Here is a 230,686-nt window from a genome sequence, read left to right as displayed (position 1 = left end):
CGTACTGGCTGCCCTGGCTCCGGTGAATCGTCATCGCGTAAACCGTCTGCACCGACGAGAGTTGGCTCGGGTGAATCAGAAACGCATCACTGCCCCGCTGGAATGCGGCAATAGGCACGCCATCCTCACGCTGCACGATCACCCCGGCGTCCCCGTTGTAGATCTTCGCCTCGTAGTCGTTGGCCGTCACGAGCAGCGGTTGGCCCGGATACCACCGCGTCGGGTCAAGAAACTGCCCTGATGCCGTGCCGACCCACTCCATCGCCTGTTGCGCCCACCTCCCGACTCCGTAGGGCCCGTCACGGTGGGCGCACAGAAGGCGGTGCGATTCCAGGCCTTTCAGTGCGCCGATCGCATCACCCACCTCGGCCGACGCCGTCACCACCTCTGAACTCGCAACGATGTCGGCGCGCAATGCGTCAACATCCTCGGGCGAATGGAAGGAGACGGCTGGATCACCGCTGCGCAGGATACGCAGAACCTCAGCGGAATCTCCCGCTCGAACTGCCCTGGCCAACGACGCGATGGTTCCGTCGAAGCGGCGCCCGCGTGAGAGTTGAATGATCCCGCCCCGCAGACGATCCTGTTCATCCGCACTCAATGCCTCTTCGGAACCAGTGGCCGTGAGATCGTCACCCACCAACTGTGTCAGCGTCGGATTTCCACTGACCTTTACCGGGCGGGCGACAAGATCAGCAAGAACAGCGCCCGCGTCGACTGAGGTCAACTGATCGGGATCGCCGACGAGCAGTAGCCGGGCATCGGGGCGAACGGCTTCGAGCAGGCGCGCCATCAACGTGAGGGAGACCATCGACGTCTCGTCGACGACGACCACATCGTAGGGAAGTCTGTTGGTCGCATTGTATTTGAAACGACTCGAACTCCCCCGCTGCCAACCGAGTAGGCGGTGCAGGGTCATGGCCGCGAGTTCTTCGGGAAGGCCAAGGCTCGCGGTCTGCTCACGTACGGACTCCTGCAGCCGTGCTGCGGCTTTACCCGTCGGTGCGGCCAGACCGATGCGAGCATTCGAACCCAATTCCTCCGACAGGAGAGCGAGAATACGTGCGACCGTATGGGTTTTGCCGGTTCCGGGCCCACCGGCGATGACGGTGGTCCACTGTGTCGCGGCGAGAGCAGCTGCTATCCGTTGACGATCCGGCGCGATGGTCGGCCCGTTCTCGTCGACGAACAGCGAATTTAGCCGCGTTCGGACCGCTTTCAGGTCGGCGGGCGGCCACGTGGACGCCCGCTCGTCGAGCACTCGCCGAATCGTCTGCTCCTGCAGAAAATATCGATCGAGGTAGAGGAGTTCACCGTCGTCCGTGTCGACCAACCGGAGCGGTCTGAGAGGTCCGGCGTTTCCGCCGATCACCAGAGGGCTCAGCCGAAGGGCGGCAACGATCTCCGACGGTTCGGGCCACGGCAACGACGTAAGTTCCTCCTCCGTCGCATTGTCGACGCTCACATCACGCATCCGTTGCAGATCGAGGCACACCGAACCTGATCGCACGGCCCGAACTGCCAACGCCGCGGCCAGCATCACTTCTTCGGAAGTTTCACCGCCCAGGCTGCACACTCTCGTCGCGACATGAACATCGGCGGCAACCAGAACCCCGGCTTCGTTGAAAATTCGCACGATCCCTTTGGCGCGCTGCGCCAATTGCGCCTCGGTCATCGAATCTTCTCCCCTACTGTGTGGGACGCATCAAGACCGGCCAGCAGATCCGATAGTTCAACCGTCAGCTGAGCAGGCGGTTTCCATTCGAAGACACCGCATTCCGGCGGGCTGTCCGGGCCGAGCATCCCACGCACGAATTGATACTGCGCGCCCCCGAGATGACGGTGCGGATCGTAGTCGGGCAGGCGCCACCGCAGATACCGATGCAGTGCAACCGAATACAGCAGTGCCTGCAGCGGATAGTGCGAGCGCATCATCTCCGTCGCCATGAGTTCACGCGTGTAGTTGGCAGCCGTCAGATCGCCGCGACCGATCCGGTTGGTCTTGTAATCGACGATCACGAACGACGGGCCCGGGATCCGCAAGACCGCGTCGATACTGCCCGTCAGGAATCCGCGCATCGGTGACGTCTCGACACGGTCCAGATAGTCGGCGTACGACGCCAGAATGTCGTCGGAGGAAAGGTGGCGCCTCAACAGTTCCGACACTCCGCGGAGTGTGACACTCATCGACACCGGATCGTCGCCACCGGCCAGTGGGAGTTCGAAATCGAGTTCGGGAAGACGATCTTTCGGCGCGATCGTGGCCAAGGTTCCGAATCCCAAGGGAGTCTGCATCACCAGATACAGCGCATCCGCGAGTGCTTCGGAGTCGACCTCGGCCGCCCGAACCGAGACCGCCTCGGCGCAACGCATCCCGAGTTCCGCTCTCAGATCTGCCGCAGCCGTGTCCACCACCTCGAGCACCTCATGCACCAGCGTGCCGAATGCGGCGCCCGCGGGAAGTCCGTTCATGGGTGAAGGGAACGCCTCCAGGGGCGAGGGGGTAATGCTCTCGAGGTCTACGGAATCCTCTGGCTCGTCGTCTTTTTCGGGATCCTCGACCTCGCTGCCCGTGGTCGTGACCGCGTGGTGCGCTCCGGCGGTGAGTGCCGAGTACGACGTACGACGCCACAGAGTGTCCAGGTCTCGATCGAAACGCGCCGCGGCCAGTTCGGTCACGTCCGCAGCCGCTCTGGACCAGTGGACGGGCGAGGGCGGATGGGGACCAACAGGTTCCACCGAGATCACGTCGGAAGCTGCTGCCGGCCAGGTTGCGAGCCGTGCTGCGGTTGTACCGTCGTCGAGCACCTTCACTACCCGAGCAGGTTCGGCGATGCCGGGTGTACGTCCGAGCATCAACCGGTGCAGCGGCGAGCGGGAGGTCCCGTAGCTGGGTGCCCACCAGAGCACGAGTTGGCACTGCGCCCGGGTCAGCGCCACGTACAGCAGCCGCAGTTCTTCGCCCGCTTCTTCGGCCTCCGCAACAGTCTTTCTGGCGTTGTACCCCGGGCCTTCCTGCCCGCCGACGTCGAGGATGCGGCGTCCCTCCGGGTCGTGCAACAGCTGCGTCGGCGAGTTGAAGCCGCCAACGCTCTCCCAACTGAACGGGACGTAGACGATCGGGAACTCGAGCCCTTTGGTGGCATGCACCGTAGCGATTTGCACTGCGGCAGCGTCACTGTCGAGGCGGCGGCTTCGATCGGTGGCGCTCCCGGACGTCGGGTCCTTGATCCGATCGGAAAGCCAGCGAACCAGTGCGCTCAACCCGAACGCTTCCTCGGTCGCGACGCGACCGAGGAGTTGTGCGACGTGCCGCAGATCGGTGAAATCTCGTTCGCCGGACGGGGCCGCGAGTACACGCTTCTCCAGATTTGTTTCGGCAGAGATTCTTTCGAACACAGCCGCAAACCCGACGCGTGCGAACAGCCCGGAATAGGAGCGCAGTTGACCTGCAAGTTCTGCAACGACGTTGTCGCCGTCCTTGTCCAGTTCTTCGGAGGTGCGCCCGAAAATCGGCGAGAGGGCCGTCAACCGGACACGATCGGAGCGATGGGGCTGCTCGATCGCCTGCAACAGCCACAGCCACTGGGTCGCACTGGGTGTCGCGAAAACACTGGACCCTCCGGTCAATACGGAAGGTACACCGACGGCATCGAGAGCATCGCGGATCATCGCCACGTGCTTGTGGGTGCGCACCAACACCGCGACGTCTCCTGGTTCGACCGGGCGTGGATCACCGTCGACTGCCAAGCGGGCATCGCCGCCCAGGAGCGCGACCACGTCTGCTGCGACGTCGTCCGCGACGCGACTGCGAAGTCTGCCTACGGCCGGAAATCCCGAACGATTGAGCGGTCCGGCTCCGGTACGGGGCAGATGGCGTACACGCAGCGGCACCGGGCCGAACAACCGAGACTTCTTGTGCGAAGCCTCCACTGGATGCGCGACGATGCCTTCGTTGCCGAGTGCGGCACCACCGTAGAGGTGTTCGAGTGCCGCCAACAACCCTGGGTCGCTACGCCAATTGGTGGTCAACTCCTGGTGCGCATCCGCCTGATCGACCGCATCGAGATAACTCAGGACTTCTGCCCCGCGGAACGCATAGATGGCTTGTTTGGGATCACCGACCAGGACCAGGGTGGTGTGTCCGTGGAAGGCCAACCGCAGAATGTCCCACTGCAACGGATCGGTGTCCTGGAACTCGTCGATCAACACAACCTTGAACTTTTCGCGCACCCGACGACACGCGACGGGACCGTATTCCGGATCCGTCAATACACCGTGCAACAGCGTCAGCAGATCGTTGAAGTCGCGAATTCCTTTGGTCCGCTTACGTCGTTCGACCTCGACGCGAGCAGCGGCCGCGAAGAGGACGCGCTGACCGGGTGCGGTCTCCTCCTCGCCGTCGGGTTCGAGAATTGCCTGACCATCGCCGACTGCGCTTCGGGCGATGGCCAGCGCGTCCTTCGTGGAGAACGGTGGAGACGAGTCCGTCCGGCTGTAGCGGCTGAGGTACAAATCCGAGACGACCTCACTGATCAGGTCGTCGACCGACTCCACAAAAGTTGTGTCCGGTTCACGTTCCCCGGCGATGCCCAGCCCGTCGAGCATCCTCTGACAGAAACTGTGGGTGGTCGTGATGGTGCCGGCGTCGAACTCCGCGAGAGCGCGCAGGAGTCGACGACGCCGCACGCCGATCTCCTCGTCGTCAGCTGTGGCGAGGTACGCCACCAGATCATCATCCGACCGCCTCGCCGCCTCCGGGTCGACCAGAGCGGCGGACACTCCCGCGAACCTCTCCCTGGCACGCTCACGAAGTTCCTGAGTGGCGGCCCTACTGAATGTCACCAGCAGAACTTGCGATATGTCGGCGAGACCTTCGGCAACACAACGGGTCGCGAGTCCGACGATCGCGTAGGTCTTGCCAGTTCCGGCGCTCGCTTCCAACACCGTAGTGCCGGTCGGTAGTGGCCCCAATAGATCGAAGTCCACGGGTTACTCCGCTCTTTCGTTGGTCAGCAACGGATCCCACAGTCGTCGGGCGAGAACTCCGAATCGAGTCGGTTCCTCGGCCCAGACGAATTCGTCGTCCGACGGCGGATCCGCAGCCAACTCCGCCAGTGTTCGAGCCTCTCCGAAAACGTAAGTGTTGCTTGGATCGATCATCTCGCCGTACTGCCCGGTCCACTGGGTGTCCGCACCGTTTGTCGCATCGTCGACCGACTCGCCACCAAAGCGTCGGCGCGCATATTCGGCTGAAGTAGCGGCCCACATCGGCAACGGACGCTGCAGCCCCCGCTCGCGTAGGTCCACCAGTTGCTGCAGGATCTCGACCGCATTGCCCGGCGCATCGAGCACTGATCGTGCCGCTGCTGTCTTTCCCCGACCCCGTCCGATCGACACTGCATCGAGCGGACCGGGTCGTCCGTGTGCTTTCAAGGCGAGGAGGTTGATCCAGGCCGTCATCCGATGTTTAGGCGCCAGTGAGGAATACGACGCTCGCACCACTGAATCGCCGTGCACACCGGTTACCGTTCCGGTGAGACGACGCCCGTTACCGAGGTCTATGTCGACGTCGACAGCTTCGGAGTCTCCGTCGAAGTGCGGCAAGGCAAGTCCGGCAATCTGATCGACCACCCATTCGACGTTGCCCAGAACCGTGGCGCCCAGGTTGTAGGGCGGCAGAGTGCCGCGGCGCCACTCGGCTGCACGAAAATCCGCCGAGCTGCGTCCAGCCAAGCGCGAGAGAAGCATTCGGTCACCCAGAGCCCAGGTGGACAGTGGATCGAGCTCGGTTGCCAGCGAATCCGCGATGTCGTCGTCGAGTTCCGGTACCCGGACGCCGAGGCGTTGGCGCAGAAAACCACGCGCGGGATGTACCAGGAAGTTCACCAAGTCGGCGAGGTTCACTTCCTTCGGATGCACCTCGGGTAGCTCGGCCGACAAGACTGTCGGCAATTCGACCGGTGTTCCGGAGGCAGCCCTCGCACCGGCCAGCGCTGCCGTGTCGAAGCTGAACGGCTTGTTCGGCGCGAAGTTTCGATTGTCGAACGATTGCAACGGATGCCGTGTCAGCACCCCGTTCACAGCGTCCGGACCCACCGTCGCACTGAGTACGTCGAGAAGGCCACTGAGGGGGATCGCCGGTGGTCTGACGACACCGGTGACCGGATCGGCACCGGTATACAACAGAATCAGATGTTCGCCCGCAGACATCACGGCATCGAGAAGCAGTTGCCGGTCTTCACTGCGCAGATCGCGCTCCCCCACAACGGGATCACGTGACAAGATGTCGTCGCCGTCGACTCCACCGGTTCGAGGGAACACCTCGTCGTCGAGTCCGATCAGCACGACCACGCGATGCGGTACCGAACGCATCGGAACCATCGTGCACACCGTCAGTTCGCCGGTTCGGAAGTTGGCACGCGTCGGTCTGCCCGCGAGGCTGCGCGAGAGCATCGCGCGAACATCGGCCAGACGTAACACCGTCTCTCCGCCGAATTCCACAGCAGCTACCAGTTCGCGGTGGGCCCCCGCGCTCTGCCAGGAATCTGCGGGCGCTGTGTCGGTCAGCAGATCCAGGGCCCGCATCAGCACACGAAGCCATTCGGCCGGTGAATGTGGGCCGGCAAGATCGCGAAGCGAGACGGCCAGGCGATCGACGAACTCTGCGAAACGTCCAGTCAGGTCGATGTCTGTGCCGTCCACGTCATCAAGTGGTAGCGCGAGATCCAACCAGGCATTTTCCGATTCGTCCGCGCTGACCCCCAACAAGATTCGGTCCATGGCGGTGTTGAAGGTGTTCTGCGGAAATGCATCGAGGCCGAACGTGGCACGCTGCCGACTACCGATTCCCCAGCGAGCACCCGCTTCCGTCGTCCATTCCCGCAGTCTTTCCAACTCGTCGTCGCCCCACGAAAAACGTGTGCGGACAGGCTCGGTCGCGGCCAGGTCGAGAACCTCACTGGCTGTGGCCCGGCCGTCGGCCAATTCGAGGAGAGAGCCGAGAACGGCCAGGACTGGATTGGTCTGACGTAATCCGCGGTCTGCCAGCCTTACTCGAAGAAGATGCCCGGGGTGGCCATGGACGCCTTGCCCGAATGCAGCACGAACCAAGGGTGCGTACGTTTCGACGTCCGGGCACATCACGAGTACGTCGCGTGGCTGCAATGTCGGGTCGTCCTCGAACAATCGGAGCAGACATTCGCGGAGCACCTCGACCTGCCGTGCCGGCCCGTGGCAAGCGTGGACCTGAACTGTCCCATCCGGTTCCGCTGCAACGCTGGGAGCACGATCTGCGATGACGTCGGCTTTGACCGTCGCCAGGAGGGATTTCGGGCCGGCTGGTTCGGGAAGATGCACCGACTCGAACTCGGCGGCACCGAGGCTGATCTGAAGTTCACGAACGTCGCGAGCAAGACTCGACAGCAACGGATTGGCGGATATCAGCGCTGACCCGTCTTCCGAACGTCGGATCGTGCTCTCACTTCGAGGCGGTATGCGCGAGCTCATCTTGGTCCACAGCGCGGGGCTGGGATGCGGGAGCCAGATGTGCACGTCCCGATTCGCACTGAGTGCGCTCAAGATCATTCGCTGATCGACCGGCAGCCGGGTCGGCCCGAAGACCGACAGGCGTTCCGGTAGGTCGACCAAGGCCGGGTCCTCGACCAGTGCGCGGCTCACTTGCCCCAGTCGCTCTGCGGGCCCCGGAACGTCGATCTTGTCCGCGACGATGCACCACAGACGTGCCTGCCATTCGAAATCCTCCGACAGCGCCAATCCGTGTCCGTCGGTCAACCGCCCGGCGGCCCAGTCGATCAGCATCTGCGGGCGTTGCGCGGCATAACTGCGGAAGAGTTCGGTTACATGTGTGGCGGAGGCAAACCGTCGACCTTCACGATGGCCTTCGAGATGTTTCGCCAGGACTCCGCACCAGGGCTCGCCGAGGGACTCGTCGATCACATCGAGAACCGTCCACACCAATCGCGTCGGCGACCATGGGTCGTCGTCAGCCGTGATTCCACTGACCGCGGCCACGGACTCCGCGACCAGGCGCGCGGGTGAAGGAAACGCGATGTTCGCAGAAATTCCGTCCACTGCTGACGGTCCGGACGTGCCTAGCTGGGAGGACAGCCGCTGATTGAGCCAACGCTCGACGCCCTTGGCCGGCACCGCAACAGTTTCCCGGGCGAATGGATCCGACAGCGGGGTACGGAGGAGCGTGGCCAACGCCGAGACCAAGGTGTCCGAACGCTCGGCCCGGTACAACTTCAGCAATCTTCGCTCCCCTCACTCCGTCCAGACGTCCATCTCACCACGGCGCTGTGACAGGAGACGCCGAACCAGCCTCACGCAGCGGTGACGCGCAGGCAACATGACCGCAACCGGACGTTCGTACTGTGCGGGAATGACCAGTCCCGTCACCTCACCTCGCCCCGCTGGAACCGGTCTCGACATCTCCGGCCTCGGCAAGACCTTCGAGATGGGTCGTCGGTCGGTGACCGCGCTGACCGACGTGTCCCTTCAAACCAGCGAAGGCTCTTTCCTGTCTCTGCTCGGGCCGTCCGGATGCGGGAAGTCCACCGTTCTCCGCATCCTTGCGGGCCTCGATAGTCCGACGTCGGGAACGGCCCTTGTCAACGGGCAGTCGCCCGCCGAGTTACGCAAGCGCCGCGAACTCGGAATCGCCTTCCAGGATTCGGCTTTGCTGCCGTGGCGAACAGTGGCCTCCAACATCAAACTGCCCCTTCAGGTTGCCGGCATCGATCCCGACCCCGACCTGATCGCCGACCTGATCGCGCTCGTCGGCCTCGAAGGATTCGAGAAGGCCAAGCCCGCCCAATTGTCCGGCGGTATGCGTCAGCGTGTGTCGATCGCACGATCGCTCGTGGTCAAGCCGAGTGTCCTCCTACTCGACGAACCCTTCGGCGCGCTGGACGACATGACCCGTCAACGGCTCAACATCGAATTGCTCAGAATCTGGACCGAAAAACCCGCGACCACGTTGATGGTGACTCACGGAATCGCCGAAGCCGTGTTCCTCTCCGACGTCGTCGCCGTCATGACGCCGCGGCCCGGACGCGTCCTCGAAGTCGTGCCGATCGACCTGCCGCGCCCGCGTACACCCGAGATGATGCGTACACCCGAGTTCCACGAGATCCACGACTACCTCTCTGGACTGCTCTTCGGAAAAGCAGGCGTCGCATGACAATTACCGATATCGAGAACGTCGCGACCGCGGCGGCGCAGCCATCTGTGCCGCGCCGGATCCGATTGAAGCGTCCAACGTGGTTCGGCGGTGCAGTCGGCATCTGCGGACTGATCGCTCTCTGGTGGATTCTGGCGGCGGCCGGTGTTGCGGGAGGCACGATTCCGACGCCGTGGGTAGTTGTCTCGACGATGTTCGACGACGGTTGGTCGCTGTACGGACCCAATTTCACCGTCACGGCTTCCGGTGCGCTGCAGGGCTTTCTCTGGGGAAACCTGCTGGCGATAACGCTTGCCGTGCTTGTCGTTCTCATTCCGCCCATCGAGGGATTGGCCACACAACTGGCGATCCTGAGCTACTGCACACCGCTGTTGGCGCTTGGCCCAATCATCCTGGTCGTCTTCGGCGGCCGGACCCCCACAATCTTTCTCGCCGCAATGTACTGCTTCTTCACCACGATGGTCGGCACACTCGCCGGCCTGAGATCGGCCGACAAGACGAGCCTCGATCTCGTCGCCGCCTACGGCGGTGGGCGTTGGCAGAAGTTCACCAAAGTTCAACTTGTGAGCGCACTTCCGAGCACCTTTGCTGCCCTCAAGATTGCTGCACCTTCGGCCGTACTGGGTGCAATTCTCGGTGAGTATCTCGGCGGGGTGGACAGCGGGATCGGCGTCGCACTAACGGCCGCTCAGACGTCGTACAACGTCCCGCGAACGTGGGGAATGGCTATCGCCGCCGCCTTGCTCGCAGGTCTGGGGTACGCCGTCGTCGCAGCGATCGCCCGGCTCGTCACCCCGTGGACGAGCGTTCCGGGAGCACAGAAATGACTTCGGTACGAGGAACATTGAGATTCCTCGCCCCGATTGCCATCGCCTCGGCGCTGTTGCTTGTCATCTGGGTGGTCTTCCTCAACGCCTTTCCCCAGGTCGGCCCGCGTGTGGGAAAGACGCCGGCCGACGTCTGGGAGTACCTGTTCTCCGGCCCAAAATCCGCCGACGCTCGTTCGGGCATCATCGACAACCTGTTCATCACTCTGCGCGACGCCGGTGTCGGCTTTGCCATCGGAATGACTGCCGCGCTCGTGGTGGCATCGATCTTCGTCGTTTCCCGCACTGTCGAACAGACTTTCATGCCCGTTGCAATGCTTCTACGATCTGTTCCTCTCGTTGCGATGACCCCGATCATCGTCCTGATATTCGGCCGCGGAATCGTGGGTGTGACAGTCATGGTTGCGATAGTGGTGTTCTTCCCAGCCCTCGTCATGATCATGGTCGGTCTACGTGCCGCTCCGGCTCAGGCACAAGACCTCATCGCTGCCTACGGCGGGAGTCGTTGGACCGCATTGCGAATGGTGTCCGTGCCGTCCGCACTTCCGGCTGTGTTCGCCGCTGCACGAGTATCCGTACCCGGCGCCTTGATCGGAGCACTGATCGGCGAATGGCTCGGTAGCGGCCAAGGCTTGGGTTCGAGCATGATCAAAGCCATTCCGCGCTACCAGTACAACGAATTGTGGGCATCTATCGTGGTGATCACCGTGGTGTCGATCGTCCTCTACGCCGTGGTCGGGATCTTCGAAAGCATCGCTCTGTCTCGTTTCGGTCCTTCGGCGGGCAAGTCGTGACATCTGTTAACACGACCTCAACAAACTCTCTCTCCCAAGCAAACTGAACGAAACCGACTGGCCCTAGTGTTCCGATTCATGACGCCATTCAAGCCCGTCCGCCAGCTGGACCGCAGGGCCTTCTTCCGCTACTCCGCGCTGACCGGCATCGCAGTCGCCGGCAGTGCGTCATTGCTCGCGTGTAGCAGTGACTCCAGCAGTTCGAGTGGCGGAACCACGGACGACGGTTCCGAATTCGGAACAGTTGCAGTGCAGTTGTCCTGGATCAAGAACATCGAGTTCGCCGGTGAGTACTTCGCTCTCGACAAGGGGTACTACAAGGATGCAGGGTTCGGGAATGTAGACCTGGTGGCAGGTGGCGCAGCCGGCACCGGCGTCGAAGCCGGCCTGGACACCGGCAAGGTGTGGATCGGAATGTCCGCACCGCAGCTCACAGCCCCCGCCGTACTCGACGGACTGGAGGCAAAGATCGTCGGTGCGACATTCCAGAAGAATCCGTTTGCGATTGTCAGTTCCGCTGCGGCACCGATCAACTCACCACAGGACATGATCGGCAAGAAGATCGGCGTCCAGGATTCCAATCAGCTCGTCTTCGGAGCTCTCCTGGCAGCAAACGGCCTGACCGAAAGCCAGATGACGATCGTGCCCGCGCAGTTCGATCCGAGCCCCTTGGCGAACGGCGAGGTGGACGGCTGGGTCTCCTACGTGACCAACGAGCCGATCACACTGGCCGCCAAAGGTTTCCCCAACGCCCACTTCCTCTTCGCGGACTACAACCTGCCGTTGGTCGCCGAATCGTTCACGGTTCTCCAGTCCACCATCGACAACGAGAGGGACAAACTCAAGGCATTCCTGAAGGCCGAGATCCAAGGATGGAAGGATGCGGTCGCCGATCCGGCAGAGTCGGCACGGCTTGCCGTCGAGGTCTACGGCAAGGACCAGAACCTCGAACTCGAAGAGCAGATAAAGGAAGCCACCGCACAGAATGATCTGGTGGTGTCGGCAGATACCAAAGCCAACGGGTTGTTCACGATGACACCCCAACTGATCGAACAGAACATCGCGGCACTGTCGAAAGCGGGGCTGGAGATTACGGCGGAGCAACTGTTCGACATGTCGATCCTCGAGGAGGTGTACGCCGAGAATCCGGAGTTGATCTGACACTACGGCCGAATTTGAATCGGCCAATTGTGAACTATCCGACCCATTGTTGGAAGTGACGTCCGAACATATCTGGCTGTTGAAAATGAGAAGATCAAACGAGACCGGAGCCACACTGATACCGCAACATTGACGAACAAGCATCCTTCAACCCAAAAGGTTAATCAGATGGAAGTTCGTTCAGTGCCCACCATCATTCTGGTCACGCTCGGCCTGCTCTCACTTGCCTCATGCGGGAACACATTACCCAACGGCATATCCTCCACCGACTACGCCAAGGACGGCAGTTTCACAACGGTCGTGAGCACCGATCCCGGCAATCTTCACCCCCTGCTCACCAATTCGATCTCTGGTCAGGCGATCAACTCCTATACAAACGATTCATTACTGGCTACTGATGCGAAGACAGGTGCGACTGGCCCCTACCTCGCGGAAACGTGGTCAGACGCAGGAACGTCTCTGACTTTCACGCTCGAGAAGTCCATCACCTGTCAGGACGGGACGCCGTTCACTGCGCAGACCGCAGCCGACAACATCAATTGGATCGCAGATCCCAAGAATGGTTCCCCGTGGCTGGGCGTATCCGTGCCTGAATCGACTGCGGCCACGGCCGACGGTGACGTCCTAACAGTCATGACCGCAGAGCCCGCTCCATTTCTTCTCGAGCGGATCGGCGGACTCAAACTCGTGTGCAAGGCAGCGCTGGACGATCCGTCGAGCATCCGGAACGGCAGCAATGGAACCGGCCTGTTCCAAGTGACCGAAGTGGTGGCCAATGATCACGTGATGCTCGAACGGCGTGAGGGATACGAATGGGGACCTAACGGGGAAACCACCTCCGATACCCTAGGAGTGCCCAAGTCAGTCACAATCAAGGTTGTCTCTGATCCCGCAACCACCGCCAATCTCGTCCTCACTGGATCCGTGAACGCAGCAGCAATAGGTGGGCCCGATCGCGACCGAGTCGAATCAGTCGGCCTCGACTCGATGGACTATACGAGTTTGTCGGGTCAGTTCATTTTCAACAACAATGCAGCGTTGCCGACTTCAGACAAAGAAGTCCGAGCTGCACTTCTTCAAGCGATTGACCTCGAGGACTACACGGCGATCAATACTGGAGGCAAAGGCTCGCGTGCAACAGCATTGGCTGTAAGCGAGCCGCGGTCGTGTGACTACGACAGTGTGACCGGCGTCCTGCCGAACTTTGACGTAGAGGCAGCGAAAAAGAGACTGAACGACGCTGGTTGGCGGTCTGGCGGCGGCGGAATCCTGGCGAAGGAAGGCAACCCGCTGGTACTCGATGTGGTGTTCAACAACTCTCGAGACACGTCTTCGGCAGCCGCTGAATACGTGCTGAATCGGTGGGAGGCACTAGGTGCACACGTCGAGCTACGCGGTGGTGACAACAACTTCGTCATTTCGGAAACCTACGGCGCCAAGGACCCCACATCATGGGACATCTCGATTGGACTTGCCGTTCAAAGTAGTGCGCCTAGTACATTCCTTCCATATTTTTCCGGCCCTACGCCCCCGGCCGGGGCCAACTTTGCAGGCATCGACAACCCCAAGTACGCCGAACTCGCCGCCGCCGCCTCGGTACTGCCGGGGCAGCAATCCTGTCCTGTCTGGAAGGACGCCGAGCAAGCGCTCTTTGCGGACTTCGACGTAGTGCCGATATCGGTCTCACCGAACTACATGTACTTCAACGGCGCAACATCCCTGTACGCACCGGCTGGCGGCATCCTCGTCGGCGCCGGTGTACGAGTACTGAGATAGCTGCGCTGCATGAGATTACGAAAAGACCGTGCGTAAATTGCTGCAATAGCAGACAGACGGGCCAATAGCCGTCACTGGTGCCCGTCAAACGTGCGTTCCCGACATTCCAGTCCGAATCTCATCCGATTACCGGGCGACATTCACGTCGTCACGCTTTCAGGAAACGCGAGGATAAAAATCGATGACAAATGAACTTCAAAAGCTCGTCGATCAGTGGAGGGTCGAGGCGAACATCCCCGGCGTCTCGGTCGGCATCGTGCACGACGACAAGGACATCGTCGTCACCAGTGGCATCGAGAGCGTCGAAACCCAACTCCCGGTCACCGACAAGACGATGTTCATGATCGGCTCCACCACAAAGGTGTTCGCCGCAACAGCCGCGATGGCACTCGTCGAGGACGGCCTACTCGATCTCGACACCCCGTTGGTCGAGTACGTCCCCGGACTGACCTTCGCCGACGAAACAGCCACGCGCACAGTCACGATGCGTCACCTCCTCACCCACACCGGCGGATTCACCGGCTTCTCGGCAGGCTGGGGCGAAGACGCCCTGGGACGCTCGGTTTCACGGCTGAACGAACTGCGACAAGAATTTCCCGTCGGAGAAGTCTTCTCCTACAGCAACTCCGGATTCGTTCTCGCCGGACATGTCGTGGCCAAGATCAGCGGACTGACCTTCGAAGAGCTGGTCAAGCAGCGCGTGCTCGACCCCCTCGAAATGAAGAACTCGGCCTTCCTGTCCTGGGACGTGATGACCCACCGGTTCGCACTCGGTCACTACATCCGCGACGGTGTGCCGTTCGTGTCCAACGAAACCGGACTGGACCGCGGCATGATCCCTTGCGGCGGAATGTGGTCCTCGGTGCGAGACCAACTCGTCTGGGCACGTTACGCACTGTCTGGCGAACACCCCGGCGAAGGACAGCCACTCGACGAGTCCACCCGGTTGTTGATGCAGAAGCCGCAGCGTCCCGCCGCGATGATGTTCGAAGAAGTCGGCCTGGGATGGCTGTTGACTCGATACGGAACCACGCAGGTAGTACGGCATGGCGGAAACGTGAGCAACCTCCAGGTCTCCGAGTTCATGACAGTGCCCGAGAAGAACTTCGCCGTCACCGTGCTGACCAACGCCCTCGGCGGCGGAATCGGCAAGAAGATCGTCGACTGGTGCATGGCCAACCTCACTGAACTACCCACGCCGGCATCCCTCGACGTGGTCGAGCCCGAACCCGCTGCCGTCGACGCAGTCCTGGGCAAGTATCAGGCCGGCTCACTGACGATGACCGTCGCCCCCGGTGACGAGGGAATCGGCATCCGGATGGGCAGCGCGCAGGATCTCGGTGAATACGAGGACATCGTCTGGCCGCCGGCAATCCCGATCGCCTTCCTCAACGACCGTGACTTCGCTGCGCGCGCCGACACCACCCGGGCGTTGGGACGCTTCGTCACCGACGACACCGGTCGCGCCGTGATGCTCGAATTCCGCGGCCGCACCGCCAAGCGAGTGGCTTGACATGAAAACGGGCAGGGCGGTCTCGATCAAATGCGATTGAACTGAGCGTGGCCGCCTCGTCCACCTTCGCCGGTCTCCACATAGCCTGGAATGCCTCGGAGTTTCACCTGGCGAAGCATGATCGAGGTATACCCATCTACACCAAAGAACGGTGTGTCCAGCTGTATCCCATTCCACGGCTGTGGTTTTCATAATTGAGTTCACAACAACGTAAGGCATTCCCAAGGAGAGAACTCATGCTGAGATCGGCCAGAATACTCGTACTGAGCACCGTAATTGTTTCTTCTGCAATAGGTCTGACCTCTGGATGCCATTCCACTCAGACAACAAACTCGCCAGCAACGGCTGCCTCGGCCACCCGGTCAGACCGCGAAGAATTCGATGTGGAAGACGCCGCAATCGTTGATCTGCAAAACGCAATCGACGAAGGCCGCCTGACGTCCGAAGATCTCACCGCGACGTACCTGGAACGAATCGAGACTCTCGATCCACAACTTGGTGCGGTTGTCACGGTGAATCCGGATGCAATCGATATCGCGCGATCCCGCGATCAGTCGCGCCGAGACCACGGTCCTCTCAGCCCTTTGGACGGAATTCCAGTTCTGCTCAAAGACAATATGGACACTGCCGACAACCAACCGACCACAGCAGGTTCGACTGCGCTACTCAACTCACGTCCATCCGACGACGCATTTCTCGTCGATCAACTGCGTAAAGCAGGCGCTGTAATCCTGGGAAAAACGAACATGTCTGAATGGGCGAACTTCCGATCGCCGATGGCGATCGCCGGTTGGAGTGCGACTGGCGGCCAAACACACAATCCTTACGTTCTCGACCGCAGCCCCTGTGGATCCTCGAGCGGGTCGGCCGTCGCTGCTGCGGCCAGTTTGGCCGCCGTCACTATCGGGACCGACACCGACGGTTCGATAGCGTGCCCCGCAAGTGTCACCTCAACGGTCGGCATCAAACCTTCCCTCGGATTGGTGAGCCGTTCCGGAGTTGTGCCGATCACCTCACGACATGACAGTCCCGGCCCGATGGGGCGCTCCGTGGAAGATGCAGCACTCGCATTGTCGGTGATATATGGGTCCGATCCGTCCGATCCGGACAGTGCTGACGTCGCCGGTTCCCTACCCGCAGATTTTCAGAACATGCTCGACCCAAACTCACTCAGCGGCAAACGTATCGGAATATGGCGCGAGGGCCGGGCCGGGATCGATCCTGACGTCGACAGAACCTTCGATGCCGCCGTCGAACAACTACAAGATCTCGGCGCCACCGCTGTCGAGGTCAACATCACCACCGACGCCGACGTCGTCTCACAACATTTGCTCCCCGCAGTACTCACCGAGTTCAAACATGACATCAACCAATATCTCGCCAATACTCCCGGCGAACACCCCGGAGACCTGACCGGCCTGATCGAATACAACCGCCAAAATGCCCAGGAAGAGTTGACGGGTTTCGGGCAAGAGCTATTTGAAATGGCCGATCATACAGATGGCAACCTCTCCGATCCCACGTACCGCGCCCACCGTGAAGCCGCGACCGGACGCGCACAAACGGCAATCGACGACGCTCTTGTCGACAACAACCTGGATGCGATTGTCACGCCTACCGAACTGCCGGCCCCAGGTATCGACTACCGAGGAGGGGGTGAAGGCCCACAATTTGCCAGTTCAACCCGCACTTCAGCGCTCGCCGGCTACCCGATGGTGACCGTCCCCTCCGGATACGCGCGCGAAGAGTTACCTCTCGGTCTTTCATTCCTCGGTACACGCCTCGACGACGCAAAACTGATCAGTTTCGCCTACGCGTACGAGCACGCTGCCCAGATCCGGAAATCGCCGAGCTATCTTCCGACCCTCCCGTAGCCGACTCTGGAACGTACGCCTCCAACACAGCACCGGGCAGCCGTGCCCGGTGCTGTGTTCTGCCAAGGAACAAGAATTGTTCGTCATCGGCCTCGTGTGCAGTGGAGTTCGTTTCGAGGGATGCTGACGGTGGCAGGGCCCTGAGCTGAAGAACAAGGACCAGAACATGGAACTCGAAGAACAGATCAAGGAAGCCACCGCCCAGAATGATCTGATGGTGTCGGCAGATACCAAAGCAAACGGGTTGTTCACGATGACAACACAACTGATCGAACAGAACATCGCGGCACTGTCGAAAGCGGGGCTGGAGATTACGGCGGAGCAACTGTTCGACATGTCGATCCTCGAAGAGGTGTACGCCGAGAATCCGGAGCTGATCTGACTGCCGAGCGTCAGCGAACCTCCCGCGCGAGTACGCCCGAGATGAATAGCTGTACAAGGACCTCGGCCTTGTACCGGTCATCGGACCCAGCACCGATACAAAGGTTCCCGATGCCTTTGAGCACGTTGTACGCATCGACCCGCGAAGCAGTGCCAACGGACTCGAGCGCTGCCGCGAGGAGGGAGTCACATACCGGAACGAGGCGGTCGACGAAGTAGATATGCAGAGCGTCGGACCCGGCGCTGTCTCCTTGCAGTGCACCGGCGAGCCCATGCTTGGTTACCAGGAACTCCACGAACAAAGCCACCCATGCCCGCAAAGCCGCCTCGGGCGTTGCACTCTCCGCGAGCATCTGTGGGCCCGCGTCCGCACACGCCTCGACTTGGTGTCGGTATACGGCTACCACCAACTCGGGACGCGTCGGGAAGTGGCGGTAGATCGTCCCCATGCCGACGCCGGCCTTCGCCGCAATCTCCCGCACCGGAGCGTCGACTCCGGACTCCACGAACACTGCTGCCGCCGCGTCGAGCAGCGCCTGCTCGCTTCGACGTGGGCGACCGACTTGCTTGGGAGACGCGACGCGCGACTGCTCGTCCTGGGCATCAGCCATGTGCACTCCTCGCTGACTCACAACATATGTTTGCATTACGGAACAACGCTCCGTAATGTTGCGGAGCGACGCTCCGATAAACAGTATCGCAGGGTGCAGCCTCAGCAAGGAACTTGCCATGACCTCATCAATGATCGACACTCTTAACGGCATCATCGGCGCCGGCACCCCGGTCGTCTCCGTTGCCCCCGTCGAGTTGTTCGCCCCCGATCGACCTGTCCCGCTGGAAGTACGTGTGTCTGCTCCGGCAGCAGGCACGAACCTCCCCGTTGTGGTGTTCTCCCACGGCAACGGCTGGAACCTCGATGGATACTCGCCACTCACGGCATTCTGGGCATCCCACGGATTCGTGGTGATCCAGCCGACACATCTGGACTCGCGCCGGAACGGTTTCGGGTTCGACCACCCGGTTTTCCCGACGATCTGGACCGAGAGAATCGCGGATCTCACACGCATCCTTGATCAGCTCGACACCATCGAATTTGCCGTGCCCGGGCTTGCCGGCCGCATCGACCGCAGTCGAGTTGCCGCCACTGGTCACTCCTGGGGCGGGCAAACCGCTCAGTCACTCCTCGGAGCAAGGATCTTCGACGAGGCCGGCCAGGTCGGCCAGGACATGTCCGACAGTCGCGTCACCGCGGGAATCCTGTTCGCGGCAACCGGTCTCGGCGGCGAGAACCTGCATCCGTTCGCGCAGGCGAACTTCCCGTTCATGCGCCCCTCGTTCCAGGAACTGACGACGCCGACACTCGTCGTCGCGGGCGACCACGACCAGTCCAAGATGTCCAGCCGCGGACCTGACTGGTTCACCGACGCCTACACGCACAGCCCAGGAGCCACCGACCTCCTGACCTTCTACGGTGCCGAGCACGCACTCGGCGGAATCGTCGGATACGAAGTCGCCGAGACCACTGACGAGAACCCAGAGCGGGTCGCCGCCATCCAACGGATGAGTACTGCCTACCTTCGGACCACGTTGCGCATCGATGAGACCAGCTGGCCAGCGGCCCGGGCCGCATTCAGCGACAACGCCGACCCGATCGGCCGAGTCGACACCAAGTAATGCGGCAGTGATCCGACTTATTGGCCGAAGTTGAACCTGAGATTCGCATTGATCAAGGTGTTGAGCCGCTTTCGCATTCTGACAACCTCTGCCTCGGGCGGTATCGGATCGTCCAAGAAAAGCGTCCAACGCAGCATCGTGCTGTTTCCGACCGCCTCGATGTCGAATCGGATGACGGCGTCGGGTCGGTCCGGCCAGATCGACGACCAGATCACCAGCTCCGGTTCTTCAGCCCTGACGATCTCCGGTGCGATCTCGCTCTCGAGAAGTTCCAGCCAGTGCCGGGCGGGCTGGCGGTACGGATCGATCAATGCCTCGAACATGAAGCGCGCAGGCGGCGGCTGGCTCCGGCGCCTCGTCGCGACTTGCAGCATGGCACGAGCGTAACCGCCTCTCAAGGGCATACCTCTGCCTTCGCAGTGCTGGATCCACGAAAACTGGGATAAACCGGGCATCGACGGAGGACACTCAGGAGCACATCCGTCTGGGAGGGCCGCTCATGCGTAAACGCCATCAGGTTCTGCTTGCAGTGTCCGCAGCGATCGGGCTGTCTCTGACGCCGATCAATGCGTCGGCAACACCGAGCACGGGAGTACACGGGGAAATCCTCGGGCAGGTGACTTTCGACGGCAAGGACTACATCCTGCGCCAGATCACCATCGACCCCGGCGGTTCCACCGGTTGGCACTTCCACGACGGGACGCTCTACGCGCTGATCGCGCAGGGCACGTTGAGCCACTACCGATCCGATTGCTCCGTCGACGGGATCTACAGCGCCGGAAATACTTTGATCGAACCGAGCGGTTCAGATCATGTGCACATCGGAAACAACTCGCAGACAACACCATTGGTGCTCGAGGTCGTCTACGTCAATCCGGCGGGCAGCCCCCTCTCCGAAGATGCTGCGCCTCCTAACTGCCAACTACCCGGCTGACGGGGCAGAAGAGTTAAACCGCACCGGCATCGATTCGAGCCCGGACACGAAGTTGGCCGCACGCCGCTGCAACGGCGCGTCGGTGGCAAGTTCCATGTCCGGCAGCCTGGCGAAGAGTTGCTCGAACATGATCCGCCCCTCCAACCTGGCCAGCTGATTGCCCAGACAGAAATGAGTTCCGAAGCCGAAGGCCACGTGTGGATTCGGTGTGCGGCCGACATCGAACCGTTCGGCGTTCAGGAACACGGACTCGTCGAAATTTGCCGATTCGAAGAGCAGCAGCATCTTCTCACCTGCCTTCAGCTGCGCGCCGAAGAAATCGGTGTCACGGGTCAGGGTTCGAGCCATGTTCTTGATCGGCGAGGACCACCGCAGCATCTCCTCCATTGCCAAGGGAATGGCATCGGGATCGTCGACTAGCTCCCGGCGCTGGTCCGGATGGCGCAGTAGCTGTTCCATGCCGCCGCTGAGCACGTGCCGTGTGGTCTCGTCACCGCCGATCAGGATCAGCAGGGATTCGTTGACGATTTCCTGATCGGAGAGGGCTTCGCCGTCGACCGCACTGTGAATCAACGTGCTCACCAAATCGTCGGCCGGGTCGCTCCTCCGCTCGGCGATGGTTCGCATCATGTACGCGGTGAAATCGACGTACGCAACCATCATGGCCTGCAGTTGATCCTGGGAAGCGTTGCTTCCCAATGCCTTCACCAGATCGTCCGACCACCGCAGAAACAACGCGCGTTCCTCCGGACGACACCCAACATGTCGCCGATGACGGCCATCGGCAGCGGTGCCGCCAGGTCTGCGACGAAGTCGGCTTCTCCTTTCTCACAGACGGCGTCGATCAGTTGATCGCAGATCTCCCGGATACGGCCGGCCTTGGCTTCGACCTTCTTACGTGTGAAACCCGCATTGACCAAGCGTCGACGTGTGAGGTGCTGCGGGTCGTCCATGTCGATCATCTGCGGCAATGGACCGGTTTCGGGGCGGATGCCACCGGCGTTGGAGAACAGTTCGGGATCCCGCTCGGCTGCGACGACGGCGTCGTAACTCGCGGCCGCGGTGATTCCGTTGGCGTCGTCTCGGTACACGGGCTCGTGATCACGCATCCAGGCGTATGCGTCGCGCACATTCCCGAGGTCTCCGCTGTAGAAGCGTCCGTCGATCAAATCGAAGGTCGGTCTGGTAGCCATCACTCCACCTCTCGCACAACCCTTGCCTCAATAAGTAGAACCTGTTCCTATATAGCGTGGGGCGTTTTCACCGAAGCCGGACCGGAAAACCTCCAGAAGCAGCACGCGAGCCCGCCGGAGCAACGACCAGGAGACACGCATGGACGACGACACCGCCTCAGCGGGCATACCCACTTTCACCGGCACATCGATACTGGTGACCGGCGGCGGTAGTGGCATCGGCCTGGGCATCGCTCGTTCGCTCGTTGCGTCCGGCGCTCACGTCACGATCTGCGGACGCAACAAGGAGAAACTCGATGCTGCCGCCGAATCGATCCGGCAGGCGACTGCCGCAGGATCGGTCAGCGCCTCCCCCGCCGACGTCACGATCGAGACAGACGTCGTCGCCGCTGTCGCCGCGGCGGTGTCCGTCACCGGAAAGCTCGACGGAGTCGTGGCCTGCGCCGGCGGGAACGAAACCATCGCACCGGTCACGCAACTCGACGTCGACGCCTGGCGCCGCACCGTCGACCTCAACGTCACGGGGACCATGCTGACGATCAAGCACGGCGCGCGGGCACTGGTGGCAGGAGGCGGTGGATCCATCGTCGCGATCTCGTCGATCGCCAGCAGCAACACACATCGCTGGTTCGGCGCGTACGGCGTCTCGAAGTCCGGCGTCGACCACCTGGTGCAATTGGCGGCAGACGAACTGGGCGCCAGCAACATTCGTGTCAATGCGATCCGGCCGGGTCTGACCCGAACGGATCTGGTCGCGCTCATCACCGACGGTGGCCCCATCCTGGACGACTACCTGGCCAACACGCCGCTCGAACGCGTCGGCGAGGTCGAGGACGTCGCCGGACTCGCTTCTTTCCTACTCGGACCGCAATCCACCTGGATCACCGGGCAGATCATCAACGTCGACGGAGGCCAAATGCTGCGCCGCGGACCGGATTTCCGCTCGATGCTCGAACCCGTCTACGGCTCCGACGGACTCCGTGGGGTGGTAGCGCCATGAGCTACACGATTCTGGGCAAGAGGGTCGAGATGCCCGTCGAAGTTCGCACCGCGTCTGCCTTCATGGCGTTGTACTCGGTACCGAGCACAACCGCGCAGTCGATCATCGATTACACCGGCTTGACCGTGCTCCAGTACCGTCCTGGCCGGGCGCTGTGCGGCCTGGTTTTTGTCGACTACATCGACGGGGATCTGGGGCCGTACAACGAATTCGGAGTGACGTACATGGTGCGCAGCCACACTGCGCCTCCCGAAACCTCGGTGCTGGGAGATCTACGTTCGCTCGCTGCCGGAACTGCAGGGGCACTCATTCACGAGTTGCCGGTGGACGGCGAGTTCACCAAGGCCGCCGGCCGGGAAATCTGGGGATTCCCGAAGGTGCTCGCCGAGTTCGACACCGAGCACGTCGGCTCGGTCAAGCGCGGATCGGTCTCTCGCGACGGCAAACTCATCACACAGTTGAGTGTGAAATCCGGCGTCAGCGTGCCGGGCGGCGGAGCCAACATGTCGTTGGCCGCGTACTCACATCTCGACGGCGCCACCAGGTGCACGTCGTGGGACATGGCACCGACCGGCGTCAAATCGCGCCCTGGTGGAGCCGAGGTTCAACTGGGCAGTCACCCGATGGCGGCGGAGCTTCGGAAACTGGGACTCCCCCGCCGGGCCCTGATGACCACGACCATCAAGAACCTGGCGATGACGTTCGGGGAGGCCACAACAATCTGAGTGTCGGCCGACGGCACCCCTTTCGGTCACGTGTGACTCGGGCTACACTCCTGGACGGTTGACCAACTCGCGTCAGACCGCCCGAAAGGACACTCGTGCAGATCACCCGACGCACCGTACTGGCAGGCGCTGCCGCCGCACCTGCGCTCGCCGCTCTGTCGACGAACCAGGCCGTCGCAGCTTCGCCGGCACGCACCGTTTCACCCGCACGCACCGACAAGTCGTCGGCGTCACTGCAGGTGGGCGTCGGAATTTCCGACGTGACCGGACCGGTCGCCGAAGTCGGCATGATGGGCTACTCGAGCTTCGATCAACGCGCCGAAGGCCTGCACCAGCGAATGCGCGCACGCGCCTTCATCTTCGAGTCCGGCGGGTCGCGGGTCGCCTACGTGTGCGTCGACAACTGCATGATCTTCCAGTCCGTTCACGACGAGGTCCTGCGCCGACTGGCCGGGAGGTTCGGTGACATCTACACCGAACGCAACGTCATGTTGACGGCCATCCATTCACACGCGGCATGTGGCGGGGCCTCGCACAACTACGCGTACAACCTCGCAGTTCTCGGCTTCGAACTGCAGGTGTTCGAAGCCGAGGTCAACGGCATGGTCGAGGCGATCAGCGCTGCGCACGAGAACCTGGCGCCAGGCACGGTCCGTTTCGGGCGGTCCGATCTCACCGATGCCAGCGTCAACCGATCGCGAGTGGCGTTCGACCTCAATCCCGAAGAGGACAAGGCCTACTACCCCGGTGGCAACGACCACCACATGCGTGTCATGCGTATCAGTCGGGGCAGCAAGGACATCGGGGCGATCAACTGGTTCGCCACCCACTGCGCCTCGCTCACGAACGAGAACCATCTCATCTCCGGGGACAACAAGGGCGCCGCGGCGTACTTCTGGGAGCACGACGACCGGGGTGTGCGTTACCTCGACGGCGACACCAGCTTCATTGCTGCTTTTCCGCAGACCAACAGCGGCGACATGTCACCGAACCTCTTCCTCGAGCCCGGACGCGGACCGACCGAAGACGAATTCGAGAACGCACGCATCATCGGGCTGCGCCAGGTAGCGGCGGCTCGAACTGCCTTCGACGCGGCGTCCGACACCGTCACCGGTGGCGTCGACAGTCGGATCATGTACCTGGACATGGCAAATCAGGTGGTGAGCGGAAGATTCACCCCCGACGGACGCGAGCACCGCACCGCTCCGGCCGCGATCGGCGCGGCAATGAGCGCCGGAAGCGTCGAGGACGGACCGGCAATCCCGATCTTCCCCGAGGGCACCCGAAACCCCATGATCGACGCCCTGGGCGGTATGGATGCTCCTGTGCCTCAATGGCTTCAGGATGCACAGGCGCCCAAACTCGTAGTCGTTCCGGTCGGCCTGCTGCCACCGGGAGGATGGGTGCAGAACGTACTCAAGATCCAGATCCTGCGGATCGGTCAGTTCTACATCGTCGGTGGCCCTGCGGAATTCACCATCGTCTCCGGATTACGAGTGCGTCGAACCGTCGCCGAGGAGCTTGGGGTTCCCCTCGAGAACGTCATCTTCCAGGGATACGCGAACTCGTACTCGAGCTACTGCACCACACCACAGGAATACGATTCGCAGCAGTACGAGGGCGGTTCGACGATGTTCGGTCGTTACACACTGCCGGCCTATCAGCAGGGGTATGCCGCCCTTGCAGCCGCGATGCGCGACGGCACCGAACCTCCTCGCGGCCCCGCTCCGGCCGACCTGTCCGGGTTCCAACCCAGCTTCGGACCTGGCGTCGACTTCGACGAGCCCTTGCCGGGAACACAATTCGGCGATGCAACCGTCCAGCCCGGCGACAGCTCACCGGGTGCGCAGGTTGCCGTCGAGTTCGTCACCGGCCACCCCAAGAACGACACTCACCGAAACGGGACCTTCTACGAGATCCAGCGAAATACCGGCGGATCCTGGACACGGGTCGCCGACGACAACGACTGGTCCACCAAACTGCACTGGCGCCGGGTCGGGAGCAACGGTTCCGTCGCGCGCATCACGTGGGATGTTCCGGCCGATACTCCGGCGGGTACGTATCGAGTCCAACACTTCGGTGCGTCGAAGGCTCGGGGTAGCGGCGCGATCACGCCTTTCTCCGGGGTGACCGCCGAATTCCGCCTCACCTGACCCGCGTGAACGTATCGCTCCCCTTGTTGGACAAGGGGAGCGATACGTTCACGCGATGGGGTCAGAGCGCAATGGCCAGGTTCAGGCGGCGGTCGGGTGCAGCGAGGTGCTCATCGTCGACTGCTCTGACGCTGCCGGGCGGTCGATCTTCGCCGCGACGATCAGGACCAGCAGACCGGCGACAGTGACCGCCGCCCCCATCCAGATCGGGGAGGTGAAGCCGAGTCCCGCGGCGATGGTGATTCCGCCCAGCCATGCCCCGAGTGCGTTGCCGACGTTGAAGGCGGCGATGTTGGCACCCGACGCCATGGTCGGTGCGGCCGACGCGTAGTTCATGATCCGCATCTGCAGACCGGGAACCGTCGCAAAACCGAAGGCGCCCATGAAGAACAGCGAGATCACAGTCATGGCCTTGCTCTCCGCGGTGGCGGCGAACACGATCAGAACGACGGTCAGGATCGCGAGAATCCAGACCAGCGCCTTCGTGAGCGAACGGTCGGCCGCCTTGGCGCCGAGGAAGTTGCCGACGAACAGGCCCGAGCCGAAGAGGATGAGCAGCCACGGAACGCTGGACGTCGCGAAGCCGGTCACCTCGGTGAGGGTGAAGGCGATGTAGGTGAACGCTCCGAACATTCCGCCGTAGCCGAGGATGGTGATGACGATCGAGAGCCATACCTGCTTGTTGCGGAACGCCCCCAACTCTCCGCGCAATCCGCCGCCGGTCGTGCTGGCGGGTGTCGTCGGGACGAGTGCTGCAATTCCGATGAGCGCGATGACGCCGATGACGGTGATGGCCCAGAACGTCGAGCGCCATCCGAGTTGCTGGCCCAGCAGCGTGCCGAACGGAACGCCGAGAACGTTGGCGATGGTCAGGCCCGCGAACATCATCGCGATGGCGCCGGCGCGCTTGTTGGGCGCGACCATGTCGGCGGCAACCACCGAGCCGATTCCGAAGAACGCACCGTGGCACAGCGCCGCGACGATGCGTCCGCCCATCATGACCTCGTAGGAGGGAGCGAGCGCGGACATCAGGTTGCCGATGATGAACAGCACCATGAGCGAGAGAAGGACCTTCTTGCGCTCGAAGCGGGTGACGGCAGCGGTCAGGAGGATCGCGCCGATCGCCACCGACAGTGCGTAGCCCGAGATCAGGTAGCCCGCGACGGACTCGGTGACCTCGAAATCAGCCGAGACCTCGGGCAGGAGGCCCATGATGACAAATTCGGTGAGGCCGATCCCGAACCCGCCCATAGCGAGGGCAATGAGACCCAATGGCATCTCGATGTTCCTTTCACAGATTTACGCGTAAGCCGTTAGCGGGCGTGTGCATTAGTTGCAGGCGCGCTATAAATAGTTGCACGCGCGCGCTACATGCGCAAGCTGGTAACCTGGAGTCGCAGGAAACGGACAAGGAGAATCACATGGGGATCGCCGACGACGCCGTCGAAATCCGTTCGCAAGGGTGGCGCACGCTCGCAGCACTGCACGGCGCTCTCGACACCGAACTGGAACGCGCGCTCCAGCGTGAGCACAAACTGTCCGTCGTCGAATACACCGTCCTCGACGCGTTGAGCCGCCAGGACGGCTGGCACATGCGGATGGCTCAGTTGGCTCGCGCTGCCGCACTGAGCAGCAGCGCCACGACGCGCTTGGTCAATCGACTCGAAGATCGAGGACTATTGACGCGCATCCTGTGCGCCGACGACCGTCGAGGCATCTACACCGAGCTGACGCCGGCCGGCCGCGAGCTTCTCGAAAGCGCACGGCCGACGCACGACGCCACCCTCGAGGCCGCGCTCGACGAGGCATGCAAGACACCCGAACTCGCGCCACTGGTGCGCGCCCTCCACGAGCTTCCCGTCGGCTAGAAGTCTGCCGGAAGCAGGGCACGCTCTTTGATGCCCGAGACCACCTGAGCGACAAACACACTCGCATCGACGACCACCCGCCCACCACGCGCGGGGACCAGAACGTCGACGGTGCCGCCGTGCACCTCGTTGTCCCCGATCACCGCGATGTACGGGTCACGGTGAGTGCGTGCCTCGCGGATGCGACGTCCCAACGATCCGTCAGGCGCGATCGCCACTCGAGCATCGCGAGCCTCGAGATCGGCCCGCAAACGCTCGGCCTCAACCTGGTGCCGGTCGCCGACGGGCAGAATCGAGACTTGGTTGGGTGCCAGCCACGGCGGCATCCGCCCTTCGAACCTTTCGATCAAAAGCGCAGTCATGCGTTCCATCGACCCGAGCAAGCCCCGATGGATCATGACGGGGCGAGCCTTGGATCCGTCCTCAGCGGTGTACTCGAGGTCGAACCGCTCCGGTTGATTGAAGTCGAGTTGCACGGTCGAGAGTGTTTCCTCGCGGCCGTGCGCGTCTCGCACCTGGACGTCGATCTTGGGACCGTAGAACGCTGCCTCCCCCTTCGCTTCCACGTACTCGATCGAGCGTGCATTCAGCGCCTCGCGAAGGTGATCCTCAGCGTCCGCCCACTGCTCGTCGGTGCCGAGGTACTGCCCCTCTCCCCCTCTGATCGAGAGGCGGTACTCCCGTTCGGCAATCCCCAGAGTCGAGTAGCAGCGCTCGATCGCGACGAGCGCGACGATCACTTCCGCTTGCACTTGTTCACGACTACAGAAGACATGTGCGTCGTCGAGATTGATCTGTCGGACTCGACTCAATCCGCTGAGAACTCCGGAGAGTTCGCTACGGAACATCGAGCCGAGTTCACGAACGCGGAAAGGTAGCTCGCGATAACTACGACCGCGAGCGGCGAATACCTGAGCGTGATGAGGACAGTTAGCCGGACGAAGGAGAAATGACTCTCCGCCTATCTTCATTTCGGGGAACATGTCTTCCGAGAACTTGGACCAATGACCAGATCTCTCGTACAACTCTTTCTTCGCCATAACCGGGGTATAGACACCCTGACAACCGGAGCGCGCTGCTTGTTCGGCGGCGAACTTTTCGAGTTCGTTCCTGATGACGGCGCCGTCCGGTAACCAGAGCGGAAGGCCGGCTCCGACTATGGGGGTGGCGGCGAAAAACTCCAGGTCGCGCCCGAGTTCGCGGTGGTCAACGCTCATGAGAGCTCTCCAAATCGTTCAAGGGGAGACGCACACGGAGCGACGAAACAGGAAAGCCCCGGGGCGATAACTCCCGGGGCTGAAAGGGTTCGGTCAGCAGTTGCTAAACGATGCGCCGGAAGAGAACCGGCGTCGTCGTGTTGTGCGCAATACTGACCATGTACGTGAGGTTACATCAACTTCCTACCCACCTACAGCCCGAATTGTCGGGCCTCTATGCTGACGCAACTGGGAAGGCGCAGCAGTAGCCAACGAAACACCCACGAAGAGCGAAGTTTCGGCAATCATGTCCGAACGTGAGGTTCTCGGATATGAGGAGGATGTGCGACGGTGCCGGACCACTTGCTCGAACAGTTGATCACCATTCCTTTGTTCACGGGAATCATCGGGTACATCACCAATTGGTCGGGCGTCCTGATGCTTTTTGCGCCGATCAACTTCCACGGGATCAAAGTGCCCGGCCTCAAACTGCTCTTCCCGTTCCTCCCCCGACGCGTCCAGGTGATCCCCGCGATCACCAGCGACGGCAGATTCGGTTGGCAAGGCATCGTCCCCTCGCGGGCGGAGAAGATGGCGTCGATCGCCGTCGACAAATCCCTCGCGAAAGTCGGCAGCATCGCCGATTTCTATCGCGTCCTGGACCCGGACAGCATCGCCGAGCACTTGGTGAACATCTCCCGCAGTGAAGTGCGCGGCGTGGTCACCAGAATCATGACGGCCGAGAATCCTCAGCTCTGGCACAACCTTCCGACGTCGGTGAAGGAGGCCGTCTTCCGCAAGGTGGAGGACGATCTGCCGGCCAGCGTGCGCATGATCACCGACCGCATCGAAGAGGACATCGACGAGTTCATCGACGCGAAGCTGATGGTGATCCGCTACCTCTCCTCGCACCCCAAACTGCTCAACGACATCTTCCGCACGATGGGCAACAAAGAGCTCAGGTTCATGCAGAACTTCGGCTTCTACTTCGGGTTCCCGATGGGCTTCGTGCTCGTCGGAATCCTCCATCTGGTTCCGCAGTGGTGGGTGCTTCCCATCGGCGGTGTGATCATCGGATACATCGTGAACTACCTCGGCATCACGATGATCTTCGAGCCGATCACCCCCAACCGTTGGGTGCCGTGGAGGCAGGGGCTCTTCCTGAAGCGACGCACCGAGATCATCGCCGGGTACGCAAAAACCCTCGCCGATCACGTCGTGACGCTCGAGAACATCGGCACCGAACTCCTCGAAGGTCCCCGCTCGGACCGAACGCGGCGGATGCTCGATCAGGTACTGCGCGAATCCGTCGACGACGCAGCCGGCTGGGCAAAGTCGGTGGTCAAGATGACCGTTGGTTCGCAGAGCTACAAGCGTCTGCCCGGCCTGGCCACCACCGAAGTGCTCGACCTGTACCCAAGGGTCTTCGAGGACGCGGAGTTCGCCGAGAACCAGTCGGAGAAGATTCGTGTCTTCGTCACCGAACGCATGAGCATCCTTTCACCGGAAGATTTCAGCGAACTACTACGCTCAGCCGTCAAGCAGGACGAGTGGCTGTTGTTCGTACACGGGGCCGTGCTGGGCTCGTTTGCCGGTTTCCTACACCTCGCAATATTCGGAGTATGAGCATGAGTGAGCACGACCATCGCATGATCGTCGAAGCGGAATCGTACGACTGGGCTGCGGACATCACGCCGGTCGAATCCGTCGAAAAGCGTCTGATCCGTAGCCTCGTCGGGCTGACCGCCACGACGACGCTCACGTCGATCAAGCTGACAGGGTGGGCTTTCGGAACAGCGAAGGAGGCGACGCGGCAGATCGTTCAGGCTGCCGCCGAAGCCGCGGCAGAGGCCGCTGAATCGGCCAATGTTCAATCCGAACGTCGGGCCGAGAACTCCAACGGAGACGGCTCGCGGACCGAGAACCTACGGGCGGCAATGGCAACTCGTACCAATCGCAAGCAGAGCGTCGAGGCCACTCTCGCGGCGCTGCGGGCACGCGGCGACAGGTTGCTGGACCGTTCCGCGGACGTGACCGATCGCGACGATCTGCACCCGGCCTACGACCGGATCCTCGACGAGATCGCACCCGACGAAGCTCGAATTCTTCGGCTGTTGGCCACCTCCGGTGCGCAACCGAGCGTGGACGTACGCACGGCGCGGCCGTTCGGTGTCGGCTCGGAGATGATCGACGAGGGTCTGTCGATGATCGGAGAACTGGCGGGCTGTCGTCATCTGGACCGCATCAGCGCCTACCTGAACAACCTGCATCGGCTCGGTTTGGTGGCATTCTCACGCGAGCCTGTCGAGGCCGACCGGTACCAGGTGGTCGAGGTGCAGCCATCGGTGATCGAGGCGGTCAAGCGCGCCGGCCGATCGAACAAGATAGTGCGTCGTAGCATCCTGTTGACGCCGTTCGGTGACGACTTCTGTCATACCTGTTTTTCGCTGTAGGGCCTCCGGCCCTGTGCGCCTTTTTGGTAGTTACCACTACCAAAAAGGCGCACAGGGGGCTTGCCCCCTACAGCCAGGTATCTTCTGTCGTGGTCGTCAGGAACGCTTCGAGATCGTCACGCCAGGTAGCCGGAACAGTCTTGTCCGGCTCGATGCCCGTGTACTGCCCGCGATAGAAGAGCAGCGGGCGTTCGGTCTTGATCTCACTCATCGACGACACACGTCCGAAGACGACGTAGTGATCACCGCCGTCGTGGACTGTTTCCACTGTGCAGTCGATGTGGGCAAGCGACTTGTCGATGATCGGCGAGCCCAACGGTGATGGCGTCCAATCGATACCGGCGAACTTGTCCGGCTCACGTGATCCGAAACGAGCACACACCGCCTGCTGTTCCTCCGCCAACACGTTGACGGCGAACTTCCCGGTCCGCTCGATTGCCGCCCACGACCGAGAACCCTTGGTGGGGCAGAACAACACCAAAGGCGGGTCTAGTGACAGGGCGGCAAAAGACTGACACGCGAACCCGACCGGCTCACCGTCGTCGACTGTCGTGATGATGGTGATACCCGTGCAGAATTGCCCGAGAACCGTGCGGAACTGGCGTGGATCGATGGCCTGTTCCGCACTCACCGACGCGTCGGGCGAACTCACGGCTTCATTCCCACCGTGAAGTCGTGACCCCACAGGCTCACGGCCGTGCTTTCCCTCGCGATCCAGTTTTCGTCCTCGACCTCTAGCCCCTCACAACCGAATTCGATGTCGAACCCGCCTGGAGTCTTCATGTAGAACGAGAGCATCTCGTCGTTGACGTGGCGACCGAGAGTCGCCGACATCTTGACCTTCTTGCGCAGTGCCCGGTCGAGGCACAGTCCGACGTCGTCGGAGTTCTCCACTTCGAGCATCAGGTGCACGATGCCCGTCGGGTTGGGCAACGGCAGGAACGCCAAGCTGTGGTGACGCGGGTTGCAGCCGAGGAACCTCAGCCACGCCGGGTCGCCGTCCGCGGGCCGGCCGACCATCTGCGGAGGCAGACGCATCGAGTCGCGAAGCTTGAATCCGAGTACGTCGCGGTAGAACCGCAGCGAAGCATCGTCGTCATCGGTGGTGAGCACGACGTGGCCGAGGCCCTGCTCACCCGTCACGAACCTGTGCCCGTACGGGCTCACGATCCGGCGGTGTTCGAGAGCAGCTCCGTGGAACACCTCGAGGGAGTTGCCCGAGGTGTCCTCGAACGCGATCATCTCGACGACGCGACGGTCCTTGAGCTGCTCCGCCGTGCCTTCCTTGAACGGAACACCGGCTGCCGACAACCTGTCACGGATATCCTGCAGCTCAGCGGCATTCGCGGTTTCCCAACCCGAGACGAGCAGACGGTCCGTGTCGTTCGGAACGATGACAAGACGCGCCGGGAAGTCGTCCATACGCAGATACAGCGATTCCGCGTCGACGCCCTTGCCCTCGATCATTCCGAGGATCTTGAGTCCGTATTCGCGCCACGCAGCCATGTCGGTGGCCCCGATGCGCATGTACGCCAGAGATCGAATACCCATCATTTACCTCCGTCGAGCAGGAAGTCGGTTGCGAGCCGGTTGAATTCGTCGAACTTCTCGAGCTGCGCCCAGTGACCGCAACCGCCGAAGACGTGGAGCTGCGCGCGCGGGATCATCTTGAGCGCGACCAGTGCGCCGTCGAGAGGGTTGACCCGATCCTCACGGCCCCAGATCAGCAACACACGCTGACGAAGCTTGTACGCCTCGCGCCAGAGCATGCCGAGCTCGAAGTCACCGCTGGAGAAGGACTTACCCATCGCCTTGGCCGCAGCCAGCGACTCGGGAGTGCTGGCGGCAGCAAAACGTTCGTCGACGAGTTCCGGCGTGATCAGCTTCTGATCGAAGACCATGATCCGCAGGAATGCTTCGAGGTTTTCTCGGGTGGGCTGGTAGCTGAACTTTCCGAGGTTCTTGACGCCCTCGGTGGGGTCCGGCGCAAACAGGTTGACACTCAGACCGCCGGGGCCCATCAGAACGAGGCGACCCGCACGGTCCGGGTAGTCGAGCGCAAAGCGAACAGCAGCGCCACCACCGAGCGAATTGCCCAGCAGATCAACGCGACCGGTGATCTCGAGCGTATCCAGAAGATCATTGAGCGCCGACGCACTGTGCACGAAGTACTGCGGATGCTCCGTCGGCTTGTCGGACTGCCCGTAACCGGGCTGATCGACGGCGATGACGTGAAAGCTCTTCGCCAACACCGGAATGTTGCGGGCGAAGTTAGACCACGACGACGCGCCTGGGCCACCGCCGTGCAGCAGCACGATGGTCTTGTCGTTTCCGACGCCCGCCTCGTGGAAGTGCAGTTTCAGATCGGGGCGCACTTGCGCGAACCGTGAAGTGGACTCGTAGGTGAGGGCTTCTTCGGTGGTTGTCACTGAGCCTCCTCTAGACCATCGTGTCGGTGATCGGCAGACCGAATTCGCCGGTTCCGAACATGACGTAGGCGCGTTCGGGATCGTTGGCGGCGTGGACGCGACCAGCGTGAGCATCGCGCCAGAAACGCTGGATAGGAGTGCCGTTCTGCAGCGCCGTGGCGCCGGAGTTCTCGAAGAGCTTGTCGATCGAGGCGATCGCGCGGCCCGTGGCGCGCACCTGGTCACGTCGAGCGCGCAGCCGCAGTTCCATCGGAACCTCCTCGCCCGCAAGGATCAACGCGTACTCGTCGGCGACGTTGCCGGAGAGCTGACGCCACGCGGCGTCGATGTCGCTGGACGCCTCGGCGATGCGCACCTTGGCAAACGGATCGTCCTTCGACTTCTCGCCGGCGAACGCAGCGCGCACACGCTTGCCCTGGTGCTCGACGTGCGCTTCGTAAGCTCCGTAAGCCATTCCGACGATCGGTGCCGAGATCGTCGTGGGGTGAATGGTTCCCCACGGCATCTTGTAGACCGGCGCGGTGTTGTTCTCGAGGCCCGGGGCGGTCAGTTCGCTCATCGCCCGGAAGCTCAGCACGCGATGCTTGGGAACAAAAACATCCTTGACCACAACGGTATTGGAGCCGGTTCCACGCAGACCGACCACATTCCACACGTCGTCGATCTGGTAGTCCTCGCGAGGAATCAGGTAGCTCACGAAATCGACTGCGCGGCCGTCCTTGAACACCGGACCACCGAGAACGGCCCAGCTGGCATGGTCGCAACCCGAGGACCACGCCCACGCACCGTTGACCTTGTATCCGCCCTCGACTACTTCACCCATACCCATCGGGGCGTAAGAGGACGAGATGCGAACGTCAGTGTCGTTGCCCCACACGTCTTCCTGCGCCTGCTGAGAGAAGAGGGCGAGGTGCCAGTTGTGTACCCCGATGATCGAGGAGACCCACCCTGTGGAACCGCACGCGCTGGCGATCTTCTTGACCGCGGAGTAGAACAGCACCGGATCGGCTTCGTATCCGCCCCACTGCTTCGGCTGCAGCAAGCGGAAGAAGCCTGTTTCCTGAAGAGCCTTGATGGACTCGTCGGGGATACGACGCAGATCCTCGGTCTCCTGTGCGCGCTCGCGCAGTGCCGGCAGTAGTGCGTCGAGCCTCTGCATCACCTCGTGGCTGTCATGGTTACCCACTTCGACGCTCCCGTCTTCCTCGATCGGTTGGTTCACTTACACTTGAGACTAGAACACGTTCTCTTTTCGGTCGAGACGCTGACAAAGGTCCCGTTTGTGGCCGCAATGCTGTAACAAGTGCCCCCAAAATCTGGCGGAACCGGATCGAGTTCTATAACGTGTTCTACTAACAGCTAGAAGGGATGTGAGGTCACAATGGCGCAGATTCGCGAGATCGACGTCGGAACGGTGCAAACTCGTTTCGCCCGCGGTTGGCACTGCCTGGGTCTACTGAAGACCTTCAAGGACGGCAAACCGCACGCGATCGAGGCTTTCGGTACGAAGCTCGTGGTGTTCGCCGACAGCAAGGGCGACATCAAAGTTCTCGACGGATACTGCCGTCACATGGGTGGTGACCTCACACAAGGCGAGGTCAAAGGCGATTCCATCGCCTGCCCCTTCCACGACTGGCGCTGGGGCGGCAACGGCAAGTGCACCGGCATTCCTTATGCCCGCCGCGTGCCTCCGCTCGCACGCACCCGCGCGTGGACGACCCTCGAGCAGAACGGTCAGCTCTTCGTCTGGAACGACCCCGAGGGCAATCCGCCGCCCGAAGAGATCGTGATTCCTCGTATCGAGGGCGCGTACAGCGACGAATGGACCGACTGGACCTGGAACTCCATGGTCATCGAGGGGTCCAACTGCCGCGAGATCATCGACAACGTGGTCGACATGGCGCACTTCTACTACATCCACTACGCCTTCCCGACGTACTTCAAGAACGTCTTCGAAGGTGAGATCGCCACTCAGTACCTCAACACCACGGGTCGTCCCGACATCGGAATGGCCTCCCAGTACGGCGGCGACACGCTTCTTCGCTCCGAAGCTGCGTATTACGGACCGTCGTACATGGTCAATCCCCTGTGGAACAGCTACAGCGGATACGAGGTCGAGAGTGTTCTGATCAACTGCCACTACCCGATCAGCCCGGACTCGTTCGTGCTGCAGTGGGGCGTGACGGTGAAGAAGCCGACGGGTGTCTCCGACGAGATGGCCGACAAGTTGGCCGGCAAGTTCACCGAGGGCATCAGCGAGGGATTCCTGCAGGACGTCGCGATCTGGAAGAACAAGACCAAGATCGAGAATCCCCTTCTCTGCGAAGAAGACGGCCCCGTCTACCAGCTACGACGCTGGTACGAGCAGTTCTACGTGGACAAGGCCGACGTCACCGAGAAGATGACGCAGCGCTTCGAGTTCGAGGTGGACACCACCAAGGCAAACGAAGCCTGGCACGCCGAGGTCGAGGAAAACCTCGCACGCCAGAAGGCCGAGAAGGAAGCTGCAGCAGAAGCGGCAAAGAAGGAAGCAGAGGTCTAGTCGTGAGCGCCTCGATCGGAACCGACGCACGGTGGGCTCGTTGGGCCAAGGCACCGGACTTTGCCGGGCAAACGGAACGGCTCGAGGCGATCGCGGCCCAGACGATCGAGGACAAGCACGAATACCTCGACTCGGGTCTGCAGGAAGTCGACTGCAAGGCATGCGGCGCGTGCGTACTGGTTCGCAAGAACACGTACAAACACACCAGCGTTCAGTGGACTTCCGACCCGGCGCTGCGTTGCCACACCTTCAAAGAGGCAATTGCTTCCGGGCAGTCGTCGGCATTGAAAGACGGATGCCCGAAACTGCACGACAGCATCGCCGACGCGGTTAGGGACGGCACCATCACGGTGCGTGATCCCGAGGTCAGCTGACCTGATTGTGTAGAACGAGGGCCGACCCACGGGTCGGCCCTCGTTTTACGTTCCAGCGCCCGCGCGTCCGTCAGGCAGGCGGTCGCACCTTTCGTGCAGCCACCGCGTAGACGTCGCTCGACGTGGTGAGAGAGTTCTTTCCGCTGGCCGCCGGCACTCCCCCGCGTAGATTCACGGCCCAGTTGAGCGCACCCAGCGGTCCACACCCGCTGGCTCCCGGCGCCGCAAACACCGCATCCGAATGTGGGACTGCCGGGAACACTGCACCGGGGAACTCACCGATAGCTTCCGACGGAGGGTTTCCGGTTGTGGTCAGGTGAAGGTTGATCGGATTCGAAACCGAACCGATGTAGCAATCGTCACCGAGCAAGGGATTAGACAGTTTCAATCGAACAGGCATGGTGAGTTCCTGCTCGAGAACCTTCAGATCCGGGACTCCCACCGATTCCACCGTCGCGCTGATCTGAGTCAGTCCCAGCGGAGTATCGATCCCGAGAGCACCTCCGGGTACCGAAATCGGATTGGAATAGACCCCGTTGGACCCGTCCTGCTTGGCGACGAACGTCTCGATGAAACTGTTGTCCGGCTGGGTCGCGTATTTCACTCCGCCCGCAACCTTGAGGCTTCCGTCCGGGATCGGCACCGAAAGTGCGCCCAATTTCATGGTCCCTCCGCGAACTACGACGCTGGCGCACGTCGTCACCTCGAGATCCTCGATCGGGCACGTGCCCCAACCGTCGAAGGTCAACGGATCAACCGCTGCCGCACCGGAGGAACCGAGCGATCCGCTGCCGGAAGACCCTGACGATGATTCGTCGGCAATTGCCACACCTGCACCGGCCATGACAAATGTTGCAACTAGCGCGACTGTCGACATCACTCGAGATTTGTTGCGGCTCTTCATCTTCGAATTCCTCCACCGTTGACGGAAATTCACGAGAGCCACCCCCTGCGGATCGCACCTCGATCTACGCCCGGCACGCTACCGAGAAGTGAGACGCGGATTCACACATAACGACGATATTTCCCACCAAAGAACTACGGCGATCACGCTCGATCGAACTTCCGTCCTAGCCCGGAAACCGTATCGATCCTGTCGGCTCAGTTCGGTTCGACTGTGCCCGAACCGATGACCTGATCGAGGAACGGCCCGAACATCTCCCCCAGGTTCTCGGCGATCTGATCGGGGGTACCGAAAGACAACGTCACGTGACTGATCGCCAGACGCACTATCGTGCTGCCGAACATCTCGGCATGGATGCGGTCGACGTTCGCCCAACTGGTCATGAAGATCTCGGCCAACCTCGCGCTCGCATGTTCGAGCAGCGGAGTCCCGTCAGTGGTGACCAAGCTCAGCAGGTCGTGCTGCGGCCGGGGACCGACAATGCTGACCACCATCGGATCCCGTGCACCGGCGTCGAAGAAGGCACGGAAGGCTGCCGAGACCGCGCCCCGCGGATCCGAATGATGCAGCGTTACTTCGCGTTCCACCTCTTCGAGGAACTCGTCGACGAAACGGATGAGGTATCCGGACGCCAATCCCTGGCGGGACGTGAACTCCTTGTACAACGTCTGCCGGCTCATGCCCGCAGCTTCCGCGATATGCGCCATCGTGATGTCGTTCCACGATTTCTCGGTCAAGAGTTCGCGTGTGGCGTCGAGCGCTGACGCACGGAGGAGTTGACGAGCTGCCTCGTGGTACGGGACACGGGCACGAGCGGTGGACATATCGGGAAGATTTCCATCGCCCGTGCTCGGTGTCAAAACGGTGGACACGCAAGCCACAGAAGTCACGAGTGCACTCAGAGCACCGGTGAGGCGACAAGACCCGCCGCAAGTTCGGTCAGATCCCTGTTTGTATCGGCGAGTACGTCGGCGCTGATGTCCGGCGAGCGTTCGATAAGGGTTCGGACGGCGCGAATGTCCTTCGGCCGGCCCACGCTCACAGCACCGGCGATATTTCCGTCGCGCATGCAGATCGCAGTGAAGTCATAGGAGTCCAAGTCTCCTCGAACAATCACGGTGTCGTCCGCGCCTGGCCAACCAGCTACTTGAAGGTTGCGGCCGAATTGGTTCGACCAACTCCAAGGGACGGATTCGAAGGGTTCTTCCTTCCCGACGATGGTCTTGGCAACTGCAACTGCGTGGTCCTGCGCGGTGTTCCAGTGCTCACCACGGTGCATGCCGCCGAGAAAACCGTTGGGCACGTTGGCCACATCGCCGATCGCGTACACATCAACGACGGAGGTCCGGAGGTATCCGTCTACCGAAATCCCGTTGTCCACCGCAATACCCGCCGCAGCAGCCACATCGGTATCGGGCAAGGATCCGATTGCGACGACGGCCAAGTCCGCTGTCCACTCGCGTCCGTCACGCGCACGTGCGGCGACGCCGTCGGCACCCGTCGTGAGCGTCTCGAGGTCAACTCCCGTCTGCAAGGCGACGCCCGCCGAGACGTGCAGCGCGGCGATCTTCTCCGCTATCGACGGTGGAAGCAGCCTGGACAGGGGCACCGGTTGCGCTTCGAGAACCTGCACACTGCAACCCAAGTCGCGTGCCGTTGACGCCACCTCCGATCCGATCAAGCCACCGCCGACCACCAATAGCGAGGATCCTTCGATCAGCTGGGATTGCAAGCGTCGCATGTCTGCGATATCCCGAAGATAGTGAACGCGCTCAGAATCTTCCGCGGCCAACCGTCGGGACCGTCCACCCGTGGCAAGAATCAGAACGTCGTAGTCGATGCTGTCACCGTCGGCTAAAAGTACTGTGCGGGAATCTGTGTCGATACTCGTGACAGTTGCGCCGATCCGAAGATCGATACCCTGCTCGTTCCAGAAAGTCGACGGCCGCAACCGAACCCGATCGAACGACGCTTTCCCGGACAGTAACTCCTTCGACAGCGCCGGGCGGCGGTACGGCTCCTCAGGTTCGCTGCCGATCAGGATGATGCTGCCGCCGAACCCTTCCTTGCGCAGGGCCTGCGCGGCACCGGAACCGGCGATGCCCGTGCCCACGATCACGACGGTGCGTGTGTCGGGCTCGCTGACCGCTGTCATCAGCGGTCCACCTCCACCATTTCGAAATCGACTTTGGCAGCACCACAATCAGGGCAAGACCAGTCTTCGGGAATCTCGTCCCAGCGAGTACCCGGCTCGATACCGTCGTCGGGCCAGCCGATCGCTTCGTCGTATTCGAACCCGCACTGGAGGCAGCGGAACAATCTGTAAGCAGTGGCAGTCTCGGACATCGGTTTTCCTTTCACCGGTGGGTATTTCGATCAGGATTGCGTGACGAGGGTGAAGTCGACCTTCTCGCGGACGCCGCAGTCGGGGCAGCACCAGTCGTCCGGGATACTCGACCACGGCGTGCCGGGCGGAAAGCCTTCTCGCGCAGCGCCTGTCGATTCGGTGTACTTGTAGTCGCAGATCGGGCAGATGTAGGCGTTCATGCGTTCACCCCGTAGGCTGCGAGGATCTTGGCCCGCTTCTTCGGCGCGATGTTGACCTGGGTGATGTCACCTCGGTAGTGCTCGAGAACGCGGTGGTCCATCACCTTGCGCCACAGGGGCGGAACTGTGGCGAGCATGATCATGCTGGCGTAGCCGCTCGGGAGCTGAGGGGCCTCTTCCATACTGCGAAGCGCCTGGTAGCGCCGTGTCGGATTCGCATGATGATCGCTGTGCCGCTGCAAGTGATAAAGGAAGACGTTGGTGCAGATGCGATCACTGTTCCAGCTGTGCGCCGGCGTGCATCGCTCGTACCGTCCGCTTGCGGTTTTCTGACGCAGGAGTCCGTAGTGCTCGAGGTAGTTGATCGCTTCGAGCAGCGAAAACCCGATGAACGCCTGGATCACGAGGTACGGCGCGATGCCGATCCCGAATACTGCAAGCGCGACACCGAACAGAACAACCGACATGAGCCAGGCGTTGAGCACGTCGTTCTTGATGCTCCAGTGCGTGGTGCCCAAACGCTCGAAGCGGGTCTTCTCGAGATGCCACGCCGACTTCAATCCCCCGCCGACGCTGCGCGGCCAGAAACCGTAGAGGGTCTCACCGAAGCGCGAGGTCGCCGGATCTTCCGGAGTCGACACTCGCACATGGTGGCCACGGTTGTGCTCGAGGTAGAAGTGACCGTAAGCGCTCTGCGCGAGAACGATTTTGGACAACCAGCGCTCGACGCTCTCCTTCTTGTGCCCGAGTTCGTGGGCGGTGTTGATGCCGATTCCGGCCGTCACACCGATCGTCACTGCGAGTCCGATATTGGAGAGAACGCTCAAATCCCAACGCGCCCAGATGTAGCAGGACAGGAAGAAGGCCGTGTATTGCAGCGGCAGATAGGCGTAGGTGCACCACCGGTAGAAGCGGTCGTTCTCGAGTTCGTCGATCACCTCGTCGGGCGGATTCTTCCCGTCCTCACCCGCCAGGATGTCGATGACGGGAATGAGAGCAAAAGCGATCAGTGGGCCGGTCCACCAGAAGACATTCCATCCGGTGGCGGTAACAAGCCCCACGGCGATGAAAGTTGCCGATGACGGAATCAGCGCCAGCAGCCACAAGTAGCGTTTCCGGTCTCTCCAAGTTGCGAGCCGACCATCTGGCTCGGTGTACACCAACGCCGCCATCGAATTCTCCAGTTCTCGTTCGGATCAGTGAGTGCGTCCTGCGCGGTAATCCGCGACACGAGCAACATCTATGTATAGAGAGTGGACAAATGATGGCGTTTTGTCAACGATTTTCAAGGTAAAACTTTTACAAACATGTCAATTTGTACATCTAGATGAACCCTCCGTTCGGGCTGATCGCAAATCTTCCGCCACCGCGCCACACTCGCTACAAAAGTGGAATGGGGACGTCAACGTGCGCAATATGCGCCAAACACCGAGGAACAGGCCCGCTCGTCAGCCCTCGAATATTCGAGGACGACTTCGTCGTTGTCTCCCATCGGCCCCCTCCACCACACGGACGTTCGGTTCCTGGATATGTGTTCGTCGAGACCCGTCGACACGTGTCCGGGTTGCCTTCACTATCCGAACCTGAAGCACTCGCCATCGCACACGCGGTCTGGTGCGTCTCACGTGCCCTCGACTCGGAATTGACTCCGGAATTCGTGTTCTCCGCGATCGCTGGGCTAAGCGTCCCCCACTTTCATCAGCACGTTTTCGTCAGGCCTTTCGGCGCTCCGAGTTCAGTGAGTTGGAACGACGTCGATTCATGGGACGACGCGCCACGCGTCGACGAGGTCGAGCTCACGCTTCTGTGCAGGAGAATCGCGCTCGGCTTCGAAGACGAGCAATAGCGCAAAACAGTCGGTGCGCGGACGGACAGTCGGCGCGAGACACAACCTCTCGATGTCCGATTTGCGCGAATTTCCCCAAAACGAAAGTTCGCGTACCCATACTGAAATGACCGACTGTCCCCGACGTGAGTGGGTCCTCATGGATACCGACGTATTGGTAGCGGGCGCCGGCCCGATCGGCTTGACCACCGCGATCGAGCTACGCAGACGCGGTATCTCATGCCGAATAGTCGACCCGCTCGACGAACCGCGGCAATACGCGAAAGCCGTCGGGATTCAGCCACGCACTCTCGAACTCTTCGAGAACATGGGGGTGCTCCGCCAGGCACTCGACGCCTCGACATTGATGCGCGGTCAGATCATGTACACGAACGGCGTCGAGGTCGGCCGCGTCGACCTCACCCTCCCCGAGGACGTTCCTTACTGGTTTCTCTGTCTGCCTCAGTACTCGACGGAGCGCATCCTCACCGAGCGCCTCACCGAGTTGGGAACAACCGTCGAACGCGGAGTCGGCCTCACTGCATTCGAACAATCCGACGACGCCGTCACCTGCACCCTCAGCGACGGCAGTACCGTGACGGCTCAGTACCTGGTGGGTTCCGACGGCGCGCACAGCGTGGTCCGCAAAGGGCTGGGCCTGAGCTTCGAGGGCGGCGCATTTGCCGAGAGCTACATGCTCGGTGACGTCGAAGTCGACTGGTCGATACCCAGCGGCTACTCCGTCCGCGCCAACCACACCAGCGACGACGGAACCACCGACGATCTACTCGTCTGCATCCCACTTCCCGGACACAAGCGGTACCGCATGTCGATGCTCGTTCCGGATGAGTTGATGCCGGACGAATCGTCGAACAAAGCCGCTGTACAACAAAGTTTTTCAACCGGAAAGACACCTGAACTCCATCACATCCAGGCTGTGCTCGACAGACTGTCCCCAGAACCGACAACCGCCTCGATGCTGCGATGGTCCTCGGTCTTCCGCATCAGCCACCGCATCGTCGACGCTTACAGCCGCGGACGCGTTTTTGTCGCCGGCGACGCCGCGCACATCCATCCCCCGACTGGCGCGCAGGGCATGAACACCGGGATCCAGGACGCCCACAATCTTGCGTGGAAGATAGCGCTCGCCGTCAAAGGTGTTGCGGAAGCGGATCTTCTCGAGACCTACGACGCCGAAAGGCGGCCGGTCGGTGAAGAAGTCGTCGGGATGACGGTCCGAAATGCTCGAGAAGGAATCGGTTCGGGAGAGTCTTCCATCGACACGGCAATGCGGCGCCAGGCTCAATTGTTGATCGACTACTCGGAGAGTCCGCTGAACACCGTGCGTGATTCTTCGAGTCCACACGTTCAACCGGGCGAGCGTGCACCCGATGCACGCGGAATGCGCCGAGACGGTGTGCAGTATCCAATTCGGTTGTTCGACTTGCTGTCCGGAGTCGACCACACGTTACTGCTGACTTCGGACGGATCCGCGGAGAGCATCAACAGCTTGGAGAAGGTCGCCGACGCCGCAATTCGATCAGCGCACGGCTTGCTGGACGTCTACGCGATAGTGCCACCGGGAACCGTGACCGTCGACTCGCTGGTGCCTATCATCGAGGACAACGCCTCGCAACTGTGCGCCGCGTATGGGGTCGAAGGTACGGCGGCGCTGGTCATTCGCCCCGACGGCTACCTCGGATTCCGTGGTCACCCGGAGAACGTTTCCGATTACTTCACGAAAGTGTTTGCCGTCAATCAGGAATGAGCGAAGCGAACATCAACCGAATCTCGGGCGAGAGCTTCATCAACTCGACGTATCCACCCAACGGCCCGGCATCGAGGTAGGAGAACTCCATGCCGGCGCCCTCTACCCGACCTTGTTGCACCACCGACATTCCGCGACGCTCGGCCTCGAGCAACGTCGCCTCGTAATCGTCGGGAACCCAAGCCATGTGATGAACTCCGACGCCGTGAGTCTCCAGGAACTCCGTGTACAGGTTGCGTCCGGACACTGGTTGGATCAACTCGAGCTGTTGGCTGCCCGCATATCCGATCGACACGTGCACGACATAGTCCGCGGGCTCACCTCGATACGTTGTGGTCTCGGGACCAAAGGCGATGTCTGGCATACGTAGCCATCGCTCCACTCCCCACTGCCGAGTGAACTCCTGTTCGGCGGCCTCGATGTCCTCGACCACCCAGCAGATCTGGAAGATCGGTCCCGAGACCAACGGGGTCATGCCATTTTTCCGTTGTCCACCGAGTAGACGGCCCCGTGTATCGCCGCGGCGTCGTCGGAGGCAACGAAAGCCACCATCTTCGCAACGTCCTCGGCTTCCATCAAGCCACGCGGCGAGGCAACCTTCATGACGAGGTCGAAGTCGACTCCGTCGGGGAAGGTGAATCCGGTGACTTGAGGAGTCATCATGCCGCCGGGGCAGATTGCGTTGACACGCAGAGACTTTCCGGTGAACTCCATCGCCATCGCTCGGGTCAGTCCGATGAGTCCGTGCTTGGCAGCACAGTATCCAGCCGAGTACGCCTGCCCTTCCAGCCCCGCGATCGAGGAGACGTTGACGATGTTGCCGCCCCGTTCCAGCAAGTGCGGCAGTGCTGCTCGGGAAAGGAAGAACGGTCCGTTCAGATTGACCGCAAGGTCATGTGCCCATTCGGAATCCGCAATATCCGCCGTATGACGAAGCGAGTGCGATCCCGCCACGTTGACGAGGATGTCGATACCACCGAGTTCGTCGACGCACGCCTGCACGGCCGCATCACACTGAGCGGAATCCGAGACGTCCGTCGCCGCGAAACGACGCTCTCCATCCGCGCCGACCACCTCGACCATCGACTGTCGCAGCTTTTCCTTGTCGCGGGCGATACCGAAAACCTGTGCGCCCCTGCGGTGGAGAATCTCGGTGACGGCGCGCCCCAACCCTGAGGACGCGCCGGTCACCAAGGCCACTTTTCCGGCCAGTACGTCTGCCATGACCTAGGAAGCCGCTGCTTCGCGCTGGAGTTCCAGCGCGATGTCGATCAACTGATCTTCCTGTCCGCCGACCAACTTGCGCTTACCTGCGCGCACCAACAGCTCCGCGGACGACACTCCGTACCGCTCGGCCTGACGCTCGGCATGCTTGAGGAAGCTCGAGTACACGCCGGCGTAGCCCATCATCAGTGCTTGACGATCGAGCAGGCATTCCTGCGGCATTGCCGGGCGCACAACATCTTCGGCTGCATCGGCGATGGCGAAGAAGTCGATACCGGTCTTGACGCCGATCTTGTCGCAAACACCGACAAACGCCTCGACCGGGGCGTTGCCGGCGCCGGCACCGAACCGACGGGTACTACCGTCGATCTGCTTGGCTCCCGCACGAACTGCCGCAATGGAATTGGCGACGCCCAGGCCCAGGTTCTCGTGGCCGTGGAAGCCGACCTGAGCGTCGTTGCCGAGTTCCTGAACCAGCGCCTCGACGCGATCGGATACCTGCTCGAGTACCAGCGCGCCGGCCGAGTCGACCACGTACACACACTGGCAACCCGCGTCGGCCATGATGCGAGCCTGCTTGGCCAGCTTCTCCGGCGGAATCGAGTGAGCCATCATGAGGAATCCGACTGTTTCGAGTCCACGCTCACGCGCGAGGCCGAAGTGCTGGATGGATACGTCTGCCTCGGTGCAGTGAGTTGCAATGCGGCAGATGGACGCACCGTTGTCCTGTGCGATGACGATGTCGTCCTTGATGCCCAACCCGGGCAGCATCAGGAAGGCGATCTTCGCGTTGGTCGCCGTTTCGACGGCAGCTTTGATCAGTTCCTGCTCGGGAGTCTTCGAGAAGCCGTAGTTGAAGGAGGATCCGCCGAGACCGTCGCCGTGAGTGACCTCGATGACCGGCACTCCGGCTCCGTCGAGGGCACCGACGATGGCTCGTACTTCGTCGACGGTGAACTGATGACGCTTGTGGTGGGAGCCGTCGCGCAGCGACGTGTCGGTGACGCGGATGTCCCAGCTCGAATCGAAATGAATCATGTCGCTCATGCCTTCACACTCAGAAGCTTCTGGGCGATTTCCTCGCCCACCTTGGTGGCTGCTGCCGTCATGATGTCGAGGTTGCCCGCGTACGGCGGTAGGAAATCGCCTGCGCCTTCGACCTCGACGAACGTGGTGACCGTTGCATAGCCACCGGAAACGACGCTCGGTTTGTCGAACTGCGGTTCGTTGAGCAACCGGTAGCCGGGCACGTACTGCTGGATGTCCTTGACGACGCGGTGAATGGAGTCGGTGATCGCGGCCTGATCGGCGTCTTCGGGGATAGCGCAGAAGATTGTGTCGCGCATGATCATCGGCGGGTCCGCGGGATTGAGGATGATGATCGCCTTGCCGCGCTGTGCGCCGCCGATGGTCTCGATACCGCGGCTGGTGGTCTTGGTGAACTCATCGATGTTCGCGCGAGTTCCCGGGCCGGCGGACAATGATGCAACGGAGGCGACGATCTCGGCGTACGCCACGTCGACGACACGCGACACCGCGTAGACGATCGGAATGGTTGCCTGCCCACCGCAAGTGATCATGTTGACGTTGGGTGCGTCCAGGTGCTCACGCAGGTTCGCGGGCGGAACCACAGCCGGGCCGACCGCGGCCGGAGTCAGGTCGACGGCACGGATACCGGCGGCCTCGTAGCGTGGTGCTGCCTCGCGGTGCACGTATGCCGACGTCGCCTCGAAGACCAGGTCCGGTTTCTCCGCCTGGCTGAGCAACCAGTCGACGCCCTCGGCGGAGGTCTCGAGTCCCATCTTGCGGGCGCGCGCCAATCCTTCACTCTCGGGATCGATTCCGATCATCCATCGCGGTTCGAGCCACTCGGAACGCTGCAGTTTGTACAACAGATCGGTACTGATGTTTCCCGATCCGACGATCGCCACACTTGCCTTGGTCATGACTACTCCTACGTGAACTGAAGAGAGACGGAACCGAGGCCGCTGAACTCGGCTCGGAAGTTGTCGCCTGGATGAGCGTCGATCGCTCGCGTGCACGAACCCGGCAGAACGATGTCGCCGGCCTTGAGCCGAACTCCGAACGTGTCGACCTTCTGCGCCAACCACGCGACAGCGGTGACCGGGTTACCGAGAACCGCATCGCTGCGCCCCTCCGCAATCCGCTCCCCGTTGCAGGTCAGCACCGCGTCGATCGCCTTGATGTCGATGTCCGACGGGCGAACTCGTTCCTTGCCGAGAATGAACCCGGCGGAGGACGCGTTGTCCGCGATGGTGTCCGAGAGGCCGATCTTCCAGTCCTTGATCCGGCTGTCGATCAACTCGATGGACGGCGCATAGGCGACAGTGGCGTCGATGACGTCTTGTTCGGTGCACCCGGCGCCCGGCAGATCTGCTCCCAGAATGAAGGCGACCTCCACCTCGACGCGCGGGAAGCAGAAGCGCGACGTGTCGACCGGACGGTTCTCGAACTCTTCCATCTCGGCGAGCAGGTGACCGTAATCTGGCTCGTCGACGCCCATCATCTGCTGCATCGCCAGTGACGAGAGTCCGACCTTGTGTCCGACCACCTTTGCGCCACCGGCAACACGACGCCTGATGTTGATGAGCTGGATCTCGTAGGCGTCGACGACGTCGATGTCCGGATACGTGGCGATCAGCGGGCTGATCGGAGCGCGATCCCGTTCCGCCGAGTCGAGATGGTCGGCAAGTTCGCCGCGGATCTGCGTCGAGAGCATCGTTCAGGCCTTTCCGACTGTGGAGAATGCGGCTGCGTGCTGACCGGCTCGTCGTCCGGAGAATACGCAGTCGGCGAGCGACAAGCCGCTCACATACGAGTTGGAACAGATACCGACCGCGGTACGGCCGGCGGCATACAGACCAGGGATACCCTCCCCGGCCTCGTTTTTCACCATGCCGGACGATTCGTCGACCACCAATCCACCGAGCGTGAGCATCGGGCACGGATTCATCATGTTGGGCTTGATCGAGACGTCGTACATCGTGAACGGCGCAGACAGTATCGGCCTGACGAAGTCTGACGGTTTACCCATCGGATCAGGTTGTCCGGCAGCGGCAGCGGAGTTGTGCGCGTCGACGGTGGCTTGAAGGCCGGCGACGTCTATCCCCGCTTTGCGGGCGATCTCGGCAATGGTGTTGCCACGCACTGCAGTACGCATCATTCCGGTGGTCTGTACCCGCTGGAACCACATCGACTGGTCACTTATCTGCGATTTCGCTTCGCGAACGAGTTCGGAATCTGCCAGCAGCCAACCGATTCCGCTGCTCTTCTCCGCCATCGCCTGACCGAGAGCGGCACCGTAACGGGACTCGTCGACGATTCGCGCACCGGATTCACCCACCAAAATGGAACCGAGAAAAGCACTCGGCGGGACGATGAATCGCCAGGCGGACACATTGCCGAGCTTGTCGGTGGCTCCCCCGGCTTCGATACCGAGGTTGATGCCTTTGCCGTCGTCCCCGGAGGTGCCGAGCGGGATACCGCCCTTGTACGCGGGGGCATGGGTGCGCATCATCTCGCGATTGGACACGAAGCCGCCGGCGCTGAGGATCACGCCGCCGCGTGCCTGGATGCGAATCCGCTTGGCGTGCTTCTTCTCGATCTTCGCGATGAGTGCGTCGAGAATCGTGCGCAACTGCGGTGCGTAGACGCCGGGCTTGGAGGACAGGGACCCGAGCGTCGCGTGACGGCGACGAACTCCGGCAGGTGCGTCACGCAGCGTCAGTGCTTCGACGCCGAGCACCCGGCCGTCCTCGATGATCAGCCGGTCCGCTCGCGTCTGGCCGAGCAACTGGACGCCCTTCGCCTCCGCGGACTTCGCGAGCGGGCCGTACAGCATCTTTCCCGACGTGCCACGCCCCTTGGCGCGATGACCACGCGGAGCAGGTTTTGCGATGTCACGGAACCCGCCGGCCGATTCGCTACCCGAGAAGTAGAGGTAGTGCTTGTTGCTCGGGTACGACGTCTTGTACGGACAGAGTGAGGCCTCGAACGGCACGCCGTGACTGCGCAGCCAGTCGATCGACGCCGGGCTCTCGTCGACGAACCGGCGCAGAGTCTGCGGCGTCACCGCGTCACCGACCTCGCGGTTCAGGTAGGCGAGCATGGCTTCGGGACTGTCCTCGACACCGGCTTCCTTTTGAATCACGGTGCCGCCGCCGGCGTAGTAGATTCCTCCGGAAATCGTGCTGGCACCACCACCGAGTGCTCGGTCGATTGCCAAAACCGACGAACCGGCCGCTACAGCTTCGAGCGCCGCACTGGCGCCCGCCACACCGAACCCGACCACAAGGACGTCAACCGAAGTATCCCAGGTCACACCGCACCATCCTCAATCTCACTGCAACGTGTTTCGTTATCAATGACAACGTCCGGAAATACTTCCTGGCAGAAAGCATGGACTGACACCCCCATCATTCTATAACGTGTTCTACATGAGCAAGCAGGAATACGACATCGTCGTCGTCGGCAGTGGTGCCGCAGGTATGACAGCGGCCTTGACCGCAGCCCACCAGGGCTTGAGTGTGGTCATCGTGGAGAAAGCCGCCCACTACGGCGGATCGACCGCCCGTTCCGGTGGTGGGGTCTGGATCCCCAACAACGAGGCACTTCAAGCGGACGGTGTCACCGATACACCGGAGGCCGCACGTTCCTACCTGCACAGCATCATCGGCGACGTTGTCGCTCCCGAACGCATCGACACCTATCTCGAGCGCGGTCCCGAGATGCTCTCGTTCGTGTTGAAGAACAGCCCGCTCGAGCTGCAGTGGGTTCCCGGCTACTCCGACTACTACCCGGAAGCACCCGGCGGACGCCTCGGTGGCCGCAGTGTCGAGCCCACCCCGTTCGACGGCAACAAGTTGGGCGCCGACCGCAAGAACCTCGAGCCCGACTACGTCAAGGCCCCCAAGAACTTCGTCATCACCCAGGCCGACTACAAGTGGCTCAACCTGCTGATGCGCAATCCTCGCGGACCCCTGCGCGCCATGAAGGTCGGCATGCGATTCCTCGCAGCGAAGGCCACCAAGAAGGATCTGCTGGTTCGCGGCCAGGCACTGGTCGCCGGTATTCGACTCGGACTTCAGTCCGCCGGAGTACCCATCCTGCTGAACACCCCGCTGACCTCCCTGTACACCGAAGACGGCGCAGTTCGCGGCGTCAACGTCATCGTCGACGGCGAGGAGCAGGTCATCCGCGCTCGCCACGGAGTCGTGTTGGGATCCGGCGGATTCGAGCACAACAAGGAAATGCGTGAGAAGTACCAGCGCGCACCTATCGGCACCGAATGGACCGTCGGCGCGAAGGCAAACACCGGCGACGGTATCCGCGCAGGCCAAGAAGTGGGCGCTGCAGTCGATTTCATGGACGACGCCTGGTGGGGCCCGTCCATTCCGCTGACCGGCGGACCGTGGTTCGCTCTCTCCGAGCGCACCCTCCCGGGCTGCATGATGGTCAACATGTCGGGCAAGCGCTTCGGCAACGAGGCTGCTCCGTACGTCGAGGCGACCCATGCGATGTACGGCGGTGAGTACGGTCAGGGCGAGGGCCCCGGCGAGAACATCCCGACGTGGATGATTCTCGATCAGCGCTACCGCAACCGCTACACGTTTGCCGGTATCACTCCCCGCTCCCCCTTCCCCGGCCGCTGGCTCAAGGCCGGCATCGTGGTCAAGGCGGGAACCATCGCCGAATTGGCAGAGAAGACAGGGCTTCCCGTCGCATCGCTGACCGAAACCGTCGATCGGTTCAACGGCTTCGCGCGCAACGGCAAGGACGAGGACTTCGGACGCGGTGACAGTGGTTACGACGCGTACTACGGCGATCCCCGACTGAAGAACCCCAGCCTCGCCGAAATCAGCAAGGCTCCGTTCTACGCCATCAAGATGGTTCCGGGTGACCTCGGCACCAAGGGTGGTATCTGCACCGACGTCAACGGCCGAGCACTACGCGAAGACGGAAGCGTCATCGACGGCCTCTACGCGGCTGGCAACGCGAGCGCTCCGGTCATGGGCCACACCTACGCCGGACCAGGCGCGACCATCGGTCCCGCAATGACTTTCGGTTACTTGGCCGTACTCGACATCGTCGAGCGTGCGAAGAAGGCCGAGACAACCGAAGCACCTGCAGCTGAAAAGACGGCGGTCGACCATGCCAATTGATCCGAAGATCGCACTCGGCGCCGAGCTTGCGCCACAAGAGTTCTCGTGGACCCCGTCGGACGTGCAGCACTACCACTTGGCCCTGGGGGCAGGTGCTCGTCCGCTTGATCCGAACGAGCTTCGATACCTCGACGACGAAAAGCCTCAGGTACTACCCACCTTTGCCACCGTCGCCGCCAACTTCCACGCCACCGAAGCACCGAAGGTGTCGTTCCCCGGCGTCGAAATCGATCTGGCGAAGGTAGTCCACGGGAGCCAGGAAGTCACTGTCCATCAGCCGATCCCGGCAAGTGGAAGTGGCCGCACCACAACTCGAATCGCCGAGGTCTGGGACAAGGGCAAGGCCGCGGTGATCGTGCAGGAATCCGTCACGGTCGACGCCGAGGGCAACCCGCTGTGGACAGCTCGCTCGTCCATTTTCGCCCGCGGCGAGGGTGGTTTCGGGGGTGAACGTGTTCCGTCGGAGTCGATTACGCTTCCGGATCGCGAAGCAGATGAGACAGTGGTGACGCCTGTGCTTCCACAGCAGGCTTTGCTGTACCGGATGTGTGGTGATCGGAATCCGTTGCACTCGGATCCGCAATTCGCCTCCGCGGCAGGCTTTCCAGCGCCTATCCTGCATGGACTGTGTACTTACGGAATGGTCTGCAAGACCGCAGTGGATACCATGCTCGACGGCGACAGCAGTCGGGTAGCCGGATTTCGGGCCCGCTTTGCCGGGGTCGTATTTCCCGGCGAGAACTTGAGTATCCAGATCTGGAAAGACAATGGGCGACTCCTGATCTCAGCTTCTGTACTGGAGCGCGAAGCTCCTGCCCTGGCTGACGTAGTTCTCACTCTTGTCTGATACCAACCTGTCTGATACCCACCTGTTAGAACTCACCGTAGTTCTCGAACCCGATGGAGTAGCCCGAAGATGACGGCACAAGACGAAAAGTTCCGACTGTCCCGACGAGGTTTCATGGCCGCTGGAGCCGGCGCCGTGGCAGCGACCGCATTCGCCGGCTGGACGCCGGCCTACGCCGTCCCCGCCGGCTCTTCCGGCTCCGCGGGTGGTCCCGTGTCCACCCTCACGCCGCCGCCTGCCTTCCCCGAAGGCATCGCGCTGTACCAGCAGGCATATCAGAACTGGTCCAAGGAGATCATGCTCGACGCGATCTGGACCTGTTCGCCCAAGACGCCCGAAGACGTAGTCCGCCTCGCTAACTGGGGTCATGCCAACGGCTACACCATTCGTCCCCGCGGCGCCATGCACGGCTGGACGCCGCTGACCATCGTCAACGGTGCGCCGGTCGACAAGGTCATCCTCGCCGACACCACGGTCCACCTCACCGGAGTCTCCGTCAACGCCGGTGGCAGCCCAGCCACCGTCACCGCAGGACCCGGCGCGACCCTCGACGCCATCACGACCGCACTGCAGGCACAGGGCCTCGGGTTCGCGAACCTGCCGGCGCCGGGTGTGTTGACCATTGCCGGCTGCCTCGCCGTCGACGCTCACGGCGCAGCTCTCCCCGCCGAAGGCGAAGCACACGTTCCCGGACAGACTTTCGGCTCACTCTCCAACCTCGTCACCTCCCTGACCGCAGTGGTCTGGAACGGCAGCGAGTACGCACTGAAGACGTACGCGCGTAGCGACGCGGCGATCAAGCCGCTGCTGACTCACCTCGGACGCACCTTCCTCACCTCCGTCACCTTGCAGGCCGCCCCCAACTACCGCATGCGCTGCGTCAGCCACACCGACATCGGTTGGCAGGAACTCTTCGGCGCCCGCGGAGCGTCCGGACGCACCTTCGAGAAGTTCGTCCGCGAAAACGGTCGCGCAGAAGCAATCTGGTACCCCTTCACCGAACGCCCGTGGATGAAGGTGTGGTCACTTGCCCCCACCAAGCCGCCGTTCTCGCGTGAGGTGACCGGACCGTACAACTACATCTTCTCCGACAACCTCCCGGAGCCGGTCACCGACATGATCGGCCAGATCAACTCCGGAAACCCGGGCATCGCACCGGCATTCGGGCAGATCATGTACGCCACCACCGTTGCCGGACTCGCCGCGACGTTCTCCAACGACCTGTGGGGATGGTCCAAGGACGTCCAGTTCTACATCCGGGCCACCACCCTGCGCCTGACCGAGGGCGGCGGAGCCGTCATCACCTCTCGCGCCAACATCGGCCAGGTCATCCACGACTTCACCCAGTGGTTCAACGGCCGCATGGAGTACTACCGCTCCATCGGACAGTTCCCCCTCAACGGGCCCGTCGAAATCCGTTGCTGCGGCCTCGATCAACCGTCGGATGTCGAGGTCGACTCGGCAGGCGCCCCCACCATCTCGGCCATGCGCCCGCGCCCCGACCATCCGGAATGGGACACCGCCATCTGGCTCAACGTCCTCGGCGTCCCCGGAACCCCCGGCATGTTCGCGTTCTACCGCGAAATGGAACAGTGGATGCGTAATCACTACAACAACAACGACGCCACCTTCCGCCCCGAGTGGTCCAAGGGCTGGGCGTTCGGCCCCGACAAGCCGTACACCGACACCCCGATCATCACCCAGGGCCTCCCCCAGACCTACCGCGACGGCGTCCCATCGAGCGACAACTGGGACACCGCCAACGCCGCATTCAACGCGTTGGATCCGCACAAGGTCTTCAGCAACACCTTCCTGGACCAGTTGCTGCCTTGAGGTTCAAGTACTGAGCGCACACTCTGACAACTCGACGGTCGTCGCCACTCCCCTTACTTTCGGGAGTGCGGCGGCCGTCGCGCGTTGCAGTGAGCGGGATGAAGGAGTCCCCCCGCATCCCGACGAGGCAGCTGCCTCAATCGCGATCAGGATGGATCGCCTCGTGCATACTTTCCACTGCCCTGGCGTGAGTTGAGAGCTCGGACCGAGCCGACCGAATCGTGGCGCTGTCGCTGCGTGCCCCCCGGCTCGGACGACGACGAGTCCTCTCCGGGGTTCGGCGCGCCACCAGCTGGATGCTCGGAGGAGCCGGTGCGCTCTTCCCTCTCCGCGCGGGCGCGCAACAACGACTCGGACTTCGGGGTATTTCGCATCGGAGCATTGTCCCAGATCCATCTCCTATGACTCACATTGAGCGCTCTCACCCCCGGCGACCAGGCTGTTCCTGAATATCAACACCTAGAATGTTCGCAACAAAATATCTACAGCGGTCAGGGTAGACATTCTCGCGAGGCTGTTGTATCTTTTTTCTCGTAGCAAGGAACGAGTCAAGAGATGCGGGAGAGATGAACTACCCGCAAGCAGTACCGCAGGGCAGGGACGTGCCGGGGCCGAATTCGTGTGTGAGTGTGTAGTCGGACCCGGCACCCCCCTTCAAAGCGGCTACCGGATGTCTTGTGCGAGTCCGGAAGTTCGAAAGAATGCAGTTATGTAAGTAAGTTCAACCCCATCCGGCCCCCGGCGCTCCTCGCGCCGGGGGCCCCGTCCGTTCAGCGAAAGAAGCGAGCCATTCCGGCAGATACACCACCGGGGGACCCCTCCGGCAGATTCGACGACGAGAACTATCCTGCGTACAGCATGGGACATGCGGCCGAGATCCTCGGTGTCAGGCAAGCTTTCCTTCGTAGCCTCGATGCCGCGAAACTGCTTACCCCACAACGCTCTGAGGGCGGACATCGCCGCTACTCCCGCTACCAGCTGCGCATCGCAGCCCGCGCGCACGAACTCGTAGCCAACGGCACGGCGCTCGACGCGGCTTGCCGCATCATCATCCTCGAAGACCAACTCACCGAAGCCCGTCGCATCAACGCCGAGCTTCAGCAAGCGCAGGACCTGCGAGAGGAACCGGACGCGGCACCCGAATGAGGACTGCACTGGAACAGCAGTTGCGCCTATACGGTCGATCTGACCCCTCCTCCTTCCAACTGCGGTAAATTCGGCCAATTGGGACATTGCTCGGCGTCGGTTGCTCGATTTCCACATCGAAGGGATCGCAGGCATGACTTCCTCCCACCACCGCGCTCGGGTGCGGCTGTCTGCTCTGTCGATCGCCTTGACCGTTGCCATTGCAACCGCTGCGTGCAGTTCCGACGATGACTCCGCAACAAACACGGGCAGCGCCTCTCCCAGCACCTCGAGCAGTCGGGAATCCACCGAGATCACGGACATCGTCCGCCGCCAAGTGGCCGACTTGGGCCTCAGTGCCGCTGTGTTCGGGGTGTGGCGAGGCGACGACGAAGTTGCTCTCGGCGCCGTCGGAGAGTCCCCTGTCGGAGTTCCGGCGACAACCGACATGCAGTTGCGCGTCGGCCAACCGATGGAACCGATGCTCTCGACAGTCCTGCTGCAACTCGACGAAGAGGGAACGCTTCCCCTCGATCAACCGATCGCGAAGTGGGAACCGAACTTTCCACGCGCAGACACCATCACTCCGCGAATGCTGGCCAACAGCACGTCGGGCATCTCCGACTACGTGACCGATCCACAGTTCCTCAAACTCTTCACGGACAACCCGATGAAGGGCTGGACTTCTCGAGAGATCCTGGATCTTGCCAACTCCCGCCCGCCGTTGTTCGAACCCGGCACCGGTTGGGCGTACGCGCACAGCGACCTGACGCTGCTCGGCGACGTCATGGAGAAAGCGACTGGAAAACCGCTGGGCGAACTACTTCAGCAGCGCGTCTTCGATCCACTCGGGATGGATCACAGCAGCGTTGTACTCACGTCGCAGATGGACGAACCGATCCTGCACGGTTACACCAATGAACGTGGAGTATTCGAAGACTCCACTTTCTGGAATCCGACGGCGTTCCTGCACAGCGGAAACATGAACGCGCCTGTCGCCGACGTCGGAAAGTGGGTGCGCGCGCTGGGAACGGGAGAGTTACTCTCCGACAAGGCTTTCGAGCAGCAGATGGCGCCGACGACTGCGGGCTTGGGAAGTATGACGGCGGACAAGTTCTTTTCCTTCGGGACCGGGCACCTCGACGGCTGGCTGGTGATGAACCCGTCGTACGGCGGTTACAACGGTCTCGCGCTCTACTATCCCGACTCGAAGACGACGATCGTCGTCTACGCCACACTCGGGCCGACAACCAACGCGGACCTCAACAACGCCGTGTCGATGGGGAAGGAGATCGGAACCCTCCTCGAGCCGGATCACCCGCCGCAGGTACCGACGCCGTGACGCCCCACACACGCTGGTAGTAAACAGCGCCGGTCGGCAACTTCCTGTTTACGCACGGATTACCTCCAGGACTTATCGCCCCATCACCATTCTCTTCAGTACCGAACGAAACGCGTCGGACCGCGGGTTGTCTCGCCAGTGAACGAGAACGTAGATAGATGGGGACAGGCCCGATGAGGAAATACGCGATGTCAGTGGCATGCACGGTTGCAGTCACAGCGGGGGTGACTCTTGTGATGTCGGTACCTGCCGGAGCGGACCCGAATGACGGTGGGTCGTGCCCGGCCGGTGCGGTATTCGCGGTCGGCGGAACGTGGGATCCGACGGGACAAACGACGCAACCCGTCACCGACCGCTACGTCGCCCAGGGTTACGCCTCCAAGCCGGTGACCTACCCCGCCAGCTTCTGGCCGCTCGGCGAACAGACGTACGACCAGAGCGTTGCCGCCGGCGCCCAGACGCTTCGCACTGAAGTCAACGCTTTCCACGCTCAGTGCCCGGGCAGCGAGATCGTCGTCACCGGATACTCACAGGGAGCGCGTATTGCCGGCGACGTGCTCGGTGACATCGCACGCGACGGATCCATTCCGCAGTCGCAAGTCGAAGGCGTCCTCTACGCCGACCCTCGTAACTCGGCCGGGGGCATCGAAACCGTAGTGCCCAATGTCGTTCCGGGAGCGACGATGTCCGGAGCACGCGGCGGATTCGGAGACATCGCAGTACAGGAAGTCTGCATCGAGGGTGACGGCATCTGCAACATGCCCAAGCCGCGTGATGCGCCCGAGGTGTTCGTGGATTCGGTCTTCGGCTACTTCACGAAGCACAACACCTACACGCCGATGATGTCCGAGCCCGCTCCGCCTGCTCCCCCGGCGCTGCCGCAGACACCGTCGGTGCCACTGCAACCGGCTGACGTCGCCACTGCGATCGTGACACGGGTCCTCGAGAACATCACTCCGTATCTGAGCGCTGCACTCGCCACCGTGCTGACGAAGTAACGCGACACCGCTTGTTCGGCTGACTGAAAGTCGACCGATTCGTACAAGTCGAGGACCACCCGCGCCGTGCACCATCGAATACATGCTCACCCTCATCGTCAGATACGGGTACGTCCCGTTCATGCTCTTGGGAATCAACGGAGCCGCAATCGCGCTGGCGGCATCCGGCGCGCCGAAATGGTCACTGGTGGCATTGATTCTCTTCGCAGTGGTCTGCTCTTTCGCGGCCGAACGGGCGCTTCCCTACGAATCTTCGTGGAATGCCCCGGGACCGGACAGGTTTCGCGACGCTGTCCATGCGTTTGTCAACGAATCCCTCATCTTGGTCAGCGTCGCGGTAATTCCGTTGATGGCAGCGGTGATTCCGTTCGACGGGCTGTGGCCGAACGGTCTTCCGTTTGTCCTTCAGGTCGTCTTCGCAGTGTTGGTTGCCGATTTCGGCATCACCGTGGTGCATTTGATCAGCCACAAGGTTGGATGGTTGTGGCGTTTCCACGCGGTTCATCACAGCCTCGAACGGTTCTACGGTATGAACGGACTGATGAAGCACCCCGTGCATCAGACTTTCGAAACCGCCGGTGGCGTCCTGCCACTGATCCTCCTCGGGATGCCCGTTCCAGTTGCCTCGGCGCTCGCGGTTTGTGTCGCTGTCCAACTCCTGCTTCAGCATTCGAATGCCGACTACCGCATCGGCCCCCTGCGTCCGATACTCGCCCTCAACGCCGGCCACCGATTCCATCACCTGAAGTGGGCGGGAATCGGTGACGTCAATTTCGGTTTGTTCACTCTGATCTGGGATCACCTGTTCCGCACTTATTCTTTCGATCCGGAAAAGCGCTTCAGCAGTGACGATCTCGGAATGGCGGCCAAGCCCGACTACCCGGACGACTACCTCGGCCAGTTGGCCGAACCGTTCCGGAGACAGAACTGACGGACGAGGGGCGGAGATTCAGCCCGCGAGTACCCGTCGCATGACGGGCTTGGCTGCAAACGCACTGGCCAACACCAACGCGATCCCCACAGCCAGGGTGACGCCCAACTGAACCAGCGCCATCGGAGTGGTCAATACGGCTGCCCCTGCCAGTGGGAAGAGGAACAGCAGTGCAGCGCCGGCACCGGCCAGTGCCATCACCACCACGGGAGTGCGAACGTGCCGCATGCGGGCGCTGTCCATCACCTCGACAGGTGTACCGGCCAGAGTCAGACTCCGATACAGCTCACGGTTGTCGAGGATCCCGGATACCTGGGTGAGCGCAGACGAGATTGCCGCCAACGTGAATGTTGCTCCGAGAGTGAACAACACCCCGGTTCTCATGTCCGCGAACAGGAACTCCTGCCCTGGCTGCAAATCCTGCCCTTCTCCGTTGCCGATCGCGGCGAGGAGAGATGTGCCTGCGGCAACAAAGCTGGCCATCGTCACACCGCTGACCGTGCGCCACACAGCCTTCGGATTATCCAAGACCCGACGCGCCGCAATCAGCGAAGCACCGTCTTTGGCGCATTTGAGCATGATCCGTCCAAGCAGCGAAATGACGAACGGACCGACCAACGCAACAACACCGAAGCAGAGACCAAGGCCCACCAGGATTGCCGCGATGCTTGCCGCGGAGCCCCCGAATGCACTCCATCCCACAAGAACCCCCACCCCAGCCACCGCGAAGATCATCTTCGGTGCGGCGCTGGGATTGCCCGCCGTGACGCCCAACGGGCTCACGAACACCTGGCGCATCCCGAGCATCGACGTCAAAGCAGCCAGGATGGTCATTCCGAATACGATGCCCACCAGCGGAAGTGCGCCTACCCAAAGCTCACTCCACTCGAATGTCCGACCTTGAAATCTCAAGAGAGCTACGAGCGGCAACGCGAGGAGGTATCCCACCATACCGATCAACGCACCGGCCAAGCCCTGGATACCCGATTCCGCAGCGCACAGCGCAACGATCTGGCGAGGGGTGGATCCGATGAGTCGCAGCGAGGCAAGTCGTTCGTCGCGACGGCGCGCGCCCAAGCGGGCCGCCGCCAGACCGAGAGTGACGGCTGGAACGATCATCAACACCGAAGCAACCCCTGCGAGCGCTAGGTACGCCTCGGCTTCGGGTTCGCTCGATCTGCCCGCAAATGCACCGTAGCCGCCGAGCACCGTCAGCAACAACGTCGTCGAGGCGGCAAAGGCCGTTACGGGAAGCGCGAAGGTACTCAAGGCCTTTCGGCCTTCACCTCGCACCGTCATCAATGCAACGCGCGCTGTGGCCTTCATGCCGCCACCTGTGTCCCGACGAGCGAACCGGCCTGCATCATCATCGTGCGATCACACCACCGGGCGACTTCGGCATCGTGGGTGACGACGACCAACGCAGAACCGATCTGTTGAGCCGAATCACGCAACACCCTCATCACTTCCCAACTCGTCTGCGCGTCGAGGGCACCGGTCGGCTCGTCCGCGAAGAGAACGGCGGGTTTGGTCACCAACGCTCGCGCAATCGCCACACGTTGCGACTGCCCACCCGACATCTGACCCGGGCGACGGTCCTGCAGCCCGTCCAGTCCCAATGGCGCGAAGAAGCCGTGCGCCGTCCGCTTGGCTTCGGCGATGGACAACCCGTTGAGCACCAAGGGCAAAGCGACGTTCTCGATCGCCGGAAGCTCCGGCAACAGTTGGCCCGATTGAAAAACGAATCCGTACGACTCGCGTCGGAGGCGGCTGCGGTCGTTCTCACCGAGGTTCTCGATATGCCTGCCGCTCAGCAGGATTGCTCCCGAGTCGGGCTTGACGATTCCTGACATGCAATGCAGCAGAGTCGACTTGCCCGACCCTGAAGGACCCATGATGGCCGTAGCAGTACCGGCGCGCACTTCCAGCGATACACCTCGGAGCACTGGAACGTCGCCGTACGACTTGCCCAGCGCGTGGACCGACAGGACTGCGGGTGCTTGTGCATTGTTCATGATTCCACCTTCTCGTGAACCCCTCGCCAGCACGTCGGCCCAGCGCACGATCTTCGAACCGAGTGCGGTCCTACCGGAGGATGACCGGACCCCGAGCTCTGTCAGGGTCGTCACTATGATTTCCGACATGACCTGGTCCGGCGCCGTCCACATGGAGCCCGGAATTCTCATGTTCACCGGCGCAGTGGGATCCGCGCACATGCATTCGCACGCCGCTGTTCAGATCATGATCATCGACGACGGGGACGTCACGGTCACGGACGGGGACGGCCACAGTGAAGTCGTGCGGTCCGTGGTCATTCCATCCGGGGCGGTCCACGCGTTGTCCGCCTCCGAGGGTGCGCGGGGACGAGCGATCTACGTGGACTCCACCACGGGGATGGGCCGGCGCATCAGGCCGCCTGTATCCGAGCACGGTGGTGTGGCCGACTGGTCGGACCGTGGGCGGACCGCAGTAGCGATGACGGACCGTGGCGCTGATTCGGATCTGGAATACGCAGCGAGGCTGATCGATTCACTGTCCGAAAGCAAGCAGCCGTCGAACGTACGCGCTCTTCACCCTGCACTCGAGCATGCTCTGACGATACTGCCCGAGCGACTTTCGGGGCCGATAACGGTGACGGACACCGCCGCGCTGGTCTCCATCTCGCCCGGCCGATTGGGAAGAATCTTCAACGATCAACTGCAGATGAGTTTTTCGACCTACATTCGTTGGTTGCGGCTACGACGCGCCATGGAAGTGATGAGCGGTGGCGCAAGCCTGACAACCAGTGCCCACGAGGCCGGCTTCACCGACAGCGCCCATCTCAACCGGATCTGCCACAGCATGTTCGGACTCACGCCCAGCGCCGCGACCGGCGATCTCACCTGGAATTGACGCTGCTCCTCAACTGATGCTGCCCGCCGCCGACCTCTCCAGTAGCGACAGACGACTGTAGAGGCGCGCCAACCCCGGCACGTCCCGGAGGCTGCCTGCCACTTCTTCGACGTAAGCGTCGGCGTAGATCGTCAGCCGCGCATCGACGTCATAGAGAACATCGACGACATTCGCGAAACGGCGAAGGGCAAATTCCGACGCCTCGGCGAGCACCGGCACTCCGAAGATCACCCAGTCGTCGAAGCGGGCGGCGAGCGCGAGGTAATCGGCAGCCGAGGTCGAACCAGTGCACAGCACCTCGAAATCGAACCAGACGACACCGTCTCGAATCGCCGAGCACTCCAATGTGCGTGTGCCTATCGTCAATTCGACACTTTCGCCCGAAGGCCGCGTAATTCCCGAGCCGACGAGGAATTCCCCTGTCGCAAATCGGTAGTCCCCGGCACCTGGCTGTCCCGCCGTCCGATAGTCGACGGAGCCACCCAACTCGATCACCTCGAGAGTCCGCTCGATCAACTCGATCGACGGAACGAACTGCTCGTGAAAAAGCGGATTGGGAAGAAGATCGGTCGGCGGAACATTGGACGTGACGACAACAGTCACACCTTTCGCGACGATTGTGTCGAGAACCCTTGCCATGAACATGGCGTCGGCGACGTCGTCGATGTGGAACTCGTCGAAACAGAGCACACGGATTCCATCGACGACGTGATCCAGTGCCACGCCCATCGAGCCGAGTTCATGCGCCCGAGAGTGCAGATCTGCAAAGAACCGATGAAAGTGAATGCGCCGCTTGCTGACCGGGAGCCTGTCGTAGAACTCGTCCATGAGCATCGTCTTCCCGCGGCCGACGCTACCCCAGAGATAGATCCCACCCCCGACCTCACCGCCCGAGATCCGGGCCTGCAGTGCGTCGAGGGCTTCGCGTGCCGCCAACTGCTCTTCGTCCAGTAGCATAAGACTCCTCTACGTCTGTAGAGTCGAGGCTAGTGATCGAAGGCAAATCGAGTCAATGTGACCCTCACGACGCACCATCTGCAGCATGCAGCTCCGGCAGCATGCAACATCGACAGCAAGGAACGACATGAAGCCTGATCGCAGAGCCCTCATCGCGGCATCCGCCGTCACGATCATCGCCGAGCAGGGCCCGCGTGCACTCACCCATCGGGCGGTTGATCAGTCCCTGGAACTTCCTGCCGGTTCGACGTCGTACTATTTCCGCACTCGCGAGGCACTACTCGAAGCAACCGCATTGCACATCGTGCACCGGTCACGTTCGATATTCGACGAACTCCGCGAGAGGCCCAGCGATCCTGCTGCCCTGACGGCCGAGTATCTCGATGATCTTCTTTCGCATCGCAGACACGAATTGATCGCGAGATATGCACTGCTCTTGGAAACTCCCCGAGATTCGGCATTGCACCAACTCCTCGAAGACAGCCTGTTTTCACGGGAGAAGGCAAGGCCTGTCTTCGACATCGTTGGCGTTGACGATCCTGACGTCGCCGCCGAAAATTTTCTGAGCCTTCTGGAGGGCTTGATCTTCGACTACTGCCTCGGAGCGCGTAGCCGAGATCCCCGCCCCTCCGAAACCGTTCGGCAACTTCGGATCCCGATCGACATCTATCTGCGCGGAGTTGGTGCCGCCTGAAAGATGTTGGTCAGCAGAGGCTTCCGGTGCAGGGCCGTTGACCAGAAAACAGTGCCGCGACAAACGGGGTGCTGTCTGGAACCGAAGCCGGAACGGTTCCCAGATGATCAGTGGGATAGGTATGGAATGCAAAGTCGACACCGTTGGCAGTAAGGTCGGCCGCGAACTTCAGTGTCAGCGGTGCCGGAACATCGATGTCCGACAACCCCTGACCGATGAAGAACGGGCGGTCGTATCCTGCGGTCGGCACAGTGAGCAGGTCACGCGCAGCCTCCATGAATACTGGATTGTCCAGCGACTTCGTCAGCACCTGCCCGAGTGTGACGGTTCCGTACTTCGTGCGCGCCTCGGTGTAGCACATGTTGTTCTCGACGTCGTCGAGGATGGTCTTGCCGAGCGGGGTCAGATACGAGTCGATGTCGATATCCGGCCGCGAAGCACGCAGTCCGTCAAGAACGTTCGCGATGTAGACCGTCGTACCCTTGAGCGGAAGCGCCGGGAAAGCCGGACCACCGAGCGGTAGAAGATTCTCGATGTTCGAGGGGACACCAGTGGCGACAGCGCCGCGGTAGTCCAACTCCGGCGCGTAAGCAGTGGCAAGCGAAGCGGTGAACATAGTCGCCTGCCCGCCCTGCGACTGCCCCATCGCAACCCATGCGCGCGACAGGTCGTCGTCGACCGCACGAGCGGCACGCACCATGTCCACAACGCTGTGTGCAGCGGAACGCCCGTCGAGATACGGGTGAACACCGGGTGTTCCGAGCCCCACGTAGTCGGTGGTCACCACCGCGTATCCCTGCTCCAGCCAGTGACCCAGATGCGTCGCGGTCCGTTCGAGTGGAACACTGCTGCTCGGCGCACACTGATCCGCGACACCCACCGTCCCGTGCGCGTAGGAGATGATCGGCCAACCACCCTCGGGCGGAGCTCCCTCTGGGCGATACACCACACCGGTACTCGTCATCGGCGCATCCTTCGGGCCCGTCGACCAGTACGTCACCTTCGTTGCGCTCACGGCACCCGGGATCACCCGGTCGGGACCGAGCAACTCCTGACTCACGACAGCACCCGGAGCATCGTTCGGTTCCGCTCCGGCCGGCGCCGCAACTGTCAACGCCACCAACGCACTCGCACTCAGTCCGACGAGCGTCCTACACAGTCGCTTACTCACGTACTTCTCCTACCGATTGCGGTGACGATGCATATGTGGTGATCGGCCCCACATCAGCTGATCGAGTTCAGACCATAGAACAGCCTTACCATTTGGTCAACCTAAATTCCCGCTCCGCATCTACCGTCGTGACACGCCTGCTCGGGTAGGGTGGCGGTGTTCGATACGTGCAGGTCCCCCGCGAGATCAGGAGGCCGAAAGGCTCTCTCATGTCAGCACCTGATCTCCCGACCTTCCCTGCTTCGCAGCAGAAGTCGGTGGCCGCGATCCTCCGAGCAGCAGGTTGCGTCTTCGCCGAAGACGAGGCTCGCCTACTTCTTCACACCGCACGCTCTCGCGATGAACTCGACGCGATGGTCGACCGACGAGTTGCCGGCGAACCACTCGAGCCCGTCCTCGGATGGGCCGAGTTCTGCGGCTTGCGCATTCACATCGACTCCGGAGTCTTCGTCCCACGCCGGCGCACCGAGTTTCTCGCCTGGCAGGCCTGCTCACTTGTCACCCCAGGAAGCGTCGTCGTCGACATGTGTTGCGGCTCAGGAGCTGTCGGTGCTGTCCTGCAGTCGACGCTCGACGCCGTCGATTTGTACGCGGTAGACGTGGAACCGGCCGCAGTGCGGTGCGCTCGCCGAAACATCACACCGCCCGAGCGTGTACTCGAAGGCGATTTATTCGAACCACTGTCGACGAAATTACTCGGTCGCGTGGATGTCGTCGTCGCCAATGCACCTTACGTCCCCACCGAATCGATCAGGCTGATGCCGCCCGAAGCCCGTCTTCACGAACCGCTGGTCTCGTTGGACGGCGGTACCGACGGACTGGACCTGCAGCGTCGCATCATCGCGGACGCCGCGCCGTGGCTACGACCGGGTGGCTGTCTTCTCGTCGAGACGAGTACGGAGCAGGTCGAAATGACTGTTGAAACATTCACTCGGGGAGGGTTTCTCACTCGGGTAGCAACCTACAGCGAGACCGCGTCGACCGTGGTGATCGGTCAGCGTTGAAGGCGATCGGATCCTGGCGTGGACCACTCCCGAGCGCGGGCGGCAAAGCCGTCGACAAAAAGCCCGAACGCGCGATCGACGCGGGCCCGGTCCCCGGTGGCCAGAAGATCCATCGACAGACCCCGCATTTGCGAGAGCAACAGAGTAGCGACAGAGGCAACATCGTCCTCAGGGCAACCCGCTTGTCGTAGACCGGCTTCCAGTGCCTCGATCCAATCGCCCACAAAACGGTCCAGGAACCGTCCGTAGCGGTCGCGGTCGCCGAGCGCGAGGGCGTAGATCTCGACCATCACCCGGAACCGCGGCAGGACCTCCGGCGTCGTACGTTCGGTCCACCACGCAGTCAGCACTGTCGCCGGATCGACCCCCGGTTTCATCGGCACCGCAATCGGAATGGACTCACCACGCATGTTCTCGATGACCTCGGAGAGCAGATTCTCCTTGCTCTCGAAATGGTTGAGCAACGACGCATGCGACACACCCACGGCCTTGGCGAGCTGCCTCACCGTCAACTCCCCGACACCGTTGTCGATGACGTAGCGGGTCAGCGCGTCGAGCAACTCCTCACGTCGCCCGGCGTATCTCAGGCTGCGTTTGTCGATGCGTTCGGGCTCCGGCACATATCCACCCTACCGGCCGGAATCACCAGGTCAGCGGCTGACTGCCTTCTGATACCGACGAATAGCGAACGGCACGAAGACGATCAGCAAACCGAAAGTCCACAACAACGACGCGATGACCGGATTCTGCAGCGGCCACGCATCCGGAACCGTCATCGCAGGATTGGTATTGCCGAACAATTCACGCACCGCCTGAGTAACCGCCGACACCGGATTCCATTCGGCGATCACTTTGAGCGGGCCGGGAAGATTGGTGGTCTCGACAAAAGTGTTCGCGATGAACGACAGCGGAAAGATGACGATGAAGCTCGCGTTGTTGAATACCTCCGGTGTCCGGATCCAAAGCCCGACAACAGCCATGACCCACGACAACGCGTACGCGAAGAACAGAAGCAGCGCATAACCCGCCACCGCTTCGAGGAAACTGGAGTGAATCCGCCACCCGACCAGAAGACCGGTCAACGACATGACCACCAAACTGATGACGTTGATCAACACGTCACTCGATGTTCGGCCTGTCAGCACGGCAGACGGAGCCATGGGCAGCGATCGAAATCTGTCGATGATTCCTTTCTGAATGTCTTCGACCATCCCCAAACCAGTCCAGGTCGCACCGAATATGACCGTCTGCGTGAAGATTCCGGCGATCAGAAATTCTCGATACGACGTGCCCGGGACCGAGATCGCACTGCCGAACACATACGCGAACAAGAGCACGAACATGATCGGCGACAAAGTGGTGAACACCAGCAGATCCGGAACGCGCTTGATCTTGATCAAGTTTCGCCTGGCGATGGTCAAACCGTCTTCGAGCGCCATCTGCACGGTCATTTCTGATCCTCCAGTTCAGCCTGGTGCCCGGTCAGTGTGAGGAAGACATCGTCGAGAGTGGGTCTGCGCAAGCCGACGTCGAATACGCGGATGCCTCGTACCGACAGAAGATTCAGCGCCGCCACCAACGCGTCGGTGCCGTCGTCGACAGGAACGGTGACGCGACGGACATTCTCTTGAACCTGAATGTCCCCCACGGCAAGCGAGCGCAATTCCTCGCGGACGATGTCGAGATGTTCGACCTCGTGCACGCTCAATTCGATGCGCTCACCCCCGACCCGCGCCTTCAACTGGTCTGCAGTACCGCGCGCGATGACCGAGCCGCGGTCGATGACGGCGATCTGGTCGGCCAACCTCTCGGCTTCCTCCATGTATTGCGTCGTGAGCAACAGCGTGGTCCCCTGAGCCACCAACCCTTCGATGACGTCCCAGAGACCGAGTCGCGCCCGAGGATCGAGGCCGGTGGTCGGCTCGTCGAGAAACAACACCTGCGGCCGAGCAACCAATGCGCCGGCGAGATCGAGACGTCGCCGCATTCCGCCGGAATAGCCCTTGACCGGCCGATCTCCAGCCTCGACGAGATCGAACTGCTCGAGCAATTCACGCGCTCGGGCCTTACTGCTTCGGGCGCCGAGGTGATACAGCCTCCCGACCATGTCCAAGTTCTCATAGCCCGTCAGGTACTCGTCGACCGCGGCGTACTGACCCGAAGCACCGATCTTGGATCGCAACGCCCGCGCATCCTCGACCACGTCCAGCCCGGCAACCTTGGCGCGTCCACCGTCGGGAATGAGCAGCGTCGTGAATATCCTTACCGCAGTGGTTTTTCCGGCGCCGTTGGGGCCCAACAGAGCCATCACCGAACCCTCGCGCACTTCCAGGTCGATGCCGTCCAATGCCGTGACGTCGCCGTACTTCTTGACCAGCCCCTCGGCCACAATCGCTTCGGTCATGAGCCCTCCCGCATCGGTAATCCGTCGGTAGTCCGTTCCCCAGTGTGACCCAGGAGGCCGACACATTCCAGGAAATTTCGTCAGTTGCCCGGCTGCAATCACCTCCCTGGTTTCGCCGGTGCCTTTCGGCCACGAGGTACGGAACAGACCACACGTCCCAGTCCTGTCCAATACAGCCGATAAATTTCACCGACCTTTCGACGGATATATACCGGAAAGAAAAACCCGAAATTCTTGAACAAAGACCGCTTTCAGGTATTCATGATGAACGCGGCAGCGTTACACTCGTTCAGCAAGTGACACTCGGGCCGGTGACGGTTGACTTATGGTGTCGAATCTCGAATTACAAATCAGGCAGAGGTCGAAAAGAATTGAATCACCGATTCAGTGCACGCGGGGAAGACTCACACTTCGGGGGATCGAGAAAGGCTGACTGTGCCATGAGTATCAGAACTCGATACATCCGAACTCCGTGGATCCGAAAAACGGCGAAATATTCCTTTGAGACCATCTGCTTCACCCTGGCCGTGATTGTCGCGGCCGCACTGATCGCCGCGTACAACACACAACCGCGCTCCGCGTCGACGTACACGCCGGCCTCGTTCTCGGCGAATCCTGAATCTGCAGCGCTGCCCTTCGACATTCCACCCAAGTCAGCACTGAACGGAAAGTTGGTTTTCGCTCACTACTTCCCGCCCTATCCGGTTTCGATCGACAATGCGAATCCGTCTGGCGATTACTATGCGACACAATATCTTACGTTCAACGGCGAGAACAACAAACACGTTCGCTACGGAGGATTCCTCCGCGATCGGCCGACACCGCGGCAACCCATCGCCGATACGCAGTGGCGCCAACGCGACCTCGAAAACGAAGTTCGTTCGGCAATCGCCACGGGCATCGACGGATTCTCCGTCGACATCATCGCCAAGGCAACCGACACCAGTTGGTGGGGTTCCACCGTGCCCACCGCCCTGATCAAAGCGGCCGCAGCAGTCGATCCGAATTTCAAGATCATGCTCATGCCTGATATGAACGGCGCGTTCAAAAACATGACCGCAGCTCAAATGGCAGCAGAGATGAAACCGTATTCGACCATGGCATCATCGTTCAAATTGAGCGACGGACGACTAGTGATCTCGCCATTTCTTGCCGAAAACAAGACTGCGGGCTGGTGGTCGGAGTTCATCACTATTATGAAAAATTCTTACGGAATAAATGTGGCATTTGTTCCGGTTTTCCTCGACGCAGCAGCCAACCGGAATTCTTTTGCATCGATCAGCTACGGGATGTCGAATTGGGGTAACCGAAATCCGGCAGGAAATCCGCTCTCGGGATCGAACCCGAACTCTCCGATGGGGCTTGCTGCTGCCGCTCACTCCTTGGGAAAGATATGGATGCAGCCAGTCGCCTTCCAAGATGTTCGTCCGAGTCAGTCGATCTACGACGAGGCACAGAATTCACAGAATCTGCAGAACATGTGGCAGATTGCGATTGCGTCCAACAGTGAATGGGTACAGCTCGTCACCTGGAACGACTACAGCGAGGGAACGTCGTTCGCACCCAGCGCCGGTCATGGGCGCGCGTTACTCGACATGAGTTCCTACGGGCTGTACAGCTTCCGCTCCGGCGCCTCACCCGCGATTGTTCGCGACACCGCGTATCTCGTCTATCGCAATCAGTCGGTCTCCGCGGTCCCCGTCAATCGCTCTGCTGCCCCTATGACACTGCGCCAATGGTCATCCCCCGCTCGCGATACCGTCGAGGTTCTCACCTTCTTGACCGCTCCCGCAGTCGTCAAAGTGACGGTTGGAACCACGACAACCACCTGCAATGCCCCGGCCGGGATGAGCAGCTGCATCGCCCCGTTGAAAGTAGGTTCCATCAAGGCCTCTGTCGTTCGCGGCACTACCGAGGTGTCTCGGGTGAGTTCGCACGCGGCGGTGACGGCCACACCGTACAACCAGAATCTCGAGTACCTGGTCGATTCCAGTCGGAGATAACGGTGACGAAGATCGGGTGAGTCCGTCGACTCACCCGATCTTCGTTGCGCCATCGGTTTCGGCTGCAATTGGTAACTCGGGCCGCGATACCGCCCCCGTCCGCTCCACCCTCACTGCCAAGGTCACCGCGGCCGCCAGTGCCGATACGCCCGCTCCGATCCAGTACAAAACCGCGAACGAATGCAGGGTCGGCACAGTGCTCGCACCGATCACCACCGTCGAACCGGCCAATACCGCTGCCGCAACGGCGCTTCCGGTGGAGGTACCGACCGAACGGAGCAGGCTGTTGAATCCGTTGGCCGAGGCAGTCTGATGGATCGGCGCAGATTCGGTGATCAGAGTCGGCATGGCTGCCAGGGAAAATGCCACACCGGCCGATACCACGGCAGCGCCGATCACGATATTGACCAGCGTCGGCGTCAACAGCACACGCAAGACGTATCCGATTGCGATGACGATCGCTCCTGAGGCCAACGTGGCCTTCGCTCCCCATCGCCTCGTCACCTTCGACGACACCGGCGCCAATCCGATCATCAGGACTCCGCCCGGCATCATCGCCAGTCCGGCTTCGGCAGCCGAGAGTCCGAGACCGTCCGCCGACGCCAGGGGCAACTGAAGTTCCTGCGTTGCCGCCAACGCGCTGATGAACATGGCAAAACCGAGTAATACTGCGCAGACGTTCGAAACCAGAATCGGAGCGCGAAGGGAAGTCCGCAGATCGACCAGCGGTGCCGGCGTGTGCAGTTCCCACGGAATCCATCCACAGAGCAAGACCACGCCGGACGCGATCAGAACCAGAACCTCGGGGCTTGCCCAGCCCCATTCGGTTCCTTTCGAAACGGCCAGCAGCAGTGCAGTCATAGCGAGCGTGAGGACTGTGGCTCCCAGAAAGTCGAAGCGTCCGCGACTCTTCACAGCCGATTCCGGCACCACCAGAGGCAAGACGACTATCAGTACGACCCCGAATCCACCGGTGACCCAGAAAAGCGCGGGTAGTCCCCAGTGCGCCGAGATCACCCCAGCCATCGGCATACCGAACATGCCACCGATCCCCAACGTCGCACTCATGAGAGCTACTGCACCACTGAGCTTTTCCGGAGGAAGGACATCGCGCATGATGCTGATTCCGACGGGCAGAAGTGCCGTCGCGAACCCCTGCAACGAGCGCCCGAGGATCAATAACCAGAAACTCTGGCTGAGCGCCGCAACCATGCAGCCGACGATCATCACGGCAAGACAGACGAGCATCATCGCGCGCTTACCGAACATGTCGGCGAGTCTGCCGATGAGAGGGGTTGCGACGGCACCGGTCAGCAATGTCGAGGTCACCAGCCAGGAAGCGGTGGAGGACGATACTCCCGATGCCGTCGCGAACGCAGGCAGGACCGGCACCACCAAGGTCTGTTGCAGCGCGACCACCACACCGCTCAGACTCAGGACGCCGACGACCCACCCGGTCCGCGCTTTCGCGCGAACAGTCTTGTCCGTCAAGCGTTCGAGCGAGCGGCTACTCCGGCGTCGACAGGAACCACGATGCCACTCATGTGGGCACTCGCGTCGGCGGCGAGGAACAGGACTACTCGCGTGATCTCGAAGGGATCCAGCCAACCGACCGGCTGCGCATGCAGAGTCGCGTACACGGGTTCGACGTCGTCTGCCGTCGGCGATTCGAGGTCAGGCCGCATCATCGCGTACATCATGTCGTTGTGAATCATCGGCGTCGAGATATTCCCCGGTGCAATAGCATTCACGGTCACACCCGAGTTTGCCAGTTCGAGCGACACACTCTTCGTCAAACCGATGACGCCCCACTTGGAGGCGCCGTACGCAGCCATCTGGGTGCCACCGGATCGACCCATCATCGAGGAAATCGTGATGATGCGACCGTAACCACGTTCCGCCATTCCACCTGACACGGCCGCAACGGTGTTGAACACACCGGTCAGGTTCGACGAGATGACTTCGTTCCACTGCGCCGACGTCATCGACGTGATCGGAGCGGGCACGGACACACCGGCATTCGCGACGGCGATATCGACACGGCCGAACTCGGCTTCAGCGCGGGCAACGAGCGCGTCCATTGCGTCGCGATCAGCAGTGTCTGCCTTGACGGCAATGCACCGACGACCGGTGGCTTCCACCAAACGAACGGTTTCCTTCAGATCCTCCTCGTTTGCGAGGGGGTAGGCGACGACATCACTGTTCTCGCACCGGTCGCAGATCACGATGTCCGCGCCATGCTCCGCGAATGCGACAGCGTGGGCGCGCCCCTGACCGCGTGCGGCGCCGGTGATCAGTGCAACTTTTCCTTCGAAGCTGCCTTCGAGGCTGTTCATGCCGTCTCCTAGTTCGTCGTATGCCAGCATGCGCTGTACTGCATGCGTACTCCGAACCCGCCCGAAAGAAACAGTCGATCCCGGACAGCGGGAATCCAGCCGGTTACTGGTAAACGGCGGTCTCGAATTCCAGGTATCCGTTGATGGATCCAGCGTCCGCGAACGGCAGAATCTGCGTTGCCCAGAACCCGCCGACGCCGGTCTGCCGGTCGATCCAGTAATAGAGGTTGGCAAGACCCGCCCAAGCCAGCGATCCGGCCGGCCTACCGGTGGGTGCCACCTCTTCATTTGTCATGAAGGAGTATGCCCATCCTTTGGGTACACCGGGGAAGAATTCCGCATCGTTGGACAGCGTCGGGAGAACTCCGGGCAACAACCCCACGTGCTGGCCTTCGAGCCCGTTCTGAACGGCTGCAGCTACCGTCTCCGACGACAACACGCGACCCGAAGTGCCCGCGCCGTCGTTGAGCCACATACGGATGAACTTCATGTAGTCGCCGACAGTGCCGTGCAAACCGTGACCACCCATGTGCACCTCGGGTTCGGCCGGAAGCTCGAATCCGATGAGCGGAGTGAGGCTTCCGTCGCTCTCACGCTGATGGATCGGCGCAAGTCGATCCTTCATCGACGGGCTCATCGTGAATGCCGTATCGGCCATCTCGAGAGGTTCGAAGATGCGCTGACGCATGACATCGCCGAGTCGCTGACCTCGAATCGACTCGACGACCTGTCCGGCCCAGTCGATGTTGGTGCCGTACTCCCACTTCTCACCCGGGTCGAAGAGCAGCGGTGTCGTGAGCGCCGCTTTGCTACAGGTGATCACGCTGGGCTGCCCATGTTCCTGCGAGAGCCGGTTGTACGACTCGTTGAAGAAGTCATAGCCGAACCCTGCAGTGTGAAGGAGCAGCATGCGAGTGGTGATGTCACGCTTGGGTTCCCGAAGAACGGGGTTTCCGCCGGCGTCGAAACCGTCCAGGACCTTCAGCTCACCGATGTCGGGAACATAGGTCGCTGCAGGTGCATCGAGATCGAGCAACCCCTCCTCCACACATTGCAGGACAGCGGTACCGGTAATCGCCTTGGTGGTGGAGAAGAGCGCAAAGGTTGTATCGAGGGTCATCGGTTCGCCGTGACCGAGAGCCCGCTCACCGGCTGCACCCTCGTAGATGTTGCCTTCTCGATCCGTGATCATCGCGACGACACCCGGGACTCGGTCAGCCCGCTGAGTTGCTCGCGCCAGCACGTCGTCGAGGTGCTGCTTCGAAAGGGGCTTCCGCGCAATATCTTCGATCGTCACTGCATTTCTCCATCCGACTTGTAACTTGTCTTGTCGAACAGAATGTAACGGCGATCACATACCCGGTTCTGCCTCGAAACGGCAGGAAAACTGTCTCGTTTCGGCAGAACCGGGCAGAGCTTGGAGTCAGCTCTGGGGCGCTCCGATATTCACCAGCCAGGAAATGCCGAATTTGTCTGTACAGGCGCCGAATTCGTCGCCCCACATCTGCTTCTCAAGCGGAACGCTGACCGTACCTGTTCCCGACAGCTGCTCCCAGTACCCGCGCAGCACGTCGCCGTCGTCGCCGCTGAGGCTGACCGTGATGTTGTCGCCGGGGTTGTACGGCATGCCGGGCGGAGTGTCGGCACCCATCAGGGTGTATCCCTGATCGGTTTCGAGCATTCCGTGCATGATCTTGTCGCCGCCTTCACCGGGATTGCCGAACTCACCGAACGTGCTCAGCGCCAGCGTGCCACCAAAGATTTCTTTGTAGAACTCCAACGCCTCACGGGCATTGCCGTTGAAGCTGATGTACGGATTGAGTCGAGTTGCCATGACGTACTCCTAGCTCGTGGGATTGCTGTCACGTTCGATTTCAATCCTTGCAGAACGCTCCGATACGAAACAACGGATCACGGCAGTTCATCGAGTGCGTAAAACGATCGTCATGACCGTTCAAACAACTGTCCTCAGAGTCGATTCCGGGTCTCGGAAGGCAACTCTCCGAACCGTTTCCGGTATGTGGCCGCAAACATGCCCAGATTGACGTAGCCCCAGGCGTTGGCGATTTCGGAGACGGTTCTCCCGTCGGAACGCAACAGTTCGCCGCGTACTCCCTCCAACCGACGCGCGCGCAATCGTTGCCCCGGCGTGGTGTCTCGGTACCGTCGAAATCCCGCAGTGAGCGCCCGGACACTGACACCCACCGCAGCCGCGATCTCCGATGCCGTCGGCACCGAGCGAGCAAACGTATCGATAAACTCCTCTGCAGATCGCACGTAGGCAGGTTCGGCGGAGGCGACGTCGACGCCGAGTTGCAGCCCGGCCTGCGTCGCCCACTCGTCGAGAAGCTGAGCCGCGATGAGTTCTTGAACTCTGGCACCCAGCCTTTCGCTCGACATCGCCTCAGGCGACTCTGCAATTGCGCGAACGACGTAGTCCATCAATGCCAGCCAACTCGAGCCCCGCCCGCCAATGGTGCACTTGTGCCGCCACAGACGGTCGTCGGGAACCGACCCGAACCATTGCATGGCGTGATCGGCGACAAGCTGATGCGGCACAGTGAGATTCAGCTGCAGATGATCTTCGTCGAATTCGACGAAGTAGTCGGTCCGGCTACAGTCGGCGACAAAGGTCTCCCCCACGGCAGTATTCACCGCAGTTCCTCCGCCGAGGGCATGTCGACCGTTGCCTCTGATAGTCGTCAGAACCAGAATGTTTCCGGCCTCAGGCGAACATTCACCGACGGAGACCGGAATCCCGTAACAGAATCTGGTGACGTCGATCTTGCCGACTACCGCGGAGTACATGTCCGAAGCCGGCTTCAACCGACTTCCGATCGGCGTGACCGTATACGGCATGTAGATGTTGTCGGACCACTCCTTGATGCGGTCCCAGTCCCGAGAAAAGGCCTGGTGATGCTGCATAGTGGGCCGGCCGGCCGCGTCGATGAGCAAGGCATCCTCGAACATGGTTCGAGTATCGCACCAGGGCCCGGGAAGGTCACGCGAAGTGAGCTGACGTGATCTCTGGCTGTACGGCGGCGGGTCGTGTTGCAGCAAAAAGCAGCGAATCCACCGCGGTCCCCCGGATCACCATGTGTGCCCTCATTCGCCCCTCCTCCTCCATTCCGATTTTGGTGAGCACCGACGCCGACGCCGAGTTCTCGGGACGACACGTTGCTTGCACTCGCTGCGCTCCGAAGCGAGCAAAGGCGAATTCCAGAACCGCGCGCCCCGCCTCCGACGCATAGCCTCGCCCTTGAAACTTCGGGTCCACGACAAAACCGAGTTCCGCCCGCCTGTGCACGGCGGATACTTCCCACACAGCTACCGAACCGATGACCGTTCCATCGGCCTTCGACGTGATGGCCAGGGTGAACGTGCGACGTTCGACGAGCGCAGCTTCGAGTGCCGCGTCAGCCAGGAATGCCCTGGTCACCGCGGGGGTGTTCGGCCCCCAATCAACATATCTACAGACGGCAGGGTCGGACGCGTACTGATGGACGGCACCTTCGTCCGCGGCAGTGAAATCTCGAAGAACAAGGCGTTCCGTAGTCAACGTGAACATCCAGCGATCCTAGAGCGAGCCCAAAAGCACCTCTTGACTCGAACGCATGTTCGAGTATTGTTGGGGAGGGGATCGGGGGATTCAATGAGTGTCTTGTTGTCGGATGTGGTGTCGGGTTCTGCGGTGGGGTTACGCGGACGCCTGTGGCAGTTGTCTGCTTCTGAGTTGCGTACCGCTGCTATCGAGGCGAGTGCGGAGATTCTGCGTCTCGAGGCTGTGCGGGTGGCGGTGGTGGAAGAGTTGTCGTTGCGCCCGGATGATCAGGTGATTGCCAGTCGCGGTGTGGGTGCGTGGTTGGCGGCGAACACCATGTTGCAGGTTCGGGACGGGAAGAAGATCGCCGCCCTGGGTGCAGCTTTGCGGCCGTTTCCGGCTGTGGCGGCAGGCTTCGATGATGGGGATTGCTCGTTCGAGCATGCCGTGTTGATCGTGGCGTTCTGTGAATCACCACCGAAGGGGATGCCGGAGGAGGCGCTCCCGAAGTGCATCGATTTGTTGTTGGCTGCTGCGTCGGGTGTGGAGGCGACGACGACGAAGGTGCGGAACGTGATCGCGACCTTGGAGCGAGTGTTCGAATCGGATGAGATCCCGCCCGCCGAAGATGTCGATCTCAACGAGCTCCGGATCGCGTCGACCTTGAACGGTCGAGTGGTGGTGCGCGGCGATTTCGACGCCCTCACCGGCGAGATGTTGCTGTCGGCGTTGTCGAATCTGACGATGCCCACCCCGGCACCCAATGGAACCCCGGATTCTCGGTCGGCGGCGAAACGGACGGCCGACGGGTTCACGGAACTGATCCGGCGGTATCTCGATTGCGCGAAGACCGGCACCGACGGTGGTCAACGCCCGCACGTGAACGTGCACATCAATGCTCGTGATTTGGCTGAGCATCGGGATTGCGCCGCGTCGCCTTCTGATATGGACGACGAAGGCTCACCCGATCTGGACTTGTCGGATCTTGATGTCGGGCACATGCCCTGGCTCGGGCCACTGTCGGTGTCGCAGGCCCGACTTCTCGGGTGTGATTGTTTCCTCTCGACCGTTCTGCTCGACGATCACGGCGCGCCCTTGGATGCGAAACCAGGAAAGAGGTTGGTCACCGCCGAACAGCGAGTGGCGTTGATCGCCCGAGACAAGGGCTGCGCGTTCCCAGGTTGTTCATGTGTGCCTGCCTGGACGGATGCGCACCATATCCGGCACTGGGCCAACGGCGGCCCGACGGTGATGAACAACCTGGTCCTGCTGTGCCGTTCACATCACCGACTGATGCACCGGAAATCGGGGTTCGTCGGGAAATGGGAAATCCGAATAGGAGTCGACAACAAACCCTGGTTCATCCCGCCGCCCTCGATCGACCCCGGGCAGCAACCCAGGCCGGCGAACACCACCTTCAAAACCTGAGAGGTCAAACCTCTTTGGCGACAACAGAACACGGACCGAGCACCGCATCGAAGGAGACCTCGATGCGGTGCCAACCGGCCGTGACGCTTGATGAAGCTGTGCCCACGATAATCAGCGAGTCAGCACAAGCCCCGATGTCGGAACGCCCGTTCCCGCAGTCACCAGTACATTCTCGACGGAGTCGACCTGGTTGACCGAAGTACCGCGGATCTGCCGAACACCCTCGGCGATACCGTTCATCCCGTGAATGTATGCCTCGCCGAGCTGTCCACCATGGGTGTTGATCGGAAGCTTGCCGCCGAGTTCGATTGCGCCACCGGCGATGAAGTCCTTTGCCTCTCCCCTGCCACAGAAACCGAGTTCCTCGAGCTGCATCAGAACATAGGGCGTGAAGTGGTCGTAGAAGATCGCCGTCTGCATGTCCGACGGGCGCAGCCCACTTTGTGACCAGAGCTGATCGCCGACAAGGCCCATCTCCGGTAGGCCGGTCAAACCGTCGCGGTAATAGCTGGTCATGATGTATTGATCTGCCCCGCTGCCCTGTGCGGCGGCAGCGATAACGGCGGGGGTGTTCTTCAGATCTTTGGCTCGTTCTGGCGAAGTGACGACGATCGCGATGCCGCCGTCGGATTCCTGGCAGCAATCGAGGAGATGCAAAGGTTCAGCGATGAATCGCGAGTTCTGATGGTCCTCGAGGGTAATCGGTTTTCCGTAGAAGAACGCCTTCGGATTGGTGGCTGCATGCTTACGGTCGGCGACGGCGATTCGACCGAAGTCCTCGCTGGACGCTCCGTATACGTGCATGTATCGCTGCGCGACCATCGCGACAAAGGATGCGGGAGTACCCAATCCGTGAGGATAGGAAAAGGCGTTGTCCGTTCCCGACGAATTGACCTGCGCCACAAGGCCGGAGTTCACCTGCCCGAAACGCGCACCCGATCGCTCGTTGAACGCGCGGTAAGCGACGACGACGTCTGCGACGCCGGTGGCAACAGCCATGGCGGCCTGCTGAATCGTCGCCGCAGCGGCACCGCCTCCGTAGTGAATGCGGCTGAAGAACTTGAGGTTCGGAATCCCCACCGAACGAGCTACTGCCACTTCGGTGTTGGTGTCCATGGTGAACGAGGTAAGACCGTCGACGTCGGCGGGTGTCAGACCGGCGTCGTCCAACGCGGCTTGAACAGCCTCGGCGGCCAGTCGCAGTTCACTGCGACCGGAGTCCTTCGAGAAATCCGTGGCTCCGATTCCGACGATCGCTGCCTTGCCGGACAATGCGCTCATTCAATGTCTCCGTTTTCAATGTCTCCATTCGAGCCCGACGCCGGAAATGCCAGTGTGACCTGTGCGGTGATGTGATCTCCCAGGCTGTTCTTGCCGACCACCGCAAGCGACACGAGATCCTCGTCGTAGGAGGTCACCGTTCCGGAGAGCGTCAAGGTGTCGTAGGCGTACCAGGGGACTCCGAGGCGGAGTTTGATCGACGTGAGTACAGCCCGCGGTCCGGCCCAATCGGTCACGAATCGCTGCACCAAGCCGGTGTCGGTGAGGATGTTGACGAAAATGTCTTTCGAGCCGCGTTTCTGTGCGAGATCGCGGTCGTGGTGAACATCTTGAAAATCGCGGGTAGCGAGCGCCGCCGAGACCACAAACGTCGGGTCGCCGTAAATCGAGAGCTGCGGAAGAACCTCTCCCACAGTGATATCCGTCGTCGAAGTCATCGTCACTCCTTCCCCGCAGAAACCGCAGAAGCCCCAACCGGCTGCCAGGCGTACAAAGTCCAGGGAGTTCCCCCGGTCTCGTCGTCTCCGGGGAAGTCGAGGTAGATCGCCTCCACCTCCATTCCGATCGACACACTCGACGGATCGACGCCGCGCAATTCGCCGAGCATCCGCACACCCTCAGGCAGTTCGACCAGGGCAACGACGAACGGCAACGACCGACCAGGAACCTTGGGGGCGTGGTGAACGACAAAGCTGAAGACCGTTCCCCGACCTGACGCCACCACGTAGTCGGTCTGCTCCGACTTGTCTTTCCAGATCGCGGGCACCGGCGGGTGCTGTACCGAACCGTCCGCACGCAGTTGAATACGCAACTCGTGTGCGGCGACACCGTCCCAGAAGAACTGCGTGTCGAGGGATGCTGTCGGACGCAGCATTCGAGATGCGTCCAGGTCCGCAGGCACGTCAGTGGAGGAACTCTCGCTGACTGGCGGCGCGAACTTCAAGATCCGGAACATCATCTCCGAGACCAGTTCTTCGCCGACCCGCCAGAAGCTGCGAGTAGTGAAGAACCATCCTTCACCAAGACCTGTTTTCTTGGGTCCCACTACGTCTTCCAACACCGAGGAGATGGTGACTTCTTCACCTGGCTTCAAGTAGCGGTGGTAGATCTGATCGCAGTTGGTCGCGACGACGGACGTGAATCCGGCCTCGTCGAGGATGTCCGTCATCCGGCCCAACGGATCGTCGGCTTCTCGAATTGCCCCCAGACCGCGCATCGTCCATACCTGCGCCATCGCCGGCGGCGCGACTATTCCGTCGTGTCCGGCGGCGCGGGCAGCCGATTCGTCGACGTAGATCGGGTTCTCGTCACCGATCGCCTCGACCCAGTTGCGGATCATCGGCAGGTTCACGGGGTCCCGGCCGGCGCGAGGAGCGCTTGGCCCGTCCTCTCGAACCCGCTCGGCAGCAGTGAGAATGGGATCTGACACGATTTGTTTCCTATCTCGGAACGCGAGGAAGCTTCAGGCCGGCGGTCGCAATCAATTCGCGCATCACCTCGTTGACTCCACCGCCGAAGGTGATCACCAGGTTGCGCTTGATCTGCATGTCGAGCCACTCCATGAGATCAGCAGTTTCGGGATCGATCGGATTTCCGTACCGCCCGACGATCTCTTCCGCCAGTCGACCGACCCGCTGGATACGCTCGGTCGCAAACACTTTGGTTGCCGAAGCGTCGGCAATATCCACCGAATCCGAATCACTCGACGCCACTTGCCAGTTGAGCAGTTCGTTGAGGCGGTACGTCGCATGAATTTCGCCGAGCGCGCGTCGTACGTCAACGTGATCAAGCAGGTTTTCACGCTTGGCCCAATCGAAGACGTGGTCGTAAATCCCTGCGACACGACCTGCCGGACCGAGCATGACGCGTTCGTGGTTGAGCTGCGTCGTGATCAAGCGCCAGCCCTGATTCTCCTCACCCACAAGCATGTTCGCCGGAACGCGAACGTCCTCGTAGTAGGTGGCGTTGACGTGATGCGCACCGTCGCAGGTGATGATCGGGGTCCAGGTGTAGCCGGGATCTTTGGTGTCCATGATCAGGATGGAGATGCCGCGGTGCCTTGAATCGGCAGACCCTGTCCGCACGGCGAGCCACACGTAATCGGCGTCATGCCCGCCGGTGGTGAAAATCTTCTGGCCGTTGACGACGTACTCGTCACCATTTCGTGCCGCCGAAGTGCGCAGTGCTGCAAGGTCGGTGCCGGCTTCCGGTTCGGTGTAGCCGATCGCGAAGTGCACTTCACCGGCGAGGATCGCGGGCAGGAATTTCTGCTTCTGCTCCTCGCTGCCGTACTTCTGCAGGGTCGGACCGACGGTCTGCAAAGTCACCGAAGGCAGTGGGACATCCGCCCGCACAGCCTCGTTGACAAAAATCTGCTGCTCGACTTCACCGAACCCACGTCCGCCGAACTCCACCGGCCAGCCGACGCCGAGCCAGCCGTCCTTGCCCATACGACGGATGACCTCGCGATAGGTAGGGCCATGCCGCTCCACGCGCATGATCTTGGCCTCTTCGGGCGAGATCAGCGTCGAGAAGTAGCGTCGAAGTTCAGCTTGCAATGCGCGCTGACTGTCGGTCAGATCGATGAACACCGGGCCCCCACGAGGTCGAGTCGCTGCGAAGCACCGCCGAGCAGGCGTGCCAGGTCTTTTGCAGTCGAGTAGTAACGATGAAGTGGATACGTGACGTCGACGCCCAGACCACCGTGCAGGTGGTGAAGCACCTGCATCGTGGCAGGCACTTCTTGGGCGATCCAGTACGCCATGACGTCGAGGTCCGACTGGGCGTCCAGGCCCTCCGACACGCGCCAGGACGCCGACAACGCCGCGACGTGAAGGGTCCGAGAGGTGACGTACGCGTCGGCTATCTGTTGTGAGACTGCCTGGAACGTGGCGAGCGGCTTACCGAATTGCTCACGCGAGCCGACATGTGCCGCAGTGAGATCGACGGCACCGGACACCAAACCGTCTGCAACGGCTCCGATGCTTGCCGTGGCGATCCGGTACAGCGTCTGGACGGCTTCCTCGCCGGCACCGAGAAGTTCACCGACTGCCTCGTCCATCGTGACTGCGAACTCGGGACTGCCGGAAGCACTGGGAGTCGGCGTCAATGCGACGCCGGCGGCGGTCGGATCGACGAGAACGACTCCGGCGTCGGTGGGCACAAGAATTCTGTGTGCGCTCGCCGCGAAAGGCACGGCAAGCACCGTCCCGCTGACGCGATACCAGTCGCCCGACTGCTGCGCGGTGGTCGACGGCTGCGCCGGGAACTGCTGACCCGGCTCACCGAGCGCCGCGGTGAACACCCGTCCGGCGCCGACTCCGGTGAGCAATTCGTCCTGTTGAGCGTCGGTCCCCAGAGCGACTATGGGGAGTACACCGAAGCCGAGGGTTGCGAGAGCCGGAATTGGAGCAGCGGCCCGGCCGACCTCGACGAGGAGGGAACCGACGTCGGCGACGGAGAGTCCCTCGCCGCCCAGACGCTCGGGCAGGGCCAACGTGAGCAGGTCGGCATCGGCGAATGCCGCCCAGAGCGCGTCCGGCTCCAGTTCGCGGGCAAGGAGCGCGGTAGCCACCTCGGCTACCGCTTCCTGGGTTTCATCGGGAGTGAAGTCCACGCTGGCAATCCTGTCTCTGATGTAGAACGTGTTCTAGTTGTATCACCAACGTGGACATTTCTAAAGGCCTCTACTTACGCCGTCTAATCACGGGGCAGGCCCAGAATTCTCTCCGCGGCGACGGTCAACAGAATCTGCGTGGTTCCGCCGGCAATCGACAGGCATCGCGTGTTGAGGAACTCACGCGAAAGCGGGCCCTCCACCCACCCGGCAGTACCACCCAATTCCATGGCGAACTCCGCGACATTCTGACGCTGGCGCACGCCCACCAGCTTGCGGACGCTCGACGCCGGACCCGGATCCTGACCGTCCAATTGCCGCAGTGTCGTGCGCAATTCCAGCAGTGAGCCCACCATGGCGGTTCCGATCAGCCCACCGAGCTTGTCTGCCACCACAGGATCGGGGTCGCCGGCCAGCGCGAGCAATTCCTCCATCGCACCGCCGAGCGAAGAGCCACCGCTCATTGCGACCCGCTCGTTGGCGAGGGTCGTTCGGGCCAGTTTCCAGCCTCCACCGAGCTGGCCGACGACGCACTCGTCCGGGACGAAGACGTCGTCGAGGAAGACTTCGTTGAACAGGGCATCTCCGGTGATCTCGCGCAGCGGCGAGATTCGAATCCCAGCCGTCTTCATGTCGAGAAGGAAGTACGTGATGCCCTTGTGTTTGGGAACCTCGCGATCGGTCCTGGCGAGGCAGATGGCCCAGTCAGCTTCACGCGCAAGCGAAGTCCAGACTTTCTGGCCGTTCAGCTTCCAACCGCCGTCGACCTTTTCCGCGGTCGTGCGCAGTGCCGCAAGATCCGAACCTGCGCCGGGTTCACTGAAGAGCTGGCACCAGGTGATCTCGCCCTTGAGCGTCGGAGTCGCAAATCTTTCGATCTGCTCCGCACTGCCGTGCTCGAGGATGGTCGGCACTGCCCACCAGCCGATCACCAGATCGGGTCGGCCGATACCGACGGCCGCCAACTCTTCTTCGATCAGAATCTGTTGCGCGGCCTTGGCGCCCCGGCCGTACGGCTTGGGCCAGTGCGGCGCAAGGTAGCCCGATTCGGCCAACGCGTTGCGCTGCTCGGATTCGGGCAGCGCCACCAATTGCGCTACCTCTTCGCGAATTTCGGACCGGTCGGATTCTAGCTCACTCAAGTCGATCTGAAGGTGACGCCGTGCGCCGCCGATCGTCAATTCCGCGACGCGTGCGCGCCAATGAGACGATCCGCCCAGAATCTGCCGGAGCGACAGTGCTCGACGAAGGTAGAAGTGCGCCTCGTGCTCCCAGGTGAATCCGATGCCGCCGAGCACTTGAATGCAGTCCTTTGCCGTGTCGACAGCGGCATCCAGCGACACCGCGGCGGCCACTGCTGCGGCGATCGGAAGTTCGTCGCCCGACTCGGCAGCGACCGCACCATCCCAGGCGACGGCTCCGGCATTCTCTACGCGACACAGCATTTCGGCGCAGATGTGTTTGATCGCCTGGAACGAGCCGATGGGCTTTCCGAATTGTTCGCGAATCTTCGCGTACTCCACCGCAGTACGCAGGCTCCACGCCGCGATTCCGGCAGCTTCGGCTGCCCCCAGTACCGCCGCTAGGTCGGAAACCGATCCTGGCGCAATGTCATCGAGGATTCGGTCGGCATCGACCGTCACTCGATCGAAGGAGACTCGCGCCAGTGGTCGCGACTTGTCGATCGTGTCGACCGCTTCGTAGGTCACGCCTTCGCCGTCTCCGTCGACGAGAGCCCAGACGACACGCGAGCCTTCGTCTTCGGACACGACGCCCGCCGACACGAGTACCGATACGCCCGAATCGCCGCCCCAGGCGTAACCTCCTTCGCCATGAAGCTCGATGCCGCCGGACGCATTCGCCGTTGCCGCAACTGGACTTTCGTCCAATACGACGGCACACGGCAGCGCACCGTCGGCGAGCGTTTCGGACCATCGCTTGGCAGCGGGCGACGAACTACGCCCCACCACCAGAGCTGCGAGTGCAGTCGTGAGAACAGGACCCGGCACGAGTTCGATTGCCGCCTGCTCGAGCATTGCTGCGAGATCGACGATTTCGGCCCCGGCTCCGCCTACCGCTTCGGGAACGGCGACCGAAAATATCCCGAGAGACGCGAACTCGGACCATTTCCCCCGCCACGAAACTGCTGGTCCACGGCGTACCATGTCCATCGGCGTGGCCGAGCGAGCCCAGGCCTCTATCGATTCCTGGACCGCCCGCTGTTCATCGGTCGTGGCGATTGTCACAACTGGTTCCCGCCTCTCGATAAGTGACACAATTGTTTAGAACGTGTTCTAATATGACACCTGGCCAAGAGTCAAGGCGCGAAGGAATTTGTCGATGACCACAACATCCCGATCCCGCTCCAACGCGGTTGCTTCTGCAACGCTCGGGGACGACGATCTCAGCTCCAACGCGCAACGTGAACGCCGCAAGCGGATTCTCGACGCAACACTCGCCTTGGCGTCCAAGGGGGGCTACGAGGCTGTTCAGATGCGCGCCGTGGCCGAGCGTGCCGACGTCGCAGTCGGAACGCTCTATCGCTACTTCCCGTCCAAGGTTCACCTACTGGTGTCCGCCCTGGCACGCGAATTCGAGAAGATCGATTCCAAGGGCAAGATCCCGCCTGGAACCAGTCCGCTCGAGCGGATGCAGCTGATCCTCAGCCTCATCACCCGCGCGATGCAGCGCGATCCGCTCCTCACCGAAGCGATGACTCGCGCGTTCATGTTCGCCGACGCCTCCGCAGCGGCCGAGGTCGATCAGGTGGGCCAGTTGATGGACCGCCTCTTCGCACGAGCGATGACCGAAGAGGAGCCAACCGAAGAGCAGTTGGCGATCGCGCGCGTGATCTCCGATGTGTGGCTGTCCAATTTGGTGGCATGGCTCACGCGACGCTCTTCGGCTACCGATGTCGCCAATCGACTGGAATTGACGGTTGAACTGCTGCTCGGTGACGGAACTCGGAAACCCGAATAGACATCCTTTGTCGCATCTGTCATTTTTGCACTGATCGGCCGGAAACGTATCGAGCCAGGAGTCGCTGCATCACCTAGATTTGAAGAGGTGAGCGCACAAGATCTGTCCATCGAACTCCGCCGAGCGCTGTCAGGCGTGGCACGCACGCCGCGTCTGCTCGTAGCCTCCGACTACGACGGGACGATGGCACCCATCGTCGCCAACCCGGACAAGGCGTATCCCCGCGCGGAAACGGTGCGTGCGCTCCGCTCTCTCGCCAGCCTCGCGTCGACGACGGCTGCCGTGATCTCGGGCCGCGCCCTCAAGGATCTGGCTGCGTTGTCCCGACTTCCCGCCGAAGTGCAATTGGTCGGCAGCCACGGCTCCGAGTTCGACATCGGATTCGTTCACGCGATCGACGCCGACGCCAGGAAACTGCTCGACGAGATCGTCACCGAGTTGGGCCGAATCGCCGCCGACACCCCTGGGGCAACGGTGGAGAAGAAGCCCGCCAGCGTTGCACTGCACGTACGCAACACCAGTGCCGACGACGCCGAGAAGGCGCTCATCGCCGTCCGCACCGAATCGGCACTCTGGCCAGGCGTTCAGGTCACCGAGGGCAAATCGGTGGTCGAGTTGGCAGTCATCGCCACCGACAAGGGGCACGCACTCGACTTGATTCGCCATCAGGACGGCGCAACCGCTGCCGTCTTCATCGGCGACGACGTGACCGACGAAAAGGCGTTCAGCAGGCTTCAGGGGCCGGACATCGGAATCAAGGTCGGCAGCGGGGACACCGTCGCCGACTATCGCGTCGACAGCACCGAGGACGTCGCTGCCGCTCTGGCGTTCCTGCTCGACGAGCGTCGTACGTGGCTTTCCGGCGCCGACGCTCCGCCCATCGAGCGACTCTCGATGCTCGCCAGTCCGCGCACCGTCGCTTTGGTGACCCCGGATGCGACGCTGACCTGGTTGTGTCACCCGGAACCGGATTCAGCGGCCGTCTTCGCACACCTTCTCGGCGGAACCGGGGCCGGGCACTTCTCGGTCGGGCCTCGACGCACAGCCTTGCCGCTGAGCCAGAAGTACATCGACAGCACGATGACAGTTCAGACCCGCTGGGCGAGCCTGTCCGTCACCGACTACCTCCCCCACGACGTCCCACAGGGACGAACCGACCTGACCCGCATCATTTCCGGTCAGGCCGACGCGATCGTCTCGTTTGCACCCCGTCCCGAGTTCGGCCAGGGTCAGGTCACGCTCGAGGTCGTCGACGAGGGCATTCGGGTCCTCGGCACCAACGAGCCGTACGTGCTCCGCTCCCCCGGTGTGCTGTGGAACATCGCCACCGACGGAAACCAGCAGACTGCCCACGCCATCGTCGAGCCGTCCAAGGGTGACGTCGTCCTCGAATTGCGCTGCGGAACAGAAGAAATCGGCCCGTCCGACGTTCCGGAGCTCGAGCGTCGAGCGACCTCGGAGGCCTACTGGTCCGATTGGGCCAAGACGCTCGAACTCCCGAAGCTGAAGCCGGACTTGATGAAACGCTCTGCACTGACCTTGCGCGGGCTGGTCCACGCCGATTCCGGTTCCATCATGGCTGCCGCGACGACGTCCCTGCCGGAAGAGATCGGCGGAGTCCGCAACTGGGACTACCGCTATTGCTGGTTGCGCGACGCCGCCCTCACCGCAACAGCTCTCGTGAGCGTCGGATCCACCGACGAGGCCGAGAACTACCTGGACTGGGTCCACCGCGTGCTCGAAACACTGCCGGGACCCGAGCGCCTGCACCCCCTCTACACGCTCCACGGGACTTCGCTACCGCCAGAGGCCGTCATCGATTCACTCCCCGGATACGCCGGCTCCCGGCCGGTCCGCGTCGGAAACGCCGCGAATCAGCAGGTTCAACTGGACGTGTTCGGCCCGATCGTCGAGCTCATCGTCGAACTGGCGAATGCACGCGAAAAGGCCGGTGATCCCGATCCTTTGAGCGACCGCGACTGGGAACTGGTGTGCGCCATGGTCGAAGCAGTGCAGCGGCGCTGGTTCGAACCCGATCACGGCATCTGGGAAATTCGCGACAACCCGCGCCACCACGTCTATTCCAAGGTTATGGGCTGGGTCACCGTCGACCGCGCCGTCGATCTTGCGACCCGCTTTTCTCGCGAGGCCCTGCCCGAGTGGGTGGAACTGCGTGACCAGATCGCCGACGAAGTACGACACAAGGGCTGGAAGGACGACGTCCAGTCGTACACCGCAGCCTACGACGGTACCGATCTCGACGCGGCGACTCTGCACATCGGGCTGTCGGGGCTGATCGATCCGACGGATCCGCGCTTTGCAGCGACCGTCGTAGCCACCGAGGCCGAACTACGCAGCGGCTCAACGGTATACCGCTACCATCACGACGACGGCCTGCCCGGCATCGAAGGTGGATTCCATCTCTGTGCCGCCTGGCTCGTCGAGGCATACCTACTGATCGGGCAACGCCTGCAAGCAGAGGCACTGTTCGACCAGTTGGTCGCGGCAGCGGGTCCCACCGGACTGCTCGCGGAGGAGTACGACCCCATCGCGGAACGCTCACTGGGCAACCACCCCCAGGCGTACAGCCATCTGGGCTTGTTGCGCTGCGCCCAACTCCTGGCGTGAGCGCTACCCCTTGATCCGACCTGATGTTCGCCCGGCCAGTAGTTCGGTGTCGAGCATCTCGACTATCGGAACGCCGGATCCGGACGGCGACATCAGGAGCGCACCGGCACGCCGGCCCTTCTCTTCCTGGGGCTGGCGCACCGTTGTCAGTGATTCGCGCAGCGCCTCGTCGACGCCGTCGAATCCGGTGATCGACAGTTGGCCAGGTACATCTATGCCCTGCCAGCGCGCCCAGTCCAAGGCGCCGAGAGCCAGCACGTCGGTGGTGCAGACCAGTGCGGTGATCTCGGGGTTGGTCGCGAGAGCTTCCGCCGCCGCCGAGTGCCCGGACTGCGATGTGTGGACGTACCGCTCGATCACGGTGAGTGAGAGTGGGTCCATGTCGGACGCCACCATCGCGTCGCGCACTCCTTCGATCCGCTCACGCTGGACGTGGAAGTGTGGGGACTTGAGTCGTTCCTGGCTGACGACGCCGTCCATCCGGTCGCGCCCCAGCCTCATGCAGAGCACGCCGATGTCGCGGTGGCCGAGCCCGATGAGGTAGTCGGCGACCTTGCGCATGGCAGCGCGGTCGTCGATGCCCACGAGGGATGCACCGGGAATCTCGCGGGGCTGGTCGCAGACGACGATCGGAATGTGACGCTCGAGCACGGCAGCGAGATACGGGTCGTCGTCGGCCACGGAGTAGACGACAAAGCCGTCGACGCCCGCCTGCTGGACCACGGCGGCAGCATCCACCTCGTCGCGGCCGGGCCCGGCCGGGATGAGCAGCAAGCCCTGGCCGGCGTCCTCACATGATTCCGAGAGACCGGCAAGGAAGCTCATGGCGGCCGGGTCGCGGAACGAATAACTGAGTGCTTCGGTGAGCAGGAGACCGACGGCGCCGGCTTTGCGAGTTCGCAAGGAGCGGGCGACCGGATCAGGTCCGGGGTATCCGCGTCGCTTGGCCGCTTGGAGCACTCGATCCCGCAGCTCGACGGAGAGCTGATCGGGTCGGTTGTACGCGTTCGAGACTGTAGTTCTCGACACATTGAGCTCGGCGGCAAGCGACGCCAAAGTGGCTTGACGGCGTGGCTGACGGGACCGGGGCATAAACGGACGTTAGCCGTAGTGCCCGCAGACGGCGCGTTGGGGCTGAACCGAAGGTGAACTACCAGCGACTATGCGCTAATGTGTAACGGTAACGGTTTCCAATAGCATTTAGCCCAGCCTTTGTTCAGGAGAAAAGCACGTGCGTTCGTCGTCGAAATTCCGCACCGCCACCGCCCTCGCGGCCGTCTCGGTCGCCGCAGCATTCGCGCTCACCGCGTGCAGCTCAACCTCCTCGAAGGACGACGGCATCACCGTCGTCGCATCGACGAACGTGTGGGGCAACGTCGCGCAGGCCGTCGCCGGCGACAAGCTGACCGTGACGTCGATCATCAACGAGCCGTCCGCGGACCCGCACTCGTTCGAGGCGACTCCCGCCGATGCCGCCAAGATCACCGACGCATCGCTCGTCGTCTACAACGGTGGCGGCTACGACCAGTTCATCACCGACGTCCTCGACGCAGGCAAGGGCGAGCAGAAGACGGTCAACGCCTACAACCTGCTCGACGGCGGCATCCACGCCGGCGAAACCGCGGGCGAATCGCATGACGGTCACACCCACGGCGCAGTCAACGAACACGTCTGGTTCGACATCCCGACCGTCGACGCCGTCGCACATTCGGTGGCCGATCAGCTGAGCGCTCTCGATCCGGACAACGCGGCGACCTACGAGGACAACGCGAAGGCATACAGCCAGAAGCTCGCCGGCGTCACAGCGATCACCGATTCCATCGCCGCTGCCCACGCAGGCGCACCGGTGGCGCAGACCGAGCCGATCGCGCACTACCTCCTGGTCGCAGCTGAACTGAAGGACGCAACTCCCGAAGAGTTCACCAGTGCCATCGAAGACGGCAACGATCCTTCACCGGCCGCAATCGCCGCAACGCGCCAGCTCCTCTCGGAGAAGCAGGCCCGCGCACTGGTCTACAACATCCAGACGCAGGACAAAGTGACCCAGGACATGCGCACCACAGCCGAAACCGCCGGAGTGCCCGTCGTCGAGGTTACGGAGACTCTCCCCGAGGGCCTGGACTACATTCAGTGGCAGACGCAGACCGCGGAGTCGCTCGCAAACGCCCTCTCTGCCCAGTAATTATTTGCCCCACCATTTCCGAGAAGAACCGATCGGCTTGTGACAGAAACTTCCGCGAATACTCCTGTGCCCCCTGGTAACACCGTGCCTTCTGGTAACACCGCGCCTTCAGCGGCCTCCGTGCCCGCTGTGACGCTGAAGGACGCTCGATTGTCCTTCGGCGCCCGCACATTGTGGGACGGGCTCGATCTCGAGGTACAGCCAGGTGAGTTCATCGCCGTACTCGGGCCGAACGGGTCGGGCAAGACCTCGCTCCTGAAGATTCTGCTGGGCCAACTACAACTCAGCGGCGGTAGTGCACAGATCGTCGGCACGCCGGCACGGGCCGGGAACTCACACGTCGGGTACATCCCGCAGCAGAAATCGATCGACGACGGCCTCCCGCTCCGCGGCCGCGACCTGGTCGGCCTCGGCGTCGACGGTCACCAGTGGGGTACGGGCCTACTGCGTCGGGGTCGTCGCCGCAAGATCGTCGACGACGCCATCGCACAGGTCAGCGCCCAGTCGTTCGCCGACGCTCCCATCGGTTCCATGTCCGGCGGTGAGCAGCAGCGACTGCGGATCGCACAGGCTTTGGTCGGCGACCCGCGGATCCTGTTGTGCGACGAGCCGCTGCTCAGCCTCGACCTCGCCAACCAGCACCTGGTCTCGACGCTGATCGACAAGCGGCGGCGCAGCCATGACACCGCGGTGCTGTTCGTGACGCACGAGATCAATCCGATCCTGCCGTTGGTGGATCGAGTGCTCTATCTGGTGGACGGCAAATTCCGGATCGGGACGCCGGCCGAAGTGATGACGTCCGAAGTTCTCTCGGATCTGTACAACACCGACGTCGAAGTGTTGCAGGTTCGTGGCCGCCTCGTCGTGATCGGCACCGGCGACGCCATCGACGCGCTCGGCAGCGCCGGCGGACTACGCCCGGGAGAAGGCGTTCACCATTCTGATGAGGATCACCACCAGTGAGTAACAAGTTCACCGACGCGATGTCGCGGATGTTCGACGTGTCCGCCACCGTCGACCTACTGCAGTACGACTTCGTCCAACAGGCGTTGATTGCCGGTGCCATCCTCGGATTATTGGCCGGCATCATCGGGCCGCTGATCGTGAGCCGTCAGATGTCGTTCTCGGTGCACGGAACGAGTGAGCTGTCACTGACGGGCGCATCCGCCGCACTTCTCGTCGGTGTGGGCGTCGGCTTCGGTGCCATCGTCGGATCCGTGGTCGCGGCAGTGCTGTTCGGACTGCTCGGAGCCAAAGCGCGCGACCGAGATTCGGTGATCGGCGTGATCATGGCTTTCGGCCTCGGCCTGTCGGTGTTGTTCCTCTGGGCGTACGACGGTCGCACGGGAACCAGCTTCTCGTTGTTGGTCGGACAGATCGTGGCGCCGGGAAACAGTGGTCTCGAACTTCTGCTGCTGTGCGCGGTCATCGTGATCGGCACACTCGGATTCATCTACCGCCCTTTGCTGTTCGCAAGCACCGACCCCGAAGTTGCTGCAGCTCGCGGTGTTCCGGTCCGGGCACTGTCGATCGTGTTCGCAGTGTTGGTCGGCATCACCGCAGCACTCGGCGTACAGATCGTCGGTGCTCTGCTGGTGATGTCGCTGCTGATCACCCCCGCAGCGGCCGCCGCGTACGTCACGGCAAGCCCACTCAAGGCCACGATCCTCTCCGTCGTGTTCGCCGAACTGGCAGCCGTCGGCGGCATCCTTCTCTCGCTGGCCCCCGGCGTTCCCGTCTCGAGTTTCGTCACCTCGGTCTCGTTCGTGATCTACCTGATATGCCGACTCTTCGGATCCGCACGTCGCAAGAATGCCGGACGGATTCCGGCGCACGCCTGAACACCGAGAGCCCATACCTACCTAGAATCGAGGTATGGGCTACAGCGTTGATCTGAACAGCGACCTCGGCGAGGGCTTCGGAGCCTGGACCCTGGGCGACGACGACGCCATGCTCGAACTTGTCACCAGCGCGAACATCGCCTGCGGATTCCATGCCGGCGACCCGACAACGCTGTTGGCGACTTGCGAATCCGCCGCCACCCGCGGCGTCCGGATCGGCGCGCAGGTGGGGTACCGAGACCTCGCCGGTTTCGGCAGACGCTTCATCGACGTCTCCCCGAAGGACCTCACCGCCGACGTCATTTATCAAATAGGGGCACTCGACGGTTTGGCTCGTGTCGCCGGATCGCGGGTCACGTACGTCAAACCCCACGGCGCGCTCTACAACGCAATAGTCCATCACCGACGGCAGGCGCGGGCCGTGGTCGCCGCCGTCGTTGCCTACGACAGTTCGCTACCTGTTCTCGGACTACCGGGTTCGGTGTTTCTGGAAGAGGCGCGCGAGGCCGGCCTCGAAATCGTCGCCGAGGCTTTTGCCGATCGTGCGTACACGGCGGAGGGCACCCTGGTCCCCCGCACCGAGTCGGGCGCCGTTCTGCACGACCCGACGCTTGTTGCAGAACGGGTTCGGCGAATGGTCGTCGACGGCGAGTTGGACGCAGTCGACGGGAGCACGTTGAAAGTCGCTGCCGCATCGGTGTGCGTGCACGGTGACAGTCCGGCAGCCGTCGACATGGCCGTGGCAATCCGTGCTCTCCTCGAATCTTCCGACGTCGAGATCACGCCGTTCACATGATCACGATCCTGCCCGCCGGTGAATCCGCAGTCCTCGTCGAGTACGACGAACTGCCGAGCGTGCTGGGCAACTTCAGGGCTCTCGACGCCAGTCGGATCCCCGGCGTGATCGACCTGATTCCCGCGGCGCGAACCATCTTGATCGAGTACGACAACACGATCACCGCGCACCAACTGGTGGAGAAATGGGTACGTGGGGCCGTACCGATCGAACTCACAGCAGACGAGAGCGGGTCTGCTGTCGAGATTCCGGTCCGCTACGACGGCCCCGATCTCGTAGAGGTGGGCAAGCTGACCGGCCTCGGGGTCGACGGTGTGATCGACGCTCACACGGCTGCGTCGTGGACCGTCGCGTTCATCGGTTTCGCTCCCGGCTTCGCGTACCTGACCAGCAGCGAGACAAGGCTCGAGGTTCCACGTCGATCGGACCCGCGCCGGCAGATCCCGGCCGGTGCAGTCGGGTTGGCCGGACCGTTCACGGGCGTCTACCCACGGTGTTCCCCGGGCGGCTGGCAGTTGATCGGAACGACTGAACTGTCGGTGTGGGATGCCGAGCGCCGCCCGCCGGCGCTGCTTCTACCCGGCACCACAGTCACCTTTGTCCGTGCATGATTTTGGTGCAAGCATGATTTTGGTGTCTTCACCGCGCTGTTGCGGGACAATGGGTTCATGGCCTGGCTCGAGGTTGTGCGTACCGGCCCGCTCGCCACAGTTCAGGACCGCGGGCGGAGAGGCTACGGCGCCCTCGGGGTCGGAAGATCCGGCGCCGTCGACATGATCTCGCATGACAGCGCCAACAGACTCGTAGGCAACACTTTTCGAGCAGCAACCATCGAAGTCACCGCTGGGGGTTTCGCTATGCGGGCCGTCGGTTCGATGACGGTGGCAGCGACAGGCGCGCGGGTGCCGCTGGCCGTCGACGGACGGCCGGCACCTGACTACGCGAGCATCCATCTGGGTGGTGGCAGCATTCTCGAATTGGGTTACAGCACAACCGGGTTGAGAACGTACATCTCTGCACGCGGTGGCGTCGACGTCCCGCAGGTACTCGGCAGCAGATCCACCGACACGCTCTCCGGACTCGGGCCGCCGCCGCTCGCCGCCGGCGATCTGCTCCTCCTCGGGGCCGAGGAAGGGACGTGGCCCACCGAAGAGTTGATTCCACCGCCCGCTCCTGCACTCGGCGCAGTTCCGATCGAGATCACGCTCGGCCCCCGAAATTCCTGGTTCACGGCCGCATCCGTTCACGCGCTCCTTCACACCACGTGGAAAGTCACCGAACACACCAACCGAGTCGGGGTCCGGTTACAGGGCCAAGGGCCTTTGCATCGCTCACGCACCGAGGAATTGCCGAGCGAAGGCGTCGTGACGGGATCCATCCAGGTGCCACCAGGCGGCCAGCCCGTCGTGTTCCTCGCCGACCATCCCGTGACCGGCGGATACCCGGTCATCGCCGTCGTTTCCGACGCCGGGATTGCGTCGCTGGCACAGCTGCGGCCCGGCAGCACCATTACCTTCAAGGCCACTACTCGGCCGTCGTAGCGCTGATAGTCTCAGCCGCGCCAGCAATGCTGCCGGCGGCGCTCGGCCGTCGCCAGAACCTGAAGGACTGTCACACTATGAGCCCTAAGAGCAGCACACTTGCTCTCGGAATAGCGTCACTGATCACTGCTGCACTCGTCTTGTCCGGATGCAGCAGTTCGGAAAGCGGCGACGCCGTCTCCAGTGATACCAACACCAGTGAGACCACTGCTTCCGAAAGTTCTGCATCCTCGTCGTCTGCCGCTGCCGCGACGCCGACTTTACGGGACGGAACACCGTTCATCGGTGAGCGGACGACGATCGAAACCGGCGACGACCCCGAAGCGCCGAGCATCAGCGTCAGCCTCCCGCCGAGCTGGACTCACGGCGAGAACATCCCTGCCGGCGTTACGGACGCGTTGTCCAGCAACAGCCAGGAACCCAGCGGTTTCATGCCGAACACCACGGTGACGGTCGAAAACCAGGGCACCGCAACAAAAGACGAGGTTCTTGCCGCTGCGCGTGAAACGATCGCCACTCTCGACGGGTGGACCGAGGTGAAGTACACCGAGATCGACGTCGACGGACAGCAGGGTTTCCGCCTCTCCGGAACCTGGACCGCCCCAAACCTGGACGTTCCGCTCTACGCCGTCATGACGGTCGTCGCTTACCAAGCCGACGACAACTCGCCGGTCTACCTGGTCAGCTTTGCAAACCAGTTCACCGACACGACGAACATGCAGACCTCCAACCAGGTGGAAGAAATCAACACCTCGATCGAATTCGGCTGAGCACCTGATGGTTTGAATACCCGATCACCGAACAACCGCGGCGGGCCGAGACCACGACAGTCTCGGCCCGCCGTTTCACAACTCTCGCCTAGCTCGAACCGAACAGGCCGCTGAGGGAACCGAGGCCACCACTCAACGAGCCGAGCGATCCGATTCCGCCACCGGTTCCGGGGCCAGTGGGATCAACCGGATCAACGGGATCGACCGGGTCAACCGGATCGACCACATCCGCGGCGCGGACAGTGATGGACGGGCCCAAGTTGGCGAAATTCGCACTCGACTGGAATCCGTTGCCCATCACCGTGGCACCTACCGCCAATCCACTTCCGTACACGGTTCCCGGCGCACACGAAGCAGTAACCTTGTAGCTGGTCTTCATGGTCACCGGTTTGCTGCCGTTGTTGATCCAGCCGGCACTGGTCACCTCGAGCGTCGTGGCTGTCAGTTCCGGCGTTTCAGTGGTTTCGGTCATCGTCCCGCCAACGTGAAACTTCGTGACCTTCGCCGAGCCCGGGACAAAGGTCAAGCATGCGGCATGCGTCTCGGTGAACCTGCTGATATACCCGTCGATTCCGCTCTTCTTCGACACTGTCGTGTAGGTGATCGTGTCACCGATCTTCGGCGACGCATTGTCCACGGTGCGAGTAAATGTGTAGGCACCGGAAGTTGCTGTCTCGGCAGTCGCGACTCCCGCACCCAGCGCGCTTGCGCCCACAGCAAGAGCAATCACCCCCAAACCAGCTCCAACGGTGGACAGACTACGATTCCTGGATCCAAACTTTGCCACGAACAATCTCCACTCTGTGTGGTTCCAGGACAACCGAATTCATTGATTACTGGAACTTGTTGCAACCCGACTCTCGAAGTACGATACAGTCGACCTGGACATTCGCCCAGCTTTTCGTCGAAATAGTCGACAATCAGTTAACGGCAGGCAATCGACACCGAAAAAGTCCTCTCAATTCGGACTTTTCCGTAAATTCTGCCGAACTGATACATAGGCAAGCGTCCGATAGGTTTCAATGGTTACCGCGGCGCAACCTTTGAAGAGTCATCCCATCGCCGTCAGCGTGAACCCCTCGAACGGAGAATTTCATGTCACGTTTTTCAATGCGCAAAACACTCACCGGAATCGCAATCGCTGCACTTGCCACCAGCGGACTCGTGATGACCGCAGGCACCGCGAGCGCCGATGCCACCCACCCGTCCGCGGCAACGGTCAACTCCTCCAACGTCCGAATCACCAAGAGCATCGTGGGCGACGGCGAAGTTGCACCCGGCGGCAAAGTCACCGTGCGCACGGTCATCTCCACAACAGGCCACCCCGAGCGTTACGTCGACCAGTTCGTCGACCGCTACCCCGCCACGTTCAAGTACATCCAGGGCACGGCAACGGTCAACGCGTGGCACTTGATCGGCGGTCAGAAGACCGAATCCGTCACGCCTTCGGTTGACACTGCCGCCCGAACCGTGAATGTGCCCAGCACCGGCTGGCTGATCTCACCCACCGGAAGCAAGACCGTGACGATCGAGGCGCAGTACCTCGTCGCCGACGATGCACCGATCGGCTCGTACCAGGAAATGTCGAGCTCGATCGGTATCTCGACGTTCAATACCGAACAGAACATCAGCGGCGTCTACGCCAAGATCCGCGCCAAGAACCCCGGCGAGGCGGCCGCATCGGGCTCGGCAGATCTGGGCTTCGGCTCTTCTGACGGCGAGGGCGGAACCGGTTCGGCCGGATCCTCCATCCTCGACAACCCGGCCGGCTTCATCTCCGACATCATCAGCGGTGTCCTGGCCAACGGCAGCTGATTCACTCGCTCCGCCTGCTCCACCTGTAAACACTCCGTCGGGGAATGTGTTCGAGGGTGGCATCGAGTCTTCGGACTCGGTGCCACCCTCGATCTTTTGTGGCGATCACACTCCGTCGCGCCTGCATCAAAGAACCAAATAGGAAAGCATTACCTAAGTCATTCGCGGTATGATCCACCGATGAGTTCCACAGGATTTCCGTACTGGGCTGTGCCGGCAGGCCGGTACGTTCCGCTCCCCTTCTCGATGACGACGTCCACCATCGGGCGTGATCAGAAGCGCGCGTGGCGTGAGATCCGCCATCCCGAACACGAACTCCTCTGGGGCGCTTCCGGCGAGATGAGCGCGTACATCGACGACGTTCGTTGGCAGATACCACCGACGGTCGGCATGTGGATCCCAGCTGGAACTCCACGGCGCATCACGCTCGGCGCATCCACCGAGGCTCGTTTCACCTATTTCCGGCCCGAGTCGTTCCCCCACCCGTGGACAAAACCCGCGATCATCGGCATCGACGACGTCGTCAAGACGATGCTCATCCATCTGCACCAGCGAAATATGCCTACCGAGGCTCGCTTGCGCGCCGAATCCGTAGTCTTCGACACGCTCGCGCCCATCGAGGCGGCTGATGTCGCAGTACCGATGCCCGCCGATCCCCGGGCCCTCGCCGTCGCACGCCGCCTGATCGCCGACCCCGCCGATCAACGCGGGCTTGCCGATTGGGCCTACGTGGTCGGCGGAAGCCCCCGCACCCTGAGCCGCGTGTTCTCTCAAGGCACGGGGATGTCCTTCACCGAGTGGCGAATTCAAGTTCGCGTCCGCGCTGCGATGTCCTATCTCGCTGCGGGCGTTCCTGTTTCGACGGTAAGCCGTCGCGTCGGATACGAAACCCCCAGCGCCTTCACCAGCGTGTTCCGCAAGGTCACCGGACGCACACCGAAGAACTACTACTCGGACGCGTGCGAGTTGTCAGCCTAACTGGTCAGAACCCGTTCATCTTCGAGACCAGTTCCGCGAAAGCATATTTGACGCTCAGCGACGTGGGTGACGCCAAGGCCATGACTCGCGCCAGACCGAGCTGCTGAATCAGCCTGCCGTCCTTGACTGCCGGCAGGTCGGCAAACAACTTGTCCCCCATCAATCCGGGTAGCCCCTGACCACTCGCGTCGTTGAGCACGATCACGTCCGCGTCCAGTTCGTTGTACTGTTCGCGCGATGCAGTCACCGACCCCTGGGTGTCGCCGCACAGCTCTGCGCTTCCGGCCGACTGCTTCAGTCCGAGCTGGGACATCAGGATGACTCGGCCGTCGTCAGCGCAGTAATTGGTGAGGCCGTCGATGGTTCCCGAGAGGAAGGTCAAGGTTTTCCCGTTCAGATTGGGGGATCCGGCAGCCAGGTCGGCTATGGAATCGTCAGTTTCCTCGATCAGCTCGGCAGCCCGCTTCGGTTGGCCGAGTACTGATCCGATGGTCGACAACTGTTCCTGCCACGTGGTCGCCCATGCGGTCTCCTTGAACGGAATGGTGGGTGCGATCTGGGAAAGACGTGCATAGTCGTCTTCGGTGATTCCCGAGACCACTGCGATGATCACGTCCGGCTCCAACGCCAGGATCTGCTCGAACGGCACACCGGACGTGCTGTCGAGCAACGTGGGTTCGACATCGCCCAACAATTCTTCGTCCCACGGCAGGATGCCGTTCTCCAAGCCTGCCCCACTGAACGACTCCATGGCGACGGGTGTCTTGCCCAGTGCGAGGACCGAATCCTGGCTGTTCCAGCCGATAGTCACGATCCGCTGAGGTTCGGTCTCGATGGTGGTCGACCCGTACGCGTGATCAACGGTGACCGGCAGCGCGCCGGCCTCAGCCAACTGCGTCGTGCCCTCCGACGCTGTTGACTCGGTGCTGCTCTGGCAGCCTGCGAGCAGGGCAATCGCGGCCAACGCAGCCACTATTCGGGTAGTGCTCTTCATCTTCTGTCAGCTCTCTTCGCAAACGTACTTTGTTTCGACCAGCGCAGGTATATCGAGACCCGATCCCGGTAATGGGGTGTCGATACTCCATCTGTCCGCTGCCGCGTAGCCCTTGGCATCTGCGAGCACTTTCCGCACTCGCACCGGCTTTACCGTAGAACTGCACAACGAGTGTTCAGATCTGGGCGAGGAGTTTCACGAGTGTCAGCGCTGCCCGAAACTCGTTCCGGTCCGATGGAGATGATCCGAGTCGGATCATTCTCCTCCGGACGCGGCCCGCGACTGGTTGCAGCCGTCACCGGGCAGGCGTCGTATCAGGTAGCTCAAGCCCTCATCCCGGTGCTGATCGGCACCGTCGTCGACCGGGCAATCGGAAAGTCCGACAGCACAGCACTTCTCGTGTGGCTTGCGGTGCTGTGTGCTCTGTTCGTGGGACTCGCTCTGTCGTGGCGCATCGCAGTTCGCCTCAACACGCAGGTCTTCGTCTACGGCGAACACGACCTACGACTGAATGCTGCCAGACGAATACTCGATGCCAGGGGGATGAAAGCTCAGCGTTCGACCGGTGAAGTTCTCACCATCTCTACCTCGGATGCCTCACACGTCTCGGGCTTCTCCTGGGTTGTCGCCGAACAGGGCTCGGCATTTGCGGGGCTCGCCGCGGCAGTGATTTCGCTTGCCTTCGTCTCGTGGCCGCTCGCACTGATCGTCGTACTCATCACCGCTGCGCAGCTCATATTCATCCACAAGATCAGCGGTCCGTTGGACGAGCGCGTGTATGCAGAGCAGAAGAAGGCAGCCGAGGCAGGCATGCTTGCAACGGATTTCACGCTGGGACTGCGGGTACTGAAGGGTTTCGGGGCTGAACCCACCGCCCTGTCGCGATACGTCAACGCGAGCCGGGAGTCGATGAAGGCAGCGATCCGGACGGTCAGAGCAATGTCCAGCCTGACCGCGCTCAATTCCGGGGTCTCCGCGTTGGTGCTGGCTTCGGTTGCGCTTGGAGCCGCGTGGATGGCGCATCAAGGCACGATCACCGTGGGCAACTTCGTCACCGTTGTCGGCTTGAGCAGAGTGATTGCCGGTCCGATGGAAACGCTGGGGTTCTTCGGTGCCGAACTCGCTGCCAAGCGAGGTTCCGCGCGCAGACTGTCCGAACTGTTGGCCGAGCCACATCTGATCGAATCGCTGGCCCCCACGGCCGCGACCGAACCTGCCAGAACTGAAGACGCCCTATTGATTTCGGCGGACAACGGAACCGTCGTCTCAGCTCGCCGCGGAGAAGTGGTGGGTGTGCGCGCTGACGATTCCGCCGACCGACTGGCACGACAACTCGCCTATCAGACCCCGCTCGCCCCCGACTCTTACTTCGTATTCGGCACCGATGCAACCGACCTCGGCCCGGACGGAGTTCGTGATCAGGTGTTCGTCTCCGCCCATGAAGGAACCGTGTTCACCGGCACCGTCTTCGACAATCTGGCTGCACCGAACGTCGACTCGTCGGCAATGACGTCATCTGCGCTCGACGACGTGTTGACGCATCTGCCTGACGGCCACCTCTCCGAGGTAGGCGAGCAAGGAAAGAAACTCTCCGGAGGTCAACGCCAACGCCTTCTCCTCGCCCGCGCTCTCCATCAACCCCAGCCGATCCTGGTCCTCCACGAACCCACCACTTCCGTGGACTCTGTCACCGAGCATCGAATTGCACACTCCCTGAGAAACTTCCCCGACAAGGCCATTCTGGTGATCACCTCGAGCCCGACCCTGCTCCATTCGTGTGACCGTGTCGTCACGATCGACCACGGCGTTCGGGAGGGAGAGTCGCTGTGACCGATACCCTTCCGGATGCATCTGCTGTTCCGGTTGTATCTGCCCTGCCGATCGCGTCGACCAAGCAGACCGTCCGCGCATTGATCGCACTGCTTCGGCCACGCAAGCGAGCGCTCGCACTCACGACCGTCGTGCTTCTCTCTGCTACCGCCTGCGGCCTGTCCACCCCGGCACTGCTCGGACTCATGGTCGATGCGGTCACGGAGGGCAAACCGTTTGCCTCACTCCTGCGTATCACCGCGTTCATGCTCGGCGCAGCGGCAGCTGGAGTTGCGCTGACCTGGTGGAGCACACAGCTTCTGGCGAATGTCGCGCAGAACGTGCTGGCCGATCTTCGCGAGGACGTGTTCGCCGCCACCCTCGCGCAGCCGTCGTCACTGGTCGAGGATGCCGGAACCGGTGATCTGATTTCCCGGGTCTCGGGCGACGTCGAAGCGGTAAACACCGTCATCGCGCGAGTACTACCCGCCACCGTGTCTGCCCTGTTCATGATTTCACTGACGCTTGTCGGTGTGGGAGTGATCGATTGGCGCTTCACCGTGGCAATCGTTGCCGTTGCGCCGATTCACTATTTCGCTCTTCGTCATTTCCTCCGACGCTCCGGACCCGTCTACCGACGCTCTCGCGCTGCGCAGGCCAGGCGGGGACAACAGCTCATCGAAACTCTCGGAGGCGCAGGCACTGTCACTGCCCTGCGGCGAACAGACGAGCACATCGGCCGAATCGCCGAGACCTCCGAGCACGCCATCAGCTTCGACATGCAGGCAGTTCGCCTGCGCACCAACTTCTTCGCCCAACTCAACGGCGCCGAACTGCTCGGACTGGCCGCCGTCCTGAGCGTCGGCTACTGGCTCGTGACCACAGGCTCGGTGTCCATCGGGGCCGCTACCGCCGCCGCCCTCTACTTCCACAGTCTGTTCAGCCCCATCGCGGTATTTCTCTCGAACATCGACGAATTGCAGGATGCGGGTGCCAGCCTGGCTCGCCTGATCGGAGTCACCGCGATGCCCGGGCGGCCCACGAGCATTCCTGCCTCGGCTCGGTCCGAACCCATCGGCGTCGAGGTGGACCGGGTTTCCTACTCGTACGACAACTCCACCCCGGTGATCGACTCGATCTCGATCTCGATCGCACCGGGGGAACGAATCGCCGTCGTCGGCAGCAGCGGCGCCGGAAAGACCACACTCGCCAAACTGATTGCCGGCATCATTCCCGTCGGGGACGGGCGAATCACCGTCGACGACACACTGATTGACGACCTGAGTGATGCCGAACTTCGGCACGAAGTCGTCCTGGTCAGCCAGGAAGTTCACGTGTTCGTCGGGACGATCGCCGACGATCTCCGGTTGTGTGCACCAGATTCGGACGATGCGAAGATCGCCGAAGCCGTCGACACGATGAAAGCTCAATGGATCCATGAGCTTCCGGACGGACTCGAGACCAGGGTCGGGGCCGGTGGGTACCAGTTGACGGCGGCGCAGGCACAGCACATAGCCCTCGTCCGACTGGCTCTGCTCGATCCTCCCGTCGTCATCCTCGACGAGGCGACTGCCGAAGCCGGAACCACCGCAGCCGGTCTACTCGATCAGGCAGCCGAGCTTGCAGTCGCCGGCCGGACCGCCGTGGTGATCGCACACCGGCTGAGCCAAGCAGTCCGCGCCGATCGCATACTCGTCATGAGCGGTGGCCGCGTAGTCGAGAGCGGGACACATGACGAACTGATCGGCGCGGACGGTTCCTACGCTGCACTGTGGGAAGCCTGGTCGGTACGGAGCTAGAACGCCGCCAGACTCACCCGAAAGCCGTTAGAACTCAGCTGCTACGACGCCTGCGGGCGATGTCCGCCAGGACGACTCCGGCGGCAACCGAGGCGTTGAGCGACTCGACCGGACCGGCCATCGGAATCGACAGGATCGCGTCGCAGTTCTCGCGGACGAGGCGCGAAAGGCCCTTGCCCTCGGAACCGACCACGATCACAACGGGACCGCTGCCGTCGAAATCGTCGAGAGTGGTGTCGCCCTCGGCGTCGAGACCGACGACCTGAACACCCTTCGATGCCCAGTCCTTGAGCGTGCGGGTGAGGTTGGTTGCCCGAGCAATCGGCAAACGAGCGGCAGCGCCGGCGCTGGTACGCCAAGCGACAGCACTCACGCTCGCGCTACGACGCTCCGGAATCACGACGCCGTGTCCACCGAAAGCTGCGACCGAGCGCACGACGGCACCCAGGTTGCGGGGATCGGTGATGTTGTCCAGCGCGACGAGCAGCGGCGGCTCGGCATGCTTGCGTGCCTCCGAGAGAAGATCGTCCGGGTGCGCGTAGCGGTACGGCGGAACCTGCAGGGCGATGCCCTGGTGAAGACCGTTGGCGCTGAGGCGATCCAGATCGGTGCGGGGGACCTCGAGGATCGAGATGCCGGCATCCGCAGCGAGCTGAACGGATTCCTTCAGTCGATCGTCGCTCTCGGTGCCGACCGCGACCCACAGTGCAGTCGCCGGAACGCCGGCGCGTAGGCACTCGACCACCGGGTTGCGTCCGAGCACTGTCTCGGGACCGTCGAGAACCTTGCGGCCCGGACCCGGACGGCCACCGCGGCCCTGCTTCTCGTCGGCACGTGCGGCGCGCGCTGCACGCTTTGCCGCGGGATGCTTGGTGCGTGCCTCGGCGGGCGGCGTAGCGCCACGCCCTTCGAGACCGCGACGGTGCTTACCGCCGGAACCGGCAACCTGGCCCTTCTTGGTGCCGCCCTTACGGACTGCGCCGCGCCTGCTCGAGTTTCCAGCCATTGTTACTGCCCTGCCTTAAGGGACCATTCGGGTCCGTCGGGAGTATCGGTTACTTCGATACCCGCCTTGATGAGGCGATCGCGGACCTCGTCCGCCACCGCCCAGTTCTTTTCCGTACGTGCCTGCTGCCGACGATCGAGATCGGCCCGCACCAACACGTCCAAAGCTTCCATTGCCGTCTCGGTGTCGCCACCGGACTGCGTCCAATGCTCGTCGAGTGGGTCGACGCCCAGGATCGCGAGCATGGCCCGCACCTGGCCGGCAGCCACCCGAGCCGCGTCGAGATCACCGGCAGCGAGCGCGGAATTACCCTCGCTCGCCTTGCCGTGAATCTCGGCCAACGCGATCGGCACCGACAAGTCGTTGTCGAGAGCCGCCGCGAAACCTTCGGTCCACGTACCGAGTTCGACGCCGCCCGCACGCTTGTGTGTGCGCAGGACGAACGACTCGAGCCCCTGGTAGGACTTCGCACTTTCGTCCAACGCCTCGTCCGAGTACTCGAGATTGGAACGGTAGTGCGCACTACCGAGGTAGTACCGAAGTTCTTGCGGACGAACCTTCTTGAGCACGTTCGGCACCGAGAGAACATTGCCCAACGATTTGGACATCTTCTCGCCACTCATCGTGACCCAGCCGTTGTGCAACCAGTACTGAGCGAAATCGTCGCCGGCGCACTTGGCCTGCGCAATTTCGTTCTCGTGGTGCGGAAATACGAGATCGCGTCCACCACAATGGATGTCGAATGCCGCCCCGAGATAGAACTCCGCCATGGCCGAGCACTCGAGGTGCCAGCCCGGACGGCCGGGTCCCCACGGTGTCGGCCACGAGGGCTCACCGGGCTTGACGGCCTTCCAGAGGGTGAAGTCGCGAGGATCACGCTTTCCCTCGGCAGCGCTCTCGCCCTGATGAACGTCGTCGAGTTTGTGGCCGGACAGTGCGCCGTACTCGGGGTAGCTCTGCACGTCGAAGTAGACGTCACCGCCCGCCGCGTACGCGTGGCCGTTCTCGATCAGACGTTCCATCATCTCGACCATCTGCGTCACGTGGCCGGTGGCCCGTGGCTCGATGGACGGTGGCAGCACACCCAGTTGGTCGTAGGCCCACGTGAACGACCGCTCGAACGTCGCCGCCCACTCCCACCAAGGTCGACCGGCGCCGGCGGCCTTGTTGAGAATCTTGTCGTCGATGTCCGTCACGTTGCGCACGAAGGCAACGTCGTTGCCGTGCGCCAACAGCCAGCGACGCAGCACGTCGAAAGCGACGCCGCTGCGAACGTGTCCGATGTGAGGATCACCCTGAACTGTCGCCCCACACAGGTACACCGATGCATGTCCGGGGGCCAACGGAACAAAATCCCGAAGGGCCCGCGTACCGGTGTCGTATAGGCGCAGGGTCACGACCAGCGATCTTACCTGTCGTGTTCGGTTGTCATGACCAACGCGGTGGCCATGGCGGCGATCCCCTCGCCTCGACCGGTCAAGCCGAGGCCGTCCGTGGTGGTCGCGGACACAGAAACAGGCGCGCCCAGTATCTCGGAAAGCACCTTCTGCGCCTCGTCGCGACGCGGCCCGATCTTCGGACGGTTGCCGATGACCTGCACCGCGGCGTTGCCGACGGCGAACTGGTTCTCTTCGAGCAGTCGGCGAACCTCGGCAAGCATTCGAGCGCCGCTCACGCCGTCCCATTCGGGCCTGCCGGTGCCGAAAACCGAACCGAGGTCACCGAGGCCCGCCGCAGAGAGCAACGCGTCACACAGCGCGTGGACGGCGACGTCGCCGTCCGAATGGCCCGAGCACCCGTCTGCTTCCTCGAACAGCAACCCGGCCATCCAGCAAGGACGACCGACCTCGATGGGATGAACATCCGTGCCGAGACCGACGCGCATCTAATTTCCGTCCTGTGAATCCGCACTCAACGCTGTCTCCGAGCTCAGGAGCGCCCGTGCAAGGACCAGGTCGAGCGGAGTGGTGATCTTGAAGGCGAGAGCGTCGCCGGGAATCGTCTGCACCGAAACACCGAGACGCTCGACCAGAGCGGCGTCGTCGGTCGCGGCGACGTCACCGGCGTCGTACGCACTGCGCAGGACGCCGGTGGAGAATCCTTGGGGAGTTTGAACCGCACGCAACTCCGAACGCAGAGGCGTACCGGTGACTGCGCCGAGTACGTCGACCGACTTGATCGTGTCGGTAACCGGGAGTACCGGGATGACAGCGGAGCTGCCGGCTCGGAGAGTGTCGACGACGCGCGCGATCAACGCCGGCGGTGTCAATGCCCGCGCGGCATCGTGCACGAGTACAAAATCTGCGTCGCCGGCAGCGCTGAGGCCGGCTCGAACCGAATCGGTTCTTTCGGCACCACCGCCGACGACGTCGACGTCCGCTGCACGACCGAGGTCGGCTACGACGGATTCGACCAGTTCAGGCGGCACAATGACAACAACGCGGTCGATCGCTCCGGATTTCCGGAGTCCATCGACCGCGCGTGCAAGCATGGTGCACCCACCGAGTTCGACAAATGCCTTGGGCAATTTCTCGCCCAATCGCACTCCCCGACCTGCGGCAGGTACCAGGGCTACTACTGCCACTGTCAGCTTTGTTGTGTTGCAGTCAGGACGCGGCCGCGAGGACCTCGTCGAGAATGGTCTCTGCCTTCTCGGTGTCAGTGCCCTCGGCGAGCGCGAGCTCTCCGACGAGAATCTGACGAGCCTTGGCGAGCATGCGCTTCTCACCAGCGGAAAGTCCGCGGTCCTGCTCACGACGCCACAGGTCACGAACAACTTCTGCAACCTTGTTCACGTCACCTGAGGCAAGCTTCTCGAGATTTGCCTTGTATCGACGAGACCAGTTGGTGGGCTCTTCGGTGTGCGGTGCTCGCAGAACCTGGAAAACCTTGTCGAGGCCTTCTTGGCCGACCACATCACGAACTCCGACGTACTCTGCGTTGTCTGCAGGAACCCGTACTGTGAGATCGCCTTGAGCGACCTTCAGAACCAGGTACTCCTTCTGCTCACCCTTGATGGTGCGGGTTTCGATAGCTTCGATCAGCGCCGCACCGTGATGGGGGTATACGACGGTGTCTCCGACCTTGAAAATCATGTGTCCCGTGCCCCTTTCGATTCCACTAGTTTAACACGTGAAAGAACCGACCACTCATCAACTGTGCAGGTCAGGGGCATCCTTGCTCGAGCGTAGGGGTTGACAGGGCTTGTTGTACGTGCATTCAACTGGTCTGGAGCACCCCTGCGTAACGGACTGAAAGCCCACGCAGACAACCGTTGTGGCGACCCGACGGCCAGCCCGCGGGACCTTATCTACTACTCTGCCTAGTGGAGTGCGAACCTGACGCCGTGGAGGACAAATCGTGACTGCTATCCGTAAGCCGACTCGTCGAGTCGCTACCGCCATTGCACTGGCTGCAGGCGCAGCCATCGCGCTGTCCGCTTGCGGTTCCGGACAGGTGAGCCAGACCGCCGTCCAGCAGGCCGCCGTGAACGGCAACAGCGCCAACCTCGGTGAGATCGCACTGCGCAACGTGCACATCGCCTACCCCTCGTCCGAGGAATACAGCATCGAGCCGGGCGGCAACGCCGTGCTCGCGTTCACCGTCGTGAACGACAGCGCCGAGACCACGGACAAGCTCGTCAGCATCACCACCGATTACGCAGCACGCGTCATCGCAGGTGAAGAGGTAGGTGGCTTGACGATCAAGCCGCAGACGTCGCTGCAGGCCGGCCAGTTGCCCGCAGGCGAAGGTGCCGCGACCGAGGCCGAGACCCAGATCAAGAACAACGAAGAGAACGACGACGCACCCGCTGCGCTCACTCTCGTCGTTCTGCAGGACATCAAGGCAGGCGTTCGCCCCGGCTTGACCGTCCCGATCACCTTCAAGTTCGAGAAGGCAGGATCGGTCACCGTCGACGTGCCTGTCGACGCCGGCCCGCAGCTCGAGCGCAACGAGTCGGACAAGTCACCCGACGTTGCAGAAGCTGGGCACTGAGCCTCGAATCATCAAGGCGCACAATGCGCCTCGCAGAACAACTTCAGAATCACACTAGAGGCGGGGTCCATGTCGGACCCCGCCTCTAGTCTGTCCCGGTGGCCAAAGTGAAATCGAACTACCGCTGCTCCGAATGCCAGTCGGTAGTGCCCAAGTGGGTCGGTAGATGTCCGGACTGCGATTCGTGGGGCTCGATGACCGAGGTCGCCGTAGTGGCACCCGTCGCCAGTCGCGCCGGCGCCTCACTCGCCAAAGCAGGATCAAGCGCCGTGCTGCCTACGACGCCGGCCACGCCGCTGACACAGATCGACAGCACCTCGACGCAGGCCAAACCCACGGGGATCGGTGAGTTGGACCGCGTCCTCGGCGGTGGCGTCGTACCGGGTTCGGTGGTGCTGCTCGCGGGCGAGCCCGGCGTCGGAAAATCGACGCTACTTCTCGAGGTCGTCTACCGCTGGGCGATGCGCAGCGCGGATGATCGAGCGTTGTACGTCACGGGCGAGGAGTCTGCCGGTCAGGTTCGGCTTCGGGCAGATCGCACCAACTCTGTCCACGAACGGATGTATCTGGCGGCCGAATCCGATCTCGCGACCATCCTCGGCCACATCGAGCAGGTCAAACCGACACTGGTCATCGTCGACTCGGTGCAGACCATGCTTGCTGCCGACGTCGACGGGGTCGTCGGCGGCGTGACTCAGGTCAAGGCCGTCACCAGCGCCCTGACCTCCCTGGCCAAGGCCAGTGGAATCCCGGTGCTTCTGATCGGCCACGTCACCAAGGACGGCGCCGTCGCCGGTCCGCGCTCGCTCGAGCATCTCGTGGACGTGGTTCTGCACTTCGAAGGTGACAAGCACTCCACCCTGCGCATGGTCCGCGGCGTGAAGAACAGATTCGGTGCGGCCGACGAGGTCGGATGCTTCGAGCTGAGCGAGCAGGGCATCAACGAGATCAGCGATCCGTCCGGCCTGTTCCTGCATCACCGTGAAGAAGCTGTGGAAGGCACTGCCGTCACCGTGATGATGGACGGTAAGCGACCTCTACTCGGTGAAGTTCAGGCGCTCGTCGCCGCCACGCCGCTACCGACACCCCGCCGAGCCGTCAGCGGGCTCGACACCGCCCGTGTGGCCATGGTTCTGGCCGTGTTGGAACGCCGCGTCGGAGTGTCGATCTCGAAGGCCGACGTCTACGCCGCGACCGTCGGCGGTATGCGGATGACCGAGCCGGGTGCCGATCTGGCTCTCGCCATTGCGGTCGCTTCCGCCGTGAAAGCCAAACCCGTCCCCAAGGGGCTCGTCATCCTCGGCGAGGTCGGACTCGCCGGGGAGGTTCGACGGGTTGCCGGGGTGAACCGACGGCTGATCGAAGCTGCCCGACTGGGATTCACCAGCGCCATCGTGCCGGTTGATTCCGGCCCGAACATTCCCGGCATGCGCGTCAACGAAGTAGCGAATCTGGCCGAGGCACTGGCCTACGCCGGATTGATGGGCGGCAAACAAGCCCCGTCTCGCCCCAAGCTCACGCCGGTGAAGTGATCGTCGTTCGGCCGACTACCTCGTCAGACCGACGACGTGCCGAACGGGGACGTCGGTTCGCCGTCCACGAACTCCTTGGTCTTGGCGAAGTGTTCCGAGGTGATGGTCAGAAACAGTCCGCGGGACGTTCCCACCACCGTGTCCGGATCCGCTGTCGGACCTTCGACGATCACCGCTTCCGCGCTGGTGTAGACCTTGCGGCGCACAACGCCGTCGATGCGAGCCCGAAATTCGAGCACCGATCCCAACGGGATCGGCCGGGCGAAGTCGATCTCGAGGTGCCCGGTCACCACCGGCGAGCCGAGAGCCATGCATGCCATGCCTTGCGCCTCGTCGAAAGCCGTCGACAAAATGCCGCCGTGAATGACCCCCGGACCGCCCTGATACTTCTTGGCGACCTCCAGACGGCCCGTCACTTCCAACCCGTCACCAGCCCTGAAACTCATCGCCATTCCCGCAGGCTGGTCGTCGCCGCAGCCGAAGCATTTCGACCAGTGCTGAGGCAACTTCTCGCCGGCGGCCGGAAAGAATTCGACCGGCTCCGGGACAGTCAGGTCATCAGGCAGGGTCCAGGTACTACTCATGGATAGGTAATCTAAACGGGGATCAGTCCGGCGCAGGCATCGGACCCGACCGAAGTGACATCGACCTCAGCAGGGAGTTTCTCAATGATCAGTGCGATGGCGGACACACAGTCGTCGTCGGCATTGCGAGAGACCATCGCCAGGTTGGCGCCGGGTACCGCTTTGCGAGACGGGCTCGAACGAATTCTGCGCGGACGTACCGGCGCGCTGATCGTCCTCGGATACGACGAGGAGATGGAAGCGCTGTGTGACGGCGGATTCAACCTCGACGTGGAGTTCGCACCGACCCGATTGCGTGAGCTCTCGAAGATGGACGGCGCGGTAGTCCTCTCGACGGACGGCACACGCATCGTGCGCGCCAACGTCCAACTGGTTCCCGATCACAAGATTCCCACCGTCGAATCCGGCACCAGGCACCGTGCCGCCGAGCGCACGGCAATTCAAACTGGCTATCCCGTGGTCTCGGTCAGTCAGTCGATGTCGATCGTCAGTGTGTACGTCGGCGGCATCCGGCACGTCATCGACGGCTCGGCCACCATACTTTCGCGCGCCAACCAGGCCGTCGCGACGCTCGAACGATACAAAGCGCGACTCGACGAAGTGACACGGCAACTGTCGGTCGTCGAGATCGAGGATTTCGTGACTCTGCGCGACGCGTTGACCGTCGTACAGCGCCTCGAAATGGTTCGCCGCGTGTCGATCGAAATCGAACAGGATGTCCTCGAACTCGGCACCGACGGTCGCCAGTTGGCACTGCAGCTCGAAGAACTGGTCGGCGACAACGACATTGCACGTCAACTCATCGTTCGGGACTATCTTGCCGGTCCCGAACCCATCGGCACCGCGGCGATGGACAACGTCCTCGTCGCACTCGATCGCGTCACCGACGCCGATCTACTCGATCTCACGACTCTTGCGCGTGTTCTCGGTTATCCGGGCACGATCGAAGCCCTCGACACTCCGATGACTCCTCGCGGATATCGCGTGCTGATGCGTGTACCTCGATTGCAGTTCCATCAGATCCACCGGTTGGTCGGATCCTTCGGCACTCTCCAGTCGCTGCTGGCCGCTACGGCTGCCGATCTGCAGTCGGTCGAGGGCATCGGCGGGCTGTGGGCCCGTCACATCCGTGAGGGACTTTCCCGGCTCGCGGAAACGTCGATCACCGGATCCTTCAACTAGCGGGCCTGTTCAGGCTTGCCCGCGCTCATGCGATGTTGAACGGCTCCGGGGAGCTTCGCAGTGCACCGAGCTGCCCGACAACCGTGTAAGCGCCTGCGCCCACCGGATTGCGCTCGGGGTTCTGCGCGGTCGCGCACTCGGGGGTCGACGTCGTGGCCGACCAGGCGACCTTGAACGCAGCTTGCTCGCCGGGCGCGAGATTGCGTACGTCGGCTGCGGGCTGCGGGTAGCAGTCGACGTTGGACCACAACCGGGTCTTGCCGTCGATGCTGTAGACGAGCACCTGCTGAAGGCCGCCGGCCAGATCTCGATCACAGGGTGCCGAACCGATGTTGGTGATGACGATCGTGAACGACGGCTCTTCGCCGGGAGCGAAGGTCGCCTTGTCTGCGGTGGCCTTGACTGCCAGCGACGAGTCGGCGCACTGACCGGCCGGGACCGGAGCCCCGGTGGTCGACGAAGAGGAAGAAGACGAAGACGATCCCGAAGCCTGCGTGCCCGAGCCACCTGATCCACCGGCAGCGCCGCCACCCGAGCCACCGCCACCGTCCGGCGCGTTGGAGCCGGAAGGGTTGGGGGTGAAGGAGACGTCCGTCGTCAGCGAGGAACTCGCAGCGGCCGAATCGGCCTCCGGGGTATCACTTCCACCGCCGAAGAGAGCGGACGCCGCCCAGATGATCAACGCCAGTGCAATGACGGCGGCACCAATGGCCAGCGCCCGGCGACGCCAGTAGATCTCGGGGGGCAGTGGTCCATTAGGTTCCAACACGGACTCAACGGTAGTTGGCGCAGGGTCCACTAACCGTCAGCTGAGGCGGCGTGTCGGTACCCATTGTCTGCTGCCAGGTACCACTGCCCCGGAAGATCTAACCCTCGACGCTCTCGCCGATGTCGCCGACCGCGCCCTGAACTCGCATGTGACCGTCGGACAACGTGTACGTGACGCCGACGATCGCGCACGCACCCTTGTCCACCTTGTCGGCGATGATCCGCGACCTCTGCATGATCAGCGAGCCGGTCTCCACGACGTGACGGCCTTCGAGTTCGTCCACGGTGGACAAGCCCTCGTTGCGGCCCATCAGGATGGACGGAGCAACACGCTCGACCACACTGCGGATGAATCCGTCGGGAACTGCGCCCTCGTCCAGGGCGTCGAGCGTTGCCTTCACGGCACCGCAACCGTCGTGCCCGAGGACGACGATGAGCGGCACGTTGAGCACGTGAACCGCGTACTCGATGGAACCGAGCACCGAATCGTCGAGCACGTGACCTGCAGTGCGCACGACGAACATGTCGCCGAGACCCTGGTCGAAGATGATCTCGGCGGCTACGCGCGAATCACCGCAACCGAACAGCACCGCTGTGGGGTGCTGCCCATCGACGAGTTTCGCGCGGTCCGCGATTCCCTGGCTGGGGTGAATGGACGCGTCGTTGACAAATCGCTCGTTGCCTTCGCGAAGGGACTTCCAAGCGGAAATGGGGCTTGATCGTGGCATTCACTCATTGTGCACCCGCCGCATTTCGGGCTCTCGCCGGGAAGGTTGCGTGGACGCAAACGAAAGTTCCGCGTCGACATTCGCGCCCGGTGATGAAGTGGCCGAAATGGAACTTACTTCAGAGTCAGTTTCCTGATACCGTCTCCGAACGTGACCTGGAGCACTTCGAGCTCCCGAGTGTGATCGAAGAAACCCGACCAGAACGATTGGGCCGGAGAGGGGGATGGCGTGAGCACCGAAGCTACGACGACCGGGAATGGAACAACCGGGGAAACAACTGCTGTCTCCCCCGCCAAGACGAACATGTTCTCGAACCTGCTCTCCGAGATCGGACTGCTCTTCACCTTCACCGTTCGCGTGTGCGTTGCGGCGTTCACATCTCTTCGACACAAGCGCCTCGCCTGGCGTGAGGCGCTCGACCAGATGTGGTTTCTCGCCCACGTCACCTCGGTCGCGTCCGCTCTGGTGATGATTCCCCTCGGTGTCGGGGTAGCACTGCAGATCGGTGCGCTCGCAGATCAAATCGGCGCGGGTGCGTACAGCGGTGCCGTCGTCGCGTTCCTCATCATCGGACAGGCCGGCCCCCTGGTGTGCGCCCTGATCATCGCCGGTGTCGGCGGTTCCGCAATCTGCGCAGATTTGGGAGCGCGAACGATACGCGAGGAAATCGATGCACTCGAAGTGCTCGGTCTACCCGTGCTCGAACGCCTGGTCGTACCCCGGATGATCGCCATTGCCGTCGTCTGCCTCCTACTGAACTCGATAGTTCTCGTAATCGGTTTGGGCGCAAGCCTCTTCGTTCACGTCCTGATACTCGACGGCAACGCACAGAGTTTCCTGCGCAATCTCGTTCAATTCAGTCAACCCAGCGACTTCGTCGTCTCCGGCATCAAAGCCGTTGCCTTTGCTCTCATCTCGGGAATCGTGGCCTGCTACAAGGGCCTGACCGTCAAGCGCGGAGCTCAAGGCGTCGGCGACGCAGTCAACGAGACCGTCGTGCTCTCGTTTGTCCTCGTGTTTGTCGCCAACCTCGCAATTACTCAGTTCTACCCACTGTTCGTCTCGGTGAAAGGTGCCTATTGATGCACCTGCCCATCGCAATTCGTGCCAAGCGGGTCAGTTCGCGGACCGTCGACGGCCTGAGTCGACTCGGCGATCAGTTCACGTTCCACGCGCGTGTCATCACCTCGATTCCCGCAACCCTCAAGCGCTATTGGCGTGAAGTCGCCCGTCTCGTCGCCCAGGTGGCATTCGGTTCGGGCACCCTGCTCGCCGGAGGCGGCAGCGTCGTCGTGATCTTCGCGATCTCGTTCTTCGCCGGTTCCCAGATCGGACTCGAGGGCTACCGCGGACTCAACCTCGTCGGCCTCGCACCGCTGTCCGGCGTGATGTCCGCCATCGCGAATACTCGCGAGGTGGCACCACTCGTTGCCGCAATCACCCTGGCAGCCAAGGTCGGAACCGGATTCACCGCGCAGCTCGGAGCGATGCGGATCTCCGAGGAAATCGACGCGCTCGAAGTCATGGCGATTCCCTCGCTGCGGTACCTGGTCACTACCCGAATGATCGCGGCGCTCATCGCGGTGGTCCCGCTGTACCTGGTCGGCCTGTTTGCTTCGTACATGGCAACGGCGCTTGCGGTGATCCGGGTCAAAGGCCAGTCGGAGGGAACGTACGGCTACTACTTCAGTCTTTTCCTCTCTCCCAACGACATCTGGTTGTCCTTGATAAAAGTCATGGTGTTCGCGGTCGTCGTGACCCTCGTGCACTGCTACTACGGTTACACCGCGACGGGTGGACCCGAAGGCGTCGGACGAGCCGCCGGACGAGCGTTGCGCACCAGCATCGTCTTCCTTGCATTCACCGACGTCGCGATGACCATTGCGCTGTGGGGACTCAAACCTCACGTACCCGGGCTGACCGGATGATCGTCACGAATTCCAGCCGAATCACCCTGGCACTGCGGGGTTTACTCGCCGTGGTCATCCTGATCCTCGCCTACGTCTTCTTGTTCAGCAGAGGTACGGACTCCACCGGTTCCACACCGCAGGTCAGTGCTGTCGTCCCCGCCAGTGCCGGTGCGCTGCGAGTCGGATCCTCGGTACAGTACCGCGGCGTCGTCGTCGGCGCTGTGGCCGAGATCGAGCCGGGCACCACCGCTTCGACTGTCTCACTCGCGATCGACGAGGGAGCGTTCGAGGACATACCGTCGACAAGTCAGGTGCGACTGATGCCCCGCAACATCTTCGGTGACTTCTTCGTAGACTTGATTCAACCTGACGGACTCTCGCGTGGTCCTGCTCTCGTGCCGGGTACCGAATTGGTATCCGATCAGTCCGAAGTCGCGGTCCAGCTCTACCAATCGATCTCACGGATCTACTCGCTCGTTTCTTCCCTCGACCCCGCCGACATCAACGTCGCACTCACGGCAGTCTCGGACGCGTTGAGCGGCAAGGGAAACCAGATCGGCGAATCGCTCGATTCAGTCCACCAAGCGTTGGTCGGTGCGCAGCCCGTCATCGACGGACTCGGTGACGACCTCGACGACATAGCCACCCTCGCCGACAGTCTCTCGACGAGTGCGCCGGACATGCTCGCCGCATTCGAGAACTCCATCACCACATCCAAGACCGTCGTCGAGAAATCCGACGGGTTGGCGGGGCTTCTGCGTGCCGGCACCAGCACGGGAGCTGCTGCCACGAGTCTGATCGGTGACAATCGCGACCGCATGATCACCTTGGTCGACGACGCCGATTCCCTGACCGGCGCAATCACTTCGCGGCCGGACCACATCACCACCTTCTACAACGGCCTGCGCAATCTCACGATCAAGCTCCCGCCCGCGTTGGCGCATGGTCCGTGGCTCAGCACCGATCTACGGCTGTCCGTCACAGATCTGTATCCGTACGGAAAGACCGACTGCCCACAGTACGACGGAACCCGCGGACCCAACTGTCCTGCCGCCGCGACCGCGTTCGGCGGAACCGTCGGCCCGGTCGGCAGCCCTGCCGAACAGTCCCTGATCTCGGCTCTCACCCAGGGCGGTACAGCTTTGGACACTCTCGTGGCGGGGCCGGTATTTCGCGGCACGACGGTGGTGGGCGGATGAGCGTGAAGAAATCTCTGATCAGGTTCGGACTGTTTGCTGCACTGTCGATTCTCGCCACCGTGGTTGTGGTGAGCACCCTGATCAACCCAGTCTCCGGGTCGAGTTCGCAGTACCGGGCCGTCTTCGTCAATGCCTCCGGCCTGGTCACCGGCAGCGATGTTCAGATCGCCGGGGTGCGAGTAGGGCGCGTCGACAGCGTCGAGCTGGTGAACAACCAAGCCGTCGTCGGCTTCGAACTCGAATCTGCACAACGTATTCCGTCCGACGGTCGCGCTGTGGTGAGGTACGCAGACCTGTTGGGAGCGCGAACAATTTCGATCGAACCCGGACAGGCCGAACGCGCAACAGGCAACTACCTCTCCCCCGGGGCCACAATTCCCGTGGAACAGACTCAGCCGGCGATCGACCTCACCGACATCCTCGGCGGATTCCGTCCCCTGTTCGACGCACTTGACCCCGCAGAAGTCAACGAGCTTGCCGCACAGGTCGTCCAGGTATTCCAAGGACAAGGTTCCACCATCGAAAGCCTGCTGGAGCGCACTGTTGCCGTCACCGAGAACTTGACGTCCCGGGACGCGATCTTGGACCAACTACTGAACAACCTCGACCGGGTCCTTACCGTGACCACGACGAATCGACCCAACTTCGTCGAGATGATCAACACGCTCGACACACTGGTCGGCGGTTTGGCACAGGACCGCCAACAGATCTCGGCCGCAGTGGATTCCGCAGGCGCCCTGACTTCTTCACTTCAGGACTTGGTGACGCGCGTGGAACCGGACTCGGCTGGCGCGCTGACTTCGATCGATCAGTCGGCCAGCGTCGTCGTCGACAACCGTGAGTCGCTGGCGACCGGTATCACCGCTTTCGATCAACTGTTCACCCAGTTGGGGATCGCGATGAGCTACGGAAGCTGGGCGAACATCTACATCTGCAACTTCCGGCTCAGCGCGCTGGACCAATCGGTGTCCCTCGGCGGCCCCGAGCGTTCGGCGGTGTGCCGATGAACTGGCTCACCGTCAAGAACCCGGTCCGCAACGGAATCATCTGCATCCTCGTCGGAGTCGGTGTAATTCTGGCCGCACTCGTTGTCCCTCAACTGATCTTGAAGGTCAAGACCAACGAGTACCACGCCGTCTTTGCCAACGCCACCGGGTTGACGCAGGACGATCCGGTCAACGTCGCGGGAGTCCCGAGCGGGGTGGTCACCTCGTTGGCGGTCAGCGGCAACTCGGTTGAAGTCACCTTCCGACTCGACGACGGCGTCACTCTCGGCGAAGACTCCCGTGCGGACATCAAGATCTCGACTCTGCTCGGCCGACGCTCGCTCGACGTCACTCCGAACGGATCGCGCTCGTTACCCGCAGGTTCGACCATCCCCATCGAGAACACGAGCGTTCCCTTCACTCTCGACGATCTCGGTCGAGGAGCACAATCCACGTCGGAAAACCTTGATCTGCAACAACTGCGAAACATGCTGACCGTGGTGTCCGACAACTCACCGGACGATCCCGAACTCATTCGCCGCTCACTCGAGGGAATCGACGCACTCTCCGGAGTAGTCAACGACAACGACGTTGCGCTCCGTTCCCTTCTCACCGGAGCGCAGCAGACGACCGCAACACTGATCGAGCAGAAGGACACTCTGGAAACCCTTCTGGGGAATGCGGATCTGGTGATGTCCACGATCGCCGACCGGCGAGATGTGCTGAATGCGCTTGTACAAGACCTCAATCAGTTGAGCACCACACTTGCCCAGTTCCTGGGCGACAACCAGGCTTTGATCGACTCGGTCATGGGAGACATCCACGTGGTGACGGGAGTTCTGTCCGAGAACGAACAATCACTGACCACACTGCTCGACAACTTCGCCCCCAGCGTCCGCTACGTCACCAACGCAACCGGTAACGGCAACTGGCTCGACCTCAACTCACCCTCCACCCTCATCCCGGACAACTGGTTGTGCGTCGTCGGGCTCGTTCAGGGGTGTCGATGACCACGACCGTCAAGAAACTCGCCGTGCTGGCAGCGATAGTGATCTGCGCGATCGGTGCCGTCCTGGTCGTCACGCGTGACGAACACAGACTCACTCTCACCGCCGAATTCACCTCGACCGACGCTATCTTCACCGGGAACACAGTGACGATTCTGGGAGTTCCCAGCGGGAGGGTCGAGAGCGTCACGCCGGAAGGGTCCCGGGTACGAGTGGCGCTGAGCCTGCCATCCGGAACACGTATACCCGCCGACGCGCAGGCCTGGGTCCTGTCTCCCTCGGTCATCAGTGACCGCACGATCGAACTCGGCCCCGGCTACGAGGACGGTGAGTTCCTCACCGACGGCGCGGTGATCCCTCTCGAACGCACTCACTCCCCCCTGACGTGGGACCAACTCACCGCATCGGTGAACGAATTGACGGTGGCGCTCGGCCCTGGCGCCGACGGCGGCGGGATCGGTGACCTCATCGGAGAAGGCGCCCACGCGTTGGACGGCAACGGGCAAGCATTCAACGATGCCGTTCGGTCCATCTCACAGGCCAGTTCGGTACTGGCGGGTGCAAGTCCCGACATCTCCGAACTGGTGAAGAACCTGAACACCCTCGTGCAGTTGATCGCGGACAACCAGACCAAGGTCGACTCTCTGTCGAACTCGGTGACAGTCACCGCCCGCACGTTCAGCGCCCAGCGAGAAGACATCAGCGGGGCGCTCGATTCCCTGACCACGTTGCTCGGACAGGTCTCAGCGCTACTCGCCGAACACGGCGAGGCGGTCACCGCCGATCTGGGTACGCTCGCACAGTTGGCCGGTGCAGTCGCGACCAAACAGGATCAACTGCGCGAGATCATCGAAACGGCACCAACGGGATTCGAGAACGTCGCCAACCTCGTCACCGAAGAAGGCCGAGCCAGGGCGCGATTGAACGTCGCCACCGATCTCTCACAGTTCGACACGACGCGAGAACTGTGCGAGAAGATGCCGATTCCGCTGTGCACCGGGCCGGGAATCGTCAATCCCATCGAATTTCCTTCGGCAGGCAGCTCCGACCTGGCACGCATCCTCGGTGGGGGCAACTGATGGCGTCGAACAAGTCCGTGGTGAGCGTTGTCGTGGCACTTGTCATCGCGGCGCCATTGACCGGCTGCAGTCCCAACTTCCAGCACCTCCCCCTCGGACGCGGTCTGCCAGGAGAGTCGTACCCGCTGAACATGGAATTCGTCGACGCGTCGTTACTTCCCGTCGGCGGCGAGGTGCGGATCGGGCAGGCTGTCGTCGGCAGAGTCACGTCGATGAGCGCGCAAACCTTTGCAGCCGTGGTACATACCGAAATCGCGTCGGACATCGAACTACCTGTCGGCACCCGCGCTCGGATCGAGCTGTCGACCCCGATCGGCGATGCGTTCGTCAACCTCGAAGTTCCGGTCGATCCAGCGGGCCCCATTCTCGAACCAGGTTCCACCATCGAGCGATCGGAGACCGTGCGCGGACCCGATGTCGCACAACTGCTCGGCGCCGTCGGAACTCTGTTGAACGGCAGTGGGTTGGCGCAGGTCAAGAACATCGTCAGTGAGGCTGATCAGATTCTCGACGGCAGGGAGGAGACGATCCGCGATCTGCTTGCACGCCTTGACACTTTTCTCGGAACACTTGACGACCGAAAGGAATCGATCAATTCGGCACTGGATTCACTGAACCGGCTCAGCGCTCTGATCGGTGACGAGAGCACCACGATCGACGAAGGCTTGCGCACACTCACACCCGCATTGGGCGTGATCGCCGACCAACGACAACCGCTCCTCGATCTACTCGACGAAACCGATCGGCTCAGTACCGCAACCAATTCCGTACTCGACCAGTCGTCCGACCAGATTTCCGAGATCACCGGACGACTGTCACCCATCCTCGACCAGTTCTCGGCAATGGGCCCGACACTGGGTGAGACGATGGCCAACCTGGACAACGCAAGAGTGCTCCTCGAGCGTGCCAGCCCAGGCGATTACGTGAACATCGACCTCGACGTCGATGTCGAGGGCACCGTGACCGGAGTGCTCAACGAGATAATCCCGGGCGCCGCACCGCCACTGCCACCTCTGCCCGCCTCCGATCGGGAACTGCCGATCACGACACCCCTGCAAGGAGGAACGCGATGAAGAACCGAACCGTCTATTTCGAGATCGCCGCCTTTCTCCTCGTCGCGGTGGTCAGCACGACGTACGTACTCCGGCAAGTCGGTGCCGGAGATCCGTTCACCGGAACCTTCTCGGTCATCGTCGAATTGGAGAACGCGGCCGGAATCGCTCCCGGTTCGGAAGTGGCCTATCGCGGAGTCACCGTCGGCGACGTCGAGTCGGTGGAGGTGGACTCTGCCCAGGACCTCGTCGTGATGACGTTGAGCATCGCCGCCGACAAACAGATCCCCAACGATTCGCATGTGGCCATCAGCCAGGACACCGCCGTTCCGGTATTGAAAGTTCAGTTGTCCTCGCAGACCGACGGCGGCCCGTATCTGGTTGAAGGTTCCGTTGTTCCGACTGAGCGCACTTCGATCCCGGTCGCGTTGGGAACCGTGATTGCGAATTTCAACGCTGCTGCCGACACCGTCGATCCGGCAGACCTGCGAACCCTCTCGCACGAACTCGGCGAGGGATTGAACGGATTGGGTCCGGATCTGCAGGCGCTCGTCGACAACTTCGACGTGCTCGCGCGCACTGTCCAATCCGATCAACCGCGTGTCAACACACTCGTCGAGAACTCGCGCTCACTGTTCACTGCGAACGAGGAAAATGTTGACGCTCTTCCCGAAGTTGCACTCACACTTCGCCAATTGACAGATCAGGTACGAAACTCCGATCCGCAACTGCGCACACTCCTCGATCGAAGCCCGAGTGTTCTCGACAATCAGATACTGCCTCTCATCGAACAGAGTCGTGAGCCGTTCAGTCTGCTGTTGGCCAATTCTCTCGTCTCCACTCAGATCGTCACTGCACGGATGCCCGCCGTCGATGCCTTGTTGGTGGTGGTGCCCAAAGGATTCGAGAAGTTCGGAAGTATCGTCAAAGACGGACGGGCACAGCTTGATCTGATCACAGCACTCGGACCGGTCTGTATCTACGACACGCCCCGGCGATCGGTACAGGACACCTCACCGACCACGCTCGACAAGAACCAACACTGCGCGGACCAGTCGGGCCGGATCCAGAATCGCGGATCGCAGAACGTCCCCACCGGAACTGGAACGATCGACGGGGTTGCTGAATACGATCCTGCCCTCGGAACGGTCGCAGCCGGTGACGGAACGTCGATTCGTCTGGGCCTCAACGGTGGTCAGAACACCGTTCTCGGTGACAACTCGTTTGCCGCACTACTAGTACAAGGAACGCAATGACCGAGACAACCGAACCCCAGACGCCCACAATCGTCGACAAGCCCAAGCGGCTTCGCAAGCAGACCGTAGCGATCGTTGCCGGCGCCCTGGTCGTGGTCGCGGCGCTCGGATGGGGCGCATTCGCGACCTGGCAGAAATCGGTCGACGAAAACGCGCGTATCAGCGCCCTGGACAGCGGACGGCAATTCGCCACTGATCTTGCGACGTACAACTTCCAGAACCTCGATCAGAATCTCTCCGTGGTCCGTGACAATTCTGTCGGCGAATTCGCCGGTCAGTACGCCCAGGTGGCAGCCAACTTGCAGAACATGATCGTGCAGTATCAGGCGACCTCGTCCGCTCAGATCATTTCAGCCGGGCTGGCGAGCAGTGATCGCGACAACGCCGAGGTTCTCGTGTTCCTCGATCAGACGATCACGAACACCAACTCCCCCGATCCGAGAATCGACCGCAACCGGATGCAACTCTCGCTGGTCCGCGAGGACGGCGAGTGGAAACTGAGTAACGTGCAGTTGTTGTGACCCGGCGGTCGGGCGTCAAAGACAGCCGTGTCGGCGACTGCCGATAAAGTGGCCCCCACAAGTCGACGTCTCCTTCGTCGACCGGGAGCGCAAGGTTCGAGGAGTGTGTCGGTAGCAGTGGCAGTGGAATCTTCGGTGCTGCTGAAGTGGTACTCCGAGACGGCTCGCGACCTGCCGTGGCGACGCGAGGGCGTCAGTGCCTGGCAGATCCTGATGAGCGAGATCATGCTCCAGCAGACGCCGGTGGTGCGCGTTGCGCCAATCTGGGAAGAGTGGGTCGAGCGCTGGCCGGTGCCGTCGGCGATGGCAGCGTCGAGCCAGGCAGAGGTGCTTCGCGCGTGGGGCAAACTCGGTTATCCACGACGCGCGCTGCGGTTACACGAATGCGCGGGCGTCCTGGCTGCCGAGCACGGTGACGTGGTCCCGGAAGACGTCGATACCCTGCTCTCGCTACCGGGAATCGGTTCGTACACCGCCCGCGCCGTCGCGTGTTTCGCCTACGGACAGCGAGTGCCTGTGGTGGACACCAACGTACGACGCGTAGTTGCGCGAGCCGTCCACGGCAATGCGGAACCCGGGAACCCGTCCAACACGCGAGACCTCGCCGACGTCGCGGCGCTGCTGCCGAGGACGCGTGCGCGCGCCGCCACCTACAGCGCAGCTCTCATGGAACTCGGTGCACTGATCTGCACGGCGCGGAACCCGAACTGCGAGAACTGCCCTTTGCCGAACTGCGCGTGGGTCGCTTCGGGCAAACCGGCACACACCGGACCACCCAAGAAGGTGCAGAAGTTCGCGGGCACAGATCGCCAGGTTCGTGGAAAATTGATGGCCGTTCTTCGCGAGAGTCACCGTCCGGTCGAGCGCGCGCAACTCGACATCGTCTGGCCGGCCGATCCGGGTCAGCGTGACCGTGCGTTGCATTCACTGCTGGTCGACGGACTGGTCGAGCAGACCGACGACGGCCTGTTTGCGCTGGCCGGAGAGGGTACGGCTTAGCCGACTCGCAGCGGGGTGCATTCTTCGGCTGTGGGTTCGTCGGTCTGGAGCGGTGCGACTTCCGGATCAGAACGCCGAAGTACTGCAGGAACGGCAGGCACCACTGGATCGCAAGGCGCAAGTGTCGGAATCTGTAGGGCAGCGCCGGACGGGGGCCCGCTGGTGGAGGTCGCCGACTCGGCGCCGATGTTCGGGCTATCCGTGGACACCGCGCGCGACCCGTCTGGGGACAGCGCGATCAGCAACCCCGTCAACATGAGTAGAAGCGGCAGTACTATTGCCGCCGCCCACCGGACCCTGTTGACGGGCCGGACAGCCATGCCGTCACCGGACCGAACTTCGCTTCCGCGATCGGCCGCTACCAGCGCAGCCCCTATCGCCAGTTGGGTCCGCTCGCCGAGAAACAGGAAGCCGAGACCTGCCAGTTCAGCGGCTTCCGCGGACGGCTGCCGAGAGTCTTCCTTCACGAGCATCGCGACGAGCATCTTGGGCACAGGGTCTCGTTCGGCGACGAGGAGGTCCAATGTCGCAGCAAATGTCGAGCTGTCCGCAAGCAACTCGGCCGTGTCGTAACGATGCGCCGAGTCCACGACGCCTGCTCTCGGGTCGACGGCCGCGATCACGGTCTCACTGCCGTCCGGCCAGAACGCGAGAATCGGCGAAACACCAATGAGAGCGTCGACCGTCCGCAGGTAGGCAAGCCGTGCGTCGAGACCGTTGACCAACTCGATGTTCTCGAAAGGACTGGAGGACAACGAATCCGAGACAAGTTCACGCACGTCCGCACGCTCGCACATCACTCCGACGACGGTGGGGCACAGATTCGAGCGCAGGGCTCGACCGGTGGCGACCTCGGCCGCGGAGGCGAGTGCGCGCGCCGACGCTTGGGGAGAGGGAACAGTCCCGTCTGCACCCCAGGGGTGACGGAACTCGTCGATCGAGCCAAGAAGGGGTGTGTCCGCATCTACGAGAGCTGTTGAAATTGACTGATTTTCGAATACAACGCCCAGGCTTTCACGCACTGGATCCTCCATTGACTGCTACTGACTGTTACGAGTGTTGCCATTCCTGCGAAGCAGTATCAGAACGTCAGGCCACCGACCGCCATTGCACCTGGTTCCAGCACCACATCCACCGGCGCTCGGCCGTCGACCGTGACGCGATACGTCCCCGGTAGCAGTCCGACAAACGAGAAGTGACCCTCGAACGGTTTCACCGTCCGCGCTGTCGCGTGCCCGCATTGATCGACGCCGTCGATCACCACCGCCTCCGAGATGCCCGATGTCACCAGACCTGAGATTCGTCCATCTGCCGAGACAGCAGCCCACTGGCTTCTCTGACCACCAACAGAAATCCCGTACGGATCACACACTCCCGGGGTGGTCGCCACCCGCACCGTGACATCGCCCGACCGCACGCGAACCGCCCCCCGATCTACGGTGACCAGTGCAGCGATCGGTAGACCGTCGGCGTCTTCCCGCTTTCCCGCAGTCATCGTCGCCGTTCGGGTGAAGTACCGGTCCGCTTCCAGATTGCCTATCAGGCAATGTAATCCGACCTCGTCGATACCCGAGCCGTCTCCGCAGTAATCAGGCACGGACGGCAGAACGAAACCTCGAGGCACCGGAAGTTGCACGACCACGTCGGAGAGCGGGTTGCCCCGGACACCGATGTCGATGACATACGTCACCGGATCACCCTCTCGGACAATGCCGTTGGACGGTCCCGAATCGAGCCCTGGACCGTCAGCGGGATCGAAGGGCGGTGCACCGTCAATCGCCGTCAGCTCGACGGTGAAGGGAGGCACGAACTCTCCCTCGGCCGCCAATCGAACATCCGACTGCATCGGCAGCAAGCCGAGCGCAGCAGCGCCGACCACCAGAGCTCCGGTCACGACAACTATGCCGATACCTCGCACTCCTCGGCGCCACGCTCTCGGCCGGAGTCCGACGACAACGGCCTTCGACCGCACCTCTGACAGACGAGTTCTCACGACGCTCCTTCGATGTCTGACTCTCGGGCCTCCGACAGGCGCTCGCGGCCACATTTGGCGAATCCCGAGCTACGTTCAATAGAAGTCGCTCGAGGGGCTCGAAAGCCAATGGTGACGGCGTGATTGTGTGGGTGAACTTCTCTCAGCCGGGGTGAATTCCCGGGTGAATTGCCCGGGATGGCACGCTCTGGATTCGCACCAGCTACGCTCCTCCCTGTAGATAGATGGATCGAGACAATCCGCCCAAACTCTTCAATCATTGCGGGGCGCGAAAGCAGAAAGGGTCCGCGTTGATGTTCGGGATGGACGGCCACGACTGGGCAGCTATTCCCGAAAGGCGCACCCTCGCGACGTCGATTCCCCGGCAAGCGCTCTTCGACAAACTTGACCGACGTGCCGCGCTGACCATCGTCCGTGCACCGAACGGCCACGGGAAATCGTCGTTGATCGCATCGTGGCTGCGCGCCCATTTGGCATCCGAACGAATACTCGTCTGGGTCTCGGCCCCACGGCCCTCGTCGACACTCGAAGATTTCTGGGCCGTTGTCCTCGATCGAATCCACGCTGCCGGAATCGCACTGCCCGACGTCGACGATCTCGCCGATCCTTTCACCGCTGTCGCCAAATCCCTGAACGCCCTCAGCCGCCCCGTGCTGCTCGTGCTGATCAGGCCGGATCTGATATCGGAACCAGAGTTGGACGATCAGTTGATCGAACTCCTCGCCCTCTGCCACAACCTGGACCTCGTGGTCACGCTCTCGGGCTTCGGCATGTTCTCCGAGCCGTACCTGCTCGACACCGACCACGAGGTGATAAGCGCGAGTGAGCTGTTGTTCACGAGAGCCGATACCGCCCATTTGCTCGCACAAGCTGACGTACACACGACTGACGGTGATGCAGAACAAATCACATCCCTGACAGGTGGGCTGCCAGCGCTGGTTCGTGTCGCCGTTCCCGCCGTCCAGACATCGGGTAGCCGCAACCGCGAGCAGATGATCAGGAAGAACATCGCGCAGGCGATCGACGACTACGTGAACAAATCCGTTCTCATGACCGCTGATCATGTGAAACAACTCGAGTTCCTGCTCGCGACGGCCTTTGCGCGATCGATCACCGTCGACATCGCCGCCATGCTGTTCGAGTCCCAACACCCTGAGGATGGCGAGACCGTTCATCAGATTCGCGTGCGCCTGGCGATACTGGAGACAGCCGGGTTGTTGTCACGGGTCGAGACCGAAGCCGAAGAAACCTGGGAGCTGCCTCCCGCCATTCGTCGATCGATACTCGCGCACCAAAAGCGCGCTGGAGTCGATCCGGCGCAACGTCTTTCGTTCCTCGCACACAACCGACTCGACCACGGTCATCACGCGTCGGCGCTGGACTACGCGGTCGAGGCACAGAACTGGACCCTGGCAGTAGACATCGTCGAGCAACACTGGGTGACGATGATCGTCCACAATCTGGACTCGGTTCGCTCTGCTCTCCAACGGATTCCGGCGGAAGCTGCGGACAAACACTCTGCCGTGGAGGCGGGGCGCGCACTGTTCACGATGCATCCGAGCGAGCGCTCGACGGTAGTCGACTTGCTACCCGAATCGCCGGCAGAACTGTGGGCTCTCGGCGCTGAATCCGGCGCGAAGGACGCCTTGAGCATTGCCTGCGTTCAATCGATCATGCTCAGGATGGCAGGCGAGTACGGGCTCGCAGCAGAAACCACCAGGCGCCTGTCTCATCTCAGTCGCAGTGCGCTGGAGAACAACCCGGAAGCGGTCAGCGCACAGCTCCCTCTCATGCGACTTCAATGGGCGATCAATTTTCAATTGAGCGGCAGGTTCACAGAATCCACGATCAAGGCTCGAATGGCGTACCACGGCGCCCTGTCTCATGGAGTCGACTTCATCGCTCGTAACTCTGCGGGAAGTGCCGCCCTGAATTGGGCGCTGGCTGGTGAGCCGCGGCAGGCCACACACTGGTCCGAACTCGAACAGAAGCATCCGGACCCCGGCGGTTGGCTCGAACCTGTGGTCAAGATCGCCGGCCTGACAGCACGGGCGCTCACTGCTCTCGACACACTCGACTTCGACGACGCACGTCTCGCATTGACCGAACTCGGTCTTCCGTCCGACACCGAGGAACTGTGGGCATTCGTCGTCTATGCGCATTGCCAATTCGCCTTGACCTCCGGCGACCACACTGCGGCACTACTGTTGCTCCACAATGCGATCGAAGCACATTCCAAGCAGTACACGGCTACATCTTTCGCGCTTCCTCTGTTGCAATCCGCAGAGATCGATCTCTTGCTCGCTCTCGGACAGGGGAACAATGCCGTAGCACTGGCCAAGGAGATCATCGATCCTGCAGCCAACCCGTGGACGCTCACGTCGGTGGCGCGTTTACGTCAGCGGATCGGCCAGAACGAGGCCGCGGTGGCGCTGTGTCACCAGTTCGACTGGTCTGGCGTATCCTATCCGCGGGCACAGATGGAATCGCTTCTGGTGCAAGCGGTTGCCCACTCCGAGCTGGGTGAGCCACGCCTCGCCTCTCAGGAGTGGTCCAGAGCGTGCAGCATCGCGGATCAGACCGGACTTCTACGTTCGTTCGCGACCATCGCATCGTCGGACGTCGAGAAACTCGAATCGATGGCCGAAACGAAATCGCGTGCACTGGCCGAATTCTCGAAAAGGGCTCCTGCGGAATCTTTTCCGGAATTCGTACATATCGTGGAGCTGACCGAACGCGAACAGAAAGTCCTCTCACTCCTGGCGCTCGGCATGGGGTCGGCTGCGATGGCCGACAAACTGTACGTGTCCGTCAACACCGTCAAGACTCAACTGCGCACTCTCTACAAGAAGCTCGACGTACACAATCGAAACGAAGCGATCACGAGGGCACGCCAACTGCGCTTGCTGTAGTCGGGGTCGGATCTGATTTCGGACTACATTCTGTAGGCATGAGCACCGATTCCTGCGTCTTCTGCAAGATCGTCGCGCTGACCGAGCCGGCGATTCTCGTTCACGAGAGCGAGACAACTCTCGCATTCCTCGATGCACGGCCGGTGAGTCGCGGACACACCCTGGTGGTCCCCAAGCGTCATGCAGAGAACCTCGATGCTCTCGAAAGTCACGAAGGCGCAGAGATGTTCCGCGTCGGCACGCTCATCGCCGGAGCTCTACGCCGCTGCGACATCGCCGCTGACGGAGTCAACTTTCTCGTCAACGACGGGCGTGCCGCGGGCCAAACCGTGTTCCACTCGCACCTGCACGTCGTCCCCCGCCATCGCGGCGACAAGGCGAAGTTCGCTGCTGGACTCCTCGCCAGGCGAGCCGTCGAGCTGGAGCAGGTGGGCGCGTCGATCCGAAGTCAGCTCACGGTCTGAAGGAATTCCGTCACCACTTCGCGATAGCGCTGCGGTTGATCGTCGTGGACCAGGTGGCCTGCATCGGCAATACGTACGTACCGAGTTCCCGGCCTCTCGGCCATCTCTCGCATCTGTCCCTCAGGGGTGATGGTGAACTCTCCCTCGATCAGCAAGGTCGGCACCTCGATCGCCTTCCACTGATCCCAGAAATGCCTCGTGCCCCACTCCTCCGAGATGTCGCGGAAGGTCGACACGTCGCCGTGCAGGTACCACCCGTCGTCGCGGCGGTCGAAAGAGTCGAGAAAGTACTGGCCGGCGACGGGGCCGAAGAATTCCTTCATCGCCTCCTCGGAAGCAAACGGCTGCGGCCACGCCGAGATCATCTGCGCCCAGTCCGCAGCGGTGCGTCCACGAAAGTCCGGGGCCATGTCTTCGAGGACCAGCGCACAAACCTTTTCGGGATGCGCGGCGGCGAAGCACCACGCATGCAGAGCCCCCATCGAATGACCGATCACGATCATCGGCTCCTCGATGGACGCAACCGCCGATGTCAGGTCCTCGACGAATGCCTCGGTAGTCAGTGCCGCTGGCGCCGGCCTGCCGTGACCGGCAGCGTCGAAGGTGTAGACGTGGCCGAACTCGCGGATCCACGGCACATGGCGACGCCACGTTCGGGAGCTGCCCATGAGGCCGTGCAACAACAGAATCGGTTGTCCCGTTCCACCTTCGTCATGCAACACGAGTGTCACGGTACGCGGTGAAGGTGCGCGGGTAATGTCGCTTGCATGGCAGTCGTGAAGATCAATGCAATCGAGGTCCCCGAGGGCGCCGGCCCCGAACTGGAGAAGCGCTTCGCAGCACGCGCTCACGCAGTCGAGAACTCCCCGGGCTTTCTCGGATTCCAACTCCTCCGCCCCACCGCCGGTGAGAGCCGCTACTTCGTGGTGACTCAGTGGGAGTCCGAGCAGGCGTTCGCCGATTGGCGTGACGGCCCCGCCCGTGAAGCCCATTCCGGCGAGCGCGCGAAGCCCGTCGCTTCGGGTGCGTCGTTGCTCGAATTCGAAGTTGTCCTGGACGTCGCCGCAAAGAGCTGATCTCGAGCGATTGTGCCTGCCTTGGCGGGCACAATCGACGGTCATCTCGGCTTCACGCGTTGACACGGTGCGGGCTGTAGTGCAAAAGTTCGCATGTAAACGCGATGGTCCGACAGGAATCCGGTGAAAGCCCGGAGCGGTCGCGCCACTGTAATTCGAGGTGAAGTGCCTTTTTCGGCACGACTATTTCGACAGCCAGACACTTCGGCCATCGCATGGACCTAGGGGACGCGAAAATCCCAGGAGGCTTCGATGGCTCTCGCCTATTCTCCCGATACGTCGATCGATTCGACTCGTCTTGCTTTCCTCGCCGCTGCAGTAGTTCTGTTCGCGATGCTGGCTCTCTACCTGGTCGGGTTCGACCAGGGCGCTATCTCTCGCACCGGCATGTACATGCATGAATTGATGCACGACGGTCGACACTTGATGGGCCTGCCGTGCCACTAGTCGACAATTTCACGAAGCTTCTCATTCGTGGTTTGTTGGCTGGTCTGATCGCAGGCATCCTTGCCGGCGGAGTTGCATTCGTGCTGGGTGAACCGCACGTCAACGCTGCCATTGCGATCGAAGAAGCCAACAGCGCCACCGGTGAGGTTTCCGGCGAAGCCGCTGGGCATTCGCACGGTGACGAAGAAGAACCACTGGTGAGCCGCGACGGGCAGCGCGCCGGGCTGTTCCTGGCCACAGCGCTTGCCGGACTGGCACTCGGGGCGATCTTCTCGGTCGTTGCCAATTACGCTCGACGACTCACCGGAATGTCCGGGCCGTTGTTGGCGATCACCATCGCCGTCGGTGGTTGGCTGGCTATCGAGGCTGTCCCCTTTTTCAAGTACCCGGCCAATCCGCCGGCCGTCGGAGATCCCGACACCATCAACCAGCGCACACTGCTGTGGCTGGCCGCCGTGATTCTCGGGCTGCTGTCCGTCACCGCGGCAGCAGCGGCTGCAAAGGCAGTTTCCGGGCACGAGTTCCTCAGCGTGCGCATCGCTGCTCCGGTGGCTGCGTTCCTGGTGATCGCCACGATCGGTTACGTCTCGCTTCCCGGCATCAACGAGGTGGGCGAGGACTTCCCGGCAACTCTGCTGTGGGAGTTCCGACTTTCCTCGCTCGCTACGCAGGCGACGTTCTGGCTCGTACTCGGGTTGGTATTCGCCTTCCTCACCGAGCGCGCGACCAAGAACACCGAAGTAGCAAAGAAGTACGCCCTTCGCTGAACCTGCTGTGCGCCTTTATTAACCTCCCGCGGTTAATAAAGGCGCACAGCAGTTCTATTTCAGCTCAGATGATGCACTTCTTGCAGTCCGTACACCGGCGTCGGGATGCCCTCGTAACGCGCCTTCAATTGCAACGCCAAGTACAGCGAGTAGTGGCGCGACTGGTGCAGATTGCCTCCGTGGAACCACAGCGCTTCCTGCTGCGTCGGCTTCCACATGTTGCGCTGCTCGCCTTCCCACGGTCCCGGATCCTTGGTGGTATTCGAGCCCAGGCCCCACACCTTGCCGACCTTGTCGGCGGTGTCCTGACCGATCAGGTCCGCCACCCAGCCGTTCATCGAGCCGTAGCCGGTCGCGTAGACCACCACGTCGGCAGGCAATTCCGTACCGTCTTCGAGAATCACGCTGTTCTCGGTCAGCTCACGAACATTGCCGTGCGCGAGCTTGATGTCTCCATTGGCAACCAGTTCGGCAGCGCCGACATCGATGTAGTAGCCCGAGCCACGGCGTAGGTACTTCATGAACAGGCCCGAACCGTCGTCGCCCCAGTCGTGCTCGAAGCCCGCCTTCTCGAGGCGATCGTAGAAATCCTTGTCGCGCTCACGGATTGCGTCGTACACCGGGATCTGGAACTCGTGCATGATCCGGTACGGCAGCGAACCGAACGTGAGGTCCGCCTTGTGCGTCGTCATGCCGGCGGCCAGTGCTCGCTCCGAGTACAGATCGCCCAAGCCCAAATCCATCAGCGAATCCGACTTCACGATGTGCGTCGAGCTGCGCTGCACCATCGTGACGTCGATACCGTTCTCCCACAGTGCGCCGCAGATGTCGTGCGAGGAGTTGTTGGCCCCGATCACGACGACCTTCTTGCCCACGTACTGATCCGGGCCGGGGTGCTTGCTCGAGTGGTGCTGATCGCCGAGGAACTTGTCCTGCCCGGGGAACGTCGGAACGTTGGCCTTGCCGGACATACCCGTCGCCATCACCAACTGCTTGGGACGCAACGTCAACTTCTCGCCGTTGCGGTTGACCTCGACGGTCCATTCCTGGGTCTTCTCGTCGAACGACGCCGAGGTGCAGGTCGTGGAACTCCAGTACGGAACCTCCATGACCTTGGTGTACATCTCGAGCCAGTCGCCGATCTTGTCCTTGGGCGCGAACACCGGCCAGTTGTCGGGGAACGGCATGTAGGGCAGGTGGTCGTACCAAACCGGATCGTGCAGGCACAGGGACTTGTAGCGTCCGCGCCACTGATCGCCGGGTCGCTCGTGGCTGTCGATCACGATGGCCGGTACTCCGAGCTGACGCATCCGGGCGCCGAGCGCGATGCCGCCCTGGCCGCCGCCGACGATCACGACGTAAGGCTGTGTGGTGTAACCGAGTTCGCGGTCTTCGATCTCCTTCTGCTCGGCCCACGTGATGCGGTTCGGGTCTGCCCCATGCTTGGCGCCGCGCGGACGACGAGTGCCCTTGCCTTCTTCGTGTCCCTTCAACTCCTGCAGCGACGTCAGCAGGGTCCAACCTTCATCTCCCTTCAAACGAAGGTGCCCGTGCGCGCGACCGGTTGCGGTCTCGAACTCGATCCAGGCTGACGTGACGCCGTCGGCTTCGTCGGGTGTCTCGGTGGTCCGGAATCCCGAAGGATCGGTGTCGTCGAGTCGCGCGGAGAGCATGTCGGCGATCTGCTCGCGACCTTCGACGGTCTTGATGTTCCAGGTGAACGACACCAGGTCTCGCCAGAAGCTGTCGAGTGCGAATTTGCCTGCCACACGCTCGATGTCACGAGCCGCGAGGGCCGACTCGAAATCCGCCAGCCAGGCGTCGACGCGCTCCTGAGGTGTCACCGCCGTCAACTTCACCTCGGGGGTGACTGCGGAATCGATGGTTTGCGTCATCACTTCTCCTTGTTTGTGAATGTGACACACAGCACATCCCATAAGTGGCCCCGGTCACAAGCGTTGCAGTCTGTTGCAATCAGTGGACGCGGTGCCGGCGTCCGATACCGGTTACCCGCACCGATGTGCGGGCAACCGACTCACCCCTCAGCAGGCTTGAATCTACCGAGTCCCAGCGACTGAAATCCCACAACGTAGAACAACGTCCACAACACGGCCCAATCCACGAAACCCAGTGCATTGCCGTGTAATCCGTCGACAACTGCCGGCTCGTGAAGAATGTGCTCTGCTGCAAAGCGGTAATAGAACAAGAATGTGACCACCGCGAGCACAAACGTGAGCAGCGCGCGGATCGCCAGGTTGACCCCGTCCGCAAAGCCCGTGGGTTTGTTACCGAAGGCGTTGGCCCAGAAGATCATCCAGAAGGCCCAGCACACACCGAGCTGCGCCGGGAACTGATGGACCACACCACCCAACTCGGCAACGGCATCGCTTCCCACCAGCACCTTCACGACCGGAAGTGCCACGAAGTACAAGCCGGTTCCGACGGCGAAGTTACCGATCGTGGCTGCGAGCGCCGTCTTACCGCCGCCGCCGAACAGTCGCCACGGCCAGTTGTCGAGCGTCTGGCCAGTCAGGATCACGACCACCACGACGCAGTAGAACCACCCGAGTACGGTGTCGACGGTCATCAACGGATCCGTGGCGGACAGCGACACGGACGGCAGACCGAACACGAAGTACAGCGCCAGCGTCGGGACGGCGACAAACGCGATCTCACACAAACCCACCAACGGCTGCTTCATCCCGAGGGAAGTCCACGGCCAATGCTGCCAGTTCAGGACCACCATCACCCAGGTCCCGAAGCCGAAGAGCACGAACAGCGCACCCGCGAAATATCCGAGGCCGCCCTCACGATCGGCCGCGAAATCCGGGTACAGGCTGCCCAAGCCGTTTGCCAGGAGCCACGTCACCACGACGGCGAAGACCGCGGTCGCGACCATGATCGCCAGGCCTTTCGCCGGCTGCGGGAGTCGGTCGAAGCCGGCGAACTCGCAATCGAAGCCGATGAACACCACAAAAAGGATTGCCCAGAAAAGCGCCGCGTTGAACGGCAGAGGATAGAAACTCCAGGGACTGGTGGTCGGATCGGCCAGAAGGTACCAACTCGCCACGGCCAGCACGAGAACGATCACGAGGTTCGCGATCCCGAACCCGATCCAGCGGCGTGACGGTTGTCGGCTCGGCGTGGCCGGTTCCGTGGGTGTGTCGACTGTAGCGGTCATGTGCCCTCTCCCAGATTGTCTCGCAAGATGATTCGCGAAGTGGTGGCGCAACTATGGAGCCGTCGCACGGGGTACCGGGAGGGTTGCCGAGGGTTGCAACCGCTGCCCCATTCTGCGGAATTGCAACACGGTGCAACCCTTCCGCATTGTGGTCGCCGTCACATACAAATCACTCACCGGTTCCCAGGCAACCGGTTCACTGCTTACGAGGAGAAACTGCATGAGCATCACGGGCAAGGTAGTACTGGTCACCGGCGCCGGCCAAGGCATCGGACGCGGAATCGCTCTCCGCCTCGCCCACGACGGCGCCGACATCGCGTTGGTCGACCTCGACCAAACCAAGCTGGATGCGGTTGCCGACGAGATCAGACAGATCGGCCGTCGTGCAACGACGTTTGTCGCCGATGTCAGCGATCGCGCGCAGGTTCACGCCGCAGTCGAACACGCGCACAGTGAGTTGAGCGGATTCGACGTCATCGTCAACAACGCGGGAATCGCTCTCGTCGGCCCGATCTCCGATGCGACGCCGGAAGAGGTCTCCAAGATCTGGAGCGTCAACGTCGACGGTGTCCTGTGGGGAATTCAAGCTGCAGCGGCAAAGTTCCAGGCGCTCGGTCAGCGCGGAAAGATCATCAACGCGTCGTCCATCGCCGGCCACGACGGGTTCGCCATGTTAGGTGTTTACAGCGCAACAAAATTCGCGGTCAGGGCCCTCACTCAGGCTGCGGCCAAGGAATACGCGTCCGACGGAATCACCGTCAACGCGTACTGCCCCGGCGTCGTGGGCACCGACATGTGGGTGACGATCGACAAGAGGTTCGCCGAGTTGACCGGTGCGCCAGAGGGCGCCACCTACGAGAAGTTCGTCGGCGGAATTGCGCTGGGTCGAGCTGAAACCCCCGACGATGTCGCCGGTTTCGTCTCGTACCTTGCCGGGCCCGATTCCGACTACATGACCGGTCAGGCCGGTCTCATCGACGGCGGCCTCGTCTACCGCTGACCGAGGTGTCTTCACTGAAAGCGGTGTCTTCGCTGAAAAAGGTATCTTCGCTGAAAAAGCGGTTGCCCGAGCCTGCGATGCCGCCCGGCGAGGATCCTCGCGACTACGCGAGGACCCTCGCCGCGGTGTACGACGCGACGATGGCCGGAGACCGCGCACCGGCCCGCCCAAGGGACGTGGTCCGCCAATCGTGGCAACGCCTGCGCGAGTTAGGTATCGACCCCGAACACAACCGGGTCGAACCGTCCATGGACGTCGCCGAACTCGATCTCCGTCGTCGTGAGTCCGGACTGTACGACGTGCTCGACGACGTGACGCGTGGACTCGAATCGGTCACCGCGAGCGGTGAGAACATCATGGTCGTCGCAGATCTTCGCGGAACTGTTCTGTGGCGCAGCGGGTCCCATCGAGTACTGGACCAAGCTGCGCGTCTGGGATTTGTCGAGGGTGCGAACTGGGCCGAGGACAGCGTCGGCACCAACGCCATCGGAACGGCATTGGTGTCACGACAGGCGGTTCAGATCTTCTCGGCGGAACACTATGCGCGCAGCCATCATCCGTGGACCTGCGCGGGGGCACCCATCCGCGATCCGCGGGACGACCGTGTCATCGGCGTCGTCGACATCAGTGGTCCCGCCAAGACCGTCCACCCCACCACACTCGCTCTGGTCGACGCCGTCGCACGCCTCGCGCAATCACACCTACGCGACAAGCATCGGGACAATCTCGATCAATTGCGTTCTGTTGCAGGGCCGATGCTTGCACGTAGCGGATCACCGGCATTGGTGATCGATACTCATGGCTGGGTAGCGGCGGTCGATGCGCTACCTCATCGCTCGCGCGTGCTGCTCCCCGCGGCTTTGGCTCCCGGCAGGACGTGGTTCCCCGCTTTGGGTCTGTGCGAACTGGATCCACTTCCCGGCGGGTGGGTGGTCCGGCCGATCGTCACCGGCGAGAAAATCAGTGCGCCCACGGTGCATATCGATCTGCGCGATTCCGAGAACATGTCGGTGACCGTCACGTCGGGGTTGGGCGAATGGGCCTACTCCCCGACCCAGCGGCATGCGGAGATTCTGTTTCTCCTCGGATCCGAGAGGCGTGGGCTGACCGCATCGCGGTTGGCGCAGGATCTTTTCGGTGACCCGGCCCGCACGGTGACCGCGCGGGCCGAGATGTCGCGTCTGCGCAAGAACCTTGCCGGAGTTGTTGCAGCGCAGCCGTACCGGTTCGTCGATGCAGCGCACGTCACGCTTTCCTGCCCCGACGACGGTGCACATCTGTTGCCGTTCTCGAACGCCCCGGCAGTTCGTGCCGCTCGCCTTACTCAGGCCGGTTCGGAGGCCTGAGTGAGCAACTGCAGAAACACCTCTTCGGGTTGAGCGCCGGATACTGCGACCGCACGGTTGGCGACGAAGAACGGAACGCCGCTGACCTGCAGTTGGCGGGCCATGGACAGATCTTCGCGAACAGCCTCGGCTGCGGCATCGGAGCCCAGTTGCTCGCGCACGACGTCGGCGTCGAGGCCGACGCTCACGGCCAGCTCGACCAGCACCTCACGGTCGTCGATCACCTTGCCGTCGCTGAAGTGCGCTTTGAACAGCGCTTCGAGGAGTTCGTTCTGCCGCTCACCCGCGAGATGCAGCAACCTGTGCGCATCAAAGGTGTTGGCGGCGATCACGGTGTCGAAGTCCAAGGTCAAGCCGACCTCGGCTGCCGTCGCGCTGACGTGGGCAAACATCTGACGTACCTGATCAGGCGCCATCCCCTTCATTTCGACCAAGGCGTCGAGTTCGGTTCGGCCCTCTCCCACCGGGGTCTCCGGAGCGAGCTGGTACGAGCGCCAGATGACGTTGACGCGGTCCTTGTTCTCGAAACGATCCAGCGCCGAGAGGAACCTGGTCTTTCCGATGTAGCACCACGGACAAGCGACGTCCGACCACACTTCGATGGTCACGTCTTGGTCAATCACGATTTGATCAGTCACCGAAGGTGCAACAACGAACAGGGTCGGGATTAGTCCCGAGTCACGTCACAAGGCCACACCGGAACGCGATCAACGACGCACTCACCCGGTTGGGCACACCGAGCTTGGCGAACAACGAGGAGATATGCGTCTTGACGGTGGTCTCACCGAGGTACAGCCGCTCCGCGATGACGCTGTTGGCCGCGCCTGTCGCCAGGATTGTCAGCACTTCGCGCTCACGCTCGGTGAGCGAAGCGAGGGGAGTCAGGTCGGGTGCTTGCCGACGCGGCGCCGAGGCCACGATGGCACGTAGAGAATCGGAGCTGAATAACGAGTGGTCCGACGCCACCACCCGTACTGCCTGCTGGAACGCCTGTGGGGCCGCGTCCTTGCTCAGAAAACTGTGCGCGCCCGCCTCGACCGCCTGCACGACCATGTCGTCGACGTCGAAGGCGGTCATCGCAATGACCTTCGGCGGATTGCTCATGGTCATCAACTCTCGGGTGGCCTCCAAGCCACCGACCCGTGCCATCTTCAGATCCATCAGCACCACGTGCGGACGAAACCGAGTGACTTTGGCTGCGACCTGATCGCCGTCCTCGGCCTCGGCAACCACCACGATGTCCGGCGCTGCTTCCAGGATGTCCTTCATTCCGCGCCGAACCCAGGCGTCGTTGTCGACGATCAAAACTGTGATGCGCGAGTCAGCGTCCATAGTGCGCTCAGATTACCCAGAGCCCCCGACAGTTAGAGGGTGGGAGGGTTACGACGACCAGGGCACCCAGCAACTGACGAGGAAATCGTCCCCCAGCGCGCCTGCCTCCACCTTGCCGCCGATTTCTCTTGCCTGTTCGGCCAACCCGCGTAAGCCGGACCGCGAACCGATCGACGTCATGGGTGCAAGCTCGCTCAGCTTGTTGCGTGCGAGGATACGAATTCCGTCGTGCGGCGACCCGGTCACCGAAATGACGAGCATCTGGTCGCTCGCGTACTTCTGGACGTTGGTCAACGATTCCTGAACGACGCGATAACAGACGTGGCCCGCCAGCATTCCGACATCACCCGGGAGCAACTCCGATTCGAGACGGCAGTGAATGCCCGCGGCGCGTGCACCGTTGACCAGATCGCCGATCGCGTCGATCCCCTGGTGCCCGCCGTGTTCGCGGCGATCACCGCTTCCCCTGAGCACTCCGACGATTCCCTTCAATTCGTCCAAAGCCTCGTGCGCGGTGGTTCTGATCATCGCAGCGGTGTTGACGACCTTCTCGGGATTGTCTGCCGCGCTGACCTGTAACCCACCGGCGAACAACGAAATCCGGCTCAGACTGGCCGCGATCGTGTCGTGCATGTCGCGCGCGATCCGCGTTCGTTCCTCGGTGCGAATCATCTCGTCGCGCATCACGTCTGTTTTCTCGGTGGCAAGATCCCGTACGTGTTCGGCCTCGACGAGTTCGGTTCTGGTCCGAATCAGGAGCGAGAGCGCCACGACGATGCCGACCATGACGGCTGCGACGAGCCACGGGATCCAGATGGCGACGTCGTATTGAACAACCGCCGAACCGTCCTTGGGTTTCATCGTTCCCATCGTGAGAACGGAGTACTCACGATTGCGAAAAGCGTCGTAGGTCAACGAAATTCCGCACGCGACGAAGACAGCTGCCGCAGCGGCAGCAAGCCGAGGCCCACGCGCGATCCGAGCAACGGCGAACAATGCGATGAGCGCCGCCGTCGCATCGGTGGGGAAGAACAACGGGCCGACCAGCGTGATCGCCAGAACCACCCAGGGATACTGATGGCGCCACACAAGCGATATCCCACCGGCCACGCCCAGGACGAACCCGATACCGACCAATACCGGTGGCATATTTCCCGACGCGCCTGCGATGCCCACCGTCATGAAGGAACAGAAAAGGCTGAACGCGACAGCGGCGGTAGTCCATACGCGTCGTCGCACAACGGTTCCTTTGGTGGTGATCACCGAGCAAGCGTATCCACCGCCACCGACGCCTCGAATCAGCCGAACGGGTGGACGAACCGCCAGGCTCCGACCGAAAGGATGAGGCGGACCGATCTTTCGACCGAAGCGGTGAGCAGTCCTCACATCGTTGACTTGTGCCATACCAACTCTCGAAAGGCGCACATCATGCGATCACTCCGCACTCCCCTCGCCCTCCTCGCCGTCGGCGCAGCCCTGTTCGCAACCATCGCCTCGGGCGAGACCGACGAAGCGAAGAAGGTCGACGACAACGGTTCTTCCGCCGCACCTGCGGCCGCCTTCGGAATCGGTGACGTCGTCGAACTGGGCGACTGGCGCGTCCAGGTACACGGCGTCGTCGATCCCTACGTCTCGACCAATCAGTTCATCACCGCTGATCCCGGAAACCGCTACGTCGTGGTCGACACCGAGGTCACCAACAACAGTGACAAGCCGTCGACGGTCTCGTCGATGATGTGCTTCGAACTGCAGGACTCGGCAAACAAGTCGTACAACATCACGTTCACCGACAGCAGCACTTCGAGTGTCGACGGAGAGCTCGCGCCGGGCGCTGCCAAACGAGGCGAATTGGCGTACGAGGTCCCCGAAGCCGCCACCGGTCTGCGCCTTCAGTTCAAGTGCGATCTGTTCTCGTCCGGCTCGGCAACCATCAACCTGTCGTGAACCGTCCGGGCGATCTGCTGCTGAATCCGTGGGCACTGGTCTCGGTGGCCGTCATCTTGATCAACGACCACGTACTCAAAGGGGCATTCGGGAACACGATGACGGGCAAGCTGTCCGACGTTGCCGGTGTGTTCCTGCTTCCCCTGCTTCTGCTCTCGGTTCTCGAGGTGCTCAGGCGAAGTCTGGTGGGGCGAGCAGCGATCGCCTGGTCCATCGCGGTCACGGGGATCGGCTTCGCCGCCGTGAAGGTGATATCGCCGATCGGCGACGCATACGAGTGGGTGATCGGGTTTCTCCGCCTGACCGCAGGAGGATTCCGCGGAGATCTCTTGCCGATCCTGGTCTATCGCGATCCCTCGGACCTGTGGGTGCTCCCGATCCTGTTCGCGAGCTATCTGGTCGTCACACACCACCGCACTCGGGCGCCGGAGGGGGCGCCCGAGCGCGAGATGATCAGTCCAGGGCCGCATCCAACGTGATGTCGACGCCGGTCAGTGCCTTGCTGACCGGGCAGGTTTCCTTGGCCGCCTGGGCAACCTTGGCAAAACCGTCGGCGTCGAGGCCGTCGACCTCGGCGCGAACGGTGAGCTTGATTCCGGTGAGCTTGAATCCGACCGTGTCGGGGCCGAGTGACACGTCCGCGGTGATGTCGAGGCTCTGGGGGGTCCCGCCGGCCTCGGCGATCAGGGCCGACAACTGCATCGCGTAGCAGGACGAATGCGCCGCGGCGATGAGTTCCTCGGGGCTGGTGGTTCCGCCGGCCTCCTCAGCTGCGCGCTTGGGGAACGACACGTCGAAGGTGGCGACGCCCGAGCTGGTGAGTTCCACCTGTCCCGATCCGGCCTCGAGGGTGCCGTTCCAGGCGGTGCGTGCGGTACGAGTTGGCATTGCTGTCCCTACTTCCGTCTTCACATGATTCGGTGAACGCCTTGCGATCACGAACCTACCCGCGATACGTGAAGTCACACCTACTGTTTCGGACGGGACTACCCGAGGAGCGTCGCGGACAGCAGTTTCTCGACGCGGGCCTGCGCGGAGTTCTCCGAGGAAAAGTGCACGATTCGGCCGATGTCGAAGACCAGTCCGAGCGCCGCGTGGACGAGAAACCGCGCTTGGACGATCGACAACTCCGGACGCGCCTCGACACACAAGTGCGCCCACTCCTCGACGTTCAAACGCTGAATGTTGCGCAACTCGGTCCGTGATCGATCCGGCAAGCTGCCGATCTCGGCAAAGTACACGGCCAACAGTTCGCTGGTTCCGAACGAAACCTCGACGTACATCTTCGCCAACGTCTCGACGGCCGCGAGAGGAGTCTCCGACTCAGCCAACGCCGAGCCCAACGTCATAGTCAGACGATCGGACGCCCGGTGGAAGGCCGCAGCAAGAAGGTCGGCCTTGCTCGCGAAGTGCCGATACACACTCGACGCGTTGATACCCGCCGCGGCACCGATCTCCTCGATGCTCACGTCGTGGTAGCCGCGCTGATAGAACAGCAACACTGCTTCCTGAAGCAGCACTTCACGTTTCGACGTCCGTACGAGGCCTGTTTTGCGTTCGGACGCCCCTGCCCTCGCGCCGTCCTCCTCGGCAGCGGGCAATTCGACGCCGATGACGGACCAGCATGCCGCAAGAATCAGCGCTTCGATCTGCTTGGCGGACAACGCGGATCGATGACCGGTGATACTGGCGATCACACTGAGCACGGCGGGCGCGATGAGTTCTACATCCGCCGGGTCGAGTTCCGGACGAACCACTGCCAGCGGCTCGGCGATCCGAAGATTGAGCGTGCGCATTCCCACCCGCAATTGCTCACGATCCTCGTCGACCAGGTACCTGCCCTCCCATCGGTAGAGCCCTCCCCGACGCCGATTCTCGATCGTCGCGCGGATGACACCCACCATCGTGGAGTTCAACTGCTCGCGTGGATTTTCGTTTCCGTGCACAGCTGGATCGCTGGCATCCAACAACGCCTGCGTCAGGTTGTTCACGGTGTAGACGAACAGCGCGTATTTCGTGGGGAAATGACGATAGAGGGCCGGACCGGAAATTCCGACCTTCGCTGCGATCTCGTCGATACCCACCGCATGGTAGCCACGTTCGCTGAATGCTTCCGCAGCAGCGGCCGCGATTTGTGCCTTCCGATTCTTCGGACGCGTCCGTGGTGCAGGGTCGCCGCCACGCACGGAGACGCGTGTCTGTCCGGGCACCTGACCCTCCACTTCCGTTGCTTTCTCTTGCACTGCCTTCGTCCGCTGCACCGCACTTCCACGGGCGCGAGTCCGAACGGATCATGTTAACCGTCGCGAAGGTCGCAATTCGCGCCCGGTACTGCTTCACCCGAAACCCTACAACGCAGTTGTAGCGGCGGACGGATTCCGGAAAAAGAGTCTTGACACCCGCTCTCTCAGCGGTGTTATGTTAGTGACGATTCGCATAACCTCGCACGTAGTCCGCTGGCGGGCTCGTTCCCTGCGGCGTGAGGTCTTCTTCGCCTGCAAGAGGGTTCGATGCCGAATGACCGACCGTAAGAAAGTAGTTGTGAGCAAATGATTCGCACTCGCTTCACCGAAATGTTCGGCGTTGACCATCCCATCGTGCAAGGGGGCATGATGTGGGTGGGACGAGCAGAACTTGTTGCGGCCACGGCAAATTCCGGCGCCCTCGGGTTCTTGACGGGCCTCACCCAACCCACACCGGAAGACCTCGTCAAGGAAATTGCTCGAACCCGCGATCTCACCGACAAGCCTTTCGGCGTCAATCTCACTATTCTGCCGTCGATCACGCCGCCGCCGTACGCCGAATACCGCCAGGCGATCATCGAATCCGGGATCAAGATCGTCGAAACCGCCGGTTCCAATCCGATCGATCATCTTCCGCATTTCAAGGACGCGGACGTGAAGGTTATCCACAAGTGCACTGCAGTTCGACATGCGGTCAAAGCCGAGAGACTGGGCGTCGACGCCGTCAGCATCGACGGCTTCGAATGCGCCGGGCACCCAGGCGAGGACGACATACCAGGGCTCATTCTGATTCCGGCGGCCACGCAGCAACTCACGATTCCGGTGATCGCTTCAGGCGGAATCGCAGATTCACGTGGACTCGTCGCGGCGCTTGCGCTCGGAGCAGACGGCGTCAACATGGGAACTCGCTTCATGTGTACCGCGGAATCCCCTGTCGCACAATCGGTTAAAGAGCAGATTGTCGCAAACACCGAACGCGACACCAAGCTGATCTTCCGGACGCTTCACAACACCGCGCGCGTAGCCGCGAATGCGATCAGTGCCGAGGTCGTCGACATCGAAGCACGTGGCGACGCGCAGTTCAGCGACATTCAGCATCTGGTAGCCGGAGCCCGCGGACGCAAGGTCTTCGAGGACGGCGACCTCGATGCAGGCATCTGGTCCGCCGGACAGAGCCAAGGATTGATCAACGACATCCCGACCGTCGCCGACATGATCGACCGCATGGTCTCGGAGGCCGAACACCTCATCACCTCACGGCTTTCCGGATTCGTCACGGCTGTGAGCGCGGCATGACCGCCACCGCCGAGACGGGCTTTCGCTCCGAAATCACCGACGGTGTACTGCGATTGACCTTCGACCGCCCGAAGCGGATGAACGCGATCGATCTGCCCACGATGACTGCTTTCGCAGCTGCCGTCCACGACGGCGGCGCAGACCCGGCCGTTCGCACCATCGTCATCACCGGATCCGGTCGAGCGTTCTGCACCGGAGCCGACCTCGCCGCAGCGGCCGTCAACCCCGCAGACCCGAAAGTCGTCATGGATGCGGCGACGTCGCTGATTCGCGCCATCACCAGCGCCCCGGTCCCGGTGATCGCCGCGGTCAACGGCCCGGCCGCCGGCGTCGGCGTGTCCATCGCTCTAGCCGCGGACCTGACGTACGCCGCATCGAGCGCCTATTTCCTCCTCTCCTTCGTCAACATCGGTCTGATGCCCGACGGCGGCGCCAGTGCGTTGGTACCGGCAGCGATCGGACGCGCCCGAGCGGCCGAGATGGCATTGCTGGGCGAGCGAGTTTCCGCCGAGGACGCAGAGCGGTTCGGGCTCGTGTCCCGCACCGTCGCCGACGACGCGTTCGACGCACTCGTCGACTCCGTCGTCGATCGCACGTCGAAGGCTCCCCGACGCGCCCTCGAACTCACCAAGCGCGCGCTCAATGCGGTGACACTGGACCGCCTCGATGCTGCGCTGGAGCTCGAAAATACCGGTCAGGCAGAACTTCTCACTGGCGAGGACTTCAAAGAAGGCGCGATGGCGATGCTGCAGAAACGCGCGCCCCACTTCAAGTAATCACTGCGAATATTCGTTAACAAAACCACTGTACGAATCGACGGCTCACTGTAGCCTGAGTCACACAATCACCCACGCATGAGAGGAACCCATCGATGGCCTCCACCGATGCAGTCTCCGAGGCGCAGCGTTCACGCCGCACCAACTGGAACAATCAGATCGCCAGGCATGCGCAGATGATTCCCGATCGCACCGCACTGCGATTCCTGGGCGATTCCATCACCTGGGGCACCCTCGACGCACGCGTCGAGAAGCTGGCGGACGCTCTTGCCCGACGCGGCGTCAGCTTCGGCGACCGCGTGCTCATCCTGATGCTCAACCGCCCCGAATACCTCGAGGTCGTGCTCGCGACCAACGCACTGGGCGCCATCGCTGTTCCGGTGAACTTCCGTCTGACACCACCCGAGGTCGCTTATCTGGTAAACGACTCCGGCTCCAAAGTCATTGTCGCCGAAGGACCGTTGGCTCCGTTGGCCGGAGCTGCACGAGCCGCGTCCGAGGGTATCGACATCTCCATCACCGTAGGCTCCCCCGCCGAGGGTGACAGCCTGAATTACGAGGACTTGATCAGCGAAGAGGGCGAGTCGCACGCGTTCGTCGACATCCCGGACGACACTCCTGCACTCATCATGTACACCTCGGGAACCACCGGTCGCCCCAAGGGCTCGGTGCTCTCCCACTCCAACCTGTCTTCGCAAGCATTGACCTGTATCAGGGCCTTCCACCTGTTCAATGCCGATTCCATCGGCTTCTGCGCGTCGCCCATGTTCCACATCGCAGCCCTCGGTTCCATAGCGCCGAGCCTGCAACTCGGCACGACCACGGTGATCCATCCGGTCGGCGCATTCGACCCGGGTCAACTACTCGACATTCTGGAAGCCGAGAAGGTCACCAGCTTGTTCCTCGTGCCCGTGCAATGGCAGGCCGTGTGCGCCGTACAGAAGGCGCAACCGCGAGCACTGTCGCTGAAGAACATCTCGTGGGGCGCCGCACCGTCGTCCGACACGATCCTGCGGGCAATGGCCGAAACCTTCCCGGACGCATTCAATGTCGCGGTCTTCGGACAGACCGAGATGTCGCCCATCACTTGCGTTCTCGACGGCGAGGATGCGATTCGTAAGCTCGGATCCGTCGGTCGGGTCATCCCGACCATCTCGGCCAGGGTCGTCGACGAGAACATGGACGACGTGGCGCCCGGTGAAATCGGTGAAATCGTCTACCGCGGGCCCACGATGATGAGCGAATACTGGAACAACCCCACCGCCACCGCTGACGCCTTCCACGGTGGATGGTTCCACTCCGGCGATCTCGTTCGAGTCGACGACGAAGGCTTCGTCTACGTCGTGGATCGCAAGAAGGACATGATCATCTCCGGCGGAGAGAACATCTACTGCGCGGAGGTGGAAAACGTCCTCTACGAACACGAATTGATCGTCGAAGCGGCCGTCGTCGGCCGCCCCGACGCCAAGTGGGGCGAGGTGCCCGTAGCGATCGTCGCGATGGCGCCAGGTTCAGCCGTGGACCTGACCATCGAGGAGCTGAGCAGCTTCCTCAACGATCGTCTCGCGCGCTACAAGCACCCGAAGGACATCGTCGTCGTGGAAGCACTGCCGCGCAATGCAAGCGGCAAGGTCGTCAAGGGTGAACTGCGAGAGAAGGTTCGAGCGGTCGACGCAGTTTCCTGACTTCACACGCAAACGGGCGGCACCTCCAGCGAGGTGCCGCCCGTTTGTGTGTGCCCGTCAAGCGCTCTGCGAATGCAACTTCCGATGCAGTTCTCGCACCAGCGGAACCAACTCCGGCACCGGGCCTTCGACCGGGACGTTCGGCGCAACCTCGTTGACGGACAGAGACTTCACCGGCGACGGAGCCACACCCCACTCCGCGAGCCAGTCGCCGAGTTGGGCCGAAGAGCAGATGTAGACGATCCGTCCGAGGCCCACCCACGCGTGCGCGGCCGAACACATCGCGCAGTGCTCTCCCGAGGTGAACACCGTTGCCGTCGAACGCTCGTCCGGCGTCAGATACTGGGCCGCCCACCGAGCCAGCTCGAACTCGGGGTGGCGAGTGTTGTCGCCGCCCGCGATCCGGTTTCGATCTTCCGCCAGAAATGTTCCGTCGGCCGCTGCCAGGACGGAACCGAAAGGTTCGTCGCCCGCATCCAATGCTTCCGTTGCCAATTCGACGCAACGACGCAGGTGACCCAGTTCGATGTCGTTCATGTGTACGCCCTCTCCCGTGATACACGAAACGGGCGGCACCGGTGAGGTGCCGCCCGTTCGTTACCTACTCTGCTGTACTACTCTGCTGCGCTTTCGCTTTCGCCGGCCTTGGTCAGCTCGATCGGCGGTGCGTCCGGCACGTCGATCGGCTTCTTGGTGGGCGTGAACGTGAACTTCGCGTCCTCGCCCGAGCCTTCGCCGTCCCAGTTCTCGACGTCGACGAGCACGATGTGGCCGGGTCCGATCTCTCCGAAGAGGATCTTCTCGGACATCTGGTCCTCGATCTCGCGCTGGATGGTGCGACGCAGCGGTCGTGCACCCAGTACCGGATCGAATCCGCGCTTGGCCAGAAGCGACTTGGCCTTGTCGGTGACCTCCATGGCCATGTCCTTGTTCTTGAGTGCCGCCTCGACGCGAGCGAGCATCAGGTCGACCATCTGAACGATCTGCTCGTTCGTGAGCTGATGGAAGACGACGATGTCGTCGATACGGTTCAAGAACTCGGGACGGAAGTGCTTCTTCAGCTCGTCGTGAACCTTGAGCTTCATGCGCTCGTAGTTCGACTCCGTGCCCGTTCCCGAGCTGAAGCCCAGGCCGACTGCCTTGGAGATGTCAGACGTACCGAGGTTGGACGTGAAGATCAGCACCGTGTTCTTGAAGTCGACGGTACGTCCCTGACCGTCGGTGAGACGGCCGTCCTCGAGCACCTGCAGGAGGGTGTTGTAGATCTCCTGGTGTGCCTTCTCGATCTCGTCGAACAGCACAACGCTGAACGGCTTGCGGCGCACCTTCTCGGTGAGCTGGCCACCCTCTTCGTATCCGACGTACCCGGGAGGGGCACCGAACAGACGCGAAGCGGTGAAGCGGTCGTGGAACTCGCCCATGTCGATCTGGATCAGAGCGTCGTCGTCACCGAACAGGAAGTTGGCGAGCGACTTCGCGAGCTCCGTCTTACCGACACCGGACGGGCCGGCGAAGATGAACGAGCCCGAGGGACGCTTGGGATCCTTCAGACCTGCACGCGTACGACGGATCGCCTTCGAGACGGACTTGACCGCCTCTTCCTGGCCGATGATCCGCTTGTGCAGTTCCTCTTCCATGCGGAGCAGACGAGTGGTCTCCTCCTCGGTGAGCTTGAAGACGGGGATACCGGTCCAGTTGCCCAGAACCTCGGCGATCTGCTCGTCGTCGACCTCGGCAATGACGTCCAGGTCGCCCGCACGCCACTGCTTCTCACGCTCAGCGCGCTGAGCAACGAGGGTCTTCTCCTTGTCACGCAGGTTCGCAGCCTTCTCGAAGTCCTGCGCGTCGATCGCGGACTCCTTCTCGCGACGCGCGTCGGCGATGCGATCGTCGAATTCGCGCAGGTCCGGCGGTGCAGTCATCCGACGGATGCGCATTCGCGCGCCCGCCTCGTCGATGAGGTCGATCGCCTTGTCCGGCAAGAAGCGGTCGTTGATGTAGCGGTCGGCCAGCGTCGCCGCTGCCACGAGAGCACCGTCCGTGATGGAGACACGGTGGTGAGCCTCGTAGCGGTCACGAAGACCCTTGAGGATCTCGATGGTGTGCTCGACGGTCGGCTCGCCCACCTGAACGGGCTGGAAACGACGCTCGAGGGCAGCATCCTTCTCGATGTACTTGCGGTACTCGTCGAGCGTGGTGGCACCGATGGTCTGCAGCTCACCGCGAGCAAGCTTGGGCTTGAGGATGGAGGCCGCGTCGATAGCGCCCTCGGCCGCGCCCGCACCCACGAGGGTGTGCAGCTCGTCGATGAACAGGATGATGTCGCCGCGGGTGTTGATCTCCTTGAGAACCTTCTTCAGGCGCTCTTCGAAGTCACCGCGGTAACGGCTGCCGGCCACGAGCGACCCGAGGTCGAGCGTGTACAGCTGCTTGTCCTTGAGGGTCTCGGGGACCTCGCCGTTGACGATTGCCTGAGCCAGGCCCTCGACCACAGCGGTCTTACCGACACCGGGTTCACCGATGAGAACCGGGTTGTTCTTGGTACGACGCGAGAGAACCTGCATGACGCGCTCGATTTCCTTCGAGCGGCCGATGACCGGGTCCAGCTTGCCTTCGAGGGCAGCTTGCGTCAGGTTGCGACCGAACTGGTCGAGCACGAGCGAGGTGGACGGCGTGCCGGCCTCTCCGCGGGTGCCACCGGTTTCGGTGGGCTCCTTGCCCTGGTAGCCCGACAGCAGCTGGATGACCTGCTGGCGGACGCGGTTGAGATCGGCACCGAGCTTGACCAGAACCTGGGCTGCTACGCCCTCACCCTCACGGATGAGACCGAGCAGGATGTGCTCCGTACCGATGTAGTTGTGTCCGAGCTGCAGCGCTTCGCGCAGACTCAGCTCGAGGACTTTCTTGGCGCGCGGTGTGAAGGGGATGTGACCGGACGGAGCCTGCTGGCCCTGGCCGATGATCTCCTCGACCTGGCTGCGGACTCCCTCGAGGGAGATACCCAACGACTCCAACGACTTGGCTGCGACACCTTCGCCCTCGTGAATGAGGCCGAGAAGGATGTGCTCCGTGCCGATGTAGTTGTGGTTGAGCATCCTGGCTTCTTCTTGAGCCAGGACAACAACGCGCCGCGCGCGATCGGTGAACCTCTCGAACATCGCTCTCCCTCACACTCTCCGGCGGGCAGGTTCGAGACCGGATGTCTCGTCCCTGGTCGCCGCGTTTCGCTCCGGCACTACAGACTGATCGCCTCGCCGGTCAGCGGACTGACGTCCACGAATCGACAAAGGTTGCACGACCCCACTTATTACTCTAGAGGGCGCGAAGTCCACCTGCTGCTCCTCCACCCGATTGGCGGCGGAAGCCGGACTGCTTACCGTTCACAACGTCGCAGCTGAGGGAATCGTTTCCCGGTTCCTGTACGCCTGAAGCGAACAGCGATTTTCGACGCCTGATCAGCCGAATATCGGGAGTACCCGAGCGCACGGCACCTCACGCGGATTCGACGGATCAAGCGCGTTGAGCGTCAGAGTCGCCGTTCGCTGCGACGCCACCAGCGCGATGTGATCCGACAGGTCCTGCTCGCAACCGTCCTGAACAACTATGTTCGACGCGTTCGACGCGGCCAGTATTCCGCTGCTGTACGGAACGACCACTTGATCGAACCGAGTCACGATGTTGGTGTACTCGACGTCATCGGAGTAGACGCCCGCGTCGCGCAGTTCGGTGACGAAGCTGGCGTTGTCGAAATCCGGTCCCCCGACGCCTTCCGGCGGGCCGACCTCCGAGCCGTCCCACAACGGAGCGATGGAGACGATCTTGGAAACGTGCGTGTCACCGCCGAGGAACTTGGCGTAGTAGGCACTAACCGTCGTCCCCTGGGAGTGCCCGATCAGGTCGACCTTCGAGGCACCCGTCGCAGAGAGAACGTCGTCGACGAAGTCCGACAGCTGCCCTGCGCTGTCTCCGAGTGGTGCGAGACCGCCGGCCGCGGAAATCGGCCACGGCTGGTCCGTTCGATTCCCGAAGGTGAGCGCGAAAACGCAGTATCCCTCGTTGGCCAGTACGGGTGCGAGTACGCCCCAATTGGTCTGACGGTTGGCCGCCGTCCCGTGCACCAGGACGACCGGATCAGGATGAGCAGCGGAAGGCGCGCACGAGAAGTCGTTGGTGCCAGGGGCCGATCCGCCCGGGTTGGTCGCTTCGAGGACGATTCCACTGAGGAAACCGGACGGAACGGGAAGAGGTTCGTTCGCCGACGCAAGAGACGGCGCGGACGCGGCCACGGCTCCCGCCACAGCGAGAGCGCCCACGCATGTTCGAATCCCCACCGAAGGCCTCCACATAGTGATCAACCCACGACGGGCAATACCGAGTTGCACGGTACCGGCCGCTGATGCGCGGGGTCGAGTGCATTGAGAGCAAAAGTCGCGGCGCGCAGCGATGCCGCGATGGCGAGGTGATCGGAGATGTCTTGCTCACAACCGTCCTGGACGACGATGTTGGTGGCGTTCGGCCCAGGCTCCAGCCCATTTGTATACGGCAGCACCAGTTCGTCGTAGCGGGTCGTGATGTTCGTGTAGTGAACACCCGGCGCGTAAACGCCTCCCGCACGGAGATTTTCGATGAACTCCGAGCCTGCCCCCATGTTCAGACATGCCTTGCAGATCGGGAATCCGGCCTGCGCTGCCTCGGATACCCCGAGTTCGCGAAGGCTGCGGCCGACACTTGCCTGCTCGTTTCCGAGCGTTCCCTTCCACAGCGACGCCACCGAGACGATGTTGTCCACTTTGTCGGCACCACCGAGGAACTTCGCGTAGTACCCGTTGATGATGGTGCCCTGGGAATGTCCGATCAGATCTACCGATGTAGCACCCGTGGCATCAAGTACTTGATCGACGAAATTCGACAATTGTGCTGCGCTGGAAGGAATTTCCTGCATTCCACCGATCGCCGACAACGGCCACGGTTGCTCGGGGAAGTTGCCGTACGTCAGCGCGAAGACGCAGTAGCCCTCGTTGGCGAGCAACGGCGCATAGGTGGCCCAGTTGGTCTGCCTGTTTCCACCCGTTCCGTGAACGAGCACAACCGGATTGGGATGTTCGGCAGTCGGTTTACACGAAAAGTCATTGGATCCCGGAGCTGAACCGCCAGGATTTCCCAACTCCTGAGGAACACCGGCAAGGAAGGCATTGGGCACGGGCAACGGAGCCTGAGCCGAAGCCACGGAGGTGAACCCGACGAGCATCAGAGCGGCAAGAACCACGCCCCCGAACAACCTGTTTCTGTGCACGACCGACTCCTCTACGAGAGATGCGAACCGTGCAGACGCTAACAAACTAGAACGCGTTATCAATCCGTTTCGGCAAAATGCGCCCAAATCCATTCGCGATCCATTTCAGACGGCCTTTTCGTAGGCTCGGCGCACCTCGGTGGAAATACGACCGCGGGCCGAAATCTCGAAGCCGGCACCCTTGGCCCATTCGCGGATGGCGGCACTCTGATCGCGGTCGGCAACGGGACGGGATTTGGTCACCGCTCCGTTGACTGATTTGGCGGAATTCGACTTTCTCGCATGAGGAATCCACTTTTTCAGTGCATCGCGCAGTTCCGCGGCGTGGGCGGCGGTGAGATCGATTTCGTAAGCAACTCCGTCGACGGAAAACTCCACAGTTTCGTCCGCGGGCGATTTTTTGTCCAGATCGTCAACCATCGTGACAACAACCTTTTTCACCACGACCATTCCTCCCCAGATCCTTCGATAAGCAGCGACAATAGCACCTGGACAAACGTCCTGTCTTGGCTCGTCAGGATGATTGGGACTTCTCGCCGCCGGGTATGCCGGTCGACTTGTCTTGCGACAAAGACAGTGCCGATACACTCCTCGCGACGCATCGGGGGATGCATCCAGACGGGGGAATCATGACAGACGACGGCTCGAGAAAAGACCTCTACCGAGCGCAATCTTCGCCTCCAAGAACAGCACTCTCGCCAGTATCGCTTACGGCGGACCCACGAATTTCACCATCTCCGGACGCCCTGCGATCCGGTACGCCGCAACCGTCACAAATATCCCGGCGGACAACGAATGCTATCCGCCCTCAGCACAATTCGATGTCGTCACCACACCCGGATACTCCACAGCCGAGGTCATGGTCTTCCTTGTCCAGTCGGATCAGGGACTACCTGACGCACTCAACCAGGGCACGATCGACCAAATCATCGCAACAATTCGTAAGTCCGAAACTCGGGCGACCGCGCATGGATGAATCCTTTGCCGCAGGCGAATGTCGTTGGGAACTATCGAATACCTTGGGAGCGCCCCAACTGAAAAAGGTTCGGCCGCAACATGTGCGGCCGAACCTTGACCGAAGTAAAGCTAGCGAGCGGACGGACGAACGATCGGGAAGAGGATCGTCTCGCGAATACCGAGACCAGTCAAAGCCATCAGCAGTCGATCGATTCCCATGCCGGTGCCGGTGGTCGGCGGCATGCCCTGTTCCATCGCGGCGAGGAACTCCTCGTCCAGCACCATCGCTTCGTCGTCGCCTGCCGACGCGAGGCGCGCCTGGTCGACAAAGCGCTCACGCTGGATGACCGGGTCGACAAGTTCGGAGTAGCCGGTCGCCAACTCGAATCCGCGGATGTACAGGTCCCACTTCTCGGTGACACCCTTCTTGCTGCGGTGATCACGGGTCAGGGGCGATGTCTCGACCGGGAAGTCACGGACGAACGTCGGCACGTACAGCTGATCGCCGCACTGGTGCTCCCACAGCTCCTCGACGAGCTTGCCGTGGCCGTAACCCTTGTCCTTGGGAACCTCGAGGCCGACCTTCTCCGCCAGAGCGAGAAGCTCGTCGACCGTCGTATCCGGCGTGACCTCGGTGCCGATGGCAGCCGACAGCGACGGGTACATCTCGAGAACCTGCCACTCGCCACTGACGTCGTACTCGGAACCGTCGGCGAGGGTGAGGACCTGCGTGCCGAATGCTTCCTGCGCAACTTCCTGGACGAGTTCACGAATCATCTTCGCGGAATCGTCGTACGTGCCGTAGGCCTCGTACGTCTCGAGCATCGCGAACTCGGGCGAGTGAGTGGAGTCGACGCCCTCGTTGCGGAAGTTGCGGTTGATCTCGAAGACCTTCTCGATACCGCCGACGACGCAACGCTTGAGGAACAGTTCCGGCGCGATACGCAGGTACAGGTCGATGTCGAGGGCGTTCGAGTGCGTGACGAACGGGCGAGCTGCCGCGCCGCCGTGCAGCGTCTGCAGCATCGGCGTCTCGACCTCGAGGAAGCCGCGGCTCTCGAGTGCATTGCGCAGCGCACGGACAACTGCGACGCGCTTGCGGGCGTTGTCCCGAGCCTCGGGGCGAACGATCAGATCCGCGTAGCGCTGACGCACCCGGGACTCTTCGCTCATTTCCTTGTGAGCAACCGGCAGGGGGCGCAGCGACTTGGACGCGATCTGCCACGCGTCGGCCATCACGCTGAGCTCGCCGCGACGGGAGCTGATGACCTCACCGTGGATGAAGACGAAGTCGCCGAGGTCGACGTCGGACTTCCAGGCAGCCAGTGCCTCTTCGCCGACGCCGGCGAGGCTGATCATGGCCTGCAGCTGGGTACCGTCGCCTTCCTGCAGAGTCGCGAAGCACAGCTTGCCGGTGTTGCGCATGAAGATGACGCGGCCGACGACGCCGACCAGCACGCCAGTCGCCGTGTCCGGCTCGAGTTCCGGGTACTCCGCGCGGATCTGCGCGAGCGTGTGGGTGCGATCGACCGAAACCGGGTACGCCTCCTGCCCCTGCGCGAGGATCCGTTCACGCTTCTCGCGCCGGATACGGAGCTGCTCGGGGGCGTCGTCGACTGGCTGGGCTTCTACATCACTCACGGGGTACAAGACTACTGGGCCGTGTCCACCGCGTTTGTTGCTGGTAGCACCGCGGCCACCGCGAGCACGATTCCCGACAGCAGGTACAGCCCGACCCGAACGTGATTCCACATAGTCCAACCCGCCTCGTACGACGCCCATGCGGCCGCGTCGGTAGTGCTGACCGAGGCAAACGCGTCGTTGCGAGGGACGTGGTAGATCGCGGTCACCGCGAAGGACGCGAGCACCCCGACGCAACCGACGACAGCAAGGACCCAGCCGTCCGGTCTGGAGATCGCTGCCCAGATTCCAGCGGCGATCGCGGTGAGCGCCGATCCGACCAGCGGCAGCATCAACGCACTACGCGGCGCTTCGACGTTGATCGCCTGCATCGACGTGATCGCGGTATGTGCATCGACCGACCGCAGAGCGGGCATCACGAAGGACGAGAAGGCAAACAACGCACCACCGGCGACGAGCGCGCCGAGCGCAGTCACCCCGAGCAGCAGCTCCAAGAAAATCTCGGATTTCTTCACGACCAGACCCCCGTTCGAGCAGCCTCGGCGGCAAAAGTGGTGAAATCTCGAGCGGGTCGTTCCAGGACCTCTTCGACGACACCGGTCACACTTTGATTTCGTCCGTCGAGAACCTCGGCAAACAGGTACCTGAGTAACTCCACGACGTCACTCGGGACGCCGACCTCCGCCATGCCGTCGGAAAACTGTTTGAGTCCAATTCTTTCGAATGTCACGAGACGACCCGACGCCGTCGAAATCGCATCAACCGCCGCCGCGAAAGTGAGCAACTCCGGACCTGTCACCTCGAGAACTCGGCCGAGGAGGTCGGTTCGAGTCAATGCGGCCACCGCCACGTCGGCGAGATCGTCGACGTCGATGAACGGCTCCCCCACCTCACCGACCGGAAGTGCCAGGTGGCCTTCCCGAATCGGATCGAGTAGGTACCCCTCACTGAAGTTCTGGGCAAACCAACTGGCCCGCACCACAGCCCATTCCAGACCGCTGTCGGCGAGAACCTGCTCGGCTTTCTGCGCCGCCGGTTCACCGCGCCCGGACAGGAGCACCATGCGACGAACCCCTTCGCGGTACGCAAGCTCCGCGAACTCCTCGATGTGAGCGCTCGATTCCGGAACAGCCAGATCTGGCGCATACGTCACATATGCCACGTCGACGCCGGACACTGCTGGCTGCCACGTCGCCTGATCGTTCCAGTCGAAACGCGTCCCGGATGTTCTCGACGCGATTCGGGTACGGATTCCCACCGCCGTCAGCCTCTGCGCAACGCGCGCACCGGTCTTGCCGGTACCACCGATCACTACTGCCGATTGAATGTCGCTTGTTGTCGTCATGCACTCATTCGACCGCGGAGCGTCAATACGATCCATAGCCGAAGGTCGCAAAAACATACGCCAGCGTCTACCGTCGAAGCATGGATGCATTGTCGATGATGCTGGCCGGATCGCGGGCGGAGGGCGCTTTTCTACTGCGCTCGCTGCTCGATCCACCGTGGTCATTACGTATCGAGGACCACGCACCGATCACCGTGCTGGTTCTGGTTCGAGGCAGCGCGGTCGTCGTCTCCGACACCGGACAGACAGAAGATCTCGAGGCCGGCGACGTTGCACTCCTGCGCGGCCCCGATCCGTATACGGTCGCCGATCACCCGGACACACCAGTCCACGTACTGATCGACGAAGCACAGAATTGCGCTGCGGTCGACGGATCACCACTCGAGGACATGTCAGTTCACGGCATTCGCACCTGGGGCAACTCGACCAGTGGTCAGACCGTCATGCTCACGGGCACATACCGTTTGGACTCCTATGTCAGCCGTCAGATCCTCGACAGCCTGACACCCGTCGCGGTAGTACGACGCAGCATCGAAACCGCGCCGATGACAAACCTTCTGGAACAACAGATCGCCGCCGACGGGCCAGGGCAGGAAGTGTTGCTGGACAGGCTCCTGGACCTTGTCCTGATATCGGCGGTCCGTACGTGGTTCGCCGAGAACCCGAATCGATCACCGCGATGGATCAAGGCCTACGAGGATCCCATCATTGGGCATGCCTTGCGGCTCATACACAATCGGCCGGAACACCCCTGGACGGTCGCGAGCCTGGCCCAGGAGTCCGGCAGCTCGCGAGCGGCCTTCGCGCGCCGGTTCACCAGCCTCATGGGGCTCGGACCTGTCGGCTATCTGACCGAGTGGCGACTGTCCGTGGCGGCAGATCTGCTCGCAGACCCGGCACGAACGGTGTCGTCGATCGCGCGAGAAGTGGGTTACTCGAGCCCCTTCGCCCTCACAACCGCGTTCACCCGTCATCACGGAATGAGCCCGAAGATGTACCGCCAGACCCGCTGTGCGCCTTTATTAACCGCCCGCGGTTAATAAAGGCGCACAGCAAATACCTCAATGAGCCGAAACCGCCGCCAACTCGCGGGAGCAATGACGAACTCCGCTGAGCGCACCGAGCAGGCCGGCGGCCTTGATCGCCTGGTACCCACCCACGAGATCGGTGGCCTTGTGCAGACCCAACTGCTGCAACGACGCTGCGGCCAGACTCGAGGTGTAGCCCTCGGAGCAGACGATCACCCACTCGACGTCGTGGTCGGTGGCCAACGCGAGGTGTGCGCTGCTGGTGGGGTCGAGGCGCCATTCGAGCACGTTCCGCTCGATCGCGAGTGCGCCGGGAAGAGTTCCCTCGATGGCGCGCTGCGCCTGCGGGCGAATGTCGACGAAGATCGCGCCGCGGTGGAAGGCTTCGGTGAGCTGGAAGACGTACATACGATCGATCTGTGCGCGAGCGTCGTCGAGCATTTGGTCGATGGTCATTTGGTGCCCCCCTCGGGCAGGTCGGTCAGCTCGGTACGGGTGCGGCGAAGTGTCCGGTGATCCGTCACTTCGTAGAAGGACATTGCCGTCAGCGGCGGCGAGTAGGCGTGAACGCTCAGAGTCGGTGCATCAGAGCTGATTTCGATCGGAGCACCGGGAGCATCCGTCGAACGCACGACATCGTGAACCCATCCGAGCGGGAACGAAGCCTGATCGCCGGCGTCGAGCTGGCGTTCCACCAGGGCGTCACCGGCCCAACGGAATTCGGTGAGCGAACCACTGAGGACGGTCAAGGCGCCGAACGAGCCTGCGTGGTCGTGCAATTCGGTGTTGCGTTCGGGTACCCAACTGATGAGCCACACATCGACGTCGTCGTCCGCGTGCAAGCGGGTGGACCAACGGTCGAGCGTCGGGAAGGTGTCGGGGATGAGGTGATCGAAACGGCCGTCGAGCACGCCGTTTGCTCCCTCGTCGGTCAGACGCAGCAGATCGGCCGGGCGAAGGCGGGTAGGCAACGACGCACCACTCGGACGGCGTCCGGACGCCCCACGATTAGCGCTACGACCTGCGGAAACAGCACGGTCATTAGTAAGAGTCGGGGTCAAAACAGAGCGATCTGCAGAATATGTGGATAGCACGAGCTAGCTCCAAGGAATGTGAATTGGTCAAGGCAGCGGTCAGCCTCGACAACACTCCTGAGCACCCATGCAGCGATTCACGAGCACCATTGTGGCATAACTTTTGCAATCGCGAAACCGCTGGAACGAAACCATCGATCAGGCGACGGGTCGTCGACCGGATCCACGACGCGCCTGATTGCGCTCGAAGACCAACCTCAGCCCCTCGAGGGTGAGGTCCCGTTCGAGGTGATCGATGGTGTCGGACTCGGGAATGATCAGCGGTGCGCTGTCCCCGGTCGCGATCACGGAGACGTCGTCACCACCGAACTCCGGTAGTTCGTCGCGGACGCGGTTGACCAATCCGTCGACGAGGCCTGCAAAGCCGAATACCGCACCGGACTGCATGCATTCGACGGTATTCTTGCCGACAACCGAACGCGGGCGCACCAATTCGACCTTGCGCAGCGCAGCGGACTGCGACGCCAAGGCATCGGTCGAGATCTCGAGTCCGGGCGCGATGCAGCCACCCAGAAACTCACCCTTGGCGGAAACGACGTCGACACAGGTCGACGTACCGAAGTCCACGACAATGCACGGCCCCTCGTAAAGATGGTGAGCGGCAAGGCTGTTGACGATCCGGTCGGCTCCCACCTCTTTGGGGTTGTCCACCAGCAGTGGCACACCGGTGCGAATACCCGGTTCGACCACCACATGGGGAACGTGACCCCAGTACCGCTCGAGCATCACACGGATTTCGCGCAAGACGGACGGCACTGTCGACAGCGCCGCAACGCCGGTGATCTGATCGACATGAGAACCCAACAGCCCACGGAAGGTCAACGCCAACTCGTCGGCAGTCATCCGCGGATCGGTTCGCATTCGCCAGTCCTGCAACAGCTTCGAATACTCACCAGTCCCGGAGAACAGACCGAGAACGATGTTGGTGTTCCGGACGTCGACCGTGAGCAGCATGGATTACACCAGGCTGGATTCGCGCGAGGCCTCGAGCGTCGACAGCATGCGTGGGGTGATCAGACCCGAACCCTCCGGCGCGTGAGCCGGGTCGGAACCGAGTTCGATCTGCTTGTTGTCGGCATCGACGAAGACGACGCGCGGGGAGTACTCCTTGACTTCCTGCTCGTTCATCACGCCGTAGGCGATGAGGATGACCAGGTCGCCTGGCTTGACCAGATGCGCTGCCGCACCGTTGATTCCGATGACACCGGTCCCGCGCTCGCCGGCAATGACGTACGTCTCGAGACGCGCACCGTTGTCGATGTCGACGATGCACACCTGTTCGCCTTCGAGGAGGTCTGCGGCGTCCATCAGATCCTGGTCGACGGTGACGGAGCCGACGTAATGCAGGTCGGCGTGAGTCACGGTGGCGCGGTGGATCTTCGACTTCATCATCGTGCGAAACATATCCAGGTCCTTACTCGTGAAAAGTGCTCAGTGAGACAGCAGGTCGTCGATGGCGTCGGCGGATGGGTCGGTGTCACGCTCGAGGAAGCCGGTTCCCACCGCGACACCGACGTTGTCGATCAAACGGGTGGTTCCGAGCTTGGCGGCCACCAACAGTCGACCGTCACCTCGCTCGGGCGCGGGGCCCAGATCGACGCCCCGAACCTCGAGGTAGTCGACCTCGATTTCCGGAACAGCTGCCAGAACAGCGCGTGCGGTTTCCAGGATTGCTTCCGCTCCCCCAGCCGCCGCGTGTGCACCGGCGATCAGAGCGGCGGACAGCGCGACCGCTGCCGCGCGCTGGTTCTCGTCGAGGTAGCGATTGCGAGAGGACAACGCGAGGCCGTCGAACTCGCGAACCGTCGGAACTCCGATGATCTGTACATCGAAGTTGAGATCCCACACCATCTGACGGATGAGCGTCAGCTGCTGGTAGTCCTTCTCACCGAAGTACGCGTGATTGGGTGCCGCGATCTGCAGCAGCTTCGCCACTACCGTCAGCATTCCCGCGAAGTGAGTGGGGCGCGCTCCGCCTTCGAGTTCGCTACCCAACGGGCCCGGCACGATGGTGGTGCGCTGACCACGCGGGTACATCGTCTTGGCGCTCGGCGCGAACACCAATTCGACGCCCTCGGCGCGCAACAGGTCGAGATCCGCATCGAGAGTGCGCGGGTACGCGTCCAGGTCTTCACCGGCACCGAACTGGAGCGGGTTCACGAAGATGGAAACGATCACGACGGCGCCGGTGACCTTGGCCTGACGAACCAGTTCGATGTGGCCGGCATGCAGCGCACCCATCGTCGGAACGAGCGCCACCTGACGCCCGACACCTCGCAGTGCCCGCGAGACGCGCCGAAGCTTGTCCGGATCGTGGTGCACCGTCAGTTCGCCGCGCTTGTATCCGCCCTGCAGATCACTCACGACGGTCACCTCCCGTTTCAGTCAAGATGTCGAACAATTCGGTGGGGGCGCCCACCCGCTGGGCCGATCGCAAGGACATCGCCCGATAGCCGGCTGCGAGCTCCGGATCCAGGTCTGTCAGTACGCGCAAATGTGTGTCGACGGCAGCAGCGTCGCCGCGTGCCACCGGACCGGTCAACGCCGAGGGACCGCGCCGTAGCGCGTTGTCCAAGGCTGCCGACAGCAGCGGCTGCAGGACACGCTCGGCCACTCCACCCGGATCGCCGTCGATCAACTGCTGACCGAGCAGCTCGTCACCTTGCAACGACGCTCGCAGTGCCTCGACGGCGTCGACCACGAGCGTGACCAGGTGATTACTGCCGTGAGCCAGTGCGGCGTGGTAGAGCGCGCGGTTCTCCTCGCGCACTCGGACGGGCTCGCCGCCGATCTCGAGGACCAGTGACTGCGCGATCGCGTAACCGATGTCGTCGGCAGCAGTGATTCCGAAGCATGCCGACGACAGCCGTGCGGTGTCCTCGTCGTGACCGGTGAACGTCATCGCCGGATGGATAGCCAGGGGCAGCGCGCCGAGTTCGGTGAGTGGAGTCAGGATCGCGATCCCGTTGGCACCGGACGTGTGGGCGACGAGCGTGCCCGGCTTGACCGCTTGGGTGGCCGCGAGACCTCGAACAAGATCCGCAAGCTGGTCGTCAGGAACGGCAAGAATCAGCAGTTCGGAGCGAGCTGCGACGTCGGCAGCCGGAAGAATTTCGGTATCGGGAAGCCGCTTCACAGCGCGGGCAACCGAGGCACTGGAGACGGCGGAGCAAGCGCTGACAACATGACCGGCTCGCTCCAATGCGGCACCGACAGCTGTTCCGACCCGTCCTGCTGAGACAATTCCTACCGTCAAGCGCGCAGGTGCAGGCCCATTAGTGATCCCGAAGGAAGTCACCGGATTCCTCTCGTTCGTTCCAGTCCCGCTCGGCGGGTACCAGACGTTCTGCGTCCGAGGATATCCTTCGCCCGAACCGTCATGCCATGGCCGGGCGAGTGATCTGCGACTCAGTCCTCTCGGCGACGACGTCGACCGGAGCCTTCGGACGGGTTGCTCGAACTCAGGTTCGCCATTATTTCGGCGACGGTCAATCCGTTGGAATGAGCACCGCTCGCGGCATCTTCCGGGGCAGCACGGCGACGACGTCGCGGCTCCGCGTCAGGCTCCGCAGCGGATTCGGGTTCAGCTTCCGCGACAGCTTCGGGAACAACCGCGGGAACAACCTCGGGCACCTCTTCGACGACAGCGTCTTCGATGACGGCATCTTCGATGTTCGGGGCCTGGGCGGGAGCCTTGACTTCAGGCTCGACCGGCGCGACCGGCTCCGAATCCTTCTTCACCGAAACGTCTTTCACCGTTCGTGTCGGCGAGGAACTCACCGGAGAACTCGGTGCTTGGTTCCCGCTCTGGGGCTTCTGCGTCTCTTGTGGCTTCTGCGTCTCTCGAGACTTCTGGGTCGGGATGACGCGCGGCGCCACGAAGCTGCTTTCACGCCACGACGTCTCCGCGAACACGACGGTTGTCTCAGCAGTCACCGGATCGTCGTTGGGTGAAGCCAAGCCGCCGACGTTCGGTGCCGGTTGGCTGGGCCCGCTCTGGCCGGCGCCGGGAACGTACAACCCCGACGGTGCCGGCTGGTACGCGCCGTACGAACTACCGCCAAGTTCCGGCACTCGCGTCGAATCGGTCTTGAGCGCGGTCTGTTCGGGCAGCAGCCCACCTTCGAACAGTGCTTCGAGGTTTCGGCGCAGCGCTACCAATTCGGCGCGCAACCCGGCCAGCTCCTCCGCGTCCGCGGTCACCTCACGTCGCACGCGACCTTCGACGCTCAGTTCGTACTCGCGTCGAGCAGAAATTTCACGTTCGAGCTGCAGTTCGTACACGGTCTGCAGATCAGCAACCTTGGCTTTGTCCAGTGCCGACTCACGCCGATACTTGGTCATGGCGATAGCGCCGAGGGTGGCTGCCCACAGAGCGACGACCAGACCCACCCGAAGAAGCTGAACGCTGTTGCTGAAAATCAGAAACAGCGAAGCAATGACAGCAAGTGCCAGAAGAGCAGCAATGATCATCTGGCTCGCGCTGCGCTTGCTTCGGCGCGCAGACTTCGATCGACCAGAATTTGTCATGGTTGCCAGGGTACTTGCCGAGACCGGGGTCGCCACGTACCTCGGTGGGTGATTTGCCGACCAGGCTGTCAGTGCGCAGGCTCGTCAGGTGTATCTTCCGGCGTCTTGCAACAATGTTCGAGCCACAGAGCTGCCGCTACCAGCGCAATTGCGGCGCCCAACCCCACCCACGCGCCCGGCGTGTCGGAGGCTGCGGCCTGCAGAACCGAGCGCTGTGGGATGAGATACACCAGCACTCCGACCCAGACACCGACGGTAGCTGAACCGACCAAAGCGGATGCTTTGGCCAATGCCAGCGCTCGGGCGGCGGTGATCGGATGAAGCTGTCTGAGCCCGTCGCCGACCTGCCGGTTCTTGACGCGTGAACGAATGACAAAAGCGAAGACGGCCTCGGCAACGGCGACGAAGTAGAGCGACGCTCCCGCATAAACGGGGATGGGCGGCATCGAACCGTAGAACACGCGAATCAGAATCCAGGTGGCCACGGCCGCCACTGCGGCGAGTACCGCGAGTTCACTGATCCGGGTCGGCTTCAAACCCTTGTCGTTTTCGGTCACCGCGCAAGCACCACATCGGTAGTGCGGACACCTTCGCGCTCAGTGCTATCGAGGCCGTCGAGAATTTGTGCCACCGGCAACTTCTGGCCGTCGACGATCAGCGTCGCGTCAGGCTCGACGTCCAGCCAGGGAACGAGAACGAATGCCCGAAGATGCGCGCGCGGATGCGGAAGTGTGAGCACGGGATCGGAACTGACGACGCCTTCGCAGTCGACTACGTCCACGTCCAGGCTCCGTGGCCCCCACCGCTGTTCGCGCACCCGGTCTGCGGCTTCCTCGAGAGCTTGCGAGCGGCGAAGCCATTCAGCGGCATCGGCTTCGGGATCGTCGACCACCACCACCGCGTTGTAGAAATCCTGCTGCTCGACGCCACCCCACGGCGCGGTCGAGTAGACCGGTGAGACAGCAACGACGGCGCTGCCCAACCCGTCGACAACGGACTGCAGGTGAGCCACGCTGTCGCCGATGTTGGAACCGATCGACAGAACAGCGCGCGTCATGCCGATCTGGTCCGATGTGCGACGACGGCGACGTCCGCAAAAACCAGCGGAATCGGTGCCGACGGTTTGTGGACAACAACCTCGACGCTCTCGACTCGCGAATCTTTCATGACGTCGTCGGCGATCTCCGCGGCGACGGTCTCGATGAGATCGCGCGACGGGCCGGCGACTATCGCTGCGGCGGCTTCCGCCAACTCGCCGTAGTGCAGGGTCTGCGTCAGGTCGTCCGACGCCGCGGCGGGAGCCAAGTCCATCCATACGGTGATGTCGATGAAGAAGTCCTGACCGTCACGCTTCTCGTGGTCGAACACTCCGTGATTGCCGCGAACCTTCAGTCCGCGCAATTCGATTCGGTCCCCCATGTCAGGCCCTTTCTCGTCCACGGTTCCAGGCGTCGACCACGGCAATGGCGTCGAGCGAAGCTTGTGCGTCGTGCACCCGAACTCCCCAGGCGCCTTCGCGCGCTGCAAGGGCGGAGACCACGGCCGTCGCAGTCTCGCGGCCACCAGGTGGACGCGGATTGCCGTCGGGATCGCTGAGCAGAGACCCGAGGAACCGCTTTCGGGAAGCGCCGACCAGTACCGGGAATCCGGTCGCGTTGAACTCGGGTAGTGCACGCAACAGTGCCCAGTTGTGGTCGGCGTTCTTAGCGAACCCGAGGCCGGGGTCGAGGATGATCGACGACGAATCGACCCCTGCCTTCAACGCCAGATCGACCTGCGACAGCAGTTCGTCACGGACATCGCGGACCACGTCGTCGTAGTGATCGGCGCTGCCACGATGGACGTAGTCACCGGCCGAGCGCCAATGCATGAGGATCCAGGGCACTCCGGCGTCGGCCACAACGGAGGCCATGTCGGGGTCTGCGCGACCACCCGATACGTCGTTGACGATGCCTGCGCCCGCTTCGATCGCGGCGGCGGCGACGGAAGCACGCATCGTGTCGACGCTGACGCGAATTCCGGCTGCCACCAGTTCTTCGATCACCGGGGCAATTCGGTCCGCCTCGAGTTTCGGATCGACGCGGGTGGCTCCGGGACGCGTCGACTCGCCGCCGACGTCGACGATGTCGACGCCGATGCGTTGCAGTTCGAGTCCGCGAGCGATCGCCGCGTCACGATCGAGAAATTGACCACCGTCGGAAAACGAATCGGCGGTGACGTTCAGAATCCCCATCACGACCATCCGGGCCGGATCGCTGCCTGCAACGGGAGCCGCGGACATCTTGCTCACTTACGCAGGATGAGGTCCAGCGCTTCGGACCGCGAGGCCGCGCTGGATTGCAGGAGCCCACGAACCGCAGACGTGGTCGTGCTGGCTCCGGGCTTGCGGATACCGCGCATCGCCATGCACAGATGCTCGGCTTCGATGACGACGATGGCTCCACGCGGGTCGAGCTTGCGCATCAAAGCATCCGCGATCTGACTGGTCAGGCGTTCTTGCACCTGCGGACGCTTGGCGTACAGGTCGACGACGCGCGCGAGCTTCGACAAACCGGTGACCTTGCCCGACTTTCCCGGGATGTAGCCAACGTGAGCAACACCGTGGAAGGACACCAGGTGGTGCTCGCACGTCGAGAACATCGGAATGTCTCGCACGAGCACCAACTCCTGGTGACCCTCGTCGAAAGTCGTGTTCAACGCGTCGTCAGGTTCGGAGTACAGACCCGCGAAGATCTCCTTGTACGAGCGCGCAACCCGGGCCGGCGTATCGAGCAGGCCTGGGCGCTCCGGATCTTCACCGACCGCGATCAACAATTCCCGTACGGCAGCCTCTGCCCGCGCCTGATCGAACGGGCGGCCCGTTCCGAGCGACACCAGTTCACTGGCCACATCATTCACCGACAACCGAACTCTCCTCGAGAATTGTTCACAGGTCCCCCGCCGCAGAGCCTAGTGGCGCAAGGTCAGCGAGATCCGTCCGGTCCGTCCCAGCGAACGGTGCTCGGTCCCTCGTCCTCAGCCGAATGGTGCGGCGGAGGAGTTTGCGGCTGTTCCGGTGCGGGGCTCTGCCACTGGTTTTCACCCGACGGGTTTCCCCGGTTCGGATCGGCGAAAGGTCCACTGTCCGGGTACTGCACCGGGTAATCGGGCTGCGCGGGGTAACGGCGGCCGGGATGCGGCTGCTCCGGGTACGCCTGCTGCCCCGGGTGCGGCTGGCCGTACTGCCCCTGATCGGGCTGGGGCTGACCGTGTTGGGGCTGACCGTACTGGCCCTGCGACTGGTTCGGCGGGGTCGGATTCTGTCCACCGGTGTACCCACCCGACTGCTGTCCGGGGTACGTCGGCGACGGGTTCTCACGCGGAGGCCAACCCGGTGCCGACCATCCGGCGGGCGCTCCGTAGTCGGGTGTTCCCGGTTGCGGAGTCTGCTGCGGAGCACTCGGCTGCGGGTACGAAGGCTGTGCGTAGCCGTTCGAGGGTCCCTGGTTGCCGTTGTTGGGGAGACCACCGTTGGGGGCACCGCTGTTGGGGGCACCGCTGTTGGGTGCACCTGCCTTGACGAGAACAGGTGCGGCAGCGGGCTCCGGCCAGGTTTCGCCGCGCTCGATCGCGAGTTCGCGAGGAGTCTTCACCGGCGGACGATCCGAAGGCGTGCGCCCACCGAAATCGTTGAAAGCCGTGATGCGCGGACGCTTTTCGACGCCGGCAAGGATCTTCTCGAGGTCCTTGCGAGTCAACGTCTCACGCTCGAGCAGTTCGGTAGCGATGAGGTCGAGCGCATCGCGGTACTCGTTGAGGATTGCCCACGCTTCGGTGTGCGCTGCCTCGATGAGGTTGCGCACCTCTTCGTCGATTTCACGGGCGATCTCGTGTGAGTAGTCGGACTGAACGCCCATCGAACGGCCGAGGAACGGATCCCCGCCCTCCTGTCCGTAGCGAACCGCGCCGAGCTTGGCACTCATGCCGTATTCGGTGACCATCGCGCGGGCGATCTTGGTCGCCATGTCGATATCGGACGACGCTCCGGTGGTGGGCTCGTGGAACACCAACTCCTCGGCGGCGCGTCCACCCATTGCCATGACGAGACGAGCGATCATCTCCGAACGCGTCATCAAACCCTTGTCGTCCTCTGGCACGGTCATCGCGTGGCCACCCGTGCGACCGCGAGCGAGGATCGTGACCTTGTAGACCGGCTCGATGTCAGGCATTGCCCAAGCAGCCAGCGTGTGACCGCCCTCGTGGTACGCCGTGATCTTCTTCTCGTGCTCGCTGATGATGCGACTCTTACGCCGCGGTCCACCGACAACACGATCCACCGATTCCTCGAGCGAGGCTTCGGTGATGACGGTTCCGTTTTCGCGTGCGGTGAGCAGCGCAGCCTCGTTGATGACGTTGGCGAGATCAGCACCCGACATTCCGACGGTCCGCTTGGCGAGACCTTCGAGGTCGGCGTTGGGATCGATCGGCTTGCCCTGCGAGTGCACGCGCAGGATCGCGCGGCGACCGGCGAGGTCGGGGGCGCCGACCGGAATCTGGCGATCGAAGCGTCCCGGACGCAGCAGTGCGGGGTCGAGGATGTCGGGGCGGTTGGTTGCGGCGATCAAGATGATGCCGGTGCGATCACCGAAGCCGTCCATCTCGACGAGCAACTGGTTGAGTGTCTGCTCGCGCTCGTCGTGTCCGCCGCCCAGGCCTGCGCCGCGCTGACGACCGACGGCGTCGATCTCGTCGACGAAGATGATGCAGGGGCTGTTCTGCTTGGCCTGCTCGAACATGTCGCGAACACGCGAAGCACCGACACCGACGAACATCTCGACGAAGTCAGAACCGGAGATGGTGAAGAACGGGACGCCGGCTTCGCCTGCGACAGCGCGTGCGAGCAGTGTCTTACCGGTTCCGGGAGGGCCGTACAGCAGGACACCGCGCGGAATCTTGGCGCCGAGCGCCTGGTAGCGAGCCGGGTTCTGCAGGAAGTCCTTGATCTCGTACAGCTCTTCGACAGCCTCGTCCGCGCCGGCGACGTCGGCGAACGTGGTTTTCGGCATGTCCTTGGTGAGCTGCTTGGCCTTCGACTTACCGAATCCCATGACTCCGCCGCGACCACCGCCGCCCTGCATCCGGTTCATGACGAAGAAGAAGATGCCGAACAGAATGATCATCGGCAGCACGAACAGAAGGATCGACGTCAGCCAGCTCTCCTGAGTGACCGTCGTGTTGAACTTGTCCGCACCGGCGCCTTCGACCTTGTCGAAGATCTGCTCCGACGCACTCGCGGGGTACTTCGCCAGGATCTGCGTCTTACCGTCGGTGGCGTCGTTGCCGTTCTTGAGCCACAGACGAACCTGCTGCTCACGATCGTCGATCTGCGCCGACTCAACATTCTTTGCGTCGAGTTGGGAGATCGCGACCGAGGTGTCGACGGTCTTGAAGTCGCGGGTGTCGTTGCTGAAGTAGCTGAAGGCATAGATCACCAACAGCACGACGGCTACGAGTAGCACGTTACGGAACACAGTCTTACGGTTCATACAGGTCGGCCGATGTGGCCGGTCCTTTCGAGAGTGCGGGTCTGCCAGGTCGCCTTCCGGCTGCCAACCGGACACCTGCAGGTTACCGCGATCGGCCCCATCGATGCCCGCCAGCGGCCGTGCCGCTTGGTTGGAACGGTCGTCACTGTGTTCAACGTGCGCATTGCCGATCAGGTTCCCGGGCTACGTCGCAGCACAGTTTCCTGTGAGCGAACATGCTCATAGTGGTTATCGTGCGCTTTTCCGACGCTTGTCCGTCGTTATTCGTCAGGCCGTGTCGGAGAGGATTCCCGCAACAGCGTCAGCGGCGCCCGATTGGTCACCGTCGATGATCCGGTGGGCGAGCTGATCTAGTCGTGCAGACAGTCGCGCCGAGGACTCGGGCACGTCCGCCTGCTTGGCGATGGTGTCGTCGAGATCAGCCAGTAAGCCGCCACCGGCCAGGTGCCTGACGCAGCGCCACGTCTCGGCGAAGTTTCTCGCGGTCCCGTCGTCGGTCAACATCGCGACCCGAAGCGCAGCGTTGGGATTCGACGCCGCCGCCCGAGCCAGGCCCGCCATGATCGCCTCCCTGGCGGCAGTCAGTTCGTCGACGGTTCGGTCCTGTAGCCGCACTCCCGAGTCCGCAGAGCGGCCCGCGTCGGGCGTCGGAGCTTCACGAATCACTGCACCGTTACCGTGCTGGATTTCGACTCGGCCTCGGATTTCGAGGGCAACGAGCGCTTGAGCCAGCGACGCGCGACTCACGCCGAGTTCGGCAGCCAGGCTGCGTTCGGGAGGAAGCCGATCACCGGGCGAAAGACCTTGAGCCTCGATGAAATTCGAAATGTGCTCGGCCAACTGCTCGTACAGACGCGGACGCTTCAATCGTCCGGGCAGGCCCGAGCGCGAGCCGGGCGATGACGTCGAATTCATGCCTCGGAGTGTACTTGACAAATGGAGCAGTGGCAGAGAGGCTAGGCCAATTCCAAGTGATGCAGACCACAAGCTGGTCGCGAACGGATTGAGAGTTCGATGGCAAATGTCATAGCCCTGTCAGTACTTGTCCTGGTGTTCGTCATATCCACCGTGAGGTCGGTGAACATGGGTGCGCTCGCCCTGGTGGCTGCCTTCGTCGTCGGAACACTGGTCTTCACCGTCGATACCAGCGAGATCCTCGACGGCTTCCCGGCCAGCCTCTTCGTCATCCTGGTCGGCGTCACCTACCTGTTCGCGCTGGCCAGAAACAACGGCACGGTCGACTGGATCATTCACGCGGCAGTCCGCGCGGTCAGAGGACGAGTGGCCCTCGTGCCGTGGGCGATGTTCGCGGTGTGCGCAGCCGTGACCGCCATGGGCGCGGTCAGTCCCGCTGCCGTCGCCATCATCGCGCCGGTGGCAATGGGCTTCGCCACCCGCTACCGGATCCACCCCATGCTGATGGGCTTCATGGTCGTCCAGGGCGCAACGGCGGGCAGCTTCTCCCCTATCGGAATCTTCGGCGTGATCACCAACGACGTCATGCGTCAGAACGGCCTCCCGTCGAGCCCGGCCTTGCTGTTCGTCTCGACCTTCGCGGCCGCGGCCGTTGTTGCTGCCGTCGCGTACGTCTCGTTCGGCGGACGCGCGTTGATTGCGCGCGGCGACTCCGAACGCGTGCTCGTCAACGCAGTCGGCAATGCGTCTGGCGGGAGCGACACCATCACCGGCTCGGGTTCCGGCGACAGCTCGAAGGGTGGCGGCAAGTCCTCGGGTGGGGCCGCTCCGCACGAGGGAGCACTCAACCTCGAGCGCCGACTCACCTTGCTCGGACTGGCGTCGCTTGCACTCGGCGCCTTGGTGTTCGACCTCGACGTCGGATTCACCGCACTGACCGTCGCGGTACTTCTCACCCTGATCTTCCCTGCCTCCGCCCGCGGCGCCGTCGACAAGATCAGCTGGGGCACCGTGCTCCTCATCGGCGGAATCGTCACGTACGTCGCTCTTCTGCAGAACCAGAACACCGTCCAGTGGCTCGGGGATTCTGTTGCACACGTGGGGATTCCACTTCTCGCGGCGTTCTTGATCTGTCTGATCGGCGCGATCGTGTCGGCGTTTGCATCCACCACGGGAATCCTCGGCGCACTCATCCCTTTGGCAATTCCATTCCTGATGACCGGTCAGGTCAATGCAACCGGTCTGGTCATCGCGCTGGCAATCTCCTCGTCTCTGGTCGATTGCAGTCCGTTCTCGACCAACGGCGCGCTGGTGGTCGCGAACGCCGCTCCGGAAGAACGCGACGTGGTGTTCGGGCTGACGATGCGGTGGGGCATGACCATCATGGTGGTGACGCCGATTCTCGCCTGGCTGCTGTTCGTTGTTCCATGGTCCGTCTGAATCTTCGCTCAAAGAAAGGGAACTCGCAATGAACAGCGAATCCACACTTCTGCGCTCCCTCGACCCCCGCATCTTCGACGATCACGGAGCGGCGGTCAGTTTCGGCGAAGGCGCAACCCTCTCTCGCGCCGACTTGTTTGCCGCCGCCACCGCGGTCGCCGATCGAATCCACGGTGCACAGCGAGTGGCAGTACAAGCCGCCGCCGGCCTCGAGACAGTGGTCGCCGTCGCCGGCGCACTGATCGCCGGTGTTGCCGTGGTCCCGATCCCGCCGGACTCCGGCCCGCTCGAACGTCAGCACATCATCGCCGATTCCCAGGCCGAACTGATACTCGGAGACGGACCGTCGGATTCGAGTATCCCGTTGATTCCCATCGATATTCACGCGCGATCTGCGACGTCCTATCCCGAACCGAGCGCGGCAGCTACCGCACTGATCATGTACACCTCGGGAACCACCGGAGCTCCGAAAGGCGTTGTCCTCTCGCGAGCATCGATCGCTGCGGATCTCGACGCGCTCGCTCATGTGTGGAATTGGACGCCAGAGGACACACTCGTCCACGGACTGCCCCTCTTCCACGTCCACGGGTTGATTCTCGGCGTGTTGGGCGCCTTGCGCGTGGGTTCGCCGCTGATTCATACCTTCAGACCAACTCCGGATTCGTATGCCGCAGCGGGTGGCTCGTTGTACTTCGGTGTTCCGACCGTCTGGTCACGCGTGTGCGGTGAGCCCTCGGCGGCAGCAGCATTGCGATCCGCGCGCTTGCTCGTGTCCGGAAGTGCACCACTTCCGGTTCCATTGTTCGAGCGGATGAAATCGCTGACCGGGTTGGCTCCCGTCGAGCGCTACGGAATGAGTGAAACCCTCATCACCGTCAGCACGACGCACGACGGCGAACGTCGCCCGGGTTGGGTCGGGCACGCCGTTCCGGGAGTCAGGACGAGGTTGCGCGGCGAGAACGGCGAATTGTCGGCGCACGACGGAGAGCAGCTTGGGCAACTGGAAGTTGCGGGCGCCGTTCTCTTCGACGAGTACCTCGGGAACCCCTCGAAGACAGCGGAATCCATGACCGAAGACGGCTGGTTCCGCACCGGCGACATCGCGGTGATCGACGACAGCGGATTCCACCGCATCGTAGGTCGCGAGTCGGTCGACATGATCAAGTCCGGTGGATACCGCATCGGTGCCGGCGAGGTGGAACAGGCACTTCTGGCATACCCCGGCGTTCGCGAGGCCGCCGTCGTCGGTATGCCGGACGACGATCTCGGCCAGCGCATAGTCGCCTTCATCGTCGGCGACGTAGCCGACTGCGCTGTGGTTTCGGACTTCGTCGCCGAATCACTGTCGATCCACAAGCGCCCACGCCAGGTTTGTCTGGTGGACAGCTTGCCGCGCAACGCTATGGGCAAGGTCCAGAAGAAGCTGCTGACGCCCTGAAGGTGTGCTTGTTTCACTCGAAGCGTGCTCGCTCACTGCCTGGTGACCACGACGACGGCATCAGCCATCCGATCATGGAAGCCGCGGACGTCCGGTGCGCTACTGATCGAAACGATGATCGCGATCGAAATAGCGACTGTTACCAGAGAACCGAGAATGCTCGCGACACTGCCCAACGACATCGAATTCAGCATGCCGACGAGCTCGTCATCACTACCGAGCATGGCCAACGCCGAAACAGCCGATCCGAGGTACATGGGGATCACGAATGCATTCCGTTTGAAGGACTGCGCCAGGGCCGGACGCGCACCTCCTACCGAGCGAACGCCTATTCCGAGGGCGAGTTTGCCCAGGGTTACCCCGAATGCCGACTCTCCCCATACGAAGTACACGATCGAACCGATCCCGATCAGCAGGCCAATCAGACCCGAACTTGTCCGGTAGGAATCGAAGTCGAATCCGTTTCCGAGCGTCGCGGTGGAGATCATTCCGCCGACGACCGACACAACTGCGAGAATGGCAAAATCGATGAACCGCGCGGCAACTCGTATCCCGGCTCCGGCCGGCCGAAACCCACCAGGCCGGAGTGGAACGCCGGTCGGCCCATACCCCGGGTCCGGTGGCGGCACGGCAAATTGCGGCACGGCCGATCGCGGTGCGAACGGTTGCACAATTTCGCCGCTGGAGCTGGACTCCGGTCCGCTCGAAATGAACGTCTCGGTCGCAGGTTCGGGTTCGGGTCCGAGTAGACCGAATTGCCCGGCAGCCCTTCGGTCCAACGCTGCATCCACAGCAGGATCACCCAGCGCTTCGAGCCACGTCACAAGATCGTCGTACGTCGACGGATTCGCAGCGATCGCCGGCCGCAACTCCGGCGAACTCGACGCGATCTCGAACAGCACCGCCGCCGGAGTCCGCGGATCCGCAGCCTCGAGAGCACGCCCCGAAGGCCGAACGGGCTGTCCGAGATTCGGTATTGCAGCTGTAACCGTGGTGGCCGACGCGAACAGTTGCACCCCCGCATACAAATTCCGAACAGCCGGTGAGACTGTGAGAGCGAGAGCAACCAGAACCACCAGCATCGCCATGGCGAGATCGAATATCCATGCACTGTAATATATTTCGCCATACATGGCCGACTGCACCACGAGACGAGCGATCATCAGGACGAGCAAGCCGAGACAGACTCCGAGACCGACCTCGCGTGACGGGCGAGGGTCGAGCGAAGAATACCGAAGCGACAGTGATCTGACTCCGACAACGGCAAGAATCCCGAAGAGTATCGCGAGAACAGCGAGCACTAACGCATCTCCCCACGGCACGATGCCAAATTGCGTTGCTGCCATTGCGATCTGAGAGAATCCAACACCGAAGCTCCACACCGCGATCAACAGCATGCCGTTTCGTGCCGCTGCGAGCCAGACGTATCCGGGGTGCGTCCCGTCGCCGACGGACGCAACACCGAATGGAATGAATGTAATTGCGGCTGCGGCAATCAAGAACGTGATGCCGTAGTAGGGACTAGCCGTGACCGTGTGGAACAGCTCGACACTTGTGCCCTCGCTGATCGAGTGGAGTAATCCGGCTGCGAGGAGAGCGATGCCGAGCGCGGCGATGGTGAGGCGCCAGGACGCAAACCGTCTGGCGAGACCGACTGCCGCAACACCCACCACGACGATCGGAACGGCCGACGACACGAAGAGAACGATCAGGCTCTCGAATGTCTGCGGCCCGTCGTAATATCGGTAGCGACTGACGGAGACCAGGATGTAGATCAGCGCGAGTAGCGCCGAGGCCACTGACGACCCCCAAGCCACAAACACAAGCGGCTTCACCAACGCCAACCATCGCGGCGCGGTTCGAGGGTCGATGCGAATTTCGGCCGCGCGCGGTTGAGCTGCGAGCAGGGCGCCGGCAAGCCCGAACCACGCTCCAGCGCCAACCCCGTTGCCGGTGAAAATACTCGAACTCTCACTGAATCGGAACATTCCACGAATGACGTCGTAGACGACAAGACCCACAACAGTGGCAATGAGGGGTCCGTTGGCCACCAGACGCAGCACACGTATCTGCCCGACATTCCAATTCGGCCCGAGCATTCCGAGTCGCGCCACGTACGGCAGTAACAGCGACGCCAGCGACAGCAGTGTCGGCAGAACCAGAAGCAGCACAAGAGCACTCGAACCGACGCGGGCTATTCCGACGGTCGCACTCCACGGTAAGAAGAGCGACACGAACAGCAGTGCCGCGGCTGTCCCGTCGCGGGTGTAGTCACCGATCCGAATATCCACGAACGCAGATCGCGTCGGTGAATAGCTCTGTGGCGGTAGATACATGCCGTGCGACTGGGGCGAACTGCTTATTGATGGTTCACCGGGTTGACGCGAGTTGTCTTCGGTCATTCGCCAAGCTCCTCAGATGTGGGAAGTGCGCCGAACGGGTCAGGTACTATCGCCGATATTTGGTGGTCCCCGACGAATCGCGATCGTTGCTGACGATCTTGGCGAAGCATTGATCGTTGGCAATCCGCTTCGAATCGCACCACCCGTTGGCCGCATCCGCATCCGCAAACGTCAAGCCTGCGACGGTTATCCACCAACCCCGGAGATCGAAGGTCCGCCATTCGTCACTCCAGAGCAGACGCACCTCCGGATACATGAGACGAAGTTCGAGATGCTGTCGCAGGATCTGGGCAGCAGTCCAATGCACCTGAGCGCCATTGATATCCGCCGCATCGAGTCCGACCCGCTTGGAGGAGATCTGAGCCACCCACCTGTTCGCGAGGTCACCGATCACAAAGGGGCGATCGGCGTCGGCCTGAGCCCGGAGGGCGTCGAGACTCGCAGATTCGACGTCGCCCGTTGTCGGCTGCGCGCTACGTGTGGGTCGGATCGGCGTATTGGTGTCACTTCGCGATGCCGGCCCGGATGTCAGGCTGGTATTACTCGTCCCGTCGTCCTCGCATTCGACGAGTTGAGCACCTGACGCTCTCGAATTGGTCAGACTCGAAGACTCACCGAGAGTGTTCGGCAGCCTCCAGAAGCTACCGAGGTCGTACAGGAACTCGCGCTGGATCGAGTTCGTCGTGTTCGTCCCATCGGTTCGGGGAAGATAGATCGGCGCATCGGAGAAGTCGAACACCGCCGATGCAACGCTCTGGCCGGTGTCGGTGATCGATACACGAAGCGCGTCGGTGGAGACGATGTCTCCGCCGGGACATGATGCTTTCATTTCCATTAGAACGACGAGACCCTCTGCCTGCGTGCGGTATTCAACCGGCGTCAGGGTCGGTGTCCGGCCGCATTTCGTGACGTACTCGTTGCCTCCGTCGAATTCAGGGACAGCGGGCAGCCTGCCCGGTGCTCCTGACGGTCCGCCGGTCGGTGGGTAGTAGAGGAATCTGTCATTGGAGATCGAGGCGAGTCCGTCGTGGGCCTTCGACCAAGACCAGTGGTTGGTGTGGGAATCGAGGGACCAACTGACAGAGCCGTCGTCGAGTTCGACGGCGAGTACCCTGCCGTCGTTAGGATGGACGAGAATTCGCTCACCGTCCGAGACCGAGTAAGAGAAGTAGTCGCCGATCTTGGTCGACCACAACTGTTCCCCGGTGTCGATTCGGTAGGCCGAGAGCGTGTCCGAGTCGTTGCCCAACACGATGTCGCCGACGATCCGGCGTAGCGAGAAGTGGTCTCCGCCGATGACCGACCACAGCTCGGTGCCGTCGTTCATGTCGTAGGCACCGTGCGAGCCGATGTACGGACGAGATTTCGATGCCGAGACAAGCCACGGTGATGCCGGTGCGTCTTCGTCAACTCTAAATCTCTCGGCACCGTCACGGTCGGACACGATGCTGGAGTATCCGTCCGACGCAAATGGCATCGCACAGAGGACGCCGGCAAAACCTTGTCCTGGAAGTGCCTCGTAGCCACCCAGATTCGGATTCGAAAGCAGTGCGCCATCGACCGCGTTGAGCGCCGTAGATCCGATGCTCGAGTAATAGACGATGCCGTCGACGATCTCGAACGAATGCGAATCGCCGGATCCGACGCAGTCGGTTTCCGGTGGAGTTGTCGTTGTCCACGCCGCATCGAGGTCGGTGGGGGTTCCGCGCGAAATCACCAGCCCGGACTGGCTACCGCCGACAGTGAAGACCGCTCCGTCGGAAACCTCGACCAAGGTGGCCGTATCGGTGTCGACACTCGAACGAATCGCCCCCGAGTCGAGCGAGAAGGAAACGACTCGAGCTGTTCCACCAGGGTTCCTGACGACACAAGGTAGGGCTGCATCGATCGCGGTGGTCGCACACGACACCGTGCCGGCGACCGGCGTTTGCCATCGAATGGATCCGCTCTCGGCGTCGACTGCAACAAGTTGGGACTGCTGGCCCTGCTGTGGACCGACCGTAGTGATCAGAGTCTGTCCCACGTCGATGAATCTCGCCGTTCCATAGCTCGCACCGAGCGAATCCGGCCACAGAAATCTTCCGCCCGGCAGAACCTCGTCAACGTCCAACGACCACCCTGGCGTCGGCTGCGTCGGGTAAGTGTTGACCAGCTGGCCTGCCACCGGTCCATCGGTGTCTCCCGACCGGAGAATCGTGACAACGGTGACCGCGCCTGCGGCGAGGGCCGCGACGGCGGTAAGGGCTGCAACGGCAACAATCCATCCTCGGCCACGAGATCGAGAGGGCGGAGGATGTCCGGCAACCAGAGCCTGCGGTGGTGAAGGTGGGGGAGGTGGGGGCGGGGGCGGCAACGTCATCGGTTGTGTCTCCCTCTGTCGATCATTCGTCCGCTAGGCAAAGCACTACGACAGGACTCTCTTTGCGAACCCAATCGGCGGTGCACGAAGATGTGGACGTGCCGCGGCTGACTACCCGGTGAGTGGCGCTGCTCGAGCTGCATGAGACCGGACTGACGTATGTCTCGCTGGTCCCGTCGCCCTTGTCTGCCCCGAGCCTTCGTACGACGCAGTCACCTACCGAGGCATTGGCGATGACCGACGCCGTGTCGCTTCCGCTGTACGTCGGCGCCACCGTCCGGGATGTGGTGGTCGCATACGTCGGATAAGTCGTACTCGACGATTCAGATGTGTAGTAGAGAGAAGACGCGCTGTCGTAGTCGTCGAACGCGCGGGTGACTGCATTGGCAATGAGAAACATCCACACGATCGACAGCACCAGAAGCGCGGTGAAGATGTAGCCGATGACCAGACCGGCGATTGCAAGTCCTCGCCCCTGCTCACCGGTTCGTTTGATCTGCGCCAGCGAAATGTGGCCGAGCACAATGCCGACCGGCGCCAGCACGAGCGCCCCGACCAGGGCGGCAATTGCGAGGCCGTTTGTGGTCGGAAGTTGGTACAGAACGCCCTGCGGTTGGGCACTCCAGTACTGCTGCTCCCCACCAGGCGGGGGCGGTGGTGGCGGTGGCGGTGGTGGCGGAAGGGTCACCGAATAAGCCGTCGATCGCGCATTCCGTGAATCTAGCGACGCCTCGGAGACCTGTCTGTCGTCCGTTCGGCGGACTGATGCAGAGGTGCCGAAATGTGAAGAGTCCTAACCGGCGAGCAGGCTCAGCCGCCGTAGACCTCGGGGTCCAGGGTGCCGATGTACGGCAGATCGCGGTACCGCTCGGCGTAGTCGAGGCCGTAACCTACGACGAACTCGTTGGGGATGTCGAAGCCCACGTCGCGGACGTCGACGTCGATCTTGACCGCGTCGGGCTTGCGGAGCAATGTGACGACCTCGAGCGAAGCGGGGTTACGCGTCTTGAGGTTGCGCATCAACCACGACAGCGTGAGACCGGAATCGATGATGTCCTCGACGATCAGCACGTGGCGACCGGCGATGTCCTTGTCGAGGTCCTTGAGGATGCGGACGACGCCCGAAGACGAGGTCGAGGATCCGTAGGAGCTGACGGCCATGAATTCCATCTGCGACGGGATCGGCAGGGCGCGGGCGAAGTCGGTCATGAAGAAGACCGCTCCCTTGAGGACGCCGATCAGCAGGAGATCCCCTTCGGGGGCGCCTGCCGGGTAACGCTTGGCGATGTCCTCAGCCAGTTCCGCCGTTCGTGCACGGATCTGTTCTTCGGAGATCAGTACCGATGCGATGTCGCCCTCGTACACGCGTCAAACCCTTCGTCGGTCTTCGAATCCGAGGATCAGCCTGCCACGTCGCCGGGCCGCCACCAACCTCGCCTCCGGTGTTCCGCCCCCGATCGCGACGCCGCCTTGCCCCCGCCAGTCGATCACCAGGGCGTCGACCGCCCGTAACTGTTTGTCCGTCAATGCTTTTGCGCCACCCTGCAGCAGCCACGCTCGCAGAGCGCGTCGGCGGATTGCGGTGGGCGCTTCGGCAAGTGTGTCCACTTCCACTTCTCCGTCGACGACAACCCGTAGGAGTAGGGCCTCGGCGTACTCGTCGAGCGCCTCGCCGTCCTCACGCAACTGCGTCGCGGTTCGGGCCAACGCCTCGGCAACTCCCCCGCCGAGAATTTCTTCGAGCAGCGGCAACGCCTCGTGCCGCAGACGCACGCGAGTGAACTCGGGATTGTTGTTGTGCGGGTCCTCCCACGGCGTGATTCCCAGGTCGACGCAGGCCGCCCTGGTCACCGATCGCCGGAGGCCGAGGAGCGGCCGTCCCCAGGGAGCGTCGAATGCAGCCATACCTTGAATCGATCGCCCACCGGACCCGCGCGAGAGTCCGAGAAGCACGGTCTCGGCCTGATCGTCGAGCGTGTGTCCGAGCAGAACCGGGAGGTCAGTTCTGGCGCCGCGGAGAGCGTTGTACCGAGCCTCACGCGCAGCGGCTTCGAGACTCCCACCATCGGCTACGTCGACTGTCAGCACCGTCGCGGTCCGGCAACCCAGCGCCAGCGCCTGGTCTGCGGCCGAGCATGCGACGGCATCCGAACCATCTTGTAGGCGATGGTCCACGATCAACGCGTCGACCGAATCGGTTTCCGCCACCGCTGCTGCTGTCAGCGCCAACGAATCGGCTCCCCCGGACAGGGCGACGACCACACGGCGTCGTGGCTCGAATGCGACCGTCCACGCCCGCACGGCCTGTCGCAGCGCCAGTAGGGCAGGCGTCTCAGGCAGCAGCATCTAGCCGAGAACGCGCTTTACCCACGCGTCGGGATTGTCGATCTCGTCGAGCAACGGCAAGGTCTCGGGCCCGGTCCAGACGGTGTTGAACTGCTCCATGCCGACCTTGAGAACTACCGCGTCGACGAAGGCCTTGCCGCGTACGTACTGCGCCATCTTGGCGTCCATGCCGAGAAGCATCTTGATGATCCGCTGCACGGGGTTGGACTTGCGCTGCCGACGCTTGTCGAAGGCCGCGCGGATCGTTGCCACCGACGGCACCACGGCGGGGCCGACGGCGTCCATCACGTGGTCTGCATGCCCTTCGAGGAGGGTGCCGAGTACAAGCATCCGATCCAGCGCGTCACGCTGAGGTTCCGCCTGCGAGGCGCGCAGCAGTCCGATGATGCCGCCCGCCGTCGCACCGTCACTGGAGTCGGGTTCCTTCCGCGAGCGCAGCTCTGCAGCAAGGCGCCCGACAACGTCGGTCATCGACTCGTCCACCGTCGCACCAAGCGTTTCGACGGATTCCTTCATGTACTCCGCGAGCCACGGCGAGGACGAGAACTGAACCCGGTGAGTGACCTCGTGCAGGCAGACCCACAACCGGAAGTCACTCGGATTCAGCCGAAGGGACCGTTCGACGGAGACGATGTTCGGTGTGACCAGAAGCAGGGTGCCGTGCTCGCCGGTGAACGGGTCGTACTGCCCGAGGATCGCCGAAGACAGGTACGCCAGCATGGCGCCGGCCTGCAAGCCCGCCGGCTTTCCGACGATGAGATTGCCACTGCCGTCTGGATCCGCGCCGGTGAGATGTGCCATCGACCGCGAGGCCGCCGTGATCCACCCGGCCCGGTCCAGCACGTCAGCGGCCGGGACCGGTAGACCGTCGGCCAGCCCGGTCACTTCACGAACCGGCAGTTCTGCACGCTTGGATGCCTCGGCGAGTTCTGCGGTTGCCGTCTCGGCCGTGTAGCGAGACATCGCGGGGCCACCGCGCGCCAGTTTTATCCCGGCTTTGGCGGCAAGACTCCAGTCGACGGCACCACCGAGCGGAGCCGAGGCTTCATCATCTTGTGGAGTCTTTTCGGCCACTATTGGCACCCGCAATTCCTCAATGCTCCGGCAATCGCGTCCAGGGCAGGACGGCTCACTTCTGGCGGCCGGTCATTGGACATCAGTGCGAAGGTGAGCACTCGCCCGTTCTGATCGACCACGAACCCTGACAACGCGCTGGCCGTCGAGAGAGTTCCCGTCTTGGCCCGTACCCAACCCGCACCGGTTCGGTTTCCGGACGCGTAGCGGTCGGACAAACTTCCTGTTCCGCCGGCCACCGGAAGGTAGTCCAGCAGCGGACGCAGTTTCGGATCACCGTCACCGGCCGCAGCCGTCATGACGCGATCGAGTACCTGAGCGGGAATGAGATCGTCGACGGACAGTCCGCTGGAATCGTGCAGCGATACACCGGTGTAGTCGAACCCGGCCGCCTGCAGGGTCTTGCCGGTCGCGTCGACGGCTCCGGTGAACGAGGCTTCGATTCCGGAGGCAATCGCGACCTCACGCCCGATGGTCTCTGCGAGCACGTTGTCGGAATGTTCCATCATCTGCAGCAGCCGGTCGCTCAGCGGCGCCGACTGCACGGTGGCGATCGGCTTGGCACCGGCAGGCGCCGCGCCGAGACTCACGTTGGCGGGATCGACACCGAGCGCCTGAGCGAGCACCTTGCCCGCGTCCAACGCGGGAGTTTCCGAACGCGGCGACTCGTCTTGAGTGCCGTCGTACCGCCCACCTTCGATCATCACCGATTCGATCGGGGTGATGTAACCGGCCGCGATGTCAGCGGGGAACCACCCGGTGGCCATGTTGTCGCCCTTGAACAAGCTCGAGTCCACCACGACGCTGGTCACCGGCGTACCGGCAGCCTTGATCTGGTCGACGAGATCCGCGATGTGCGCTGCGTTGGCGTAGTAACCGCTCTGCCCCTTCGGCGTCGCCGTCAGCGTCGGGTCACCGCCGCCGACCAGAACGACCTGCCCGGGGCTCGCTCCGGGGACCACCGTCGTGGCCAGCCGGTGGTCGAGCGGCAGCTTCAGCAGTGCCGCCGATGCGGTCAGCACCTTCGTCGTGGACGCAGGTGTCATCGGCGTCGACGGGTCTGCGCTCCACAGAATGTTTCCGGTGAGCGCATCAGCGACTACTCCGGTGAACTTCCCCAGATCCGGGTTGGCCACGGCCGGGCCGATCGCCGCTGCGATTCCCGACGCGCTCGGGATCGGTGCGTCCGTCGGGACGGGCACCACCTGGGGTGACGGCGTCACGAGCGCAGGCTGCGGCGACGTAGTCACGGTCGCGCTGCCCGCGGTGTCGTTCGACGTACCGAGTTTCACGACGACAACTCCGGCGACGGCCAGTACAACCACTGCACCGACCGCCAGAAGGATGCGGAAGTTACGCCGTCGACTCTCTTCCAACGAGCCGATCTTCTTCTTTCCTTGGCCCGCCAACGCCCCTCCGTCTGTGCTCTGCCTACTGGGTGGTCAGGCAACCTTATCCTTGACCCGATATCCTTCCGACGAATCATTACCGACACGACAGCGAGGAATCGGCGTGGAGTTCGACGTCACCATCGAGATCCCCAAGGGTCAGCGCAACAAGTACGAGGTCGACCACGTAACCGGTCGCGTCAAACTCGATCGCTACCTCTACACAGCTTTCGGCTACCCGGCCGACTACGGCTTCATCGAAAACACCCTGGGTGAGGACGGCGATCCGCTCGACGCCATGGTCCTGCTCCCCGAGTCGGTCTTCCCCGGCGTCATCGTCGAGGCTCGCGCAGTCGCGATGTTCAAGATGGTCGACGAGGCCGGCGGAGACGACAAGGTCCTCTGCGTTCCGGCCGGCGACCCCCGCTGGGATCACATCCAGGATCTGGGTGACATCTCACAGTTCGAGCTCGATGCGATCAAGCACTTTTTCGTCCACTACAAGGACCTCGAGCCGAACAAGCACGTCGAGGCAGCCAACTGGGTCGGCCGCGCCGAGGCAGAGGCCGAGATCGAGGCTTCGATCAAGCGTCTCGCTGCCAACGGCGGTCACTGAGCTCGAGTTCTCAGGCCTAACGAAAATCCCCGCACATCGGAAGATGTGCGGGGATTTTTGTGCTGTTTTTACTCGCCCTTGCAGTTCCTACTCACCCTTGCAGTTCCTACTCACCCTGGAAGACTGGCGGGCGCTTCTGGAAGACGGCGGTGATGGCCTCGGTCAGATCCTGCGAAGGCAGGAACGCCGCGTTCCAGGCTGCGACGTAGCGAAGGCTGTCGTTCACGCTCGCGCTGCGGGTGTGATCGAGCACGTCCTTGATCCCGTGGACGACGAGCGGCGGGTTGAGCGCAATCTCCTTGGCGGTCGCGCGCGCCGCTGCCAGTACCGCGTCGGCATCTTCGAAAACGTCGTTGACGAGGCCGATCTTCTCGGCGCGCGCTGCGTCGATGTCCTTGCCGGTCAGAGCCAACTCACGCAGGTGTCCGTCGCCGATGATCGCGGGCAGACGCGCGAGGCTGCCCATGTCTGCGACGATCGCGACCTTGACCTCGCGGATGCTGAACTTGGCATCGGCACTTGCGTAGCGGATGTCCGCCGCCGTGATCAGGTCGACGCCGCCGCCGATGCACCAGCCCTGCACAGCTGCGACGACGGGCTTGCGGCAATCTGCGACGGCATTGATGCCCGACTGCATGCGCTTGATCATGTCGTGGAACTTGGTGCGCGGGCCTGCCTGAGCCTTGTCCGCGAGGACGGCACCGAATTCACCGCTCATCGCCGGCAGGTCCAGTCCGAACGAGAAGTGCTTGCCGGAACCGGCGATGACGATTGCACGCACCTCGGGGTCGGCGTCGAGGTCGGCGAAGATTTCGGGGAGTTCACTCCAGAAATCCGGCCCCATCGCGTTGCCCTTGCTCGGCCCGATCAGCGTCACCTGGGCGATGTTGTCTTCGCGCTCGACGGTGAACGCATTCCAGCTCTTCTGTTCAGTCATTACTCAAGAGTAACTAAAGGTCCGGCTCAGCCGAAGACCGCTGCCTTCATCCGAAAATTCCTGCCTCGTCAAGTACCAGTACGACGAGGGTGACGGCCATCAGGGCGAACATGATGAGCATCGCCATCCTGGCCGCCCGCTCACTGGTCGGTGGGAAAACGCGCTGCGCCGGATGCTCGGCCACGTACTCGGACAAGGACATGGTCCTGGCACGTGAGCGTGTCGGATTCTGTACCGCTGCTGTTGTAGCCATGTCGGTGATCCTTTCAACTACGCAATCTCAGTCAGGTACCCCAAAGGTGAAGTACCCGACTGAGTTCGACTTCTCCAATGTAGACCCGCAGATCGAAGAAGTCAGCGTGAGTTTGGTGCGAATTACCTGAGAGTTAGTCCACACAGGGGATGCCGCCATTCGCGTCGGCCCGGATGGGTGATCCCTGCGCTCCCGTATCGGGAACGGTGCCGGCGGATACCGACGAGTCCGACTGCGCCGGAGCGGCCGAGAACACGGTCTGCGCATTGTCCTCACCGATCAGTACAGACACTGATTCGGCCGCTGCCTGCTCGTTAGGCACTGCGGCCACGCCCAACTGCTCGGCCAGCGCCTCTGCGACGGCTTTGGCGCCGACTCCATAGCTGACCACCGACTTTGCCGTCGCAACTGCGGTGCTCACCTCTCCGACTTCGACTCCCGACGCTTTCGTCGCCGCTGCCAACGCGGCGCCCAACCCGTCCGTCGCGGTTCCGTTGCGGATGTCCACAACTTCGTTCCCGGTCGAGACAGCAGTGTCCATCGCAGGTGCAGATGCCGAGTCACCTCCCGCGAAGATCCGCGACACTTCACTACGCAGACGCGCCGGATCGACCATGTTGACGTCCTGGCCGTCGACGGTCTCGTATCCCTCGATGGGCAGGGTGTAGAAGTCGATGTTCCCACCTGCGAGAGCGCTTGCCTGAGAAGCGAATCGGACGGGATCCATGGCAGAATCGATCACCACGTCCTTCTTCACCACGTCGGCCAGTGCCGTCATCTTCGGAATGTTTCCGATGACGCCGGAGCCCTTCAAGTTGGCGATCACCGCGCTGATGAAAGCCTGCTGCCGGTGGGTGCGATCCAAGTCCCCGTTGTCCAGGCCGTGGCGTTGACGGACAAACGAAAGTGCCTGTGACGCATCGAGAGTCTGAACTCCGGCCGGGAAGTTGGCGCCCGAGAAGTCATCCCGCACCGGATTGTTAAGGCACACCTGAACGGGGCCGATAGCCGAGACGACGTCGTAGAAGCCCATCAGGTTCACTTCGGCAAAGTGATCGATCGGAACCTTGAGCAGATTCTGCACGGTGGTCAGTGTCGACCGTCTTCCGACTTCACGCGCTTGTTGTTCTCGTGCAGCAGGATCCGTCACACCGTCCGCTATGAGTTTGGCGTCCGCATCAGCCTTCGCCATTCCGTAGGCTTCCTTGATCTTGGCCATTCCGTAGCCGGGTACCGCGACGTAGTCGTCGCGTGGGATCGCCACTGCACTGGCCTTGCCGCCATCGCCCGGAACATGGAGCAGGATAAGCGTGTTCGTGTTGTATCCACCCACATCACTGTCCCCCGCATGCAGCTTGTCGGTGACGAACTCAGCCGGCAGGTCGCTGCCGTCCATCGCTTTACGACTGTCGAGCCCGATCAACAAGATGTTGGTATCCCCGTCGAGCGAACTGCCGGCGTCGTCACCGAGGGCGGAGAGCGCGTCCGATCGGTACAGCCCCGACGTGAGATCCGACTGCACGTACCAGCCGATTCCGACGCCCACCAGAATCGTCGTCGACAGGGACGCCGCCGCCAGCTTGCGCCCCACCGAGAGCGTCGACCGCTGCGGTTGACGCCTACGCCTGTGCCTGGTTGCCGAGTGTCGAGGTCGCGGTTCCACGGCCGACACGCTATCCACCGTTCCTGAGTAGAACCTGTCGATACCGGACACGGCTGGTCTTTCGCTGAAAGAACGCTGAGAATGAAGTCCGAATTAGGCAAATCTGCTCTAGGCTCCGCCCTGTGGACCGCCGACGCTTCCTCAGTGCCCTCGCAGCAGCAACTCTGACCGGAACCGCCGCGGTGACCATGGGAACCGCTTGTTCGTCACGTTCGGTCGGCACGGCAATCGCCGCAGCCGACGAACCAACCGACCCCGTCCCTGTCCCGGATCTCCCGCCTGCCTTGTTGCCGCCTCCACCGCCGTCTGCCCGGGTGCCGCTGCCCGCCGGCGGATCGTTGACCGCGTTACCCGGCGGTGGGGATCTGTTTGCCCTGACGGTTGACGACGGAGCCAGCTCCGAAGTCGTGCGCCTCTACACACAGTTCGCAAAAGACACCGGCATCCGTTTGACGTACTTCGTCAACGGGCAATACAACTCGTGGACCGAAAACGCAGGACTTCTCAGACCGCTGGTCGAGAGCGGACAAATTCAGCTCGGCAATCACACCTACTCGCACCCGGATCTGACGTCCGTGTCGAAGCAGCAGATCGCAGACGAGCTGACGAAGAACGGCACGTTCCTGCGCAACACCTACGGCGTGGACGCGGCGCCGTACTTTCGGCCGCCGTACGGAAGGCACAACGCGACAGTCGATTCCGTGGCCGCGAGCGTCGGCTACACCGTGCCCACCCTCTGGTACGGATCACTGTCGGATTCTTCGTTGATCACCGAGGAGTACATCCTCCAAATGGCGAACCAGTACTTCAATCCGGGGGCCATCGTGATCGGGCACCTCAACTATCTGCCCGTGACCCACGTGTATCCGCAACTGGTGGACATCATCCGGAGCCGAAACCTGCGGACTGTCACGCTCAACGATGTTTATCTGAAGCCGTGACGCCGTGGTGACCGCAGCCGACAACGAGGTCCCGGCCGACAACACGGCTCCGTCTGTGAAACAACGCACCGAGGCCTGGCTGCTCGCGGACATCACCGAGGAACCAGCCGGACATCTGGGGCCACACCGGATGGCGCCGAAGAAGGAGAAGCGCCACCCGTGGTGGAAGGTGATGTGCCTGACGGGTGTCGATTACTTCTCCACTCTCGGTTACCAACCCGGTATCGCGGCACTGGCGGCCGGCACGTTGGCTCCCATCGCGACAGTCGTATTGATCCTGCTGACACTCTTCGGCGCTCTACCGGTCTACCGGCGAGTGGCTCGCGAGAGTCCGCACGGCGAGGGTTCGATCGCCATGCTCGAGAAGCTGCTGCCCAAGTGGCGCGGCAAGATCTTCGTTCTCGTGCTTCTCGGCTTCGCGGCCACCGATTTCCTCATCACTATGACGCTCTCGGCTGCCGATGCCACGGCGCACCTCGTCGAGAACCCTTTTGCTCCAAACTTTCTCTCCGGACACACCGTCGCCGTCACCCTGGTTCTGCTCGCGCTCCTCGCTGCGGTCTTCCTCCGCGGATTCACCGAAGCGATCGGTATCGCGGTCGGATTGGTCGCCGTCTATCTCGCCTTGAACGTGGTGGTCATCTCCGTAGGTCTGTGGCACATCGCGACCGCGCCGTCGTTGGTCACCGACTGGACGCGCGCCATGACCACCGAGCACGGAAACCCGGCGATGATGATCCTGATCGCGCTGATCGTCTTCCCGAAGTTGGCTCTCGGTCTGTCCGGCTTCGAAACCGGCGTCGCGGTCATGCCGCAGATCAAGGGCGATCCGCACGACACCGAACAGAATCCACGTGGCCGCATCAAAGGTGCGCGGCGCCTGCTCACCACGGCGGCGCTGATCATGAGCGGATTCCTGCTGACGTCGAGCCTGGTCACCACCATCCTGATCCCAGAAAACGAGTTCCAACCCGGAGGCGCTGCCAACGGTCGCGCGCTTGCCTTTCTCGCCCACGACTATCTGGGTGAGATCTTCGGAACCGTCTACGATCTCAGCACGATTCTGATCCTCTGGTTTGCCGGTGCATCGGCAATGGCAGGGTTGCTCAATCTTGTTCCGAGGTATCTCCCCCGCTACGGCATGGCGCCGTCGTGGGCCCGCGCCGTGCGTCCGCTGGTCCTCGTGTTCAGCGTCATCGCCATCACTGTCACGATCTACTTCGACGCCGGTGTCGACGCTCAGAGTTCCGCGTACGCAACCGGTGTCCTCGTGCTCATCTCGTCGGCGACCGTCGCCGTTGCACTGTCCGCTCGTAAGCACGGTCAGCGAAAACTGTTCGTGGGGTTCAGTTTTGTCGCAGTTTTGTTCGTCTACACGACGATCGCGAACATCTTCGAACGTCCAGACGGTGTGAAAGTGGCGTCGTTCTTCATCGCCGCGATCATGGTGGTGTCCTTCCTTTCCCGGATCTCGCGAGCCTTCGAACTACGGGCAACCTCCGTCGAATTCGACGAGACCGCGCTGCAATTCATCGCCGAGGCAGCCGAGAAGGGTTACCTCGCGATGGTGGCGCACGACGTCGACCGTCTCGACGAGGACGAGTATCGGCAGAAGGAATCGCAGCAGCGCGCCGAAAGCAACATCCCGGAGGCGGAGTCGATCATCTTCATCGAGGTAAACGTCACGGACTCCTCCGAATTCAGCACCGACCTCCTCGTCCACGGCCGACAGCGCGGTGAGCACCGGATTCTGTGGGTCGACAGCCCGGCCGTCCCCAACACCATTGCGGCGGTTCTCCTGCGGACGAGGGACATCACCGGCGTGATTCCCGACGTCTACTTCGAGTGGACCGAGGGAAACCCGATCATGTACCTGCTCCGCTTCCTGTTCATCGGTGAGGGCGAAACCGCTCCCGTGACCCGTGAGGTCCTCCGCCGCGCCGAACCCGACCAGTCCCGCCGGCCACACGTCCACGTCGGTTGACGCGGCAAACGATGAGCAGAGGGTTGGTCCAGGCCATGCACCAGGGAAGATCGCACAGAAAGAAGTGCTGCGTGCCTATATTCAGGCGAAACTCGCGGATATCACATCTTGCGTGCGAGGCTCGCCCTGAAACCCATTGCGATGGTGCGGATCTATAGGACGATCGGCCCCCGCTGTACCCACACGTCGAAGCGACTGGCTATCGCAGGTTCGATTCGTCTGTCACCAAGCGATAAAGAACGTATCCAGAAAACACTATTATGGAGACGACGCAGAGTACGAGCATGATGTCGAAGAAGATAGTCATGTTTCCCCTCATGGGTTTCCAGAATCGATTCGTTTATCCCCGCGAAAGTTTCTCCGTGAAAATGTCCTGTTCCGCAGCTCCAATCGTGTGAAGGCGATAGCGCCTCACCACCCGAGGCACGGCTCAGCACTCCTGTGGAGTCGGATATGTGGCGGCATCGTGAGCAGAAGCAATGGGCGAGGTTTCTCCGACAGTCAATCGTTCACCGTTTCGCCGCTTCCTCACAGCCGCGGTGATCAGTTCGGCCGGCTCGTCGGTGACAGCGGTGGCGATGCACACTTGGGGCGCCCACCTCGTCTACAGCCCAACGCGTTCCGGCTTGGACCGCTTCATGCTCGGTCCCGCCGAACACGTCGGCCAGATTCTTCCTGCCGCCCACAGGACGGCGCGCCGCGACAGCAACACCCACCACTAAAGCCAGTGCCGTATAGAGCGCGATCACACCATGAAGGCCACCGCCGATCTACCGGGAGCGCCCGACGCGAACTCCGCTCTTGCCGGTCTCGGCACTGAACAAGTCTCAGCCAACCGACGGCACTTCGGTGATGGCGTCGGCGGTCACGAGCATGTCGATCTCGACGCTGTTGGTTCCGTCGCCATCGGTGACGCGCACAGTTACCCCTGCCAGAGCCATTGGTCGTCGTGCATTTCCGCCCAGAATTTCAATTCAGATAGCGACTTCCATCGAAACTGGTTGTTACACAGTCACTTAAGAAAGAGAACTGACACAACTTGAAAGTTACCGGTGAGATATTTCCACTGTTACCGATCGCCATCCGAGCAACAAACCACGGTCCATCGGATCCCCGTCGCATGACGAAAGACGTGCGGGCCGATCCACATGATCAACTGTCTGCGCCGCCTCGGATGTCGCCGCGGTGCAGGGACGCGAGTTCGGCGAGGTGAGTTCCGACCCGATCAAGCGGGACACCGACCGTGACGAGATCGCGAGAACCTCGTCCTGCACCTATCCCACCGTATAGGTCGGCAGATGCACACAATGGCCTAACGTCGACCACGTCCAGCGCCGTCGTCTCGACAGCAGGACCCACACCACCATCAAATGCCGAGAGCTGCGTGCATGCTGCGATATTGAGCGTCCTTTTCGCCCTTCCGGACTTACCCGTGGACGTGCAGACTCATACAGTTACTGTGGACGCGTAGTCACACTTAGTTTACTGTGGGCACGTCTGAGATAGATGCCACAAAGGAGCCCGGAATGCAGTTCCTAACACCTCGTCGCACGCGGCGTAACGCGCCATCTGTCCGGTTAACTCCGGGGCGCAATACCGTCAACGAACATCGCGATTACCACGACACTCTGCGCACACTGTCCGAGGCATCCTCGACAGGGCTCCACTTCGAGGCGTTCAAAGACATCGCCTGGAATTCGCCCGAGTTCGCCGCCCCCGCGGACGACCCAAGATGGACACTCCCCGCGGTCGACCCCTTGTCCCACACCGACTGGTACCGCGCGCTCTCACCCCAGGAACAACGGCGGGTTGCCCGGATTCGGCTCGCATCTATAACAAAGACCGGCTCCCAGTTCGAGCAACTGCTCCTTCTCGGCGGTACCCAGTTCTTGATGGGCCTGGCGAACGAGAACCCCGAATTCCGCTACTTCATGCACGAACTCACCGAAGAGACGCACCACATCCAGATGTTTCAGGAGTTCACCAACCGGGTGGCTCCGGAGGTCCACGGTGCCCCAACGTGGCTTGTCAAGGCCTTCCCCCTGGTCGGTTCGCTGGGATCGCTGTGGCCCAGTTTCTTCTTTCAGATCATCCTCGCTGGAGAGGAGCCGATCGACCACATCCAGAAGAGCATCATGCGCGGCGGTGGCATTCACCCGCTCACCGACCGCATCATGCAGATCCATCTCGCCGAGGAAGCACGTCACATCGGGTTCGCCCATGCATGGTTGCGCCATCACGCTCCGCGCATGAGCCGATTCAACCGCCTCGCACTCGGCCTCACCACGCCTGTAGTCATGCGCATAGGGTTTTGGTCCATCGTCGTCCCGAGCCGGCAGGACGCGACGTTGCTGGGTATCCCCCGCAATGTTCTGCGCGAGACCTATTCGATGCGCAACCCCGATTTCCGGCGACTCCTTGCAGAGTCCTGCGCAGACGTCCGGAGCCTCGCCGATGCCAACGGAATGCGCACCCGGCTCACCCTCTGGTCCTGGCGGCTTACCGGAACCGACGGCCGACTGTCGCGTTACCGCAACGAGCCGTCGAGGGCCGCGGCTTGACGATCTGCAACCCGCGACGCAGCTGCCCCTCTCCCACTTCGACAGACAGCTGCGTTACCCACTCACCGCGGTCGAGGCAATGGCGCACAGATATCAGCGCGCCAACCACAGGCCCACACCCGAATCGCCCCATCGAAGTTTCGGAAGCACATCCACCAAGGCGAACCAGCGACATCAGTGCCAGCGGACACGACCCAGGATGCACGATTCAACGCTGAACAAGTCTCAGCCGACCGACGGCACTTCGGTGATGGCGTCAGCGGTCACGAGCATGTCGATCTCGACGAGATTGGTTCTGCCGGCATCGGTGACTCGCACGGTATTCCGGCCAGCCATTGCCCGTCGTGCATTATCGCCCAGAATTTCAAAATACCGTCCAGGTATCCGGACATGTACAGGGCGGACGTTTTCACGCGCATGCTCACATGATCAGCGCGCGATGCTCCCCCACGTCCGAGCGGGAGCGCCCGGCCGATGTCGACTTTCACTGCCCTCGGCTCGTCGAATGTCCTGATCACGGGGTAGTCCGTCCAGTGCTCGGTGTTGATCACTGTGCTACCCGGAGAGGCGGTGTCGCGGCGAGAGTTCTGTCGCACCGTCGGGTCCGAGTTCGACGATCTCGCCGTCGAGGACGGTTTCGCGGTCGAGGACGGTTTTGCGGTGGTCGAGCACGGCGCGGAGTGCGTCGACGATCTCGGGCAACGAGGCGTTAGTTGTTGCCGTTGCGCGACCACAGTGGCGGCAGTTTGGTGCCGGTGGTGGCGATGGCTCTGACTCCGTCCCATTTCGACTCGAAGGCTCTTAACTGCACTAAGCGCTATCAGCCTTGATCGCAATCGAAGCGTTCCGTTGCTTCGTGCGCAATGATGCGCTCGAGCATCGACCTAGGCGCGGGTCACGGCTAGAGCACGTCTCCGAGTTCGCGAGGCACTTGAGCCAGGTGCGCACCGCCGAGAGACGGTGCCCCACTGTGAGTCGGATACCTACGCCGTCGTTGCGTCAGGCCTCTCACGGGGGAGTCAGAGTATACGGAAGGCAGGGTATGCCGAGTTCTCTGCTGATATGGGCCTGGTGGCCGTTGACAACGGTCTCCTCATGGCCGCTGACGGCGAGGTCTTGTGGGCTGTTGACGCCGTGCACAGTGCGGAAGGTGTCGACCGTGAGCTGTGGGATTCGGTCGAGGCGTCGGTCGACGAAACCGGCGGATGAACTGAACGGGCCGTACAGCCATTCCACGTGGGGGGCTCCCGGTCCTTCTGTTACCCGCCAGCCGAGTGCCCGCAGCCGAAGGTCCAGGCCACCGGAACCGGGAACGGTGTCCGCCGTGATCATGCTCGCCTCCAATCTCCCGTTGTCCTGCTGGAATTGGATCGAGCCGAGGTCTTTCACCGCAGGGGCATCGAGGGTCACGATGTCGTAGCCGGGCATAATGCGCACCACCCATTCCAGTCGCTCGGCGAAATCCGTCCAGTCGGTGCATCGGTCGGGTGCGCCACGCTTCGTCGGTTGTTCGGCAGTCAACAGGTTGCGCAGGGCCCACGGCCCGGTGTCGTATCCGGTTTCGTCACCGGCGGTGTAGCGGATGCGATGGAATTCCATCCCGAGCCCGTCGCGCATGATGGCGACGACCGAAGCCGATATCTCCCGAAGTTCGCTGGGTTCGGAATGGGTCGGGCTCCACCGGCTGGTTTCCAAGCGTTGCTCGGTGGAGGTCTGAAACCAAACCGGCTGGGTTTGTAGCACGCTCAGCAACTGCTGCGCGGCATCCGGATCCGACGGGATCGTGAGCGTGGCCTCGACTGCACCGCCGTTCTCGTAGACCGTGATGTCACGGCCGGTACCACTGTCACGCAAGCGGACGAATTGCGATATCTGGATCGGTTCGGCGTCATCGTCGAAGTCGACGTCCACCAGATCCGGAATCGCGGCCTGCAGCTTCTCCCAGCCCTCGGCAGTCATGCTTGTCCTCCCAATAGTCTCTCTCGCCGTAGAACATATCTGCCGCTACGACAACCACAACGCCACCAGCGGGTCGCGATGACCGGTAGTCCCGAATCTCACGCGAACCAGGGCCGCCAAGGAGCAACACAGCGAGATCTGGCGCAAACCTGCCCGCAGGAAACGCATAAACCCCGACCACGTCCTCACACGATCCCAATGGCGTCGACGTCACCAGAACCGAGCCCGACTGTGCCACTACCGAACTCGCGAACAGGCCAGATAAACGCGACTGCAGTATTTGGACGTTTAGCGGTGACACCGGGCTGCGCGCGGTACAACTAACCAATGAGGAGCTACGCCAATCGCCATCGCATACTGCTCGTGTTCACCGTGATGGTTGTCGTAGTGGGCTCGCTGTGGTGGACGAAAACGATCGCCTTCACCCGATCACTAGCCATTGCCTTCAGTTCCGAACCACACGGATCCGTTCCGCGCGGCGATCTCGCAGACATCACTCCCACAATCGTCGCCAGCTTCCCGTTCTCCGAAGAGACGGTCAGCCTCGTCGCGGACAGAATCGTCAACACGTACGGCGGCAACACATCCGACTACGAATCAACCCTGACCATCACCGACACAATTGATTTCGCCGGAAAAGTCGTGACAGCACGCGGACGAACACCGCTGGCCACCCAACGGATGGCGAACTATGGCGCACAAGCACTGAGCGAGCTGATCAACGAAGCCACCTTCACGCGGACCGGCCAAGCAAAAGTTTCCTTCCTGGTGCTCACCGACTAAACGCCGCCGCTGTTAGCCGAGTGCGCAGCTCACCGACACCCACCACAAACCGGGGACGTGTCATCACCCCAGTTCAACGCCACAAAACGAGCACTCAGGCACGCGCAGGTCGGATACCCGCTCATAGTGAAGGTGAATCCCGCCGCTCCCCAATCGCCAGCACCCCCATCAACCCCACAACCACGACAAATTCCGTCCACGGGAGCCACGACGGCACAAGCCGATCAGTGAACACCACCAAGGCGCAGGTAATCAGCGCGAGCACAGATACAACGCCCAAAACGCCACGAAGCACCCACCGGGCCACACGCGAGGAGAACATGCCGCTACCCCTGATCAACTGGCATCGACCACTTGTGCTCAGTCGGCGGTTGTCGCCGCCTCGAATATAGCGCCGCACCCATCAACACCCACCCGACGACCGCGAACACCGACGCCACACCATCGAACACCACCATCACCACCCTCTGGTCGAAGGACGGCGCATAAGTACACGAAGAGACGACAACCGGCAGCCACACCCTCGACGCACTCTCCAACGCCACAGCCGAATCGGCTGCACACAGCTCATACGAACACCGCCCCACCCCCAAGAACGCGAAAGCACCGAACGCCCCAACACCAACCCCACACCAAACAACACCCACCGACACCACCGCGCGCATCCCCCGAATGCCATCACCCGCGCACCATAAGCCGAGCAGCCACGCGATACGGCTCTGGACTCGCCGGCGAAATTCAGGTGTCGCTATTCAGCACGATTTGTGTGCGCCCACCGTCTCTGTTTGGGCGACGAATACCGATTCGAGTATGTTGCACCCGAGCCGACCCACACACGGTCTACCGATGAATTTTGTCGAGTTGACACTATCGAAGGATGACCCTTGGTTTTCGAATCCGGCCACCCGATGATGATTGCCCTCGACATTGACGGCACCCTGCACGTCGCCGAGGACACGAATCCACTCGCGCACGAAACGATCAGCATCGCAGTGAGATCGGCTGTGCGGGCCGCTGTTCGATCCGGAGCCCACGTCGTGCTGTGCACCGGCAGACTCGCCCCCGCGACGCGACCGTTCCTACTCGAGCTCGACATCATGACGGGGTTCGCGATCTGTTCCAACGGGGCCGTGCTGATCGATGCCGCAACCGGGAAAATCGCGGAGCAAGTGGTCTTCGATTTACGCACTCCCATCGCGGCACTACGCGAACAACTACCCGGCGCGATCTTCGTAGCCGAGAACCCGGGCATCGGGGTCAGAGCAACCGGCCCTGTCGACGACGCGGATATGCACCACGGCGAGGTCGAGCTGGTCGATATCGACGAACTTGCGACCACGCCGACCACCCGACTAGCGATCCACTGGCCTGGACGCAGTGGGCAGGAGCTGACCGAAATCTTGTCTACTCTCGACCTCCCCGGCATTCGAAGCCTGTGCTACGAAGACGAACCACTGGCCGACTTGACCGCAGCCGGCGTAAGCAAGGCTGCGATGCTGGAAAGGCTGCGCATCGAGCTGGGCGTCGCCGCAACACGGACCCTAGCCGTCGGTGACGGCATCAACGATCTGGAAATGCTGGACTGGGCAGCTCACGGCGTGGCCATGGGTCACGCACCCGCTTCCGTGCTTGCCGCAGCCGACCAGATCTGCCCACCAGGCACCGAGGACGGTCTTGCCACCGCATTGTCGACATGGTTCCGATAGAACATCTGGGCTGTGCGCGGCGCGTCGTGGACGCCTTGGATCTCGGTCATCAGATCGTCGAAACGGAACATCGGCGCTGGGCGGTCGTCCCAGACCCGCTTGAGTGCGCCGGGTTTGATCTGCTCGAAGCCGACAGCCAATGCGCATTCGACGGTGCCGCTGGCGACGGCTTGGCGTGCGAGGAAAAGGGCCGAAGATCCTGTGGCGCCCTGACATCCAGCGGTGGAACATTCCTTGGACGTAATGGGTGAAGCACTCATTCTCGTACCCGTCGCGTTCTTCAGTGCGGGGTATCACGAAAATGTATGTGGGAGAGCCTGTTTCGATCATGGTGATGCCTTCCCTCGAACCGGTAGAGCCGCTCCCCTGTCACCATGTCGAGTACTTCTCTCAACTTCGCAATGCCAAACAACCGTCCCGGGCTCAGCACCATATCGGGCGTGCTCGACTACAGTCCCCTTCATGGGACGGACCTGCAGAGTCGGACATGTGGCGGCATCGTGAGTAGAAGCGATGAGTGAGGTTTCTCCGGCCGTCAATCGTTCATCATTTCGCCGCTTCCTCACGGCCGCGGTAATCAGTTCGGCCGGCTCGTCGGTGACAGTTGTGGCGATGCCCATTTTGGTAGTGCAGCTTCTAGACGCGACGCCCTTCGAAGTCGGTATGGTGAACGCGGCTCAGTTGATTCCTTATGCGGTGCTCGGGTTGTTCGCGGGGGTTTACGTCGATCGGTGGCGGCGCAAGCCAATCCTCGTGTGGGCCAGCGTCGGTCGGGCGGTAGCACTCGGGACTGTTCCGCTCCTGTGGCTCGCCGGGCTTCTGCACATCTGGGTTCTGGTCATCGTGTTGCTGTTGTTCGGCTCCTTCTCGGTGTTCGGTTTCGCTGCGATGCAGTCCTTGTTACCCCGGCTGGTTCCACGCAGCCAACTGGTGAAAGCAAACGCTCGACTCGACCAAGCCGACGCAGCAGCAACGACATTGGGGCCAACGGTCGGAGGCGGACTCATTGGCCTGCTCGGCGCTCCCGTGGTGATTGCCGTCGACGCAATCAGCTATCTCGCTGATGCCGCACTCAATTCCGGTCTCGACGTAGACGAGCCGCGACCCGCTTCTCGCTCCCGCAACCTGATGAACGAAATGCGTGAGGGTCTGAGATTCACCTACCGCCACCGCACTCTCAACCCGCTCGCAATATCGACACACGTGTGGTTCCTCGCCAACGGAGCCGCGTTCACTGTGCTGTCTCTCTTCGCCCTCCGCTCACTCGGGTTCAGCGCCTACACATACGGCCTGCTTCTGACGACGTTCGGTGTCGCAAGCCTCCTCGGAGCGTCCAGTGCACATGCGATCGGCACGCGAATCGGACCAGGACGAACGGTCATCCTCGCCCGCTCGCTGTATCCCCTCACCTGGCTTCTCGTTACCTTCGCGACCGACACACTTGTTGGCCATCTCCTTCTCTTCGCAGCTCTTGGCCTGCAGGGCTTGGCAGCAGGCGCGGAGAACGCGAACGAGATGGGCTATTGGCAAGCGCTCACTCCGGATGAGCTTCTCGGGCGCGTGAATGCCGCCCGGCGTTCCGTCAACCGCACCATGGCCGCCCTCGGTGCCGTGACAGCAGGCCTGTTGGTCGGCGCGATCGGCGAACGCCCCACCCTGATCGGCGTCACCATCGTGTTCGCAATCGCGGCAGGCACACTGGCGTTCTCGCCGCTGCGACACTCGGCGCGGGATCTCTAACCTCGGCGTTCAGCGCAGGTTTACCTCCGCGGCGGCCGAGTTCTCTGACAGCGTGTAATTCCTAGGGGCGTCCGTTCCAGGTGCAGGTCATGTTGACACTCGCAGATAGCATCCACGCATGCACGTCGACATCGAGGGCGCCACCCGGATCGCCCGCCTCGCCGCAGAATTCGACTGGACCTGGGCCGTCGACGACCTGGAACCATTCTGCGCACAGGCTGGATGGGAGCTCGTCGAACTCAGGCATGCTGGCGGCTCGATTCGGACGAACTTTCATGTCGGCCGGCCGACGGCGAACATGTTCGGGCGGCAACATAGAATGGATTCGATCTCGATCTTAGTCACGGACGTGGCAGATGATGCTACGCCCTTGACCGTGGTGCGTCCGTTGCTGGTCGAAGGATTCACGAACCTCGATGTGGCACTAACTGCACTCCTGGGGACAGCCACGAGCGCCGAACCTGAGGCAACTATCCGGTGGGATCTGCCGAAAGCGGTCATCACACTGAACCTGGGTGTCAGTGCGATCCACCTGCATCTGAAGAGTCCGGGATATCAGGCATGGGCGGATGAGCCCGAACCGGAGTACGAGGACGAGGACTAGCGATCGAGGTCATCTCCTGACCAGCTTCAGTCGAATTTTGTTGCCAGGAAGAATATTTCAGCAGAACGGCCAAAGTCGGTTCGCCTGGTCGCATCGCACTGTGGCCCCAAGCGATCCGAAACGTCGAAGTCGATCGCCTGGACGCTGTACGTGTCTAGATCCGCGGCCCCCAGGACATGCGATGTTGAGGTCTATGGTTATTGACGCGCCTCGCTCCCGATGTTCGGTGACGGTCCAACCTGCGGCGGGGGCAAGAGCCTCGACGCCATAGCTGCAACGCTCGGCTTCGGCAGATCCTCGGTCAGCCGCGCACTCCTGACGGTGCTGAGAAGATGAAAAGTGGGTCGGACAGGCTCTCACGAAACGCATGATTCACCTACGGCTGGAAGAGATTCCGGACGAAGGAGAGGCTTTCGGGGAGCGCTGCCCGCATCGTCTCGATATGACCGTTCGGATATGTGCGGAATGTGACTGGCTGGCGGTTGGCGGCGAGTTCGGCCGCGAGTTTCAAAGCCAGCGGTGCCGGCACCATCTCGTCCGTCAGCCCCTGCCCGAGGAACACTGGCCGGTCGTACCCGGTCGTCGGGATCTCCAGCATGCCGCGAGCAGCAGCCAGCACCGCGGGATCGTCGAGGGGCCGGTTCACCAGATCGCCGATCGTGACGTCGCCGAGGCCCGATGCCATGTCCTGGTAGCAGTCGGTTTCGGCTCGGGCCAGGGCATCCGTGCCGCGTGGTGTCAGGTAGCGATCGATGTCGAGATCGGGTCGCGCCGCCCGGAGTCCGGCCAAGAGGTACGAGACGAACACGGTGCTGCCGGTCAGTGGCAAGCGGGGAAAGTCCGACCCCACGAGTGGTGCAAGGTTCTCCAGATTGGACGGCGCCCCGGTCGCGACCGCGCCCCGGTAGTCCAGTTCGGGTGCGTACCGTGTGGCGATCGCTGCCGCGACCATAGCGGCCTGCCCGCCCTGAGACTGTCCGAGTGCCAACCACCGCGGTGAGAGCGACGGTTCGACCGCACGCGCGGCACGCACCATGTCGATCACGCTGTGCGCCGCCGACGGTCCGTCCAGGTACGCGTGGATTCCCGGCGTGCCGAGCCCCACGTAGTCGGTCGCGACGATCGCGTAGCCCTGCGAGAGCCAGTTCGTGAGGTACGGACTGCCAACGGTCCCGGTCACGGTGGGAGCGCACTGGTCGGAAATACCTACAGTGCCGTGAGCCCACGAGATGACCGGCCAGCCGCCTTCGGGTGGGTCGCCGGGGGGCAGGAAGAGCGCGCCCGTACTCAACGCGGGCCGGTTCAGCGGTCCTGTGGACCAGTACGTGAGCTTTGATGCGTTGGCGGCGCCCGGAATCCAGAAGGAGTGCGGCAGGGAAGTTGCCGCGGTCACTGTGCCCGGCGTCGTGATTGGCGCCGGTTCCTGCGCGTGGACGGGCGCGGTCGAGACGGCCGCGAAGGCGAGCGCGATCACCATCAATACTTGGCCGAGCCGTCGTCGGATCATTGCACCGCTCCCCGGATTCATCCGCGTGTACGCCGACTACCATTCTGCGCGAACCGGAGGTGCCGGTATACCGGTTCGACTATCTTCGGGTGCCGCTCCTGCAGTCGAGGGGCCAGCGGACTGTGCGCGACGAAGAACTTACAGCCGAGGTCAGCCGAGCATACCGAGAACTATTCGGTCTACGGTGCACACAAGGTGTGGCTGGAAATGCGTAGTGAGGGCATTGATGTGGCACGGTGCACGATTGATGGTTGTCTTCGGGCTCGAATGCGCACGAAGAGGCATGACCAACCAAGCGCACCGCCATCGCCGATCCACAAGGACATCGCGCGGACGATCTGGTGCAGTGAGGTTCAACCCTGTGACGCCAAAATGTTGTGGGTCGCCGATCTACTTACGTTTCGGCGTGGTCGGGTTGGGTTTATGTCGCGTTCGTGATGGATGTGCACTCACGGCAGATTCCGGGCTGGAGGACGGCTAGGACGATGATGACATCGTTGGTGGCTGATGCGATTGGACATGCGATCTGGACCCAACGGCGAGAAGGGATTACGTACTGTCTGGACGCACTCATGTCTGTGGCGTCACCACCCCAGACGCGCAACAGATTTGACGCCCGATTCGTGAAAGCCCCATCTCGATCGACGAGAGTGTTGTCGAGATCGAGCAGAAGGGCCATGGCCGAGAGGTCTATAGCCGAGCAACCTCTGCGACGATGTGGTGATGACCGACAAGGTTGACCCAGTACAGCCCACTGAGCTTCTGTGGTTCCGAGGTGATTGCCACATCCACTCGATCTACTCCGATGGGGAGCAAACTCCACCGGAATTGGCGGAGACCGCTCGTCTACTGGGATTGCACTTCGTGGCCACTACCGATCACAACACAACCGCGGCTCACCACGCGTGGCAACAAGAAAACATCGCTCAGGAGTTCGCAGTAATCCTCGGAGAAGAAGTCACCACCCCTCACGGACATTGGCTCGCTCTCGGACTCCCACCCGGACATCTCGTTGACTGGCAGTACGCCGACGTCGTCGGTCTCCACGCCCAGCGTGACCTCGTCCACGACGCCGGAGGAATATGCGTCGTGGCACACCCATACGCGCCCTACCCGTCAGGTACCTTCGCTTACTCGCACGTCGGGTTCGATGCCGTCGAAGTCTGGAACGGTACTTGGGAGTCCGATCTACCGTGGCAAGCAGACAACGAACGAGCCCTTGCACATTGGGCACGTCAGTTAGTTGTCGACGTTCCAGCCGGGCGCTGGACCCCCGCGATCGGCAACAGCGATACGCATCTGAGAAGCCAGATGGGCTTACCCCACAATGTCGTTGCAGCCGAACGATTGAACACAGACGATCTCCTGACATCCATCAAAGCTGGCCGGACTTGGATCTCAGCCGCAACCACCGTCGACCTGTCGTTCATGGCAACTTTTGACGATCAGTGCGCACAGATCGGCGACGAGCTCGATACACATGGCAAATCGGCCACGGTTCAGGCCACCGTCCACGGCGTGCCGTTCGGCACCGTCACCATTCACACCGATGCAGGACCAATTCACTCAGAATCGTTGCCCGGCAGCGGAACCTGCGAACTGTCGCGTCCTGTCCCTCCAACTTCGACGTTCGTCCGCGCAGAGGTGCGTTCACGAACCGGTCACATGGCCGCACTCAGCAACCCAGTCATCTTGAGGGACAGGAGAACACCTTCACAGGAGAACCTCTGACGAAGACGGTTCAAGCGATAGCCGACGCGCAATGAAACGCGGCCCGCGACCGCTCCGACTACGGCCCCGGGAGGTTGACTGGCGGATGTGCAGCATTCGAAACGTACAGTATTCCTTCACAGCAATTGCGGTAACTCGAATTCGATCGTTGTCGGAGCCAGGCCGAACTCGGGATATGCCACGGTGATCCACAAGGGCCCCTGAGGGGGCGGGCTGAGAAAGTATTCGCCGCCGGTGGTGATGCCGAACAGGTTCTCGGCGATACCACGCCACGAACGGCCACTGTACAACCACGGCTCATTCGGGTCGTCGGGGTAGTCGCCGGGGTGGGTCGAGTTCGCGAGAATCGGCCCGGTGATGGTGTCGACAATGAGTCGAATTCTGTGCGGTTCACCGGGTTTGATCCGGGATCCGAAATTCATCTGTTCGTTGCTCGGCTGGGCGAGGGAGGGCATCTCCTCGGGCGTGGGTTCGTGCGCTACGACATGGAATGCGAGCCCGGTACGAAATAGCTGCAGGTTGGTCAACCGGAGATCGAGGCTGGGGTCGGCGGGGAACGGTAGGGATATGTCGTATGAAGCGCGAAGGTTGGAATCGGCTTGCGGGAGTCGCCGCCAGTCGGGGAGATCTCGGCTACGAATCAGTTGTTCGGTACGAGATCGTTCAGGACGGTTCAGGGCATCGAGCTTCTCCCTCAGTACCGGGTCCGGAATTTGTTCGCCAGCCAGCCGCAAGACCTGACCACTGCGCAGTACGTGCGCATCCCACTGCGGAGTGGACCGTACGTAGGCGAAATTGATACGTTCCGACATCTTGTGATCCTCTCGCCGCCGGGTGTTACAAGATCGTATTCCGCCGCCGACCGGCTGCAGACTCAGCCAGACCAAATCTGTTCCACAATCATTCTTTACGTTGGAGGACCATGGAAGGATGCTGAGATGCGTACGTTGATCGCAGCGGGGGCTGCAACCTTCTTGATTGGTGGTCTTATCTGCGTTGGCTTCGTGCTTTGGTGGCTCGGACAACCGACCCATTGCTCTTCGTACGCACCTCTGACATCGCAGATCACGGATCCGACCAACTTACCTACGATCTCCCTCTGCCCTGGCAGTGATGAGAGCCCGACGCTGTATCTCATCGTCGGGCCACTGGCCAGCGCTGCGGTCGGAGCGCTCACTGGGTTCGTTGTCTGGCGCAGCGGAGTTCAGTTGTCGCGCACCCGGTAATTTTTACCCTTCTCACTACCGACCTCGCGGCCTTGTGCTGAAGCGGCATGTGCTTCACCAACCCAAATTCACCACGTATGGAAGCGATACCGCAGGTTGTCGACTCGATGCGCTCGGCGACGACCTCGACGAACTGCTCTCCTATCTAGACGCCTGGTCCGAGGCGATCGTCGATGCCAACTCCTACCCCAAGCGGATTTCCGGGATCTACTACCTCGGCGGTGGCCCGCACGGTTCCGGGTTGACCATCGATATCGCAGCTGATCTGTACGAGGGCAGGGCGTGAATGATGGCCGTAACCCATTCTCAGCTAGGCCAAATCTGTTGCACGATCATCCACAGCCACTCACGGACAGGCTGAGGAAACGGGCTCCAGTACAACCACCAATTGTCCACAACGAACCTTCCTCAATTGTGCTGTTGCACTGAATAAGTGACGACCCGGCGGGTTGACTTCGTCAGCGGACTTGTCGAGCGCAAACCTTTGAATGCTGGGTGTCTGAGTCCGCCGTCGGTGCACTCCCGGTATTCCACTTCGCACACCTAAAGCGGTCCAAATCCGCGTTACCAGACCAGCGCGGCTCACGGATGGACGGACGTAGCACGATAACGGTAGCCATCCTGGTGCGCATCGGAACCGTACTGCGCAACAAGGTCCTCATATTCAAGGTCCACTAGCTGGCCTGGAGTCAGGACGCGGTACCCAGTCGCCACAATCTCGGAGTAGAACACCCAACAACCGCCGGGAATTTCGGCGGCGTCGAGTACACCCCAGCCTTCCTCGGCGTGGAACTCACGGACGACTGCGCTTGCCCGGAGCGGCGGCGGGTCCTCGAACGTGGTTTCGGCAACGAGGTCCGAATCCGTAATCTCAGTGATGGTGCCGTCAGGATCGATGTTCCAGGCTGTGGCCCCGGTGAATGTCGGCTCTCGCCCCGGAAAGCTCTGTGGGCCGAAGACCGAGATACCGGCCGCGATGACCGCCAATGCCGTCAGCGCATATCCCCATCGCCGGGAATTTCGGGAGCCCATGCCATGGACGCTACAGGCACCACTACGCCTAGTAGGGGCTGCTCGAATCGTGGGTCGTCGAGCACGGCGTCTATGCGGCAGTCGGCAACAATCTGCGCGATTGCCGCTCGTCCGCAGCGATGGTGGCGAAATGTGGATGATCGTCGTTTGTTCCCTGGAGCAGTGGGTGGCCGCAATCTCGTCTTCCACGCATCCTCGAGTGCGGCTCGTAGAACCGGTCCCGGTGATGGCCCAAGGAATGTACGAATGCGCCAGGCGGTGATGCCGAGGGCAATGGCGATCGCGAGAGCGAGCGCCTTGGCTGGATATAGGCCCGCCGGCGAATAGCGTCAGTCATGATCGGGTTTTTCCTTCTAGAGATTCCCGGTCTGGAGCCTCGCCGGTTGTCGCCGGTGGGGCTCCTGCGTTGTGTGGGTCAGCTCGTTACGCCGCGTTAAGAACCTGAAAACTCGGTGAGCAAACCTTCCTTTCCCAGGTGAAGCGGCGGATTATCGAAGTGGTCGCGCATCTGGTTACCGCGCGGCATGTCGAGCGCGCCTGAAGGCACAACGGGCCGGGAGGTCACATGCTGCTACATCAATCGATCGGGTTGGAGCGCTTCAACGAACTACCGCGGCAGAAGGCAGTTCACGCATTGTTCGAGTGCTGCTGCTCGCTGACGTGGGCCGGGTGGGTCAGCGACGGACGTCCGTTCGCCGACCACGCGGAGATCCTCTCGCGCGCCGAGGACGCGATTCTCAACCTCTCGGACGTCGACGTCGAACGCGCCCTGCAATGCCATCCACCGGTCGGCGTCCGTAGGAACAGCGTGCCGTCCCACCTCGAGCAATGCTCGATCTGGGTTCCGGACGACGCCGTCATGGCAACCATCTATCGCGCCGGCGAGGAGTACGAGCGAAACTTCGGCTTCCGGTATCTGTGGTGTTCGCACGGCCACGACGCCGACGACCTGCTCGAGAACATCGGCCAGCGCATGTCCAACGAACGGTCCGTCGAGCGCAAGGTCTGCGTCGACGAGCTCGCCAAGATCACGCGGACGAGGATCGAGCGCATGCTCGGGCCCGAGGACGGTTATCCCGAGTACTGAAAAGAAAAGCGGGTGCAGCGCTTTCGCGCCGCACCCGCTTTCATGCTCTGAATCGATCAGAGATCGAACTCGGCCGGAGAGATTCCGACTGCAAAACACATGTCGCGTACGACGCCGCGCTCGTGCTCGTCGAAGTTGCCGTCCGCGCCGCCGATGATGATGCCGATCTGGATGACCGCGCGGGCCTGATCCTGCTTCGACTTGAGCTTGGCGATGGTCGCGGTTGCCTCGACCTTGCCGAACTCGTAGTCCGAGGACAGCTTGCTGCAGTACCAGTCGAACTGCTCACGAAGCTCGTCCGGCGGGAAGACCGCGAGCGACTCGTTGCTCATGATCAGCGCGGCGGTCTTCTGACGCTCCGACGGATCGATCGAACCGTCTGCGGCGGCGATCAACGCGCACATTGCCATGCTCGCGTTCTTGAATTCCTTGTTCTGGAACTGGCTGGTCTTTGTCTTGAGCTGGCCGTTCATCTCCTGAGCCTTAGCCTTCAACTGATCCCAGAATGCCATGAGTCTCCTCGAGTATTGCCGCCACACACCGCGCGTGGTCGTACCACCACTCTGCCTGTGCGCTCGGCAATCCGCCATCGGCCGCTAGGTGCGGTCGAACACTGCCAGAATTCGCGACTCGGAGATCGGGTCGAGCACGTCCGGGGTGAAGTGCCATTGCGTGCGGGTCCACGGATCGTGAACCTCCGTCTGCCCTGCTGCCGAAAGATGTTGGCACCCCTCGGACAGCGCGGCGACGGATTCTTCCGCGAAGTTCGACTCGTCCTCTCCGACAATCAGTATCGACAAACCGATTCCCGGTCCGCGTTCGGCGAGGAACATGATGGTCTGTGCGTCTTCGGCGGAATATCCGTGCGGGAAATCGCTGAGGATCAACAGTCGTAGGGAACTCGGGCCATCTGCGACACCACTCATTCGCGCGAGTTCGCCCATGTCGACGGCCTCGGCCAGTGCCCGCAAGCGCGCCGAGATCTCGGTGTGAGCGGTGATGACCGGCCCCGCGAGCATCGGTGCCAGTCGGTCGGTCAGTGGCGTGAGCGAGCCGGTCAGGTCGACGACGTCGAGTAGCGGCATCGGGCCGGCGGCCATGACGCGCACGGTGACGGCACTGATCAGACCGAGCGCTGCTTTGCTCGACGTACTGTCCACCCAGATCGGCCGGCGCAGTGGCAACGGGACGCAGTAGGGAACGGTGAGCGTGCCGCGGTCCGGAGCCGACAGCTCGCCAAGACGCATTCCGTCGCTGACGGCCGTGATCTGGGCCGGATCGGTTGTACCCGCCCAGGATACCGACTTCCACGACGCCATCGACCGTGGGAGCACGCCGTCGATCACACCGAGTTCGTGCGCAAGCTGAGCGCTGTCGCGGGCGTGGTTGTCCCGTGCGAGTGAGACGAGGTCGTCGTGACGCTTCTGTGCGGCGTCGCGCGCCGCCACTCCCGCTGCCGAGTTCCGCAACGACGGATCTGCGACGGCAGCGGTCAGATCTTCGTCCAAACGGGCAAGCGCGTACTCGCTGCTGGAGACGAAGGAAGCGGCAGATCGTGAGGCATCCTCGAAGATCATCCACGCGCGCTCGAGGCCTCGGCCCACCTCCAACGGCTCCACGGCGGAGTCCCACGCGGGCGCGGCTGTCGGAGCTGGTTGTGCCGGCTCGTCGTCCACCTCGACGCCGTGCACCGAGATCAGTTCCGCCAGACCACCCGCATAGCCCTGCCCTACGGCCCGAATCTTCCAGGCACCGGACTTTCGGTACAGCTCCCAGCAGATGACCGCTGTCTCGGTACCTGCGGTGGGGATCGCGAATTCGGCCAGGACCGAACCGGATTGATCGCTCAGGGTGGCGGAGAGCCCGGCCGTGCGAAAGGCGCCCGCGGCCGTCGCTGCCGGATCCACGCTGACGATGCACAACACCGCTGCCGCATCGGGGTGAAGTCGATCGAGTTCCATCCGGATGCCACTCTCGTCGAGTTGCACTCCAGCGGTGGATGGTTGGTTGTAGAACACGAAGTCCGCGGACGCCAATGCCCGCAGGTTCGCGTCCGCTACCAGCGCCGACACGTCGAACGGCGTCTGGCTCTCGGCTCGAAACGTCACCACGGGCGCCTGCAGCGGCGCGTTCTGTCCGGGAACAAAAGTCATACCCACAGCAGCGAACTATGCCATGACCGGGCTCTCTCGGTCAGCCTTGCACGTCCGCCACCACTAGATCGGCCACCGCGGTCATCCCAGCGTCCGTGAAGTGCAAGCGTTGCGCCGTCGACTCCGAGAACAGGCCTTCGAACCAACGCTGATCTGCACTCGCACATGCGTCGTGCCCGCCGGCGATGCTCGCCGCCGCAATGTCGACAGTGCGCACACCGTGGGCGTGGGCGACCTCGTCGAACTTCGTGTTGTAGCGAGCGAAGTAGTCCATGAACCAGGATGCGTCGGCGTCTGAGAACGGAATGTTCGGCCAGCATCCGCGAGAGGAGATCATGCCGCCCTCACCGATCAGGTAGATGCGAGCGTTAGGCGCGCGCTGCGTGACCGCAGTCAGGATGCGATCCAATTCTCCGGCAGCCCGGTCGATTCCGGATTGGGCGACGGAATTCGCGAGCGGGTCGTACCGGCATCCACGATCGGTTCCTGGCCCCGGAGCGACGCACAGGGGGCCGAGGAAGATGCTGTTGGAGTCGTTGCCGCCGATCGAGATGGTGATCAGGTCGGTGTCCGGGTGAACGGCATCGAGTTGGACAGGCCAGTAGTTCGGAATCAGCTGTGGAGTGTCGATGATGTTCTCGGCGCGTGCCGCGCTGCAAGAGACGTCGGCGAACTCCGCGACCTCGAGTGCCCGAGAGATCTTGCCCGCGAAGTTCTCGTACGAACGCGAACAGGCGTCGGGGTACATCGGTTCCAGCCTTGGGCCGGAGGCGCGGGAGTCACCGAGGGCGACGTACTTGATCCCGGTGCCGGATAGACCTGACAGCGTTTCCGACTGCGGCACCGAAGCCTGCGCGATTCCGGTGCTCACGAGCGCCAGCACAACGCCTGCGACGGCCGCCGCCCGACCGAGAAGTTTCCCTCGAATGATCATCTACTGTGCCAAGTCCTCTCGCGCACGGCCGCTCGACTGACGGCTCGACATGCCGCATGAGGTTAACGCACAGAGGGGGAAACGATGTCCGGTTCGACGGACGGCGATCGAAATCACCTACCGCCGAACCGGATTCATCTCGACTATGCAGTCTCGACTCAAGCAGTGAGGAAACGGCCCAGCTGCGGCGCAGCTTCTCCTGCGTGCTTGGCCTGGATACCTTCACCGATGGCCTGCAGCTTCCATTCACCGTTCACGCGGTACACCTTTGCCATCACCATTCCGGTGAAAGCCATGCCGCCCTGGAGCGTGTATCGAGCGAGCTCGGAGTTGGTGGTGCTGTCCACGAGACGGCAGAAAGCGTTGGAGACCTGCTCGAACGTGTGTCCGCGGTACGAGGTCACGGTGAAGATCACGGTGGTCACGTGAGCCGGGACCCGCTGCAGATCGACGAGCATGACCTCGTCGTCGCCGTCTCCGTCGCCGGTCAGGTTGTCACCCATGTGACGGACCGAGCCGTCCTTGGACGTCAACTGACCGTAGTAGCAGACGTCGACGAGGTTGCCGTCGGCGTACAGGAGTGCCGAAGCGTCGAGGTCGACGTCGGCGGTACGGCTTCCGAACAGGCCGCTCTTCTTGATCGGATCCCAACCCAGACCCATCTGGATCATGGTGAGCGCGACGCCGCCCTCCTTGCGGAGTGTGACCTTCTGGCCCTTGGTCAGGCTGACGGGGCGTCCCTTGACCAGGCTCACCTCGGGCTGCTGCGCCGGCGGCTGGTTCTGCACGGGAGGCGCCGGGGGCGCCTGGTTGTACGTCGGCTGCTGGTTGTACGTCGGCTGCTGGTTGTACGCAGGCTGCTGCGCCGGCGGGTAGGCCGGCGGCGTCGGTCCCTGGTTGTAGGCAGGCGGCTGGTTGTACGCGGGCGGGGCCGGCGGAACCGGCGGCGCGTTGTACGAAGGCTGCTGCTGCGGCGGCTGGTTGTACGCCGGCGGTGTAGGAGCGACGGACGAGGGCGGGGTGATCGGCGCCGGAGCCGCGACCGGAGTGGGAGGCGGCGGTGGTGCATCGTCGACGGACACACCATGATCGGTGACCAGCGCGGCAAATCCACCCGCGTACCCCTGGCCGACGGCGCGCACCTTCCATGCACCCTGGCGTCGGTACACCTCGAGCGCGATGACGATGGACTCGGTGGTGAGGCCGTCGATCACGTACTCGTACAACACGTTCCCGGCCGCATCGGAGACCCGAGCGGTCGGTGCAGCAGTGCGCCCGAAGTTCGACGAAGCGTCGTCGAGCGTGATGACGGCGCGAACCTGCTCGATATCGGCGGGTACGCCGGCGAGTGAGACTCGGAGTGAGGCAATGCCACCCGGGTTGGGTACCAATTGCACGCCGGGTCCGGTCGGCTGGTTGAAGAAGACGAAGTCGGCGTCGGAACGAACTTTTCCGTTGCTCGTCACGAGGAGTGCAGACAAGTCAGCGGCCGCAGCCAGCTGAACCGAGACAACTACATCCGAGACGTCCAGCGGGCCGTTCTGCCCTTTGGCAAGCGATACAGACAACTAAATCCCCTTCATAGAGAGCGTGTATTACCCGAGCGCGGAAGAGAACCACCGCAAGATCTCCGCGCTCGCTGCGATACCGGACCTTTCTGTCACAGTAACGGTCGGCCGTTGCCAATTCAGTTCTTCCAGCTCACCGTGCCTGGGCCTGATCGCGAAATCGGAGTATTCGAGCATATCCGCATCCAATGCGCCGTCACCAGCCGAGATCACGACGGCGGACTGATCCAGATCACCCGACTCGACCAGTCTGCGGCGCACCTCTGCCAGCGCTCGTGACTTCGAGACCGCGTCGGGCATCGTGTAGATCTTGCGGCCTTGACGCGAGACGTTCCAGCCCCGCGTCACGCACCACCCATTCCATTCGGTTTCGAAATCACTCGGCATCACGGCCAGATCGACGACCAGGTATGGAAACAGGTCGTCGGCAACACGAATGGAGCTGACCCAGCTCGAGTCGATCCGCGATTCCAGTTCCGCCTGAACCTGCGGCAACTCGGCGCCGGACTTACGGGTCGAACGGTCGATCTCGTTTCGCCAGTCGCGATCGGCTTCGCCGTCTACGAGGATGTTTCCGCCGTTGCTCGTGATCGCGTACTTCCACGGTCCGCCGGGAAGATCGATCCGCTGGAACTGCGCAATGGTCCTGGTCGTCGTCGGAATTACCGGAACCCGCGAGCTGAGCGCGGTCAGCAGTTCGATCGATTCGACGCTCATGTGCGAGAGCGGACCGCCGTTGTAGTATTCGACGCACAGCGGGCTCGGTGCCGAATCCAGGTCGGAGCCACTGGGATCGCCGCCGATCGCGGCCTGCGAATAGATCATCGTGCGATCCAGATCCGTGGCGATCAGGACCTGGGACGCAGCGGTGTCCACACGGCTCACGTGATGTCCTTGATCAGGCCGACACACGAGTAGGCGAGATCCGGGACGACCTCGACCGGGACCCCACGGGCCTGTGCCAACAACCGGATGTGTGCGTGCTCCGGGGCTTCGAGTTCGCGCACCAGAACCTTCCAGGGAAGCCGGCGCAGCAGCACCCTGGTTGTTTCTCCGACACCGGGTTTGACGAAGTTGACCGTCGAGATCCCGTACTCGGCCTGCACCTTCTCCACCGACTCCCAACCGGCCCAGGTCGGCGTCCGATCGGAATCGAGCACTGCAGCAAGAGAATCCGCTGCGTCGCCGCGAACCGAATCGAACTCGGCCGAGACCACGTCGAGCAACCTGTTGGAAACGTCGACGTCGGCGAGGTCGGCGTAGAACTTGGCGCCGTGGAAATCGCCGGGCCCGATGAGGGTGTCGTTGAGGACAGTTCGTGAGACCAAGCCGGACACCGTCGAATTGAGGCACGCCGACGCGATCAGGAAGTCGTCACGGGTCCCGTACGTTCGCACGCAGTGTCCGGGGTCGGCGAGAACAGCCAGATCGGAGTCGAACTTCGCTCCGCCTGCCTCGTGGTACTCCGTCAACGCTGCGTCGAGTTCGCGGGCGATGGCGCCCTTGCCCGTCCAGCCGTCGACGAAGACGACGTTCTCCGAGTCGTGATGGTGCGCAAGATAATCGAGTGCGACGGAATCGATTCCTTTGCCACGGACGATGGACACCGCATAGTGCGGCAACGTCAACCCGCGGGTCTGCTGGGCCCAGCGCCGCATCAGAATCCCGATCGGTGTTCCGGCCCGGGCGAGTGAGACCAGCGTGATGTCACTCCCCCGCTCGGCCAAGACCAGGTCCATCACGGTCCCGACAGCGCGCGCCAACCGTGGAGCGCTCTCGGCGAGCACCGTCTCGAAAAGATCCCGGTATGCCTGATCGGGTTGGTACTCGATGGGAAGAGACTCGGCATAGTGCGCCTCACCCGACTGAATACGCTTCTCGCGCACGGATACATCCGCTTCGAGATCCACGTGCGAGAGATCCTTGAGCAGCCACTTCACTTCGCCCGGCGCGTACGAACCGAATTCGGGCCCGACCAATGGTTCGTTCATGACGAGCTCCCTGCTCTGGAATCTCGCAGCGCCGACGGATCGGCCCCGCGAACGGTGGCGACCAGGACGTCGGTGCCGGAGTTCCGCAACACCTCGACCACTCCGTCCATCGCCGTCAACCGATCGGTGTCGGCGGGCTCGTCGATGACCAGCAACGCAAGGGCGTCGACCGCCGCATCAGGCCACTGCGCGTTGTAGACGAATCGAGGCTCGTTCTCGCCCAGTTCGGGCGCCGGAAAGGTGAACCCGCGACGCAGCGGGTATCCCGGCACGTCAACGACGTAGGCGGGTGAACGCGTCGTGGTCTGGTAACGAACTGCTCGCCCAGAGCTTTCCAAGCCCGCAGCGATGCGCAGTGGCAGGTACATCAACTCCTCGTGACCGATCACGATCACAGCACGCGACGCGTCGATCGACGATCCGAGAATGGACACCGCTGCCTCGACGGCTGACTCGAATGCCGCGGTGTCGCCGTCGAGAAAGCCGTGCCTGCCACCGTCGGGGACATGTGCCGGCCACGGCAGATCCATCTGAGACAGCGTGCCGCGGCGATCACCGATCGGATTGAGATCGGGAGCATCCAGCGCCGTGACGCGCTCGGTCAGGCCGTCGGGCAGGACCGTCGAACCCGAAGCGAGAGAGACGTAGTCGATTCGTACATTCAACTCTGCCGCCGCGGCTTCGCCGGCGACTCGGTGTTCCTCGGTTCTCATGTCCACCAGCGAGGCCACGACGTAGCGGCTTCGCGGGCATTGCCCGTGCAGCGCCCGGATGGCATCGATCGCGGTGGCGCCGGTGGAGATCTCGTCGTCGACGAGGACCAGAGGCAGGTCGTTCTCGAACAGTTCGGCGGACGTCGGCTGCATCAGATGGCTCGTGGCGTGCGAGTGCCCCTCCTCGAATCCGGCGAGCGTCGTAGCCCCTGGTACGTCTCGGCGCGTGGAGTGCAGGTAGCAGTGAGCGTGCAGGCGAGCTGCGACGCAGTGGCCCAAACCTGTTGCGGTTTCGGCAAACCCGAGAACGACGACGTCGACACCCTCACCGAGGGTGGTCCGCACCAGATCGCCGAGGTCGTCGGCAGCGCCGATGACCACGGACGGCTCGGTGGGCACGTGCTTTCCCAGCACGGTGGACACCAGCAGATGAGCGCGACGCGGATTCCGCCGAAGTCCCGGGATCACCAGATCGGGCACCGAATGCCCGAGTGACGAATCACCGTGAACGAGGTCCAAGCCGAATTCTGCTGTAGCCCAGGGAACGTCCTTGGACTGGACAAGCTCTGTCATCGATCGACCAACGCCGTCAGCAACTCGACGAACGTGATTCCCTTGTTGGTCACACCGAACACGTGAGCTCGGAGCGCAGTCTGATGGGCCCAATTGCGGTGCGGCTTCATCTCGTTCATCTTGTTCCGGTAGCCGGACGCCTGAACTCCCCCGGCGTCGGCACCGAGAATGTCGAGGGCATCGTGATATTCCTCGTGCGTGACAGCGGACAGTGCATTGACCGCTGCGACGTGCGACGGGTGGATGACCGTCTTGCCCTGGATTCCGTTGGCTCGGTCCAGCGCGATCTCACGGAGCAGACCGTCGAGGTCGCGGCTGACGAGATGCTGACGGAACCGGACGGCGTCGTGTTCCTCGAACGGGGTGGCGCGCAGCATCGGCCGGAACATGCGTTCGTGATCGGCGAAGTACTCCCACACGGGCCCGGTGATGACAAAACCCGAACCGTCCGCGCGCCCGAGATAGTTGACGATGTCGGCGATGACGTCGACCACCACGCGCACGTCGTAGATGGTCAGATCGCGGTCACGACGGATGCCGAAGGTGCTGCACATGTCGGTGGCGCCGATGCGGACGGCAAGGATTCGATCGCGGTGTTGCGCGAGAATCCCACTGATGGTGCGCAATTCGAGATCGCGAGTATCGCGGTGCACAAGCGCGGGTGATTCGAGTACCGGCATCGCGTAGAGATGCTTGCCCAGCAACTCGGATGCGTCCGCGACGGCGTCGAGAAACACGGGGCCGGACTCGCTGCCGAACTTCGGGATGACGAACCCGGTGAGCGCGGCGCGCCCCTCGGTCAACGACGCGGCGACCTTGTGGATGTCCGCGACTTCACGGACCCGTACGAACAGCAGCATGCCGACGGCGTCGGTGGACGCGATCTTGTCGAGAGCGTCAACCGCGTTCGCTCGCGCCGACTCCACCTCGTGATCCGCGACGGCGTCCTCGAGATCAAGCACCATCGAGCTGACGCCCTCGGACGCACGCTTGACCACGATGTCGGCCAACCCGGCTCGGGTGGCAGGAACGTAGAGAGTTGCACCCAGAGCAATCGCGAGCAGATCCCTCTCGTCGGAATCCGCGAACGATCGAGGCGCATGCAGGAACAGTTGCTCCCGCACGTCATCCTCGAGATGTTGAAAGTGCTGCATTTCTCTTCTCTCTGTAACCGCAATCAAGTCCATGAAACGACCCCCTGTGACAACGCGTCGAGCAACTCCGATCCCCCGATCGGCCCGACCATTCAGTTTTTGCCGGCTCGCGCCCGCATCTTCTCGACAACTTCGGTGATGAACGTCGATACCGAGTCCAGCTGTAATACATACGACCAGTAGTCCGGATGAGTTCCCGACAGTGACGCACTCGCTCGCTCGATCCTTGCTAGTTGAGCATCGAGTACGGAGCCCCACTCCGCCACCAACCCTTGGTTAACAGCGAACATCTGGGCGTCTTTCAGCCGGAAACGAACCTCACGTTCCTTTTGGCTCGGATCTGCCCGGACTGCACGCAGAGTAGCGAGACGGTCCGTCACGGCGTCGGCACACGCTTCGGCGTCGGCGAGGTGCACGCGGGCTTCGGCCATCAAAGCCAGTGCATGTTCGGGGTTTCCCGCAGCCAGCGACTGCTTCGCTTCCTTGAGATCGATGTCGGCCTGATCGATATGCGCTCGGCTGCGACTGCTGTTGTCGACGAGGTCAGCAGAACTCGCGGCGTTGAACTCGCGCAGCAATGCGGAGTACGCCGGATCCAGGCGGTCCACTCGAGTGCGCACTGCCGACAACCTGGTCGAGACCGAGGAAATCGTCATCTCGGCACGGTGCTGGGTCGACGGGGCTTCTGCCAATGCTTCCTCGAGCGCCGATACCGCTTCGCGGACACTCTCGGCCCGCGTGCGGACTGCGTCGGCGCGACCGGATGAGCGCGCATTGTCGAGCGCTGCAACCGCGTCGTCGAGGTGTTCGGAGGCCGTCACCACCGACGGGTACTCGCGATAGCGCTGATCGGTGGCAGCCAGTTTTTCCCGGACGGCGTTCGCCAGGGTTCGGGCCTGCTGGCCGAGGACGGGAATGGCGGACATCGTGACCGTCGCCTGCTCGAGGTGCGCACGATGCCCGTTGTAGAAGGCGTCGACGCCCTTTGCCGCCTCGACGAGTTCGGCTACCGACTTTTCGAACGCCGCCCGAGCACCGTTCGGGTTCTGGTGAAGTACCTGATCGTTGCCATAGCGCTCGGATGTGTCGAGGTAGTCCGACGCAGCCTGGAAGCACCGATCCCGAACGGGTTCCCACGCAGCGCGCAGCCCTCGCTCGGGGTACAGCTCGGCGGAAGCGTCGACTGCTGCCGACGCGATGGTCTGCCGCTTGTCCATGTCGAGGAACGCCGAAACCATGGCCGTCTGCGCCTCCCGCGCACGACTGACCGACTCCCCCACTCTTGCCCCCCGATTGAAGCGCTCCGACCATCTTCCCACCACGATTGAATCCTACGGGTCCAGCACTTCGCTTCTCGGTTCGTAATTCTGCTGTTACGGCGAACACACCGGAACTGCGGTTAGGGTGGTGGAGGTAAACACACTCCCAAGACGACTTCGCGTCGTAGTGGGCCTTGTCTCTCCTCTTGAAAGGACCCCTGAATGGGCGTCAGCTTGACCAAAGGCGGCAATGTCTCTCTCACGAAGGAGGCCCCGAACCTGACTGCAGTGGTCGTCGGCCTGGGCTGGGACGCACGTTCCACCACCGGAGCTGCTTTCGACCTCGACGCCAGCGCAATCGGCGCAGGCTCGAACAAGAAGGTCCTCTCCGACCAGCACTTCATCTTCTTCAACAACCTCCGTTCGCCCGACGGCTCGATCGAGCACAAGGGTGACAACACGGACGGCGAAGGCGAAGGCGACGACGAGCAGATCGACGTGAACCTCGCAGCGGTTCCTGCCGAGGTCGAGAGCGTTGTCTTCCCCGTCTCGATCTACGACGCAGAAGCTCGCTCGCAGTCCTTCGGCCAGGTCCGCAACGCGTACATCCGCGTAGTCGACAAGTCGAACGGCAACGAGCTCGCTCGTTACGACCTCTCCGAGGACGCTTCCACCGAGACCGCCATGGTCTTCGGTGAGCTGTACCGCAACGGTGCAGAGTGGAAGTTCCGCGCAATCGGCCAGGGCTACGCGTCCGGCCTCGCGGGCATCGCGCGCGATTACGGCGTCAACGTCTGATCTTCGCTCTCGACGAGCTGACTCGGGGAAGGTTCCGCAGTAGTCTGTGGAACCCTCCCCGTTTTCACGTTCGGATGCGGTGAGAGACCGCTTGCAGTAACCACTCTGCATTGACCAACTAGAAAGGGCCACGCTCCGTGGTACTGCGAATATTCGGTTTATCCATCGCAATTTCGATCCTCGCGATGATCGTTGCGTTCATCTACGGCGGACCTGAGGCACTGTTCCTCGTCATCATCCTGTCGATTCTGGAAATCTCGCTTTCCTTCGACAACGCCGTCATCAACGCCACTGTTCTGCAGAGAATGAGTGAATTCTGGCAGAAGATCTTCCTCACCATCGGCGTCATCATCGCCGTCTTCGGTATGCGTCTGGTGTTTCCACTCGTGATCGTCTGGGCTGCATCCGGTCTCGGACCCGTTGCTGCACTCGATCTGGCATTGAACCCGCCTGCGGACGACGCCGCGTACTTCGCCAACGGCGAGCCGAGCTACGAAACCATCCTCACCGACGCTCACCCGCAGATCGCTGCCTTCGGTGGCATGTTCCTGCTGATGCTCTTCCTCGGTTTCATCTTCGAAGAGCGTGAGATCACCTGGCTGTCTTGGCTGGAGAAGCCCCTCGCTCGCATCGGCAAGCTCGATCAGCTCTCCGTCGTCGTGGCCGGCATCGTCCTGGTTCTCAGTGGTTCTTTCCTCGCTGCTGACGACAAGGTTTCCACCGTCATGATCTCCGGTGTTCTGGGCATGATCACCTACATCGCGGTCAACGGACTGGGTGAACTGTTCAACCTGCCGGAAGAAGGCGAAGAGGAAGAAACCGCCAAGTCCGGCGGCCCCACGCAGCTCGCGAAAGCGACCGGTAAGGCCGGCTTCTTCCTGTTCCTCTACCTCGAGGTCCTCGACGCGTCCTTCTCCTTCGACGGCGTCATCGGCGCATTCGCCATCACGGCAGACCCGATCATCATCGCCCTCGGCCTCGGCTTCGTCGGCGCGATGTTCGTCCGTTCCATCACGGTCTTCCTGGTCCGCAAGGGCACGCTCTCCGATTACGTCTACCTCGAGCACGGTGCGCACTGGGCCATCGGCGCTCTGGCCGTCATCTTGATGGTGTCCATCGGCGTTCACATCAACGAGATCATCACCGGCCTGGTCGGTGTCTTCTTGATCGGCGCTGCTTTCATCAGCAGCCTCATTCGCAACAAGCGAATCGCGAACGAAGATCCGAAGTTAGACGAGAACACTCCGGCAACTGTCTGACGTTCTTTTCACGAAACGCCCGCGACCAATTGGTTGCGGGCGTTTTGTTTGTTATGCCTGAATTGAAACTCTCTGCATTCCCAGCCGCGCGCCAATTGTTCAGCCGCGCGCCAAATTCAGCCTGCGGCTGAACAATTGCCCTGCGGATTCGAAACCACACAAAATTCGATCTGCCCCTGGACAATCAAGAGGCGAAATCCGACTGTGCACAGCGATGAGGGGAAATTCGTGGAAGACCAATTTCTGTCCAAAGGCCAGAACATCGAGCTCCCCGACGAACTCGATCAGATCGACATCGTGATCACCTGGGACAATACGGAATTCGGTGTCGATGCCTCGGCATTGCTTCTGGGTGCCGACGGAAAAGTCAGGTCCGACGCAGACTTCGTCTTCTACAACCAACAGGAATCTGCTGACGGCTCGGTTCGCTATCTCGGCCGCCGCGAAGCCGAATCCGGTCCACACGAGCGCCTCCTCGTCCACCTCGCTGCTGTACCCGATCAGGTCGACGCGATCGCTTTGATAGGCAGCGTCGACACCGGCTCTTTCGGCGACCTCGGCAAACTTGCGCTCCAACTGGTTGATTCCGGTGGCTCTCCTATCGCCCAATACGTCACCGCCGACGCGTCCACCGAAACCGCATTCGTCTTCGGCCAGGTCTATCGACGTAGCGGGAAGTGGAAACTTCGCGCAATCGGCCAAGGTTGGGCTTCAGGCCTCGCCGGGCTCGCCGAAGACTTCGGAGTCGACGTGAGTGAGGATGCCCCCGTCGAGGAGCCTGGGTCACCTGAGCTCGAGGCAATCCAACCGATATCGGAACAGGAACCGTCAGTCACAGAGCCCTCAACGCCCGCGAAGCCCGTCCGACAGCGTGGTGTTCGTACAGCGAAGCCGGTGCCCAAGAAAGCCCCACTACCCGAATTCAAGCACGCAGAGTCCGAGGCCTGGCAACCTGCACGACTCTTCTCTGTGATCGGCGTCGGAACCGGTGAGGAACAAGAACGACGCACCACGTCGGCATTGGTTTCCACGATGCAAGCGGTTCCATTGTTTGCGCGGGCGGTTTCGTCCCGCGTGGGCGCGCCGGCCGGCTCGTTCGAGGGCTATGTCGAAGTTCCCTACGTCAAAGGTGAATCTCGGGTGATCCCGGATGCAGTGTGGCGCATCGCCCGCGGAAGCCGGCTCTGGACCGGCTTGCTCGAGGCAAAGACTGGAGCAGGCACCCAAACCCGAGAGCAGCTCGAAAACTATCTCGACGTCGCCAAGAAGAACAAGTACGACGTCGTGATCAGCCTGTCCAACGACTTGCCTGCCGGCGCCGGCGAATTACCCGTCGAGGTGGACAAGCGCAAGCTCACCAAAGTTGCGCTGCGGCATCTCTCTTGGGCAGAAGTCATCCACGAGGCTCGGATGGTGCTCTCGCACGGCGGAATCGACAATCCGCTGCAAGGTTGGATTCTCAGCGAATTTCTCCGGTACATCGAACATCCCAAGTCCGGGGCCGCGGAGTTCGTCGACATGGGTCGGCACTGGGTATCGATACGCGATTCCGTGAGCGCCGGAACTCTACGTCCTGGAGATCCGAAGGCAGCGGCGGTCGCTCAGTCGTGGATCGCGCTCGCGCGGAACCTTGCGCTGCGGTTCACTGCAGATCTCGGTGTCGTCGTCAAACACGTGTTGCCCCGTCGGGTGGTCAACGATGCGGATGCGCGTACCGCGCTGACGGTCAACGAATTGGCGAACGACGGCACCTTCAGCGCCACCCTCCGAATCCCCGACGCAGCCGGAGAGCTACGGGTTACTGCTGATTTGAGAACCAACAAAGTGAGCTGTAGTACAACGGTTTCTGCACCAGACGAAGGCACTTCGGGAAAACGAGTCACCTGGGTTTTGCGTCAGTTGAAGAATGCTCCTGCCGAATTGTTGGTCGAAGCGTTGTTCACTGGCCCGGCCTCGTCGACTTGCGAGACCGTTGCATCCGCGCGCACAACGCCACGTCTGTTGACAGACAGTCAAGGCGGCCAACTCAGTTCATTCGTACTGACACAGTCCTTCACACTCGGCAGCAAGCGTTCGGGTACTGCTGCGAGTTTCATCAACAGTGTGACCAGTTCGGCCGAAATCTTCTACTCCGAAGTCGTTCAACCGCTCCGTGAATGGGTCCCCGCCGCCCCGAAGGCGTCCGATCTCCCTCGTGAAGAACAAGTCGACAACGAAGACTGACAATGAACGAGATAGTCATAGAGCGCGCAACGGACGAGGACGCCGCGGAAATCCTTGTTCTACAACGCTGTTGCTGGGTTTCGGAAGCAATCTCCAACAACAGCATGGACATACCCCCGCTCCACGAGGACCTACCCACGGTCCGAGCCTGGGTTCAGGAGTCGACTGTCTGGACCGCACGACGCGGCGGCCGGCTCGTCGGGGCCGTGCGAGGAACCGCGGACGGAACCGCATGGCAGATCGGTCGCCTCATGGTGGCACCGGACTTGGCGGGCAACGGCCTCGGCCGACGCCTCTTGCAGCACGTGGAACAGAACGCTCCGGAGCGCATCACACGTTTCGAGCTGTTCACCGGAAGCAGGAGCCTGCGGAACATTCTCCTGTACACCCGAGCGGGCTACTCCCAATTGCCGCCGGACCCCAGCCACATCCCCGGAGTCGTCTACCTGTCCAAGCCGAACGCCATCAACTCCGACTGAACGGCGATACTGACTTCTGTGGTGAACATTCGCGTCGCAGCGCAGACAGACTTGCCGTTCTTACGTGAGCACGACTCGCACGTCGGTGCCGAGGAACTCGCGTCAGTGGTCCAACGCGGCCGGATACTCATCGCCGAGGACTACGGTAATCCAATCGGATGGCTGCGCTGGGGCTTGTTCTGGGACGAGATTCCGTTCATGAACATGCTGACCGTCCTGTCTTCGAACCGCGGCCAAGGCATCGGTCGCGCTTTGGTCACAGATTGGGAAAAACGCATGAGCCGCGCGGGACACTCGCAGGTCCTCACCTCCACACTCGCCGACGAATCAGCCCAGAACTTCTATCGCGCAATGGGATATACCGACGCGGGAGTTCTTTTACTCCCAGGCGAGTCCTCCGAAATCTTCCTACGTCGAGACCTCGATACGACGACCGATCTGACCGATCCCCACATTACCCACGAGTAATATATGGTGGTCGTCACACCACGATCTCAGGGTGGGGCGTGGCACACCAATGTGGAGGACGAGTATGTCGTCAAGGGTCTTATCTCGCGCAGTTGTCGGAGTACTCGCGCTTGCACTGACAGGCGTCGGCGCACCGGTAGCGCTCGCGCAGCCAGTCCTTGCCAAGTCCCCCGATGACGGTTTCTACAGCTACGACGGCGCGGCACCCCTCTCGTCGTACGCCCCGGGTGCGGTACTCGAGACTCGCACCGTGCCGTACACCGTGCTCAACATCCCGACCCCGATACAGGCAGTCCAGGTTCTCTACCGATCAACCGACGCCCTCGGTCAGCCGTCGGCCAACGTCACCTCGATCCTGCGCCCGGCCAACGCTCAACCGGATAAAGTTGTTTCGTACCAATCCTTTTACGATTCACTGAACCCCGACGACAGTCCGTCGCGGGCCATCGCGGGCAACACCCCGATCGGAGATTGGACGCCGAGTGGGCGCAATTTCAACGTCGGCGGAACCTTCACGTCCATCGAGGCAGCCTTGTTCGGGCCGCTCTTCGCCCTCGGCTACACGATCGTCGTCCCGGACACCGAAGGCCCGGATGCAAACTTCGCTGCCGGACCCGAATACGGGATGATGACGCTCGACGCTCTGCGTGCCGCCCGCGATGTCCCGGAAACCGGAATCACCGACGACGCAGAGATCGCGCTGATGGGTTACTCCGGCGGAGCGATCGCCACCAACTGGGCTTCGATCCTCGCTCCCGCATATGCACCGGAGATCAACGACAACTTGATCGGTGCCGCGCAGGGCGGCGTGCTGGTCAATCCGGCCAACAACCTTCGCTACGCGAGCGGAAGCATCGGGTGGGGTGGCGTTGTCGGCATGGCAGTCGTCGGCGTTGCGCGTTCGTACGACATCGATTTCGGGAAGTATCTCAGCGACCGTGGACGCGACGTCATGGCTCGACTCGAAGACGCGTCCATCGGCAATGTGCTGGCACAGTATCCCGGACTGACCTGGCAGGATCTGGTCAAACCCGAGTACGCCGATCCCAATACGGTTCCCGAGTACGTCGATGTCGTGAACAAGATCAACATGGGCACCGCGGCGACACCGACCATTCCGATGTTCATCGCGCAGGCGGCCAACGGCACCATCGAGGGCACCCAACCCGGCGGCCCCGGTGTCGGAGCGGGAGACGGCGTGATGATCACGGGCGACGTCCGCACCCTCGCACGCAAGTACTGCGACGCCGGCCTGGCGATTCAGTACGACCAGTACGACACCATCAGCCACTTCCTCGGCGCCATGCTCTGGCTCCCCGGTGCGCTCGCCTGGGTCGACGACCGCTTGAACGGCAAGCCTGCACCGTCCAACTGCGCGAACATTGCACCGGGGAACTCACTTGCGCCGCAAGAACATGCGCGCTGACTGACAGCGACCCCGAATCTACTTCGACGGCTCCACCTCCCAGCGAACGTGAGTCACCAACGGTTCCAGGCTAAGCCGGCTGACGGCGGATTCCAGGAGTCCGTCGTCACGCTCCGCGGCAGCCAGTTCGGCCACCACCCGCACGCGGTCGCTGTCCGGGATGTCGAAGGACTGCACTGACCGGAGCTGAAACTCGGGCCTCGAAATGGACTGCACGGTAAGACCTCTGATGTGAGCTTCGGCGTCGCCGTGACAGGTCACCTCGAAGGTGTAGTCCGCGGGCGGTTCTTCGCGTCCGGTTCGGGCAGGCTGGTGATCCATCATCCGACCCAACGGCCTCAACAGCGTGTTCGCCAACATGATTGCGCCGGCCCCGAACACCGCGACCCAGTACATTCCGCCTCCGGCCAGTGCGCCGACGGCGGCCGTGGCCCACAGAGTGGCGGCAGTGTTCAGGCCGGTGACCGACGCACCCTGCTTCATGATCACTCCAGCACCGAGGAAACCGATCCCCGAGACGATCTGCGCTGCGACGCGCGTCGGATCAGCGTCCGGGCCCTGAAACCCGTACGCGCCCATGATGACGAAGAGCGTCGCACCCAAGCTCACCAACGCGTTGGTTCGCAGACCCGCCATCCTTGCGCGCCATTGCCTTTCGATACCGACGGCAGCGCCGAGGACGAGCCCGAGCGCTATCCGCACAAGGATGACGTGGATTTCCACGGTGAACTCCTAGAGCCAGGTCGCGAATCGACGAATGAACATTCCCTTGGCCACCTGCGTGACGACGCAGTATGCCCCGAGGGTGAGGACCAGCCACGGAAAGTAGTTCCACGGCAGTGAAACCAACCCGAGGGAATGACCCCAGGACGTGAACGGGAACACCAGCGCGAAGACGCAGGCAGCGCCCGTACTGAGCAGTACCGGCAGCGATGCACGCGACTGGATGAACGGGATCTTGCGGGTGCGGATCATGTGAACGATCAGCGTCTGCGAGATCAATGACTCGATGAACCAACCCGATTGGAACAGCGCTGCATGCTCGGGAGAGTTGGCGGCGAACACGAACCACATCAGCGCGAACGTCGAGATATCGAAGATCGAACTGATCGGGCCGATGAACACCATGAACCGGCGAAGGCTCTTGGTCTCCCACTTGCGGGGCTTCGCGAGGAAGTCGTCGTCGACACGGTCCCACGGGATCGTGAGCATCGAGAGATCGTAGATCAGGTTCTGCAACAACAGAACTACGGGAATCATGGGGATGAACGGCAGCAGGGCACTGGCGACGAGCACCGAGAAGACGTTCCCGAAGTTCGACGACGCAGTCATCTTGATGTACTTCTGGATGTTTCCGAAGGTACGACGCCCTTCGATGACTCCTTGTTCGAGTACACCGAGGTCCTTCTCCAGCAAGATGATGTCCGCGGATTCGCGGGCGATGTCCGCCGCTGTGTCAACGGAGATGCCGACGTCCGCAGCCCGCAGTGCGGGTGCGTCGTTGACACCGTCACCGAGGAAACCAACCGTGTGGCCGACCCGGCGCAGCGATTCGACAATGCGTGCCTTCTGCATCGGATCCGTCTTCGCGAATACGGTTGTCCGCTGCACCAACTCGTCGAGGGCGTCGTCGCTCAACGCTTCGATCTCGGCGCCGGAGACCACGGTCCCGACATCGATACCGACTTTGCCGCAGACGGTTTCGGCGACCAGTTCGTTGTCACCCGTCACTACCTTGACCGCGACTCCGTGGCTCGCGAGGGCTTCGATCGCCCCGGCCGCAGATTCCTTCGGCGGGTCGAGGAATGCCAGCAGACCGACCAGGGTCATGCCCTCTTCGTCGGCCGTCGAGTACTCGCGGCGCTGCTCTTCGACGACTGTCTTGGTTGCCACCGCAAGCACTCGCTTGCCTTGACCGTTCAGCTCCGCGACCAGACGGTCGACTCGGGCCAGCCATCCCGGTGTCAATTGGTGGGTCACCCCGTCCAGTTCCACCGATTCACAGACCGAAAGGAGCTCTTCCACTGCACCTTTGGTTACGATCAGATCGGCGTCTCCGTGGTCGACCACCACGGAGAGTCGACGGCGCTTGAAGTCGAAGGGAATCTCGTCCACCAACCCGTGCCGACGCGAGATCTCCTCGACCACTTCGGGACCGGCGGCCTCGATCACCGCGTCGTCGAGAAGACTGCGCAATCCGGTCTGATTCACGGAATTGACCGCCGCTAGCCGCAATACGTCCTCGGACTTACGTCCGGCAGTATCGAGATGCTCACCGAGAACGATGCGGTCCTCGGTGAGAGTTCCGGTCTTGTCCGTGCACAGACCGTCCATGGCACCGAAGTTCTGAATCGCGTTGATCTGCTTGACGATCACCTTCTTGCGCGACATGTGGAGCGCACCCTTGGCCAGGTTCGCCGTCACGATGAGCGGCAACATTTCCGGAGTCAACCCCACCGCGGTGGCGACGCCGAAGAGTAGTGCTTGGCTCCAGTCCTTGGTCAGTCCGTTGATGATGAACACCGCGGGAACCATGATCAGCATGAACTTGATCAGCAGGTAGCTGACACTGCGCACCCCGACGTCGAAGCTGGTTTCGGGTCGCTTGGACGCCAATTGTGCTGTCATGGCACCGAAGTAGGTCCGCTTGCCGGTGTGTACCGCAACGGCGGTGCCACTGCCCGACACGACGGAAGTACCCATGAACCCGATGTTCTCGGCTTCGAGCAGCCGATCGACGTCGATCCCCGACGACGGGTCCGCCGACTTCTCGGCCGGCATCGATTCACCGCTGAGCATGGACTGATTGACCTGTAGATCCTTGGCCCGAATGATGCGGACATCGGCCGGGATCATGTCGCCGGCGGCAAGCTGGACTACATCACCTGGCAGTAACTGCTCGATCGGAATCTCAGCCGTGACCACGGTGTTGTTGATCTTGCGGGTGGCCGCGACGGTCGTCGTAACCATCGCCTTGAGCGCCTCGGCGGCGCGACTCGAACGGTATTCCTGCCAGAACCTCAGTGAGACACTGACAAAGATCATCAGCCCGAGGGTGATGATGCCCTCGTAGGAGGGACCGTCTTCCGGGTCTGCCCACACCACGTCGGTCCCGACCATGATCAGGGCGAGGAATACCAGGATCAGGATGAACGGGTTCTTGAAGGCCCCCGCGAACTGCACGATTGCCGGCGCCGGGCGGTCGTGGCGGACATCGTTGCGCCCGTATTGCCGACGAAGATCGTCGATCTGATCGTCGCGAAGGCCGTTGGCCGTCGTGGTCAGATCGGCGAGGACGGTGCGCGTGTCAGAGGCCGAGTAGTCGACCAATTCCTGTGCGCTTTCCTTTGCCAGGACTGTTGAATGTGTTTGTTGTGCACTGTTTCTCGTGGGCCGTGGCCGCAATGCGAGAACGGAAAATGACATGACGAATCTCCTCGGCTGCCCGAACACGCCGGACCATGCCAGTGCATGAGGGCAGCAGAATGCGCTGAGCGACAATGGAAGTCGTCAGCGGACGCGGCAAAGCCGCGCAGATGAAGCCGAGGATGCAAAGAGTCAGTGACTGAAGAGCAAAAGACCGGGGTGAGCATCGTCGGCAAGAACAGAAGGATGGGTCGAATATCGACTCGGCGGGTCGTCCACGATGGTCACCTCCTGAAAGTTCGGGGCGTCCGATGACGCCACACAAGTACATGCGCACAGCACACGCCAGGAGAACCGAATATCGACGTACTCTCGCCTTCGCCGGAAGAAACCGGCATCAAGCTGCGAAAACACCTCCACGTCCGAGTTTTGGCACTGCACGACGTGTCCCGATCGCGACCGGGAAGCCACTTTGGATCACCCCTTAAGCCGGGGAGATCTGTCCTAACCTTGGGCGTCTCTCGACGTCGTGAGATCAGTGGCCTGTGTTCGTGCAGAAGCCTCACCTAACGAGGTACTGCACCCAGAGGGTAGTTCTCAAATCTGTTGCCTGTCAACCGAGCAACTCAGACGGAGGGCAATCCTGCCCGTGCGACGGCGCCGGCGAAGAGTGCCGTCACGGCGGCACCCATGACGCTCTGATCAACTTCTTCCGGATCCACCGAGTGCTCGAGAACGAGCCCGGATATCAAGGCCATCAACGAGATTGCAGTGGTCCGCACATCGAAGGAATCGTCCACTCCCCATTCGCGGGCACGTTCACCGATCAACTCCACGAGTTGACTGCGCAAGTGGCGACGCTCACGTAAGTACGCCTGAGCGATCTGCGGATCACGTCCGGCGAGCACTCCGAATTCGAGGACGAGAAGCGACCACCCCGGGTCGTCGACCATCCACGTTGCAATGGCCTCGCCACCTTTGCCCGCCGCGTCGGCGGGGTTCATCCCGGCGATCTCGGCAAGCACACGGCCGGCCAGTTCGAGAGACCGTTGCGCGAACAGTTCGGCGAACAGATCTTGTTTCGACTCGAAGTTGGAGTAGACAGCCCCCTTGGTGAAGCCCGCTCGGCGGGCAACTTCAGTGAGACGTGCAGCACTGAATCCGCGCTCCGCAAACTCTTCCGCCGCAGCGTCGAGCAGTCTTTGCCGCACCACGTCACGTCCGGGGCGGGTTACCGGCGTCCAGTCCGGTTGACGAGATTCAGTCACGATACCTAGAGTATTCAATACCTCGGGTATTGACAAGCTCTTTACTTTCGACAAGATCAGGACTCTTTCGTGACCACTACGCATCCGGCACACGCCGCACCAGACAACAGCTCCACCCACGACGAACACCACCACGACAATCTGCTGGTGAAATACGGCGCACCCAAGGTGATGGCCGCGCTGTTCGTCGGCGTGCTCCTGCTGCAGATGGGCTTCATCCTCAGCTACGTCGCCGCCTTCCATCAGCCGACTCCGCGAGACATCGAAATCGCGGTCATCGCCGATCAGGGCACACCCGACGGCATGGATCAGCAGATCGCCGACAAACTCAACGCCATCGACGGCAGCCCGCTCGACGCTCAGGTGGTCGACAGCACGGCGACCGCTCGCCGCATGATCAACGACCGCGAGATCCAGGGCGCGTTTGTCATCAACCCGGCCGGAGCGGACACCCTGATCACCGCGAGCGCGGGCGGCAGCTCCATCGCTACGTCACTCGAAGCGGTGTTCACGAAGGTCGAGGCGACACAGGACCGACAGTTCGTCGTCCGCGACGAGATCCCCGTCGGAGCCCACGACAACCGCGGCCTCTCCGGCTTCTACCTCTCGGTCGGCTGGGTCGTCGGCGGCTATCTCCTCGCGGCAGCCATCGGACTGTTCATCGGTGCGCCGAAGACTCTCCGCCAGGCAAGCGCACACACGGGCGTGATCGCGATCTACTCGATCATCTCGGGAGCCCTCGGCGCCCTCATCACCTCACACGTACTCGGAACCTTCGCCGGCCACTGGTTCCCGCTCTGGATCCTGGGAACAGCCGTGGTGTTCGGCACCGCCATGTTCACACTCGGATTGCGCGCCGCCATCGGCGTTCTGGCAGTCCCGCTGGCTATCGCCGTCTTCGTGATCCTCGGCAATCCCAGTGCGGGAGGCGCATTCGGCTCCAACGTGATTCCCTCGTTCTACGCCGCCATCGGCCGGTGGATCACACCTGGCGCCGGCACCGAAGGCGTGCGGAGCATCGTCTACTTCAACAACGTCGGCGTCGGCCAGCCTGCTCTGACGCTGTTCCTGTACGCGCTGATCGGTGCGGTCATGCTGTTCGGCTTCACGATCCGTCGTAACCGAAAGTCCACCGACACGACGCCGACTCCAGCTGTGGCGAACGCCGACTAGTCCTAGTCTGAACTCATGACGAGCCTCCTCCACCCCAACGCCTCGCACGTCGCCGAAACACTGATCTCGCGGGGTCACCACGGCGTCATCGTCACGCAGCCCGACGCCACGCACACCGCGGCCGAGGCAGCGGCGGCCGTCGGGGTGGAGGTAGGCGCGATCACCAAGTCACTGGTGTTCCTTCTCGACGACGATCCGGTCCTGCTGCTGGTCTCCGGCGCGCATCAGGTGAATCTGAAGGCCACCGGCGAACGCCTCGAAGGCAAGCTCACGCGGGCGACGCTGGAGATGGCGAAGTCTGCGACGGGCCAGCCGATCGGTGGGGTCGCTCCGCTCGGGCATCCCACCAACCTGCCGACGTACATCGATACCGCCCTCGAGCAGTACCCCGAGTTGTGGGCAGCCGCCGGGCACCCCAACACCGTCTTTCGCACGACGTACTCCGAACTCCTCCGAATCACCGCCGGCCTCGCCGTCGACATGGACTGAAGCACTTCAGCCAACCCGGTCCGAAACCACTCAGACGTGCGTCCACCTATAGTTGGACGCACCATGTGCACTGCAACCAGGACCCCGGCCGGCAACCACTGGCGTCGACGGCACGTAGATCTGTGCCGCACCGACGCCTGTCTGTGTATGCCGAGCGCAGTCACCTCGACCACACCGCACACCTCGAGTTCCAGCCGGAGAGTTCCCGTTGTCTGACAAGCCGAATGCCGTTTCCAGCCACACCACCCCCGACGTCCCCGAAGTAGCAGCGACGCCCGAGTTGTCCACCGGCATCTGCGCCGGTGACTACCGCGCTGCGCTTCGCCGCCACCCCGCCGGTGTCACCGTCGTGACCCTCGATTCGGGTACCGGCCCGGTGGGTTTCACCGCCACTTCGTTCTCGTCCGTCTCCCTCGAGCCGCCGCTCGTCTCGTTCAACATCGCGGAGACGTCGTCGAGCATCAATGCCCTCAAGGCAGCCGAGTCCTTGGTGATCCACCTTCTCGGCGAACATCAGCAGCATTTGGCCCAGCGCTTTGCGCGTAGTGCCGATCAGCGTTTTGCAGACGAGTCACTGTGGGCAGTGCTCGACACCGGGGAACCGGTGCTGCACGGCACCCCCAGCTGGATGCGCGTCAAGGTCGACCAGTTGATCCCTGTCGGCGACCACACGCTGGTCATCGGACTCGTCACGCGGGTTCACGCCGAAGAAGACGACGAATCCGCTGCCGCGCCCCTGCTCTACCACGAGGGCAAGTACTACCGCCCGACTCCGTTGGGTCAATAGACAACTGTGCGCCTTTATTAACCGCCCGCGGTTAATAAAGGCGCACAGCAAGTTAGAGCGCTACGTACTTGGTATCGAGATACTCGTCGATACCCTCGGTTCCGCCTTCACGGCCGAAGCCCGATTCCTTCACCCCACCGAACGGCGCGGCAGCATCGGAGATCGCGCCGCGATTGACGCCGACCATGCCGGTGTCCAGCTTGGCCGAGACGCGCATCGCACGGTCGATGTCGCGGGTGTAGAAGTACGCCACGAGACCGTACTCGGTGTTGTTCGCAGCCGCGATCGCTTCGTCTTCGGTGTCGAAACCGACCACTGCCGCAACGGGTCCGAAGATCTCTTCCTTCAGCAGGCGCGCGTCGGCGGGCACCTGGTCGAGGACCGTCGGGGTGAAGAAGAACCCGGGGCCTTCGGGTGCCGATCCACCGGTGCGAACGCGAGCACCCTTGGACACGGCGTCGTCGACGAGTCCGGTGACGGTTGCGAGCTGCTTGGTGTTGATCAGCGGTCCGATGTTGGTGCCCTCGGCGTCACCGGCGCCCACCTTCAAGGCCGCAACCTTGGCGGTGAACTTGTCGGTGAACTCCTCGCGCACCGAGTTGGCGACGTAGATGCGGTTGGCCGCGGTGCAGGCCTCGCCGCCGTTACGCATCTTCGCGAGCATTGCGCCGTCGACAGCTGCGTCGATGTCCGCGTCGTCGAAGACGATGAACGGTGCATTGCCACCGAGTTCCATCGACGTGCGGAGCAGCTTGTCAGCAGCATTGCGCACCAACAACTTTCCCACGCCAGTGGAGCCGGTGAAGGTGACCTTGCGCAGACGCGCATCTTCCATCAGCGGTCCACTGATGGAGGCCGCGTCGGACGTCGGGAGGATCGAGAGCACACCGTCGGGCAGACCGGCATCGGCGAACACCTGACCGAGGAGCTGCATGGTCAGCGGCGTGTCCTCGGCGGGCTTGACGATGATGGTGCAACCGGCAGCCAGCGCCGGTCCGATCTTGCGTGTGCCCATGGCGAGCGGGAAGTTCCACGGGGTGATCGCGAGGACCGGTCCGACGGCTTCCTTGGTGACCAGGATGCGACCGTTACCGGCCGGAGCCTGCGTGAAACGTCCGCCGATGCGTACTGCTTCCTCGCTGAACCAGCGCAGGAATTCGCCGCCGTAGTTGACCTCACCGCGGCTCTCTGCCAACGACTTACCCATTTCCAGGGTCATCATCAGCGCGAAGTCCTCGGCGCGGGCGTGCAGCAATTCGAAGGCGGTGCGCAGAATCTCGCCGCGTACACGTGCCGGAGTGGCCGCCCAGTCTTCCTGCGCCGCAGCGGCGAGGTCGAGCGCGCGGATACCGTCGGCAGCGGTGGCGTCGGCTACCTGGGCGAGTTCCTCACCCGTTGCCGGGTTGTAGACCGCAAAGGTCTTCTCGGCCGGGACGAGCTTGCCGCCGAGCCAGAGACCCTTGGGTACCGAGTCGAGAAGATCCGAGACGTTGGACATGTCAGTTCCCCTGTGCTGCAGTGCGGATAGCGGTCTCGAGGACGGTCAACGCGTCGTCGAGCAGCTCTTCGGAGATGACCAGCGGCGGGAGCAGACGGATGACGTTGCCGTAGGTACCGCAGGTGAGGATCACGACGCCGGCAGCGAGGCATTCGGCGGCGATCTTCTTGGTGATGTCGGCGTCCGGCTCCTGCCCACCGGGCTTGACCAGCTCGATGGCGAGCATCGCGCCGCGACCGCGAACGTCACCGATGACGTCGAGTTCCTTTGCCAGTGCGTTCATTCGGCCGACGACGGTCGACTCGATGGTGCGTGCGCGGCCACAGAGGTCGAGCTCACGCATCTGGTCGATGGACGCCAATGCAGCGGCGCAGGCGACGGGGTTACCGCCGTAGGTGCCACCGAGGCCGCCGGGGTGGACAGCGTCGATGAGCTCGGCGCGGCCCGTGACAGCGGCGAGCGGCATGCCGCCTGCGATGCCCTTGGCGAGAGTGACCAGGTCGGGGACGATGCCCTCGTGATCGCTGGCGAACCAGGCGCCGGTACGAGCGAAGCCTGCCTGAACCTCGTCGGCGATGAAGACGACGCCGTTCTCCTTGGCCCACGCGACGAGCGTCGGGAGGAATCCTTCTGCGGGAACGATGAATCCACCCTCACCCTGAATGGGCTCGATGAGGATGGCGGCCGTGTTGGCAGCGCCGACCTGCTTCTCGATCATCGTGATGGCGCGCTGTGCGGCCTGCTCACCGGTGATCTTGGAGCCGTCGACATTGAGGCCCTCGCGGTACGGGTAGGACATCGGGACGCGGTAGACCTCGGGGGCGAACGGACCGAAGCCGCTCTTGTACGGCATGGACTTCGAGGTCAGTGCCATCGTGAGGTTGGTGCGGCCGTGGTACGCGTGGTCGAAGACGACGACTGCGTCGCGACCGGTTGCGTGACGGGCGATCTTGACGGCGTTCTCGACGGCTTCTGCGCCGGAGTTGAACAGCACGGAACGCTTCTCGTGGTCACCGGGGGTGAGCTCGGCGAGACGCTCGGCGACCTCGACGTAGCCCTCGTACGGAGCGACCATGAAACAGGTGTGGGTGAAGTGCGCGACCTGATCCTGAACTGCGGACACGACGGCCGGGTTGGAGGCGCCGACGCTGGTCACCGCGATACCGGCACCGAGGTCGATCAGCGAGTTGCCGTCGACGTCGACGATGACTCCGCCGTCTGCGTCGGCGACGTAGACCGGGAGGGTGGATGCGACGCCGGCGCCGACGACCTTCTTACGGCGTTCGGCGAGCGCAGCCGAGCGCGGGCCCGGGAACTCCGTGACGATGCGACGCTCCTGCGGAAGCCGGTATTCGATTGCACTCATGTGACCACCCTCTCGGTTGTGTATTGCATTCGAGTATGCGACGCGCGAAGCGTCGCAAGCACTGCCGAAATGGATACCCGGAGCTCCAGGGCTACTCCATATCGGCAACGACAGCTAGCCTTGATCAGGTGACGGTTCCGATCTCGTGGCTCTTGCGCCAGAAACACCTCTCGCTGGCTCTGCTCACCGACCGAGCAGCTGCCACCCACCCCGTCACGTTTGCGCAGGCCACAGAGCTGACGGACCCCACCCCGTGGCTTTCCGGCGGCGAATTGGTGCTCACCACCGGGTTGGCACTGGTGGGCGCGGACGCCACCGACTACAGCGAGTACATCGACCGTCTGGCCGCCGCAGAAGTATCGGCTCTGGGTTTCGGGACCGGCCTTTCCCACGAGAGTGTGCCCACAGACCTGATTGCCGCCGCCCGCAGCCGCGGACTCCCCCTGCTGGAAGTGCCGTTCACGACCCCGTTCGCGGCAGTCACGCGCGCGGTGATGACCCGTCTGAGCCAGCAGGAATACGAATCGGTACTCCGCGCGGCAGAAGTACAGACGCGCATCACCCGCGTTGCACTGCGCGGTGGCGTGTCGGCCATCGTGCGCGAACTGGCCACGGCCACAAAAACTTCGGTGGCGTTTGTCGGAGATCGGATCACCGCGGTGCATCCGGCAAACCAGAAGTCGTTGATCACCGAGGTTCGCGCGGTCGCGGCGACCACCCGCGATCCCAACGCTCCGGCGTCGATCTCGCAGAGCACACCCGAACGGACGCTGACACTGTCCCCCGTCGGCGTCACCGACAGCTGGCACGGCTACCTCGCCATGGCGGGCGCCGGGCCCCTGAGCAATATCGACAGAGTGTTGCTCGGGCATGCGGTCTCGCTGCTCACTCTCGAACTCGAGAAACCGGTTCGACTACGGGCCGAGCGAACTCGACTCAACGCCATGGCTTTCGGGCTCTTACTCGACGGCCGAATCCCCCAGGACGGTGTGCCGTCGTACTTGGACGAAGCGAGCGACACGCACGGCAACATTCGTGTCGTCCACGTTCGCGGATCCGGACTCGGCCCCGTTCTTCGCGAACTCGACAACGCTCTCGCGCGAGCAGGCCGGCCGTTGTTCGCGCAATCCGAGGACGGTTCGCTGACCGTCCTCCTCCGAGGAACCGACACAATCGACACCGCCAAAACACTACTGGCGCAGCTCTCCCCCACCGAAGCGAAAGCCGTGCGTGCCGGAATCAGCACCCCTCACCGTCTTCTCGACGCACCCCGCGCACTCGTCCAGGCCCGCGCCGCGGCCAACCTCACGACGGCTACGGCGCGTATTCTCGAGTTCGACGCTCTGAGTGGTTCGACGATTCTGGCATCCGAGTCTGCCCGTGAGGCACTGATCGCAATGGCTGCGGACACCATCCCGGTGTTGACGGAACACGACCAGGCACACGGAACCGCACTGGCCGCGTCTTTGCGCGCCTATCTCGAGGCAAACGGCCAATGGGAATCGGCCGCAGCCGAACTCGGTGTTCATCGGCACACCCTCCGAGGTCGCATCGCACGCATCGAGGAACTGCTGCAATGCGACCTCGGGCAGGCCAGGGTCAGAGCCGAACTGCTGCTATCGCTACTCGCCTGGGAGGGCCGCTGAACCCTCCGCGGCGTCTACCGAAGCGAAACTGGACGCACCGCGAACGAGTAGTTCGAGTTCGGCGTCGACCGTGCAGAGACGGGCGGTGTCCAGCGCTCCACTGCGGCTCACACTCGACATCAAAGCCGTGAACCGGCGCACCGCTTGCGGATTGGCGGCGGTCCACAGCTCGACGACCTCCGGAATACCTTCTCCGAGCGCTCCGGACACGAGGTCTGCGAAACGCGCCGTCAACCTGGCGTGGACGGCAGCGCTGCCCATGACCTCCCAATGCGAGGCACCGACGGCGACGTCGACGCCGCCGAGAACATCGCCCAGGTCGAGAGCGTCGGAGAGTTCCCGATAGATCGCGGCTGCGGCCGCGGCCGTCGTATTCTCCTGCAGTGCAATGTCTGCCAGGGCGAGTGCTCCGAAAGACGCCTCGATGCGCTCGCTTGCCGACAAACCGTCGGTGAGTTCCCGCACCGGGGCTGCCCACCGATCGATGTCGGCGCGCGGGTTCACGGTGAACCGGCCGGCAGCACCCGGGCGGCGCAACACCCAGCTCATTTCGGATTCCAACAGCTGCTGCAAGCGATCGAGAGCCTTCAGCTGTTCGGTGGCACTGAGATCGGAGTTCAGGATTTCACGTCGAAGGTCCTCCGTTCCAAGCACTTCGCTGACTACGGCGTAGGCCAGAGCCGCTTCCGGACTGCGAACTCCGAGGTGTTCCTCGAGCCGGAACAGCACGCCGGGGCCGACGCGGTTGACCAGTTCGTCGACCACCGAGGTGATGATGATGTCGCGGCCCAACCGATGTGCGCGGACTGCGTCCGGTGCGGCCTCGACGACGGAGAGCGGGAAGTACTGCGGGAGACGATCGGCGAAGATCTGATTGTCCGGGACCGTCGATGCGCCCAGTTCCGCAGTCAGTACGTTCTTCGACTGCGCCACCAGCACAGCAAGTTCCGGCCGCAGGAGACCCTGCCCGGCACGCGCCCTGACCGCCAGCGCCTTGGCGTCGGGCAGAGATTCTTCCAGTCGCTTCATGGCGCCCGCCGAGACCAGGTTCTCGATCAACCGCTCGTGCTGATCGAGCAGGGCCGGTGCGCGGTGCTCGGCCAGGCTGATCGCGAGGGTCTGATCTTCACTGGCCTCGAGCACCGATGCGGCCACCTCGTCCTGGGCCGCCGCGAGTAGTTCATTGCGCGAGGTCGAGTCCAACGCCGCGAGTGCGATCTTGATGTTGACCTCACGGTCCGAGGTAGCCACGCCGGCCGCGTTGTCGATGAAGTCGGCGTTGATTCGGCCACCGCCAGCGGCATATTCGATGCGGGCACGCTGGGTGAAGCCGAGGTTGCCGCCCTCACCCACCACGGTGGCACGCAACTCGTCAGCGCTGACGCGAACTGCGTCGTTGGACGGATCGGCCGCGTCGACGTTGCTTTCGGTCGACGCTTTCACGTAGGTACCGACGCCGCCGTTCCACAACAGGTCCACCGGAGCACACAGGATCGCTCGGATCAGTTCCTGCGGGGTCAGCTTCTCCTCGGTGATTCCGAGGGCCGCACGCGCCTCGAGCGGAAGGCGGATCGACTTCGCGCTCCGCGGCCAGACGCCACCGCCCGGCGACATCACGGTGCGATCGAAGTCGTCCCAGGACGAGCGCGGCACGGTGAAGAGGCGA

General features: G+C 62.3%; 211 protein-coding genes, 2 pseudogenes and 2 riboswitches (2 of these 215 only partly in view). Of the genes and pseudogenes, 96 read left to right on the top strand and 117 right to left on the bottom strand.

From position 1 onward, the window contains the following. The 3 genes in view from recD to recC are tightly spaced (at most 3 nt apart) and all read right to left on the bottom strand, a layout consistent with a single transcriptional unit that may run on beyond the window. Positions 1-1,675 carry the 5' portion of an exodeoxyribonuclease V subunit alpha gene (gene recD, locus BH682_RS04135; RefSeq protein WP_075832166.1) on the bottom strand. It extends 194 nt beyond the left edge of the window, so only the first 1,675 of its 1,869 coding nucleotides appear in the window; the start codon lies at positions 1,673-1,675; its stop codon lies beyond the left edge, outside the window. After that, positions 1,672-4,989, bottom strand: a complete 3,318-nt coding sequence (locus BH682_RS04130) for a UvrD-helicase domain-containing protein (RefSeq protein WP_075832164.1) — start codon at positions 4,987-4,989, stop codon at positions 1,672-1,674. Before BH682_RS04130 ends, recD begins: the two co-directional genes overlap by 4 nt. Before the next feature lie 3 nt (positions 4,990-4,992). Beyond that, positions 4,993-8,274, bottom strand: a complete 3,282-nt coding sequence (gene recC, locus BH682_RS04125) for an exodeoxyribonuclease V subunit gamma (RefSeq protein WP_075832162.1) — start codon at positions 8,272-8,274, stop codon at positions 4,993-4,995. A 97-nt stretch (positions 8,275-8,371) separates the two neighbouring features. Between recC and BH682_RS04120 the strand changes: the two genes are divergently transcribed. From BH682_RS04120 to BH682_RS04085, 8 genes and pseudogenes are all read left to right on the top strand, one after another. Further along, on the top strand, positions 8,372-9,205 hold the full coding sequence (locus BH682_RS04120) for an ABC transporter ATP-binding protein (RefSeq protein WP_075832160.1): 834 nt from the start codon (positions 8,372-8,374) through the stop codon (positions 9,203-9,205). Further along, on the top strand, positions 9,202-10,032 hold the full coding sequence (locus tag BH682_RS04115) for an ABC transporter permease (protein ID WP_075832158.1): 831 nt from the start codon (positions 9,202-9,204) through the stop codon (positions 10,030-10,032). Before BH682_RS04120 ends, BH682_RS04115 begins: the two co-directional genes overlap by 4 nt. Next, a complete protein-coding gene (locus BH682_RS04110) occupies positions 10,029-10,826 on the top strand; it encodes an ABC transporter permease (RefSeq protein WP_075832156.1) in 798 nt (265 codons plus the stop codon). Before BH682_RS04115 ends, BH682_RS04110 begins: the two co-directional genes overlap by 4 nt. Before the next feature lie 78 nt (positions 10,827-10,904). Next, positions 10,905-11,987 carry an ABC transporter substrate-binding protein gene (locus tag BH682_RS04105; RefSeq protein WP_031332841.1) on the top strand — a complete coding sequence of 361 codons (1,083 nt, stop codon included), beginning with the start codon at positions 10,905-10,907 and terminating at the stop codon, positions 11,985-11,987. 168 nt (positions 11,988-12,155) lie between these two features. Beyond that, complete coding sequence (locus BH682_RS04100) at positions 12,156-13,763, top strand: ABC transporter substrate-binding protein (RefSeq protein ID WP_075832154.1); 1,608 nt, start codon at positions 12,156-12,158, stop codon at positions 13,761-13,763. Between the two features lie 181 nt (positions 13,764-13,944). Continuing rightward, positions 13,945-15,276, top strand: a complete 1,332-nt coding sequence (locus tag BH682_RS04095; RefSeq protein WP_075832152.1) for a serine hydrolase domain-containing protein — start codon at positions 13,945-13,947, stop codon at positions 15,274-15,276. A gap of 236 nt (positions 15,277-15,512) precedes the next feature. Then, complete coding sequence (locus BH682_RS04090) at positions 15,513-17,150, top strand: amidase (RefSeq protein ID WP_075832150.1); 1,638 nt, start codon at positions 15,513-15,515, stop codon at positions 17,148-17,150. A 142-nt stretch (positions 17,151-17,292) separates the two neighbouring features. Then, a pseudogene (locus BH682_RS04085) lies at positions 17,293-17,532 on the top strand (ABC transporter substrate-binding protein); the annotation flags it as partial. A gap of 10 nt (positions 17,533-17,542) precedes the next feature. Here the strand turns inward: BH682_RS04085 and BH682_RS04080 are convergent. Beyond that, on the bottom strand, positions 17,543-18,142 hold the full coding sequence (locus BH682_RS04080; protein WP_007734129.1) for a TetR/AcrR family transcriptional regulator: 600 nt from the start codon (positions 18,140-18,142) through the stop codon (positions 17,543-17,545). A gap of 118 nt (positions 18,143-18,260) precedes the next feature. Here BH682_RS04080 and BH682_RS04075 point away from each other — a divergent pair, with 118 nt between their 5' ends. After that, positions 18,261-19,205 (top strand): alpha/beta hydrolase family protein, encoded by a 945-nt coding sequence (locus tag BH682_RS04075; protein ID WP_054782037.1) that lies wholly within the window; start codon positions 18,261-18,263, stop codon positions 19,203-19,205. Positions 19,206-19,222: 17 nt separating this feature from the next. Here BH682_RS04075 and BH682_RS04070 read toward each other — a convergent pair whose 3' ends face one another. After that, positions 19,223-19,579, bottom strand: a complete 357-nt coding sequence (locus tag BH682_RS04070; RefSeq protein ID WP_050655893.1) for a hypothetical protein — start codon at positions 19,577-19,579, stop codon at positions 19,223-19,225. A 125-nt stretch (positions 19,580-19,704) separates the two neighbouring features. Here BH682_RS04070 and BH682_RS04065 point away from each other — a divergent pair, with 125 nt between their 5' ends. Further along, entirely contained in the window at positions 19,705-20,139 is a 435-nt protein-coding gene (locus tag BH682_RS04065; RefSeq protein WP_003945598.1) for a cupin, read from the top strand. On the opposite strand, the pseudogene BH682_RS04060 reads toward BH682_RS04065, so the two are convergent. Next, positions 20,128-21,332 (bottom strand): annotated as a pseudogene (locus tag BH682_RS04060) (cytochrome P450). The gene BH682_RS04065 and the pseudogene BH682_RS04060 overlap by 12 nt on opposite strands. A gap of 139 nt (positions 21,333-21,471) precedes the next feature. Between BH682_RS04060 and BH682_RS04055 the strand changes: the two are divergent. The 3 genes from BH682_RS04055 to BH682_RS04045 all read left to right on the top strand — a co-directional run bounded on the left by BH682_RS04055 (position 21,472) and on the right by BH682_RS04045 (position 25,210). Next, entirely contained in the window at positions 21,472-22,332 is an 861-nt protein-coding gene (locus BH682_RS04055) for an SDR family oxidoreductase (RefSeq protein ID WP_075832148.1), read from the top strand. Continuing rightward, a complete protein-coding gene (locus BH682_RS04050; protein ID WP_042920495.1) occupies positions 22,329-23,057 on the top strand; it encodes an acetoacetate decarboxylase family protein in 729 nt (242 codons plus the stop codon). Before BH682_RS04055 ends, BH682_RS04050 begins: the two co-directional genes overlap by 4 nt. 95 nt (positions 23,058-23,152) lie before the next feature. Beyond that, positions 23,153-25,210: a neutral/alkaline ceramidase gene (locus BH682_RS04045; protein ID WP_075832146.1), complete on the top strand. Its 2,058-nt coding sequence runs from the start codon at positions 23,153-23,155 to the stop codon at positions 25,208-25,210. Between the two features lie 81 nt (positions 25,211-25,291). Here BH682_RS04045 and BH682_RS04040 read toward each other — a convergent pair whose 3' ends face one another. Continuing rightward, positions 25,292-26,488 carry an MFS transporter gene (locus tag BH682_RS04040; RefSeq protein ID WP_075832144.1) on the bottom strand — a complete coding sequence of 399 codons (1,197 nt, stop codon included), beginning with the start codon at positions 26,486-26,488 and terminating at the stop codon, positions 25,292-25,294. 143 nt (positions 26,489-26,631) lie between these two features. Between BH682_RS04040 and BH682_RS04035 the strand changes: the two genes are divergently transcribed. Continuing rightward, positions 26,632-27,078, top strand: coding sequence for a MarR family winged helix-turn-helix transcriptional regulator (locus tag BH682_RS04035; RefSeq protein ID WP_003945852.1), 447 nt, complete (start codon positions 26,632-26,634; stop codon positions 27,076-27,078). Here the strand turns inward: BH682_RS04035 and thrS are convergent. Further along, on the bottom strand, positions 27,075-28,295 hold the full coding sequence (gene thrS / locus BH682_RS04030) for a threonine--tRNA ligase (RefSeq protein WP_075832142.1): 1,221 nt from the start codon (positions 28,293-28,295) through the stop codon (positions 27,075-27,077). The genes BH682_RS04035 and thrS overlap by 4 nt on opposite strands. Before the next feature lie 330 nt (positions 28,296-28,625). Here thrS and BH682_RS04025 point away from each other — a divergent pair, with 330 nt between their 5' ends. Further along, a complete protein-coding gene (locus BH682_RS04025) occupies positions 28,626-29,900 on the top strand; it encodes a DUF445 domain-containing protein (protein WP_003945674.1) in 1,275 nt (424 codons plus the stop codon). Between the two features lie 2 nt (positions 29,901-29,902). Then, positions 29,903-30,727, top strand: coding sequence for an Abi-alpha family protein (locus BH682_RS36630; protein ID WP_003945623.1), 825 nt, complete (start codon positions 29,903-29,905; stop codon positions 30,725-30,727). Between the two features lie 67 nt (positions 30,728-30,794). On the opposite strand, the gene hsaB is transcribed toward BH682_RS36630, so the two are convergent. Genes hsaB through hsaA form a run of 4 tightly spaced genes read right to left on the bottom strand, consistent with a single transcriptional unit; the run spans position 30,795 to position 34,342 of the window. Further along, positions 30,795-31,379, bottom strand: coding sequence for a 3-hydroxy-9,10-secoandrosta-1,3,5(10)-triene-9,17-dione monooxygenase reductase subunit (gene hsaB / locus BH682_RS04015; protein ID WP_003945677.1), 585 nt, complete (start codon positions 31,377-31,379; stop codon positions 30,795-30,797). Further along, complete coding sequence (gene hsaC, locus BH682_RS04010; RefSeq protein ID WP_003945585.1) at positions 31,376-32,278, bottom strand: iron-dependent extradiol dioxygenase HsaC; 903 nt, start codon at positions 32,276-32,278, stop codon at positions 31,376-31,378. Before hsaC ends, hsaB begins: the two co-directional genes overlap by 4 nt. Beyond that, positions 32,278-33,156, bottom strand: coding sequence for a 4,5:9,10-diseco-3-hydroxy-5,9,17-trioxoandrosta-1(10),2-diene-4-oate hydrolase (hsaD, locus tag BH682_RS04005; protein ID WP_003945808.1), 879 nt, complete (start codon positions 33,154-33,156; stop codon positions 32,278-32,280). Before hsaD ends, hsaC begins: the two co-directional genes overlap by 1 nt. A 10-nt stretch (positions 33,157-33,166) precedes the next feature. After that, positions 33,167-34,342 carry a 3-hydroxy-9,10-secoandrosta-1,3,5(10)-triene-9,17-dione monooxygenase oxygenase subunit gene (hsaA, locus tag BH682_RS04000; protein ID WP_039973406.1) on the bottom strand — a complete coding sequence of 392 codons (1,176 nt, stop codon included), beginning with the start codon at positions 34,340-34,342 and terminating at the stop codon, positions 33,167-33,169. A gap of 195 nt (positions 34,343-34,537) precedes the next feature. Between hsaA and BH682_RS03995 the strand changes: the two genes are divergently transcribed. Then, positions 34,538-35,698: a Rieske 2Fe-2S domain-containing protein gene (locus BH682_RS03995; RefSeq protein WP_003945847.1), complete on the top strand. Its 1,161-nt coding sequence runs from the start codon at positions 34,538-34,540 to the stop codon at positions 35,696-35,698. Between the two features lie 2 nt (positions 35,699-35,700). Next, the gene (locus BH682_RS03990) at positions 35,701-36,072 is read left to right on the top strand and encodes a hypothetical protein (RefSeq protein WP_003945499.1); all 372 of its coding nucleotides are present in this window, start codon (positions 35,701-35,703) and stop codon (positions 36,070-36,072) included. 70 nt (positions 36,073-36,142) lie between these two features. Here the strand turns inward: BH682_RS03990 and BH682_RS03985 are convergent, their stop codons facing one another. The 6 genes from BH682_RS03985 to BH682_RS03960 form a co-directional block, all read right to left on the bottom strand. After that, positions 36,143-36,976, bottom strand: a complete 834-nt coding sequence (locus BH682_RS03985; RefSeq protein WP_075832140.1) for a hypothetical protein — start codon at positions 36,974-36,976, stop codon at positions 36,143-36,145. Positions 36,977-37,173: 197 nt separating this feature from the next. After that, positions 37,174-37,800, bottom strand: coding sequence for a TetR/AcrR family transcriptional regulator (locus BH682_RS03980; RefSeq protein WP_007734097.1), 627 nt, complete (start codon positions 37,798-37,800; stop codon positions 37,174-37,176). Between the two features lie 74 nt (positions 37,801-37,874). Further along, the gene (locus tag BH682_RS03975; RefSeq protein WP_075832138.1) at positions 37,875-39,131 is read right to left on the bottom strand and encodes an NAD(P)/FAD-dependent oxidoreductase; all 1,257 of its coding nucleotides are present in this window, start codon (positions 39,129-39,131) and stop codon (positions 37,875-37,877) included. Continuing rightward, the gene (locus BH682_RS03970; RefSeq protein ID WP_075832136.1) at positions 39,131-39,322 is read right to left on the bottom strand and encodes a rubredoxin; all 192 of its coding nucleotides are present in this window, start codon (positions 39,320-39,322) and stop codon (positions 39,131-39,133) included. Before BH682_RS03970 ends, BH682_RS03975 begins: the two co-directional genes overlap by 1 nt. A gap of 30 nt (positions 39,323-39,352) precedes the next feature. Beyond that, positions 39,353-39,523: a rubredoxin gene (locus tag BH682_RS03965; RefSeq protein ID WP_075832134.1), complete on the bottom strand. Its 171-nt coding sequence runs from the start codon at positions 39,521-39,523 to the stop codon at positions 39,353-39,355. Then, the gene (locus tag BH682_RS03960) at positions 39,520-40,695 is read right to left on the bottom strand and encodes an alkane 1-monooxygenase (protein ID WP_003945652.1); all 1,176 of its coding nucleotides are present in this window, start codon (positions 40,693-40,695) and stop codon (positions 39,520-39,522) included. The genes BH682_RS03965 and BH682_RS03960 overlap by 4 nt, the downstream gene beginning before the upstream one ends. Before the next feature lie 392 nt (positions 40,696-41,087). Here BH682_RS03960 and BH682_RS36295 point away from each other — a divergent pair, with 392 nt between their 5' ends. Together BH682_RS36295 and BH682_RS03950 are read left to right on the top strand one after the other, a co-directional pair. Next, the gene (locus tag BH682_RS36295; protein WP_197523640.1) at positions 41,088-41,369 is read left to right on the top strand and encodes a hypothetical protein; all 282 of its coding nucleotides are present in this window, start codon (positions 41,088-41,090) and stop codon (positions 41,367-41,369) included. Between the two features lie 139 nt (positions 41,370-41,508). Next, entirely contained in the window at positions 41,509-43,116 is a 1,608-nt protein-coding gene (locus tag BH682_RS03950) for an FAD-dependent monooxygenase (protein WP_075832132.1), read from the top strand. On the opposite strand, the gene BH682_RS03945 is transcribed toward BH682_RS03950, so the two are convergent. Genes BH682_RS03945 through BH682_RS03920 form a run of 6 tightly spaced genes read right to left on the bottom strand, consistent with a single transcriptional unit; the run spans position 43,103 to position 48,682 of the window. Further along, complete coding sequence (locus tag BH682_RS03945) at positions 43,103-43,591, bottom strand: VOC family protein (protein ID WP_064112422.1); 489 nt, start codon at positions 43,589-43,591, stop codon at positions 43,103-43,105. The genes BH682_RS03950 and BH682_RS03945 overlap by 14 nt on opposite strands. Continuing rightward, positions 43,588-44,340, bottom strand: a complete 753-nt coding sequence (locus BH682_RS03940) for an SDR family NAD(P)-dependent oxidoreductase (protein WP_075832130.1) — start codon at positions 44,338-44,340, stop codon at positions 43,588-43,590. The genes BH682_RS03945 and BH682_RS03940 overlap by 4 nt, the downstream gene beginning before the upstream one ends. Before the next feature lie 3 nt (positions 44,341-44,343). Then, positions 44,344-45,387, bottom strand: a complete 1,044-nt coding sequence (dmpG, locus tag BH682_RS03935; RefSeq protein ID WP_007734084.1) for a 4-hydroxy-2-oxovalerate aldolase — start codon at positions 45,385-45,387, stop codon at positions 44,344-44,346. Further along, entirely contained in the window at positions 45,384-46,286 is a 903-nt protein-coding gene (locus BH682_RS03930; protein WP_047269619.1) for an acetaldehyde dehydrogenase (acetylating), read from the bottom strand. The genes dmpG and BH682_RS03930 overlap by 4 nt, the downstream gene beginning before the upstream one ends. An 8-nt stretch (positions 46,287-46,294) precedes the next feature. Beyond that, positions 46,295-47,080: a 2-keto-4-pentenoate hydratase gene (locus BH682_RS03925; RefSeq protein WP_042449395.1), complete on the bottom strand. Its 786-nt coding sequence runs from the start codon at positions 47,078-47,080 to the stop codon at positions 46,295-46,297. Between the two features lie 3 nt (positions 47,081-47,083). Next, positions 47,084-48,682, bottom strand: coding sequence for an FAD-binding protein (locus BH682_RS03920; RefSeq protein WP_075832128.1), 1,599 nt, complete (start codon positions 48,680-48,682; stop codon positions 47,084-47,086). A 115-nt stretch (positions 48,683-48,797) separates the two neighbouring features. On the opposite strand from BH682_RS03920, the gene kstD reads away from it, so the two are divergent. The 7 genes from kstD (at position 48,798) to BH682_RS03885 (ending at position 57,598) form a co-directional block, all read left to right on the top strand. Continuing rightward, positions 48,798-50,522, top strand: coding sequence for a 3-oxosteroid 1-dehydrogenase (kstD, locus tag BH682_RS03915; protein WP_007734077.1), 1,725 nt, complete (start codon positions 48,798-48,800; stop codon positions 50,520-50,522). After that, positions 50,512-51,369, top strand: coding sequence for a MaoC/PaaZ C-terminal domain-containing protein (locus BH682_RS03910; protein ID WP_075832126.1), 858 nt, complete (start codon positions 50,512-50,514; stop codon positions 51,367-51,369). The genes kstD and BH682_RS03910 overlap by 11 nt, the downstream gene beginning before the upstream one ends. A 69-nt stretch (positions 51,370-51,438) precedes the next feature. Then, the gene (locus BH682_RS03905; RefSeq protein ID WP_007734073.1) at positions 51,439-53,202 is read left to right on the top strand and encodes a cholesterol oxidase substrate-binding domain-containing protein; all 1,764 of its coding nucleotides are present in this window, start codon (positions 51,439-51,441) and stop codon (positions 53,200-53,202) included. Positions 53,203-54,060: 858 nt separating this feature from the next. Next, on the top strand, positions 54,061-54,348 hold the full coding sequence (locus BH682_RS03900) for a MerR family transcriptional regulator (protein WP_003945791.1): 288 nt from the start codon (positions 54,061-54,063) through the stop codon (positions 54,346-54,348). A gap of 133 nt (positions 54,349-54,481) precedes the next feature. Next, positions 54,482-55,669: a serine hydrolase domain-containing protein gene (locus BH682_RS03895; protein ID WP_064688701.1), complete on the top strand. Its 1,188-nt coding sequence runs from the start codon at positions 54,482-54,484 to the stop codon at positions 55,667-55,669. Positions 55,670-55,857: 188 nt separating this feature from the next. Next, positions 55,858-56,667, top strand: coding sequence for a PE-PPE domain-containing protein (locus BH682_RS03890; protein ID WP_075832124.1), 810 nt, complete (start codon positions 55,858-55,860; stop codon positions 56,665-56,667). An 82-nt stretch (positions 56,668-56,749) separates the two neighbouring features. Then, positions 56,750-57,598 carry a sterol desaturase family protein gene (locus BH682_RS03885; protein ID WP_075832122.1) on the top strand — a complete coding sequence of 283 codons (849 nt, stop codon included), beginning with the start codon at positions 56,750-56,752 and terminating at the stop codon, positions 57,596-57,598. Positions 57,599-57,616: 18 nt separating this feature from the next. On the opposite strand, the gene BH682_RS03880 is transcribed toward BH682_RS03885, so the two are convergent. After that, a complete protein-coding gene (locus BH682_RS03880) occupies positions 57,617-58,924 on the bottom strand; it encodes an FtsX-like permease family protein (protein ID WP_075832120.1) in 1,308 nt (435 codons plus the stop codon). Beyond that, a complete protein-coding gene (locus BH682_RS03875; RefSeq protein ID WP_007734065.1) occupies positions 58,921-59,766 on the bottom strand; it encodes an ABC transporter ATP-binding protein in 846 nt (281 codons plus the stop codon). The genes BH682_RS03880 and BH682_RS03875 overlap by 4 nt, the downstream gene beginning before the upstream one ends. Here BH682_RS03875 and BH682_RS03870 point away from each other — a divergent pair. After that, positions 59,741-60,490, top strand: a complete 750-nt coding sequence (locus tag BH682_RS03870) for a helix-turn-helix transcriptional regulator (RefSeq protein ID WP_075832118.1) — start codon at positions 59,741-59,743, stop codon at positions 60,488-60,490. The two genes, BH682_RS03875 and BH682_RS03870, sit on opposite strands and share 26 nt — an antisense overlap. A 9-nt stretch (positions 60,491-60,499) precedes the next feature. Here the strand turns inward: BH682_RS03870 and zapE are convergent, their stop codons facing one another. Beyond that, complete coding sequence (gene zapE, locus BH682_RS03865) at positions 60,500-61,447, bottom strand: cell division protein ZapE (RefSeq protein WP_075832116.1); 948 nt, start codon at positions 61,445-61,447, stop codon at positions 60,500-60,502. Positions 61,448-61,574: 127 nt separating this feature from the next. Between zapE and BH682_RS03860 the strand changes: the two genes are divergently transcribed. Beyond that, the gene (locus tag BH682_RS03860) at positions 61,575-62,141 is read left to right on the top strand and encodes a TetR/AcrR family transcriptional regulator (RefSeq protein WP_075832114.1); all 567 of its coding nucleotides are present in this window, start codon (positions 61,575-61,577) and stop codon (positions 62,139-62,141) included. A gap of 10 nt (positions 62,142-62,151) precedes the next feature. Here the strand turns inward: BH682_RS03860 and BH682_RS03855 are convergent, their stop codons facing one another. After that, positions 62,152-63,312, bottom strand: a complete 1,161-nt coding sequence (locus BH682_RS03855) for a lipase family protein (RefSeq protein ID WP_075832112.1) — start codon at positions 63,310-63,312, stop codon at positions 62,152-62,154. 209 nt (positions 63,313-63,521) lie between these two features. Between BH682_RS03855 and BH682_RS03850 the strand changes: the two genes are divergently transcribed. After that, entirely contained in the window at positions 63,522-64,316 is a 795-nt protein-coding gene (locus BH682_RS03850; RefSeq protein ID WP_075832110.1) for a putative protein N(5)-glutamine methyltransferase, read from the top strand. On the opposite strand, the gene BH682_RS03845 is transcribed toward BH682_RS03850, so the two are convergent. Genes BH682_RS03845 through BH682_RS03835 form a run of 3 tightly spaced genes read right to left on the bottom strand, consistent with a single transcriptional unit; the run spans position 64,307 to position 66,720 of the window. Further along, positions 64,307-64,936, bottom strand: coding sequence for a TetR/AcrR family transcriptional regulator (locus BH682_RS03845; RefSeq protein WP_007734052.1), 630 nt, complete (start codon positions 64,934-64,936; stop codon positions 64,307-64,309). The genes BH682_RS03850 and BH682_RS03845 overlap by 10 nt on opposite strands. Positions 64,937-64,966: 30 nt before the next feature. Further along, entirely contained in the window at positions 64,967-65,767 is an 801-nt protein-coding gene (locus BH682_RS03840; RefSeq protein WP_003945537.1) for an ABC transporter permease, read from the bottom strand. Next, positions 65,764-66,720, bottom strand: coding sequence for a daunorubicin resistance protein DrrA family ABC transporter ATP-binding protein (locus tag BH682_RS03835; protein ID WP_019746865.1), 957 nt, complete (start codon positions 66,718-66,720; stop codon positions 65,764-65,766). Before BH682_RS03835 ends, BH682_RS03840 begins: the two co-directional genes overlap by 4 nt. Before the next feature lie 440 nt (positions 66,721-67,160). On the opposite strand from BH682_RS03835, the gene BH682_RS03830 reads away from it, so the two are divergent. Beyond that, a complete protein-coding gene (locus BH682_RS03830; protein WP_075832108.1) occupies positions 67,161-68,723 on the top strand; it encodes a glycoside hydrolase family 71 protein in 1,563 nt (520 codons plus the stop codon). 30 nt (positions 68,724-68,753) lie between these two features. Here the strand turns inward: BH682_RS03830 and BH682_RS03825 are convergent, their stop codons facing one another. The 6 genes from BH682_RS03825 to BH682_RS03800 all read right to left on the bottom strand — a co-directional run bounded on the left by BH682_RS03825 (position 68,754) and on the right by BH682_RS03800 (position 74,627). Beyond that, entirely contained in the window at positions 68,754-70,214 is a 1,461-nt protein-coding gene (locus BH682_RS03825; RefSeq protein ID WP_047269629.1) for an MFS transporter, read from the bottom strand. Then, positions 70,211-71,059, bottom strand: coding sequence for a mycofactocin-coupled SDR family oxidoreductase (locus BH682_RS03820; protein WP_075835140.1), 849 nt, complete (start codon positions 71,057-71,059; stop codon positions 70,211-70,213). The genes BH682_RS03825 and BH682_RS03820 overlap by 4 nt, the downstream gene beginning before the upstream one ends. Before the next feature lie 103 nt (positions 71,060-71,162). Beyond that, positions 71,163-72,302: a serine hydrolase domain-containing protein gene (locus tag BH682_RS03815; protein ID WP_198174634.1), complete on the bottom strand. Its 1,140-nt coding sequence runs from the start codon at positions 72,300-72,302 to the stop codon at positions 71,163-71,165. Positions 72,303-72,482: 180 nt separating this feature from the next. After that, positions 72,483-72,893 carry a VOC family protein gene (locus BH682_RS03810; protein WP_047269632.1) on the bottom strand — a complete coding sequence of 137 codons (411 nt, stop codon included), beginning with the start codon at positions 72,891-72,893 and terminating at the stop codon, positions 72,483-72,485. Between the two features lie 134 nt (positions 72,894-73,027). Beyond that, positions 73,028-74,029, bottom strand: coding sequence for an AraC family transcriptional regulator (locus tag BH682_RS03805; RefSeq protein ID WP_075832104.1), 1,002 nt, complete (start codon positions 74,027-74,029; stop codon positions 73,028-73,030). Positions 74,030-74,060: 31 nt separating this feature from the next. Continuing rightward, on the bottom strand, positions 74,061-74,627 hold the full coding sequence (locus BH682_RS03800) for a GNAT family N-acetyltransferase (protein WP_075832102.1): 567 nt from the start codon (positions 74,625-74,627) through the stop codon (positions 74,061-74,063). Between the two features lie 84 nt (positions 74,628-74,711). On the opposite strand from BH682_RS03800, the gene BH682_RS03795 reads away from it, so the two are divergent. After that, the gene (locus BH682_RS03795) at positions 74,712-76,028 is read left to right on the top strand and encodes an HNH endonuclease signature motif containing protein (RefSeq protein ID WP_075832100.1); all 1,317 of its coding nucleotides are present in this window, start codon (positions 74,712-74,714) and stop codon (positions 76,026-76,028) included. 111 nt (positions 76,029-76,139) lie between these two features. Here the strand turns inward: BH682_RS03795 and BH682_RS03790 are convergent, their stop codons facing one another. From BH682_RS03790 to BH682_RS03765, 6 genes are all read right to left on the bottom strand, one after another. After that, entirely contained in the window at positions 76,140-77,309 is a 1,170-nt protein-coding gene (locus BH682_RS03790) for a lipid-transfer protein (RefSeq protein ID WP_019746856.1), read from the bottom strand. Continuing rightward, positions 77,306-77,746 carry a MaoC family dehydratase gene (locus BH682_RS03785; RefSeq protein WP_007734018.1) on the bottom strand — a complete coding sequence of 147 codons (441 nt, stop codon included), beginning with the start codon at positions 77,744-77,746 and terminating at the stop codon, positions 77,306-77,308. Before BH682_RS03785 ends, BH682_RS03790 begins: the two co-directional genes overlap by 4 nt. Before the next feature lie 2 nt (positions 77,747-77,748). After that, positions 77,749-78,738, bottom strand: coding sequence for a bifunctional MaoC family dehydratase N-terminal/OB-fold nucleic acid binding domain-containing protein (locus tag BH682_RS03780; RefSeq protein WP_083954645.1), 990 nt, complete (start codon positions 78,736-78,738; stop codon positions 77,749-77,751). A gap of 10 nt (positions 78,739-78,748) precedes the next feature. Beyond that, positions 78,749-79,900: an acyl-CoA dehydrogenase family protein gene (locus tag BH682_RS03775; RefSeq protein WP_007734012.1), complete on the bottom strand. Its 1,152-nt coding sequence runs from the start codon at positions 79,898-79,900 to the stop codon at positions 78,749-78,751. Further along, positions 79,885-80,925: an acyl-CoA dehydrogenase family protein gene (locus BH682_RS03770; protein ID WP_003945711.1), complete on the bottom strand. Its 1,041-nt coding sequence runs from the start codon at positions 80,923-80,925 to the stop codon at positions 79,885-79,887. Before BH682_RS03770 ends, BH682_RS03775 begins: the two co-directional genes overlap by 16 nt. 83 nt (positions 80,926-81,008) lie before the next feature. Beyond that, positions 81,009-83,171, bottom strand: a complete 2,163-nt coding sequence (locus tag BH682_RS03765) for an acyl-CoA dehydrogenase (RefSeq protein WP_075832096.1) — start codon at positions 83,169-83,171, stop codon at positions 81,009-81,011. A 94-nt stretch (positions 83,172-83,265) separates the two neighbouring features. On the opposite strand from BH682_RS03765, the gene kstR reads away from it, so the two are divergent. Then, complete coding sequence (kstR, locus tag BH682_RS03760; RefSeq protein ID WP_003945752.1) at positions 83,266-83,904, top strand: cholesterol catabolism transcriptional regulator KstR; 639 nt, start codon at positions 83,266-83,268, stop codon at positions 83,902-83,904. An 87-nt stretch (positions 83,905-83,991) separates the two neighbouring features. After that, positions 83,992-86,532, top strand: coding sequence for a trehalose-phosphatase (otsB, locus tag BH682_RS03755; RefSeq protein ID WP_007733998.1), 2,541 nt, complete (start codon positions 83,992-83,994; stop codon positions 86,530-86,532). Between the two features lie 3 nt (positions 86,533-86,535). Here otsB and BH682_RS03750 read toward each other — a convergent pair whose 3' ends face one another. Continuing rightward, entirely contained in the window at positions 86,536-87,624 is a 1,089-nt protein-coding gene (locus BH682_RS03750; protein ID WP_007733995.1) for a LacI family DNA-binding transcriptional regulator, read from the bottom strand. 139 nt (positions 87,625-87,763) lie between these two features. Here BH682_RS03750 and BH682_RS03745 point away from each other — a divergent pair, with 139 nt between their 5' ends. The 7 genes from BH682_RS03745 (at position 87,764) to BH682_RS03715 (ending at position 93,662) form a co-directional block, all read left to right on the top strand. After that, positions 87,764-88,714, top strand: coding sequence for a metal ABC transporter solute-binding protein, Zn/Mn family (locus BH682_RS03745; RefSeq protein WP_047269639.1), 951 nt, complete (start codon positions 87,764-87,766; stop codon positions 88,712-88,714). An 84-nt stretch (positions 88,715-88,798) separates the two neighbouring features. Further along, positions 88,799-89,677 (top strand): metal ABC transporter ATP-binding protein, encoded by an 879-nt coding sequence (locus tag BH682_RS03740; protein WP_047269722.1) that lies wholly within the window; start codon positions 88,799-88,801, stop codon positions 89,675-89,677. Further along, positions 89,674-90,555 (top strand): metal ABC transporter permease, encoded by an 882-nt coding sequence (locus BH682_RS03735; RefSeq protein WP_003945811.1) that lies wholly within the window; start codon positions 89,674-89,676, stop codon positions 90,553-90,555. The genes BH682_RS03740 and BH682_RS03735 overlap by 4 nt, the downstream gene beginning before the upstream one ends. Before the next feature lie 34 nt (positions 90,556-90,589). After that, positions 90,590-91,351 (top strand): LamB/YcsF family protein, encoded by a 762-nt coding sequence (locus BH682_RS03730; RefSeq protein ID WP_054781063.1) that lies wholly within the window; start codon positions 90,590-90,592, stop codon positions 91,349-91,351. Further along, a complete protein-coding gene (pxpB, locus tag BH682_RS03725) occupies positions 91,348-91,962 on the top strand; it encodes a 5-oxoprolinase subunit PxpB (RefSeq protein ID WP_083954644.1) in 615 nt (204 codons plus the stop codon). The genes BH682_RS03730 and pxpB overlap by 4 nt, the downstream gene beginning before the upstream one ends. Positions 91,963-92,019: 57 nt before the next feature. Next, a complete protein-coding gene (locus BH682_RS03720; protein WP_075832095.1) occupies positions 92,020-92,892 on the top strand; it encodes a biotin-dependent carboxyltransferase family protein in 873 nt (290 codons plus the stop codon). Between the two features lie 77 nt (positions 92,893-92,969). Continuing rightward, complete coding sequence (locus BH682_RS03715) at positions 92,970-93,662, top strand: LpqN/LpqT family lipoprotein (RefSeq protein ID WP_058039314.1); 693 nt, start codon at positions 92,970-92,972, stop codon at positions 93,660-93,662. 88 nt (positions 93,663-93,750) lie between these two features. Here BH682_RS03715 and BH682_RS03710 read toward each other — a convergent pair whose 3' ends face one another. Next, positions 93,751-94,392 carry a hypothetical protein gene (locus BH682_RS03710; RefSeq protein ID WP_075832093.1) on the bottom strand — a complete coding sequence of 214 codons (642 nt, stop codon included), beginning with the start codon at positions 94,390-94,392 and terminating at the stop codon, positions 93,751-93,753. Positions 94,393-94,757: 365 nt separating this feature from the next. Here BH682_RS03710 and BH682_RS03705 point away from each other — a divergent pair, with 365 nt between their 5' ends. Both BH682_RS03705 and BH682_RS03700 read left to right on the top strand, forming a co-directional pair. Beyond that, positions 94,758-95,477, top strand: coding sequence for a hypothetical protein (locus BH682_RS03705; protein ID WP_003945935.1), 720 nt, complete (start codon positions 94,758-94,760; stop codon positions 95,475-95,477). A 180-nt stretch (positions 95,478-95,657) separates the two neighbouring features. Then, positions 95,658-96,455, top strand: a complete 798-nt coding sequence (locus BH682_RS03700) for a helix-turn-helix domain-containing protein (RefSeq protein ID WP_031332820.1) — start codon at positions 95,658-95,660, stop codon at positions 96,453-96,455. A 4-nt stretch (positions 96,456-96,459) separates the two neighbouring features. Here the strand turns inward: BH682_RS03700 and BH682_RS03695 are convergent, their stop codons facing one another. Next, positions 96,460-97,449, bottom strand: coding sequence for an iron-siderophore ABC transporter substrate-binding protein (locus BH682_RS03695; protein WP_075832092.1), 990 nt, complete (start codon positions 97,447-97,449; stop codon positions 96,460-96,462). A gap of 201 nt (positions 97,450-97,650) precedes the next feature. Here BH682_RS03695 and BH682_RS03690 point away from each other — a divergent pair, with 201 nt between their 5' ends. Together BH682_RS03690 and BH682_RS03685 are read left to right on the top strand one after the other, a co-directional pair. Next, positions 97,651-99,279, top strand: coding sequence for an ABC transporter transmembrane domain-containing protein (locus tag BH682_RS03690; RefSeq protein ID WP_075832090.1), 1,629 nt, complete (start codon positions 97,651-97,653; stop codon positions 99,277-99,279). Then, a complete protein-coding gene (locus BH682_RS03685; RefSeq protein WP_075832089.1) occupies positions 99,276-101,057 on the top strand; it encodes an ABC transporter ATP-binding protein in 1,782 nt (593 codons plus the stop codon). Before BH682_RS03690 ends, BH682_RS03685 begins: the two co-directional genes overlap by 4 nt. A 34-nt stretch (positions 101,058-101,091) precedes the next feature. Here BH682_RS03685 and rlmB read toward each other — a convergent pair whose 3' ends face one another. Genes rlmB through carD form a run of 5 tightly spaced genes read right to left on the bottom strand, consistent with a single transcriptional unit; the run spans position 101,092 to position 105,158 of the window. Further along, the gene (rlmB, locus tag BH682_RS03680; protein WP_003945749.1) at positions 101,092-102,063 is read right to left on the bottom strand and encodes a 23S rRNA (guanosine(2251)-2'-O)-methyltransferase RlmB; all 972 of its coding nucleotides are present in this window, start codon (positions 102,061-102,063) and stop codon (positions 101,092-101,094) included. Positions 102,064-102,065: 2 nt separating this feature from the next. Then, entirely contained in the window at positions 102,066-103,460 is a 1,395-nt protein-coding gene (gene cysS, locus BH682_RS03675) for a cysteine--tRNA ligase (protein ID WP_003945830.1), read from the bottom strand. Positions 103,461-103,471: 11 nt separating this feature from the next. Continuing rightward, positions 103,472-103,948: a 2-C-methyl-D-erythritol 2,4-cyclodiphosphate synthase gene (gene ispF / locus BH682_RS03670; protein WP_003945901.1), complete on the bottom strand. Its 477-nt coding sequence runs from the start codon at positions 103,946-103,948 to the stop codon at positions 103,472-103,474. Next, positions 103,949-104,647, bottom strand: a complete 699-nt coding sequence (gene ispD, locus BH682_RS03665; protein WP_075832087.1) for a 2-C-methyl-D-erythritol 4-phosphate cytidylyltransferase — start codon at positions 104,645-104,647, stop codon at positions 103,949-103,951. A 22-nt stretch (positions 104,648-104,669) separates the two neighbouring features. Further along, on the bottom strand, positions 104,670-105,158 hold the full coding sequence (gene carD, locus BH682_RS03660) for an RNA polymerase-binding transcription factor CarD (RefSeq protein ID WP_003945666.1): 489 nt from the start codon (positions 105,156-105,158) through the stop codon (positions 104,670-104,672). Between the two features lie 265 nt (positions 105,159-105,423). On the opposite strand from carD, the gene BH682_RS03655 reads away from it, so the two are divergent. Together BH682_RS03655 and radA are read left to right on the top strand one after the other, a co-directional pair. Next, positions 105,424-106,059 carry a copper chaperone PCu(A)C gene (locus BH682_RS03655; protein ID WP_021342814.1) on the top strand — a complete coding sequence of 212 codons (636 nt, stop codon included), beginning with the start codon at positions 105,424-105,426 and terminating at the stop codon, positions 106,057-106,059. Positions 106,060-106,157: 98 nt separating this feature from the next. Then, positions 106,158-107,591 (top strand): DNA repair protein RadA, encoded by a 1,434-nt coding sequence (gene radA / locus BH682_RS03650; protein WP_003945739.1) that lies wholly within the window; start codon positions 106,158-106,160, stop codon positions 107,589-107,591. Positions 107,592-107,614: 23 nt separating this feature from the next. On the opposite strand, the gene BH682_RS03645 is transcribed toward radA, so the two are convergent. After that, positions 107,615-108,175 (bottom strand): PaaI family thioesterase, encoded by a 561-nt coding sequence (locus BH682_RS03645; RefSeq protein ID WP_019746834.1) that lies wholly within the window; start codon positions 108,173-108,175, stop codon positions 107,615-107,617. Positions 108,176-108,271: 96 nt separating this feature from the next. On the opposite strand from BH682_RS03645, the gene disA reads away from it, so the two are divergent. After that, a complete protein-coding gene (gene disA / locus BH682_RS03640; protein ID WP_024487741.1) occupies positions 108,272-109,357 on the top strand; it encodes a DNA integrity scanning diadenylate cyclase DisA in 1,086 nt (361 codons plus the stop codon). A gap of 25 nt (positions 109,358-109,382) precedes the next feature. Here the strand turns inward: disA and BH682_RS03635 are convergent, their stop codons facing one another. Together BH682_RS03635 and BH682_RS03630 are read right to left on the bottom strand one after the other, a co-directional pair. Further along, a complete protein-coding gene (locus tag BH682_RS03635; protein WP_007726893.1) occupies positions 109,383-110,126 on the bottom strand; it encodes a DUF4232 domain-containing protein in 744 nt (247 codons plus the stop codon). A 97-nt stretch (positions 110,127-110,223) separates the two neighbouring features. Further along, entirely contained in the window at positions 110,224-110,853 is a 630-nt protein-coding gene (locus BH682_RS03630; protein ID WP_075832085.1) for a carbonic anhydrase, read from the bottom strand. Positions 110,854-111,081: 228 nt separating this feature from the next. On the opposite strand from BH682_RS03630, the gene BH682_RS03620 reads away from it, so the two are divergent. The 10 genes from BH682_RS03620 (at position 111,082) to BH682_RS03575 (ending at position 120,862) form a co-directional block, all read left to right on the top strand. Beyond that, entirely contained in the window at positions 111,082-111,936 is an 855-nt protein-coding gene (locus BH682_RS03620) for an MlaE family ABC transporter permease (protein ID WP_003945667.1), read from the top strand. Beyond that, complete coding sequence (locus BH682_RS03615) at positions 111,936-112,781, top strand: MlaE family ABC transporter permease (RefSeq protein ID WP_003945610.1); 846 nt, start codon at positions 111,936-111,938, stop codon at positions 112,779-112,781. The genes BH682_RS03620 and BH682_RS03615 overlap by 1 nt, the downstream gene beginning before the upstream one ends. After that, positions 112,778-113,962, top strand: coding sequence for an MCE family protein (locus BH682_RS03610; RefSeq protein ID WP_003945917.1), 1,185 nt, complete (start codon positions 112,778-112,780; stop codon positions 113,960-113,962). Before BH682_RS03615 ends, BH682_RS03610 begins: the two co-directional genes overlap by 4 nt. Next, positions 113,959-114,969 (top strand): MCE family protein, encoded by a 1,011-nt coding sequence (locus BH682_RS03605; protein WP_075832083.1) that lies wholly within the window; start codon positions 113,959-113,961, stop codon positions 114,967-114,969. Before BH682_RS03610 ends, BH682_RS03605 begins: the two co-directional genes overlap by 4 nt. After that, complete coding sequence (locus BH682_RS03600) at positions 114,966-115,958, top strand: MCE family protein (RefSeq protein WP_075835136.1); 993 nt, start codon at positions 114,966-114,968, stop codon at positions 115,956-115,958. Before BH682_RS03605 ends, BH682_RS03600 begins: the two co-directional genes overlap by 4 nt. Next, the gene (locus BH682_RS03595; RefSeq protein ID WP_050656747.1) at positions 115,955-117,034 is read left to right on the top strand and encodes an MCE family protein; all 1,080 of its coding nucleotides are present in this window, start codon (positions 115,955-115,957) and stop codon (positions 117,032-117,034) included. Before BH682_RS03600 ends, BH682_RS03595 begins: the two co-directional genes overlap by 4 nt. After that, on the top strand, positions 117,034-118,107 hold the full coding sequence (locus tag BH682_RS03590; RefSeq protein ID WP_075832081.1) for an MCE family protein: 1,074 nt from the start codon (positions 117,034-117,036) through the stop codon (positions 118,105-118,107). The genes BH682_RS03595 and BH682_RS03590 overlap by 1 nt, the downstream gene beginning before the upstream one ends. Then, entirely contained in the window at positions 118,104-119,342 is a 1,239-nt protein-coding gene (locus tag BH682_RS03585) for an MlaD family protein (RefSeq protein ID WP_075832079.1), read from the top strand. The genes BH682_RS03590 and BH682_RS03585 overlap by 4 nt, the downstream gene beginning before the upstream one ends. Then, positions 119,339-119,863 carry a hypothetical protein gene (locus BH682_RS03580; protein ID WP_042451875.1) on the top strand — a complete coding sequence of 175 codons (525 nt, stop codon included), beginning with the start codon at positions 119,339-119,341 and terminating at the stop codon, positions 119,861-119,863. The genes BH682_RS03585 and BH682_RS03580 overlap by 4 nt, the downstream gene beginning before the upstream one ends. 117 nt (positions 119,864-119,980) lie before the next feature. Next, positions 119,981-120,862, top strand: a complete 882-nt coding sequence (locus BH682_RS03575; RefSeq protein WP_007726916.1) for an A/G-specific adenine glycosylase — start codon at positions 119,981-119,983, stop codon at positions 120,860-120,862. Here BH682_RS03575 and BH682_RS03570 read toward each other — a convergent pair. Together BH682_RS03570 and BH682_RS03565 are read right to left on the bottom strand one after the other, a co-directional pair. Next, on the bottom strand, positions 120,859-121,884 hold the full coding sequence (locus tag BH682_RS03570; RefSeq protein WP_223304576.1) for a hypothetical protein: 1,026 nt from the start codon (positions 121,882-121,884) through the stop codon (positions 120,859-120,861). The two genes, BH682_RS03575 and BH682_RS03570, sit on opposite strands and share 4 nt — an antisense overlap. 59 nt (positions 121,885-121,943) lie before the next feature. Then, positions 121,944-122,855: a hypothetical protein gene (locus tag BH682_RS03565; protein ID WP_075832075.1), complete on the bottom strand. Its 912-nt coding sequence runs from the start codon at positions 122,853-122,855 to the stop codon at positions 121,944-121,946. A gap of 224 nt (positions 122,856-123,079) precedes the next feature. Here BH682_RS03565 and BH682_RS03560 point away from each other — a divergent pair, with 224 nt between their 5' ends. Both BH682_RS03560 and BH682_RS03555 read left to right on the top strand, forming a co-directional pair. Then, positions 123,080-125,767 (top strand): helix-turn-helix transcriptional regulator, encoded by a 2,688-nt coding sequence (locus tag BH682_RS03560; protein ID WP_083055988.1) that lies wholly within the window; start codon positions 123,080-123,082, stop codon positions 125,765-125,767. A gap of 38 nt (positions 125,768-125,805) precedes the next feature. Then, positions 125,806-126,231, top strand: a complete 426-nt coding sequence (locus BH682_RS03555; RefSeq protein ID WP_003945905.1) for an HIT family protein — start codon at positions 125,806-125,808, stop codon at positions 126,229-126,231. Here BH682_RS03555 and BH682_RS03550 read toward each other — a convergent pair. Continuing rightward, complete coding sequence (locus BH682_RS03550; RefSeq protein ID WP_065352849.1) at positions 126,216-126,953, bottom strand: alpha/beta fold hydrolase; 738 nt, start codon at positions 126,951-126,953, stop codon at positions 126,216-126,218. The two genes, BH682_RS03555 and BH682_RS03550, sit on opposite strands and share 16 nt — an antisense overlap. Positions 126,954-126,998: 45 nt before the next feature. Between BH682_RS03550 and mhuD the strand changes: the two genes are divergently transcribed. The 3 genes from mhuD to BH682_RS03535 all read left to right on the top strand — a co-directional run bounded on the left by mhuD (position 126,999) and on the right by BH682_RS03535 (position 128,521). Further along, positions 126,999-127,307, top strand: a complete 309-nt coding sequence (gene mhuD / locus BH682_RS03545) for a mycobilin-forming heme oxygenase MhuD (RefSeq protein ID WP_007726927.1) — start codon at positions 126,999-127,001, stop codon at positions 127,305-127,307. An 88-nt stretch (positions 127,308-127,395) separates the two neighbouring features. Further along, a riboswitch (cobalamin riboswitch) is annotated at positions 127,396-127,534 on the top strand. A gap of 25 nt (positions 127,535-127,559) precedes the next feature. Continuing rightward, positions 127,560-127,754: a CbtB domain-containing protein gene (locus tag BH682_RS03540; RefSeq protein ID WP_003945915.1), complete on the top strand. Its 195-nt coding sequence runs from the start codon at positions 127,560-127,562 to the stop codon at positions 127,752-127,754. Next, positions 127,745-128,521, top strand: coding sequence for a CbtA family protein (locus BH682_RS03535; RefSeq protein WP_075832073.1), 777 nt, complete (start codon positions 127,745-127,747; stop codon positions 128,519-128,521). Before BH682_RS03540 ends, BH682_RS03535 begins: the two co-directional genes overlap by 10 nt. Positions 128,522-128,580: 59 nt before the next feature. Here BH682_RS03535 and BH682_RS03530 read toward each other — a convergent pair whose 3' ends face one another. Together BH682_RS03530 and BH682_RS03525 are read right to left on the bottom strand one after the other, a co-directional pair. Then, positions 128,581-130,416 (bottom strand): flavin-containing monooxygenase, encoded by a 1,836-nt coding sequence (locus BH682_RS03530; protein WP_007726929.1) that lies wholly within the window; start codon positions 130,414-130,416, stop codon positions 128,581-128,583. A gap of 140 nt (positions 130,417-130,556) precedes the next feature. Further along, positions 130,557-131,702: a hypothetical protein gene (locus BH682_RS03525; protein WP_075832071.1), complete on the bottom strand. Its 1,146-nt coding sequence runs from the start codon at positions 131,700-131,702 to the stop codon at positions 130,557-130,559. A 220-nt stretch (positions 131,703-131,922) separates the two neighbouring features. On the opposite strand from BH682_RS03525, the gene BH682_RS03520 reads away from it, so the two are divergent. Continuing rightward, on the top strand, positions 131,923-132,702 hold the full coding sequence (locus BH682_RS03520; RefSeq protein WP_020968368.1) for an acetoin reductase: 780 nt from the start codon (positions 131,923-131,925) through the stop codon (positions 132,700-132,702). Positions 132,703-132,779: 77 nt separating this feature from the next. Next, entirely contained in the window at positions 132,780-134,048 is a 1,269-nt protein-coding gene (locus BH682_RS03515) for a GAF domain-containing protein (protein ID WP_058039317.1), read from the top strand. Here BH682_RS03515 and BH682_RS03510 read toward each other — a convergent pair. From BH682_RS03510 to BH682_RS03500, 3 genes are read right to left on the bottom strand one after another with little or no spacing between them, the layout of a single operon-like run. Then, the gene (locus BH682_RS03510; RefSeq protein ID WP_223304575.1) at positions 134,027-134,671 is read right to left on the bottom strand and encodes a DsbA family oxidoreductase; all 645 of its coding nucleotides are present in this window, start codon (positions 134,669-134,671) and stop codon (positions 134,027-134,029) included. The two genes, BH682_RS03515 and BH682_RS03510, sit on opposite strands and share 22 nt — an antisense overlap. Positions 134,672-134,726: 55 nt before the next feature. Beyond that, complete coding sequence (locus BH682_RS03505) at positions 134,727-135,380, bottom strand: response regulator (RefSeq protein ID WP_042451934.1); 654 nt, start codon at positions 135,378-135,380, stop codon at positions 134,727-134,729. A 48-nt stretch (positions 135,381-135,428) separates the two neighbouring features. Beyond that, on the bottom strand, positions 135,429-136,784 hold the full coding sequence (locus tag BH682_RS03500) for a sensor histidine kinase (protein ID WP_054781748.1): 1,356 nt from the start codon (positions 136,782-136,784) through the stop codon (positions 135,429-135,431). A gap of 24 nt (positions 136,785-136,808) precedes the next feature. Here BH682_RS03500 and BH682_RS03495 point away from each other — a divergent pair, with 24 nt between their 5' ends. Both BH682_RS03495 and BH682_RS03490 read left to right on the top strand, forming a co-directional pair. After that, positions 136,809-137,324 carry a DUF4352 domain-containing protein gene (locus BH682_RS03495; protein ID WP_003945701.1) on the top strand — a complete coding sequence of 172 codons (516 nt, stop codon included), beginning with the start codon at positions 136,809-136,811 and terminating at the stop codon, positions 137,322-137,324. Further along, positions 137,321-137,803, top strand: a complete 483-nt coding sequence (locus tag BH682_RS03490) for a hypothetical protein (RefSeq protein ID WP_042923589.1) — start codon at positions 137,321-137,323, stop codon at positions 137,801-137,803. Before BH682_RS03495 ends, BH682_RS03490 begins: the two co-directional genes overlap by 4 nt. Here BH682_RS03490 and BH682_RS03485 read toward each other — a convergent pair. Continuing rightward, positions 137,778-138,212 carry an OsmC family protein gene (locus tag BH682_RS03485; protein ID WP_007726950.1) on the bottom strand — a complete coding sequence of 145 codons (435 nt, stop codon included), beginning with the start codon at positions 138,210-138,212 and terminating at the stop codon, positions 137,778-137,780. The two genes, BH682_RS03490 and BH682_RS03485, sit on opposite strands and share 26 nt — an antisense overlap. 98 nt (positions 138,213-138,310) lie before the next feature. Continuing rightward, the gene (locus BH682_RS03480; protein ID WP_223304574.1) at positions 138,311-139,534 is read right to left on the bottom strand and encodes a TetR/AcrR family transcriptional regulator; all 1,224 of its coding nucleotides are present in this window, start codon (positions 139,532-139,534) and stop codon (positions 138,311-138,313) included. A gap of 339 nt (positions 139,535-139,873) precedes the next feature. On the opposite strand from BH682_RS03480, the gene BH682_RS03475 reads away from it, so the two are divergent. From BH682_RS03475 to fadD5, 3 genes are all read left to right on the top strand, one after another. Continuing rightward, a complete protein-coding gene (locus tag BH682_RS03475; RefSeq protein WP_075832069.1) occupies positions 139,874-140,863 on the top strand; it encodes an NAD(P)H-dependent flavin oxidoreductase in 990 nt (329 codons plus the stop codon). Continuing rightward, the gene (locus tag BH682_RS03470; RefSeq protein WP_075832067.1) at positions 140,860-141,639 is read left to right on the top strand and encodes an enoyl-CoA hydratase; all 780 of its coding nucleotides are present in this window, start codon (positions 140,860-140,862) and stop codon (positions 141,637-141,639) included. Before BH682_RS03475 ends, BH682_RS03470 begins: the two co-directional genes overlap by 4 nt. Positions 141,640-141,734: 95 nt before the next feature. After that, positions 141,735-143,324, top strand: coding sequence for a fatty-acid--CoA ligase FadD5 (fadD5, locus tag BH682_RS03465; protein ID WP_054781987.1), 1,590 nt, complete (start codon positions 141,735-141,737; stop codon positions 143,322-143,324). Between the two features lie 57 nt (positions 143,325-143,381). Here the strand turns inward: fadD5 and BH682_RS03460 are convergent, their stop codons facing one another. The 8 genes from BH682_RS03460 to BH682_RS03425 all read right to left on the bottom strand — a co-directional run bounded on the left by BH682_RS03460 (position 143,382) and on the right by BH682_RS03425 (position 152,560). Continuing rightward, positions 143,382-143,861, bottom strand: coding sequence for a nucleoside deaminase (locus BH682_RS03460; RefSeq protein ID WP_042923578.1), 480 nt, complete (start codon positions 143,859-143,861; stop codon positions 143,382-143,384). A 77-nt stretch (positions 143,862-143,938) separates the two neighbouring features. Next, positions 143,939-146,482, bottom strand: a complete 2,544-nt coding sequence (locus BH682_RS03455; protein WP_003945604.1) for an ATP-dependent Clp protease ATP-binding subunit — start codon at positions 146,480-146,482, stop codon at positions 143,939-143,941. 297 nt (positions 146,483-146,779) lie between these two features. Next, positions 146,780-147,670, bottom strand: coding sequence for an esterase/lipase family protein (locus tag BH682_RS03450; RefSeq protein WP_442971965.1), 891 nt, complete (start codon positions 147,668-147,670; stop codon positions 146,780-146,782). Positions 147,671-147,675: 5 nt separating this feature from the next. Further along, positions 147,676-148,617 carry an esterase/lipase family protein gene (locus tag BH682_RS03445; protein ID WP_007726972.1) on the bottom strand — a complete coding sequence of 314 codons (942 nt, stop codon included), beginning with the start codon at positions 148,615-148,617 and terminating at the stop codon, positions 147,676-147,678. A gap of 105 nt (positions 148,618-148,722) precedes the next feature. Further along, entirely contained in the window at positions 148,723-149,061 is a 339-nt protein-coding gene (locus BH682_RS03440) for a histone-like nucleoid-structuring protein Lsr2 (protein ID WP_003945673.1), read from the bottom strand. A gap of 642 nt (positions 149,062-149,703) precedes the next feature. Continuing rightward, complete coding sequence (lysS, locus tag BH682_RS03435; protein WP_075832065.1) at positions 149,704-151,215, bottom strand: lysine--tRNA ligase; 1,512 nt, start codon at positions 151,213-151,215, stop codon at positions 149,704-149,706. 11 nt (positions 151,216-151,226) lie between these two features. Continuing rightward, complete coding sequence (locus tag BH682_RS03430; RefSeq protein WP_054826783.1) at positions 151,227-151,730, bottom strand: anthrone oxygenase family protein; 504 nt, start codon at positions 151,728-151,730, stop codon at positions 151,227-151,229. Next, positions 151,727-152,560 (bottom strand): NAD(P)H-binding protein, encoded by an 834-nt coding sequence (locus BH682_RS03425; RefSeq protein ID WP_075832063.1) that lies wholly within the window; start codon positions 152,558-152,560, stop codon positions 151,727-151,729. Before BH682_RS03425 ends, BH682_RS03430 begins: the two co-directional genes overlap by 4 nt. 80 nt (positions 152,561-152,640) lie before the next feature. On the opposite strand from BH682_RS03425, the gene BH682_RS03420 reads away from it, so the two are divergent. Next, complete coding sequence (locus BH682_RS03420; protein ID WP_054781983.1) at positions 152,641-153,600, top strand: AraC family transcriptional regulator; 960 nt, start codon at positions 152,641-152,643, stop codon at positions 153,598-153,600. Positions 153,601-153,621: 21 nt separating this feature from the next. On the opposite strand, the gene BH682_RS03415 is transcribed toward BH682_RS03420, so the two are convergent. The 14 genes from BH682_RS03415 to BH682_RS03350 form a co-directional block, all read right to left on the bottom strand. Then, entirely contained in the window at positions 153,622-154,044 is a 423-nt protein-coding gene (locus tag BH682_RS03415) for a rhodanese-like domain-containing protein (protein WP_003945445.1), read from the bottom strand. Beyond that, complete coding sequence (locus BH682_RS03410) at positions 154,041-154,559, bottom strand: cysteine dioxygenase (RefSeq protein ID WP_007726989.1); 519 nt, start codon at positions 154,557-154,559, stop codon at positions 154,041-154,043. Before BH682_RS03410 ends, BH682_RS03415 begins: the two co-directional genes overlap by 4 nt. Positions 154,560-154,820: 261 nt before the next feature. After that, positions 154,821-155,636 carry a type III pantothenate kinase gene (locus BH682_RS03405; RefSeq protein WP_007726991.1) on the bottom strand — a complete coding sequence of 272 codons (816 nt, stop codon included), beginning with the start codon at positions 155,634-155,636 and terminating at the stop codon, positions 154,821-154,823. A gap of 3 nt (positions 155,637-155,639) precedes the next feature. Beyond that, on the bottom strand, positions 155,640-156,086 hold the full coding sequence (gene panD, locus BH682_RS03400; protein WP_003945761.1) for an aspartate 1-decarboxylase: 447 nt from the start codon (positions 156,084-156,086) through the stop codon (positions 155,640-155,642). A gap of 27 nt (positions 156,087-156,113) precedes the next feature. Then, entirely contained in the window at positions 156,114-157,046 is a 933-nt protein-coding gene (gene panC, locus BH682_RS03395; protein ID WP_003945953.1) for a pantoate--beta-alanine ligase, read from the bottom strand. Next, positions 157,039-157,980, bottom strand: coding sequence for a Rossmann-like and DUF2520 domain-containing protein (locus BH682_RS03390; protein WP_075832061.1), 942 nt, complete (start codon positions 157,978-157,980; stop codon positions 157,039-157,041). Before BH682_RS03390 ends, panC begins: the two co-directional genes overlap by 8 nt. 110 nt (positions 157,981-158,090) lie before the next feature. Next, positions 158,091-159,212 carry a DUF6779 domain-containing protein gene (locus BH682_RS03385; protein WP_190287633.1) on the bottom strand — a complete coding sequence of 374 codons (1,122 nt, stop codon included), beginning with the start codon at positions 159,210-159,212 and terminating at the stop codon, positions 158,091-158,093. A 68-nt stretch (positions 159,213-159,280) separates the two neighbouring features. Further along, positions 159,281-159,748, bottom strand: a complete 468-nt coding sequence (locus tag BH682_RS03380) for a DUF3180 domain-containing protein (RefSeq protein ID WP_153213529.1) — start codon at positions 159,746-159,748, stop codon at positions 159,281-159,283. Positions 159,749-159,765: 17 nt separating this feature from the next. Beyond that, the gene (folK, locus tag BH682_RS03375; protein WP_042923562.1) at positions 159,766-160,269 is read right to left on the bottom strand and encodes a 2-amino-4-hydroxy-6-hydroxymethyldihydropteridine diphosphokinase; all 504 of its coding nucleotides are present in this window, start codon (positions 160,267-160,269) and stop codon (positions 159,766-159,768) included. After that, positions 160,266-160,631 carry a dihydroneopterin aldolase gene (folB, locus tag BH682_RS03370; RefSeq protein WP_003945780.1) on the bottom strand — a complete coding sequence of 122 codons (366 nt, stop codon included), beginning with the start codon at positions 160,629-160,631 and terminating at the stop codon, positions 160,266-160,268. Before folB ends, folK begins: the two co-directional genes overlap by 4 nt. A gap of 1 nt (position 160,632) precedes the next feature. After that, a complete protein-coding gene (gene folP / locus BH682_RS03365) occupies positions 160,633-161,493 on the bottom strand; it encodes a dihydropteroate synthase (protein WP_020968349.1) in 861 nt (286 codons plus the stop codon). Between the two features lie 5 nt (positions 161,494-161,498). Then, entirely contained in the window at positions 161,499-162,116 is a 618-nt protein-coding gene (gene folE, locus BH682_RS03360) for a GTP cyclohydrolase I FolE (protein WP_019746783.1), read from the bottom strand. 59 nt (positions 162,117-162,175) lie between these two features. After that, a complete protein-coding gene (gene ftsH / locus BH682_RS03355) occupies positions 162,176-164,737 on the bottom strand; it encodes an ATP-dependent zinc metalloprotease FtsH (RefSeq protein ID WP_075832057.1) in 2,562 nt (853 codons plus the stop codon). A gap of 267 nt (positions 164,738-165,004) precedes the next feature. Next, complete coding sequence (locus BH682_RS03350; RefSeq protein WP_058227238.1) at positions 165,005-165,652, bottom strand: FadR/GntR family transcriptional regulator; 648 nt, start codon at positions 165,650-165,652, stop codon at positions 165,005-165,007. Positions 165,653-165,751: 99 nt separating this feature from the next. Here BH682_RS03350 and BH682_RS03345 point away from each other — a divergent pair, with 99 nt between their 5' ends. Both BH682_RS03345 and BH682_RS03340 read left to right on the top strand, forming a co-directional pair. After that, positions 165,752-167,092, top strand: coding sequence for an SLC13 family permease (locus BH682_RS03345; protein WP_042922673.1), 1,341 nt, complete (start codon positions 165,752-165,754; stop codon positions 167,090-167,092). Positions 167,093-167,120: 28 nt separating this feature from the next. After that, on the top strand, positions 167,121-168,530 hold the full coding sequence (locus tag BH682_RS03340) for an acyl-CoA synthetase (RefSeq protein ID WP_075832055.1): 1,410 nt from the start codon (positions 167,121-167,123) through the stop codon (positions 168,528-168,530). A 32-nt stretch (positions 168,531-168,562) separates the two neighbouring features. On the opposite strand, the gene BH682_RS03335 is transcribed toward BH682_RS03340, so the two are convergent. The 7 genes from BH682_RS03335 to dacB all read right to left on the bottom strand — a co-directional run bounded on the left by BH682_RS03335 (position 168,563) and on the right by dacB (position 178,120). After that, positions 168,563-170,932, bottom strand: a complete 2,370-nt coding sequence (locus BH682_RS03335; RefSeq protein WP_143542566.1) for a DUF7937 domain-containing protein — start codon at positions 170,930-170,932, stop codon at positions 168,563-168,565. A gap of 46 nt (positions 170,933-170,978) precedes the next feature. Next, positions 170,979-173,291 carry an outer membrane protein assembly factor BamB family protein gene (locus tag BH682_RS03330; protein WP_223304573.1) on the bottom strand — a complete coding sequence of 771 codons (2,313 nt, stop codon included), beginning with the start codon at positions 173,289-173,291 and terminating at the stop codon, positions 170,979-170,981. Positions 173,292-173,313: 22 nt separating this feature from the next. After that, on the bottom strand, positions 173,314-173,979 hold the full coding sequence (locus tag BH682_RS03325) for a DUF4190 domain-containing protein (protein WP_075832049.1): 666 nt from the start codon (positions 173,977-173,979) through the stop codon (positions 173,314-173,316). 122 nt (positions 173,980-174,101) lie between these two features. Then, on the bottom strand, positions 174,102-174,656 hold the full coding sequence (gene hpt / locus BH682_RS03320; protein ID WP_003941159.1) for a hypoxanthine phosphoribosyltransferase: 555 nt from the start codon (positions 174,654-174,656) through the stop codon (positions 174,102-174,104). Between the two features lie 3 nt (positions 174,657-174,659). After that, positions 174,660-175,637, bottom strand: coding sequence for a tRNA lysidine(34) synthetase TilS (gene tilS, locus BH682_RS03315; protein WP_075832047.1), 978 nt, complete (start codon positions 175,635-175,637; stop codon positions 174,660-174,662). Further along, positions 175,638-176,711: a zinc-dependent metalloprotease gene (locus BH682_RS03310; protein ID WP_075832045.1), complete on the bottom strand. Its 1,074-nt coding sequence runs from the start codon at positions 176,709-176,711 to the stop codon at positions 175,638-175,640. Beyond that, a complete protein-coding gene (dacB, locus tag BH682_RS03305) occupies positions 176,711-178,120 on the bottom strand; it encodes a D-alanyl-D-alanine carboxypeptidase/D-alanyl-D-alanine endopeptidase (RefSeq protein WP_029254401.1) in 1,410 nt (469 codons plus the stop codon). Before dacB ends, BH682_RS03310 begins: the two co-directional genes overlap by 1 nt. A gap of 103 nt (positions 178,121-178,223) precedes the next feature. Between dacB and BH682_RS03300 the strand changes: the two genes are divergently transcribed. Next, positions 178,224-178,715 (top strand): inorganic diphosphatase, encoded by a 492-nt coding sequence (locus BH682_RS03300; RefSeq protein ID WP_003941181.1) that lies wholly within the window; start codon positions 178,224-178,226, stop codon positions 178,713-178,715. 106 nt (positions 178,716-178,821) lie between these two features. Here the strand turns inward: BH682_RS03300 and BH682_RS03295 are convergent, their stop codons facing one another. The 3 genes from BH682_RS03295 to BH682_RS03285 form a co-directional block, all read right to left on the bottom strand. After that, positions 178,822-179,652: a crotonase/enoyl-CoA hydratase family protein gene (locus tag BH682_RS03295; RefSeq protein ID WP_007727023.1), complete on the bottom strand. Its 831-nt coding sequence runs from the start codon at positions 179,650-179,652 to the stop codon at positions 178,822-178,824. A gap of 46 nt (positions 179,653-179,698) precedes the next feature. Further along, positions 179,699-179,905: a hypothetical protein gene (locus BH682_RS35835; RefSeq protein ID WP_124568973.1), complete on the bottom strand. Its 207-nt coding sequence runs from the start codon at positions 179,903-179,905 to the stop codon at positions 179,699-179,701. A 133-nt stretch (positions 179,906-180,038) separates the two neighbouring features. Beyond that, the gene (locus BH682_RS03285) at positions 180,039-181,568 is read right to left on the bottom strand and encodes an LCP family protein (protein WP_223304572.1); all 1,530 of its coding nucleotides are present in this window, start codon (positions 181,566-181,568) and stop codon (positions 180,039-180,041) included. Positions 181,569-181,690: 122 nt separating this feature from the next. Between BH682_RS03285 and BH682_RS03280 the strand changes: the two genes are divergently transcribed. The 4 genes from BH682_RS03280 to BH682_RS03260 all read left to right on the top strand — a co-directional run bounded on the left by BH682_RS03280 (position 181,691) and on the right by BH682_RS03260 (position 187,054). After that, the gene (locus BH682_RS03280; RefSeq protein ID WP_007727026.1) at positions 181,691-182,509 is read left to right on the top strand and encodes a polysaccharide deacetylase family protein; all 819 of its coding nucleotides are present in this window, start codon (positions 181,691-181,693) and stop codon (positions 182,507-182,509) included. A gap of 4 nt (positions 182,510-182,513) precedes the next feature. Continuing rightward, positions 182,514-184,493, top strand: a complete 1,980-nt coding sequence (locus tag BH682_RS03275; protein WP_083954640.1) for an amino acid permease — start codon at positions 182,514-182,516, stop codon at positions 184,491-184,493. Positions 184,494-184,972: 479 nt separating this feature from the next. Further along, on the top strand, positions 184,973-185,215 hold the full coding sequence (locus BH682_RS03270; RefSeq protein ID WP_003941172.1) for a hypothetical protein: 243 nt from the start codon (positions 184,973-184,975) through the stop codon (positions 185,213-185,215). Positions 185,216-186,019: 804 nt separating this feature from the next. Then, entirely contained in the window at positions 186,020-187,054 is a 1,035-nt protein-coding gene (locus BH682_RS03260) for an AurF N-oxygenase family protein (RefSeq protein WP_064113761.1), read from the top strand. 555 nt (positions 187,055-187,609) lie between these two features. On the opposite strand, the gene BH682_RS36285 is transcribed toward BH682_RS03260, so the two are convergent. Further along, positions 187,610-187,756: a hypothetical protein gene (locus tag BH682_RS36285; protein ID WP_190287634.1), complete on the bottom strand. Its 147-nt coding sequence runs from the start codon at positions 187,754-187,756 to the stop codon at positions 187,610-187,612. 306 nt (positions 187,757-188,062) lie between these two features. Further along, entirely contained in the window at positions 188,063-189,013 is a 951-nt protein-coding gene (locus BH682_RS03250) for a TY-Chap domain-containing protein (protein WP_075832041.1), read from the bottom strand. A 327-nt stretch (positions 189,014-189,340) separates the two neighbouring features. Between BH682_RS03250 and BH682_RS35660 the strand changes: the two genes are divergently transcribed. Both BH682_RS35660 and BH682_RS03230 read left to right on the top strand, forming a co-directional pair. Beyond that, on the top strand, positions 189,341-189,796 hold the full coding sequence (locus BH682_RS35660; protein WP_083954639.1) for a hypothetical protein: 456 nt from the start codon (positions 189,341-189,343) through the stop codon (positions 189,794-189,796). An 884-nt stretch (positions 189,797-190,680) separates the two neighbouring features. Further along, on the top strand, positions 190,681-191,502 hold the full coding sequence (locus BH682_RS03230) for an HAD-IIB family hydrolase (protein WP_141751457.1): 822 nt from the start codon (positions 190,681-190,683) through the stop codon (positions 191,500-191,502). On the opposite strand, the gene BH682_RS37270 is transcribed toward BH682_RS03230, so the two are convergent. Further along, positions 191,406-191,762 carry a hypothetical protein gene (locus BH682_RS37270; RefSeq protein ID WP_411561124.1) on the bottom strand — a complete coding sequence of 119 codons (357 nt, stop codon included), beginning with the start codon at positions 191,760-191,762 and terminating at the stop codon, positions 191,406-191,408. The genes BH682_RS03230 and BH682_RS37270 overlap by 97 nt on opposite strands. A gap of 253 nt (positions 191,763-192,015) precedes the next feature. Between BH682_RS37270 and BH682_RS03220 the strand changes: the two genes are divergently transcribed. Beyond that, positions 192,016-193,242, top strand: a complete 1,227-nt coding sequence (locus tag BH682_RS03220; RefSeq protein WP_075832037.1) for an MFS transporter — start codon at positions 192,016-192,018, stop codon at positions 193,240-193,242. Between the two features lie 118 nt (positions 193,243-193,360). Then, positions 193,361-193,846 carry a DUF6301 family protein gene (locus BH682_RS03215; RefSeq protein ID WP_075832035.1) on the top strand — a complete coding sequence of 162 codons (486 nt, stop codon included), beginning with the start codon at positions 193,361-193,363 and terminating at the stop codon, positions 193,844-193,846. A 376-nt stretch (positions 193,847-194,222) separates the two neighbouring features. On the opposite strand, the gene BH682_RS03210 is transcribed toward BH682_RS03215, so the two are convergent. Next, complete coding sequence (locus BH682_RS03210) at positions 194,223-195,353, bottom strand: lipase family protein (protein WP_223304571.1); 1,131 nt, start codon at positions 195,351-195,353, stop codon at positions 194,223-194,225. Between the two features lie 377 nt (positions 195,354-195,730). Here BH682_RS03210 and BH682_RS37265 point away from each other — a divergent pair, with 377 nt between their 5' ends. After that, positions 195,731-196,093, top strand: coding sequence for a DDE-type integrase/transposase/recombinase (locus BH682_RS37265; protein WP_372026219.1), 363 nt, complete (start codon positions 195,731-195,733; stop codon positions 196,091-196,093). After that, the gene (locus tag BH682_RS03200; RefSeq protein ID WP_167349900.1) at positions 196,077-197,084 is read left to right on the top strand and encodes a CehA/McbA family metallohydrolase; all 1,008 of its coding nucleotides are present in this window, start codon (positions 196,077-196,079) and stop codon (positions 197,082-197,084) included. The genes BH682_RS37265 and BH682_RS03200 overlap by 17 nt, the downstream gene beginning before the upstream one ends. Positions 197,085-197,200: 116 nt before the next feature. Here BH682_RS03200 and BH682_RS03195 read toward each other — a convergent pair whose 3' ends face one another. Continuing rightward, positions 197,201-197,896 carry a hypothetical protein gene (locus BH682_RS03195; RefSeq protein WP_075832031.1) on the bottom strand — a complete coding sequence of 232 codons (696 nt, stop codon included), beginning with the start codon at positions 197,894-197,896 and terminating at the stop codon, positions 197,201-197,203. A gap of 463 nt (positions 197,897-198,359) precedes the next feature. Between BH682_RS03195 and BH682_RS03190 the strand changes: the two genes are divergently transcribed. After that, on the top strand, positions 198,360-198,596 hold the full coding sequence (locus tag BH682_RS03190; protein ID WP_054826767.1) for a hypothetical protein: 237 nt from the start codon (positions 198,360-198,362) through the stop codon (positions 198,594-198,596). 296 nt (positions 198,597-198,892) lie between these two features. Here BH682_RS03190 and BH682_RS35655 read toward each other — a convergent pair whose 3' ends face one another. After that, entirely contained in the window at positions 198,893-199,342 is a 450-nt protein-coding gene (locus BH682_RS35655; RefSeq protein WP_003941092.1) for a hypothetical protein, read from the bottom strand. Between the two features lie 565 nt (positions 199,343-199,907). On the opposite strand from BH682_RS35655, the gene BH682_RS03180 reads away from it, so the two are divergent. Then, complete coding sequence (locus tag BH682_RS03180) at positions 199,908-200,429, top strand: 2-oxo-4-hydroxy-4-carboxy-5-ureidoimidazoline decarboxylase (protein ID WP_003941084.1); 522 nt, start codon at positions 199,908-199,910, stop codon at positions 200,427-200,429. A gap of 56 nt (positions 200,430-200,485) precedes the next feature. On the opposite strand, the gene BH682_RS03175 is transcribed toward BH682_RS03180, so the two are convergent. The 9 genes from BH682_RS03175 to BH682_RS03135 form a co-directional block, all read right to left on the bottom strand. Then, positions 200,486-200,941 carry a tellurite resistance TerB family protein gene (locus BH682_RS03175; protein WP_003941110.1) on the bottom strand — a complete coding sequence of 152 codons (456 nt, stop codon included), beginning with the start codon at positions 200,939-200,941 and terminating at the stop codon, positions 200,486-200,488. A gap of 84 nt (positions 200,942-201,025) precedes the next feature. Further along, a complete protein-coding gene (locus BH682_RS03170) occupies positions 201,026-202,582 on the bottom strand; it encodes a TerD family protein (protein ID WP_083954638.1) in 1,557 nt (518 codons plus the stop codon). Between the two features lie 40 nt (positions 202,583-202,622). After that, the gene (locus BH682_RS03165; protein WP_075832027.1) at positions 202,623-203,516 is read right to left on the bottom strand and encodes an SGNH/GDSL hydrolase family protein; all 894 of its coding nucleotides are present in this window, start codon (positions 203,514-203,516) and stop codon (positions 202,623-202,625) included. A gap of 158 nt (positions 203,517-203,674) precedes the next feature. Next, the gene (locus BH682_RS03160) at positions 203,675-205,084 is read right to left on the bottom strand and encodes a TerD family protein (RefSeq protein WP_003941186.1); all 1,410 of its coding nucleotides are present in this window, start codon (positions 205,082-205,084) and stop codon (positions 203,675-203,677) included. A 27-nt stretch (positions 205,085-205,111) separates the two neighbouring features. Further along, entirely contained in the window at positions 205,112-205,969 is an 858-nt protein-coding gene (locus tag BH682_RS03155; RefSeq protein ID WP_007727039.1) for a hypothetical protein, read from the bottom strand. Then, positions 205,966-207,075, bottom strand: coding sequence for a cysteine protease StiP family protein (locus BH682_RS03150; RefSeq protein WP_003941082.1), 1,110 nt, complete (start codon positions 207,073-207,075; stop codon positions 205,966-205,968). Before BH682_RS03150 ends, BH682_RS03155 begins: the two co-directional genes overlap by 4 nt. After that, on the bottom strand, positions 207,072-208,361 hold the full coding sequence (locus BH682_RS03145; protein ID WP_075832025.1) for a phosphoribosyltransferase family protein: 1,290 nt from the start codon (positions 208,359-208,361) through the stop codon (positions 207,072-207,074). Before BH682_RS03145 ends, BH682_RS03150 begins: the two co-directional genes overlap by 4 nt. Next, a complete protein-coding gene (locus tag BH682_RS03140) occupies positions 208,358-209,515 on the bottom strand; it encodes an HpcH/HpaI aldolase/citrate lyase family protein (RefSeq protein WP_042950575.1) in 1,158 nt (385 codons plus the stop codon). Before BH682_RS03140 ends, BH682_RS03145 begins: the two co-directional genes overlap by 4 nt. A gap of 92 nt (positions 209,516-209,607) precedes the next feature. Next, complete coding sequence (locus BH682_RS03135; protein WP_007727045.1) at positions 209,608-210,753, bottom strand: hypothetical protein; 1,146 nt, start codon at positions 210,751-210,753, stop codon at positions 209,608-209,610. A 243-nt stretch (positions 210,754-210,996) separates the two neighbouring features. Here BH682_RS03135 and BH682_RS03130 point away from each other — a divergent pair, with 243 nt between their 5' ends. The 6 genes from BH682_RS03130 to BH682_RS03105 all read left to right on the top strand — a co-directional run bounded on the left by BH682_RS03130 (position 210,997) and on the right by BH682_RS03105 (position 217,427). Beyond that, complete coding sequence (locus BH682_RS03130) at positions 210,997-211,572, top strand: TerD family protein (protein ID WP_003941199.1); 576 nt, start codon at positions 210,997-210,999, stop codon at positions 211,570-211,572. Positions 211,573-211,709: 137 nt separating this feature from the next. Further along, complete coding sequence (locus BH682_RS03125; RefSeq protein ID WP_046377871.1) at positions 211,710-212,831, top strand: DUF475 domain-containing protein; 1,122 nt, start codon at positions 211,710-211,712, stop codon at positions 212,829-212,831. 228 nt (positions 212,832-213,059) lie between these two features. Then, entirely contained in the window at positions 213,060-215,054 is a 1,995-nt protein-coding gene (locus BH682_RS03120) for a TerD family protein (RefSeq protein ID WP_075832023.1), read from the top strand. 2 nt (positions 215,055-215,056) lie between these two features. Then, positions 215,057-215,533, top strand: a complete 477-nt coding sequence (locus BH682_RS03115) for a GNAT family N-acetyltransferase (protein ID WP_058039272.1) — start codon at positions 215,057-215,059, stop codon at positions 215,531-215,533. A gap of 18 nt (positions 215,534-215,551) precedes the next feature. Continuing rightward, positions 215,552-216,001, top strand: coding sequence for a GNAT family N-acetyltransferase (locus BH682_RS03110; RefSeq protein WP_083954637.1), 450 nt, complete (start codon positions 215,552-215,554; stop codon positions 215,999-216,001). 64 nt (positions 216,002-216,065) lie between these two features. Then, entirely contained in the window at positions 216,066-217,427 is a 1,362-nt protein-coding gene (locus BH682_RS03105; RefSeq protein WP_075832021.1) for a lipase family protein, read from the top strand. An 18-nt stretch (positions 217,428-217,445) separates the two neighbouring features. Here the strand turns inward: BH682_RS03105 and BH682_RS03100 are convergent, their stop codons facing one another. The 3 genes from BH682_RS03100 to BH682_RS03090 all read right to left on the bottom strand — a co-directional run bounded on the left by BH682_RS03100 (position 217,446) and on the right by BH682_RS03090 (position 222,004). Continuing rightward, entirely contained in the window at positions 217,446-218,150 is a 705-nt protein-coding gene (locus BH682_RS03100; protein WP_003941187.1) for an MgtC/SapB family protein, read from the bottom strand. Between the two features lie 9 nt (positions 218,151-218,159). Continuing rightward, positions 218,160-220,853 (bottom strand): magnesium-translocating P-type ATPase, encoded by a 2,694-nt coding sequence (gene mgtA / locus BH682_RS03095; protein WP_075832019.1) that lies wholly within the window; start codon positions 220,851-220,853, stop codon positions 218,160-218,162. Between the two features lie 347 nt (positions 220,854-221,200). Continuing rightward, a riboswitch (M-box (ykoK) riboswitch) is annotated at positions 221,201-221,374 on the bottom strand. A gap of 45 nt (positions 221,375-221,419) precedes the next feature. Beyond that, positions 221,420-222,004 carry a TetR/AcrR family transcriptional regulator gene (locus BH682_RS03090; protein ID WP_042950568.1) on the bottom strand — a complete coding sequence of 195 codons (585 nt, stop codon included), beginning with the start codon at positions 222,002-222,004 and terminating at the stop codon, positions 221,420-221,422. A gap of 126 nt (positions 222,005-222,130) precedes the next feature. Between BH682_RS03090 and BH682_RS03085 the strand changes: the two genes are divergently transcribed. The 3 genes from BH682_RS03085 (at position 222,131) to dszD (ending at position 224,510) form a co-directional block, all read left to right on the top strand. Further along, a complete protein-coding gene (locus BH682_RS03085; RefSeq protein ID WP_075832018.1) occupies positions 222,131-223,234 on the top strand; it encodes a hypothetical protein in 1,104 nt (367 codons plus the stop codon). Between the two features lie 15 nt (positions 223,235-223,249). Then, a complete protein-coding gene (locus BH682_RS03080; protein ID WP_042922726.1) occupies positions 223,250-223,723 on the top strand; it encodes a YbaK/EbsC family protein in 474 nt (157 codons plus the stop codon). 208 nt (positions 223,724-223,931) lie between these two features. Next, positions 223,932-224,510 carry an NADH:FMN oxidoreductase DszD gene (gene dszD, locus BH682_RS03075; protein WP_003941189.1) on the top strand — a complete coding sequence of 193 codons (579 nt, stop codon included), beginning with the start codon at positions 223,932-223,934 and terminating at the stop codon, positions 224,508-224,510. A 52-nt stretch (positions 224,511-224,562) separates the two neighbouring features. Here dszD and BH682_RS03070 read toward each other — a convergent pair whose 3' ends face one another. Beyond that, positions 224,563-226,008, bottom strand: coding sequence for an NAD-dependent succinate-semialdehyde dehydrogenase (locus BH682_RS03070; RefSeq protein ID WP_042922728.1), 1,446 nt, complete (start codon positions 226,006-226,008; stop codon positions 224,563-224,565). Between the two features lies 1 nt (position 226,009). Further along, the gene (gene gabT, locus BH682_RS03065; RefSeq protein ID WP_007727077.1) at positions 226,010-227,374 is read right to left on the bottom strand and encodes a 4-aminobutyrate--2-oxoglutarate transaminase; all 1,365 of its coding nucleotides are present in this window, start codon (positions 227,372-227,374) and stop codon (positions 226,010-226,012) included. A 128-nt stretch (positions 227,375-227,502) separates the two neighbouring features. On the opposite strand from gabT, the gene BH682_RS03060 reads away from it, so the two are divergent. Next, entirely contained in the window at positions 227,503-229,020 is a 1,518-nt protein-coding gene (locus tag BH682_RS03060) for a PucR family transcriptional regulator (RefSeq protein ID WP_064688664.1), read from the top strand. Here the strand turns inward: BH682_RS03060 and BH682_RS03055 are convergent. After that, positions 228,997-230,686, bottom strand: partial view of an NAD-glutamate dehydrogenase domain-containing protein gene (locus tag BH682_RS03055; RefSeq protein ID WP_075832016.1) — the 3' portion only. The gene runs 1,502 nt beyond the window's last position; 1,690 of the gene's 3,192 nt are visible here — the last part of the coding sequence; the start codon falls outside the window, past its right edge; the stop codon is at positions 228,997-228,999. The genes BH682_RS03060 and BH682_RS03055 overlap by 24 nt on opposite strands.

The organism is Rhodococcus sp. YL-1, assembly GCF_001942025.1.
Taxonomy (GTDB): Bacteria; Actinomycetota; Actinomycetes; order Mycobacteriales; family Mycobacteriaceae; genus Rhodococcus_F; species Rhodococcus_F qingshengii.
Note: the sequence above shows the minus strand (reverse complement) of the source record. Positions and strands in the feature narration are given on the sequence as shown.

Bases quoted from the DNA above. Each gene is read 5' to 3' on its own strand.
- pxpB (WP_083954644.1), top strand. From the start codon at position 91,348: ATGATCACGATCCTGCCCGCCGGTGAATCCGCAGTCCTCGTCGAGTAC.
- BH682_RS03730 (WP_054781063.1), top strand. From the start codon at position 90,590: ATGGGCTACAGCGTTGATCTGAACAGCGACCTCGGCGAGGGCTTCGGA.
- BH682_RS03210 (WP_223304571.1), bottom strand. From the start codon at position 195,353: ATGATCCGACGACGGCTCGGCCAAGTATTGATGGTGATCGCGCTCGCC.
- BH682_RS03215 (WP_075832035.1), top strand. From the start codon at position 193,361: ATGCACGTCGACATCGAGGGCGCCACCCGGATCGCCCGCCTCGCCGCA.
- BH682_RS04055 (WP_075832148.1), top strand. From the start codon at position 21,472: ATGGACGACGACACCGCCTCAGCGGGCATACCCACTTTCACCGGCACA.
- BH682_RS35835 (WP_124568973.1), bottom strand. From the start codon at position 179,905: ATGGCTACAACAGCAGCGGTACAGAATCCGACACGCTCACGTGCCAGG.
- BH682_RS03475 (WP_075832069.1), top strand. From the start codon at position 139,874: ATGATTCGCACTCGCTTCACCGAAATGTTCGGCGTTGACCATCCCATC.
- rlmB (WP_003945749.1), bottom strand. From the start codon at position 102,063: ATGGCTGGAAACTCGAGCAGGCGCGGCGCAGTCCGTAAGGGCGGCACC.
- BH682_RS03345 (WP_042922673.1), top strand. From the start codon at position 165,752: ATGGCAAATGTCATAGCCCTGTCAGTACTTGTCCTGGTGTTCGTCATA.
- kstD (WP_007734077.1), top strand. From the start codon at position 48,798: ATGAGCAAGCAGGAATACGACATCGTCGTCGTCGGCAGTGGTGCCGCA.
- BH682_RS04040 (WP_075832144.1), bottom strand. From the start codon at position 26,488: ATGCCATTGGGTCTCATTGCCCTCGCTATGGGCGGGTTCGGGATCGGC.
- tilS (WP_075832047.1), bottom strand. From the start codon at position 175,637: ATGCTGCTGCCTGAGACGCCTGCCCTACTGGCGCTGCGACAGGCCGTG.
- BH682_RS03715 (WP_058039314.1), top strand. From the start codon at position 92,970: ATGAGCCCTAAGAGCAGCACACTTGCTCTCGGAATAGCGTCACTGATC.
- mhuD (WP_007726927.1), top strand. From the start codon at position 126,999: ATGGCAGTCGTGAAGATCAATGCAATCGAGGTCCCCGAGGGCGCCGGC.
- BH682_RS03165 (WP_075832027.1), bottom strand. From the start codon at position 203,516: ATGATCATTCGAGGGAAACTTCTCGGTCGGGCGGCGGCCGTCGCAGGC.
- BH682_RS03925 (WP_042449395.1), bottom strand. From the start codon at position 47,080: ATGCTCTCGACGCAGATCCGCGGCGAACTTGCCGACCATCTCGACTCG.
- BH682_RS03940 (WP_075832130.1), bottom strand. From the start codon at position 44,340: ATGGCAGACGTACTGGCCGGAAAAGTGGCCTTGGTGACCGGCGCGTCC.
- BH682_RS03695 (WP_075832092.1), bottom strand. From the start codon at position 97,449: ATGAAGAGCACTACCCGAATAGTGGCTGCGTTGGCCGCGATTGCCCTG.
- BH682_RS04075 (WP_054782037.1), top strand. From the start codon at position 18,261: ATGACCTCATCAATGATCGACACTCTTAACGGCATCATCGGCGCCGGC.
- gabT (WP_007727077.1), bottom strand. From the start codon at position 227,374: ATGAGTGCAATCGAATACCGGCTTCCGCAGGAGCGTCGCATCGTCACG.
- BH682_RS04115 (WP_075832158.1), top strand. From the start codon at position 9,202: ATGACAATTACCGATATCGAGAACGTCGCGACCGCGGCGGCGCAGCCA.
- dmpG (WP_007734084.1), bottom strand. From the start codon at position 45,387: ATGAGCGACATGATTCATTTCGATTCGAGCTGGGACATCCGCGTCACC.
- BH682_RS03585 (WP_075832079.1), top strand. From the start codon at position 118,104: ATGAAGAACCGAACCGTCTATTTCGAGATCGCCGCCTTTCTCCTCGTC.
- BH682_RS03505 (WP_042451934.1), bottom strand. From the start codon at position 135,380: ATGGACGCTGACTCGCGCATCACAGTTTTGATCGTCGACAACGACGCC.
- BH682_RS04035 (WP_003945852.1), top strand. From the start codon at position 26,632: ATGGGGATCGCCGACGACGCCGTCGAAATCCGTTCGCAAGGGTGGCGC.
- BH682_RS03460 (WP_042923578.1), bottom strand. From the start codon at position 143,861: ATGAACGACATCGAACTGGGTCACCTGCGTCGTTGCGTCGAATTGGCA.
- BH682_RS04100 (WP_075832154.1), top strand. From the start codon at position 12,156: ATGGAAGTTCGTTCAGTGCCCACCATCATTCTGGTCACGCTCGGCCTG.
- BH682_RS03485 (WP_007726950.1), bottom strand. From the start codon at position 138,212: ATGCCAACTCGTACCGCACGCACCGCCTGGAACGGCACCCTCGAGGCC.
- BH682_RS03645 (WP_019746834.1), bottom strand. From the start codon at position 108,175: ATGAGTAGTACCTGGACCCTGCCTGATGACCTGACTGTCCCGGAGCCG.
- BH682_RS03995 (WP_003945847.1), top strand. From the start codon at position 34,538: ATGGCGCAGATTCGCGAGATCGACGTCGGAACGGTGCAAACTCGTTTC.
- BH682_RS03805 (WP_075832104.1), bottom strand. From the start codon at position 74,029: ATGTTCGAGGATGCCTTGCTCATCGACGCGGCCGGCCGGCCCACTATG.
- BH682_RS03385 (WP_190287633.1), bottom strand. From the start codon at position 159,212: ATGACAAATTCTGGTCGATCGAAGTCTGCGCGCCGAAGCAAGCGCAGC.
- BH682_RS03605 (WP_075832083.1), top strand. From the start codon at position 113,959: ATGAGCGTGAAGAAATCTCTGATCAGGTTCGGACTGTTTGCTGCACTG.
- BH682_RS03270 (WP_003941172.1), top strand. From the start codon at position 184,973: ATGGGCGAGGTTTCTCCGACAGTCAATCGTTCACCGTTTCGCCGCTTC.
- BH682_RS03860 (WP_075832114.1), top strand. From the start codon at position 61,575: ATGAAGCCTGATCGCAGAGCCCTCATCGCGGCATCCGCCGTCACGATC.
- BH682_RS04105 (WP_031332841.1), top strand. From the start codon at position 10,905: ATGACGCCATTCAAGCCCGTCCGCCAGCTGGACCGCAGGGCCTTCTTC.
- BH682_RS03705 (WP_003945935.1), top strand. From the start codon at position 94,758: ATGTCACGTTTTTCAATGCGCAAAACACTCACCGGAATCGCAATCGCT.
- BH682_RS03520 (WP_020968368.1), top strand. From the start codon at position 131,923: ATGAGCATCACGGGCAAGGTAGTACTGGTCACCGGCGCCGGCCAAGGC.
- panD (WP_003945761.1), bottom strand. From the start codon at position 156,086: ATGTTTCGCACGATGATGAAGTCGAAGATCCACCGCGCCACCGTGACT.
- disA (WP_024487741.1), top strand. From the start codon at position 108,272: ATGGCGGACACACAGTCGTCGTCGGCATTGCGAGAGACCATCGCCAGG.
- BH682_RS04050 (WP_042920495.1), top strand. From the start codon at position 22,329: ATGAGCTACACGATTCTGGGCAAGAGGGTCGAGATGCCCGTCGAAGTT.
- BH682_RS03525 (WP_075832071.1), bottom strand. From the start codon at position 131,702: ATGACCGCTACAGTCGACACACCCACGGAACCGGCCACGCCGAGCCGA.
- BH682_RS03875 (WP_007734065.1), bottom strand. From the start codon at position 59,766: ATGTGGACGGCGCCGGACCAGGTCATGTCGGAAATCATAGTGACGACC.
- BH682_RS03195 (WP_075832031.1), bottom strand. From the start codon at position 197,896: ATGTCGGAACGTATCAATTTCGCCTACGTACGGTCCACTCCGCAGTGG.
- BH682_RS03835 (WP_019746865.1), bottom strand. From the start codon at position 66,720: ATGACCGAAGCGATTGTGGCCGAGGGGCTGGTCAAGAAGTACGGCGAC.
- mgtA (WP_075832019.1), bottom strand. From the start codon at position 220,853: ATGTCATTTTCCGTTCTCGCATTGCGGCCACGGCCCACGAGAAACAGT.
- BH682_RS03800 (WP_075832102.1), bottom strand. From the start codon at position 74,627: ATGTTCACGTTGACTACGGAACGCCTTGTTCTTCGAGATTTCACTGCC.
- BH682_RS37270 (WP_411561124.1), bottom strand. From the start codon at position 191,762: ATGAGTGCTTCACCCATTACGTCCAAGGAATGTTCCACCGCTGGATGT.
- BH682_RS04095 (WP_075832152.1), top strand. From the start codon at position 13,945: ATGACAAATGAACTTCAAAAGCTCGTCGATCAGTGGAGGGTCGAGGCG.
- BH682_RS03830 (WP_075832108.1), top strand. From the start codon at position 67,161: ATGAGTATCAGAACTCGATACATCCGAACTCCGTGGATCCGAAAAACG.
- BH682_RS03960 (WP_003945652.1), bottom strand. From the start codon at position 40,695: ATGGCGGCGTTGGTGTACACCGAGCCAGATGGTCGGCTCGCAACTTGG.
- BH682_RS03900 (WP_003945791.1), top strand. From the start codon at position 54,061: ATGGGACATGCGGCCGAGATCCTCGGTGTCAGGCAAGCTTTCCTTCGT.
- BH682_RS03145 (WP_075832025.1), bottom strand. From the start codon at position 208,361: ATGACAGAGCTTGTCCAGTCCAAGGACGTTCCCTGGGCTACAGCAGAA.
- BH682_RS04070 (WP_050655893.1), bottom strand. From the start codon at position 19,579: ATGCTGCAAGTCGCGACGAGGCGCCGGAGCCAGCCGCCGCCTGCGCGC.
- ispF (WP_003945901.1), bottom strand. From the start codon at position 103,948: ATGCGCGTCGGTCTCGGCACGGATGTTCATCCCATCGAGGTCGGTCGT.
- BH682_RS03580 (WP_042451875.1), top strand. From the start codon at position 119,339: ATGACCGAGACAACCGAACCCCAGACGCCCACAATCGTCGACAAGCCC.
- BH682_RS04110 (WP_075832156.1), top strand. From the start codon at position 10,029: ATGACTTCGGTACGAGGAACATTGAGATTCCTCGCCCCGATTGCCATC.
- BH682_RS03785 (WP_007734018.1), bottom strand. From the start codon at position 77,746: ATGACTTCGACGACGGATATCACTGTGGGAGAGGTTCTTCCGCAGCTC.
- BH682_RS03350 (WP_058227238.1), bottom strand. From the start codon at position 165,652: ATGAATTCGACGTCATCGCCCGGCTCGCGCTCGGGCCTGCCCGGACGA.
- BH682_RS03975 (WP_075832138.1), bottom strand. From the start codon at position 39,131: ATGACAGCGGTCAGCGAGCCCGACACACGCACCGTCGTGATCGTGGGC.
- BH682_RS03070 (WP_042922728.1), bottom strand. From the start codon at position 226,008: ATGTCCAACGTCTCGGATCTTCTCGACTCGGTACCCAAGGGTCTCTGG.
- BH682_RS03895 (WP_064688701.1), top strand. From the start codon at position 54,482: ATGACTTCCTCCCACCACCGCGCTCGGGTGCGGCTGTCTGCTCTGTCG.
- folP (WP_020968349.1), bottom strand. From the start codon at position 161,493: ATGTCCGCGGCTCCCGTTGCAGGCAGCGATCCGGCCCGGATGGTCGTG.
- BH682_RS03700 (WP_031332820.1), top strand. From the start codon at position 95,658: ATGAGTTCCACAGGATTTCCGTACTGGGCTGTGCCGGCAGGCCGGTAC.
- thrS (WP_075832142.1), bottom strand. From the start codon at position 28,295: ATGAGCGTTGACCACCGCGAACTCGGGCGCGACCTGGAGTTTTTCGCC.
- BH682_RS03795 (WP_075832100.1), top strand. From the start codon at position 74,712: ATGAGTGTCTTGTTGTCGGATGTGGTGTCGGGTTCTGCGGTGGGGTTA.
- BH682_RS04080 (WP_007734129.1), bottom strand. From the start codon at position 18,142: ATGGCTGATGCCCAGGACGAGCAGTCGCGCGTCGCGTCTCCCAAGCAA.
- BH682_RS03910 (WP_075832126.1), top strand. From the start codon at position 50,512: ATGCCAATTGATCCGAAGATCGCACTCGGCGCCGAGCTTGCGCCACAA.
- BH682_RS03630 (WP_075832085.1), bottom strand. From the start codon at position 110,853: ATGCCACGATCAAGCCCCATTTCCGCTTGGAAGTCCCTTCGCGAAGGC.
- zapE (WP_075832116.1), bottom strand. From the start codon at position 61,447: ATGCTACTGGACGAAGAGCAGTTGGCGGCACGCGAAGCCCTCGACGCA.
- BH682_RS04120 (WP_075832160.1), top strand. From the start codon at position 8,372: ATGACCGCAACCGGACGTTCGTACTGTGCGGGAATGACCAGTCCCGTC.
- BH682_RS03880 (WP_075832120.1), bottom strand. From the start codon at position 58,924: ATGAAGGCCACAGCGCGCGTTGCATTGATGACGGTGCGAGGTGAAGGC.
- BH682_RS03870 (WP_075832118.1), top strand. From the start codon at position 59,741: ATGACCTGGTCCGGCGCCGTCCACATGGAGCCCGGAATTCTCATGTTC.
- BH682_RS35660 (WP_083954639.1), top strand. From the start codon at position 189,341: ATGAGGAGCTACGCCAATCGCCATCGCATACTGCTCGTGTTCACCGTG.
- BH682_RS03140 (WP_042950575.1), bottom strand. From the start codon at position 209,515: ATGCAGCACTTTCAACATCTCGAGGATGACGTGCGGGAGCAACTGTTC.
- BH682_RS03200 (WP_167349900.1), top strand. From the start codon at position 196,077: ATGACCGACAAGGTTGACCCAGTACAGCCCACTGAGCTTCTGTGGTTC.
- BH682_RS03820 (WP_075835140.1), bottom strand. From the start codon at position 71,059: ATGAACAGCCTCGAAGGCAGCTTCGAAGGAAAAGTTGCACTGATCACC.
- BH682_RS03610 (WP_003945917.1), top strand. From the start codon at position 112,778: ATGATCGTCACGAATTCCAGCCGAATCACCCTGGCACTGCGGGGTTTA.
- BH682_RS03965 (WP_075832134.1), bottom strand. From the start codon at position 39,523: ATGAACGCCTACATCTGCCCGATCTGCGACTACAAGTACACCGAATCG.
- BH682_RS03530 (WP_007726929.1), bottom strand. From the start codon at position 130,416: ATGACGCAAACCATCGATTCCGCAGTCACCCCCGAGGTGAAGTTGACG.
- BH682_RS03515 (WP_058039317.1), top strand. From the start codon at position 132,780: ATGCCGCCCGGCGAGGATCCTCGCGACTACGCGAGGACCCTCGCCGCG.
- kstR (WP_003945752.1), top strand. From the start codon at position 83,266: ATGACCACAACATCCCGATCCCGCTCCAACGCGGTTGCTTCTGCAACG.
- BH682_RS03810 (WP_047269632.1), bottom strand. From the start codon at position 72,893: ATGGCAACTCGACTCAATCCGTACATCAGCTTCAACGGCAATGCCCGT.
- carD (WP_003945666.1), bottom strand. From the start codon at position 105,158: ATGATTTTCAAGGTCGGAGACACCGTCGTATACCCCCATCACGGTGCG.
- BH682_RS03930 (WP_047269619.1), bottom strand. From the start codon at position 46,286: ATGACCAAGGCAAGTGTGGCGATCGTCGGATCGGGAAACATCAGTACC.
- BH682_RS03970 (WP_075832136.1), bottom strand. From the start codon at position 39,322: ATGTCCGAGACTGCCACTGCTTACAGATTGTTCCGCTGCCTCCAGTGC.
- BH682_RS03980 (WP_007734097.1), bottom strand. From the start codon at position 37,800: ATGTCCACCGCTCGTGCCCGTGTCCCGTACCACGAGGCAGCTCGTCAA.
- folK (WP_042923562.1), bottom strand. From the start codon at position 160,269: ATGACGCGCGCTGTTCTGTCGATCGGTTCCAACATCGGCGACAGCGTG.
- ftsH (WP_075832057.1), bottom strand. From the start codon at position 164,737: ATGAACCGTAAGACTGTGTTCCGTAACGTGCTACTCGTAGCCGTCGTG.
- BH682_RS03170 (WP_083954638.1), bottom strand. From the start codon at position 202,582: ATGACTTTTGTTCCCGGACAGAACGCGCCGCTGCAGGCGCCCGTGGTG.
- BH682_RS04065 (WP_003945598.1), top strand. From the start codon at position 19,705: ATGCGTAAACGCCATCAGGTTCTGCTTGCAGTGTCCGCAGCGATCGGG.
- BH682_RS03220 (WP_075832037.1), top strand. From the start codon at position 192,016: ATGAGTGAGGTTTCTCCGGCCGTCAATCGTTCATCATTTCGCCGCTTC.
- BH682_RS03250 (WP_075832041.1), bottom strand. From the start codon at position 189,013: ATGACTGCCGAGGGCTGGGAGAAGCTGCAGGCCGCGATTCCGGATCTG.
- BH682_RS03750 (WP_007733995.1), bottom strand. From the start codon at position 87,624: ATGCCCCGGTCCCGTCAGCCACGCCGTCAAGCCACTTTGGCGTCGCTT.
- BH682_RS03840 (WP_003945537.1), bottom strand. From the start codon at position 65,767: ATGACCGTGCAGATGGCGCTCGAAGACGGTTTGACCATCGCCAGGCGA.
- BH682_RS03130 (WP_003941199.1), top strand. From the start codon at position 210,997: ATGGGCGTCAGCTTGACCAAAGGCGGCAATGTCTCTCTCACGAAGGAG.
- BH682_RS03950 (WP_075832132.1), top strand. From the start codon at position 41,509: ATGGATACCGACGTATTGGTAGCGGGCGCCGGCCCGATCGGCTTGACC.
- BH682_RS03295 (WP_007727023.1), bottom strand. From the start codon at position 179,652: ATGACTGAACAGAAGAGCTGGAATGCGTTCACCGTCGAGCGCGAAGAC.
- BH682_RS03425 (WP_075832063.1), bottom strand. From the start codon at position 152,560: ATGACGACAACAAGCGACATTCAATCGGCAGTAGTGATCGGTGGTACC.
- BH682_RS03495 (WP_003945701.1), top strand. From the start codon at position 136,809: ATGCGATCACTCCGCACTCCCCTCGCCCTCCTCGCCGTCGGCGCAGCC.
- BH682_RS03905 (WP_007734073.1), top strand. From the start codon at position 51,439: ATGACGGCACAAGACGAAAAGTTCCGACTGTCCCGACGAGGTTTCATG.
- BH682_RS03555 (WP_003945905.1), top strand. From the start codon at position 125,806: ATGAGCACCGATTCCTGCGTCTTCTGCAAGATCGTCGCGCTGACCGAG.
- BH682_RS03945 (WP_064112422.1), bottom strand. From the start codon at position 43,591: ATGACCCCGTTGGTCTCGGGACCGATCTTCCAGATCTGCTGGGTGGTC.
- BH682_RS03105 (WP_075832021.1), top strand. From the start codon at position 216,066: ATGTCGTCAAGGGTCTTATCTCGCGCAGTTGTCGGAGTACTCGCGCTT.
- BH682_RS03175 (WP_003941110.1), bottom strand. From the start codon at position 200,941: ATGGCATTCTGGGATCAGTTGAAGGCTAAGGCTCAGGAGATGAACGGC.
- BH682_RS36630 (WP_003945623.1), top strand. From the start codon at position 29,903: ATGAGTGAGCACGACCATCGCATGATCGTCGAAGCGGAATCGTACGAC.
- BH682_RS35655 (WP_003941092.1), bottom strand. From the start codon at position 199,342: ATGGGCTCCCGAAATTCCCGGCGATGGGGATATGCGCTGACGGCATTG.
- folB (WP_003945780.1), bottom strand. From the start codon at position 160,631: ATGGGGGACCGAATCGAATTGCGCGGACTGAAGGTTCGCGGCAATCAC.
- BH682_RS03330 (WP_223304573.1), bottom strand. From the start codon at position 173,291: ATGACGTTGCCGCCCCCGCCCCCACCTCCCCCACCTTCACCACCGCAG.
- BH682_RS03890 (WP_075832124.1), top strand. From the start codon at position 55,858: ATGTCAGTGGCATGCACGGTTGCAGTCACAGCGGGGGTGACTCTTGTG.
- BH682_RS03560 (WP_083055988.1), top strand. From the start codon at position 123,080: ATGGATCGAGACAATCCGCCCAAACTCTTCAATCATTGCGGGGCGCGA.
- BH682_RS03600 (WP_075835136.1), top strand. From the start codon at position 114,966: ATGAACTGGCTCACCGTCAAGAACCCGGTCCGCAACGGAATCATCTGC.
- BH682_RS03415 (WP_003945445.1), bottom strand. From the start codon at position 154,044: ATGACCATCGACCAAATGCTCGACGACGCTCGCGCACAGATCGATCGT.
- BH682_RS03615 (WP_003945610.1), top strand. From the start codon at position 111,936: ATGCACCTGCCCATCGCAATTCGTGCCAAGCGGGTCAGTTCGCGGACC.
- BH682_RS03335 (WP_143542566.1), bottom strand. From the start codon at position 170,932: ATGACCGAAGACAACTCGCGTCAACCCGGTGAACCATCAATAAGCAGT.
- BH682_RS03260 (WP_064113761.1), top strand. From the start codon at position 186,020: ATGCAGTTCCTAACACCTCGTCGCACGCGGCGTAACGCGCCATCTGTC.
- BH682_RS04090 (WP_075832150.1), top strand. From the start codon at position 15,513: ATGCTGAGATCGGCCAGAATACTCGTACTGAGCACCGTAATTGTTTCT.
- BH682_RS03850 (WP_075832110.1), top strand. From the start codon at position 63,522: ATGTCAGCACCTGATCTCCCGACCTTCCCTGCTTCGCAGCAGAAGTCG.
- BH682_RS03470 (WP_075832067.1), top strand. From the start codon at position 140,860: ATGACCGCCACCGCCGAGACGGGCTTTCGCTCCGAAATCACCGACGGT.
- BH682_RS03885 (WP_075832122.1), top strand. From the start codon at position 56,750: ATGCTCACCCTCATCGTCAGATACGGGTACGTCCCGTTCATGCTCTTG.
- BH682_RS03080 (WP_042922726.1), top strand. From the start codon at position 223,250: ATGACGAGCCTCCTCCACCCCAACGCCTCGCACGTCGCCGAAACACTG.
- BH682_RS03790 (WP_019746856.1), bottom strand. From the start codon at position 77,309: ATGAGCGCATTGTCCGGCAAGGCAGCGATCGTCGGAATCGGAGCCACG.
- hsaC (WP_003945585.1), bottom strand. From the start codon at position 32,278: ATGGGTATTCGATCTCTGGCGTACATGCGCATCGGGGCCACCGACATG.
- BH682_RS03540 (WP_003945915.1), top strand. From the start codon at position 127,560: ATGGCTCTCGCCTATTCTCCCGATACGTCGATCGATTCGACTCGTCTT.
- BH682_RS03115 (WP_058039272.1), top strand. From the start codon at position 215,057: ATGAACGAGATAGTCATAGAGCGCGCAACGGACGAGGACGCCGCGGAA.
- BH682_RS03150 (WP_003941082.1), bottom strand. From the start codon at position 207,075: ATGAACGAACCATTGGTCGGGCCCGAATTCGGTTCGTACGCGCCGGGC.
- BH682_RS03340 (WP_075832055.1), top strand. From the start codon at position 167,121: ATGAACAGCGAATCCACACTTCTGCGCTCCCTCGACCCCCGCATCTTC.
- BH682_RS03450 (WP_442971965.1), bottom strand. From the start codon at position 147,670: ATGTGGAGGCCTTCGGTGGGGATTCGAACATGCGTGGGCGCTCTCGCT.
- BH682_RS03420 (WP_054781983.1), top strand. From the start codon at position 152,641: ATGGATGCATTGTCGATGATGCTGGCCGGATCGCGGGCGGAGGGCGCT.
- BH682_RS03720 (WP_075832095.1), top strand. From the start codon at position 92,020: ATGGCCTGGCTCGAGGTTGTGCGTACCGGCCCGCTCGCCACAGTTCAG.
- BH682_RS03180 (WP_003941084.1), top strand. From the start codon at position 199,908: ATGCTGCTACATCAATCGATCGGGTTGGAGCGCTTCAACGAACTACCG.
- BH682_RS03595 (WP_050656747.1), top strand. From the start codon at position 115,955: ATGACCACGACCGTCAAGAAACTCGCCGTGCTGGCAGCGATAGTGATC.
- BH682_RS03500 (WP_054781748.1), bottom strand. From the start codon at position 136,784: ATGGCACAAGTCAACGATGTGAGGACTGCTCACCGCTTCGGTCGAAAG.
- BH682_RS03985 (WP_075832140.1), bottom strand. From the start codon at position 36,976: ATGAAGAGCCGCAACAAATCTCGAGTGATGTCGACAGTCGCGCTAGTT.
- BH682_RS03405 (WP_007726991.1), bottom strand. From the start codon at position 155,636: ATGCTGCTCACGGTCGACGTCCGGAACACCAACATCGTTCTCGGTCTG.
- BH682_RS03135 (WP_007727045.1), bottom strand. From the start codon at position 210,753: ATGGTTTCGGCGTTCCTCGACATGGACAAGCGGCAGACCATCGCGTCG.
- BH682_RS03590 (WP_075832081.1), top strand. From the start codon at position 117,034: ATGGCGTCGAACAAGTCCGTGGTGAGCGTTGTCGTGGCACTTGTCATC.
- fadD5 (WP_054781987.1), top strand. From the start codon at position 141,735: ATGGCCTCCACCGATGCAGTCTCCGAGGCGCAGCGTTCACGCCGCACC.
- BH682_RS03455 (WP_003945604.1), bottom strand. From the start codon at position 146,482: ATGTTCGAGAGGTTCACCGATCGCGCGCGGCGCGTTGTTGTCCTGGCT.